The sequence below is a fragment of the Pantoea sp. SORGH_AS_0659 genome (assembly GCF_031453915.1).
In the GTDB taxonomy this organism is placed as follows: Bacteria; Pseudomonadota; Gammaproteobacteria; order Enterobacterales; family Enterobacteriaceae; genus Pantoea; species Pantoea leporis.
The window spans coordinates 3,552,321-3,783,006 of sequence record NZ_JAVJAK010000001.1 but is presented as its reverse complement, the minus strand read 5'-3'; the positions used below and the strand labels follow the sequence as shown (position 1 = coordinate 3,783,006).

Annotated in this window: 201 protein-coding genes, 6 tRNA genes, 7 pseudogenes, 1 riboswitch and 1 other annotated feature (2 of these 216 only partly in view); of the genes and pseudogenes, 111 read left to right on the top strand and 103 right to left on the bottom strand. The window is 55.3% G+C overall.

The annotated features are described in order from the left end of the window. On the top strand, positions 1–61 hold the 3' end of the coding sequence (arcB, locus tag Q3H59_RS17890; RefSeq protein ID WP_192412546.1) for an aerobic respiration two-component sensor histidine kinase ArcB. 2,294 nt of this gene lie to the left of the window's left edge; only the last 61 of its 2,355 coding nucleotides appear in the window; its start codon lies beyond the left edge, outside the window; its stop codon occupies positions 59–61. Between the two features lie 876 nt (positions 62–937). Beyond that, on the top strand, positions 938–1,660 hold the full coding sequence (gene mtgA, locus Q3H59_RS17885; RefSeq protein ID WP_192412544.1) for a monofunctional biosynthetic peptidoglycan transglycosylase: 723 nt from the start codon (positions 938–940) through the stop codon (positions 1,658–1,660). A 5-nt stretch (positions 1,661–1,665) separates the two neighbouring features. Here the strand turns inward: mtgA and npr are convergent, their stop codons facing one another. From npr to Q3H59_RS17830, 11 genes and pseudogenes are all read right to left on the bottom strand, one after another. Next, on the bottom strand, positions 1,666–1,938 hold the full coding sequence (gene npr, locus Q3H59_RS17880; protein ID WP_008104379.1) for a PTS phosphocarrier protein NPr: 273 nt from the start codon (positions 1,936–1,938) through the stop codon (positions 1,666–1,668). Next, positions 1,935–2,789, bottom strand: a complete 855-nt coding sequence (gene rapZ, locus Q3H59_RS17875; RefSeq protein ID WP_101762285.1) for an RNase adapter RapZ — start codon at positions 2,787–2,789, stop codon at positions 1,935–1,937. Before rapZ ends, npr begins: the two co-directional genes overlap by 4 nt. A 52-nt stretch (positions 2,790–2,841) precedes the next feature. Further along, positions 2,842–3,324 carry a PTS IIA-like nitrogen regulatory protein PtsN gene (ptsN, locus tag Q3H59_RS17870; RefSeq protein ID WP_176970221.1) on the bottom strand — a complete coding sequence of 161 codons (483 nt, stop codon included), beginning with the start codon at positions 3,322–3,324 and terminating at the stop codon, positions 2,842–2,844. 160 nt (positions 3,325–3,484) lie between these two features. Then, positions 3,485–3,772: a ribosome hibernation promoting factor gene (gene hpf / locus Q3H59_RS17865; RefSeq protein ID WP_101762283.1), complete on the bottom strand. Its 288-nt coding sequence runs from the start codon at positions 3,770–3,772 to the stop codon at positions 3,485–3,487. 21 nt (positions 3,773–3,793) lie between these two features. Further along, positions 3,794–5,234 (bottom strand): annotated as a pseudogene (gene rpoN, locus Q3H59_RS17860) (RNA polymerase factor sigma-54). A gap of 48 nt (positions 5,235–5,282) precedes the next feature. Beyond that, entirely contained in the window at positions 5,283–6,008 is a 726-nt protein-coding gene (gene lptB / locus Q3H59_RS17855) for an LPS export ABC transporter ATP-binding protein (protein ID WP_008104371.1), read from the bottom strand. A gap of 5 nt (positions 6,009–6,013) precedes the next feature. Further along, complete coding sequence (gene lptA, locus Q3H59_RS17850; RefSeq protein WP_036648348.1) at positions 6,014–6,568, bottom strand: lipopolysaccharide ABC transporter substrate-binding protein LptA; 555 nt, start codon at positions 6,566–6,568, stop codon at positions 6,014–6,016. Beyond that, on the bottom strand, positions 6,543–7,115 hold the full coding sequence (gene lptC / locus Q3H59_RS17845) for an LPS export ABC transporter periplasmic protein LptC (protein WP_309836131.1): 573 nt from the start codon (positions 7,113–7,115) through the stop codon (positions 6,543–6,545). The genes lptA and lptC overlap by 26 nt, the downstream gene beginning before the upstream one ends. Beyond that, positions 7,112–7,678, bottom strand: coding sequence for a 3-deoxy-manno-octulosonate-8-phosphatase KdsC (gene kdsC / locus Q3H59_RS17840; protein ID WP_101762280.1), 567 nt, complete (start codon positions 7,676–7,678; stop codon positions 7,112–7,114). Before kdsC ends, lptC begins: the two co-directional genes overlap by 4 nt. Before the next feature lie 12 nt (positions 7,679–7,690). Continuing rightward, positions 7,691–8,671 (bottom strand): arabinose-5-phosphate isomerase KdsD, encoded by a 981-nt coding sequence (gene kdsD, locus Q3H59_RS17835; RefSeq protein ID WP_309836129.1) that lies wholly within the window; start codon positions 8,669–8,671, stop codon positions 7,691–7,693. A 13-nt stretch (positions 8,672–8,684) separates the two neighbouring features. Continuing rightward, entirely contained in the window at positions 8,685–9,668 is a 984-nt protein-coding gene (locus Q3H59_RS17830) for a calcium/sodium antiporter (RefSeq protein ID WP_277974440.1), read from the bottom strand. A 227-nt stretch (positions 9,669–9,895) separates the two neighbouring features. Between Q3H59_RS17830 and mlaF the strand changes: the two genes are divergently transcribed. The 7 genes from mlaF (at position 9,896) to murA (ending at position 14,676) form a co-directional block, all read left to right on the top strand. Further along, the gene (gene mlaF / locus Q3H59_RS17825) at positions 9,896–10,711 is read left to right on the top strand and encodes a phospholipid ABC transporter ATP-binding protein MlaF (RefSeq protein WP_192412539.1); all 816 of its coding nucleotides are present in this window, start codon (positions 9,896–9,898) and stop codon (positions 10,709–10,711) included. 4 nt (positions 10,712–10,715) lie between these two features. Then, complete coding sequence (mlaE, locus tag Q3H59_RS17820) at positions 10,716–11,498, top strand: lipid asymmetry maintenance ABC transporter permease subunit MlaE (RefSeq protein ID WP_007886633.1); 783 nt, start codon at positions 10,716–10,718, stop codon at positions 11,496–11,498. Between the two features lie 4 nt (positions 11,499–11,502). Next, complete coding sequence (gene mlaD / locus Q3H59_RS17815; RefSeq protein ID WP_137385047.1) at positions 11,503–12,039, top strand: outer membrane lipid asymmetry maintenance protein MlaD; 537 nt, start codon at positions 11,503–11,505, stop codon at positions 12,037–12,039. 18 nt (positions 12,040–12,057) lie between these two features. Continuing rightward, on the top strand, positions 12,058–12,693 hold the full coding sequence (mlaC, locus tag Q3H59_RS17810; RefSeq protein WP_101762276.1) for a phospholipid-binding protein MlaC: 636 nt from the start codon (positions 12,058–12,060) through the stop codon (positions 12,691–12,693). Then, a complete protein-coding gene (gene mlaB, locus Q3H59_RS17805; protein ID WP_008104353.1) occupies positions 12,693–12,998 on the top strand; it encodes a lipid asymmetry maintenance protein MlaB in 306 nt (101 codons plus the stop codon). Before mlaC ends, mlaB begins: the two co-directional genes overlap by 1 nt. A 114-nt stretch (positions 12,999–13,112) precedes the next feature. After that, a complete protein-coding gene (gene ibaG, locus Q3H59_RS17800) occupies positions 13,113–13,370 on the top strand; it encodes a BolA family iron metabolism protein IbaG (RefSeq protein ID WP_008104351.1) in 258 nt (85 codons plus the stop codon). Positions 13,371–13,416: 46 nt separating this feature from the next. Further along, positions 13,417–14,676, top strand: coding sequence for a UDP-N-acetylglucosamine 1-carboxyvinyltransferase (gene murA, locus Q3H59_RS17795; protein WP_110868080.1), 1,260 nt, complete (start codon positions 13,417–13,419; stop codon positions 14,674–14,676). Between the two features lie 68 nt (positions 14,677–14,744). Here murA and Q3H59_RS17790 read toward each other — a convergent pair whose 3' ends face one another. Further along, positions 14,745–15,026: a helix-turn-helix domain-containing protein gene (locus Q3H59_RS17790; protein WP_101762273.1), complete on the bottom strand. Its 282-nt coding sequence runs from the start codon at positions 15,024–15,026 to the stop codon at positions 14,745–14,747. 236 nt (positions 15,027–15,262) lie between these two features. Further along, positions 15,263–16,234 carry an octaprenyl diphosphate synthase gene (gene ispB, locus Q3H59_RS17785; RefSeq protein WP_101762272.1) on the bottom strand — a complete coding sequence of 324 codons (972 nt, stop codon included), beginning with the start codon at positions 16,232–16,234 and terminating at the stop codon, positions 15,263–15,265. A gap of 252 nt (positions 16,235–16,486) precedes the next feature. Between ispB and rplU the strand changes: the two genes are divergently transcribed. The 3 genes from rplU to cgtA all read left to right on the top strand — a co-directional run bounded on the left by rplU (position 16,487) and on the right by cgtA (position 18,496). Next, positions 16,487–16,798, top strand: a complete 312-nt coding sequence (rplU, locus tag Q3H59_RS17780) for a 50S ribosomal protein L21 (RefSeq protein WP_007886644.1) — start codon at positions 16,487–16,489, stop codon at positions 16,796–16,798. Between the two features lie 15 nt (positions 16,799–16,813). Then, entirely contained in the window at positions 16,814–17,071 is a 258-nt protein-coding gene (gene rpmA / locus Q3H59_RS17775) for a 50S ribosomal protein L27 (RefSeq protein WP_007886647.1), read from the top strand. Positions 17,072–17,320: 249 nt separating this feature from the next. After that, positions 17,321–18,496, top strand: coding sequence for an Obg family GTPase CgtA (cgtA, locus tag Q3H59_RS17770; protein ID WP_101762271.1), 1,176 nt, complete (start codon positions 17,321–17,323; stop codon positions 18,494–18,496). Positions 18,497–18,536: 40 nt separating this feature from the next. Here the strand turns inward: cgtA and Q3H59_RS17765 are convergent, their stop codons facing one another. From Q3H59_RS17765 to Q3H59_RS17745, 5 genes are read right to left on the bottom strand one after another with little or no spacing between them, the layout of a single operon-like run. Further along, on the bottom strand, positions 18,537–18,953 hold the full coding sequence (locus Q3H59_RS17765) for a hotdog fold thioesterase (protein ID WP_137385048.1): 417 nt from the start codon (positions 18,951–18,953) through the stop codon (positions 18,537–18,539). Positions 18,954–18,956: 3 nt separating this feature from the next. Beyond that, positions 18,957–19,715 carry a 2,3-dihydro-2,3-dihydroxybenzoate dehydrogenase gene (gene dhbA, locus Q3H59_RS17760; protein WP_192412537.1) on the bottom strand — a complete coding sequence of 253 codons (759 nt, stop codon included), beginning with the start codon at positions 19,713–19,715 and terminating at the stop codon, positions 18,957–18,959. After that, positions 19,712–20,566 carry an isochorismatase gene (locus Q3H59_RS17755; protein ID WP_110868078.1) on the bottom strand — a complete coding sequence of 285 codons (855 nt, stop codon included), beginning with the start codon at positions 20,564–20,566 and terminating at the stop codon, positions 19,712–19,714. Before Q3H59_RS17755 ends, dhbA begins: the two co-directional genes overlap by 4 nt. 18 nt (positions 20,567–20,584) lie before the next feature. Next, positions 20,585–22,201 (bottom strand): (2,3-dihydroxybenzoyl)adenylate synthase, encoded by a 1,617-nt coding sequence (locus Q3H59_RS17750; protein WP_309836118.1) that lies wholly within the window; start codon positions 22,199–22,201, stop codon positions 20,585–20,587. 10 nt (positions 22,202–22,211) lie between these two features. After that, positions 22,212–23,393, bottom strand: coding sequence for an isochorismate synthase (locus tag Q3H59_RS17745; protein ID WP_309836116.1), 1,182 nt, complete (start codon positions 23,391–23,393; stop codon positions 22,212–22,214). 176 nt (positions 23,394–23,569) lie between these two features. On the opposite strand from Q3H59_RS17745, the gene fepB reads away from it, so the two are divergent. Then, entirely contained in the window at positions 23,570–24,535 is a 966-nt protein-coding gene (gene fepB, locus Q3H59_RS17740) for a Fe2+-enterobactin ABC transporter substrate-binding protein (RefSeq protein WP_110868075.1), read from the top strand. Here the strand turns inward: fepB and entS are convergent. Then, a pseudogene (gene entS / locus Q3H59_RS17735) lies at positions 24,530–25,781 on the bottom strand (enterobactin transporter EntS). The gene fepB and the pseudogene entS overlap by 6 nt on opposite strands. A 141-nt stretch (positions 25,782–25,922) precedes the next feature. Between entS and fepD the strand changes: the two are divergent. From fepD to Q3H59_RS17715, 4 genes are all read left to right on the top strand, one after another. Continuing rightward, positions 25,923–26,912 carry a Fe(3+)-siderophore ABC transporter permease gene (gene fepD / locus Q3H59_RS17730; protein ID WP_192235870.1) on the top strand — a complete coding sequence of 330 codons (990 nt, stop codon included), beginning with the start codon at positions 25,923–25,925 and terminating at the stop codon, positions 26,910–26,912. Next, positions 26,909–27,892, top strand: a complete 984-nt coding sequence (fepG, locus tag Q3H59_RS17725; protein WP_277974444.1) for an iron-enterobactin ABC transporter permease — start codon at positions 26,909–26,911, stop codon at positions 27,890–27,892. Before fepD ends, fepG begins: the two co-directional genes overlap by 4 nt. Continuing rightward, positions 27,889–28,686 carry an ATP-binding cassette domain-containing protein gene (locus tag Q3H59_RS17720; RefSeq protein WP_309836111.1) on the top strand — a complete coding sequence of 266 codons (798 nt, stop codon included), beginning with the start codon at positions 27,889–27,891 and terminating at the stop codon, positions 28,684–28,686. The genes fepG and Q3H59_RS17720 overlap by 4 nt, the downstream gene beginning before the upstream one ends. 226 nt (positions 28,687–28,912) lie before the next feature. Further along, the gene (locus tag Q3H59_RS17715) at positions 28,913–30,067 is read left to right on the top strand and encodes an IS481 family transposase (protein ID WP_309832769.1); all 1,155 of its coding nucleotides are present in this window, start codon (positions 28,913–28,915) and stop codon (positions 30,065–30,067) included. Positions 30,068–30,151: 84 nt separating this feature from the next. On the opposite strand, the pseudogene Q3H59_RS17710 reads toward Q3H59_RS17715, so the two are convergent. Both Q3H59_RS17710 and fes read right to left on the bottom strand, forming a co-directional pair. After that, positions 30,152–34,065: pseudogene (locus Q3H59_RS17710) on the bottom strand (enterobactin synthase subunit F). Continuing rightward, the gene (gene fes / locus Q3H59_RS17705; protein ID WP_137385058.1) at positions 34,050–35,279 is read right to left on the bottom strand and encodes an enterochelin esterase; all 1,230 of its coding nucleotides are present in this window, start codon (positions 35,277–35,279) and stop codon (positions 34,050–34,052) included. Before fes ends, Q3H59_RS17710 begins: the two are co-directional and overlap by 16 nt. A gap of 259 nt (positions 35,280–35,538) precedes the next feature. On the opposite strand from fes, the gene Q3H59_RS17700 reads away from it, so the two are divergent. Beyond that, positions 35,539–37,809 carry a TonB-dependent siderophore receptor gene (locus tag Q3H59_RS17700; protein WP_192412510.1) on the top strand — a complete coding sequence of 757 codons (2,271 nt, stop codon included), beginning with the start codon at positions 35,539–35,541 and terminating at the stop codon, positions 37,807–37,809. Between the two features lie 6 nt (positions 37,810–37,815). Here the strand turns inward: Q3H59_RS17700 and pmrB are convergent. The 3 genes and pseudogenes from pmrB to dacB form a co-directional block, all read right to left on the bottom strand. After that, positions 37,816–38,878, bottom strand: a pseudogene (gene pmrB, locus Q3H59_RS17695) (two-component system sensor histidine kinase PmrB). Then, positions 38,875–39,537 carry a two-component system response regulator PmrA gene (gene pmrA, locus Q3H59_RS17690; RefSeq protein WP_192412507.1) on the bottom strand — a complete coding sequence of 221 codons (663 nt, stop codon included), beginning with the start codon at positions 39,535–39,537 and terminating at the stop codon, positions 38,875–38,877. Before pmrA ends, pmrB begins: the two are co-directional and overlap by 4 nt. Beyond that, positions 39,537–40,970 carry a serine-type D-Ala-D-Ala carboxypeptidase gene (dacB, locus tag Q3H59_RS17685; RefSeq protein WP_137386837.1) on the bottom strand — a complete coding sequence of 478 codons (1,434 nt, stop codon included), beginning with the start codon at positions 40,968–40,970 and terminating at the stop codon, positions 39,537–39,539. Before dacB ends, pmrA begins: the two co-directional genes overlap by 1 nt. 246 nt (positions 40,971–41,216) lie before the next feature. On the opposite strand from dacB, the gene greA reads away from it, so the two are divergent. Then, positions 41,217–41,693, top strand: a complete 477-nt coding sequence (gene greA / locus Q3H59_RS17680; RefSeq protein WP_101762255.1) for a transcription elongation factor GreA — start codon at positions 41,217–41,219, stop codon at positions 41,691–41,693. 126 nt (positions 41,694–41,819) lie between these two features. On the opposite strand, the gene yhbY is transcribed toward greA, so the two are convergent. Continuing rightward, entirely contained in the window at positions 41,820–42,113 is a 294-nt protein-coding gene (gene yhbY / locus Q3H59_RS17675) for a ribosome assembly RNA-binding protein YhbY (RefSeq protein ID WP_007886683.1), read from the bottom strand. Between the two features lie 125 nt (positions 42,114–42,238). On the opposite strand from yhbY, the gene rlmE reads away from it, so the two are divergent. From rlmE to Q3H59_RS17595, 17 genes are all read left to right on the top strand, one after another. Further along, positions 42,239–42,868 carry a 23S rRNA (uridine(2552)-2'-O)-methyltransferase RlmE gene (gene rlmE / locus Q3H59_RS17670; protein WP_007886684.1) on the top strand — a complete coding sequence of 210 codons (630 nt, stop codon included), beginning with the start codon at positions 42,239–42,241 and terminating at the stop codon, positions 42,866–42,868. Positions 42,869–43,043: 175 nt separating this feature from the next. After that, positions 43,044–44,951 (top strand): ATP-dependent zinc metalloprotease FtsH, encoded by a 1,908-nt coding sequence (gene ftsH / locus Q3H59_RS17665; RefSeq protein ID WP_036620266.1) that lies wholly within the window; start codon positions 43,044–43,046, stop codon positions 44,949–44,951. 130 nt (positions 44,952–45,081) lie between these two features. Next, on the top strand, positions 45,082–45,915 hold the full coding sequence (folP, locus tag Q3H59_RS17660) for a dihydropteroate synthase (RefSeq protein ID WP_101762254.1): 834 nt from the start codon (positions 45,082–45,084) through the stop codon (positions 45,913–45,915). Between the two features lie 3 nt (positions 45,916–45,918). Beyond that, positions 45,919–47,253, top strand: a complete 1,335-nt coding sequence (glmM, locus tag Q3H59_RS17655; protein WP_101762253.1) for a phosphoglucosamine mutase — start codon at positions 45,919–45,921, stop codon at positions 47,251–47,253. Between the two features lie 214 nt (positions 47,254–47,467). Continuing rightward, positions 47,468–47,803 (top strand): preprotein translocase subunit SecG, encoded by a 336-nt coding sequence (gene secG / locus Q3H59_RS17650; protein ID WP_007886689.1) that lies wholly within the window; start codon positions 47,468–47,470, stop codon positions 47,801–47,803. A 49-nt stretch (positions 47,804–47,852) separates the two neighbouring features. Beyond that, positions 47,853–47,939, top strand: a tRNA-Leu gene (locus Q3H59_RS17645). 59 nt (positions 47,940–47,998) lie between these two features. Further along, positions 47,999–48,075, top strand: a tRNA-Met gene (locus Q3H59_RS17640). A gap of 212 nt (positions 48,076–48,287) precedes the next feature. Then, positions 48,288–48,740, top strand: coding sequence for a ribosome maturation factor RimP (gene rimP, locus Q3H59_RS17635; protein ID WP_137386838.1), 453 nt, complete (start codon positions 48,288–48,290; stop codon positions 48,738–48,740). 24 nt (positions 48,741–48,764) lie between these two features. After that, on the top strand, positions 48,765–50,252 hold the full coding sequence (gene nusA / locus Q3H59_RS17630; protein WP_101762251.1) for a transcription termination factor NusA: 1,488 nt from the start codon (positions 48,765–48,767) through the stop codon (positions 50,250–50,252). A 17-nt stretch (positions 50,253–50,269) separates the two neighbouring features. Next, on the top strand, positions 50,270–52,960 hold the full coding sequence (infB, locus tag Q3H59_RS17625; RefSeq protein WP_064737725.1) for a translation initiation factor IF-2: 2,691 nt from the start codon (positions 50,270–50,272) through the stop codon (positions 52,958–52,960). 65 nt (positions 52,961–53,025) lie between these two features. Beyond that, positions 53,026–53,433, top strand: coding sequence for a 30S ribosome-binding factor RbfA (gene rbfA / locus Q3H59_RS17620; protein WP_101762250.1), 408 nt, complete (start codon positions 53,026–53,028; stop codon positions 53,431–53,433). After that, complete coding sequence (truB, locus tag Q3H59_RS17615; RefSeq protein ID WP_309836100.1) at positions 53,433–54,377, top strand: tRNA pseudouridine(55) synthase TruB; 945 nt, start codon at positions 53,433–53,435, stop codon at positions 54,375–54,377. Before rbfA ends, truB begins: the two co-directional genes overlap by 1 nt. 133 nt (positions 54,378–54,510) lie before the next feature. Further along, positions 54,511–54,780: a 30S ribosomal protein S15 gene (rpsO, locus tag Q3H59_RS17610; RefSeq protein ID WP_036620269.1), complete on the top strand. Its 270-nt coding sequence runs from the start codon at positions 54,511–54,513 to the stop codon at positions 54,778–54,780. A gap of 309 nt (positions 54,781–55,089) precedes the next feature. After that, positions 55,090–57,228, top strand: a complete 2,139-nt coding sequence (gene pnp / locus Q3H59_RS17605; RefSeq protein WP_176970189.1) for a polyribonucleotide nucleotidyltransferase — start codon at positions 55,090–55,092, stop codon at positions 57,226–57,228. Positions 57,229–57,357: 129 nt separating this feature from the next. After that, positions 57,358–58,242, top strand: coding sequence for a lipoprotein NlpI (gene nlpI / locus Q3H59_RS17600; protein WP_008104288.1), 885 nt, complete (start codon positions 57,358–57,360; stop codon positions 58,240–58,242). Positions 58,243–58,346: 104 nt separating this feature from the next. After that, entirely contained in the window at positions 58,347–58,403 is a 57-nt protein-coding gene (yrbN, locus tag Q3H59_RS24750) for a protein YrbN (RefSeq protein WP_098053093.1), read from the top strand. Between the two features lie 16 nt (positions 58,404–58,419). Next, positions 58,420–60,330 (top strand): DEAD/DEAH family ATP-dependent RNA helicase, encoded by a 1,911-nt coding sequence (locus Q3H59_RS17595; protein WP_309836095.1) that lies wholly within the window; start codon positions 58,420–58,422, stop codon positions 60,328–60,330. A gap of 68 nt (positions 60,331–60,398) precedes the next feature. Here the strand turns inward: Q3H59_RS17595 and Q3H59_RS17590 are convergent, their stop codons facing one another. Beyond that, entirely contained in the window at positions 60,399–61,145 is a 747-nt protein-coding gene (locus Q3H59_RS17590) for a glucose 1-dehydrogenase (RefSeq protein ID WP_309836093.1), read from the bottom strand. A gap of 183 nt (positions 61,146–61,328) precedes the next feature. Between Q3H59_RS17590 and Q3H59_RS17585 the strand changes: the two genes are divergently transcribed. Then, entirely contained in the window at positions 61,329–62,246 is a 918-nt protein-coding gene (locus Q3H59_RS17585; RefSeq protein ID WP_309836091.1) for an AraC family transcriptional regulator, read from the top strand. A 3-nt stretch (positions 62,247–62,249) separates the two neighbouring features. On the opposite strand, the gene Q3H59_RS17580 is transcribed toward Q3H59_RS17585, so the two are convergent. The 3 genes from Q3H59_RS17580 to Q3H59_RS17570 form a co-directional block, all read right to left on the bottom strand. Next, positions 62,250–63,260 (bottom strand): luciferase-like monooxygenase, encoded by a 1,011-nt coding sequence (locus tag Q3H59_RS17580; RefSeq protein ID WP_192412491.1) that lies wholly within the window; start codon positions 63,258–63,260, stop codon positions 62,250–62,252. A 117-nt stretch (positions 63,261–63,377) separates the two neighbouring features. Further along, a complete protein-coding gene (locus Q3H59_RS17575; RefSeq protein ID WP_101762243.1) occupies positions 63,378–64,262 on the bottom strand; it encodes a U32 family peptidase in 885 nt (294 codons plus the stop codon). Between the two features lie 9 nt (positions 64,263–64,271). Continuing rightward, complete coding sequence (locus Q3H59_RS17570; protein ID WP_137385068.1) at positions 64,272–65,267, bottom strand: peptidase U32 family protein; 996 nt, start codon at positions 65,265–65,267, stop codon at positions 64,272–64,274. Positions 65,268–65,470: 203 nt separating this feature from the next. Here Q3H59_RS17570 and Q3H59_RS17565 point away from each other — a divergent pair, with 203 nt between their 5' ends. Beyond that, entirely contained in the window at positions 65,471–65,995 is a 525-nt protein-coding gene (locus tag Q3H59_RS17565) for an SCP2 domain-containing protein (RefSeq protein WP_036648365.1), read from the top strand. Continuing rightward, the gene (locus Q3H59_RS17560) at positions 65,989–66,495 is read left to right on the top strand and encodes a GNAT family N-acetyltransferase (protein WP_101762241.1); all 507 of its coding nucleotides are present in this window, start codon (positions 65,989–65,991) and stop codon (positions 66,493–66,495) included. Before Q3H59_RS17565 ends, Q3H59_RS17560 begins: the two co-directional genes overlap by 7 nt. Here the strand turns inward: Q3H59_RS17560 and Q3H59_RS17555 are convergent. Further along, on the bottom strand, positions 66,479–66,766 hold the full coding sequence (locus tag Q3H59_RS17555; RefSeq protein WP_277976986.1) for a GIY-YIG nuclease family protein: 288 nt from the start codon (positions 66,764–66,766) through the stop codon (positions 66,479–66,481). The genes Q3H59_RS17560 and Q3H59_RS17555 overlap by 17 nt on opposite strands. A gap of 80 nt (positions 66,767–66,846) precedes the next feature. On the opposite strand from Q3H59_RS17555, the gene Q3H59_RS17550 reads away from it, so the two are divergent. Then, a complete protein-coding gene (locus Q3H59_RS17550) occupies positions 66,847–67,272 on the top strand; it encodes a YhbP family protein (protein ID WP_110868059.1) in 426 nt (141 codons plus the stop codon). A 38-nt stretch (positions 67,273–67,310) separates the two neighbouring features. Here the strand turns inward: Q3H59_RS17550 and Q3H59_RS17545 are convergent, their stop codons facing one another. Next, entirely contained in the window at positions 67,311–67,832 is a 522-nt protein-coding gene (locus Q3H59_RS17545; protein ID WP_101762238.1) for a type 1 glutamine amidotransferase domain-containing protein, read from the bottom strand. 239 nt (positions 67,833–68,071) lie between these two features. Between Q3H59_RS17545 and Q3H59_RS17540 the strand changes: the two genes are divergently transcribed. Next, positions 68,072–69,106, top strand: coding sequence for a permease (locus Q3H59_RS17540; protein ID WP_309836084.1), 1,035 nt, complete (start codon positions 68,072–68,074; stop codon positions 69,104–69,106). On the opposite strand, the gene nrdG is transcribed toward Q3H59_RS17540, so the two are convergent. Continuing rightward, on the bottom strand, positions 68,999–69,565 hold the full coding sequence (gene nrdG / locus Q3H59_RS17535; protein ID WP_309836082.1) for an anaerobic ribonucleoside-triphosphate reductase-activating protein: 567 nt from the start codon (positions 69,563–69,565) through the stop codon (positions 68,999–69,001). The genes Q3H59_RS17540 and nrdG overlap by 108 nt on opposite strands. After that, entirely contained in the window at positions 69,562–71,700 is a 2,139-nt protein-coding gene (gene nrdD, locus Q3H59_RS17530) for an anaerobic ribonucleoside-triphosphate reductase (RefSeq protein ID WP_210080929.1), read from the bottom strand. The genes nrdG and nrdD overlap by 4 nt, the downstream gene beginning before the upstream one ends. A 263-nt stretch (positions 71,701–71,963) precedes the next feature. Here nrdD and Q3H59_RS17525 point away from each other — a divergent pair, with 263 nt between their 5' ends. Beyond that, positions 71,964–74,348 (top strand): family 20 glycosylhydrolase, encoded by a 2,385-nt coding sequence (locus Q3H59_RS17525; RefSeq protein WP_309836080.1) that lies wholly within the window; start codon positions 71,964–71,966, stop codon positions 74,346–74,348. A 160-nt stretch (positions 74,349–74,508) separates the two neighbouring features. On the opposite strand, the gene ridA is transcribed toward Q3H59_RS17525, so the two are convergent. The 4 genes from ridA to argF all read right to left on the bottom strand — a co-directional run bounded on the left by ridA (position 74,509) and on the right by argF (position 77,635). Further along, a complete protein-coding gene (gene ridA, locus Q3H59_RS17520; RefSeq protein WP_061718232.1) occupies positions 74,509–74,895 on the bottom strand; it encodes a 2-iminobutanoate/2-iminopropanoate deaminase in 387 nt (128 codons plus the stop codon). A 78-nt stretch (positions 74,896–74,973) separates the two neighbouring features. After that, complete coding sequence (pyrI, locus tag Q3H59_RS17515; protein WP_007886734.1) at positions 74,974–75,438, bottom strand: aspartate carbamoyltransferase regulatory subunit; 465 nt, start codon at positions 75,436–75,438, stop codon at positions 74,974–74,976. A 10-nt stretch (positions 75,439–75,448) separates the two neighbouring features. Beyond that, the gene (gene pyrB, locus Q3H59_RS17510) at positions 75,449–76,384 is read right to left on the bottom strand and encodes an aspartate carbamoyltransferase (protein ID WP_101762233.1); all 936 of its coding nucleotides are present in this window, start codon (positions 76,382–76,384) and stop codon (positions 75,449–75,451) included. A gap of 243 nt (positions 76,385–76,627) precedes the next feature. After that, the gene (gene argF / locus Q3H59_RS17505) at positions 76,628–77,635 is read right to left on the bottom strand and encodes an ornithine carbamoyltransferase (protein WP_137385078.1); all 1,008 of its coding nucleotides are present in this window, start codon (positions 77,633–77,635) and stop codon (positions 76,628–76,630) included. A gap of 161 nt (positions 77,636–77,796) precedes the next feature. Here argF and rraB point away from each other — a divergent pair, with 161 nt between their 5' ends. Together rraB and Q3H59_RS17495 are read left to right on the top strand one after the other, a co-directional pair. Then, positions 77,797–78,225, top strand: a complete 429-nt coding sequence (gene rraB, locus Q3H59_RS17500) for a ribonuclease E inhibitor RraB (protein WP_309836072.1) — start codon at positions 77,797–77,799, stop codon at positions 78,223–78,225. Positions 78,226–78,285: 60 nt separating this feature from the next. After that, the gene (locus tag Q3H59_RS17495) at positions 78,286–79,047 is read left to right on the top strand and encodes a tRNA isopentenyl-2-thiomethyl-A-37 hydroxylase MiaE (RefSeq protein ID WP_309836069.1); all 762 of its coding nucleotides are present in this window, start codon (positions 78,286–78,288) and stop codon (positions 79,045–79,047) included. Positions 79,048–79,210: 163 nt separating this feature from the next. On the opposite strand, the gene Q3H59_RS17490 is transcribed toward Q3H59_RS17495, so the two are convergent. From Q3H59_RS17490 to pepA, 4 genes are all read right to left on the bottom strand, one after another. Then, the gene (locus tag Q3H59_RS17490; RefSeq protein ID WP_192236081.1) at positions 79,211–79,714 is read right to left on the bottom strand and encodes a GNAT family N-acetyltransferase; all 504 of its coding nucleotides are present in this window, start codon (positions 79,712–79,714) and stop codon (positions 79,211–79,213) included. Between the two features lie 66 nt (positions 79,715–79,780). Next, positions 79,781–82,636: a valine--tRNA ligase gene (locus Q3H59_RS17485; RefSeq protein ID WP_309836067.1), complete on the bottom strand. Its 2,856-nt coding sequence runs from the start codon at positions 82,634–82,636 to the stop codon at positions 79,781–79,783. A gap of 2 nt (positions 82,637–82,638) precedes the next feature. Next, on the bottom strand, positions 82,639–83,100 hold the full coding sequence (locus Q3H59_RS17480) for a DNA polymerase III subunit chi (protein ID WP_110868052.1): 462 nt from the start codon (positions 83,098–83,100) through the stop codon (positions 82,639–82,641). A 173-nt stretch (positions 83,101–83,273) separates the two neighbouring features. Beyond that, positions 83,274–84,785 (bottom strand): leucyl aminopeptidase, encoded by a 1,512-nt coding sequence (pepA, locus tag Q3H59_RS17475; protein WP_101762227.1) that lies wholly within the window; start codon positions 84,783–84,785, stop codon positions 83,274–83,276. 269 nt (positions 84,786–85,054) lie between these two features. Between pepA and lptF the strand changes: the two genes are divergently transcribed. Beyond that, positions 85,055–86,155 carry an LPS export ABC transporter permease LptF gene (gene lptF, locus Q3H59_RS17470; RefSeq protein ID WP_101762226.1) on the top strand — a complete coding sequence of 367 codons (1,101 nt, stop codon included), beginning with the start codon at positions 85,055–85,057 and terminating at the stop codon, positions 86,153–86,155. Next, a complete protein-coding gene (gene lptG, locus Q3H59_RS17465) occupies positions 86,155–87,231 on the top strand; it encodes an LPS export ABC transporter permease LptG (RefSeq protein ID WP_101762225.1) in 1,077 nt (358 codons plus the stop codon). The genes lptF and lptG overlap by 1 nt, the downstream gene beginning before the upstream one ends. Before the next feature lie 32 nt (positions 87,232–87,263). Here lptG and Q3H59_RS17460 read toward each other — a convergent pair whose 3' ends face one another. From Q3H59_RS17460 to Q3H59_RS17450, 3 genes are all read right to left on the bottom strand, one after another. Then, the gene (locus Q3H59_RS17460) at positions 87,264–88,541 is read right to left on the bottom strand and encodes a DUF445 domain-containing protein (protein ID WP_309836063.1); all 1,278 of its coding nucleotides are present in this window, start codon (positions 88,539–88,541) and stop codon (positions 87,264–87,266) included. 57 nt (positions 88,542–88,598) lie between these two features. Beyond that, positions 88,599–90,101, bottom strand: coding sequence for a DUF853 domain-containing protein (locus Q3H59_RS17455; RefSeq protein WP_309836061.1), 1,503 nt, complete (start codon positions 90,099–90,101; stop codon positions 88,599–88,601). A 331-nt stretch (positions 90,102–90,432) separates the two neighbouring features. Further along, the gene (locus tag Q3H59_RS17450) at positions 90,433–92,001 is read right to left on the bottom strand and encodes an ABC transporter substrate-binding protein (RefSeq protein ID WP_192412466.1); all 1,569 of its coding nucleotides are present in this window, start codon (positions 91,999–92,001) and stop codon (positions 90,433–90,435) included. 532 nt (positions 92,002–92,533) lie between these two features. Here Q3H59_RS17450 and Q3H59_RS17445 point away from each other — a divergent pair. Genes Q3H59_RS17445 through Q3H59_RS17435 form a run of 3 tightly spaced genes read left to right on the top strand, consistent with a single transcriptional unit; the run spans position 92,534 to position 96,333 of the window. Then, on the top strand, positions 92,534–93,265 hold the full coding sequence (locus Q3H59_RS17445; RefSeq protein WP_309836058.1) for a gluconate 2-dehydrogenase subunit 3 family protein: 732 nt from the start codon (positions 92,534–92,536) through the stop codon (positions 93,263–93,265). A 37-nt stretch (positions 93,266–93,302) separates the two neighbouring features. Next, positions 93,303–95,072 carry a GMC family oxidoreductase gene (locus tag Q3H59_RS17440; RefSeq protein WP_110868048.1) on the top strand — a complete coding sequence of 590 codons (1,770 nt, stop codon included), beginning with the start codon at positions 93,303–93,305 and terminating at the stop codon, positions 95,070–95,072. Between the two features lie 4 nt (positions 95,073–95,076). After that, on the top strand, positions 95,077–96,333 hold the full coding sequence (locus Q3H59_RS17435) for a cytochrome c (RefSeq protein ID WP_309836055.1): 1,257 nt from the start codon (positions 95,077–95,079) through the stop codon (positions 96,331–96,333). Between the two features lie 90 nt (positions 96,334–96,423). On the opposite strand, the gene Q3H59_RS17430 is transcribed toward Q3H59_RS17435, so the two are convergent. The 3 genes from Q3H59_RS17430 to Q3H59_RS17420 form a co-directional block, all read right to left on the bottom strand. After that, complete coding sequence (locus Q3H59_RS17430; protein ID WP_309836053.1) at positions 96,424–97,101, bottom strand: MarC family NAAT transporter; 678 nt, start codon at positions 97,099–97,101, stop codon at positions 96,424–96,426. A gap of 133 nt (positions 97,102–97,234) precedes the next feature. Continuing rightward, positions 97,235–97,870, bottom strand: coding sequence for a hypothetical protein (locus Q3H59_RS17425; RefSeq protein ID WP_101762216.1), 636 nt, complete (start codon positions 97,868–97,870; stop codon positions 97,235–97,237). A gap of 95 nt (positions 97,871–97,965) precedes the next feature. Next, entirely contained in the window at positions 97,966–98,445 is a 480-nt protein-coding gene (locus Q3H59_RS17420; protein ID WP_192412464.1) for a carboxymuconolactone decarboxylase family protein, read from the bottom strand. 110 nt (positions 98,446–98,555) lie between these two features. Between Q3H59_RS17420 and Q3H59_RS17415 the strand changes: the two genes are divergently transcribed. Next, the gene (locus tag Q3H59_RS17415) at positions 98,556–99,932 is read left to right on the top strand and encodes a PLP-dependent aminotransferase family protein (RefSeq protein ID WP_309836050.1); all 1,377 of its coding nucleotides are present in this window, start codon (positions 98,556–98,558) and stop codon (positions 99,930–99,932) included. Positions 99,933–99,977: 45 nt separating this feature from the next. On the opposite strand, the gene Q3H59_RS17410 is transcribed toward Q3H59_RS17415, so the two are convergent. Next, complete coding sequence (locus Q3H59_RS17410) at positions 99,978–100,487, bottom strand: DUF2501 domain-containing protein (protein ID WP_101762213.1); 510 nt, start codon at positions 100,485–100,487, stop codon at positions 99,978–99,980. A 273-nt stretch (positions 100,488–100,760) separates the two neighbouring features. On the opposite strand from Q3H59_RS17410, the gene Q3H59_RS17405 reads away from it, so the two are divergent. Beyond that, a tRNA-Leu gene (locus tag Q3H59_RS17405) sits at positions 100,761–100,845 on the top strand. Positions 100,846–101,156: 311 nt separating this feature from the next. Here the strand turns inward: Q3H59_RS17405 and Q3H59_RS24745 are convergent. From Q3H59_RS24745 to Q3H59_RS17395, 3 genes and pseudogenes are all read right to left on the bottom strand, one after another. After that, positions 101,157–101,270, bottom strand: a pseudogene (locus Q3H59_RS24745) (efflux RND transporter permease subunit); the annotation flags it as partial. A gap of 1 nt (position 101,271) precedes the next feature. After that, positions 101,272–102,309, bottom strand: coding sequence for an efflux RND transporter periplasmic adaptor subunit (locus Q3H59_RS17400; RefSeq protein ID WP_110868042.1), 1,038 nt, complete (start codon positions 102,307–102,309; stop codon positions 101,272–101,274). Positions 102,310–102,601: 292 nt separating this feature from the next. Beyond that, on the bottom strand, positions 102,602–103,492 hold the full coding sequence (locus Q3H59_RS17395; RefSeq protein WP_309836047.1) for a transcriptional regulator: 891 nt from the start codon (positions 103,490–103,492) through the stop codon (positions 102,602–102,604). A 602-nt stretch (positions 103,493–104,094) separates the two neighbouring features. On the opposite strand from Q3H59_RS17395, the gene Q3H59_RS17390 reads away from it, so the two are divergent. After that, a complete protein-coding gene (locus Q3H59_RS17390) occupies positions 104,095–104,418 on the top strand; it encodes a hypothetical protein (RefSeq protein WP_225614465.1) in 324 nt (107 codons plus the stop codon). A gap of 681 nt (positions 104,419–105,099) precedes the next feature. Here the strand turns inward: Q3H59_RS17390 and Q3H59_RS17385 are convergent. After that, a pseudogene (locus Q3H59_RS17385) lies at positions 105,100–105,834 on the bottom strand (SDR family oxidoreductase). A 1,534-nt stretch (positions 105,835–107,368) separates the two neighbouring features. On the opposite strand from Q3H59_RS17385, the gene Q3H59_RS17380 reads away from it, so the two are divergent. Beyond that, positions 107,369–108,709, top strand: a complete 1,341-nt coding sequence (locus tag Q3H59_RS17380; protein ID WP_110867458.1) for an MFS transporter — start codon at positions 107,369–107,371, stop codon at positions 108,707–108,709. 309 nt (positions 108,710–109,018) lie between these two features. On the opposite strand, the gene Q3H59_RS17375 is transcribed toward Q3H59_RS17380, so the two are convergent. Next, positions 109,019–109,969, bottom strand: a complete 951-nt coding sequence (locus tag Q3H59_RS17375; protein WP_309836044.1) for an NAD(P)-dependent oxidoreductase — start codon at positions 109,967–109,969, stop codon at positions 109,019–109,021. Then, positions 109,969–110,661, bottom strand: a complete 693-nt coding sequence (locus Q3H59_RS17370; RefSeq protein WP_309836041.1) for an RraA family protein — start codon at positions 110,659–110,661, stop codon at positions 109,969–109,971. The genes Q3H59_RS17375 and Q3H59_RS17370 overlap by 1 nt, the downstream gene beginning before the upstream one ends. A 171-nt stretch (positions 110,662–110,832) precedes the next feature. Here Q3H59_RS17370 and Q3H59_RS17365 point away from each other — a divergent pair, with 171 nt between their 5' ends. The 3 genes from Q3H59_RS17365 to Q3H59_RS17355 all read left to right on the top strand — a co-directional run bounded on the left by Q3H59_RS17365 (position 110,833) and on the right by Q3H59_RS17355 (position 112,856). Then, positions 110,833–111,543, top strand: coding sequence for an IclR family transcriptional regulator (locus Q3H59_RS17365; protein WP_192412459.1), 711 nt, complete (start codon positions 110,833–110,835; stop codon positions 111,541–111,543). Positions 111,544–112,011: 468 nt separating this feature from the next. After that, the gene (locus Q3H59_RS17360) at positions 112,012–112,398 is read left to right on the top strand and encodes a DUF1090 domain-containing protein (protein WP_192412458.1); all 387 of its coding nucleotides are present in this window, start codon (positions 112,012–112,014) and stop codon (positions 112,396–112,398) included. Between the two features lie 128 nt (positions 112,399–112,526). After that, the gene (locus Q3H59_RS17355; protein WP_008107769.1) at positions 112,527–112,856 is read left to right on the top strand and encodes a DUF1493 family protein; all 330 of its coding nucleotides are present in this window, start codon (positions 112,527–112,529) and stop codon (positions 112,854–112,856) included. 30 nt (positions 112,857–112,886) lie between these two features. On the opposite strand, the gene Q3H59_RS17350 is transcribed toward Q3H59_RS17355, so the two are convergent. Next, positions 112,887–113,666, bottom strand: a complete 780-nt coding sequence (locus Q3H59_RS17350; protein ID WP_277974487.1) for an NAD(P)H-dependent oxidoreductase — start codon at positions 113,664–113,666, stop codon at positions 112,887–112,889. A gap of 88 nt (positions 113,667–113,754) precedes the next feature. Between Q3H59_RS17350 and Q3H59_RS17345 the strand changes: the two genes are divergently transcribed. Continuing rightward, complete coding sequence (locus Q3H59_RS17345) at positions 113,755–114,648, top strand: LysR family transcriptional regulator (protein ID WP_280172865.1); 894 nt, start codon at positions 113,755–113,757, stop codon at positions 114,646–114,648. Positions 114,649–114,731: 83 nt separating this feature from the next. After that, positions 114,732–115,781 (top strand): DUF1176 domain-containing protein, encoded by a 1,050-nt coding sequence (locus tag Q3H59_RS17340; RefSeq protein WP_309836034.1) that lies wholly within the window; start codon positions 114,732–114,734, stop codon positions 115,779–115,781. Between the two features lie 82 nt (positions 115,782–115,863). On the opposite strand, the gene Q3H59_RS17335 is transcribed toward Q3H59_RS17340, so the two are convergent. After that, on the bottom strand, positions 115,864–116,541 hold the full coding sequence (locus tag Q3H59_RS17335) for a YecA family protein (RefSeq protein WP_176970789.1): 678 nt from the start codon (positions 116,539–116,541) through the stop codon (positions 115,864–115,866). A gap of 215 nt (positions 116,542–116,756) precedes the next feature. Here Q3H59_RS17335 and Q3H59_RS17330 point away from each other — a divergent pair, with 215 nt between their 5' ends. The 4 genes from Q3H59_RS17330 to Q3H59_RS17315 all read left to right on the top strand — a co-directional run bounded on the left by Q3H59_RS17330 (position 116,757) and on the right by Q3H59_RS17315 (position 120,571). After that, the gene (locus tag Q3H59_RS17330) at positions 116,757–117,773 is read left to right on the top strand and encodes an isopenicillin N synthase family oxygenase (protein WP_277976787.1); all 1,017 of its coding nucleotides are present in this window, start codon (positions 116,757–116,759) and stop codon (positions 117,771–117,773) included. A 17-nt stretch (positions 117,774–117,790) separates the two neighbouring features. Continuing rightward, positions 117,791–118,573, top strand: coding sequence for a MetQ/NlpA family ABC transporter substrate-binding protein (locus tag Q3H59_RS17325; protein WP_101762205.1), 783 nt, complete (start codon positions 117,791–117,793; stop codon positions 118,571–118,573). A gap of 183 nt (positions 118,574–118,756) precedes the next feature. Next, positions 118,757–119,902 carry a serine hydrolase domain-containing protein gene (locus Q3H59_RS17320; RefSeq protein ID WP_309836030.1) on the top strand — a complete coding sequence of 382 codons (1,146 nt, stop codon included), beginning with the start codon at positions 118,757–118,759 and terminating at the stop codon, positions 119,900–119,902. 156 nt (positions 119,903–120,058) lie between these two features. Continuing rightward, positions 120,059–120,571: an RcnB family protein gene (locus Q3H59_RS17315; RefSeq protein WP_309836028.1), complete on the top strand. Its 513-nt coding sequence runs from the start codon at positions 120,059–120,061 to the stop codon at positions 120,569–120,571. Here the strand turns inward: Q3H59_RS17315 and Q3H59_RS17310 are convergent. Then, entirely contained in the window at positions 120,568–122,016 is a 1,449-nt protein-coding gene (locus tag Q3H59_RS17310; protein WP_309836026.1) for a PLP-dependent aminotransferase family protein, read from the bottom strand. The two genes, Q3H59_RS17315 and Q3H59_RS17310, sit on opposite strands and share 4 nt — an antisense overlap. A gap of 107 nt (positions 122,017–122,123) precedes the next feature. Here Q3H59_RS17310 and Q3H59_RS17305 point away from each other — a divergent pair, with 107 nt between their 5' ends. Continuing rightward, complete coding sequence (locus Q3H59_RS17305) at positions 122,124–122,837, top strand: GNAT family protein (RefSeq protein WP_309836024.1); 714 nt, start codon at positions 122,124–122,126, stop codon at positions 122,835–122,837. On the opposite strand, the gene opgB is transcribed toward Q3H59_RS17305, so the two are convergent. Together opgB and Q3H59_RS17295 are read right to left on the bottom strand one after the other, a co-directional pair. After that, entirely contained in the window at positions 122,834–125,125 is a 2,292-nt protein-coding gene (gene opgB / locus Q3H59_RS17300) for a phosphatidylglycerol--membrane-oligosaccharide glycerophosphotransferase (protein WP_309836023.1), read from the bottom strand. The two genes, Q3H59_RS17305 and opgB, sit on opposite strands and share 4 nt — an antisense overlap. 213 nt (positions 125,126–125,338) lie before the next feature. Beyond that, positions 125,339–125,728, bottom strand: coding sequence for a tautomerase family protein (locus Q3H59_RS17295; protein WP_101762200.1), 390 nt, complete (start codon positions 125,726–125,728; stop codon positions 125,339–125,341). A 120-nt stretch (positions 125,729–125,848) separates the two neighbouring features. Here Q3H59_RS17295 and Q3H59_RS17290 point away from each other — a divergent pair, with 120 nt between their 5' ends. Further along, positions 125,849–126,772 carry a LysR family transcriptional regulator gene (locus Q3H59_RS17290; protein WP_101762199.1) on the top strand — a complete coding sequence of 308 codons (924 nt, stop codon included), beginning with the start codon at positions 125,849–125,851 and terminating at the stop codon, positions 126,770–126,772. Here the strand turns inward: Q3H59_RS17290 and Q3H59_RS17285 are convergent. After that, a complete protein-coding gene (locus tag Q3H59_RS17285; protein ID WP_309836020.1) occupies positions 126,746–127,759 on the bottom strand; it encodes a capsular polysaccharide synthesis protein in 1,014 nt (337 codons plus the stop codon). The two genes, Q3H59_RS17290 and Q3H59_RS17285, sit on opposite strands and share 27 nt — an antisense overlap. A 414-nt stretch (positions 127,760–128,173) precedes the next feature. Between Q3H59_RS17285 and Q3H59_RS17280 the strand changes: the two genes are divergently transcribed. Further along, entirely contained in the window at positions 128,174–129,127 is a 954-nt protein-coding gene (locus Q3H59_RS17280; RefSeq protein ID WP_210080906.1) for a YncE family protein, read from the top strand. Here Q3H59_RS17280 and Q3H59_RS17275 read toward each other — a convergent pair. Beyond that, the gene (locus Q3H59_RS17275) at positions 129,124–129,678 is read right to left on the bottom strand and encodes a histidine phosphatase family protein (protein WP_309836018.1); all 555 of its coding nucleotides are present in this window, start codon (positions 129,676–129,678) and stop codon (positions 129,124–129,126) included. The two genes, Q3H59_RS17280 and Q3H59_RS17275, sit on opposite strands and share 4 nt — an antisense overlap. 584 nt (positions 129,679–130,262) lie before the next feature. Between Q3H59_RS17275 and Q3H59_RS17270 the strand changes: the two genes are divergently transcribed. The 4 genes from Q3H59_RS17270 to Q3H59_RS17255 all read left to right on the top strand — a co-directional run bounded on the left by Q3H59_RS17270 (position 130,263) and on the right by Q3H59_RS17255 (position 135,195). Beyond that, on the top strand, positions 130,263–131,645 hold the full coding sequence (locus Q3H59_RS17270; RefSeq protein ID WP_101762195.1) for an MFS transporter: 1,383 nt from the start codon (positions 130,263–130,265) through the stop codon (positions 131,643–131,645). 75 nt (positions 131,646–131,720) lie between these two features. Beyond that, positions 131,721–132,743: a LacI family DNA-binding transcriptional regulator gene (locus Q3H59_RS17265; RefSeq protein ID WP_101762194.1), complete on the top strand. Its 1,023-nt coding sequence runs from the start codon at positions 131,721–131,723 to the stop codon at positions 132,741–132,743. Positions 132,744–132,755: 12 nt separating this feature from the next. Beyond that, the gene (locus Q3H59_RS17260) at positions 132,756–133,733 is read left to right on the top strand and encodes a nucleoside hydrolase (protein WP_309836015.1); all 978 of its coding nucleotides are present in this window, start codon (positions 132,756–132,758) and stop codon (positions 133,731–133,733) included. Between the two features lie 241 nt (positions 133,734–133,974). Beyond that, a complete protein-coding gene (locus Q3H59_RS17255) occupies positions 133,975–135,195 on the top strand; it encodes an MFS transporter (protein WP_101762192.1) in 1,221 nt (406 codons plus the stop codon). Here the strand turns inward: Q3H59_RS17255 and Q3H59_RS17250 are convergent. The 3 genes from Q3H59_RS17250 to Q3H59_RS17240 form a co-directional block, all read right to left on the bottom strand. Then, positions 135,192–135,656: a YbaK/EbsC family protein gene (locus Q3H59_RS17250; protein WP_008107722.1), complete on the bottom strand. Its 465-nt coding sequence runs from the start codon at positions 135,654–135,656 to the stop codon at positions 135,192–135,194. The two genes, Q3H59_RS17255 and Q3H59_RS17250, sit on opposite strands and share 4 nt — an antisense overlap. Positions 135,657–135,751: 95 nt before the next feature. After that, on the bottom strand, positions 135,752–136,546 hold the full coding sequence (fhuF, locus tag Q3H59_RS17245; RefSeq protein ID WP_192412438.1) for a siderophore-iron reductase FhuF: 795 nt from the start codon (positions 136,544–136,546) through the stop codon (positions 135,752–135,754). 166 nt (positions 136,547–136,712) lie between these two features. Further along, the gene (locus tag Q3H59_RS17240; protein ID WP_101762189.1) at positions 136,713–137,807 is read right to left on the bottom strand and encodes a diguanylate cyclase; all 1,095 of its coding nucleotides are present in this window, start codon (positions 137,805–137,807) and stop codon (positions 136,713–136,715) included. 227 nt (positions 137,808–138,034) lie between these two features. Between Q3H59_RS17240 and Q3H59_RS17235 the strand changes: the two genes are divergently transcribed. Beyond that, the gene (locus tag Q3H59_RS17235) at positions 138,035–138,319 is read left to right on the top strand and encodes a DUF1435 domain-containing protein (protein ID WP_110867479.1); all 285 of its coding nucleotides are present in this window, start codon (positions 138,035–138,037) and stop codon (positions 138,317–138,319) included. 93 nt (positions 138,320–138,412) lie between these two features. On the opposite strand, the gene Q3H59_RS17230 is transcribed toward Q3H59_RS17235, so the two are convergent. The 4 genes from Q3H59_RS17230 to rsmC form a co-directional block, all read right to left on the bottom strand. Continuing rightward, positions 138,413–138,499, bottom strand: a tRNA-Leu gene (locus Q3H59_RS17230). Positions 138,500–138,528: 29 nt separating this feature from the next. Further along, positions 138,529–138,615 (bottom strand) — tRNA-Leu (locus tag Q3H59_RS17225). 34 nt (positions 138,616–138,649) lie between these two features. Next, positions 138,650–138,736: transfer RNA gene (locus tag Q3H59_RS17220), tRNA-Leu, on the bottom strand. A 132-nt stretch (positions 138,737–138,868) separates the two neighbouring features. Next, entirely contained in the window at positions 138,869–139,900 is a 1,032-nt protein-coding gene (rsmC, locus tag Q3H59_RS17215) for a 16S rRNA (guanine(1207)-N(2))-methyltransferase RsmC (RefSeq protein ID WP_101762187.1), read from the bottom strand. A gap of 232 nt (positions 139,901–140,132) precedes the next feature. On the opposite strand from rsmC, the gene Q3H59_RS17210 reads away from it, so the two are divergent. The 4 genes from Q3H59_RS17210 (at position 140,133) to yjjJ (ending at position 143,092) form a co-directional block, all read left to right on the top strand. Further along, a complete protein-coding gene (locus tag Q3H59_RS17210) occupies positions 140,133–140,543 on the top strand; it encodes a DNA polymerase III subunit psi (protein ID WP_101762186.1) in 411 nt (136 codons plus the stop codon). Then, positions 140,515–140,955 carry a ribosomal protein S18-alanine N-acetyltransferase gene (gene rimI / locus Q3H59_RS17205; RefSeq protein WP_309836010.1) on the top strand — a complete coding sequence of 147 codons (441 nt, stop codon included), beginning with the start codon at positions 140,515–140,517 and terminating at the stop codon, positions 140,953–140,955. Before Q3H59_RS17210 ends, rimI begins: the two co-directional genes overlap by 29 nt. 8 nt (positions 140,956–140,963) lie before the next feature. Continuing rightward, positions 140,964–141,647 (top strand): pyrimidine 5'-nucleotidase, encoded by a 684-nt coding sequence (yjjG, locus tag Q3H59_RS17200; protein WP_101762184.1) that lies wholly within the window; start codon positions 140,964–140,966, stop codon positions 141,645–141,647. Positions 141,648–141,769: 122 nt separating this feature from the next. Beyond that, positions 141,770–143,092, top strand: coding sequence for a type II toxin-antitoxin system HipA family toxin YjjJ (gene yjjJ, locus Q3H59_RS17195; protein WP_309836007.1), 1,323 nt, complete (start codon positions 141,770–141,772; stop codon positions 143,090–143,092). Here the strand turns inward: yjjJ and Q3H59_RS17190 are convergent. Next, positions 143,089–143,769 carry a YtjB family periplasmic protein gene (locus tag Q3H59_RS17190; RefSeq protein WP_101762182.1) on the bottom strand — a complete coding sequence of 227 codons (681 nt, stop codon included), beginning with the start codon at positions 143,767–143,769 and terminating at the stop codon, positions 143,089–143,091. The genes yjjJ and Q3H59_RS17190 overlap by 4 nt on opposite strands. Positions 143,770–143,876: 107 nt before the next feature. Here Q3H59_RS17190 and serB point away from each other — a divergent pair, with 107 nt between their 5' ends. The 3 genes from serB (at position 143,877) to nadR (ending at position 147,585) form a co-directional block, all read left to right on the top strand. Beyond that, complete coding sequence (gene serB, locus Q3H59_RS17185; RefSeq protein ID WP_101762181.1) at positions 143,877–144,854, top strand: phosphoserine phosphatase; 978 nt, start codon at positions 143,877–143,879, stop codon at positions 144,852–144,854. A 13-nt stretch (positions 144,855–144,867) separates the two neighbouring features. Further along, entirely contained in the window at positions 144,868–146,253 is a 1,386-nt protein-coding gene (radA, locus tag Q3H59_RS17180; protein WP_309836004.1) for a DNA repair protein RadA, read from the top strand. A 105-nt stretch (positions 146,254–146,358) separates the two neighbouring features. Then, positions 146,359–147,585 (top strand): multifunctional transcriptional regulator/nicotinamide-nucleotide adenylyltransferase/ribosylnicotinamide kinase NadR, encoded by a 1,227-nt coding sequence (gene nadR, locus Q3H59_RS17175; RefSeq protein WP_110867484.1) that lies wholly within the window; start codon positions 146,359–146,361, stop codon positions 147,583–147,585. Between the two features lie 50 nt (positions 147,586–147,635). On the opposite strand, the gene ettA is transcribed toward nadR, so the two are convergent. Together ettA and deoR are read right to left on the bottom strand one after the other, a co-directional pair. Continuing rightward, on the bottom strand, positions 147,636–149,303 hold the full coding sequence (gene ettA / locus Q3H59_RS17170) for an energy-dependent translational throttle protein EttA (protein ID WP_008101764.1): 1,668 nt from the start codon (positions 149,301–149,303) through the stop codon (positions 147,636–147,638). 232 nt (positions 149,304–149,535) lie between these two features. After that, positions 149,536–150,306, bottom strand: coding sequence for a DNA-binding transcriptional repressor DeoR (deoR, locus tag Q3H59_RS17165; RefSeq protein WP_101762370.1), 771 nt, complete (start codon positions 150,304–150,306; stop codon positions 149,536–149,538). A 360-nt stretch (positions 150,307–150,666) separates the two neighbouring features. Between deoR and rbsK the strand changes: the two are divergent. The 5 genes and pseudogenes from rbsK (at position 150,667) to Q3H59_RS17140 (ending at position 154,893) form a co-directional block, all read left to right on the top strand. Further along, positions 150,667–151,584 (top strand): annotated as a pseudogene (gene rbsK, locus Q3H59_RS17160) (ribokinase). 9 nt (positions 151,585–151,593) lie between these two features. Then, entirely contained in the window at positions 151,594–152,919 is a 1,326-nt protein-coding gene (gene fucP, locus Q3H59_RS17155; RefSeq protein ID WP_101762178.1) for an L-fucose:H+ symporter permease, read from the top strand. Then, positions 152,916–153,929, top strand: a complete 1,014-nt coding sequence (locus Q3H59_RS17150) for an aldose 1-epimerase family protein (protein ID WP_309836001.1) — start codon at positions 152,916–152,918, stop codon at positions 153,927–153,929. Before fucP ends, Q3H59_RS17150 begins: the two co-directional genes overlap by 4 nt. A 198-nt stretch (positions 153,930–154,127) precedes the next feature. After that, the gene (locus tag Q3H59_RS17145) at positions 154,128–154,514 is read left to right on the top strand and encodes a polymorphic toxin type 44 domain-containing protein (RefSeq protein WP_192412430.1); all 387 of its coding nucleotides are present in this window, start codon (positions 154,128–154,130) and stop codon (positions 154,512–154,514) included. Continuing rightward, on the top strand, positions 154,492–154,893 hold the full coding sequence (locus Q3H59_RS17140) for a hypothetical protein (protein ID WP_277974498.1): 402 nt from the start codon (positions 154,492–154,494) through the stop codon (positions 154,891–154,893). Before Q3H59_RS17145 ends, Q3H59_RS17140 begins: the two co-directional genes overlap by 23 nt. Before the next feature lie 85 nt (positions 154,894–154,978). Here the strand turns inward: Q3H59_RS17140 and urtE are convergent, their stop codons facing one another. The 8 genes from urtE to atzF form a co-directional block, all read right to left on the bottom strand. Next, entirely contained in the window at positions 154,979–155,677 is a 699-nt protein-coding gene (gene urtE / locus Q3H59_RS17135; RefSeq protein WP_277974499.1) for an urea ABC transporter ATP-binding subunit UrtE, read from the bottom strand. 1 nt (position 155,678) lies between these two features. After that, positions 155,679–156,470 carry an urea ABC transporter ATP-binding protein UrtD gene (gene urtD, locus Q3H59_RS17130; protein WP_277974500.1) on the bottom strand — a complete coding sequence of 264 codons (792 nt, stop codon included), beginning with the start codon at positions 156,468–156,470 and terminating at the stop codon, positions 155,679–155,681. Continuing rightward, complete coding sequence (gene urtC / locus Q3H59_RS17125) at positions 156,463–157,539, bottom strand: urea ABC transporter permease subunit UrtC (protein WP_309835998.1); 1,077 nt, start codon at positions 157,537–157,539, stop codon at positions 156,463–156,465. Before urtC ends, urtD begins: the two co-directional genes overlap by 8 nt. Further along, positions 157,539–159,104 (bottom strand): urea ABC transporter permease subunit UrtB, encoded by a 1,566-nt coding sequence (gene urtB / locus Q3H59_RS17120; protein ID WP_277974502.1) that lies wholly within the window; start codon positions 159,102–159,104, stop codon positions 157,539–157,541. The genes urtC and urtB overlap by 1 nt, the downstream gene beginning before the upstream one ends. Before the next feature lie 185 nt (positions 159,105–159,289). After that, a complete protein-coding gene (gene urtA / locus Q3H59_RS17115; protein WP_110867492.1) occupies positions 159,290–160,558 on the bottom strand; it encodes an urea ABC transporter substrate-binding protein in 1,269 nt (422 codons plus the stop codon). Positions 160,559–160,586: 28 nt separating this feature from the next. Further along, positions 160,587–161,285, bottom strand: a complete 699-nt coding sequence (locus Q3H59_RS17110) for a GntR family transcriptional regulator (protein ID WP_192412422.1) — start codon at positions 161,283–161,285, stop codon at positions 160,587–160,589. 9 nt (positions 161,286–161,294) lie between these two features. After that, entirely contained in the window at positions 161,295–164,912 is a 3,618-nt protein-coding gene (uca, locus tag Q3H59_RS17105) for an urea carboxylase (protein WP_309835995.1), read from the bottom strand. A 2-nt stretch (positions 164,913–164,914) separates the two neighbouring features. Then, positions 164,915–166,711: an allophanate hydrolase gene (atzF, locus tag Q3H59_RS17100; protein ID WP_309835992.1), complete on the bottom strand. Its 1,797-nt coding sequence runs from the start codon at positions 166,709–166,711 to the stop codon at positions 164,915–164,917. A 258-nt stretch (positions 166,712–166,969) separates the two neighbouring features. Here atzF and sltY point away from each other — a divergent pair, with 258 nt between their 5' ends. Both sltY and trpR read left to right on the top strand, forming a co-directional pair. Further along, a complete protein-coding gene (gene sltY, locus Q3H59_RS17095; protein ID WP_110867496.1) occupies positions 166,970–168,889 on the top strand; it encodes a murein transglycosylase in 1,920 nt (639 codons plus the stop codon). Positions 168,890–168,933: 44 nt separating this feature from the next. Beyond that, positions 168,934–169,257, top strand: coding sequence for a trp operon repressor (gene trpR, locus Q3H59_RS17090; protein ID WP_101762165.1), 324 nt, complete (start codon positions 168,934–168,936; stop codon positions 169,255–169,257). Here trpR and yjjX read toward each other — a convergent pair. Further along, the gene (gene yjjX, locus Q3H59_RS17085) at positions 169,254–169,775 is read right to left on the bottom strand and encodes an inosine/xanthosine triphosphatase (protein ID WP_101762164.1); all 522 of its coding nucleotides are present in this window, start codon (positions 169,773–169,775) and stop codon (positions 169,254–169,256) included. The two genes, trpR and yjjX, sit on opposite strands and share 4 nt — an antisense overlap. 51 nt (positions 169,776–169,826) lie before the next feature. On the opposite strand from yjjX, the gene gpmB reads away from it, so the two are divergent. Continuing rightward, positions 169,827–170,474 carry a 2,3-diphosphoglycerate-dependent phosphoglycerate mutase GpmB gene (gene gpmB / locus Q3H59_RS17080; RefSeq protein WP_101762163.1) on the top strand — a complete coding sequence of 216 codons (648 nt, stop codon included), beginning with the start codon at positions 169,827–169,829 and terminating at the stop codon, positions 170,472–170,474. Between the two features lie 40 nt (positions 170,475–170,514). On the opposite strand, the gene robA is transcribed toward gpmB, so the two are convergent. Further along, a complete protein-coding gene (robA, locus tag Q3H59_RS17075) occupies positions 170,515–171,393 on the bottom strand; it encodes an MDR efflux pump AcrAB transcriptional activator RobA (protein WP_101762162.1) in 879 nt (292 codons plus the stop codon). Positions 171,394–171,587: 194 nt separating this feature from the next. On the opposite strand from robA, the gene creA reads away from it, so the two are divergent. Beyond that, entirely contained in the window at positions 171,588–172,061 is a 474-nt protein-coding gene (creA, locus tag Q3H59_RS17070) for a protein CreA (RefSeq protein ID WP_101762161.1), read from the top strand. A 46-nt stretch (positions 172,062–172,107) separates the two neighbouring features. On the opposite strand, the gene arcA is transcribed toward creA, so the two are convergent. Beyond that, the gene (gene arcA / locus Q3H59_RS17065; protein ID WP_137385127.1) at positions 172,108–172,824 is read right to left on the bottom strand and encodes a two-component system response regulator ArcA; all 717 of its coding nucleotides are present in this window, start codon (positions 172,822–172,824) and stop codon (positions 172,108–172,110) included. Positions 172,825–173,412: 588 nt separating this feature from the next. On the opposite strand from arcA, the gene Q3H59_RS17060 reads away from it, so the two are divergent. The 5 genes from Q3H59_RS17060 (at position 173,413) to thrC (ending at position 179,145) form a co-directional block, all read left to right on the top strand. Then, the gene (locus tag Q3H59_RS17060) at positions 173,413–174,117 is read left to right on the top strand and encodes a tRNA/rRNA methyltransferase (protein ID WP_309835986.1); all 705 of its coding nucleotides are present in this window, start codon (positions 173,413–173,415) and stop codon (positions 174,115–174,117) included. Between the two features lie 189 nt (positions 174,118–174,306). Continuing rightward, entirely contained in the window at positions 174,307–174,378 is a 72-nt protein-coding gene (gene thrL, locus Q3H59_RS24740; protein ID WP_071531027.1) for a thr operon leader peptide, read from the top strand. Then, positions 174,314–174,436 (top strand) — a sequence feature (Thr leader region). Its footprint overlaps the gene before it by 65 nt. A gap of 26 nt (positions 174,437–174,462) precedes the next feature. Beyond that, positions 174,463–176,925 carry a bifunctional aspartate kinase/homoserine dehydrogenase I gene (gene thrA / locus Q3H59_RS17055; protein ID WP_309835983.1) on the top strand — a complete coding sequence of 821 codons (2,463 nt, stop codon included), beginning with the start codon at positions 174,463–174,465 and terminating at the stop codon, positions 176,923–176,925. A gap of 30 nt (positions 176,926–176,955) precedes the next feature. Then, positions 176,956–177,858 carry a homoserine kinase gene (gene thrB / locus Q3H59_RS17050; protein WP_309836739.1) on the top strand — a complete coding sequence of 301 codons (903 nt, stop codon included), beginning with the start codon at positions 176,956–176,958 and terminating at the stop codon, positions 177,856–177,858. A gap of 3 nt (positions 177,859–177,861) precedes the next feature. Continuing rightward, entirely contained in the window at positions 177,862–179,145 is a 1,284-nt protein-coding gene (gene thrC, locus Q3H59_RS17045; protein WP_008108676.1) for a threonine synthase, read from the top strand. Between the two features lie 178 nt (positions 179,146–179,323). Here the strand turns inward: thrC and yaaA are convergent, their stop codons facing one another. Next, positions 179,324–180,100, bottom strand: coding sequence for a peroxide stress protein YaaA (gene yaaA, locus Q3H59_RS17040; protein ID WP_137385128.1), 777 nt, complete (start codon positions 180,098–180,100; stop codon positions 179,324–179,326). 212 nt (positions 180,101–180,312) lie between these two features. Between yaaA and tal the strand changes: the two genes are divergently transcribed. The 3 genes from tal to Q3H59_RS17025 all read left to right on the top strand — a co-directional run bounded on the left by tal (position 180,313) and on the right by Q3H59_RS17025 (position 183,395). Further along, positions 180,313–181,266: a transaldolase gene (gene tal, locus Q3H59_RS17035; RefSeq protein WP_137385129.1), complete on the top strand. Its 954-nt coding sequence runs from the start codon at positions 180,313–180,315 to the stop codon at positions 181,264–181,266. A 120-nt stretch (positions 181,267–181,386) separates the two neighbouring features. After that, a complete protein-coding gene (mog, locus tag Q3H59_RS17030) occupies positions 181,387–181,974 on the top strand; it encodes a molybdopterin adenylyltransferase (RefSeq protein ID WP_101762156.1) in 588 nt (195 codons plus the stop codon). A 110-nt stretch (positions 181,975–182,084) separates the two neighbouring features. Beyond that, the gene (locus Q3H59_RS17025; RefSeq protein WP_192235756.1) at positions 182,085–183,395 is read left to right on the top strand and encodes an MFS transporter; all 1,311 of its coding nucleotides are present in this window, start codon (positions 182,085–182,087) and stop codon (positions 183,393–183,395) included. 38 nt (positions 183,396–183,433) lie between these two features. On the opposite strand, the gene satP is transcribed toward Q3H59_RS17025, so the two are convergent. Continuing rightward, the gene (gene satP / locus Q3H59_RS17020) at positions 183,434–183,994 is read right to left on the bottom strand and encodes an acetate uptake transporter (RefSeq protein ID WP_101762154.1); all 561 of its coding nucleotides are present in this window, start codon (positions 183,992–183,994) and stop codon (positions 183,434–183,436) included. A gap of 300 nt (positions 183,995–184,294) precedes the next feature. Here satP and dnaK point away from each other — a divergent pair, with 300 nt between their 5' ends. From dnaK to nhaR, 4 genes are all read left to right on the top strand, one after another. After that, the gene (gene dnaK / locus Q3H59_RS17015) at positions 184,295–186,199 is read left to right on the top strand and encodes a molecular chaperone DnaK (RefSeq protein ID WP_309835979.1); all 1,905 of its coding nucleotides are present in this window, start codon (positions 184,295–184,297) and stop codon (positions 186,197–186,199) included. 104 nt (positions 186,200–186,303) lie between these two features. Beyond that, on the top strand, positions 186,304–187,437 hold the full coding sequence (gene dnaJ, locus Q3H59_RS17010) for a molecular chaperone DnaJ (protein ID WP_101762152.1): 1,134 nt from the start codon (positions 186,304–186,306) through the stop codon (positions 187,435–187,437). A 231-nt stretch (positions 187,438–187,668) separates the two neighbouring features. Continuing rightward, a complete protein-coding gene (nhaA, locus tag Q3H59_RS17005; protein ID WP_222185244.1) occupies positions 187,669–188,847 on the top strand; it encodes a Na+/H+ antiporter NhaA in 1,179 nt (392 codons plus the stop codon). Between the two features lie 35 nt (positions 188,848–188,882). After that, entirely contained in the window at positions 188,883–189,785 is a 903-nt protein-coding gene (gene nhaR, locus Q3H59_RS17000) for a transcriptional activator NhaR (protein WP_309835975.1), read from the top strand. 53 nt (positions 189,786–189,838) lie between these two features. Here nhaR and rpsT read toward each other — a convergent pair whose 3' ends face one another. Continuing rightward, entirely contained in the window at positions 189,839–190,102 is a 264-nt protein-coding gene (gene rpsT, locus Q3H59_RS16995; RefSeq protein WP_036619798.1) for a 30S ribosomal protein S20, read from the bottom strand. 318 nt (positions 190,103–190,420) lie between these two features. Between rpsT and ribF the strand changes: the two genes are divergently transcribed. The 10 genes from ribF (at position 190,421) to folA (ending at position 204,161) form a co-directional block, all read left to right on the top strand. Then, complete coding sequence (gene ribF / locus Q3H59_RS16990; protein ID WP_101762149.1) at positions 190,421–191,359, top strand: bifunctional riboflavin kinase/FAD synthetase; 939 nt, start codon at positions 190,421–190,423, stop codon at positions 191,357–191,359. Positions 191,360–191,386: 27 nt separating this feature from the next. Then, positions 191,387–194,206 carry an isoleucine--tRNA ligase gene (ileS, locus tag Q3H59_RS16985; RefSeq protein WP_309835972.1) on the top strand — a complete coding sequence of 940 codons (2,820 nt, stop codon included), beginning with the start codon at positions 191,387–191,389 and terminating at the stop codon, positions 194,204–194,206. Next, complete coding sequence (gene lspA / locus Q3H59_RS16980; protein WP_101762147.1) at positions 194,206–194,712, top strand: signal peptidase II; 507 nt, start codon at positions 194,206–194,208, stop codon at positions 194,710–194,712. The genes ileS and lspA overlap by 1 nt, the downstream gene beginning before the upstream one ends. A 3-nt stretch (positions 194,713–194,715) precedes the next feature. After that, positions 194,716–195,186 carry an FKBP-type peptidyl-prolyl cis-trans isomerase gene (fkpB, locus tag Q3H59_RS16975; RefSeq protein ID WP_101762146.1) on the top strand — a complete coding sequence of 157 codons (471 nt, stop codon included), beginning with the start codon at positions 194,716–194,718 and terminating at the stop codon, positions 195,184–195,186. After that, positions 195,167–196,120, top strand: a complete 954-nt coding sequence (gene ispH / locus Q3H59_RS16970; protein ID WP_064737614.1) for a 4-hydroxy-3-methylbut-2-enyl diphosphate reductase — start codon at positions 195,167–195,169, stop codon at positions 196,118–196,120. The genes fkpB and ispH overlap by 20 nt, the downstream gene beginning before the upstream one ends. Before the next feature lie 221 nt (positions 196,121–196,341). Then, positions 196,342–197,157: a 4-hydroxy-tetrahydrodipicolinate reductase gene (dapB, locus tag Q3H59_RS16965; RefSeq protein ID WP_008108654.1), complete on the top strand. Its 816-nt coding sequence runs from the start codon at positions 196,342–196,344 to the stop codon at positions 197,155–197,157. 469 nt (positions 197,158–197,626) lie between these two features. After that, on the top strand, positions 197,627–198,775 hold the full coding sequence (gene carA / locus Q3H59_RS16960) for a glutamine-hydrolyzing carbamoyl-phosphate synthase small subunit (protein ID WP_309835968.1): 1,149 nt from the start codon (positions 197,627–197,629) through the stop codon (positions 198,773–198,775). A 13-nt stretch (positions 198,776–198,788) separates the two neighbouring features. Continuing rightward, a complete protein-coding gene (carB, locus tag Q3H59_RS16955; protein ID WP_101762143.1) occupies positions 198,789–202,013 on the top strand; it encodes a carbamoyl-phosphate synthase large subunit in 3,225 nt (1,074 codons plus the stop codon). 237 nt (positions 202,014–202,250) lie between these two features. Beyond that, positions 202,251–203,393, top strand: a complete 1,143-nt coding sequence (locus Q3H59_RS16950) for a porin (protein ID WP_101762142.1) — start codon at positions 202,251–202,253, stop codon at positions 203,391–203,393. A gap of 285 nt (positions 203,394–203,678) precedes the next feature. Then, on the top strand, positions 203,679–204,161 hold the full coding sequence (folA, locus tag Q3H59_RS16945; RefSeq protein WP_137385137.1) for a type 3 dihydrofolate reductase: 483 nt from the start codon (positions 203,679–203,681) through the stop codon (positions 204,159–204,161). 53 nt (positions 204,162–204,214) lie between these two features. On the opposite strand, the gene apaH is transcribed toward folA, so the two are convergent. Genes apaH through lptD form a run of 6 tightly spaced genes read right to left on the bottom strand, consistent with a single transcriptional unit; the run spans position 204,215 to position 211,040 of the window. Next, positions 204,215–205,084: a bis(5'-nucleosyl)-tetraphosphatase (symmetrical) ApaH gene (gene apaH, locus Q3H59_RS16940; RefSeq protein ID WP_110867508.1), complete on the bottom strand. Its 870-nt coding sequence runs from the start codon at positions 205,082–205,084 to the stop codon at positions 204,215–204,217. A 49-nt stretch (positions 205,085–205,133) separates the two neighbouring features. After that, complete coding sequence (gene apaG, locus Q3H59_RS16935) at positions 205,134–205,511, bottom strand: Co2+/Mg2+ efflux protein ApaG (RefSeq protein ID WP_101762139.1); 378 nt, start codon at positions 205,509–205,511, stop codon at positions 205,134–205,136. 4 nt (positions 205,512–205,515) lie between these two features. Further along, positions 205,516–206,340 (bottom strand): 16S rRNA (adenine(1518)-N(6)/adenine(1519)-N(6))-dimethyltransferase RsmA, encoded by an 825-nt coding sequence (rsmA, locus tag Q3H59_RS16930; RefSeq protein ID WP_008108647.1) that lies wholly within the window; start codon positions 206,338–206,340, stop codon positions 205,516–205,518. After that, complete coding sequence (gene pdxA, locus Q3H59_RS16925) at positions 206,333–207,325, bottom strand: 4-hydroxythreonine-4-phosphate dehydrogenase PdxA (RefSeq protein ID WP_309835960.1); 993 nt, start codon at positions 207,323–207,325, stop codon at positions 206,333–206,335. The genes rsmA and pdxA overlap by 8 nt, the downstream gene beginning before the upstream one ends. Next, positions 207,315–208,610, bottom strand: a complete 1,296-nt coding sequence (gene surA, locus Q3H59_RS16920) for a peptidylprolyl isomerase SurA (RefSeq protein ID WP_101762137.1) — start codon at positions 208,608–208,610, stop codon at positions 207,315–207,317. The genes pdxA and surA overlap by 11 nt, the downstream gene beginning before the upstream one ends. Positions 208,611–208,664: 54 nt before the next feature. Continuing rightward, positions 208,665–211,040 carry an LPS assembly protein LptD gene (lptD, locus tag Q3H59_RS16915; RefSeq protein WP_225608295.1) on the bottom strand — a complete coding sequence of 792 codons (2,376 nt, stop codon included), beginning with the start codon at positions 211,038–211,040 and terminating at the stop codon, positions 208,665–208,667. Positions 211,041–211,222: 182 nt separating this feature from the next. Between lptD and djlA the strand changes: the two genes are divergently transcribed. Beyond that, on the top strand, positions 211,223–212,035 hold the full coding sequence (gene djlA, locus Q3H59_RS16910) for a co-chaperone DjlA (RefSeq protein ID WP_061718138.1): 813 nt from the start codon (positions 211,223–211,225) through the stop codon (positions 212,033–212,035). Between the two features lie 220 nt (positions 212,036–212,255). Here djlA and rluA read toward each other — a convergent pair whose 3' ends face one another. The 3 genes from rluA to polB all read right to left on the bottom strand — a co-directional run bounded on the left by rluA (position 212,256) and on the right by polB (position 218,354). Next, positions 212,256–212,915, bottom strand: coding sequence for a bifunctional tRNA pseudouridine(32) synthase/23S rRNA pseudouridine(746) synthase RluA (gene rluA / locus Q3H59_RS16905; protein ID WP_101762135.1), 660 nt, complete (start codon positions 212,913–212,915; stop codon positions 212,256–212,258). Between the two features lie 19 nt (positions 212,916–212,934). Continuing rightward, the gene (rapA, locus tag Q3H59_RS16900) at positions 212,935–215,841 is read right to left on the bottom strand and encodes an RNA polymerase-associated protein RapA (protein WP_110867512.1); all 2,907 of its coding nucleotides are present in this window, start codon (positions 215,839–215,841) and stop codon (positions 212,935–212,937) included. 152 nt (positions 215,842–215,993) lie between these two features. After that, entirely contained in the window at positions 215,994–218,354 is a 2,361-nt protein-coding gene (polB, locus tag Q3H59_RS16895; protein ID WP_277974510.1) for a DNA polymerase II, read from the bottom strand. Positions 218,355–218,518: 164 nt separating this feature from the next. Here polB and Q3H59_RS16890 point away from each other — a divergent pair, with 164 nt between their 5' ends. Then, a complete protein-coding gene (locus Q3H59_RS16890) occupies positions 218,519–219,283 on the top strand; it encodes a DedA family protein (protein ID WP_277974511.1) in 765 nt (254 codons plus the stop codon). Here Q3H59_RS16890 and thiQ read toward each other — a convergent pair. From thiQ to sgrR, 4 genes are all read right to left on the bottom strand, one after another. Beyond that, positions 219,280–219,981 (bottom strand): thiamine ABC transporter ATP-binding protein ThiQ, encoded by a 702-nt coding sequence (gene thiQ, locus Q3H59_RS16885; RefSeq protein ID WP_101762131.1) that lies wholly within the window; start codon positions 219,979–219,981, stop codon positions 219,280–219,282. The two genes, Q3H59_RS16890 and thiQ, sit on opposite strands and share 4 nt — an antisense overlap. Further along, on the bottom strand, positions 219,965–221,551 hold the full coding sequence (thiP, locus tag Q3H59_RS16880) for a thiamine/thiamine pyrophosphate ABC transporter permease ThiP (RefSeq protein ID WP_277974512.1): 1,587 nt from the start codon (positions 221,549–221,551) through the stop codon (positions 219,965–219,967). The genes thiQ and thiP overlap by 17 nt, the downstream gene beginning before the upstream one ends. Further along, entirely contained in the window at positions 221,551–222,537 is a 987-nt protein-coding gene (thiB, locus tag Q3H59_RS16875; RefSeq protein WP_277974513.1) for a thiamine ABC transporter substrate binding subunit, read from the bottom strand. The genes thiP and thiB overlap by 1 nt, the downstream gene beginning before the upstream one ends. 46 nt (positions 222,538–222,583) lie before the next feature. Beyond that, positions 222,584–222,679, bottom strand: a riboswitch (TPP riboswitch). Positions 222,680–222,714: 35 nt separating this feature from the next. Continuing rightward, positions 222,715–224,376, bottom strand: a complete 1,662-nt coding sequence (sgrR, locus tag Q3H59_RS16870; RefSeq protein WP_277974514.1) for an HTH-type transcriptional regulator SgrR — start codon at positions 224,374–224,376, stop codon at positions 222,715–222,717. Between the two features lie 254 nt (positions 224,377–224,630). On the opposite strand from sgrR, the gene Q3H59_RS16865 reads away from it, so the two are divergent. After that, entirely contained in the window at positions 224,631–225,818 is a 1,188-nt protein-coding gene (locus Q3H59_RS16865; RefSeq protein WP_110867518.1) for an MFS transporter, read from the top strand. Between the two features lie 36 nt (positions 225,819–225,854). Here Q3H59_RS16865 and leuD read toward each other — a convergent pair whose 3' ends face one another. From leuD to leuL, 5 genes are all read right to left on the bottom strand, one after another. After that, positions 225,855–226,460, bottom strand: coding sequence for a 3-isopropylmalate dehydratase small subunit (gene leuD, locus Q3H59_RS16860; protein ID WP_101762126.1), 606 nt, complete (start codon positions 226,458–226,460; stop codon positions 225,855–225,857). A gap of 3 nt (positions 226,461–226,463) precedes the next feature. After that, a complete protein-coding gene (gene leuC / locus Q3H59_RS16855) occupies positions 226,464–227,870 on the bottom strand; it encodes a 3-isopropylmalate dehydratase large subunit (protein ID WP_101762125.1) in 1,407 nt (468 codons plus the stop codon). Between the two features lie 4 nt (positions 227,871–227,874). After that, entirely contained in the window at positions 227,875–228,966 is a 1,092-nt protein-coding gene (gene leuB, locus Q3H59_RS16850) for a 3-isopropylmalate dehydrogenase (RefSeq protein ID WP_101762124.1), read from the bottom strand. Positions 228,967–228,968: 2 nt separating this feature from the next. Then, entirely contained in the window at positions 228,969–230,531 is a 1,563-nt protein-coding gene (leuA, locus tag Q3H59_RS16845; protein ID WP_101762123.1) for a 2-isopropylmalate synthase, read from the bottom strand. Between the two features lie 93 nt (positions 230,532–230,624). Then, positions 230,625–230,686 carry the 3' portion of a leu operon leader peptide gene (gene leuL, locus Q3H59_RS24735; protein WP_099686952.1) on the bottom strand. 22 nt of this gene lie beyond the right edge of the window, so only the last 62 of its 84 coding nucleotides appear in the window; its start codon lies beyond the right edge, outside the window — the gene reads right to left on this strand; the stop codon is at positions 230,625–230,627.

The following is a 230,686-nucleotide window of genomic DNA, read 5'->3' as shown; positions in this document are numbered from 1 at the left end:
GAACGTGTTACGTGAATGGGTAGCGGAGCGGGAAAAATTACAGGACGTTAGAAAAAAATGACCCCAGTCGAAACTGGGGTGCGCGAATACTGCGCCAACACCAGGGAAATGGGCACTGCTGCTATTATTAGAAATCGAATAAGAAAGCAGCAGTTCGGTATTGGTTAACGCTTCCAAATCACCTTAACAAATTCGCCAATGCTTGTGACAAGATTCATTAAATTGTGTGATGTTGAGCAGCGATTAAATACAGAAAACATTAATTTGCTGACACAGTCAAGCAAGGAATTAATTTCTTTGCCATATTGCACCTTTTTTGACCAATTGTTCTGCTTTTTGCCTGGTTTTGCTTCAGTCGTTAGCAGGAAAAGCCTGACACGAGCATGGAAAATGTGATTCTGACAAAAAATTGAAGTTAAGTTAGATTAACATGCTGATATTTATGAATAAAGTCAGGTTTTCTGACGGCTTATCCAAAACGTTTTGGAAACCTTAAACGGAAAGTTCCAGTTTATAGTTTATTGAATGATGTAAACCAATTGTGCGGTAAATCGCTTTACCATCATTGAGGCCGAATGCAGGCAGGATCAGACAGATTTGGTCGCATTTTTCAGAATGGTCTCTGTAATCAATGAACAAGTTCGAACATCATAAAAAATGATAGTTAAGCTTCATGAAAGCTTTTGCGTGAGCGATATCACATTCAGTTAAGTGTTCATGCACGCAGCGCCTGGTGCATTTAACATCATGGAACCGATTCCTTTTTGGCGGAAGTGCTTGATGTGATTGGCTCTAATAGAGGAACGTTGATTGCGCAGGCAACAATTTCACTGACGTTTTTGCCAATCAGAGGATAAAATTTAGTGGTTAATCGTTGGTGTTAGCTATTGTGACTTGGGTGATTGATTAATACAGGGAACAGGTAAGAGAAAATTGCATGAGCAAGAGTAAAGGGACGCTGGGAAAACGTATTAAAGTACTGATTGCTAAAGTGCTGCTGGCCTGGCTCGGCATCTGGTTAGCGGGCATTCTGCTGTTTGCTTTTTTACCGGTACCGTTTTCGGCGGTAATGATGGAGCGGCAAATCGGTGCCTGGTTTACAGGGCGTTTTGATTATGTGGCGCACTCGGATTGGGTCGGCATGGATGAGATCTCGCCGTGGATGGCTTTAGCGGTTATCGCTTCTGAAGATCAAAAGTTTCCCGAGCATTGGGGCTTTGATGTTGATGCCATTCAATCAGTGCTGGATAACGATGGCAATGAACGCATGCGCGGAGCTTCAACCTTGTCTCAGCAGACGGCGAAAAACCTGTTTCTATGGGATGGCCGCAGCTGGGTACGTAAAGGGCTGGAAGCGGGACTCACGGTGGGAATCGAAACCGTGTGGACCAAGCGGCGCATCCTGACGGTTTATCTCAATATTGCAGAATTTGGCGATGGCGTATTTGGCGTGGAAGAGGCCTCACAGCGCTATTTCCATAAACCCGCCAGCCGCCTGACGATGTCTGAAGCCGCGTTACTGGCGGCGGTTCTACCCAATCCGATCCGCTTCCGTGCCGATGCGCCTTCAGGCTACACGCGACAGCGCCAGCAGTGGATTATGCGGCAGATGCGCCAGTTAGGCGGCGAAGGTTTCCTGAATCGCTACAAGCTGCATTGAAAGGCTTAATCTTCGTCAAAGCCCGCTTCAAACAGTTCGATGACCGCTGCCAGCGCCTGCTCTTCCTGCGGGCCGCTGGCTTCGATTTCAATATGACCGCCTTTCGCTGAGTCGAGCATCAGCAACGCAATCACGCTGCTGGCTTCCGCTTCGGTGCCCGATTCGTTACGCAGCAACACTTCAGCATCAAAACTCTGCACCAGCTCGAACAGCTTCATCGCTGGGCGCGCGTGCATGCCCAGCTTATTACGAATTTCAACGGTTTGCTTCACGGTCATGATTTGCGTTTTTCCAGAGTGCGATGACGAGACTGCACGTTTTTACCGCGTGAACGGAAATAATCCGCCAGTTGTTCCGCGATATACACCGAACGATGCTTACCGCCGGTACAGCCAATGGCGACGGTGAGATAGCTGCGGTTATTGGTTTCCAGCATCGGCAGCCACAGTTCCAGATAGCTGCGCGTTTGATAGATAAAATTGTGCACTTCGGTGTGACGATCGAGGAAGGCGGCCACTGGACGATCCAGACCGGTCATCGGACGCAGCTTAGGATCCCAGTGCGGGTTTGGCAGGAAGCGCACATCGAAAACATAATCGGCGTCGATCGGAATGCCGTGTTTGAAGCCGAATGACTCAAACACCATGGTCAGTTCACGCTCACGCTTGCCTAACAGGCGGGTACGCAGCATCTCCGCCAGCTCATGAACCGACATCTCAGAGGTATCGATAATCAGATCGGCGCGTGAGCGCAGTGGCTCCAGCAGATCGTTCTCTTCATCGATAGCACTCTCCAGCGACAAGTTTTTGCTGGAGAGCGGATGCAGGCGACGCGTATCGCTGTAGCGGCGAATCAACGTGTTGCGATCGGTATCAAGAAACAGCAGCTGCGGCGAAAAGGCATCGGGCAGATTGTTGAGCGCCGCTTCAAAGACTTCCGGTGATTCCGGCATGTTACGCACATCAATGCTGACTGCCGCAGAGATATTGCGTTCGGTTAAGGTATTCGCCAGCTCCGGTAGCAGCACCACCGGCAAGTTGTCGACACAGTAAAAGCCCATATCTTCGAGGGCACGCAGCGCGACTGATTTTCCTGAGCCTGACCGACCGCTAACGATCATCAGCACCATCACATTTCTCCCGTTTTAAACCGGCGAAAACGCCGGTAAAAGTGTTTCTCGCTTAAGAGTGTGCTTCCTGAGCTTCTGTGATAATGGCGTAGAGCTCTTGGTCGCTCTGTGCCGCGCGCAAACGACGACAGACGGTTTTATCTGCGAGGCGTTTGGCAACCAGCGAAAGCGTGTGTAAGTGGGTTTTACACTGGTCCGCAGGTACCAGCAGGGCAAACAGCAGGTCAACCGGCTGATTATCTACCGCATCAAAAGCGATAGGCTGATCGAGGCTAATAAACACGCCGACAGCGCGTAAGGTGTCCTCTTCCAGCTTGCCATGTGGAATGGCGATGCCGTTACCAATACCGGTACTGCCCATGCGTTCGCGGGTCAGGATGGCTTCGAAAAGCGTCTGGTGCGGCAGATTGAGCTGCTTCGCTGCCAGCTCGCTGATAATCTCCAGCGCGCGTTTTTTACTCTGGCAGTGTACGCCGCTACGGGTACAGTCCAGTGAAAGGACCGAGCTCAATTCCAGTGTTAGATCGTTGTTCATCATCGTTTCACTTGCGAGTTCACATAGCCGCGAGTTTCAGGCAATTGATTTCATTACCGTTCGCCCGCTGGCGCTTGCGCAGATGACAAAACGGGGCGGTAAGTTCCGCCCCATTTATGCTCTAAGTGCCGAATCAGTCAGCACTCTGCAAGCGTGAAGGTTAGTGTTTTTTCAGTTTGTCTTTGTGCTTGGTCAGCTGACGGGAAAGCTTATCGATTAACCCGTCGATGGCCGCGTACATGTCTTCCGCTTCCGATGTGGCGTGCAGCTCTCCGCCGTTGACGTGCAGTGTTGCATCCGCAACCTGCGTCACCTTCTCTACCTTCAGAACAATATAAACCTGATTGATACGATCAAAATAGTGTTCCAGTTTGGCAAATTTGGTATTTACAAATTCACGCAGAGGTTCGGTAATTTCAACATTAAGTCCGGTAAGGTTTAGCTGCATAGGTCTTCCTTCTTCGTTCGGTCAAACCAATTGCTTGCGCTGGTTTGATGGCGGTATAGATAAAGACTCGCGATATTTAGCAACCGTACGTCGCGCAACCATGATGCCCTGTTCGGATAACATGGAGGTCAGTTTGCTGTCGCTCAAGGGTTTTGCGGGGTTTTTCCGCCGAGATTAATTTTTTCACCAATGCACGAATCGCCGTGGAAGAGGCTTCGCCGCCGCCTTCGGTGTTGACGTGACTGGAGAAAAAATATTTCAGTTCAAAGATGCCACGCGGGCTGTGTAAATACTTTTGCGTGGTCACGCGGGAAATGGTGGATTCATGCATATCAACAGCTTGGGCGATATCCGCCAACACCATTGGAAGCATGTACTCCTCACCCTGCTCAAAAAACGCCTGCTGCTGTTCAACGATACAGCGTGTCACTTTCAGCAGCGTGTCGTTGCGGCTCTCCAGGCTCTTAATCAGCCACTTGGCTTCCTGTAAGTTGCTGCGAATAAACTGGTTATCGCTTTCATTACGGCCAGCTCCGCCCATCGCAGCGTACTGCTGATTGATTTTCAGGCGCGGCATGCTGTCGGAATTGAGTTCAACCGTCCAGCGCTTACTGATTTTGCGCACCAGCACATCGGGAATGACATATTCCGGTTCGCTGGTATTGATCGACTGGCCTGGGCGCGGATCGAGTGACTGAATCAGCAGCATCGCCTCTTTCAGCACTTCTTCCTTCAGACGGGTTACGCGCATCAGGCTGCGGAAATCATGGTTGGCCAGCAGATCGAGATGTTCGCTAACAATCAGGCGCGCTTCCGCCAGCATGGGCGTGTCGGCAGCATATTGCGACAGCTGGACTAACAGGCAATCACGCAAATCCCGTGCACCGACGCCGATCGGATCGAAACGCTGCACGCGCTTGAGCACGGCTTCGACTTCTTCCAGCGCCAGCTCTTCATCACCAATACTGTCATAAATATCTTGTAAGCTGACGGTGAGATAGCCGGTGTCATCAATGGCATCAACAATTGACGTGGCAATCGCGCGATCGGTATCAGTGAACGGCGTTAACTCAACCTGCCACATCAGGTAATCCTGCAGCGATTGGGTGGTTTCGCCTTGGTAGATCGGCAGTTCGTCATCCTGGTAATCGGTGCCGGTGCCTGACGGTGTGCCTGCGGTGTAGATTTCGTCCCAGGTAGCGTCGAGCGGAAGCTCTTCAGGCATATCTTTCTGCTCAAGCGCTTCGCGCGTGTCTAACGAATCACTTTCCTGATCCTGAAATTCACGTGCGTCAACTTCTTCGTGCAGTTCGGTTTGTTCAAGCAGCGGATTGCTTTCCAGCGCCAGTTGCAGTTCTTGCTGGAGTTCAAGCGTAGAGAGTTGCAGCAAGCGAATGGCTTGCTGCAACTGTGGAGTCATCGCCAGCTGTTGGCTGAGCCTGAGTTGCAAACCTTGCTTCATAATTCGGTAAGAATTTCCTAAGCAAACGTAGGGTGTTACAACACCTTATCAGAGTCTGAACTCTTCGCCCAAATAAACACGCTTAACTTGCTCATCTACAAGAATTTCATCAGGCGTGCCATGGGCAATTAAATGTCCCTGGCTGACGATATAAGCGCGTTCACACACCGCGAGGGTTTCACGCACGTTGTGGTCGGTAATCAGCACGCCAAGGCCGCTGTCACGCAGATGCTCGATGATTTTCTTGATGTCGATAACCGAGATCGGGTCAACACCGGCAAAAGGTTCGTCCAGCAGGATGAATTTCGGATTAGCCGCCAGCGCGCGGGCAATTTCCACACGACGGCGTTCACCACCCGACAGCGCCTGGCCCATGCTGTCGCGCAGATGGCCAATATGGAACTCTTCCATCAGCTCGTTGGCCCGATCCTGACGCTGTTCTTCGGTTAAATCATCACGGATCTGCAGCACAGCCATCAGGTTGTCGTACACGCTCAGGCGACGGAAGATCGAGGCTTCCTGCGGCAGATAGCCGATGCCGCGACGGGCGCGCGCATGCAGCGGCAGAATGCTGATGTCTTCATCATCAATCACGATGCGGCCGGCATCGCGCGGCACAATACCCACCACCATGTAAAAGGTGGTGGTTTTACCGGCACCGTTTGGGCCCAGCAGGCCGACAATCTCGCCGGATTTTACCTGCAGGCTAACATCTTCCACCACGCGGCGGCCTTTGTAGGCTTTCGCCAGGTTCTCAGCGATTAGTGTAGCCATAGCAATCAGTTACTCTTTTTAGGGCTCGCGGACGAACCGTTTTTGTCCTGCAGCTGCGACGGTACCAGAACGGTAGTCACGCGCTTGCTGTCGCCCTGGCTGAATGCCTGCATTTTCTGCTCTTTCACCAGGTAAGTGATGCGGTCGCCTTTGATGTTGCTGTCCTGCTGCTGAATGAAGGCATTGCCGGTCAGCTCAACAAAATCGTTCGCCAATTCATAGTGCAGTTTACTGGCGTGGCCTTGCACCGGCTTGCCGTTATCCTGCATCTGATAGAAGGTGGCTGGCGTGCCGTAAGCATCAACAATGGTTTTTTTGCTATCGCCGCCCGGACGAGTGACCACCACTTTATCGGCGGTAATCTTGATGGAACCCTGCGTCACAATTACGTTGCCGGTAAAGGTCGCAACGTTGCCCTGCAGATCCAGCGCCTGGTTAACGGAGTCGATATTTACCGGTTTGTCTGAGTCGCCGGTTAATGCCAGCGCAGGCAGGCTCGTTGCCAGCAGCGTACTCACCAGCAATAACTTAAGGCTATTTTTGTTCATTTTGAATTTCATAGGAAGTTTTGACCTTTTCAAGCAGCTCAGCATGTTTCGTCCGTAAATTGCCGCGCATTTTCATGCCAGTGGAATTAAAACTGCGGCCAAAAAGGGTGACTTGATCGTCAGATGTCACATCCTGGGTGACCAAATTAACCTGAGCGTTATCGGTAAGGATGCGCTCAAGCTGTGAATCCTGAGTCAAAGAATTGACAACAACGTTGCCGTAAAGATAAAGCATACGATCTTTGGTCAGCTTTGCCTTATCGGCGCGCACCGACCATGTCGCCACTTTATTTACGTCATAGGTGGTCATCACCGGATTATCGAACCAACTTATCTCATCGGCAGCAAAGTAGGTCACTTTATCGGAGACCAGCTTATAGCCCAGCGCGCCTGTGGGGTTATACACCACCGTGTTCGATTTCTCGCTGGTGTAGGTTGGCGCTTGATCGTTGATTGCCACCGGCGTTCTGTCGTCATCCTGATTGGTGAGATTCCAGCCGATCAGCACTAAGGCGATCAAGGCCAGGATCAGCGTCATCCAACGCCTGCTCTTACTCATATTGATTGCCCTTTGGCATCCTCAAATTTGTTCTGCGCCATCAAAATCAGATCGCACAACTCACGTACCGCACCGCGGCCACCAGCAATGCGGGTCACATAATGCGCGCGCGGCAGTAAAATCGGGTGAGCATCAGCAACGGCAACGCTCAAACCCGCCTGCGCCATTACCGGCCAGTCGATCAGGTCATCGCCAATATAGGCGACCTGATCGGCCGTTAATGACAGTTTATCCAGGAGTTCCCGCCAGGCCAAAAGCTTATCCGATTGTCCCTGGTAAAGATGCGTAATGCCGAGCGTCTTACAGCGATCTTCCAGCAGTTTTGCTTTGCGGCCGGTAATAATAGCCACTTCGACGCCGGAGGTCAGCAGGCAACGCACGCCATAACCATCACGCACGTTAAAAGCTTTCAGCTCTTCACCGCTGTTGCCCATATAAATGACGCCATCGGACATCACGCCATCAACGTCACAAATCAGCAGGCGAATCTTCGCAGCACGCGCCATGACGTCCGCGCTTACCGGACCGTAGCAAGTCTCGACCATCGCCGTTTCAGCACTCATTATTTCTTCCTGTTAGACCACGCCAGCGCGCAGCATGTCATGCATATGTACCACACCGAGCAGGCGATCGTCATCGGCCACCAGCAGGGCGGTGATGTTTTTGTTTTGCATCAAATTAAGGGCGTCAACAGCCAGCATATTGGGGCGCACGCGAATGCCGCCGCTGGTCATCACTTCCTGAATGGTGGCTTTCTGGAAATCGATGCCCATATCGAACACGCGACGCAAGTCACCATCGGTAAAGATGCCTTCGATTTTCATTAGGTCATCGACGATCACCGTCAAACCGAGATTCTTACGGGTAATTTCCAGCAGCGCATCACGCATCGACGCATCACGGCTTACGTGCGGGATCTCATCGCCGCTGTGCATGATATCGCTAACGTGTAGCAGCAGTTTGCGGCCCAGCGCACCGCCGGGATGCGACAGCGCAAAATCTTCCTGGGTAAATCCGCGCGCTTCCAGCAACGCCACGGCCAGCGCATCGCCCATCACTAAAGTCGCGGTGGTGCTGGTGGTCGGTGCCAGGCCGAGCGGACAAGCCTCCTGCGGCACTTTCACGCACAGATGCACATCTGCAGCGCGGCCCATCGCGCTCTCAGAACGGCCGGTGATACAAATCAGCTGCACTTTCTGACGCTTTAACACCGGCACCAACGCAAGAATTTCTCCGGATTCACCGCTGTTAGAAATCGCGATCACCACATCATTGGTGCTGACCATGCCGAGATCGCCGTGGCTGGCTTCGCCGGGATGCACAAAGAACGAAGGTGTACCGGTGCTGGCAAAAGTCGCGGCCATTTTTTTACCGATATGCCCGGATTTGCCCATGCCCATCACTACCACTTTGCCGCGGCAGGCAAAGATCATCGCGCAGGCGCGATCGAAATCATCATTGATATATTGATCAAGCTGCTCCAGCCCTTCGCGTTCGATGCGCAGCACCGCTTTGCCTGCTTGTTGAAAATCGAAATCCGGTTGCTGATGTGACATGGTCAGTCCGTCCTTAATAGCTTGTGATAAGCATGGGGCTCAGCCATAACCACAGCACCCACGCGATAAAACCACCTAATAATAGTGTGCCTGCGATACGACCAATACGGCGTTTGCGCAGCAGGCAGAGCAGGGCGAACAGTACGCTCACTGCCAGCATCACCCAGTAATCACGTGCGAAGGCATGCGCATCAACGCTGCCGGGATGAATCAGCGCCGGCAGGCCGAGAACAATCGCCAGATTGAAAATATTGGCGCCGATCAGGTTACCAATCGCGATATCGTCCTCACCTTTCAGCGCGCCAGCCACCACGGTGGCCAGTTCGGGCAAGCTGGTGCCGACGGCGATCAGCGTCAGGCCCATCACCAGTTCGCTCACACCAAAGTAGTCGGCAAAGACGGTGGCGTTGTCGATCACCATACGCGTCGACATCGGCAAAATAATCAGTGCAACCGCCAGCCACAGAAAGGCCACGGTGTTACCGGCCTCATCGCGCGGCAGCTCCGCCAGCTGTTCGCGGGTTAGCGTGTCGTTATTATCGCGTTCAGCACGGCGAGCAATGCGAATCACCACCAGCAGATAACTCAATGCAATCAGCAGTAACGCGATGCCGTCGAGTCGACTTAAATAGTTATCAAACAGCATGATGCCGCAGAGCAGTGAGACTAGCAGCATTAATGGCAATTCGCGCCGAATCAGATTGGAGTGTACTGTCAATGGGTGGAGCAACGCCGCGCCGCCCAGAATTAATAGAATATTGGTGATGTTCGAGCCCAGCGCGGTGCCAACCGCTAAATCCATCTGTCCATGCTGTGCGGCCGAAAACGAGACGATCAATTCCGGTAATGATGTGCCAATGCTCACCACCGTCATACCAATGATCAGCGGTGGGATGCCAAAGGATCGACAGAGGATCGCGGCGCTAAATACCAAACGGTCGGCACCGTAAACCAGTAAAATCAATCCGATAAACAGCAAGGCAGAGGCTACGAACATTAAAAATCCTTGATGGATGGAGGTGTCGGCGAACCTTGTCCGACGGGTAAAAACATTCTGCACGCACTAACAGGCGCTGATTTTGACTGTCTGAGAGGCAAAAGTAAATTTTAAGGCCGTTTTCGCCACACTAAGTGGGTAAGTTTCTGTAAAACTATCGTGCATTCGAGGCTACCAGGCTACCATCCACAGCTTTGATAGCGCCCGATCCGCATAAAGAGGTAAAGATGATCCAGCAGCAAACGAATCTGGTTGAGGTTCGTGGCGTCAGTTTCACGCGCGGAGATCGTACTATCTTCGACGACATCTCGTTAACGGTTCCTGCCGGTAAAGTTACCGCGATTATGGGCCCGTCCGGAATTGGCAAAACCACATTATTGCGTCTGATCGGTGGGCAATTACAGCCCGATAAAGGCGAGATTTGGTTCCGCGATCAAAATATCCCGACGCTTTCCCGCACCAAATTGTACGAAGCGCGTAAAAAAATGAGCATGCTGTTTCAGTCCGGCGCGCTGTTTACCGATCTCAACGTGTATGAAAACGTTGCCTGGCCGTTGCGTGAACATACGCAGCTGCCGCCAGAACTGTTGCACAGCACCGTATTGATGAAGCTGGAAGCGGTGGGTTTGCGCGGAGCCGCTAAACTAATGCCTGCCGAACTCTCTGGCGGTATGGCCCGCCGTGCGGCGCTGGCGCGTGCTATCGCGCTGGAACCCGAATTGATCATGCTCGATGAGCCTTTTGTCGGCCAGGATCCAATTACCATGGGCGTGCTGGTGAAGTTAATTGACGAACTGAATCATGCCCTGGGCCTGACCTGCATCGTGGTTTCACACGATGTGCCTGAGGTCTTGAGCATTGCCGATCATGCCTATATTGTTGCCGGACAAAAAATCATTGCTCAGGGTAGCGCGCCGGAACTGCGAGAAAATCCCGATCCGCGTGTGCGCCAGTTTATCGAGGGTCATGCGGATGGTCCGGTGCCTTTCCGCTTTGCCGCTGGCGATTATCTCAGCGACTTGACCCGCTCAGGGAGAACGTAAACTGATGTTGTTACAGGCGCTAGCGTCATTTGGACGTCAGGGAATCAATACCTGTGCCGCTTTTGGCCGCGCAGGCCTCATGTTATTTCATGCGTTAGTCGGTAAGCCGGCGTTTCGTCGCCATGCGCCGCTGCTGGTAAAACAGTTGTATAGCGTGGGCGTGTTATCGTTACTGATCATCGTGGTATCTGGCTTGTTTATTGGCATGGTGCTGGGTCTGCAAGGCTATCTGGTGCTCACCACTTACAATGCGGAAACCAGCCTTGGCATGCTGGTGGCGCTCTCGCTGCTGCGTGAGCTCGGTCCGGTCGTCACGGCGTTGCTGTTTGCAGGCCGTGCGGGTTCAGCGTTAACCGCTGAAATCGGGCTGATGAAAGCCACCGAACAGCTCTCCAGCATGGAGATGATGGCCGTCGATCCGCTACGACGCGTGGTCTCACCGCGCTTCTGGGCAGGATTTATCAGCATGCCGTTGCTGGCGTTGATCTTTACCGCCGTTGGTATTGCCGGTGGCGCGCTGGTTGGCGTGAGCTGGAAAGGGATCGATCCCGGTTTCTTCTGGTCGGCGATGCAGAACGCGGTAGATTTCCGCACTGATGTCGTTAACTGCATGATCAAAAGCGCAGTCTTTGCCGTCACGGTAACCTGGATTGCGCTCTTTAATGGCTATGATGCCATCCCGACCTCGGAAGGGATCAGTCGTGCGACAACGCGTACCGTGGTGCATGCTTCACTGGCGGTACTCGGTTTGGATTTTGTGCTGACAGCACTGATGTTTGGGAATTGATGCAATGCAAAGCAAGAAAAACGAAATCTGGGTTGGCGTCTTCATGCTGGCTGCGCTGCTGGCGCTGTTATTCCTCGGCCTGCGCGTTGCCGATCTCAAAACTATCGGCACCGAACCAACGTGGAAGATGTATGCCACCTTCGATAATATCGGCGGACTGAAAGTCAGTTCTCCGGTGAAAATTGGCGGCGTGTTAATTGGCCGGGTGTCAGATATTGCGCTGGATGAGAAAACCCTCTCACCGCGTGTGACCATGGATATTAGCGATAAATACGCTGATAAGATTCCCGACACCAGCTCATTAGCCATCCGTACTCAAGGCCTGCTCGGTGAACAGTTCCTGGCGCTGAATTTAGGTTTTGACGATCCCGAGCTTGGTTCTTCTATGCTGAAAGATGGCGGCACGCTGCGTGACACCAAGTCGGCGCTGGTGCTGGAAGACCTGATCGGTCAATTCCTCTATAAAAGCGGCGATAATAAATCTGACGATAAATCACAGGGTGCGCAGAGTGCACCGGCAGCACCTGCAACAACGGAATAACCTACGAGGTAAAACATGATGTTTAAACGTTTACTGATGATTGCCCTGTTGGCAATCGCACCGCTGGCAGCCAACGCCGCAGCGGATCAAACTAATCCTTACAAGCTGATGAACGAAGCGGCGGAAAAGACCTTCACCCGCCTGAAAAACGAACAGCCGAAGATTAAGCAGGATCCGAACTATCTGCGCGAAGTGGTACGTCAGGAACTGATGCCGTACGTACAGATAAAATATGCCGGTGCGTTGGTTCTTGGTCGCTATTATCGCGATGCGACACCAGCGCAACGTGATGCCTACTTTGCCGCGTTCGGTGATTATCTGGCACAGGCTTACGGCCAGGCGCTGGCGCTGTACAACGGTCAAACCTACCAGATTCAGCCGGAGCAGCCGATTGGCGATGCCAATATCGTGGCGATTCGCGTCACCATCATCGATCCTAATGGGCGTCCGCCTGTGCGTCTCGATTTCCAGTGGCGTAAGAACAGCCAAACCGGCAACTGGCAGGCGTATGATATGGTGGCCGAAGGCATCAGCATGATCACCACGAAACAGAATGAGTGGGGCGATCTGCTGCGTACCAAAGGCATTGATGGCTTGACGGCTCAGCTGAAAACCTATGCCGCACAGCCGATCACCCTGGATAAAAAGCAATAATGAGTGAACCGTTACGCTGGCAGCGCACTGCCAGCACGCTGGCCTTAAGCGGCAAATTAGATCGTGATACTTTGCTGACCTTGTGGCAGGAACGTGACACTGCGGTGGCGGATATCACCACCATTGATGTCGCCGGGCTGGAAAGGGTGGATTCAGCGGGTTTAGCGCTATTGGTGCATCTGCGTGAAATTGCGCGTGCTCAAGGCAGCGCACCACTTTTCTCTGGGATCTCCGATAAACTCCAGTCACTGATCACGCTGTATAACCTGCAGCAGATTATTGTTTCTGCGGAAAAAATCGCCTGATCGAATGATGTCGATGCTAAGCCCCTGATTTTTTCAGGGGCTTTTGCGTATTTAAGAGTCAGGCGCTTTCCTCTAAGATGTCTGCCTTATTATTATTAAGCGAAGTAACGAGCGATGGAAAATAGTGAAGTTCAGGCCGTGCTGATGCAGGCGCTGGCATTAGAAGAAGTACACGTACTTAGCAACGATGGCAGCCATTTTCAGGTCATCGCGGTGGGCGAAATGTTCGGCGAACTGAGCCGCGTGAAGAAGCAGCAGGCTGTGTACGCGCCGCTGATGGAATATATTGCGGATAACCGTATTCATGCGGTTTCCATCAAAACTTATACCCCAGCCGAGTGGGCGCGCGACCGTAAACTCAACGGTTTCTAAGTGCCTCACCGGTTGTTTTATTGATAGATAATTGAGAGCGGTGTTAATGGACAAATTTCGTGTGCAAGGCCCCACCCGTTTAAGTGGTGAAGTGACCATTTCCGGGGCGAAGAATGCTGCGTTGCCGATTCTGTTTGCTGCGCTGCTGGCTGAAGAGCCGGTAGAGATTCAGAACGTACCGAAGCTGCGTGATATCGATACCACCATGAAGCTGTTGAATCTGCTGGGTGCGCGCGTTGAGCGCAATGGTTCGGTCCACGTTGATGCTCGCGAAGTTAATGTTTTCAGTGCGCCATACGATTTAGTGAAAACCATGCGTGCTTCGATTTGGGCGCTGGGTCCGCTGGTGGCGCGTTTTGGTCAGGGCCAGGTTTCACTGCCGGGCGGCTGCGCTATCGGTGCACGCCCGGTCGATCTGCACATTACTGGCCTGGAACAGCTGGGTGCGGAAATTAAGCTGGAAGAGGGCTACGTTAAAGCTTCTGTCAATGGCCGTCTGAAGGGCGCGCATATCGTGATGGATAAAGTGTCTGTCGGCGCTACCGTTACCATCATGAGCGCGGCCACGCTGGCCACCGGCATCACCATCATTGAGAACGCCGCGCGTGAGCCGGAGATTGTCGATACGGCAAACTTCCTCAACACGCTGGGTGCGAAAATCACCGGCGCGGGCACAGACAAAATCACCATTGAAGGTGTTGAGCGTCTGGGCGGCGGCGTTTATCGCGTGCTGCCAGATCGTATCGAAACCGGTACTTTCCTGGTCGCAGCAGCCATTTCACGGGGCAAAGTTGTTTGCCACAACACGAAGCCAGATACGCTGGATGCCGTGCTGTCTAAATTGCGTGAGGCTGGTGCAGAGATCGAAGTGGGCGAAGATTGGATCAGCCTGGATATGCACGGCAAGCGTCCAAAAGCGGTGAATATCCGTACCGCGCCGCATCCTGGCTTCCCTACTGACATGCAGGCGCAGTTCACACTGTTGAACCTGGTGGCAGAAGGAACCGGTGTGATTACCGAAACCATCTTCGAAAACCGCTTTATGCATATCCCTGAGCTGATTCGTATGGGCGCGCACGCGGAAATCGAGAGCAACACAGCGATTTGTCATGGCGTAGAAACCTTGTCGGGTGCGCAGGTGATGGCCACCGATTTGCGTGCATCAGCGAGTCTGGTGCTGGCGGGTTGTATCGCGGAAGGCACCACGATAGTGGATCGTATCTATCACATCGACCGTGGCTACGAGCACATCGAAGATAAGTTGAAAGCGATGGGTGCAAATATCGAGCGCGTAAGCGGCGAATAATTTCTGCTTCGTAGATCAAAAAAACCAGTCACGGCAACGCGGCTGGTTTTTTTTCATTGGTATTACAGTCAGATCTTTTTACGATCCTTCGGCGATCGGATGCACTTCTTGCGATCCAATAACTGGCCGGTAACAGGATCGTAATATCGGCTTGGCCAGATGTCTGCCGGATGAACCTTGATCGCATTGGCGATTAGCCACTCACCTTTGGGCCAGGGACGCGACAGCGCATTGGCTAGCGTTGAGGAGCTGAGCCCTGATTCGCGTGACAGCGCTGCCAGTGATGTGCCTTTCTTACGTAATGCAGCAATGATATCTGCCGGGTGCCAATCCGCTTTCCTTGTGTACATAACTCTCTTCTCCATGTCCGTGTTATTACTTCATCTCCGCTGTAAAAAGGCGCTCCCGTGGCAGAGATATCTGGAAAAAACCCGCGTTTTTATAGCAAATGTTTCCCGTAATTTTCCAGTAAATGTTTGGCTGGCGCACGAAACTGCGTCGCTTTTCGCAAAAGCGATGCAAGAGATGTAAGTAAAAAGGGAGAAGAGTGAGGAAGGAAACGGGGCCAGAGAAGGCCCCGTTGTAATCAGAAATCGCGCTGTACTGACATGTGCGCCAGCGCTTCGAGGGCGCTGCGCCACGGGCTTTCGGGTAATACCTGCAGGGCTGCGATGGCTTTATCTGCCTCTTCTTCAGCGCGTTTGCGCGTCCACTCCAGCGAGCCAGTCTGTTGCATAGCTGCCAGCACCGGTTCCAGCAGATGACGACCGTTACCTTCTTCAATGGCTTTACGGATCATCTGCGCCTGCTCAAGCGTCCCGTTGTGCATCGCGTGCAGCAATGGCAGCGTCGGTTTACCTTCGCTCAGGTCATCACCGGTATTTTTGCCCAGCGTTTCACCATCTGCGCTGTAATCCAGCAAATCATCAATTAACTGGAAAGCGGTGCCAAGGTAGCGACCATAATCCTGTAACGCCTTTTCCTGCGCGGGCGTCGCCTCAGCTAAAATCGCCGACGCTTGCGAGGCAGCTTCGAACAGGCGAGCGGTTTTGCTGTAGATCACCCGCATGTAGCTCTCTTCAGTGATATCGGGATCGTTGCAGTTCATTAACTGCAGCACTTCTCCTTCGGCGATCACGTTGACCGCTTCCGACATCAGCGCAAGGATCTTTAAGGATCCCATGCTGGTCATCATCTGGAATGAGCGCGTATAGATAAAATCGCCCACCAGCACGCTTGCCGCATTACCGAACGCGGCGTTAGCGGTGGCTTTGCCACGGCGCATATCGGATTCATCCACCACATCATCGTGCAGCAGCGTCGCCGTATGGATAAATTCGATCAGCGCCGCATTAGTGATGTGCAACGATCCCTGATAATTCAGCGCGCGTGCCGACAGCACAGCGATCATCGGACGGATGCGTTTGCCCCCGCCGCTGATGATGTAATAGCCCAACTGGTTAATCAGTGAGACTTCTGAATTCAGCTGCTCGAGGATGGTCTGGTTGACGGCCGCCATGTCCTGCGCGGTTAATTCATTAATCTGTTCTAAGTTCATTCGTCTTTTCAGCTTTACTCGTTTTTTGCATGGTAAGCGCTTTACACAGCGTGAGTTCAGGTAATCTGTTACTGATTGTACTTGAAAAATCGGGTTGCGAAACGTTTGCATTCGCCTTGCGCTTTTTTTCTGCAAGAGAGTGCAAAGTGCTCTTGTCTTCTGCTGGAGTATTGCGTAGAATTCGCGCCCTATTGTGAATATTTATCGCGCCGCCTGATGAATAGAAAGGCACGCGCAGAAGCGGAGTTTTATATGTACGCGGTTTTCCAAAGTGGTGGTAAACAACACCGAGTAAGCGAAGGTCAGACCGTTCGCCTGGAAAAGCTGGACATCGCAACCGGTGAAACCATTGAGTTTGACCAGGTTCTGATGATCGCAAATGGCGAAGACGTGAAAATCGGCGCGCCACTGGTTTCAGGCGGTGTGATCAAGGCAGAAGTTGTTGCTCACGGTCGTGGCGAGAAAATTAAAATCGTTAAGTTTCGTCGTCGTAAACACTACCGTAAGCAAGCTGGTCACCGTCAGTGGTTCACAGATGTGAAAATCACTGTGATCGGCGCGTAAGAGGAGATCTGACAAATGGCACATAAGAAGGCTGGTGGCTCGACCCGTAACGGTCGCGACTCCAACGCAAAACGTCTGGGTGTAAAACGTTTCGGTGGCGAATCTGTTCTGGCAGGTAGCATCATCGTTCGTCAGCGTGGCACTAAATTCCACGCAGGTAGCAACGTAGGTTGTGGTCGTGACCACACCCTGTTTGCCACCGCAGACGGCAAAGTAAAATTCGAGATTAAAGGCCCGAACAACCGTAAATATATCAGCATCGTTGCTGAGTAAGGTTGTCGTGCTGCAGACGTCTAACGTCTGAATACACGAATAAAAGGCCCCGCAGCTTTGCGGGGCTTTTTACATTCTGCTACTGAGCTTGCTGGATAACAGTTACGCTTTAGCACAGTTGTTGTACAATTTATGTACTCCTGGCTTTGCCAGTCTTGTATTATCCGCCGTCGGTCAGCGCAGAAGACCCTGGCGGACCCGTTTGCGGCCTGCAAGCTGCCGTGAACGACAGCGTGACGGAGAAATAAAATGAAGTTTGTAGATGAAGCGACGATCCTTGCGGTCGCGGGTGATGGTGGCAATGGTTGCGTAAGCTTCCGCCGTGAAAAATATATTCCAAGAGGCGGCCCGGATGGCGGCGACGGCGGCGACGGCGGCGACGTGTATTTGTTGGCGGATGAAAACCTCAACACCCTGATCGATTATCGCTTTGAAAAGTCTTTCCGTGCCGAACGTGGCCAGAATGGCCAAAGCCGTGATTGCACCGGTAAACGTGGTAAAGACATCATCGTTAAAGTGCCCGTTGGTACCCGCGTAATTGACCAGGGTACCGGCGAAACGCTGGGCGACATGACGCGTCATGAGCAGAAGCTGATGGTGGCGAAAGGCGGCTGGCATGGCCTTGGTAACACGCGCTTTAAATCCTCAGTTAACCGTTCCCCGCGTCAAAAAACCATGGGAACACCGGGCGAGAAGCGCGACCTGCAACTGGAACTGATGCTGCTGGCTGACGTTGGTATGTTGGGTCTGCCGAATGCCGGTAAATCGACCTTTATTCGCTCGGTATCCGCAGCGAAACCCAAAGTTGCGGATTATCCGTTCACTACGCTGGTGCCAAGCCTTGGCGTGGTGCGTATGGACAACGAAAAGAGCTTTGTTGTCGCCGACATTCCGGGCCTGATTGAAGGCGCAGCGGATGGCGCAGGTCTGGGTATTCGCTTCCTGAAGCACCTTGAGCGCTGCCGCGTGCTGTTGCACCTGATCGATCTTGCCCCTATCGATGAATCTGATCCGGTAGAAAATGCCCGCATCATTCTCGGCGAACTGGAGAAATACAGCGATAAACTGTTCCAGAAGCCGCGCTGGTTAGTATTCAACAAATGTGACCTGCTGAGCCGCGAAGAAGCGGAAAGCCGTGCCAAAGCGGTAGTGGAAGCATTAGGCTGGGAAGAAAAATATTACCTAATCTCTGCGGCTAGCCATGATGGCGTGAAAGATCTTTGCTGGGATGTGATGAGCTTTATCATCGAAAATCCAAAAGAAGCCGAAGAAGAAACTAAAGAGCCAGAGAAAGTGGCCTTCATGTGGGATGATTATCACCGTGAAGCCATGGAAACGGCGCAGGAAGTGGAAGAAGACGACGATTGGGATGACGACTGGGACGAAGAGGACGACGAAGGCGTCGAAATCATTTACCAGCGTTAATCGTACAAAAAAGCGGCCCGAAGGCCGCTTTTTTTATGTCTTAACCCAGCACCGCCACCGTCAATCTCGAGGTGCAGCACAGCTGATTGCGGGCGTTACGAATCTCAATCTGCCAGCTTTGATTACGCGCACCAAGGTGCAGCGGGCGGCAAATACCGCGCACTTCACCGCTGCTTACTGCACGATGGTGGCTGGCGCTCACCTCAATCCCCACCACGCTTTTACCTTCTTCGATGCTGAGATAACCGGCGATCGATCCCATCGATTCCGCCAGCACTACAGAAGCGCCGCCGTGCAGCAGGCCAAACGGCTGCTGCGTGCGGGCATCCACCGGCATGGTGGCTTCGAGATAATCTTCACCGATGGTGGTAAACACAATGCCAACGTGTGCCACCAGCGAGTTTTCACCCATCTTATTCAACGTTTCAACATCGACCGAACGTTTCCAGATTGCCATAACTTAGGATCCCAGCGTTGCGCCACCGTCGACCACAATATCCTGCAGCACCACGTGGCTGGCAAGATCCGACGCGAGGAACATCACGTTAGCGACGATCTCCTGCGGTTTAGCGATCTTACGCAGCGGGATCCCCAGTTTGTACTGTTCCGGGAAACCATTGATCATCTCCTGCTCGGCTTCTGGCGTATGCCACAGACTGCGTTGCATATCGGTATCGGTGGAACCCGGAGAAACGATATTGCAGCGCACGCCGTAAGGCGCCATCTCTAAACCCACGGTCAGACACAAGCTGCGCAACGCCGCTTTGGAAGCGCCATAAGCGGACATACCAAGGCGCGGCGCATGTGCCGCATTAGAGGCGATAGTCACAATCGCACCCGCACGCTGCTGGCGAAACACCGGCAAGGTTTGCTGGAACAGGTTGAACGCGCCGCCGGCATTCACCGCCAGACACGCCTGCCAATCGTCGAACGACAGTTCATCGGTGCTGCCAATACGCAGGATGCCGGCACCGTTCACCAGCACATCGAGACGTGGCTGATCTGCCAGCAAACGCTGACAAACCGCTTTCACCTCGGCGGCGTTCGCCACATCCAGCACCTGCGTGGCGAAAGGATAGTCGGCCTGATCGAAACGCAGATCGAAGCCGACAACCTGCGCGCCCGCCTGATGGAAGCTCAGCGCGGTGTGGTAACCAATCCCTTTGCCTGCGCCGGTTACCCAGACGATTTTTCCACTGAAATCGAAAGTTGCACTCATTTAGCTGGCACCCTTGATAACAGCGCCCACCAGCCATCGATGGTCGGATTTTTTGCCAGACTGACGAAATCGATGTCGCTGTGCACCTGACGCCAGCGCGCCGCCAGCGCCATCACGCGTACTGAATCCAGACCGTAATCGATCAGGTTCTCGTCATCTGCAGGCACATCGTCATCTTCCAGCAGCGGCAGAATCAGCGCACGCAGATCGTCTTTGCTCAACGGCAGCGGCATCAGGTCGGCGGTCATCACTACTTTACCGCTGCGACCTGCGGTGTAAGTCAGCGCCATCATGTGCTCTTCGCGCGTGAAGTCGGCCAGCGCATCCGCCACCATAAACGGCTGGATATTACGCATAAAGGCGTCAGTCGCGGTGGTCAGGCAACCGATATGCGCGTACACGCCGGTGATGATCAACTGATCGCGGCCCATCTCCTGCAGGATCGATTCCAGCGGTGAGCGCACGAAGGCGCTGTATCGCCATTTGGTCAGTACCTGATCGTCCTGATCCGGCGCCAGCGCATCAACGATCTTCTGCTGATCCGGATGTTTGTTCAGGCCCGGTCCCCACATGTCGTTGAGGAGTGCGCGATCGGCATCGCTCTGTTCGTTCGGCTGAGCGGTATAGAACACCGGTATGCCCTGCGCTTTGCAGTAAGCACGCAGACGAGCGATGTTTTCCACCACCTGATTAACCAGCGGGCTGTTTTCGCCCCAGAAATTAAGGAAGTAAGCCTGCATATCGTGAATCAGCAGCGCGGCACGCTGAGGCTCAAGCGCCCACTTCACTTTATTGGTTGGCAGTTCAGTTGCTGCGGGTAGCGCGTAAGCGTTCAGTTTTGGAATAGCCATTACAATCTCCGGAACAGGTCAGGCTTGCGCTTGTTGGTCGGCAAGCTGTTGACGTAAACGTTTTTTATCCACCTTGCCGACAGGCGTCAGCGGCAGGGCATCGACGCAGGTAATACGGTCAGGTAACTTGAACTCGGCCACGCCCAGTTCTCGCAGGTGACGACGCAACGCCACCGCTTTGATCGGTTGGCTGGCAACGATAAAGGCGCAGCTCTTTTCACCCATCAATTCGTCGTTCATCGACACCAGCGCGGCGTGGATCACATCCGGATGGCGTTGCAGCAGATTTTCGATCTCTTCCGCGGCGATCTTCTCGCCACCGCGATTGATCTGATCCTTTTCCCGCCCTTGCACGGTGATGTAGCCCTGCGCGTCGATCTCAATCAGATCGCCCGAACAGTAAAAACCGTTGGCGTCGAAGCTGGCGGCGTTATGTTCCGGGCTCTTGTAATAGCCACGGAAGGTGTAGGGGCCGCGCGTCATCAGGCGACCGATGGTGCCGGTTGGCAGCGCGTTGCCGTGCTCATCAGCAACCCACACTTCGTCATCTTCAGAGATCGGGCGGCCTTGCGTGGTGAGAATGATGTTCTCATCATCGCCAAAGCGCGTGTAGTTCACCAGACCTTCGGCCATGCCGAAAACCTGCTGCAGCTGACAGCCAATTTCACGCTGAATACGTGCCGCAAGGGTTTCGCCCAGCTTGGCGCCGCCCACCTGAATGCGCTGCAGCGAAGCCAGCTGTTTATTACTGCCCCATTCCTGAATCGCCTGTAGCCACAAACTCACCGCCGGCGGCACCAAACCGGTATCGGTGATCTGATGCTTCTCAATCAGCGGGAAGCAGAGCGTGGCGCTGGGATCGGCAGCCAGAATCACCTGACCACCGGCATAAAACACACCGAGCGAACCCGGGGAGCTCATGGCAAAGTTATGCGGCGCGGGCAGGGCGATGAGATAACGCGTATCGGCGGTCACCTGACAAATCTCATCACTGGCGCGAATGCTGTAGTAATAGTCGTTGTGGGTGCGCGGAATCAGCTTCGGCGTGCCGGTGCTGCCGCCGGAGAGCTGGAAAAACGCCACTTCATCAGCGGCGGTTGGTGTGGCGAGGTAATCACCCGCGGCTTCCGCCATCAGCGCTTCCAGCGTATTTTCCGGCTGGTTGTCATTACGCAGAATCACCTGCTGCAGCGAAGGCTGTGCGGCGCACAGCGCGTTGATAAAGCTATCATCAGCAAACAGCGTGTGAGTGCGATCGGCAATCAGCAGTTTAGGTTCGATCTGCGCCGCATAGGCGCTTAGTTCGGTGCGCTGATGGCTGAACAGCGCAAATACTGACGCTACGCCGAGCTTAAACAGCGCAAATACCGTGACATAAAAATCGGCCACGTTGCCAAGCTGCACCAGCGCAGTATCGCCATTTTGCAGGCCACGACGCTGCAGCGCGGCGGCCAGGTTGCTGCTCAGCACGTCCATTTCGCGATAGCTGATCTGGCGATCGCCATCAATCACCGCGATGGCATCATTATGCTGATGACGCGCCAGAATGTCGGTCATCGGCACATCCAGCCAGTGACCTTTTTCGCGATAGCGCGCAGCCAGGTCGTCCGGCCAGCGAGTATAGGGAATGCTCATGTTCTTTCCTTTATTGCAGTCCAAAGGCGCGCAACATGGTGTCCAGCTTCACGCCGGTTTCACGCCATTCTGATTCGGGTTGGGAGTCGGCCACGATGCCCGCACCGGCAAACAGGCGCACCCGCGTGCCATGCACGGTGCCGCAGCGGATGGTGACCACCCATTCGCCATTGCCCTGGCTATCGCACCAGCCGACGATGCCGCCAAATAGTTGGCGATCAAAAGGTTCCAGCTGCTGAATAAGCTGCTGCGCGCGCTGATGGGGGAAACCGCTCAACGCAGGCGTCGGGTGCAGCAGGCAGGCCAGCGACAGCGCATTTTCGCGCTCGTCCTGCACTTCGCCGTCGATTTGCGTGGCGAGATGCCACAGCGTGGCGGTGGTAATCAGCGACGGAATGGTCGGCACCGACAGCAAACGGCTGCGCGGCTGCAAGGTGTCGCGCATCGCGTCGGTTACCAGTTTGTGCTCATGACGATCTTTGCCGGAATCCATCAGCGTATCGCCAGCGGCACGATCCTGCTGGGCATCGTCGTGATGGCGCCGCGCTGAGCCCGCCAGCGGACAAGAGCTAAAATCGCGCCCCTGTTTGCGCAGCATCAGCTCCGGACTGGCACCAATCAGCGCACCGCCTTGCGGCAGCGGCAGATGGAAATGGTAGCTGTTGGGGTTCTGCGCAATCACGCGCTGCATCAGCGCTGCGGTATCAACCGGCTGTTCGGTAACGATATCCATCAGACGCGACAGCACCACTTTATCCAGATCGCCGCGCTGCGTGGCCGCCACCGCATCTGCCACCATCGTGGTAAACACATCGTGATCCGGCACTGCGGTGCGACGTCGCACCTGCGGCAGATCGCTGACGTTTTCCGGCAACGCGTTTTGCAGGTCAGCGCGATTAAACGTCTGATAGGATTCAGGAATAAACAGCGCGGCGGGCTGGCTGACGTCAAACGGGATCGCCCCGACCAGAATCGGATTGTCGATGCCCTGTTTTTTCGCCGCGGCAAAATGCTGACGTAACTGTTGTTGGAAATCACCGTCCAGCGACGCGGCGTCATCTACCGGCGCGGTAACGGTGGTATAGCATCCTTGCGTTGCCAAACTACGCCATGGCGAGGTAAAGAGGAAACCACGGCTTAGCGCGGAATAATCCTTCAGCCAGGCATTTTCAAACGTGGAAGATTCCACCATAATTTTCACCTATAAATGATAAGATTATTAAGAATGATTATCATTTTTATTATGGGCCTGTAACCTACGTCGATTGGGCAAAAGTGTCAATCCATTCGCGGGATTTCAGCTGCGTTTAGCCGTAATCAGGCGCTGACGCTCAGCAGGGCAATATGCTAAAAAGTGGACCAAAACTTATGAATAAATGCGGTTTTTGGGGCATTGCAGCCCTTATAGGTGTTTTCCAGATTTTCACCAGCGTCGCTCATGCCGAACAGGGTTGGCCGCGCACCGTTCAGGGTGCCAACGGATCGATCACGCTCAATCACGCGCCGCAGCGCATTGTCTCGACCAGCGTCACGCTGACCGGATCGCTGCTGGCCATTGATGCGCCGGTGATTGCTTCCGGCGCGACTGCGCCGAACAGTCGCCTGGCCGACGATCAGGGTTTCTTCCGCCAGTGGAGCGACGTTGCCAAAAAGCAGCATCTTCAACGTCTGTACATCGGTGAGCCGAATGCCGAAGCGGTTGCCGCGCAAGCGCCGGATCTGATTATCGTCAGCGCCACCGGCAACGATTCTGCCATCAAGCTCGCCGAACAGTTTTCGGCTATTGCACCGACGCTGGTGGTCAATTACGACGACAAAAGCTGGCAGGATGTCGTCACGCAGTTAGGCCAGGCGACCGGGCATGAAGCGCAGGCGGCGCAGCGCATTAAAGCTTTCGACGATCGTGAAGCGGCGCTGAAAAAAGCCATCACGCTGCCACCGCAGCCGGTCTCCGCCATGGTATGGAACGGCGGCGGACGCGCAGTCAATGTGTGGACCGCGGCTTCGGCGCAGGGCAAGCTGCTGGAACAACTTGGCTTCACCCTGGCAACGCCACCGGCGACGGTTGAGCAGGGACACAGCATGGGACAGCGCAAAGACATCATTCAGCTGTCAGGCGAAAACGTTGCCAGCGGCCTGACCGGTAAAACCTTCCTGCTGTTCGCCGCTGACGATAAAACCACGCAATCGGTGTTGAACAATCCGTTCCTTGCACAAAACGCGGCGGTGCAGGGCAAGCAGGTTTACGAGCTGGGCGTCGATTCCTTCCGTCTTGATTACTACAGCGCCAGCAATCTGCTGGCGCGCCTGGAGAAGCTGTTCGTTAAATCATGATGCCTGTTCCGTCAGCTCCGGTGCTGGCGGATGGTAACGACGTAAACGGCCCATCACCCACCACATCACGATGCCGAGCAGCGCCGCCATAAAGCCAAATACCGCGGCGGCCTGCGGTGGCAGCAACCATGAACCCATCGCACCAATCACCGCCGCACCAATCGCATCGCCGGTCACGTTCTGCGCGGTCCACAAGCCGTTGATGCGGCCTAACAGATGATCTGGCGTTAATGCCTGAATCATCGCGTACTGCACCAGGCTGTTGATGGCGCTGAAGTAACCGAAAGCGACTAAACAGGCTAACGCCAGCGGCAGGTTCGGCATCTGGCTAAACAAACCCAGCGCGACAAATGCTGCAATCGCACTGCCGAGCACCAGCTGTCCGGGACGCGCGGCGTGTTTTCAATTTACCGCTGGTGAACGCGCCGATAGCTGCGCCGAGCGGCACGGCGGCATACATCAGGCCAAGCTGGTCAGCGCTCACTGACCAATGCGGCGCGAGCGACGGATAGAGCACGCGCACCGCGCTGGCCAGCGTGACTAATGCGCCAATCAGCGCCACCATGCCGACAATCGGACTGGCGAAAAGAAACTGCACGCCAGCGGCGAGGGATTTCAGCGGATGTTCACGCGGTTGTGGTGGCGGCGGCAACGTCGGCAATTTCAGCAGCGTTAACACGGTAAGTAAGGTGCCAAAGGCAGCGAGTGCGTAGTTCCACGTCACGCCGCCGTGGGCAATCACCAGACCGGCAATCGCCGGCGATAAAATTGAGCCGAAGCGCACCGTCAACATGGTGATAGCGCCCGCCTGCATAATGTTTTCCCTGCCGACCAGCGCGGGCGTCGCCGCCAGCAGCGCGGTGACGCCAATCGCGCCGAAAAAGCCATCCCAGAAACCCAGCAGATAAACCGCGATCAGAGAGGGTTCTGGTAGCGCGGCGTTAATGGCCAGCGCGATAAAACCTAAGCCGCAGGTGGATCGGGCAAACAAAATCAGCTTTTTGCGTTCATGGCGATCCGCCAAAACGCCGCCGGTGAGCAAGCCGATAAACATGCCGGCAGCGGCCAGCGTCACCGCCAAGCCCACCAGTAGCGGTGAATGGGTCATGTGCTGAATCTGCACCGGCACCGCCACAGCGAGCATGCCGAGCGCGACAATCGAGATAAAACGCGCGATAAACACCGCGCGAAAAGCCGGGTGAGTTTTCAGCAGCGAGAGATCGATAAAGTGGGAAGATTTGTTCATGTGTTCGCCTTATTGCACCAATTTTCCTCATCGTCCGCGAGGCGAGTCATGGTAACATAGCTAAACGCGAGTAATAACGATAACCATTATCAAGTTACATCGCGCATGCGACGACGTTGAACAGTGAAGGTTTAGAACGCTATGCGCCAGATTCGTGCATTAGCAGGCTCAGGGATTCTGCTCTTGCTCCTCATTGCGCTCAGCTTGATGCTGGGGGCAAAATCGATACCGCTTCCCGATGTTTATCATTCGCTTACCACCTCCTGTCACAGCGCGGAGTGCGTCATCGTGCGTGACGCGCGCTTGCCGCGCACGCTGGCCGGTTTGCTGGCGGGCGTGGCGCTCGGCCTCGCCGGTGCGTTGATGCAGAGCCTGACGCGCAATCCGCTGGCCGATCCCGGCATTCTTGGCGTCAACGCCGGAGCGGGTTTCGCGGTGGTGATTGGCATTGCGCTGTTCGGTGCTGACTCGCCGGTGGATTGGCTCGGCTTCGCCTTTGGCGGCGCGCTGCTGGCGTCCGTGCTGGTCGCGATGACCGGCGCGATTGGCGGCGGGCGCGTCAATCCGGTGCGTCTGACGCTGGCCGGCGTGGCGCTGGGCGCGGTGCTGGAAGGATTAACCTCTGGCCTGTCGCTGCTCAATCCCGACATCTACGATCATCTGCGCTTCTGGCACAGCGGCTCGCTGGATATTCGCAATTTCACCACGCTGCGCACGCTGTTCCCGGCGGTGCTGATCGGCAGCGTGGTGGCCATTGCGCTATCGCAGGCGCTGAATAGTTTGAGTATGGGTGGCGACATGGCGACCGCGCTCGGTACGCGGGTGGCGCGCACCCAACTGCTGGGCCTGCTGGCGATTGCGCTGCTGTGCGGCGCAGCCACGGCGGCGGTGGGCCCGATTGCGTTTGTTGGTTTGATGACGCCGCACTTTGCCCGCTGGCTGGTGGGCAACGATCACCGCTGGATGCTGCCTGCGACCGCGCTGATCACGCCGATTTTGCTGCTCGCCGCCGATATCCTTGGCCGCCTGCTGGTGGCGGGTGAGCTGCGGGTTTCCATCGTCACGGCGATGCTCGGTGCGCCGATGCTGATTGTGCTGGTGCGCCGTAAATTGGGCCGGGGTGCACTATGACGCGTCGTGTCGGGTTACATACGCTTTGGCTGCTGTGCGCCTGCGCTCTGCTGGCTTATCTGGCGATGACGCGCGGCGCATTGCCGATCAGCGGTGATCAAATCTGGCAAATTCTGCTCGGGCAGGGCGCCAGCAACGTCAAACTGATCGTGCTGGAATGGCGCTTACCGCGCGTGCTAATGGCGCTGCTGATTGGTGCGGCGTTAGGCATCAGCGGCGCGATTTTCCAGTCGCTGCTGCGTAATCCGCTTGGCAGCCCGGACATTCTCGGTTTCAACACCGGCGCTTACAGCGGCGTGCTGGTGGCGCTGGTGCTATTTAATCAAAGCGTCACGGCGATGACCGGCGCAGCGTTGATTGGCGGCATCGCCACGGCGGCGCTGGTCTATCTGTTTGCCTGGCGCAACGGCGTAGAGACCTTCCGGCTGATTATCGTCGGCATCAGCGTGCGCGCGCTGCTGATGGCGTTGAATTCCTGGCTGATTATCAGCGCCTCGCTGGAGTCGGCGCTGAGTGCGGGTTTGTGGAGCGCCGGATCGCTCAACGGCATTACCTGGGCAAAAACGCCGCCGGTGATTGCGGTGCTGCTGCTGGCGTTACTGTTGATGGCGCTGCTGGCGCGGCGGATGCGTTTGCTGGAGATGGGCGACGATACCGCCTGCGCGCTTGGCGTGCCGGTGGAGCGCAGCCGCATGTGGCTGATGCTGATTGGCGTGGTTCTCACGGCGGCGTCAACCGCGCTGGTCGGGCCGATTTCGTTTGTCGCGCTGCTGGCGCCGCAGATTGCCCGTCGTCTCGGCGGCGGCGTTAAAGGTGCCTTGCCGCTGGCGGCGCTGTGCGGCGCGCTGTTGCTGATTGCCGCAGACTTCGCCGCACAGCATCTGTTCCTGCCATATCAATTACCGGTTGGCGTGATAACCGTCATTCTCGGTGGACTTTATCTGATCGCTTTACTGGTGCGGGAGGCGCGACGCCAATGACCGATATCCCTTCACGTCTGCGCGGCGATAGCCTGACGCTGGGCTATGACAAACAGGTGGTGGCAGAGAATCTGTCAGTGACGATTCCGCAAGGTGAGCTGACGGTGATTATCGGCCCTAACGCCTGCGGAAAATCGACGCTGCTGCGCACGTTGAGTCGCCTGCATACGCCGTTAAAAGGTGAGGTGTTGCTGGATGGCGCGACCATTGCCAGCTATCCCACCAAAGAAGTGGCGCGGCGTCTGGGTCTGCTACCGCAAAGTTCCAACGCGCCGGCGGGCATCAGCGTCACCGAGCTGGTGGCGCGCGGACGTTATCCGCATCAGGCGCTGTTTGGTCGCTGGCGTGCGGAAGATGAAGTGGCGGTGCAGAACGCGATGCGCGCCACCGGCGTGGCCGATTTGGCCCAGCAGTCGGTGGATACGTTATCGGGCGGTCAGCGTCAGCGCGTGTGGATTGCCATGGTGCTGGCGCAGGAAACGCCGCTGCTGCTGCTGGACGAACCGACCACCTGGCTGGATATCACCCATCAAATTGAGCTGCTGGAATTGATGCAGGAGCTGAATCAACAGCATGGGCGAACGCTGGTGGTGGTGCTGCACGATCTTAATCACGCTTGTCGCTATGCCACGCATTTGATTGCGATGCGTGACGGCAGGATTGTTGCCGAAGGGAAGCCGTCGGAGATTGTGACGCCCGCGTTGATCGAGCAGGTGTATGGCTTGCGCTGCGTGATTGTGGACGATCCGGTGGCGCATACGCCGATGATTGTGCCGCTGGGGCGCGGGGGATAATTAAACGCGGTGCGCGCGGGCCCTCATCCCAGCCTTCTCCCGCTTGCGGGAGAAGGGGCCGACCCAGCTTGTATGTTACACCCGTTACCACACCTAAACATTCCCTCTTCCGTCAGCGGCTCCTGATTGTTCCCTCTCCCGCTTGCGGGTGTACAGTCCGGGGACATGGTGAACACTTGTTCGGGGACATGGTAGACACTTACAACTAAGGCATAAGAACCCGTTTATGGAGTCGCTTATGTCCTGGGATGCGAGAGATACCATGTCATTACGTAAAGAGTTTGTTCTGTTCGCCTCGCAAGACGGGGCGAACATCCGCGCACTCTGCCGTCACTACGGCATTTCTTCCGCCACTGCCTACAAGTGGCTTCGCCGCTGGGCTGAAGAGGGAGAATCCGGTCTTGAGGACCGCCCCTGCATACCCCATCACTCTCCCAACCGCTCGTCTGACGACATCACTGACCTGCTTCGTATGGCGCATGAACTTCATCAGCACTGGGGCGCGCGCAAGATAAAGCGCTGGCTCGAAGACCGCGGACACCGCATGCCCGCCTTCAGCACCGTCCACAGCCTGATGGCCCGCCACGACCTGCTGCCGGGCTCAGCTCCGGGTGTCCCGGCCACGGGCCGGTTTGAACATGCGGCCCCGAACCAGCTCTGGCAGATGGATTTCAAGGGGCATTTTCCCTTTGGCGGCGGCCGCTGCCACCCGCTTACCCTCCTTGACGATCACTCCCGCTTCTCGCTTTGCCTCGTACACTGCGCTGATGAGCGGCGTGAGACGGTGCAGAAGCAGCTGGTCAGAGTCTTTGAACGTTACGGCCTGCCGGACCGGATGACGATGGATAACGGTTCACCGTGGGGCGACACTACCGGGACCTGGACGGCCGTCGAGCTGTGGCTTATGCGACAGGGTATCCGGGTGGGGCACTCCCGGCCTTATCATCCGCAGACGCAGGGCAAGCTGGAGCGCTTTCACCGCAGCCTGAAGGCTGAAGTGCTGCAGGGGAAGTGGTTCGCGGACGACGGTGAGCTGCAGCGCGCCTTCGATCACTGGCGGACGATTTATAACCTTGAACGCCCGCATGAGGCGCTGGATATGGCGGTGCCGGCGTCGCGCTATCAGCCATCGGCTCGGCAGTACAGCGCCAGCGTAACGTCAGCGGAATACGACGAGGGCGTGATGGTCAGGAAGGTAGATATCAGTGGGAAGCTGACTATAAAAGGCCTGAGTCTGAAGGCAGGCAAGGCGTTCAGGGGAGAGCACGTTGGCCTGAAGGAGATGCAGGAAGACGGGTGCTACGAGGTATGGTGGTACAGCACAAAAGTGGGGGTGATCGACCTGAAGAAAAAGTCGATCACCATGGGTAAAGGATGTTAAAAAGTGTTCACCATGTCCCCGAACACCTGTCTACCATGTCCCCGGACTGTACAGCGGGAGAGGGTTAGGGTGAGGGAAAGATCGCTATCCCAACAACCGCTGCAACAACGGTCCAATCTGCTCAAACATCTGCGGTGAAATGATCTCCACGTGGGCGCAATCCATCGGCCACACTTCCAGTTCACCGATATATGGCGCCCAGGCGCGGCGCGCATCTTGTCCTGGCTGCTGCGTCTGTTCGGCGAGGAACAGCGTGGCGCGACCGTTGAAACGCGCGCTGCGTGCGGTTGCCAGCAGGCGCACCGAACTGGCGTAGTTGGCCTCGATGGTATCGAACATCGCGCGCATCTCTTCACCGGCCTGATGGCGCGCTGCGCGGCGATAAACAGCTCGCGCTCGCGGTTCACCTCTTCCAGCACCGCCGGATCCAGCACGTTCTCGCCGCGTTTCTCATCCCAGTTTTGCGTTTCTGGTGGCCAGGTATCCAGCAGGCCGAGGAACGCCACCTCTTCACCGGCTGCTTCCAGCCGTGCCGCGATGCCTTGCGCCAGGGTGCCGCCAAGCGAATAGCCGAGGAAATAGTAAGGTCCGTGCGGCTGCACGACGCGCAGGGTTTGCAGATGGGCGTCGCACACGTCATCCAGATGCGCGCTTTGGTTCAGCGGGCTGCTGATATCCGGCGACTGAATGCCGACCAGAGACCAGCGCGCATCGAGATAACGCTGCAGGATGCTGAATTGCCAGGCAAACCCTGACGCCGGATGGAAGCAGAACAGCGTTGGTCCGTTGCCCTGACGCAGCGGCAGCACCGCTTCGAAACCGGCTTGCTGATGGGATTGCGTATCACTGAGCAGCGTTGCCAGCTTCTCCACCGTGGAGGCCACCATGATTTGTCCCACCGACACCGGCTGTTGCAGCTCACGGCGCAGCTGCGCCGCTAAGCGCATCGCCAGCAGCGAATGGCCGCCGAGGGCGAAAAAGTCATCCTGCGCGCTGATTTCCTCGCGCGCCAGCAGCTGACAGAAAGCGTTTGCCAGCATGGTTTCCAACCCAGCGTGCGGTGCACGTCCCGCACTGGCGCTGGCGGATGCGGGCAACGGCAGCGCTTTGCGATCCAGCTTGCCATTGCTGCTGAGCGGGAAGGCGTCGAGCTGCACAATGGCTACCGGCACCATATGCGCGGGCAAGCGTTGCGCCAGCGCCTGACGCAGCGCGTCGCGATCAACCGGCTGTCCGGCAATCACGTAACCGACCAGCTGACGCGCATCACCTTGCGCTGCCGTGCCGCCAAGCACCACCGCGTGTGTGACCGCCTGCTCAATGCCGGGCTGCGCGCTGAGCACATGATCGATCTCATTCAGTTCGATACGCTGACCGCGAATCTTCAGCTGATCGTCGCTGCGACCGAGATATTCCACCGCGCCGTTATCCAGCCAGCGCGCCACGTCGCCGGTGAGATACATGCGCTCGCCGGGCATGAAAGGATCGGCGATAAAGCGGCTGGCGGTGAGATCGGGACGGCCGAGATAGCCATGCGCCAGCTGCACGCCGGTTAAGTAGAGATCGCCCGCCACGCCCGGCGGCACCGGCTGCATGCGGGCATCAAGGATGCGCAGGCCGGTATTCCACACCGGGAAACCAATCGGCACGCTGGCACCTTCGACGGCGGCCAGGGCAGCACCAAACGCCGGATACCAGCTGACATCCACCGCCGCTTCGGTTGGGCCATACAGATTGTGCAGCGGCACGCGCGTCAGTTTTTCCCACTCGCGCGATAAATCCGTCGGCAGCGCTTCACCGCTGCAGAACACGTTACGCAGGCTGGCGCAGCGGGCAATCGCCGGTTGATCATCCAGCGCCGCGACAAAGGCCGCCAGCATCGAGGGAACGAAATGCGTGGTGGTGACTTGGTAGCGGGCAAACAGCTGCTGCAGCGCTTCCGGGTCGCGATGGGCTTCTGGCGGTGCCATCACCAACTGCGCACCGACCAGCAGCGGCCAGAAGAATTCCCACACCGAAACGTCGAAGCTGCTCGGGGTTTTTTGCAGCACCACGTCGTCGGCTTGCAGCGGATAGCGATCCTGCATCCACAACAGGCGATTGACGATGGCTTCATGCCCCACCAGCACGCCTTTAGGGCGACCGGTCGAACCTGAGGTGTAAATGATGTAGGCGCCATCCTGCGGCGTCGGCGCGCTGGCCGGCTGCGGTGCAGGGGCATTGTGATACAGCACATCAAAATGCAGCTGATTGACCGACGCGATGGCGCTGAAGCGCGCGCTGAGCGCTGCGCAGGTGATCAGCGTTTTTGGCGCGGCGTCTTCCAGCATCAGCTGTAAGCGGTCATCCGGATAACCGGTGTCGAGCGGCAAATAGGCAGCGCCGAGCGAAACAATCGCCTGCAGCGCCAGGGAGAGCTGCACCGAACGCGGCAGCGCCACGGCGACAATATCGCCACGCTGAACGCCGGCGGCGCTGAGATCGGCGGCCAGCGCAAACACCTGCTGTTGCATCGCGCGATAGCTAAGCTGATGCTGCGCATCGGCCAGCGCCGGTGCATCGGGGGTGCGTGCCGCCTGCTGCGCTAACAGTGACGCCAGCGTTTCTGCTGGCAGCGGATAGGCGGTTTGGTTGATTGCGGCAATCTGCGCATGCTCTTCGGCAGTGAGCAGATCGAGTTCGCCGCACGGCCGCTGCGGCTGTTGCGCCAGCTGATCGAGCAGCAGGGCAAAGCGGCTGGCATGACGCTGCAAGGTTTGTTCGCTATAGCGTTCGGCATTGGCCAGCAGCTCCAGCGTCAGTTCACCGTGCTCGCTGATGTAAATGGCGATCTCCAGATCGCGCACCGGCCCGGACGCCAGTTGATGGGTGATGCCTTCCACGCCAGCGAAATCGAGCTGGTAGTCAAACATCTTCAGGTTGATCACCGGACCGTACAGCGGATCGCCATCGCCGAGGCGGCCGAGATCGCGCTGCACCTGTTCGGCGTCATAGCGCTGATGACGACGCATCTTTTTCACTTCACCCGCGAGCTGCGCGGCGAGCGCGCCGATCGGCTGCACGGGATCGTAATGGATTGCCATCGGCAATACGTTGATCACCGGACCGGTGGCGCACAAGGCGGCCGAACCGATGCGGCGCATAAAGATGAAGCCAGCGGCAAAGTCGTTTTGCCCGCTGAGACGCGCCAGCCACAGCGCCACCAGCGCAAAGGCGAGATCGGCCGCGCTGGCGTGCGGATGCTGCTGCACCAGCGTCTGGAAAGTGCTGCGATCCAGCGTAACGCTATGGCGCAGCAGATCGGTGCTGGCATGTTGTCCGGCGAGCGGCAGCGGCGAGAGCGAAGCCGGTGAGGGCAGCGCCGCGCCTTTTTCGCGCCAGAACTGGCTGTCACGCGCAAAAGAGGAGGATTCGCGGTAGCGCTGATACTCGTCCACCACTTCGCTAAACGGAATAAACGGCGTCGGTTCAGCGGCTTGCTGGCGTACGGCCGCGCTGTAGAGATTGGCGATGCGGCGCGTCAGCGCGGTAAAGCTGAAGCCATCCACCACCAAATGATGGTAGCGCTGATACCAAAACCAATGCTGATCGTCGAGACGGAACAGGCGGTGATGCCACAGCTTTGCGCCGCTCAATACGCGCAGATCGCCATTCATATCGTCACGCATCAGCGCGCGCGCTTTGGCGGGCGCATCGGCCTCCGCGCGCAAATCGACAATCTGCGGCAGGCTAAAGGCGTGTGGCTGCGGCCACTGCAACGCTTCGCCTTCCACCTCACCAAAGGCCATATTCAGCGTGTCGGCTTCCTGCATGCCCGCAACGATCGCCTGCGCCAACAGGGCGCTGTCAATCTCACCGCGCAGTTCGACAAAGTGCGCCACCGCGTAAGCGTTGTGGTGAGGTGACAGCTGATCGGCAATCCAGATGCCGGGCTGTGCCGCGACTAACGGCAAGGTTTGTTGGTCGGTCATAGGCTTATTCATCAGGGATTCGGACATGGATGCTCCGGTTTGCTCCACAGCGCTTGCAGGCCATTCAGCAGGCCGCCGCGCCAACAGAGCGCGTCATGGCCGCCTTCCACCGGCAGGTAATTCACCTGATAGCCGGCAGCGCTAAGCTGCTGTTGAAGTTGTTGATTAGCTTGCAGAATCAAGCCTTCGCGTTTGCCCGCTTCGAGCCAGAAACGCAGCGGTTGACGCGGTGCAAGACCGTTATCCAGCGCCTGCAGCAGCCAGCCGTGCGGATTGCCGCGTTCCGGCCACCAGAAGGAGCCCGATAAGCTGAGCGCGTTGCCAAAGGTTTCCGGCCAGTGCAGCGCGGCAAACACCGACGCCAGGCCGCCAAAGCTTTGTCCGGCGACGATGGTACTGTCCGCCTGCTGGCGATAAGGCGTTGATTGTGCAACTTGCGGTAACAGTTCTTGCTGAATGGCTTGCCAAAACTGCGCGTTACACGGCAGCTCGCGGCTGCGGTGTTCGCGGTCAATGATGTCGATAAACAGATACACCGCTGGCGGCAAAGAACCGGCATCAGTGAGCTGCTGCAGCGGTCCGGCAATCGGCATGCTGTGCGCCCAGAATTGCCCGTCAAGCATGATGGCCAGCGGACGCTGTGCGGGATTGGCTGCGCCGGTGGTGTAAATCCACACCTTGCGGCTGTTGCCTAATAGCGCGCTATCCCATTGCTGCTGTTGCAGTTCAATGGTTGGCGCTGTGCCGTTATCCACCGCTTGCCACAGCTGTTGATCGGGCGCGTGAGGCAGATGCAGCGGCGAGACGCCCATGCCGCGACCACCGGACCAGCCACGTAAGCTGTTCAAAGGATCGGCTTGTGCCGTCGGGAATTTGTCGCGCCACCAGTTGCGCAGCGTGGACATGTCGGCAACGCCAGTGAAGTCCGTGGCCTGTTCATCGGGCATCAAACAGTAACTGCCGCGCCAGTTGGCGGGCAGCGAGGTCTGCCAATACCAGACGTTGGTGCCCGCCACACGCATTAACGACTGCGGCGGGCGGCGCTGGTGGTGATCGGTCACGCCGGTAATGTTAATCCACACGCGCTGGGTCGACGATTGCGTCTCATCGCCTTGCGGATCACGCCAGAAGAAGGTGACCTGACATTGGCCATCGTCTACTAACTCAATGCGGGGAATACCTTGGGATTGTTGCGCCTGCCACCAGGCCGCACTGCCGGTTACATCATTTCGCCAGGTCATAGGGCTGCCAGTCGGTGTTTACGCGGAGATTTACATAAGCTTGATGAATAATACTATTGATAATAATTTGCATTTGCAATAGGGTGACTGCGCTCAAAAATGAGCACGCCTGTTCCGCCAGAGGCTTACCGTTCGGTAAGGTTGCGCTACGGATGGTTTGAAGGGTCTGGAACTGGGCGCGATATGGACAGGGATCTTCTCACCGGCTCGCCAGTTAAGCATTCAACGGCTTTTTGCTGGCCATCCAGGAACGTATAAAATGAAAAATTACTCACGGTTATCGTTAGCCATTCTGATTGAACTGGGGCTCAGCGCCTCACTGCTTTCCAGCAGCGCCTGGGCAGCAGAGACTTCCTCCAGCAAAACCTCTGCCAGCACGACTGACGCACAATCAATGGACGGCGGCACCTTGATGGTCACCGCGCAGCAGCAGAACCTGCAAGCGCCGGGCGTCTCAACCATTACCGCCGACGAAATCAAAAAACATCCGCCCGCGCGTGATGTGTCTGAAATTATCCGTACCATGCCTGGCGTTAACCTGACAGGCAACTCCACCAGCGGCCAGCGCGGCAACAATCGCCAGATCGACATTCGCGGTATGGGCCCGGAAAACACCCTGATCATGGTGGACGGTATGCCGATCACCAGCCGCAACTCGGTGCGCCTTGGCTGGCGTGGCGAGCGTGATACGCGTGGCGACACCAACTGGGTGCCGCCTGAGATGATCGATCACATCGACGTGATTCGCGGACCTGCTGCGGTGCGTTACGGTAACGGCGCGGCGGGCGGTGTGGTGAATATCATCACCAAAAAACAGACCGATCAGCAGTGGCACGGTTCCTGGAACACCTATTACAACGTGCCGGAACATAAAGCGGAAGGCGCCACTAAGCGCACTAACTTCAGTCTGGAAGGGCCGCTGGGCGATGATTTCAACTTCCGTTTGTACGGTGGTTTAGCCAAAACCCAGGCCGATGCCTATGACATCAACGAAGGGCATGCGGCGGCGCGCACTGGCAGCTATGCGGGCAGCTATCCGGCCGGTCGTGAAGGTTCGGTTAATAAAGATATTAATGCTTTGCTGAGCTGGGCGTTTGCACCGATGCAGACGCTAGAGCTGCAGGCCGGTTACAGCCGTCAGGGCAACCTGTATGCGGGTGATACGCAGAACACCAACACCAGCGCGCTGGTGAAAAGTCTGTACGGTGATGAAACCAACCGCCTGTATCGCCAGAACGTCTCATTGAAATGGACCGGCGCATGGGATAACGGCGTCAGCACCAATACCTACGCGCGCTACGAGAAAACCCGCAACTCGCGTATCAATGAAGGTTTGGCCGGCGGCACCGAAGGCATCTTCTCTAACAGCGGTTTCAACACCATTCAGCTGGATGACGTGCTGCTGCATAGCGAAGTCAGCATTCCGTTTGAGCTGCTGTTTAACCAAACGGCGACGCTGGGTACCGAATGGAACCAGCAGCGCATGAAGGATGGCTCTTCCAACACGCAGGCGGCGAGCTACGGTTCGGTGCCGGGCATCGATAACACCGGTCGCAGCCCGTATTCCCAGGCAGAGATTTTCTCACTGTTTGCGGAAGACAACATGGAGCTGACCGACAGCACCATGCTGACGCCAAGCCTGCGTTTCGATCATCACTCGATTGTTGGCAATAACTGGAGCCCGTCGCTCAACCTGTCACAAGGTTTGGGCGATGACTTCACGCTGAAGATGGGGATTGGTCGCGCCTATAAAGCGCCGAGCCTGTATCAGACCAACCCGAACTACTTGTTGTACAGCAACGGTCAGGGTTGTGCGGCCAGCACCGGCGCCTGTTATCTGCAGGGTAACAGCGACCTGAAAGCGGAAAACAGCATCAATAAAGAGATTGGTCTGGAGTGGAAACACGAAGGTTATCAGGCCGGTTTAACCTGGTTCCGCAACGATTATCGCAACAAGATCGAAGCCGGTTACTCGCCAGTGAGCAAAGCATCCAATGGCACCACAGATATTTATAAGTGGGAAAACGTACCGAAAGCGGTGGTGGAAGGGCTGGAAGGCACCGTCAACGTGCCGTTCTCCGACAGCGTGATGTGGAATAACAACTTCACCTATATGCTGCAGAGTAAGAACAAAGAGACCGGCGATCGTTTATCGGTGATTCCGGAATACACGCTGAATTCGACGCTGAGCTGGCAGGCGACGCAGGATCTGTCGCTGCAAACTACGCTGACCTGGTACGGCACGCAGACGCCGAAGAAGTATGATTACAAAGGGAATCTTTCGACCGGCAGCGCAACGGATAAAGTAAGTCCTTACTCAATTATCGGTATGAGCGGTACCTACGATATCAACAAGTACGCCAGCGTCATGGTGGGCATCGATAACCTGTTCGATAAACGTCACTATCGCGAAGGTAATGCGCAAACCACCGGTAACGCTAACACCAACTCTTATCTGTATGGAGCGGGTGCGAATACCTACAACGAATCTGGTCGTACTTACTTTATGAGCCTGAATACCCACTTCTAACGGCGCTTAGCCAATCAGTTGATGCGGTAAATAGCAGCGGGCAATCAGCCCGCTGCGATCTTCACGGTTCACCAGCTCCAGCCTGCCGCGATGCATCTGCACGATGCGCAGCACGATATTCAAACCCAAAACCGCTGCCGCCATAACGCTGATCGCGACGACGAAACGCCTGTGTTAGCTCTTCCGCAGCGGCGGCTTCAATGCCGGGACCCTGATCCCACACTTCGATGATCACCTGCTGCTGGTCCTGCTGCATCTTCACCGCGACTTCGCTGCCTTCCGGGCTGTAGCGCGAGGCGTTTTCCAGCAGATTGCGCAGCATCAGGCGCAGCAGTACCGCTTCACCTTGCTGCGGCACATCGTCGTTCTGCGGCCAGTGCAGGATTTGCTGACGCTGTTGATACAGCTCGGTCATTTCTGGCTCCAGCGGCTGCATGATGTCCTGTTGCCACTGCAACTGCTGATAGTGACCGCCCGCCAGCGCTTGCCCGGCGCGCGATAACATCAACAGCTGTTCCACGGTATGCATCAACTGATCGATACGTTCAATTAGCATCTCGCTCTGCGGCACGTTCTGGTGGTGGAGCAGCTCGAGATGCAGGCGCAATCCGGCCAGCGGCGTGCGCAGCTCGTGCGCCGCATCGGCGGTGAACAGGCGCTCCTGCTGCAACGTGTGATCGAGGCGTGAAAACAGTTGGTTGATCGAGGTCGTTACCGCCACGATTTCATCCATTTCAGAGTAGATAGGCAACGGTGTCAGATTATCCGCTGAACGATGCGCAAGGCTGTCCTGCAGCGATTTCAGCGGACGAATAATCCAGTTAATCGCCCAAAACGACAGCAGTAAGGTGAGGGCGACCATGACTAAGGAAGGCAGCAGCAACGAGGCAATGGCTTCACGGATCTCATTTTCTACCCGATCGTTACGCGCCTGCGCAGAGAGCGTTTCGTTGACTAAAAAACTGATCTGCTCGCGGCTTTCATGCCACAGCCAGATGGCGCTCATCACCTGACAGGTGAGGAGAATCAGCGCCAGCATAATCAATAACCGCTGACGCATGCTGTTCATTCGCGGATTTCCAGACGGTAACCGACGCCGCGCACGGTTTTGATGCGATCTTTCCCGAGCTTGCGACGCAAATTGTGGATGTGAACTTCGAGAGTGTTGGAGCCGGGATCGTCATTCCAGCTGTAGAGATCCTGTTGCAGCGTTTCGCGGTGTACGTTTTGCCCCACGCGCATCAGTAAGCGGGTGAGCAGTGCGAACTCTTTGGGCGTGATCTCCAGCGGCTGATTTTCCAGCAGAACCTGTTGTGAACTGAGATTGAGCGTCAGATCGCCCTGGTGCAGCAGGTTATCGCTGTGGCCCTGATAACGGCGGATCAGCGCCCGCACGCGTGCCTGCAGTTCAACCAACGCAAACGGCTTCACCAGATAATCGTCAGCACCGGCATCCAGACCATCAACGCGATCCTCCAGCGCATCGCGCGCCGTGAGGATCAGTACCGGCACCGCAATGCCGTCACGTCGCCATTGTCGTAGCAGTGATGCGCCATCGCGATCCGGCAAGCCGAGATCGAGCACGATCAGGCTGTACTGACCGCTACGCAGCAGCGCGTTGCTCTCTGCGGCGGTACTGGCGCAGTCGATGGCGTAGCCTTGCGAGCTTAACGCCTGCGCAAGGCCCGATTGCAACAGCGCATCATCTTCAACGATTAGCAGTTTCATCAGTTGTTCTTGTTGATATCCGTATAGAGGCGGCTCTCAAAACGTACCAGCGGAATGCGGCGCGTTTTCTGATTTTCCGGCGGAACCGCGTAACCGGACAGGAACTGGACAAAGGCGACGCGCGCGCCGCTGGAGGTGGTGATGAATCCTGCCAGATTATAGACGCCCTGCAGCGAACCGGTTTTCGCCGAGACTTTGCCATCCAGCCCTGCTTCATGCAGACCGCCGCGATATTGCAGCGTGCCGTCATAACCAGCCAGCGGCAGCATCGAAATGTAATTCAGCGTCGAATCATTTTTCGCAATGTATTGCAGCACTTGCATCATGGTCTCTGGCGCGATCAGGTCATGACGCGACAGCCCGGAACCATCAACCTGAATGCTGTTGCCGAGATCGACCCCGGCTTTTTCGCGCAGAATACGACGTACCGCATCTGAACCCGCGCGGAAGGTGCCCGGCACATTGAAGTAATGATGGCCGATGGTGCGGAACACGGTGTCGGCAATCATGTTGTCCGACTTCTTCAGCATAGTGTGCAGCAGCGTGTGCAGCGGCGCTGATTGTGTTGAAGCCAACACGGTACCCGGCGACGTCACTTGCGCCTGGCGAACCAGATGACCGCTGTAATCAATATCGGCGGCGCGCAGCTCGGCTTTAAGTATCTCACCGGCCCACGCAGCACCATCCTGCACGGCAAAGGCCAGCGGCAGCGGCTCTGAACGTTGACGCATGCAGCCGGTTAAGGTGTAACGATTGAGCTCGCCTGGCACCACATCCAGCTCGCAATATTGTCCGTCACCGCTGTTGCGGCCAATGGTGCGCACCTGACTAAACATGTGGGCCGGATAATAGGAGGCGATACGCACAAAGGCGTTTTCGCCCGGTGTATTGGCGCTATATAGCGACACGGAGAAACAGTTTTTATCGACGATGGCCGCTGCCGGTGGCGCACTGAAGCACTGCGTCAAATCGTTCCACGGCCAGCCTGGCGCCATATCGTGGCTGGCGAACACCGAGGTGTCGATCACCAGATTGCCCTTAATATGGGTGATGCCCTGCTTTTTCAGCGCTGTGACCATGTTGCGCAGATCCTGGCGGCTCAGCGTAGGATCGCCGCCAAATCGTGCCACTAAATCACCATTTAGGGTGCCGTCATTGACCGCTCCTTTGGTTTCCATGGTGGTCTGGAAACGAAAATCGGGCCCGAGCTCTAGTAAAGCCGCCAGCGCTGTCACCACTTTCATGGTGCTGGCCGGTAACGCCATCTGTTTGCCGTGATAATCGATTATCGGGGTGGATGCGCCCACTTTTTGTACCATCAGCGCCAGGTTTGCGCCGTCTGGCAAATACTGCATGTATTCTTCAACGGGAGCTGCTTGTGCCTGCAGCATAAACGCACAGGTTAATCCGGTAACAAGTCGTGAAAATCGCATAATCTCGCGGTAACTGACGGGTGAGGGCGTCAATACTACGTCCCCGGACGGTGCAAAGTAAACGATGACCCACAGGGAACTCTGGGGTAAAATACGTATCAAAATGCAAAACCGAACCTGACCCGGAAAGCTTTCCGGGTCAGGCTTCTTTTGCTTGTGAAAAGAGGTAACGCGCTGCAGAAGCTATTTTCTGCTGTCACCGGTCAGGATGACGCCGTTAACCAGGATAGATGACGAGGAGCCAAAATGAATCAGATTCCGATGACGTTGAAAGGCGCTGAGAAGCTGCGCGAAGAGCTGAACGAACTGAAAACTGTGAAGCGTCCGCGCATCATCGCCTCCATCGCCACAGCCCGTGAGCACGGCGATTTGAAAGAGAATGCCGAATATCATGCGGCTCGCGAAGAACAGGGTTTCTGCGAGGGGCGTATTCAGGAGATTGAAGCCAAGCTTTCCAATGCGCAAGTCATTGATGTGACTGCCATGCCGAAAACCGGTCGCGTAATTTTTGGCGCTACCGTGACCATCCTCAATGTGGATACGGAAGAAGAGTTCACCTATCGCATCGTGGGTGACGATGAAGCTGACTTCAAGCAGAACCTGATTTCAGTGAATTCGCCGATGGCGCGTGGATTGGTTGGAAAATCAGCCGACGATGTCGCGATTGTGAAAACCCCAGGCGGGGATGTGGAATATGAAGTTCTGAAGGTGGAATACCTTTAAGATATTGCTACGCTTTGCAATATGTCGCTGCATTTTGTAAAGAAAGGAAAAAGGCCGCATTGCGGCCTTTTATCACATGCAGGAGCGTGGCACTTTCTTTGCCCGTCGCCGCCTTTAAAGGCATGATTAACGCGGAAGAGTAATTTTACGCTCTTTGGCAGGGCGATACAGCACCAGCGTGTTGCCGATTACCTGTACGTTGCCTGCTTTAGTTTCACGCACGATAGCGTCCACGATCAGCTGCTTAGTTTCACGATCTTCCGAGGCAATTTTTACCTTGATCAATTCGTGATGCTCGAGCGCCAGTTCGATTTCGGCAAGCACGCCTTCGGTCAGGCCATTTCCGCCCAGCATGACAACCGGCTTAAGCGGATGGGCAAGGCCTTTCAGGTGCTGTTTTTGTTTGGTACTCAGATTCATCGTATTTTTTGCTTACTCAGGGATTGAAAACGGTTCATTCTACCGCCATCTCGGGTATATCGCCAAATCAACGCGACCATTGCGTGCTGATTTATCGCTACGATGACGATTTAATTGGAAAAATTATGACGGGTAAAAAGCGTTCGGCCAGTTCCAGTCGCTGGCTACAGGAACACTTTAGCGATAAATATGTGCTGCAGGCACAGAAAAAAGGGTTACGTTCGCGTGCCTGGTTTAAACTTGAAGAAATTCAGCAGGGTGACAAGATTTTCAAACCCGGGATGACGGTTGTTGATCTCGGTGCGGCACCCGGCGGTTGGTCGCAATACGTGGTTCAGCTTATCGGATCAAGTGGTCGTATCATCGCCTGCGATCTGTTACCAATGGATCCGATTGTCGGCGTTGATTTTTTGCAGGGCGATTTTCGTGATGAGGCGGTACTTAACGCCTTACTGGAGCGCGTTGGCGACCAAAAGGTGCAGGTGGTGATGTCTGATATGGCACCCAACATGAGCGGTACACCTGCGGTTGATATTCCACGTTCGATGTATTTGGTAGAATTGGCGCTGGAAATGTGCCGGGATATCCTGGCCCCAGGCGGCAGTTTTGTCGTGAAAGTGTTTCAGGGAGATGGCTTCGATGAATACCTGCGGGAAATTCGCTCCCTGTTTACGAAAGTAAAAATTCGTAAGCCGGACGCTTCGCGATTACGTTCGCGCGAAGTGTACATTGTGGCGACGGGGCGCAAACTTTAGCCCGAATTGCCGGAATCAAAGCAAGACGACCAATGCGTTTACTCTGATGTGTAATTCTGAGTTTCAGGGTAAACAAGCAAAATCATCCGCACTGCGATTCCAGGTATGAAGGATCTATAGTACCCTACGCTGTCTGTTAACATCGTTGTAATATGAGGTTAATCCCTTGAGTGACATGGCGAAAAACCTGATTCTCTGGTTAGTCATCGCGGTCGTGCTGATGTCTGTATTCCAGAGCTTTGGGCCCAGCGAGTCGAATGGCCGTAGGGTTGATTATTCAACTTTCCTATCGGAAGTGAACCAAGATCAGGTCCGCGAGGCACGAATTAACGGGCGTGAGATTAACGTTGTCAAAAAAGACAGCAATAAATACACCACCTATATCCCCGTCAACGATCCTAAGTTACTCGATAACCTGTTGACCAAAAACGTCAAAGTCGTTGGCGAACCGCCTGAAGAACCAAGCCTGCTGGCCTCCATCTTCATCTCATGGTTCCCAATGCTGCTGCTGATTGGCGTGTGGATCTTCTTTATGCGGCAGATGCAGGGCGGCGGCGGCAAGGGCGCGATGTCCTTCGGCAAGAGCAAAGCCCGCATGCTGACCGAAGATCAGATTAAAACCACTTTTGCTGACGTGGCCGGTTGTGATGAGGCCAAAGAAGAAGTCGGTGAGCTGGTTGAGTATCTGCGTGAGCCGAGCCGTTTCCAGAAGCTGGGCGGTAAAATTCCGAAAGGCGTCCTGATGGTCGGCCCTCCGGGTACCGGTAAAACGCTGCTGGCGAAAGCGATTGCTGGTGAAGCCAAAGTCCCGTTCTTTACCATTTCCGGTTCTGACTTCGTGGAAATGTTTGTCGGTGTTGGTGCATCTCGTGTGCGTGACATGTTCGAACAAGCGAAGAAAGCGGCACCGTGCATCATCTTTATCGATGAAATCGATGCGGTTGGCCGTCAGCGTGGCGCCGGTTTAGGCGGTGGTCACGATGAACGTGAACAAACGCTGAACCAGATGCTGGTTGAGATGGATGGCTTTGAAGGTAATGAAGGCATCATCGTTATCGCGGCAACTAACCGTCCAGACGTACTTGACCCGGCGCTGCTGCGTCCAGGCCGCTTCGACCGTCAGGTTGTGGTGGGTCTGCCAGACGTGCGTGGTCGTGAGCAGATTCTGAAAGTCCATATGCGTCGTGTGCCGCTGGCAACCGATATGGATCCATCAGTCATCGCACGTGGTACACCTGGTTTCTCCGGTGCGGATTTGGCTAACCTGGTCAACGAAGCTGCGCTGTTTGCTGCTCGCGGCAACAAGCGTGTTGTTTCGATGGTTGAGTTTGAAAAAGCCAAAGACAAAATCATGATGGGTGCGGAACGTCGCTCCATGGTGATGACCGAAGAGCAGAAAGAATCGACGGCTTATCATGAAGCGGGTCACGCGATCGTGGGTACGCTGGTTCCGGGTTACGATCCGGTGCACAAGGTCACCATCATTCCGCGTGGTCGTGCTCTGGGTGTGGCTTTCTTCTTGCCAGTAGGCGATGAGATCAGTGCCAACCGTCAGAAGCTGGAAAGCCGTATTTCTGTGGCTTACGGCGGACGTCTGGCGGAAGAGATCATTTATGGTCCGGACTATGTTTCTACCGGTGCTTCATCTGACATCAAAATGGCGACCAGCGTAGCACGCAACATGGTTACGCAGTGGGGCTTCTCTGAGAAGCTGGGTCCATTGCTTTACGCTGAAGAAGAGGGCGAAGTGTTCCTCGGTCGCTCAGTGGCGAAAGCAAAACACATGTCAGATGAAACGGCGCGCATTATCGATCAGGAAGTTAAACACCTTATCGATACCAACTATCAGCGTGCACGCCGTATTCTGAATGAAAACATGGACATCCTTCACGCGATGAAAGACGCGCTGATGAAGTATGAGACCATCGATGCACCGCAGATCAGCGATCTGATGGCACGCCGCGAAGTGCGTCCACCAGCAGGTTGGGAAGAGGCGAAAGTTGCTGTGGGTAACGGCGACTCTACGCAGGCTCCACGTCCTGTTGATGACCCGAAAACGCCGGGTTCAGACAAGATCATGTGATGGCATTCTGGCGGGAGGCGTTGCTCACCGCCAGTTCTCCCTCCCGCAATACTTGTTACAATGCAAACCCCGGTCAGTCCGGGGTTTTTTACATTCCGCGATTCAGTGATTCCTCAAGGAGATTCTCGCCATGAAGTTGTTCGCCCGTGATTCCCATCTCGATCTCTCTTTTCCCCATGTGATGGGTATTTTGAATGTCACGCCGGACTCTTTCTCTGATGGTGGAAGTCACAACACGCTGGTCGATGCGCTGACGCACACCAATGAAATGGTGAATGCCGGTGCCACCATTATTGATGTGGGCGGTGAATCAACGCGTCCGGGCGCTGATGAAGTTAGCGTGGAAGAGGAGCTGGCACGCGTTATTCCGGTGGTGGAAGCCATCGCGCAGCGTTTTGAGGTGTGGATTTCGGTCGATACTTCCAAGCCAGAAGTAATCCGTGAAGCGGCGCGAGTGGGTGCTCACATTATCAATGACATTCGTTCTTTGTCCGAACCGGGCGCGCTGGCGGCGGCGGCAGAAACAGGCTTGCCGGTGTGTCTGATGCATATGCAAGGAGAACCGCGCACCATGCAGCAGGCACCGGAATATAGCCACATCGTGAGCGAAGTGGATGCTTACTTCGCTGCACAGATTGCGCGATGTGAAGCCGCCGGCATCAAAAAAGATAACCTGATGCTCGATCCTGGCTTCGGTTTCGGTAAGAATCTCAGCCACAACTATGAACTGCTGGCCAACCTCAGCCATTTCCACCACTACGGCTTACCGCTGTTGGTAGGAATGTCACGCAAGTCGATGGTTGGGCAGTTGCTAAATGTCGGTCCGGCCCAGCGTCTGACCGGAAGCCTCAGCTGTGCGGTGATTGCCGCCATGCAAGGGGCGCAAATTATTCGCGTGCATGATGTGAAAGAGACTGTCGAAGCGATGCGCGTCGTCGAAGCGACACGGAGAGCAAAAGGATAAAGCATGAGTAATCGTAAATATTTCGGTACAGATGGGATTCGCGGCAAAGTCGGTGAAGCACCGATTACCCCTGATTTTGTACTCAAGTTGGGCTGGGCGGCGGGTAAGGTGCTGGCGCGCCAGGGTTCACGCAAAGTATTGATTGGTAAAGATACGCGTATTTCAGGCTATATGCTGGAATCGGCACTGGAAGCGGGCCTGGCGGCGGCGGGATTGTCAGCGGCCTTCACCGGCCCGATGCCGACACCTGCAATTGCTTATCTGACCCGCACTTTCCGCGCGGAAGCGGGTATTGTCATTTCAGCTTCTCATAATCCCTTTGACGACAATGGCATCAAATTCTTCTCGGCTGAAGGTACCAAGCTGCCGGATGAAGTTGAAGAAGCCATCGAACTGGAGATGGAAAAGCCGATCACCTGCGTAGAGTCGGCTGAACTGGGCCGCGCCAGTCGCATTGTCGATGCTGCTGGTCGTTACATCGAATTCTGCAAAGGGACTTTCCCAAGCGAGCTGAGCCTGAATGGGCTAAAGATTGTGGTCGATTGTGCGAATGGCGCGACGTATCACATTGCGCCTAATGTGCTGCGTGAGCTGGGTGCGAATGTGATTGCTATCGGCGTGCAGCCGGATGGCATGAACATCAACAAAGATTGCGGTGCGACCGATCTGCGTTTGCTGCAGCATCGCGTATTGGAAGAGAAGGCCGATCTCGGACTGGCGTACGACGGTGATGGCGACCGCATCATGATGGTTGACCATTTAGGTCACAAAGTCGATGGCGATCAAATTCTCTACATCATTGCGCGTGAAGGGCTGCGTCAGGGCCAGCTGCGCGGTGGAGTGGTGGGGACGTTAATGAGCAACATGGGTCTGGAACTGGCGCTGAAACAGCTGGGTATTCCGTTTACCCGTGCGAAAGTTGGCGACCGCTATGTGCTGGAAAAAATGCAGGAGAAGGGCTGGCGTCTAGGAGCCGAAAACTCCGGTCACGTCATTCTGCTGGATAAAACCACCACCGGCGACGGCATCGTAGCAAGTTTGCAAGTGCTAACTGCAATCGTACGCAACCATATGACGCTACATGACTTGTGCAGCGGCATGAAAATGCTGCCGCAGATTCTGGTCAATGTGCGCTTCGCTGGCGAGCACGATCCGCTGGAAAGCGAAAGCGTGAAAGCTGTCACTGCGGAAGCTGAAAAAACGCTGGCGGGACGCGGTCGCGTGTTGCTGCGCAAATCCGGCACTGAACCCCTGATTCGTGTGATGGTGGAAGGTGAAGATGAGGCGCAGGTCAGTGCGCTGGCGCATAAAATCGCGGATGCAGTAAAAGCGGTGTAAGTTTTCAGGCGGGGAGTTTTTAAACTTTCCGCCTGCAAAATCACCGGGATGGTGCTTTTTTCCGCAATCGAAAGCGATGGTGAAAATTGCACTTGCAGAGGTATGTGCCTTTGGTTAGTATTCACACCCGCTTCTGATGGGTGATGACGAGACTCCCCATCGATATTGGTTGAAGCTTTAACTGTGCAGATACGCGCAAGGAAACAGGTTGATTATGTACGAAGCTCTGTTAGTTGTTTTCCTTATTGTAGCGATTGGCCTCGTGGGTTTGATCATGCTGCAGCAAGGCAAAGGCGCTGATATGGGAGCCTCATTCGGTGCAGGCGCTTCTGGTACGCTGTTTGGTTCAAATGGGTCTGGCAACTTTATGACTCGTATGACCGCGGTACTGGCTACGCTGTTCTTCATCATCAGCCTGGTTCTGGGTAACCTGAACAGTAATAAAACAGCCAAAGGTAGCGAGTGGGATAACCTCACTGCGCCGGCGCAGTCTGAACAGCAGACTCAGCCAGCTAAACCGGCAACACCGGGCAATGATATCCCGCAGTAAGATCGTCAACGCTGTAGTGCGATAAAACAACGTCGCAGTCTAGTGATGTACCGAGGTGGTGAAATTGGTAGACACGCTACCTTGAGGTGGTAGTGCTCGAAAGGGCTTACGGGTTCAAGTCCCGTCCTCGGTACCAAATCTCAGTTTAACTTGCATTTTTTGCAAGGTCGGCGTATTATTCGCCACGTTTTCGGACGCGGGGTGGAGCAGCCTGGTAGCTCGTCGGGCTCATAACCCGAAGGTCGTCGGTTCAAATCCGGCCCCCGCAACCACTTTCCCTTAGAGTTCTTTTTCAAATATACTGTATGCATCGACGGACGCAATCTCAGTGATTTTTGAAAAAAATTCTTTTGGATTGTGCTCCGAAGCCGCTATGCGGCGTACAGGGTCCAGTCACAAAAAGCCCCGAATATTCGGGGTTTTTTGTTATCAGGAAATCGAAACACTGGGCTATAGGCCCTTTTTTTATGTCTTGGGGGTGGGCTTGTCCACATTAGAGCAAAAATTGACAGAGTTGATCTCTGCTCCAGTAGAAGCGCTTGGCTACGAATTAGTCGGTATTGAGTTTATTCGTGGTCGCACATCAACCCTGCGCATCTATATTGATAGTGAAGAGGGTATCAATGTTGATGATTGCGCCGATGTTAGCCACCAGGTTAGCGCAGTAATGGATGTGGAAGATCCAATTACCGTGGCTTACAACCTTGAAGTTTCCTCGCCGGGTCTCGAACGTCCTCTTTTCACTGCTGAACACTATGCACGTTTTGTCGGTGACGAGGTGAGCCTGGTACTACGCATGGCCGTACAAAACCGCCGTAAATGGCAGGGTATCATCAAGTCTGTTGAAGGCGAGATGATCACGGTGACCGTTGAGGGTAACGATGAAGTGTTCGCGCTGAGCAACATTCAGAAAGCGAACCTGGTCCCCCACTTTTAAAAGTCCGGATTGAGGCTAACCAGGATGAACAAAGAGATCTTAGCTGTAGTAGAAGCCGTTTCTAACGAAAAAGCCCTGCCGCGTGAGAAAATCTTCGAAGCGCTGGAGAGCGCTTTGGCCACTGCGACCAAAAAGAAGTATGAGCAAGAGATCGAAGTGCGTGTCAGCATCGATCGCCGCAGCGGCGATTTCGACACCTTTCGTCGCTGGCAGATTGTAGAAGAAGTCACGCAGCCGACTCGCGAGATCACGCTGGATGCAGCCCGTTATGAAGACGAAGCGTTCAATCTGGGCGAATTTGTCGAAGATCAGATTGAATCTGTCACCTTCGACCGTATCACCACCCAAACTGCTAAGCAGGTTATCGTACAAAAAGTACGTGAAGCTGAGCGTGCAATGGTGGTTGATCAGTTCCGTCAACACGAAGGCGAAATCATCACCGGCGTGGTGAAGAAAGTGAACCGTGACAACATTTCACTGGACCTCGGCAGCAATGCTGAAGCCGTGATTTTGCGTGAAGACATGCTGCCGCGTGAAAACTTCCGTCCAGGTGATCGTATCCGCGGTGTGCTGTATGCCGTTCGCCCTGAAGCGCGTGGCGCGCAGCTGTTCGTCACCCGTTCTAAACCAGAAATGCTGATCGAGTTGTTCCGCATTGAGGTGCCAGAAATTGGCGAAGAAGTTATCGAGATCAAAGCGGCAGCGCGCGATCCGGGCTCACGCGCCAAAATCGCGGTGAAGACCAACGATAAACGTATTGATCCAGTGGGCGCTTGCGTCGGTATGCGCGGTGCGCGTGTCCAGGCGGTTTCGAGCGAGCTGGGTGGCGAGCGTATCGACATTGTGCTGTGGGACGACAACCCGGCGCAGTTCGTTATCAACGCTATGGCGCCAGCCGATGTGGCGTCAATTGTGGTGGATGAAGACAATCACACCATGGATATCGCTGTTGAAGCCGGCAATCTGGCTCAGGCGATCGGCCGTAACGGCCAAAACGTGCGTCTGGCTTCCCAACTGAGCGGTTGGGAACTAAACGTGATGACCGTCGATGATCTGCAGGCTAAGCACCAAGCTGAAGCCCATGCAGCGATCGATATGTTCACCAAACATCTCGACATCGACGAAGAGTTCGCCACCATTCTGGTGGAAGAGGGCTTCTCTTCGCTGGAAGAATTGGCTTATGTGCCAATCAACGAGCTGCTGGAAATCGACGGCCTCGATGAAGAGACCATTGAAGCCCTGCGTGAACGAGCAAAAAATGCGTTAACCACCCTGGCATTAGCGAAAGAAGAGAGCCTTGGTAATCAGGAGCCCGCTGAGGATCTTCTGAATCTTGAGGGCTTGGATCGTGCGCTGGCGTATCGCCTGGCGTCGAAAGGCGTTTGCACGCTGGAAGATCTCGCTGAGCAAGGTGTTGACGATCTGACAGATATTGAAGGGCTGGATGACGAGAAAGCCGGTGCGCTGATTATGGCTGCACGTAATATCTGCTGGTTCGGCGATGACGCGTAATAACAGGAAGGAACAGCATGACAGATGTAACCGTAAAATCGCTGGCCGCCGAAATTCAGACCCCGGTCGATCGCCTGGTACAGCAATTTGCTGATGCAGGGATCCGTAAGTCTGAAAACGATGCGGTATCCCAGCAAGAGAAAGAAACCTTACTGTCTCACCTGAATCGTGAGCACGGTCAGACCGGTTCAAGCAAGCTGACTTTGCAGCGCAAGACGCGCAGCACCTTGAATATTCCCGTCACCGGGGGTAAAAGTAAGTCGGTACAAATCGAAGTCCGCAAAAAGCGCACATACGTGAAAGGCGATGCAGAGTCTGAGCAAGCTCAGGCAGAAGCAGAAGCCGAGGCGCAGCGTGAAGCGGAAGAGCAGGCGCGTCGCGAGGCGGAAGAACAAGCCCGTCGCGAAGCTGAACAGAAAGCGCAACGTGAAGCCGAAGACAAAGCCAAGCGCGAAGCCGCTGACAAGGCTAAACGTGAAGCAGCGGAAAAAGAGAAATTGACTAATCAACCTACCGATGTAGTAGCCAAGGCTGCGCAATCTGATAAAGCCCGTCGTGAAGCAGAAGCTGCCGAACTGAAACGTAAAGCAGAAGAAGAAGCACGCCGTAAGCTGGAAGAAGATGCGCGCCGCGTGGCTGAAGAAGCCCGCCGCCTGGCTGAAGAGAAAGGCGCTGAATGGGCAAAACCTGAAGAAGAGGATAAAGGCGACTATCACGTCACTACCTCTACTCACGCCCGTCAGGCAGAAGACGAGAACGATCGCCAGGTAGAAGCTGGCCGTGCACGTGCTCGCACCACCAAAGCGGCTCGTCCGGTTAAGAAAGGCAACAAGCATTCTGAAGCTAAAACCGATCGCGAAGAAGCGCGTGCTCAGGTGCGTGGCGGCAAAGGCGGTAAGCATCGTAAGCCAAGCACCCTGCAGCAGGGCTTTAACAAGCCGGCTCAGGCGGTTAACCGCGATGTTGTCATCGGTGAAACCATCACCGTTGCTGAACTGGCCAACAAAATGGCGATCAAAGGTTCTCTGGTCGTTAAAGCGATGATGAAGATGGGCGCCATGGCGACCATTAACCAGGTTATCGATCAAGAAACCGCTCAGATGGTTGCGGAAGAGATGGGTCACAAAGTGATCCTGCGCCGCGAGAATGAGCTGGAAGAAGCGGTAATGGACGATCGTGACACCGATGCTGCGCAGGAAAGCCGTGCGCCAGTCGTCACCATCATGGGTCACGTTGACCACGGTAAAACCTCGCTGCTTGACTACATTCGTTCAACGAAAGTGGCATCAGGCGAAGCGGGCGGTATTACCCAGCACATTGGTGCTTACCACGTTGAAACTGACAACGGTATGATCACCTTCCTCGATACCCCGGGACACGCCGCGTTTACCGCAATGCGTGCTCGTGGTGCGCAGGCCACGGATATCGTTATCCTGGTTGTGGCTGCTGACGATGGCGTGATGCCTCAGACCGTTGAAGCTATCCAGCATGCGAAAGCAGCCGGTGTGCCAGTGGTTGTTGCGGTTAACAAAATTGATAAGCCAGATGCTGATCCAGACCGCGTTAAGAACGAACTGACCCAGTACGGAATTCTTCCGGAAGAGTGGGGCGGTGAGAACATGTTCGTTAACGTCTCTGCGAAAGCCGGTACCGGTATCGACGACCTGCTGAATGCGATTCTGCTGCAAGCTGAAGTTCTGGAACTGTCTGCTATCCGTGAAGGTATGGCGAGCGGCGTGGTAATTGAATCGTTCCTCGACAAAGGTCGTGGCCCGGTTGCTACCGTGCTGGTACGTGAAGGTACGCTGAATAAAGGCGATATCGTACTGTGCGGCTTCGAATATGGCCGTGTACGTGCGATGCGTGACGAACTGGGTCGTGAAGTACTGGAAGCGGGTCCATCCATTCCAGTCGAAATCCTCGGTCTGTCCGGTGTGCCGGCTGCGGGTGATGAAGCGACTGTAGTACGTGATGAGAAGAAAGCGCGTGAAGTTGCACTGTATCGTCAGGGCAAATTCCGCGAAGTTAAGCTGGCGCGTCAGCAGAAGTCTAAGTTGGAGAACATGTTCGCCAACATGACTGAAGGCGAAGTGTCTGAGCTGAACATCGTACTGAAATCTGACGTACAGGGTTCTGTTGAAGCCATCTCTGATTCGTTGCTGAAACTCTCTACCGACGAAGTGAAAGTACGCATTATCGGTTCAGGCGTGGGTGGTATCACCGAAACCGACGCCACGCTGGCTGCAGCATCCAACGCCATCATTCTCGGCTTCAACGTGCGTGCTGATGCATCTGCTCGCCGCGTGATTGACGCTGAAAACGTTGACCTGCGTTACTACTCCGTCATCTATAATCTGATTGACGAAGTGAAAGCTGCGATGAGCGGTATGCTGGCTCCAGAGTTCAAACAGCAGATTATCGGTCTGGCTGCAGTACGTGACGTGTTCAAATCACCGAAATTTGGTGCCATCGCGGGCTGTATGGTCACTGAAGGTATCATCAAACGTCACAACCCAATCCGTGTACTGCGTGACAACGTGGTTATCTATGAAGGCGAGCTGGAATCTCTGCGTCGCTTCAAAGATGACGTCAACGAAGTTCGTAACGGCATGGAATGTGGTATTGGCGTGAAGAACTATAACGACGTTCGCGTTGGCGATATGATCGAAGTGTTCGAAGTGATTGAAATTAAACGCACCATCGATTGATCATCATTTGATGTGTTGCAATTTGGGAGGCCTCTGGCCTCCCGAATTATTTGGGAGAAAGAATAATGGCAAAAGAATTTGGCCGCCAACAGCGCGTTTCTCAGGAGTTGCAGAAAGAGATCGCAATTATCCTGCAGCGCGAAATTAAAGATCCACGTCTCGGTATGATGGTGACGGTTTCGGGCGTCGAAGTGTCGCGCGATCTTGCCTATGCCAAGGTGTTTGTGACCTTTTTGAATGATAAAGATGAAGAAGCAGTGCAAAACGGCCTGAAGGCGCTGAAAGAAGCCTCTGGCTATATCCGTACGCTGGTAGGTAAAGCGATGCGCCTGCGCATCGTGCCGGAGCTAACCTTCTTCTACGACAACTCGCTGATCGAAGGTATGCGCATGTCGAACCTGGTCAGCAACGTTATTAAGAGCGATGTTGAGCGTCGTGGCGATAGCCCGGCGGAAGATGACAAGGAGGACTAATGAGTCGTCCTCGTCGTCGCGGTCGCGACGTCCACGGTGTGTTTCTGCTGGATAAGCACCAAGGCGCATCTTCCAATGATGTGCTGCAGAAAGTAAAACGTCTGTTCAACGCTAACAAAGCGGGCCACACCGGCGCCCTCGATCCTCTGGCGACCGGCATGCTGCCGGTTTGCCTCGGCGAAGCCACCAAGTTTTCGCAGTATCTGCTCGATTCGGACAAGCGTTATCGCGTCATTGCTCGCCTGGGTGAACGCACCGATACGTCTGATGCCGACGGTAATATTGTTGAGAGGCGTCCGATTACTTTTGATCAGGCGGCACTGGATGCAGCGCTGGACTATTTTCGTGGCGACACCATGCAGGTGCCGACCATGTTCTCCGCGCTGAAGTATCAGGGACGCAAGCTGTACGAGTACGCACGTGAAGGCATAACCGTGCCGCGTGAAGCGCGCCCGATCAAAGTGTTTGAGCTGCAGTTTATTCGCTGGGAAGGTGATGAACTGGAGCTGGAGATTCACGTCTCTAAAGGCACTTACATCCGCACTATCATTGACGATCTCGGTGAACGGCTTGGCTGCGGTGCGCACGTTATCATGCTGCGTCGTCTGCAGGTGGCGCGTTATCCGATCGAAAGAATGGTGACGCTGGAGCAGCTGCAGGAAGTGGCGGCCACCGTCAACATGGCGGAAACGCCGGATTACAGTGCGCTCGATGCGTTATTGCTGCCGATGGATAGTCCGGCAGAAGAGTTCCCGATGGTGAATTTGCTGCCTACGGTGGCGGCTTATTTCAAACAAGGTATGCCGGTTCAGGTGGCGGATGCGCCGGAACAAGGATTGGTGCGCGTGACGGAAGGTGATGAGCACAAATTCATTGGTATGGCCGAAATCGCCGACGATGGGCGCGTGGCGCCGCGTCGTCTGGTGGTAGAATTTCCTGCGTAATCAAGCCTCTCGCATTTGACCTAACGGCGCATTTGCGTTGCTATCAGGCGAAGAGTAGAATGGCGCGGCTTTAAAAGCGGGCTGCTGAATTAGAGATCGGCACCCATACATTCATTATCCAACGGAGTTTATTATGTCTCTAAGCGTAGAAGCTAAAGCAGAGATCGTTGCTAAATACGGTCGTGGTACCAACGACAGCGGTTCAACTGAAGTTCAGGTTGCTCTGCTGACTGCTCAGATTAACCACCTGCAGGGTCACTTCTCTGAGCACAAGAAAGATCACCACAGCCGTCGCGGTCTGCTGCGCATGGTATCTCAGCGTCGTAAGCTGCTGGACTACCTGAAGCGTAAAGACGTTGCTCGCTACACCGGTCTGATCGAAAGCCTGGGTCTGCGTCGCTAAGTCTGAAGAATCTGATCAAGGATGTAGCGCATGCACCATGCAAAAAAACGCATCTGACGATCAGATTTGTGCGAGTTTCGCGAAAAGGGGGCCTTTATGGCCCCTTTTTTCGAGCAATCCGCAGCAATCCGGACCAAACTCATGTATTGTTGCAGAGAGTGATCTTTGCTTGCAGAGGTTCGCGCGGCTAATGAGAGGCTTTACCGCATGGGCGGTTAAGGTTGTCATTAGTCGCGAGGATGCAACTGAAGATCGGTAATCCCCGGCGCGCCAGAATGGGCTGCGCCTCTGAATTTAAGGACTTAAATTTTGCTGAACCCGATCGTACGCAAATTCCAATATGGTCAGCATACCGTCACGCTGGAAACCGGCATGATGGCGCGCCAGGCTACCGCTGCAGTAATGGTGAGCATGGATGACACTGCTGTATTCGTTACCGTTGTTGGCCAGAAAAAAACTAAACCAGGTCAGGATTTCTTCCCGCTGACGGTTAACTATCAGGAGCGTACTTACGCTGCTGGTCGTATCCCGGGTAGCTTCTTCCGTCGTGAAGGCCGTCCAAGCGAAGGCGAAACCCTGATCTCACGCCTGATTGACCGTCCAGTTCGTCCGCTGTTCCCGGAAGGCTTCATTAACGAAGTGCAGGTTATTGCAACCGTTGTTTCTGTTAACCCACAGGTTAACCCTGACATCGTTGCGATGATCGGCGCATCTGCTGCGCTGGCTCTGTCAGGTCTGCCGTTCAATGGCCCAATCGGCGCAGCGCGCGTGGGTTATATCAACGATCAGTACGTACTGAACCCAACTGCTGATGAAATCAACGAATCACGTCTGAACCTGGTTGTTGCCGGTACCCAGAACGCGGTGCTGATGGTGGAATCAGAAGCTGACATCCTGACCGAAGAACAGATGCTGGGCGCTGTGGTATACGGCCACGACCAACAGCAGATCGTTATCGAAAACATCAACGCGCTGGTTGCCGAAGCGGGTAAACCACGTTGGGATTGGCAGCCACTGCCAACTAACGACGCACTGATCGCACGCGTTACTGCACTGGCAGAAGCGGGCATCAGCGATGCCTATCGCATCACTGATAAGCAAGAGCGTTACACTCAGGTTGGCGCAGTGAAAGACGCGACCATTGCTGCACTGCAGGCTGAAGATGAAACGCTGGATGCTGGCGATATCGCTGACATCGTTCACGACCTTGAGAAGAGTGTTGTTCGTAGCCGCATCATCCGTGGTGAACCGCGTATCGATGGCCGTGAGAAAGATATGATTCGTGGCCTGGATGTGCGCACTGGCGTACTGCCACGCACGCACGGTTCTTCACTGTTTACCCGTGGTGAAACGCAAGCGCTGGTTACCGCAACATTGGGTACCGCACGTGATGCGCAGAATCTGGATGAGTTAATGGGCGAGCGTACCGATAGCTTCCTGTTCCACTACAACTTCCCTCCATACTGCGTGGGCGAAACCGGTATGGTTGGCTCACCGAAGCGTCGTGAAATTGGTCACGGTCGTCTGGCGAAGCGCGGCGTGCTGGCAGTAATGCCTAAGCAAGCTGATTTCCCCTACACCGTGCGTGTGGTTTCAGAGATCACTGAATCTAACGGTTCTTCTTCAATGGCTTCCGTGTGCGGTGCATCTCTGGCACTGATGGACGCTGGCGTACCGATCAAAGCTGCCGTAGCCGGTATTGCGATGGGTCTGGTTAAAGAAGCCGACAACTTTGTGGTTCTGTCTGACATCCTGGGTGACGAAGATCACCTCGGCGATATGGACTTTAAAGTAGCGGGTAGCCGCGATGGTATCACTGCGCTGCAGATGGATATCAAAATCGAAGGCATCACCCGTGAAATCATGCAGGTTGCTCTGAATCAAGCGAAGGGTGCGCGTCTGCACATTCTGAGCGTGATGGAACAGGCAATCAGCACGCCGCGTCAGGAAATTTCTGAGTTCGCGCCGCGCATTTACACCATCAAAATCAGTTCAGACAAGATCAAAGATGTCATCGGTAAAGGCGGCTCCGTAATCCGTGCGCTGACCGAAGAAACCGGCACCACCATCGAAATCGAAGATGACGGCACCGTGAAGATCGCTGCAACTGATAGCCTGAAAGCCAAAGAAGCCATTCGTCGTATCGAAGAGATTACTGCTGAGATCGAAGTTGGCCGCGTTTACTCTGGTAAAGTGACACGTATCGTTGATTTCGGTGCCTTTGTGGCAATCGGCGGCGGTAAAGAAGGTTTGGTGCACATCTCTCAGATCGCCGACAAGCGCGTTGAGAAAGTGACCGATTACCTGCAGATGGGCCAGGAAGTTCCAGTGAAAGTCATGGAAGTGGACCGTCAGGGACGTGTACGCCTGAGCATCAAAGAAGCGACAGAGCAGAAACCAGCGGAAGAAGTTGCTACCGCTGCATCTGATGCATCTGACGCCGAGTAAGCGTTTACCGATTTACCTCTCCCTGCTTTGCGGGGAGAGGTGTTTAGATCATCGCGAGGGCGGGAATCCTTGTGCACAGCAGGAGGATGACAGGATGGTTGTCCCAATGTTTGTATTCGGGAGTGGGAAATGAAGCCTTTTTTGCGCTGGTGTTTTGTTGCGACAGCTATCACGCTGGCAGGATGCAGCAACTCCAATTGGCGTAAGAACGAAGTTCTGGCAGTACCTTTGCAGCCCACACTGCAGCAAGAGGTGATCCTGGCGCGAATGGAACAAATTCTTGCCAGTCGTGCCCTGACCGATGATGAACGCGCGCAGCTATTATATGAGCGCGGAGTGTTGTATGATAGTTTGGGTCTGAGGGCATTAGCGCGGAACGATTTTTCGCAAGCGCTGTCTATAAGACCAGATATGCCTGAGGTATTTAACTATCTCGGTATATACTTAACGCAGGCAGGCAACTTTGATGCTGCCTATGAAGCGTTTGATTCTGTACTTGAGCTTGATCCAACTTACAACTATGCGCATTTAAACCGTGGTATCGCCCTCTATTACGGCGGTCGATACAAGTTAGCGCAAGATGATCTGCTGGCGTTTTATCAAGACGATCCTAACGATCCATTCCGCAGCCTTTGGCTCTATCTCGTTGAAAGCGATATGGATGCCGACAAGGCAAAAGTTACGCTGAGACAGCGTCATGACAAAGCGGTTCGCGATCAATGGGGATGGAATATTGTCGAGTTCTACCTTGGCGATATCAGTGAAAAAACGCTGATGGAACGTCTCAAGGCGGACGCAACGGATAACACCTCGCTCGCTGAACATCTCAGTGAAACCAACTTCTATTTAGGTAAGTATTACCTAAGTCTGGGGGAGAAGGACGACGCGAAAGCGTTGTTCAAACTGGCGGTGGCCAACAACGTTAATAACTTTGTTGAGCACCGATACGCATTGTTGGAACTGGCGCAACTCGGCCAGACACAAGACGATTTATCAGAATCTGACCAGCAATAGCTGACGAACTTTTATTGCCTGAATACCTGTAAAGTCATCATCTTCAGAGATGAGGGCTTTTCTGTTCGTCAAAACTTCTAATTTGAGCCGGTTCACACTTTTTGATGAAAATGACTGAAAGTTTTCACGACGAGTTATGTAGACTGGCCGCCGCAATCTAAGAGGCACGTGTACTACATGACTGATATTCAAACCACTTTTGCTGACCTTGGCCTGAACGCCGACATCCTCGAATCACTGAACGGTATGGGCTACGTAAAGCCTTCTCCAATCCAGGCTGAGTGTATTCCTCATCTGCTGGCTGGCCGTGACGTGTTGGGTATGGCGCAGACCGGTAGTGGTAAAACTGCGGCATTCTCACTGCCGCTGCTAAACAACATTGATGCTACTGTTAAAGCACCGCAAATTTTGGTGCTGGCACCTACCCGCGAATTGGCGGTACAGGTTGCTGAAGCCGTCACAGAATTCTCTAAACACATGCGTGGCATTAACGTGGTAGCTCTGTACGGCGGCCAACGTTATGACGTACAGCTGCGCGCACTGCGTCAGGGACCACAAGTTGTTGTGGGTACCCCTGGTCGTCTGCTGGATCACCTGAAGCGTGGCACGTTAGATCTGTCTAACCTGCGCGGTCTGGTGCTGGACGAAGCGGATGAAATGCTGCGTATGGGCTTCATCGAAGACGTTGAAACCATTATGGCGCAGATTCCAGACGGTCATCAGACCGCGCTGTTCTCAGCCACCATGCCAGAAGCGATTCGTCGTATTACCAAGCGTTTCATGAAAGATCCACAGGAAGTGCGCATCCAGTCAAGCCTGACTACGCGCCCGGACATTTCTCAGTCTTACTGGACCGCTTACGGCCGTAAAACTGATGCGCTGGTTCGTTTCCTGGAAGCGGAAGATTTCGATGCAGCCATCATCTTCGTGCGTACCAAAAATGCCACGCTGGAAGTGGCCGAAGCGCTGGAGCGCAGCGGTTATAACAGCGCAGCACTGAACGGCGACATGAACCAGGCACTGCGTGAGCAGACGCTGGAGCGTTTGAAAGATGGTCGTCTCGACATCCTGATCGCAACCGACGTTGCAGCACGTGGCCTGGACGTTGAGCGTATCAGTCTGGTCGTAAACTTTGATATCCCAATGGATGCAGAGTCTTACGTTCACCGTATCGGTCGTACCGGCCGTGCTGGTCGTGCAGGCCGTGCGTTGCTGTTCGTTGAGAACCGCGAGCGTCGTCTGCTGCGCAACATCGAACGCACCATGAAGCTGACCATTCCAGAAGTTGAGCTGCCGAACGCAGAACTGCTGGGTGAGCGTCGTCTGGCTAAGTTCGCGGCTAAAGTACAGCAGCAGCTGGAAAGCAGCGATCTGGACCAGTACCGCGCACTGCTGAGCAAAATGCAGCCGGGCGAAGATCTGGATATCGAAACGCTGGCCGCAGCACTGCTGAAAATGGCTCAGGGCGAACGTCCACTGATTCTGCCACCAGAAGCACCGCGTCCAGCACGTCGCGAGTTCAGCGATCGTCCTGACCGTGGTGAGCGTCGCGATTCACGTGATTCTCGTGGTCCACGCGAAAGCCGTGACAGCCGCGATGGCGATCGTCCACGTCGTGAACGTCGTGACGTTGGCGAAATGCAGCTGTACCGCATTGAAGTGGGCCGTGATGATGGTGTTGAAGTTCGTCACATCGTTGGCGCGATCGCTAACGAAGGTGACATCAGCAGCCGTTACATCGGTAACATCAAGCTGTTTGGTACTCACTCAACCATCGAGCTGCCGAAAGGCATGCCGGGCGAAGTGCTGCAGCACTTTACTCGTACGCGTATTCTGAACAAACCGATGAATATGCAGCTGATGGGTGATGCGCCAGTGCACGAGCGTAGCGAACGTCGTCCATCTGCTGGCGGCGAACGTCGTGCCAATGGCGCACCGCGCGGTGATGGTGCTCCACGTGGCGAAGGCGCTCCACGTCGCTTCTCCGAACGTCGTGAAGGTGGCCGTGAAGGCGGACGCTTCAGCCGTGAAGGTGGTCGTGGCCCGCGTCCAGAAGGCGCTGCTGCACCACGTCGTCGTGACGCATAAGCGATAAACGCGAAAAGTAAAAAGGGACGCTAATGCGTCCCTTTTTTTATGCCTGTGGAAAGTAAATTTTACACGCCACCAGCAATCAGCACGCGTTCACCGCTAACGTAAGCTGACTCTTCTGACGCCAGAAACAGCGCCACCTGCGCCACATCTTCCGGCAAGCCAAAGCGTCCGAGCGGCGTTGCCGCTATCAGCTGTGCTTTCAACTCCGGGTGCATCTTCTTCGCCGCCAGCAAACCTTCAGTCAAAATAATGCCGGGTGCTAACGCATTGACGCGAATATTACGTGGCCCAAGCTCGCGTGCGAGGCCCTGCGTTAAGGTATCGATCGCGCCTTTGGTTGCTGCCCAAAGCACCGAGCCGGGCGTGCTGCGTTGGCTATTTAAAGCGCTAAGGTTGATGATGGAACCGCCGCGTGCGGGGAAATGTTTTGCCGCCTGCTGACACACCAGCAAGGTACCCAGCAGATTCACATTCAGCTGCTGCTGCATTTCGCTGAGGCTAAGCCCGTCAAAGTCACCGTGGTGAAAAATGCCGGCGTTATTCACCACAATATCGGGCGCGCCAAACTGCTCAATGCTGCTAGCGAACAAGCGCTGCACATCGGCCTCGCGTGAGATATCAGCCTGTACGGCGATGGCGTCGCTACCCAGCGCCTTAATGTCGGTCACCACATCCGCCGCACCCACTTCGTCCTGAAGATAATTCACCACCACCCGAGCACCGGCCGCCGCGAAAGTCATGGCGATGGCGGCACCAATGCCTTTCGAAGCGCCCGTCACCAGCGCAATTTTGCCTTCAAGTGTTTTCATCGTGTCTCTCCACCTGAGATTTCGGGGAAGATAAAGCATGCGCTGTCCATACAATCGGGTGGTAGCGCAATCCTGCAAGCTTCTTGCACGATCCTGCAAATCTGCTGTTCAAGGACTAGTCGCGGCGCCAACCACAAGCGAGAATATCAAATCAGTGATTTCTTACCGCGGAGCACCGAGCACATGATTCATCAGGAACAATGGCAGCAGTTGGTGGCAATTATTGCTCGCCACGCACCGCAGGATGGTCGTCACTATTGCCCAATCGACTTTCTCTCTTTCGGCCGCAGTTCTCAGCCCACCAGTTTGGCGCACGTGGCGACCTGGGCGAGCTTTGCCCTGATCGCGCAGGGGCAAAAAGCGCTGCGCATGGGTGATGAAGTGATGCATTACGGGCCGGGCGATTTACTGTTGGTGACGCTTGATATGCCGGTGCAATCCTGCGTGGTCATGGCAACGCCAGAGAAACCGAATCTTGGTGTGGGCATCACCATTAACGAAACGCGTCTGATGCGTTTTCTGGAACACTTTCCGCACCATCAACTCGGCAGCACGGCGGTGAGCGAGCGCGGTATCGCCGTGCATAAAGTCGCGCCACCGTTGGTGGACGCGGTGATGCGTTTAGTCGAGTTGCTGGATCACCCGCAGGACATAGCCGCGCTGGCACCGTTGATTGAGCAGGAGATTTTCTATCGTTTGCTGACTGGACCCGAAGGGCCGCGCATTCTCAACATGGCGTTGACGGAACGGCCAGGCAACAAAGTGGCGCGCGCCGCGCGTTGGCTACGCGAAAACTTTCATCAGCCGTTGAAAATGGATTTTCTGGCGAGCAGCGTAGGGATGAGTATTTCGTCGCTGCATCATCACTTTAAAGCGGTAACGGCGATGACGCCGATGCAGTATCAAAAGCAGCTGCGGCTCAACGAGGCGCGGCGTTTGATGTTGATTGAGAAGCTGGATGCCGGCACGGCGGGTTATCGGGTGGGTTATCAAAGTGCTTCGCAGTTCAGTCGCGAATACAGCCGTTTTCACGGTCAGTCACCGGCGCGAGACGTGCGAACCATTGCGGTGGGCCCAGAGTGGTTAAACCCACCGCAATGAGGTTTACAGCGTGCGCGCTGCTTCCATTGCCAGCGCGAAGGAGCGCAGACGCGCCTGCGAATCGTAAATCTGGCCGTTAACCATAATCTCGTCCGCCTGGGTTTCACGCATCAGCGCGGCGAGGCCGCTGCGGACTTTATCGCTATCGCCGACAATCGACATGCTGAGTGCCTGCTGCACGCCATATTGCTCGGACGGCGACCACAGATTATCCATGTTCTCCACCGGCGCAGGTAGCGGACCCGGTTTGCCGCGACGCAGGTTAATAAACTGCTGCTGCATCGAGGTGAACAGGAAGCGGGCGTCACGTTCGCTATCGGCTGCGACGACGTTGACGCACACCATCGCATACGGCTTCGCCAGACGCGTGGAAGGTTTGAATTTCTCACGATAGAGATGCAGCGCCTGGAACAGCAGATCCGGCGCGAAATGCGAGGCAAATGCAAACGGCAAACCCAGCTGAGCGGCCAGTTGCGCGCTGTACAGGCTGGAACCGAGCAGCCACACCGGAATTTTCAATCCTAAACCTGGAACTGGTTGTACTGGTGGATGTTCTCCCTCTTCGGCGTCAAACCAGCGAATCAGTTCAGAGACATCTTCTGGAAAACTATCTGCCTGGCCGCTGGAAAGATGACGACGCAATGCCAGCATGGTGCGTTGGTCGGAACCCGGCGCGCGGCCCAGTCCCAAATCGATGCGCCCAGGATAGAGTGACTCGAGGGTACCAAACTGTTCGGCGATCACCAGCGGCGCGTGATTGGGCAGCATAATGCCGCCTGAACCGAGGCGCAGCGTTTCGGTATTAGCCGCTAAATAGCCAATCAGCACTGACGTCGCGGCGCTGGCAATCCCCGTCATATTATGGTGTTCCGCCAGCCAGTAGCGGTGAAAGCCCAGTGCTTCGGATTGACGGGCCAGTGCCAGCGAATTATGGAACGCGTCGCGTGCAGTGGAACCTTGTGGAATAGGGGCCAGATCCAACACGGACAGGCGAACAGTTTTTTTCTCAGACATGGGCACTCCAAATAGGGATGGCGCAGGTGTTTAGTCGGACCTGCGCTTGTGAGTATTACTCATCGTTACCTATATTAAAACTGCTAATAACAGCAGGAATATAGCCGGAATGTGCCTTTACCTGCCGCCTTCCAGTGCCATTCCCGCCAGGCGACGCCAATAACCATTACAATCACTGCCGCGCGCCATCATTAGCGGTGCCTGACCGGCTTCGTTGGCGCGGAAGCGATCCACTTCGGCGAGCGTACTTTCGCCCTGGGGCGACAAACGCACAATGTCGATCCAGTTATGCATGCCGCTCAGGTCATTGCCGAGGTTGTAGCAATAGCCGCTCATGGTCTGAATGCCGTTGAGCACAAACACCTGCTGGCCTTCCTGCGAGAGCACGCGGCGGCCGGTTGGGTAATTGATGCAGCAGGTTTGGCAATCATCTTTGCCACGATTCTCGGCGCGTGCGGTAAAGCAGCGTGCTGACAGCGCCAGCGGCAGATGACCATAGCCGAGCACTTCCACCTCAAATTGTTCGCGCACACCCGCCGCATCGCACTGTTGCAGCAGTTGAATCAGCCAGTCGCGGGACATCTCCACCGGAATGCACCAGCGCGTCATGCCTTCTTTCAGCAACAGTTGCAGCGTCTGCGCGTTATACACATTCAGCGTTGGGCCGGCGACAAACGGCAATTTGCGCTCCGCCGCCATATTCACGGTGCCGATATCATTGGCTTCCAGCAGGAACTCACCGTTCTCGACATAGCGGCGCAGCTCTTTGACTTCCGATGGCGACTGCAGCAGTGCCAACGTACTCAGCACCACTTGCTTGCCCTGCAGCGCTAGCATGCGCGCGATGTCCATCCATTGATGGAACGAGGTAGCGCGTCTTTTACTGCAGACGGCTTCGCCGAGATAAATGATCTCCGCGCTGCTCTCGGCGGCGCGTTGATAAAAGGTTTCCAGCGTTGCAGTTGGCCAGTACCACAGCACCGGCCCAATGGCGTATTTCATGTGATCTCCTTATTGCCAGTCACGGTGATAAGCACCGAGCGTGGTTTGGCTGCCTTCTGATAACTCGCCCAACGCCTGCATCCAGGGTTCCTGCACGGCATACTGTTCCGGCGATGCCATGCAGCGATCAATGGCCTGACGCCAAACTTTCGCTACCTGCGCCACATAGGCCGGGCTGCGCTGGCGTCCTTCAATTTTCACCGAGGCAATGTTGGCGCGCAGCAGTTCAGGCAGCAGCGACAAGGTGTTCAGGCTGGTAGGCTCTTCCAGTACGTGATAGAGCTGGTTATCAACTTCGTAACGGCCTTTGCACAAGGTGGGATAGCCAGCGCTCTCGTCGGGTGCGTAACGGTCAATCAGCACCTCATTCAGGCGTGATTCCATGCCTTTTGGCGTCTGCTGCCAGCGGACAAATTTCGCTGGCGAGCAGGCTCCCGCGCTGTTAGGCGACTCGCCGGTCAGCCAGGAAGAGAGGTAGCAGCGGCCTTCAGCCATAATGCACAGGCTACCGAAAGCGAACACTTCCAGCGGTACCGGCGTTTCACGCGCCAGCTGTTTGACCTGATGCATCGACAGCACGCGCGGCAGCACCACGCGGCTGAGTTGAAAATGACGATGGTAAAAATGGATGGCCTGCAGATTGGTGGCGGAGGCCTGTACCGAAAGGTGACGCTCAACCTGCGGATAATGTTTTGCCGCGTACTCCAGCGTGGCAATATCCGCCAGAATCAACGCATCCGCGCCGTTCTGAGCGGCAACATCAATCGCGCTTTGCCAGCGATTGATGCCATCAGGATGGGCGAAGGTGTTGATTGCCACATGCAATTTGCGGCGATGCTGATGCAGATAGCGTGCGGCTTCAGCCAGTTTCTTATCGGTAAAATTGAGGCCAGCAAAGTGGCGGGCATTGGTATCGTCTTTCAGGCCGACATACACCGCGTCAGCACCATGCTCCACCGCCGATTTCAGCGCAGGCAAATTCCCCGCCGGACACAGCAGTTCCATACATTTTCCTCCCCGGATTCTGAAGCCGAAGAGTGTAAATAACTGACCCGACAGCAATGTTGATTTAAGGCAGTGAAAGCGGCATTGATGATCGGGAGTGAAGGTTTTTCGTCCAGCCAGGCGGCGATTTCCTTGATCTCAGTGGAGGCGAAGCCGGTCAGATGTGGCAAAATAGATGAAATTTTCTGAAGGGAATGACGATGATGTTTGCGCGCTTACGCGGTCTGATTGTTGAAAAAGGGCCAGAATTCCTTGCTTTACCTGTTTCCATTACCCCTTTCCCGCTAAAAAAAGCTATTCTGCAACAACTCCTAAACTGGCAATTTCGTCATGCTTTGTCTGAAGGTGAGTTAGACTTTCTGGAAGGGCGTTATCTGGGGATTGAGGTTGCCGATGTGAATCTGCGCTGGATCACCACCCTGCAAGCAGGGCGCCTGACCGTTTCGCGCGACACCGAGGCTGATGTCTGGTTTCGCGGTGAAGCCAACGATCTGTTGCTGGTGGCAGCACGCAAAGCGGATCCCGATATGTTGTTCTTTCAACGCCGTCTGGTGATTGAAGGTGACACTGAGCTGGGACTTGAGGTGAAAAACCTGATGGATGCCATTGAACTGGATGCCATGCCCACGCCATTACGCACGGGATTGCAGCAGCTCGCTGCTTTTATTGAGGCAGGAATGAAACAGGACGCGAAGGCCGCTGAGGCGCGCGCGGGGATCTCATGTTGATTCGTACTGAAATTGGCGTTGATGCAGCAGGCATCGATAGCCTGTTAAAGCGCAGTTTTGCTACCGCTGCCGAAGCGGAACTGATACAGCAACTGCGCGAAGATGGCTTGCTGACTCTCGGTGTAGTTGCCACGGATGATGAAGGTCAGGTGCTGGGTTATGCCGCTTTCAGTCCGGTGACCCTGCAGGGAGAAGACCGCAACTGGGTCGCTTTGGCGCCGCTCGCCGTGGATGAATCGGTGCGCAAACAGGGCCTTGCTAAACGGCTGGTGTATGAAGGATTGGATTCACTGAATGAGTTCAGCTACAGCGCCGTAGTGGTGCTGGGCGATCCTGAGTTCTACAATCCACTCGGCTTTGAACCGGCGGCACGTCATGGTTTGCACTGTCGCTGGTTAGGCAGTGAAGCGGCCTTTCAGGTCTACAAACTGGCCGACGATGCGTTTGTCGGTGCAGAAGGGCTGATCGAATTCGCGCTGCCGTTTAATCGTTTCGACTAAACCAGGCCACTAAGCAGGGCGGCTGCTGTGCAACCAGCAGCAGCTTTTGCGCGCGGCTCAGCTGCTTCACCTGATATTCCAGGCGTGACGCCGCCGCCCGATCGCCCGCATCGCAGTGAAACACCAGCGTCAGCGGGCCCTTGCCACGCAGCGAACGCGCGCCGCGTCCCTGCTGATGCTGTTGCAGCCGACGATTAACATCGGTGGTGATGCCGGTATACAGCATGCCTGCGGCGGTTTGTAGCAGATAAAGCTGCCAGCCTTGTTCCATCATACTTATCCAGAAAATTAGCTGGCAGGCAGTGTAGCGCGCTTCAGGCCGCATCGCTATTCGCCGCACGGAGTCCAATTTTGTCCGACCATGCTCATCTGATTCGCTACTTAAAAAAACAGCACGTGCTGTCGTTATCTGCCAGCCACGGCGACGATCTGTGGTGTGCCAACTGCTTTTATGTATTTGATGCCGCGAACATGGCGTTCTGGCTGATGACTGAACCGGACACGCGCCATGGCGCATTAATCCAGTCAAATCCGCGCGTGGCGGGCACGGTGAATGGCCAGCCCAAAAGTGTGCTGCTGATTAAAGGCGTGCAGTATCGCGGCGTGATTAAGCTGCTAAGCGGAGACAGGGAAGTTATTGCGCGTCACGCTTATCAGAAGCGTTTTCCAGTGGCAAAGAAGGTCACCGCACCATTGTGGGAAATCGTGCTCGACGAAGTGAAGATGACCGACAATGCGCTGGGCTTTGGCAAAAAGATTATCTGGACCCGGCCTTAGGGCCGCCATTCACGGCGACCCCAATGCAGGAAAAACTATCAGGCCGCGTTCAAAATCCGCAGCGACTCGCGATTAAACGCGGGCAGGTCTTCAGGCGTGCGGCTGGTAACTAACTTGTCATCATCCACCACCACTTCTTTATCGTAAAAATCCGCACCGGCATTACGCAGATCGATGGCGATGGCTTTTACGCTGGTCATTTTGCGGCCGCGCACGCCGTTCGCGCTGATCAGCAGCTGCGGGCCATGGCAAATGGCAAAAACCGGCTTGCCGCTGGCGACAAACTCCCTGGTGAAGTTGACGAAACGATCGTCACCGCGCAGGGCATCGGGCGAGTGTCCGCCGGGCAGCAGCAGCGCATCGAACTCGGCTGCATTCACATCATCAATAGCCTTGTCGATGTTGACCTCAGCTTTACCCTGCTTCCCTTTAACGATGTTGCCGGCCTTAAACTCGATGGTAACCACTTCATGGCCCGCCTGAGTGTAAGCCTCCGCTGGTGAGGTAAACTCTGAGTCTTCAAATTCATCGGTAATCAGTACCGCTATTTTCTTGCTCATCTTTTTTCCTCCTTGTTGATCACGAACCTTATGTTCGTTGCACTTCTAACCCAACAAGCCTGGTAGCCATGTCGCAAAAAGCAAGCCAGCCGGCAATTCTTCCGGGAGGTAAATTTCCGCGCCGGATCAAGTTTAGGCGATTTCCACATGGCGCAATGAAATGACCTGAATGACACTAAGGCCTTTCCGCCGCGTATCCTAACGCGGCATCGTTATTCAGTTGAATACGGAATTCCGTGATGACCCAACTCCCTTCTCATGCCCCGGCGACACGCTTCGCCTGGTGGAAACCGCTGCTGTTCCTCGCCGTGGTAGTAATCGGCCTGTGGTATGTCAAATGGCAGCCTTATTACGGCAAAGCCTTTACTGCTGCCGAAACGCATTCGATCGGTAAATCGATTCTGGCCAATGCGGCGGGCTCACCGTGGCGCGCGGCGCTCGATTACGCCATGGTCTATTTCCTCGCCGTGTGGAAAGCGGCCGTGCTCGGGGTGATCCTCGGATCGTTGGTGCAGGTGCTGATTCCGCGCGCCTGGCTGCTGCGTCTGATGGGCAGCTCACGTTTTGGCTCGACGCTGATGGGCACTGGATTAGGTTTGCCGGGCATGATGTGTAGCTGCTGTGCGGCGCCGGTAACCGCTGGCTTACGTCAGTCACAGGTTTCTAGCGGTGCGGCGATGGCGTTCTGGCTGGCGAATCCGCTGCTCAATCCTGCCACGCTGATTTTTATGGGCTTTGTGCTCGGCTGGCATTTTGCGGCGATTCGGCTGGTGGCAGGTTTGCTGATGGTGTTAGGCATCGCGTGGCTGGTGCAGCGCAGCGTGCCGGATCAGGCCGTTACCGCCCCCGTTATCCCGGCCCGCGATGAGCAGCCGTTTCTGTCACGCTGGCTGCGGGTGATGTGGCGACTGTTCTGCAACACCATTCCGCTGTATATCGTCGCGGTATTGTTGCTCGGCGCCGCGCACGTGTGGCTGTTCCCGCACGCGGATGGCGCGGTGGGTAATACGCTGTTTTGGGTGATGTTGATGGCAATCGCCGGCTGCCTGTTTGTGATTCCTACCGCCGCGGAAATCCCGATTGTGCAGACCATGATGCTGGCGGGCATGGGCATTGCGCCCGCGCTGGCGTTACTAGTCACGCTGCCCGCCGTGAGTGTGCCGTCGTTATTGATGCTGCATCGCGCCTTTCCCGCACGGGCGCTGTGGATCGCGCTGATCGGCGTGGCAGGCAGCGGCATGCTGCTCGGCGTACTCGCCTTGTGGCTGGCGTAACCACCAAATCTTCTGATTGCGGCTGCCGCGCCACAGCAGCCGCGCATCTTTCTCCGCTTCGATAAAGCGTCCATCAATCAGCACATCAATTTCCTCCACCACTTCGCGCTGCGCCGCGCTGAGTTCCGCCATTTCATATCCGGTCCACAGCCAGATATCCTTATCCGGACACTCACGCCGCACGCGTTTCACCAGACGACGTATATGCGGCACGTTGTGCGGATGCAGCGGATCGCCGCCGCTCAGCGACAAGCCCTGGCGCGCAATACGCCGATCGTTAAGATCGGCGATCAGCTGCTCTTCCATCTCCAGCGTAAACGGCACGCCGGAATCCAGCCGCCACGTGCTTTGGTTGTAGCAGCCGCGACATTGATGTTCGCAGCCCGCGACAAACAGCGTGCAGCGCGTGCCGGGCCCGTTAACGATATCAACCGGATAATAGCCGTGGATGCGCATCATCCCAGTTTTCCTGTCTCAAGATGTTTAACGCGCCGCTGTACTTCTTGCTGCTTACCGGCGTTAAACGGACGCGCATCCGGGCTGCCGAGATAGCCACACACGCGGCGCGTCACCGACACGCGCGCCGGATCGTGATTACCACAGCATGGGCAGGTAAACCCTTTGCTGGTGCAGCTGAACTCGCCGCTAAAGCCGCATTCGTAGCACTCATCAATCGGCGTATTGGTGCCGTAATAGGGCACGCGGTGATAGCTGTAATCCCAGACATCTTCGAGCGCTTTGAGGTTGTGCTGGATGTTGGGATATTCGCCGTAACAGATGAATCCGCCGTTAGCGATGGCGGGATAGGGCGCTTCAAAGTCGATCTTGTCGTACGGATTGACCTTCTTCTCCACGTCGAGATGGAAGCTATTGGTGTAATACCCTTTGTCGGTAACGCCGGCCACCACGCCAAATTCGGCGGCATCGAGGCGACAGAAGCGGTCGCACAGATTCTCGCTCGGCGTGCTGTACAAGCTGAAGCCGTAGCCGGTTTCCGCTTTCCACGCATCCACCGCGCGGCGCAGGTGCGTGACAATCGCCACGCCTTTTTCCCGCAGGTAATCGGCGTCATACGGATGCACTTGGTTGCCGCTCAGCGCATTCAGCGTCTCATGCAAGCCGATGTAGCCAAGGGAAATTGAGGCGCGGCCGTTGCGGAAAATGGCGCCCACTTCGTCATCCGCTTTCAGGCGCACGCCGCAGGCACCTTCCATATAGAGAATCGGCGCTACGCGCGCTTTGGTTTTTTCCAACCGGGCGATACGCGTCATTAAGGCACGTTTCGCCAGCGCCAAACGTTCATCAAGCAAGCGCCAGAACTGCGCTTCATCGCCTTTGGCCTGCAGCGCGATACGTGGCAGATTGAGGCTAATGACGCCAATATTGTTGCGGCCTTCGTGAATCTGCTCGCCGTTCTCCTCGTAGACGCCAAGGAAGCTACGGCAGCCCATCGGCGTTTTAAACGAGCCGGTCACTTCCACCACTTTTTCGTAGTTGAGGATATCCGGATACATGCGCTTGCTGGCGCACTCTAACGCCAGCTGCTTGATATCGTAATTAACATCGCCAGGCCGACGATTTACGCCTTCGCGGATTGCAAACACCAGTTTCGGGAACACTGCGGTTTTATGATTTTTGCCCAATCCGGCAATGCGGTTGCGCAGAATGGATTGCTGGATCAGGCGCGCGGCCCAGTCGGTGCCGAGACCAAAGCCAAAGGTGACAAACGGCGTCTGGCCGTTGGCGGTGTGCAGCGTATTCACTTCATATTCCAGCGACTGAAACGCGTCGTAGCACTCTTTCTCGGTGCGAACGCGCGCATAGGCTTCGGCATCCGGAATCTGCCATTCCAGCGCCACCGCGCGGTGTTTTTCCAGACTGAGCGTAACGAACGGTGCCAGCACTTCATCAATGCGATTGATGGTGGTGCCGCCGTAAATGTGGCTGGCGACCTGCGCGATGATCTGTGCGGTCACCGCCGTGGCGGTGGCGATTGATTTGGGCGGCTCGATCTCGGCGTTGCCCATCTTAAAACCGTGGGTCAGCATGCCGTGCAGATCGATTAGCATGCAGTTAAACATCGGGAAGAACGGGGAATAGTCGAGATCGTGATAGTGGATGTCACCACGTTCATGCGCCAGCACCACATCGCGTGGCAAGAGTTGCTGCTGAGCGTAATGTTTGGCGACGATGCCAGCCAGCAGATCGCGCTGGGTGGGAATCACTTTGCTGTCTTTATTCGCGTTTTCATTGAGTAGCGCGGCGTTGGTTTGCTCCACTAAACCGCGAATAGCGTGATGCAGTTTACCGCGCTGCTCGCGTGCTAAATCGCGGTCATGGCGATATTCGATGTAGGCACGCGCCAGCTGCGGCCAGCGTCCGCTCATTAGCGTCTCTTCCACCGCACACTGAATGTCGCGGATATCCACTTCAGCCTTGTCAGCCAGCTGTTGACTGACCTGCGCCGCCACTTGCGCGCACCACGCCGTATCATCGATTTGTACCGCAGCTGCAGCCGCGTTGACTGCCGCCTCGATCCGCTGCGCATCAAACGGCACTCTGCAGCCGTCACGCTTAATCACCACCGTCGCCATTTCTTCTCCATGAAACTATATGTAGATAATTTTAAGGAGTTTAACCGCTATATGTGGTGTTTGCGCTGAGATTAATCGCCGGCGGTTTGACCTACAGCAAGGAAGCCACAACCAGGAATGAAAGCCGTGCAATGGTGACGACGGCGTTAAAAGTTTTAACCTGCCTTGATTTCAGTCCGTCGCCACTTGCTTTGCAAAGCGAAACAGGTTTAATGGGCCTTTTGCCCATTTTGGTCCGTTGTTTCATTTACAAGGATGCCCAGATGCCATTGCAAAGAACTCTGCTTGCCTGTTGTTTATCCATGACTTTTTCCGCCTTCGCCGCACCGGCTGGAGATTTACCGCTGATGCCGTGGCCACAGAGCGTTGTGCAGCCAGTCGGCGGCGGGGCGTATGCGTTAACACCGCAGCTCACGTTGCATATCTCGGGCGATCATCTGGAAGGTGCTGAATCGCGCTGGCGCGCGCGCATTGCGCGGCAAACCGGCTGGCCGCTGCTGCCAGCCAGCGCATCCAGCGATCATCCCAGCATTCAGGTACAAATCGCGCAGGCGGTTGATCCGCTTCCCCAACCAGACAGCGACGAAAGTTATCATCTGCTGGTTAACAGCGATGGCGTCTTGCTGAAAGCCAACACGCGCTTTGGCGCGATGCGCGGCATGGAAACCGTGCTGCAGCTGATTGAAAACACCGAAAATGGCACCGAAATTCCCTACGTCACCATTGACGACAAACCGCGCTTTCCGTGGCGCGGCGTGCTGATCGATTCGGCGCGCCACTTCCTGCCAATTGAAACCGTGAAACGACAAATCGACGGCATCGCCGCCGCGCGTATGAACGTGTTTCACTGGCACTTAACCGACGATCAAGGTTGGCGATTTGCCTCCAGCCACTATCCGCAGCTGCAGGAGAAAGCCAGTGACGGCTTGTACTACACGCAGCAGCAGATGCGCGATGTGGTGCGCTACGCCACGCAGCGCGGCGTACGCGTGGTACCGGAAATCGATCTGCCCGGTCATGCGTCGGCGATAGCAGTAGCGATGCCGGAGTTAATGAGCGCGCCGGGACCGTATCAGATGGAGCGCGGCTGGGGCGTGTTTAAGCCGCTACTGGATCCCAGCAACGAAGCGGTATTCCGCTTTATCGACACCTTAATGGGCGAAGTGACGGCGATCTTCCCCGATCCCTATATCCACATCGGCGGTGATGAGGTTGATCCAACCCAGTGGAATGATTCCACACGCATTCAGCAGTTTATGCGCGACCACGGTTTAAAGGATACGCATGCGCTGCAAGCCTGGTTTAATCAGCGCGTTGAGAAAATCCTCGAAGCGCATCAGCGCCGCATGATCGGCTGGGATGAGGTTTACCATCCTGATCTGCCTAAAAGCATTCTGATTCAATCGTGGCAAGGACAGGATGCGTTGGGCACGGTGGCGAAAAACGACTTTCGCGGCATTCTCTCCACCGGTTTCTATCTCGATCAGCCGCAAACCGCCGCCTATCACTATCGCAATGAACCCTGGCCGCAGGGGCTTAACGGCGCGGATCAGGTGCAGGCAGGTGAGCAGGCGCAGAGCTGGCAATTCACCATGCCGCGTTTGAAAGGCAGCGCGCTGAAAGGCAGCTTTACCCTGATAGAAGGGAAAAACGGCTGGCGCGGCTTTATCGATTTCAGCGGCAAAGCGCGTCGCATGGTCAGTGATATCCGCTGGCTGTCGCCCACACAGCTGACGTTCAGCGTCGATACGTGGATGGGGCCATTCCAGCCGATGGTGACGCTAACGCAAGACAAGCTGACCGGTTATATGCTGGTGGGCAACGTGCGCTATCCCGCAGAAGGCAGCAAGTTGCCGCAGGTGCCAACCGGCATTGCACCATCGCTGCCGACGCCGCAACAGATGCAGAACAACCTGATTGGCGGCGAAGCGGCGCTGTGGGCGGAGAATGTTAACAGCCGGGTAATCGATACACGCCTGTGGCCGCGCGCCTTTGTGGTGGCGGAGCGGTTATGGTCGGCGCAGGATGTCACCGACAGCGATAACATGTATCAGCGCCTGAGCGCGGTGGATCGCTGGGGCACTGTTTCAGTCGGCTTGCAGCAGCATCAGCAGGCTGAAGTGCAGATGATGCGACTGGCGAACAGCAGTGACATCACGCCGCTGCGCATATTGGCCGAAGTGCTGGAGCCAGCGCAATACTACACGCGCCAGCATCTGAAATTTCAGGCGGGACATTACGACTATTTTGAACCGCTCAATCGTTTGGCGGATGTGTTGCCGGCCGAGAGCAACGCGGTGCGTGTGCTGGATAAGCAGGTGGATCGCTTGATCGCCAATCGCGCCGATCATGCGGCGGCGCACGCCATCCGTCAGCAATTGCAGCGCTGGCAGAACAACAGCGATGCGGTGATGCCGCTAATTCTGGGCAGCTATCAGCTCAAGCCGCTGCAGCAGCAAGTACAGCAAGTAGCAGAGTTGAGCCGGATGGGACTGGATTTGGTCAATGCGCTGGAACGTAATCAGGCGTATGGCGCAGGTGAAGTGGCGCAAATGCATACACAACTGGATGCGGCAGCGCAGGTGCAGGATGAAACAGTGCTGGCGCTGGTGCGGCCGCTGGAGAGGTTGCTGCGATCGTTTAAATAAATATTGTGCTGGCTGTCCCCCTCCTCGGTCCTCCCCCATAAATGGGGGAGGAAGAGGCTGCCATATGTCAGTGATGAAGCTGCATGTGGCAACATCTCCTTCCCCCGCTTGCGGGGGAAGGCCGGGATGGGGGACAGCCAGCACCAACCAACCAACCAAATCAACGACGTACCGCAATCGCCTCGATCTCAATCTTCACATCTTTCGGCAGGCGCGCCACTTCCACGCACGAACGCGCTGGGAAGCTGGCGTTGTGCTCGGTGAAGAACGCTTCATAAGTCGCGTTCACGGTGGCGAAGTCATTCAAATCCTTCACAAACACGGTGGTTTTCACGATATCGCCCACTTTCAGGCCGGCGGCTTCGACAATCGCCTTCACATTTTCCAGTGATTGACGTGCCTGCGCGGAAACATCGTCGGCAACGGCGCCAGTGGCCGGATCAACCGGGATCTGGCCTGAAGTGATGATCATGCTGCCGAGATCCACGCCCTGCACGTAAGGGCCAATCGCTGCGGGTGCGTTTGAAGTACTGATTTCGCGAGACATTGTTTCTCCTTGAAAGTGCGCGGCCGACCGATGTCCGCCGCGAAATGAATCGTCCCATTATAGGGACGACGCGGGCGATTACCAGTGACCGAGCACCACGTGGCGCGCGAACTCTTTCTCGCAATATTTGCACTTCAGATGGACATCATCTTCGCGCTTTTTCACCGCAAAACTGGTGAATACCGGCTCGTTACGGCTGATGCAGTTGCTGTTCGGGCAGGTCAGCACGCGGTCAATACGATCCGGCAAGGTGGGGGCGATCTTCGCCACCACTTCGTATTCGTCAATGCGGTTTACCGTGGCGAGCGGCGCATACACCGCCAACTGATTGATCTGATCGTCGGTCAGGAAGGTATTTTCGATCTTGATCAGATCTTTACGGCCCATCTCGCCCGACGGCAAGTTGAGGCCGATGGTGATGCGCTGATCGGTTTCGGTCAGACGAAACAGCGAAAGTAACTTAAAGCCGACCTGCGCCGGGATATGGTCAATCACCGTGCCGCGTTTGATGGCTTCAACCTGCAATTTATTATCGTGAGTCATCGCTTTCTCCTTACAGTGCCAGTTCGCGATTCAGTACCAGCGCCAGCAGCGCCTGGCGAGCGAAGATGCCATTTCCAGCCTGCTGAAAATACCAGGCGTGCGGCGTGCTATCCACGTCGGTGGTGATCTCGTCGATACGCGGCAGCGGATGCAGCACTTTCATGTTGTCGCGCGCACCGGCTAAATCAGCGGCACGCAGAATGAACTGTGCTTTAACGTTGGCGTATTCCGACGGATCGAGGCGCTCTTTCTGCACGCGCGTCATATACAGAATATCGAGTTGTGGCATCACTTCTTCGATGGTGTCGTGGCGTGACCAGGCAATGTTCTGCTCATCCAGCATATCGGTGATGTACGCCGGCATCGCCAGCGCATCCGGCGCGATAAAGAAGAAGCGGTTGCCATCAAACTTCGCCAGCGCCTGCGTCAGTGAATGCACGGTGCGGCCATATTTCAGGTCGCCGACCATTGCCACATTCAGGTTATCCAGGCGATTTTGCGTTTCTCGGATGGTGAAGAGATCGAGCAGCGTTTGCGTTGGATGCTGGTTAGCGCCATCACCGGCGTTGAGAATCGGAATGCCGCCGGAGAATTCCGTCGCCAGACGCGCGGCGCCTTCCTGCGGATGACGCATCACGATGGCATCAACGTAAGTCCCTATCACCGAAATGGTATCGGCGAGGGTTTCGCCTTTCTTGCCGAGCGAGGTGTTGCTACCGTCGGCGAAGCCCACCACTGACGCGCCGAGACGATGCATCGCGGTTTCAAACGACAAACGCGTGCGCGTTGAAGCCTCAAAGAAGCAGCTGGCGATCACATTGTGTTTCAGCAGCTCCGGCTGGGGATTGGCTTTCAGCTGGGCAGCGGTATGCAGCACCAGCTCCAGCTCGTCGCGGTTGAGATCGTTGATGGAAATGATGTGCTTGCGATATAGCGGGTTGGCCATAGCGTTCTCCTCTGCGCTGCCGGATTGCGGACAAAAAAAAGCCCCTGCTTAAGGGGCTTTTTTTACGATCGATTGATGACGGAAAGAAACAGATGCGCCGCCCGCTGTCAGGCGTCGTTGAGCGTCAAATTGTGCGCTGCGCTGTTGCATGTTTCCTCCGGCAAATTGGGCCGCATTATACGCATTCACTGATTTGCATCAAGCAAATATCGCGCGCGAGGTAAACGTTTGCGGCGCCACCAATCATAGCTTGCCGAGCGTCGCGACCATCACCGCTTTAATGGTGTGCATACGGTTTTCTGCCTGATCGAACACAATGCTGTGCGCAGATTCAAACACCTCATTACTTACTTCCATGCCATCGTGCAAACCGTGCTGCTCGGCCATTTGACGGCCCAGCGTGGTTTTGTCGTCATGGAAGGCCGGTAAGCAGTGCAGGAACTTCACCTGCGGATTGCCGGTCAGCGCCAGCATCGCGCTATTAACCTGATAAGGACGCAGCAGGGCGATGCGATCTTCCCACACTGATTTGGCTTCGCCCATCGACACCCACACATCCGTGTAGATGAAGTCAGCACCTTGCACCCCTTCGGCGATATCTTCGGTCAGGGTGATTTTGCCACCGGTTTGCTGTGCGGCCACGCGGCATTGCTCCACCAGTTCCGCTTCCGGCCAGCAGCCTTTTGGCGCCACCAGACGCAGATCTAGGCCGACCAGCGCAGCGGCTTCCAGCATGCTGTTGCCCATGTTGTTGCGCGCATCGCCGACGTAAACCAGCGTCATTTCATTCAGCGATTTACCCGGCAGATGCTCCTGCATTGTCAGCAGATCGGCCAGCAACTGCGTGGGGTGGAATTCGGTGGTCAGGCCGTTCCACACCGGCACGCCAGCGAATTCCGCTAAGGTTTCCACCAGTTCCTGGCCGTAGCCGCGATACTGAATACCGTCATACATGCGTCCCAGCACGCGCGCGGTGTCTTTCATCGACTCTTTATGGCCGATTTGGCTGCCGCTTGGGCCGAGATAGGTGACGTTAGCGCCCTGATCGTAAGCGGCAACTTCGAAAGAGCATCGGGTACGAGTCGAGTCTTTTTCGAAGATGAGCGCGATGTTTTTGCCTTTCAGGTACTGCGTTTCGCTGGCATTTTTCTTTGCGTGTTTTAATTCACCTGCCAGACTCAGCAGAGAATCGATTTCGGCTGGGGTGAAATCCAGCAATCTCAGGAAATGTCTTTGATGTAGCTGACTCATACAGCGCTCCGGATGACTACATTAAATGAATTAAAATTCAATTTAACCGTATGAATATGCATTTTCAACCCCGGCGTTAAGAAACTTGTTGTTTTGTGTAGTGGCGCGCGAGGCAGTGTGGGAAAATAATTGAATTCAGCCGAATATTTGAGGACACACCCATGGCATATGAAGCATTGCTGGAAGAACAGCGCGAAGAGACGCGACTGATCATTGAAGAGTTGCTGGAAGACGGCAGCGATCCAGATGCGCTTTACACTATTGAGCATCATCTCTCCTGCAACAACTTCGACTCGCTGGAGAAGGTCGCGGTTGATGCCTTCAAGCTGGGCTACGAAGTGAGCGAGCCAGAAGAGCTGGAGCTGGAAGACGGCACCACCGTAATGTGTGTGGATATCCTGAGCGAAGGCGCGTTGAAGCCAGAGCTGATTGATGCGCAGGTTGAGCAACTGGTGAATCTGGCAGGCAGCTACAACGTCGATTACGACGGGTGGGGCACCTACTTTGAAGATCCTGATGCCGAAGATGAAGATGAAGATGACGATGGCGAGTTCATCGAGGACGAAGAAGACAACGGTGTGCGTCACTAAGCATTAATGGGCGGCACTCGCCGCCCTGAACACGTTTCCCCGTAAGACAAAAGACTGCCCATGAATTACGCTCCGCTATTAGAACCGATCTATCAATTCCTGCATTGCCGCACGCCACAAGCGTGGATTGATGAAGCACGCAAGCCGGAAAATCTGACGTTGCTGCTCACCGATCACATGGTTTGTGAATTGAAAGCCGCGCAAACCGCGGTGTTCATCATCCGTAAATACGTGGCGGATAAGCCAAGTGGTGATGCCATTCTGGCATGGCTCAAGCCGTATGAAGATTTTATCTACCGCGACGAGCAGGACGGTAACTTTATCAATGCCCACAAGAATCTGACCAAAAGCATTATCGTGCGCAACGAGCTGCCGTGGGCCGATGATTTGGTGGAGATGATGGTGCTGCTGGTGAAAGAGGAGCTGCACCACTTCTATCAGGTGTGGGAAATCATGCAGTCGCGCGGTTTGCCGTATCGCAAAATCACTGCCAGCCGCTATGCCAAAGGTTTGATTCGCGAGATTCGCACATACGAGCCGGAAGCGCTGGTGGATAAGCTGATTTGCGGGGCGTACATCGAAGCGCGATCCTGCGAACGTTTCGCCAGCCTGGCGCCGTATCTGGATGATCAACTGGAGAAGTTCTATATTTCGCTGCTGCGCTCGGAAGCGCGTCACTATCAGGATTACCTGAAGCTGGCGCAGCAGATTTCGCCGAAGGAGATTGCGCCGCGCGTGCAGGTGTTTGGCGAGGCAGAAGCGCGCTTAATCAGCGAGCCGGATGGCGAACTGCGGTTTCATAGTGGGGTGCCGGCGGTTTAGGTTTGTGCCCGCTGTCCCCCTCCTCGGTCCTCCCCCATAAATGGGGGAGGAAGATGCTGCCACATGCCAGTGATGAAGCTGCATGTGGCAGCATCTCCTTCCCCCGCTTGCGGGGGAAGGCCGGGATGGGGGACAGTCAGCACATCACAGCGAGCACACCAAATCACAACACCTTCAGCATCCGCACTTCACAATCCACATGCCCGGTACAACCCATCGCGCTATCAATCAGCTCAAACCCCAACGACTCATACAACTTAATCGCACGCGTCAAACTGCCGGTGGTTTCCAGATAGCAGCGCTGAAAGCCCTGCTGCCGGGCGAATTCCATGGCACGCAGCGCCAGATCGCGCGCCAGACCTAAGCCGCGCACCTGCGGCAGGAAATACATTTTCTGCAGCTCACAGATATCCGGCGCGCTACAGGCCAGCGGTGCAACGCCGCCGCCGCCCACCACCACACCGTCATGTTCCACAATCCAGTAAGCGCTGTTGGCTTCGCTGTAGAGTTCGAACAGGCGATCGAGATGGGGATCGGACACGGTGTAGCCTTTATCCGCCGTCAGGCCAAATTCGGCTGACACATCACGGATCACCTGCGCAATCAGCGGGTTATCGGCGGCTGAAATGGGGCGCACCTTTAAATTGATGGGAGCGTCGCTGGTCATCATTATCTTCCGGTATAAAAAAGCCGGGCAGTGCCCGGCTTCGATTAAGCAGTTGGACTGAAGCGCTTACAATGCCGCAATCACGCCCTGCTGTTCAAACAGTTTTGCTTTTGATTGCTCAAGCTCAGCCACGCGCTCACGCTCTTTGGCGACAACCGCTTCCGGCGCACGTGAGACAAAGCCTTCGTTCGCCAGCTTGGTCTGGATCTTCTCAATTTCGACATCAAGTTTCACCAGCTCTTTCGCCAGACGCTCCAGCTCGGCTTCTTTGTTGACCAGATCCGCCATCGGAATCAGCAACTCAGCGCCTTCAACAATCTTGGTGACCGAAACCGGGCCTTTCTCGCCTGCAGGCAGAATGGTCAGGCTTTCCAGACGCGCCAGACGCGACAGGAAGGTGCGGTTCTCTTCGACGCGACGCTGCGCGGCGGCAGAGCAGTCACGCAGCAGCACGTCGAGCGGCTTGCTTGGTGCGATGTTCATCTCAGCACGGATATTACGTACCGCGACGATCACCTGCTTCATCCACTCGATATCGGCTTGCGCTTCGGCATCCTCTTTCGCCGCGTCATACTGCGGGAACGGCTGCAGCATGATGGTATCGTGATCGATGTTTTTCAGGCCTTTCACACGCTGCCAGATGGTTTCGGTGATGTAAGGAATGATCGGATGCGCCAGACGCAGCAGCGCTTCCAGCACGGTGACCAGCGTATTACGCGTACCGCGCAGTTCCGCTTCGCTACCGCTGGTCATCACCGGCTTGGTCAGCTCCAGATACCAGTCACAGAACTGGTTCCAGGTGAAGTCGTACAGAATGTTGGCCGCGATATCAAAGCGATAGTTATCCAGCGCTTCACGGTAGGCTTTTACGCTGCGGTTGAATTCGCTCAGAATCCAGCGATCCGCCAGCGACAGCTTCATTTCGCCGCCGTTTTGTCCGCAATCCTGCTCTTCGGTATTCATCAGCACGAAGCGGCTGGCGTTCCACAGCTTGTTGCAGAAATTGCGGTAGCCTTCGAGGCGCTTCATATCCCAGTTGATGTCACGACCGGTAGAAGCCAGCGCAGCAAGGGTGAAGCGCAGCGCATCGGTACCTGAAGGCACGATGCCGTCCGGGAACTGCTTTTCGGTACGCTTGCGGATCTTCTCAGCCAGCTGCGGCTGCATCATGTTGCCGGTACGTTTCTCCAGCAGATCTTCCAGCGAAATGCCGTCAATCATATCCAGCGGATCGATGACGTTACCTTTCGACTTGGACATCTTCTGGCCTTCTTCATCGCGGATCAAACCGGTCATATAAACGGTTTTGAACGGCACCTGCGGCTTGCCGTTTTCATCTTTGATAAAGTGCATGGTCAGCATGATCATGCGCGCAATCCAGAAGAAGATGATGTCGAAGCCGCTCACCAGCACGCTGGTTGGATGGAAGGTACGCAGCGCTTCGGTGTTCTCCGGCCAGCCCAGCGTCGAGAAGGTCCACAGACCGGACGAGAACCAGGTATCCAGCACGTCGTCGTCCTGGCGCAGCGCCACATCGGCGGCCAGATTGTTTTCCTGACGCACTTCGTCTTCGGTGCGGCCAACATAGACGTTGCCGTCGTTGTCGTACCATGCTGGGATGCGGTGTCCCCACCACAGCTGACGTGAAATACACCAATCCTGAATGTCACGCATCCATGAGAAGTACATGTTTTCGTACTGCTTCGGCACGAACTGGATATCGCCATTTTCTACCGCTTCAACCGCGACTTTCGCCAGCGGTGCGGTGCGCACATACCATTGGTCGGTCAGCATTGGCTCGATCACCACGCCGCCGCGATCGCCGTAAGGCACGGTGAGGTCGTGCGGTTTGATCTCTTCCAGCAGGCCAATCTCATCAATGGCGGCAACCATCGCTTTACGCGCGGCGAAACGCTCCATTTTCTGGAACTGTGCCGGGATGTCGTCCGCGCACGCATCGCTGACTTCGCCATTGGTATCGAACACTTCCGCGCGCTCGCGGATGTCGCCATCAAAGGTCAGAATGTTGATCATCGGCAGCTTATGACGACGACCCACTTCGTAGTCGTTGAAGTCATGCGCAGGCGTGATCTTCACGCAGCCGGTGCCTTTTTCCATATCAGCGTGTTCATCGCCAACGATCGGAATACGACGGTTCACCAGCGGCAGGATCAGCTCTTTGCCGATCAGATCTTTATAACGCGGATCTTCCGGGTTAACCGCGACGCCGGTATCGCCCAGCAGGGTTTCCGGACGCGTGGTCGCCACCACCAGATAATCTTTACCTTCAGCGGTTTTCACGCCGTCAGCCAGCGGATAGCGGATGTGCCACATCGAGCCTTTGCTCTCGCGGTTTTCCACTTCCAGATCGGAGATTGCGGTACGCAGTTTTGGATCCCAGTTTACCAGGCGTTTGCCACGGTAAATCAGGTTCTCTTTGTACAGGCGGACAAACACTTCGCGCACGGCGTTGGACAGACCTTCGTCCATGGTGAAGCGCTCGCGCTCCCAGTCAACCGAGTTGCCGAGACGACGCATCTGGCGAGTAATGGTGCCGCCGGATTCCGCTTTCCACTGCCAGATTTTGTCGATGAATGCATCGCGGCCATAATCCTGGCGCGTTTTGCCCTCTTCAGCGGCGATTTTGCGTTCTACCACCATCTGCGTGGCGATACCGGCGTGATCGGTACCGGCCTGCCACAAGGTATTTTTACCCTGCATGCGCTGGTAGCGAATCATGGTATCCATGATGGTCTGCTGGAAAGCGTGACCCATATGCAAGCTGCCGGTGACGTTCGGCGGCGGGATCATGATGCAAAAGCTTTCCTGGCTGGTATCGCCATTCGGTTTAAAGTAGCCCTGCTGTTCCCAGTGCTCGTAGAGCGGCTGCTCGATATCTTGCGGGTTATATGTCTTTTCCATTTCTACACTGTCGTTTGCGGCGAGGGTGGCGTCGCCGTATTCAATTGGAAACCAACGCTGCGATAGGCTTTGTAGCGATCGCGCGCCAGTTGTTTTAGGGATTCTTCATAAGGAACGAAGTCTATCACTTCATGGAAACCAGTAGCAAAATCTGCGAACTGTGGCAGAAGGCTGATCAGCAGATCGCGCGGTGAACTACCGCGACGCTGTGGCCAGGCCAGCTCAACCGGAGCGCCGTAGCGCGGGCCTTCTCCCGCCAGATTGTGCGGCACAAAGGCGTTAGCCGGAAGTTGCCAGAGCGCTTCATCCAGCCGATTGGCTTGTTCTTCGTTTTCACAGGCAATCAGGATGCGTTTGCCGTCACGCCAGCGTGTTTCGGCAAGAGAGCACACCAACGCTTCGATGGCGGTTAGGCCATCACCGGCGCTCTCAGACTCCATCACATAGAAAGTGGCGTTTTTCATGGGATCCTTTGGATGAGAGGGGGGGCTGGGTGCTTGCTGTCCCCCCACCTCGGTCCTCCCCCACAAGTGGGGGAGGAAGATGCTGCCCTATGTTAGTTGTGAATTCGCATGTAGCAGCGTCTCCTTCCCCCACTTGTGGGGGAAGGCCGGGATGGGGGACAGCCATCACCAGATCAATCGTCGCCGTTCAACCCTGCGCGATTCAGCAGGAACTGCGACAGCAGCGGTACAGGACGGCCGGTTGCGCCTTTGGCTTTACCGGAACGCCATGCGGTACCGGCGATATCCAGGTGCGCCCAGTTAAACTTACGCGCAAAGCGCGCGAGGAAGCAGGCGGCGGTAATCGCACCGCCAGGACGGCCGCCAATATTCGCCATATCAGCAAAGTTGGATTCCAGCTGCTCCTGATACTCATCCGCCATCGGCAGACGCCAGGCGCGGTCGCCGGACTGCTCAGATGCGCTGATCAGCTCGTGCGCCAGCGGATTGTGGTTCGACATCAAACCGCTGACATGGTGACCCAGCGCAATCACGCAGGCGCCGGTCAGTGTGGCCACGTCAATCACCACTTCTGGCTCGAAGCGTTCAACGTAGGTCAGCGCATCGCACAGCACCAGACGGCCTTCGGCATCGGTATTCAGCACTTCAACGGTTTGACCTGACATAGTGGTCAGCACGTCGCCCGGACGCATCGATTTGCCATCAGGCATGTTTTCACAGCCCACCAGCACGCCCACCACGTTCAGCGGTAAATTCAGTTCCGCCACCATGCGCATCACGCCGTAAACGGACGCCGCACCGCACATGTCGTACTTCATCTCATCCATGGAATCGGCGGGTTTGATCGAGATACCGCCGGAATCAAAGGTTAAGCCTTTGCCAACCAGCACGATGGGGCGCGCTTCTGGATCGTGATTGCCTTTGTACTCAATCACCGACATCAGCGATTCATTGTGCGAACCTGCGCCAACCGCCAGATAGGCGTTCATCCCCAACTCTTTCATCTGCTGTTCGCCGATGACGCGGGTGGTGACATTTTTGCTGTACGCATCCGCCAGCTGACGCGCCTGCGACGCCAGATACGCGGCGTTACAAATATTTGGCGGCATATTGCTGAGATCTTTGGCGGCTTTCACACCGGCAGCCACGGCCAAACCGTGTTGGATGGCACGCTCGCCGCTGGTAAGTTCACGGCGGGTCGGCACGTTGAACACCAGTTTACGCAGCGGACGGCGCGGCTCGACTTTGTTGCTTTTCAGCTGATCAAAGTTGTAGAGCGCTTCTTTAGAGGTTTCGACCGCCTGGCGCACTTTCCAGTAAGTATTGCGACCTTTGACGTGCAGTTCAGTCAGGAAGCACACCGCTTCCATTGAGCCGGTGTCGTTCAAAGTATTGATTGTCTTCTGAATGACCTGCTTATACTGGCGCTCATCAAGCTCGCGCTCTTTACCGCAGCCTATCAGCAGGATGCGTTCGGAGAGGATATTCGGCACATGGTGCAGCAGCAGCGTTTGGCCCACTTTTCCTTCCAGTTCACCGCGGCGCAGCAGGGCGCTGATGTAGCCATCGCTGATTTTATCCAGCTGCTCAGCAATGGGTGACAAACGGCGCGGTTCGAAAACGCCAACAACAATGCAGGCGCTACGCTGTTTTTCCGGGCTACCGCTTTTTACACTGAACTCCATGCACTCTCCTGAATCTTAAAGACAACGGCCTTGGCTGTCGTTAGAATGTAGCGCGCTCGTAACTCATTAATTCGTTGCGACGCCATGACAATTCAACGCCGGTAGTCATAATGAGTGGTGGTGACAAGTATGTTGTTTTTTCACCACACTAACGCGTTCGTCATACTATTTTAGCTACGATGACGGCCATTGATGAAGAAAAATGGCTGATAAGCGTTGAAACTAGCGATTTTCCTGCAAAAAGACAAGTTATCACAGGCGTACTAAGCGTGATCATCATTAGATATCTGGTTCGGGAAACGCTCAAAAGCCAGCTGGCTATCCTCTTCATCCTGCTGCTGATCTTCTTTTGTCAGAAGTTAGTGCGGATTTTGGGAGCTGCGGTGGATGGCGAAATCCCAACAAACTTAGTTCTGACATTGTTAGGACTCGGCGTGCCTGAAATGGCACAACTTATCCTGCCCCTAAGCCTGTTTCTGGCGATTTTAATGACCCTTGGGCGGCTGTACACCGAAAGTGAAATCACGGTGATGCATGCCTGCGGCCTGGGCAAAAGTGTGCTGATTAAAGCCGCGATGATCCTGATGCTGTTCACCTCGCTTGTGGCGGCGGTCAACGTCATTTGGTTAGGGCCATGGTCATCACGTTATCAGCAGGAAGTGACGCAAAACGCCAAATCTAACCCAGGCGCGGCGGCGCTGGCGGCTGGGCAGTTCCAGACCTCTAGCGACGGCAATGCGGTGCTGTTTGTTGAAGATGTGAAGGGCAATACCTTCGGCAACGTGTTCCTGGCGCAGCTGCGTCCGAAAGGCAACGCGCGTCCCTCGGTGGTGCTGGCTGATAGCGGCCACATGGAGCAACACAAAGATGGCTCGCAGGTGGTGACGCTGGATAAAGGCACGCGTTTTGAAGGCACCGCCTTGCTGCGTGACTTCCGCATCACGGACTTCGTCAACTATCAGGCGGTGATAGGCTACAAAGAAGCCACGCTCGATCCGAACGATGCCGATCAGGCGGATATTAGCACGCTGATCAAGACCAAAACCCCGCAGTTCCAGGCGGAACTGCACTGGCGCTTGACGCTGATCTTTGCAGTCCTGGTTATGGCGTTGATGGTGGTGCCGCTTAGCGTGGTGAACCCGCGTCAGGGCCGCGTGCTGTCGATGCTGCCTGCCATGCTGCTGTATCTGATCTTCTTCTTACTGCAAAGTTCTCTGCGTTCCAACGCCGCGAAAGGCCGCTTCGATCCGGCCATCTGGATGTGGGTGGTGAACTTCTCCTATCTGGCGCTGGCGGTGCTGCTGAACATGTGGGATACCGTGCCGATGCGTCGCATCCGCGCGCGCTTTAGCCGTGGAGGATCGGTCTGATGTTTAAGGTTCTTGACCGCTATATCGGCAAAACCATCTTTAACACCATCATGCTGACGCTGTTCATGCTGGTGTCGCTGTCGGGCATTATTAAGTTCGTCGATCAGCTGCGGAAAACCGGGCAGGGCGCTTATACCGCGCTGGACGCCGGTTATTACACGCTGCTCAGCGTACCGAAAGATATCGAAATCTTCTTCCCGATGGCGGCGCTACTGGGCGCACTGCTCGGTTTGGGCACGCTGGCGCAGCGTAGTGAACTGGTGGTGATGCAGGCATCGGGCTTTACCCGCATGCAGGTGGCGCTGGCAGTAATGAAAACCGCGATTCCGCTGGTGCTGTTGACCATGGCGGTGGGCGAATTCGTTGCACCGCAGGGTGAACAGATGGCGCGTAACTATCGTGCACAGCAGCTGTACGGCGGCTCGCTGGTTTCAACGCAAAACGGCCTGTGGGCGAAGGACGGCAACGACTTCATCTACATCGAGCGCATCAAAGGTGATAACGAGATTGATGGCGTCAGCATCTACAAGTTCAGCGATCAGCGCCGTTTACTCAGCGTACGCTATGCGGCGAGTGCCGCCTGGGATGCGGATAAAAAGGTCTGGGCGCTGTCGCAGGTCGATGAATCGGATCTGCAAGATGCCAAACAAATTACCGGCTCGCAAAGCCTGAGCGGCGAATGGAAAACCAACCTGACGCCTGACAAGCTCGGCGTAGTGGCGCTGGACCCGGACGCGCTCTCGATCACCGGCCTGTATAACTACAGCAAATACCTCAAGCAGAGCGGCCAGGTTGCAGGGCGCTACCAGCTGAATATGTGGAGCAAAATCTTCCAGCCGCTCTCTGTGGCGGTGATGATGCTGATGGCGCTGTCGTTTATCTTTGGTCCGCTGCGAAGCGTATCGATGGGCGTGCGTGTGGTGACGGGGATTAGCTTTGGCTTCCTGTTCTACGTGTTGGACCAGATTTTTGGCCCGCTAAGCCTGGTATACGGTTTGCCGCCGATTCTGGGTGCGATTCTGCCAAGCGGTGCATTCTTCGCCATCAGCTTGTTCCTGCTGATGAAACGCCGCTAAGCCTTGTAAGGTCGCCATTCATGGCGACCTTTTTACTGAATACGCTCGATCCAACCCGGCACCTGCGACAACACATACAAAATCAGCCCAATCGTTCCGCCAACCAGCGTGCCGTTAATGCGGATAAACTGCAGGTCGCGGCCGATATTCAGCTCAATTTGCTGCGACATATCGCGCGCATCCCAGCTTTTCACCGTATCGCTAATATGGCGCGTCAGGAAGGCAGCAAACTCAGGCGCTACGCTGCGTGCGGCATCTTCCAGATGCTGATTCATCGAGGCGCGCAGCGCTTCGTCAGCCGCCAGCGTCTCGCCCAGCCACAGCGCGGCCAGTCTGACGCGCTCCTGCACCCGTGAATCCTCACTATTTAGATCGTCTTTCAGCCAGCCCCGTAAATCCTGCCATAGCTCGCCAATGTAGCGATTGAACGACTCATCTTCCTTCAGCCAGCTCTTGATGTTTTCAGCACGTTCCGCCATTTCAGGATCGCTTTTCAGCCGCTCAATCAGCCGCTGCACCGCGCGGTCAAAGCCCAGACGCAACTCATGCCCCTGATCGAGCGCGACCTGATCGAGTATCGAATCCACCGCATTCGCCACCAAATCAGCGCTGTGTTCGCCCAGCCATTCGGTGGGCAGCATTTTGGCTTTGATGGGATGTTCGCGCTTGAGCCAGCGCACAATCTGCGCGGCGATAAACTCGCGCGTTCCGGGCTTGTGCAGCAAGCGCAGCAGCTGTTGTACCGCCGCATCCAGCAGCTCCTGATGGCGATTATTTTTCGTCAGGCTATCCAGCAGCAGCGCGCTGGATTGGGTGAGATCGACCTTATCCAGCGCGCGATGCACCGCACGGCGCAGAAAGCGCTGAATGCGTTGATCATCGGTGAGATCGAGAAAACCGCGCATCACCTGTAACAGATGACGACCAATGCGATCGGCGTTGCCCGGCGTGTTCAGCCACTGCGCCAGCATCTGCGACGGATCGTGGCGGCGAATCAGCGCCAGCAGCGAATCGGTATCGAGGAATTTCTCCTGCACAAAGCGACCCAGATTCTCGCCAATGCGATCTTTATTGCGCGGAATAATTGCTGTATGACGTGAGATAAACGGCACCGGCACGCGCCGGAACAGCGCCACCACGGCGAACCAGTCGGCTAATGCGCCGACCATCGCCGCTTCTGCGATTGCCTTCAGCCCAAGCACCCAAAAGTTGGCTGGCAGAAACAGCGTCACAACAAAGGTGGCTGCCGCAATCAGCAGCAGCGACAGCGCCAGACGTTTGCTGCGTTTGAGTTGTTGATACTTATCCATAAATCCTTTGTAGGGGAGGCATTCATGCCTCCCATTTTAGAGGGTCGCAAAGAGTTTCTAGCGGCGACGTCCGCCTAACAAACTGCCGAGCACCCCACGAATGATCTGATTGGTGACCTGGCGCGCGGCACTCTTCGCCACGCTCTGCACCACGCCGTCGCGCTTGCCGCCGCGTGGGCCAGTGGTGCCGAACAGAATGTCCTTCAGACCGCCGAGAATACCGTCATCAACGGCGACCTTGTTGCCTTTGGCTTCCGGCGCATTGGCTTGCTGCGTGGTGGCCTGCACGCCTTTTTGCAGCATTTCGAACGCCGACTCGCGATCGACTTCGCTATCGTATTTACCATACAGCGGCGAATTGTTGATCAGGCCATTGCGTTCATCCTGCGTAACCGGCCCCATGCGCGATCCGGGCGCAATCACCATCGCCCGCTGCACCATCGATGGACTGCCTTTTTCATCGAGAAAGGAGATCAGCGCTTCGCCGGTGCCGAGCGCCTGAATCGCCTCGACGGTATCAAACGCCGGATTGGCGCGCATGGTTTCGGCGGCACTTTTTACCGCTTTCTGATCTTTCGGGGTAAAGGCGCGCAGCGCATGCTGAACGCGGTTGCCGAGCTGGCCCAGCACGTTATCGGGAATATCAGCGGGATTCTGCGTAACGAAATAGACGCCAACGCCTTTCGAACGGATCAGGCGAATCACCTGCTCAACTTTCTCCAGCAGCACCGGCGGCGCGTCAGTAAACAGCAGATGCGCTTCGTCGAAGAAAAACACCATTTTCGGCTTATCGAGATCGCCGGCTTCAGGCAAGTGCTCATACAGCTCGGCCAGCAGCCACAGCAGGCTGGTGGCGTAAAGTTTCGGCATTTGATAAAGCTTTTCTGCCGAGAGGATATTGATAAAGCCTTTGCCGTTGCTATCGCAGCGAATCCAGTCGCGGATATCCAGCATCGGCTCGCCAAAGAAGTGCTCGGCACCTTGCTGCTCCAGCGCCAGTAATCCGCGCTGAATCGCCCCAACGGACGCGCTGTTGATGTTGCCGTATTGCGTCTGGAAGGCTTTGGCGTTGTCGCCGATGTATTGCGTCATGGCGCGCAGATCTTTGAAATCCAGCAGCAACAAGCCCTGATCGTCGGCGATGCGGAAGATGATTTGCAGCACGCCCGATTGCACGTCGTTAAGGTTGAGCAGCCGCGCCAGCAGCAGCGGGCCGAGATCGGATACCGTGGCACGCACTGGATGGCCTTGCTGACCAAAAATATCCCACACCATCACCGGATTTTTCTGCGCCTGCCAGTCGCTGATGCCAATCTTCGCCAGACGCGCCAGCAGCTTCTCGGATCCTTCGCCTGCGGCGGAAATGCCGGTGAGATCGCCTTTCACATCGGCCATAAACACCGGCACGCCAATATCGGAGAAGGATTCCGCCAGCTTTTGCAGCGTAACGGTTTTGCCGGTGCCGGTAGCGCCGGTGATCAAACCGTGGCGGTTCGCCATGTTGGAGAGAAGATGCAGTTGAACGTCAGGCGTTTGGGCAATCAGTAACGGAGTGGTCATGATTTTTTCGCTCTCAGGCAATAGGTTATGCCAGAAGGATAGCAAGCGGCGCGCGAGGAGGGAGGAGGATTGTGCCGAAAAAGGCGTAATTATGTGCCTGCTGTCCCCCATCCCGGCCTTCCCCCGTAAACGGGGGAAGGAGATTAGGTGCGCGCTGCCCCCCATCCCGGCCTTCCCCCGTGAACGGGGGAAGGAGATGCTGCCACATGCAGCTTCTGAACGAACATATGGCAGCATCTTCCCCCCCCATTTATGGGGGAGGACCGAGGAGGGGGAAAGCGAGCACAATTTTGGGAGGACCGAGGAGGGGGAAAGCGAGCACAATCCAAAACTATTTCTGCACCGTATCAAAAAACAGCAAACTCACACCAATCCCTTGCTGCACATGATTCACGTTATTCCGCACCGCAACCTGCTGCGCGCCCTGCAGCGTCACCACGAACGGTGAGTTCTGCTGCACGGTTTTCTGCAAATCGGTATAGAGCGCACGGCGCTTAACAGCATCGCTTTCACCGGCCGCTGCGCGGGTTTTCGCACTCAGATCCGGAATATCCCAGCCGACGCGCCACGCCAGGGTTTTGGAACCGCCCGGCACGTTATAGGCAAAGGCGCTGGCGTTGGTGTTTGGATCGACATAGTCTGCGCCCCAGTAAATGAAGATCGACTGAAAATCGCGACCGCGCATTTTGCTCCACAGCTCCGATTCCGCCACCGGCTGCAACTCAATCTGCACATCCGCTTGGGCGAAGCTGGCCTGAAGCGCCTGCGCCACGTCAATGTAGGGCGGCTGATTGATCACCGTCAGCGCAAACTTCGTCCCCGGCTTGATGCCGCCTTTGGCTAAAATCTCTTTGGCTTTCGCCACATCGTAGTGGAACGGCTGATCGTCCAGCGCGCCGTCAAAACCCTGCGGCAGGAAGCTCTGATGAATGCGGTACTGACCTTTCAGCAAATCCTTCGAGAGGGTGTTGTAGTCCACCAACCAGCGCGCGGCTTGCCACAGCGCCGGATTGCCCAAGGCCGGTTGCGCTTTATCTTTGGTATTGAAACCGAGGTAGTAAACCAGGCTGGAAGGGAAGGCTTCAATGCGCAGATTCTTGTCGCTCTTCAGCGCATCAATCTGATCCGGGCCAAGCTGATACGCCACATCAACATCGCCTTGCTGAATCAGCAGACGACGCGCACTGGCATCCGCCACGCCTTTAAGCAGAATGCGTTTCAGCTTCGGCTGCGGATTCGCTTGTTGGTTAGCGCTCAGCACCAGCGCCTGCTGCGGCACATATTGCTGAAGGATAAATGCGCCGCTGCCGGCGGAATGGGTATGCAGCCAGCCGTTGCCGAGATCGTTATTGGCGACGTGTTGCTGCACGGTTTTGCTATCCACCACCGAGGCCACCGGCGCGGTCAGCAGGCGCAGCGCCAGATTCTGACCAATCTGCGCTGGCCACTGAATCTCCAGCTGATGGTCATTCAGCACTTTGAACTGGCTGGCGATGTTTTCATTGGTCCAGCCAAATTCGGCGAGGATGAAAGAGGGCGCTTTGTTCAGCTGCACCGCGCGCGTCAGTGAGAAGATCACATCCTGCGCCGTCACCGGATTGCCGCTGGAGAAGTGTGCGTTGGGTTTGATGTTGAACACTAAGCTGTGCGGCGTGCTGCCCTGTTGCCAGTGGGTGGCCAGCAGCGGTGCCAGCTTCTGCGGATCATGACGATCTGCCTCCACTAATGTTTGGTAGATGTTGCGCTGCACGCTGTTACTGACGGTTTCGAAGCTTTCAGCGGGATCGAAGCTAATAATGCCGTCGAGCGGGACGGCGACGACAAGGGTATCTTTCGGTGTGGCGGCGTGCAGTGCAAAACTGCTGCCCCATAAAGCGACGAGCAAAATCAGTGAGCGCATTATTATTGTCCTGAGTGATAGATAAATTCACTCTATCTCTGCCGTCGCTTTGGCAAAATGCCGGTTTGTTCTGAGCTGTGCCGGAATATTACAATTGATTACCTGGGGGAATTATTGCGTTTATTTTGTGCGCGACTTGTCATTTCCGCTAAATAGATCGTTCATCTGCTGGTCAATAAAGTAAATAAGATGTTATAAATGAGAATAATTCTCTGGTATGGAAGTATGATTTTTTTTCATTGATTCATTTCTGCGATTATTTCTTTGCGCGATAATTCCTGGTCAAATGCCCACTGATTCGTGCCACTTTCCCCTCAAATGTCCGGTTAAACCCTGTTTTTTCGCCTCGAAAACCTTTTACCAAGCCTTAACCTAAATTCAACATGATGACTGAATTTCATCAAAACACATCCATAATTGAATTTTTACATTCTGAAATACCTATATCCCTAAGATTGCCAGGTTATTTACCGATTTATAAAGCTATTAACAAAAATAATTATCTTTCTTAGCAAGTGAGAGTCGTCGCGCCATGCTTCTAAATAAACCGACCACCAGACGTAAGTTTTTACTTGGGTCGCTGTTGGCTTTGCCATTAAGTGACCTGGTATTTAAGGGATTAACTGCGGCGCAAGCTGCGGAAATGGCAGCACCAGAGCTCGCCGACTATAAACCGATCTTTTTCAGTACCGATGAGTGGCAATTTATTCTGGCCGCAACCGATCGCCTGATTCCAGCCGGCGGCAAAGGTAAAGCGCCAGGTGCACTGGAAACCAACGTGCCGATCTTTATCGATCAGCAACTGCACAGCCCAGAGTTCGGGGCAGAGATCTACATGCAGGGTCCGTTCAACGTGCATGCGCCTGCCACCATGGGTTATCAAATCCCGTTCACGCCACAGCAGATGTACCAAACCGGTATCAAGCTGGTGAATCAGTGGACGCAAAGCAACTTCCAGAAACCGTTCCATGAGCTGTCACTGGAAGAGAAAGATGCGGTGCTCACCAAAGTGAACAAAAACGACGGCATTGACTTCGCCGCCTTGGGCGAAGAGAACCTGAAGGCCTCGCAGTTCTTCGGCCAGCTGCTCTCAGATACCAAACATGGCTACCTCGCTGACCCAATGTACGGCGGCAACAAAGGCATGAAAGCCTGGATTGCCATTGGCTTCCCGGGCGCGCGCGCCAGCTTTACCGAATGGGTGAAGCAGCACAACGTGCCGTACCCGCTGGGACCGGTCAGCCTCCTGGGTGAAAGCGCGTAAGCACACCCCCGTTTTTGGTATGTGAGACAGGATTAACATGGCACAGATTACAAAGAAAGAAGTCGACGTCGTCGTTTGCGGCCTCGGCTGGGCCGGCTCGTTGATGAGTATTGAACTGGCGATGGCGGGACTCGACGTGCGCGCATTAGAGCGTGGCGGCGAGCGTGATTACCCGGATTTCGCTTACCCGAAACCGGCTGATGAATACGCCTACAACGTGCGTAACAAAGTGTTCGCTACGCCAAAAGAAGTGGCGGTCACCGTGCGTTACAACAGCAGCCAGACGGCGTTGCCGACCCGTAAATGGGGCGCGTTTGCGCCGGGAACCGGCGTGGGCGGCGCGGGCATGCACTGGACGGCGGTGCTGATTCGTCCAACCCCAACCGACCTGAAGTTGAAAACCTACGTCGATGAGGCCTACAAGCCGGGCATCCTGCAGGAAGATATGCGCGTGATGGACTTCCCGTTCACCTGGGAAGAGATCGAGCCGTATTACTACAAGTTTGAGCTGATCTGCGGTCAATCCGGCACCACCGGTAACCTGCGCGGCCAGATTCTGCCGGGCGGCGATCCGTTTGAAGGTCCGCGTTCTGAACCTTATCCGTTGCCTGCGCTGGAAGACACGCTGAACAACGTGATGTTCAAAGAGGCGGCCACCAAACTCGGCTACCATCCGTTCCCGAACCCATCTGCGTGCGTATCACGCGCGTGGAAAAACCCGTACGGCAACCAGATCGCACCGTGTAACTACTGCGGCTACTGCTCGAAATATCCGTGCCTCAACTACTCTAAAGCCTCACCACAAACGGCGGTAATGGATGCGTTGAAACGTATGCCGAACTTCTCATACGAAGTGCATGCGGAAGTGGTGAAAGTGGTACTGCATGACGACCAGAAAACTGCCAAGGGCGTGATTTACTACGATGTGGACGGCAACGAAGTGTTCCAGCCGGCGAAGATCGTGGTGCTCTCCAGCTTCCAGCTTTATAACGTACGCCTGATGCTGCTCTCCGGTATCGGCAAGCCGTATAACCCAATCACCGAAGAGGGTGTGGTGGGGCGTAACTACGCGTTCCTGTCAAACGGCGGCGCAACCCTGTTCTTCAAAGACAAAAACTTCAACTCTTACGCCACAGCCGGCGCCACCGGCCAGATGTTCAACGACATCTCGCCAGGCAACTTCGACGGTCCGGGCCTTGGCTTCCTCGGCGGCGCCAAGATCCACAGCTCGCAAGCCACCGGCACGCCAATGGCTGCTGCGCTGCCGAAAGGCACACCATCGTGGGGCATGGGTTACAAAGAAGGTCTGGAGGAGTGGTACAACCACTCCATGAAGATCAGCATCACCACTACCTGCCAGTCGTATCGCGATATCTATCTGGATCTGGATCCGAATTACACCGACCATCGCGGTCAGCCGTTGCTGCGCATGACGTTCAACTGGAAAGAGAACGAACTGAAGCTGCAACAGCACCTGAAAGGCATCGTCGGCAACATCGCCAAAGAGCTGAACCCAGACAGCATGAGCATGAGCTTCCTGCCAATGGGCGCGGACTTTGACCTCACCAAATACGTTTCGACCCACAACGTGGGCGGCGCGGTGATGGGCGATAACCCGAAAACTTCTGCACTGAACAAGTACCTGCAGAGCTGGGATGTTCATAACGTGTTTGTACCGGGCGGCAACGCCTTCCCGCAAAACTTCCAGGCGAACCCGACCGATACCATCGGCGCGATCACCTTGATGGCGGCACAAGCCATTAAAGAACATTATCTGAAAAATCCCGGTCCACTGGTACAGGCATAAGCGCATGAAATTAAAATCATTGTTAATCGCCAACGCCGTGCTGCTGGGCAGCTTTGCACTGCAGGCACACGCGGAAGATGAAGCTCAATTGATCAAGCAGGGTGAATACCTGTCGCGTCTCGGCGACTGTATGGCGTGCCATACCGTTTCCGGCAAAGGGGATTACGCTGGTGGTTTGGCGATTGAGTCGAATCTCGGCACCATTTACTCCACCAACATTACGCCGGACAAAGAGCACGGCATCGGCAACTACAGCGAGCAGCAGTTCTCCGACGCAGTGCGCAAAGGCGTATTGCCGGACGGGTCGCGTCTCTATCCAGCGATGCCGTACCCGGATTACGCCAAAATCTCCGATGCCGATATGCACGCGCTTTACGTCTACTTCATGAAAGGCGTGAAGCCGAGCAGCGAGCAGCCGCCGGAAACCGATCTGAGCTTCCCGTTCAGCCAGCGCTGGGGCATGCGCTTCTGGAACTGGGCGTTCACCTCTGACAAGCCATTCCAGCCAATTGGCGGCGCGTCAGAAGAGGTTAATCGCGGTGCTTACATCGTCGAAAGCCTGGGTCACTGCGGCAGCTGCCATACACCACGCGGCCTCGGCATGAACGAGAAAGCGCTGGATAGCGGCGACGATCAGTTCCTTGCCGGTGGCAGCCTGAACAGCTGGGATGTACCGTCACTGCGCGGTCTGCCGCGCTGGAGCGAGCAGGAGATCGTTGATTACCTGCAAACCGGTCGTAACGATAAGGCCGCAGTGGGCGGTGAGATGAAGTCAGTGATTGAGCACTCCAGCTCGCACATGACCGATGCCGACCTGAAAGCGATCGCGGCTTACCTGAAGTTCCTTGGTGGTAATCCGCCGCTGCAGGCGTACAACGTGCAGAAACAGCAGGCAACCGAAGCGAAACTGACCGCGACGAAAGGCTTGTCGGAAGGTGAGCGTCTGTATATCGACAACTGTGGCGCCTGCCACTTTGTCACCGGTAAAGGTGCGCCGGGGATCTTCCCGGAGCTGGATCAGGCGACCATCGTCAATGCCAGGGATCCAGGTGGTTTAATCCACACCATTCTGGCCGGTGCGCAGCAGCCATCCACCGAGAAAGCACCATCAACGCTGGCGATGCCGGGTTTTGCTAAGCGTCTGGATGATGATCAAGTGGCTAAACTGGCGACCTTCATTCGTCAGGGCTGGAGCAACAGTGCGCCAGCGGTGACGAAAGATCAGGTAGCAGAAGTGCGTAAAACGTTGAAAGGCGAGTAAATCGCTTAAAACTGTGCGATAAACCGCGCCGCTACGGATAGGCGCAAATACCGTAGCGGCGCAATTCATTGCGCGTCTTTTAACGTGGTCTCAATGATAATTGTGAATCACTTCTAACACGCCGTTAATCACGAACTGCACGCCCATACACACCAACAAAAAGCCCATCAGACGTGAAATCGCCTCGATGCCGCCTTTCCCTACCAGCTTCATGATGGCGCCCGAACTGCGCAGCGAAATCCACAAAATCACCGACACGGTCAAAAACGTCAGCACCGGGGCGACGGCAACCACCCACGCCGGGAAATCTACGCCCGATTTAACCGTCGACGCGGAACTGATGATCATCGCAATGGTGCCCGGCCCCGCGGTGCTCGGCATCGCCAGCGGCACAAACGCGATGTTGACGGTTTCACGGTTGCTGTCGGTCGCATCCAGTTCATCCTGCTTGTGCTCGGCTTCGACCGAATGCCCGACCGGTTTCGCCGGAAATAGCATGCGAAAACCGATAAACGCCACAATCAATCCGCCCGCCATGCGCAGGCCGGGAATGGAAATGCCAAAGGTGTGCAACACCGCGCTGCCGGCATACCACGCCACCATCATGATCAGGAACACGTAGATCGAGGCCTGCATCGCCTGGCGATTACGCTCCTGGAAATTCATCTCTCCGGCCAGGCCGAGAAACAGCGCCACCGTGGTCAGCGGATTGGCGAGCGGCAAAATCACCACCAATCCCAGCCCGATGGCTTTAAACAACTCCAGCATGAAATGTCCCATTTGAAAAATTATTCGATAATCGCACGGCTCGTAGCGGCGCAATTTATTGCGCGTTAAGAGGATGGAGAGTCGGTCAAAACCGCGCGATAAATCGCGCCGCTACGGTGTGTGCGTTCATTGATTAGTGCTTCGGCGTATCCAGCGCCTCGATCAGCTCAGGGAAGAAATCCTGCAGCAGCTCAGGCGTCATCAGTTCGGGATAATTGATTAAATGCTCGCGAATGCGCTCATTCACATCCGGCAGCAGGCGTTGGGCGGCGTCTTGCGCACTGATCTTCTTCTGCTTCATCAGGCGCAGCACGTCATCCGGCAGATTGTCTTCATCTTCAACTTCATCCACACCTTCGAGATCGTCCAGCTCATCCAGCAGATCCATCAACGCTTCAATCTGCGGCGTGCGTGACTGGTATTCGGATGGCTGCTCGTTCTCCAGATAACGCAGCAGCGCGCGCACCGGTGAACCATCGGGTTCGGCAGGCGGTTCGTTGGCGAACCAGGTCAAGAGATCGTGCTGCGTCACCTGATGGACGTGATAACCGTTATCCACCAACTCATCGGCGAGGATATCGGCGGTATCGTGCTCAATCAGGCAAATGTGGGTGCGATTAGGCGTGAACTGCTCCAGCCATTGATAGATCTCTTCAATTACGCTGTCGTCGTAAATAAAGTGTTGGCTGAGATAGCTGTCATCCTGCTGGTGAACGCAGATGTGAATCTGGTCGGGATCGAAGTAAATCGCAATGTTGATGCCTTTCATGTGCGCTGTCCTGTGTGGTGCAAAATCTCACTATAGCCTCAGGCAGCGCAGATGAACATGGTGCCGCCAGCAGCACGAGCGACTGGCGGTAAAAATTAACGTAAATCAGCACGATCCAACCCATAAGCGCTGTCCAGTGCACCCGGCGTCATCTGCGACAGCACCATCAGGCGATTCCAGGTGTTGATCACCGCGATACAGAACGTCAGCTCGCTGGTCTCCACTTCGGAGAAGTGCGCGCGCACCTCGCTGTACAGCGCTTCGTCGATGCCGTGATCGCCCAGACGCGTCAGCGCTTCGGTCAGCGCCAGCGCCGCTTTCTCTTTGACGGTGAACAGCGGGGATTCGCGCCAGATCGCCACATGATGCAGACGCAGCTCGCGCTCGCCGTGCAGTTTGGCCTCTTTCACATGCATGTCGACGCAGAACGCGCATTGATTGAGCTGCGAGGCGCGCAGATCGACCAGATGCTTCAGTGAGGTTTCTAATGAAACGTTACTGACGTTCATGGAGAGATCGGACATGGCTTTGACCAGTGTCGGAACGGTTTTGAAGTGGTTAACGCGTGCAGTCATGTTTTTATCCTCAGATCAGTCGTTTTTCAATGCGAAGGTGATGCGGGCATCTTAAACTTCCATGTCTGAGTGAAAAGGGTCAAAAAACGTAAAAACAGGTAGGGCATGGCGTGGGTTATAAAGAGATTTATGCGCGATATCGCCAGCAGATTCTTGCAGGGCAGCTGAAGCCGGGCGACCGCGTACCGGCGATCCGTACGCTGGCGAGTGAGTTGCAAGTGGCGCGAAAAACGGTGGAAGCCGCTTATGAAATCCTGATCGGCGAAGGCTATTTTGTCAGTCAGGGCGCGAAGGGCACGCGCGTTAATCCTGAACTGATTCTGCCGGAAACAACCGGGAAAACGGCAGTGCCTGCGCCGCCAGTGAGCGCGTTAACCCAGCGTGAGAGCAAAGGCGAGCTGCGGCTTGGCATCCCGGCGCTGGATGCGTTTCCGCACAAAAAATGGCTGCTTATTTCCGGCAAAGCGGCGCGCAGCCTGCGCGCCGATGAGATGATTTTGCCGCCGGTCATGGGTTATCAGCCGCTGCGGGAAGCCATCGCCAGCTACCTGAATATTTCGCGTGGACTTAACTGCCAGCCGGAACAGATTTTCATCACCAGCGGCTATCGCGCCAACCTGCGACTGATTCTGGCGGTGCTGGCGCAGCCAAGCGACAAGGTGTTGTTTGAAGATCCCGGCTATTTCTTCGGGCAAAAACTGCTGAAGCGCATCGCGCCGAATCTGCATTACGTGCCGGTCGATCGGCAAGGCATGGATGTGGATTATCTGCTGCGCTATCACGCCGATGCGCGTTTCGCCATCGTCACGCCTACGCATCACAGCCCGCTGGCGGTAACCTTATCGCTGCCGCGCAAACATCAACTGCTGGAGTGGGCACAGCACAATGACAGCTGGATTATTGAAGATGATTACGACGGCGAGTTTCACTACACGCGCAAAGTGATTCCGGCGCTGAAAAGCCTCGATGTGCACGACCGGGTGATTTACACCGGCACCTTCAGCAAAACCATGATGCCGGCGATGCGCGTGGGTTATCTGGTGATGCCGAAAGAGACCATCGCGCGCTTCAGCGAGTTGGGGGAAATCCTTGAAACCGGTATGTCGCTGCTGCCGCAAAAGATTCTGGCGCAGTTCCTCAGCGAAGGGCATTTCTATCGCCACATCAAAAAGATGCGCACGCTTTATCAGCAGCGACGCCGCATGATGCTGGATGCCTTGCAGGCATGTTTTCCGGATGTGTTTGATTTTGAACTGACGGATGGCGGCATGCACATTGTCGCCTTCCTGCCGCGCGGCATGCAGGACACGGCGCTGGCGGAGATTTGGCAGCGGCATCAGCTGCGCGTATTGCCGCTCTCCGGCTGGTATATGCAGACGCAGAAACGCTATGGCCTGGTAATTGGCTATACCAACATTCGGTCGCTGGATCAGGCGCGGGAGTTGTTGCAGAGAACGGTGCCGGAGACGCGAGCGTTACTGGACTAAAGAAAAGGCGCGAGGGACAGCTCGCGCCTTGATATCGGCGCGTCCTTACATGCCGATATATTTTTTGCCTTGCTTCAGAACCACATCGCAGGCTTTGGTTTTCAGCTTCTCACCCATCGGCGAGTTGCTCAGGCTCTGCAAATTCAGTTGCTGACCGTTGCCGGTGTTAAGCAAGCCTTGCAAACCCTGCTGGTAATCGGTTTTCTGCTCTTGCGCGGTGGTGCTGTTCAGGCCGAGTTTGCTCAGCACCTGATCTTTTACCGACTTCACGTTGTTATCCACCACGTTGTGCTGCACGCAGTAGGACATCACGCCTGCAGCGTTGGTCATGCTGTTGGAACTCACCGCTTTATCGCCGCCGTTGAGCAGGCCGGTAAGCGATGAGAGCGACATGCCGCCGTTCTGCGTGGTGCTGGTGTTGCTGGTGCTGTTGTTTTGCTGTGACAGCTGCGATGCCGCGCTGCTCAGCTGATCCTGCCAGCTTGCTGCCGATGCGCTCCCCGCAACCATGGCTGCCGCGATGCCCCATCCCCAAATCATGCGTTGTACTTTCATCTCAACCTCGTTGTCTTTTATGTTCTGACTGCGTCAGTTTTGGTTAAGAGAGGTTTGAATTCGGAAAGTTCCAGTTAATCGGGCTGATTGGGGAAAATTGGGACCGTTCTGGGTTTTAATTTTTGAACGTCGGTTGGCGGGATCGATGGTATAACAAGCAGTTATCCGCGAAGTGCTGTTTTTTTCAACGCTTAGCGCACATCCCTAACGATTCCGGTTGCGCACGCTGTTCGTAACGGTATAATCCCCAACGTTTTCCGCATCCTCTTCAGTGCCGAAGTGGCGAAATCGGTAGACGCAGTTGATTCAAAATCAACCGTAGAGATACGTGCCGGTTCGAGTCCGGCCTTCGGCACCATTAAATTTAATTTCTTATTAAACAGTGAGTTAGACGTAAAATTCTATCTCTCATGTATGTAAGAAATGATCTAAGTTTTCACCAGAAATTGCCGCTTAGTTAGTAGTGGCAGATCTTCGGGAATACTATCTCATAGCGGCGTGTAGTTCCAAGCTTCAAACACGTACAGTTGTCAACTTGAAAAGCTATGACGCAGCCCACGCCTCTAAATATCCCAAAACAGTTTGATCGCACGCATTCAAGCCCGATGTGTGGCGTTTTCCAGCCCCAAAACAAGTCTATGGTGGTTCAACGTACCTGCATACGAAATGCAGGCTCTGCCAGCGTCTCACCGGCAGTTTCGGGATCGCAATAATCCCGAAAAGAATAATGAACAATGCGACCACCCGAGCGAAAACCGGGCGCTTAATGAAAAACTGAGCCATTTTACTCTCCGGCCTTCATGGTCAGTGTTGCAGGGGAAGCGGTTGAAATCACTGCCGCGACGTTCATGCCGTTGCCAAGCTTATCCATGCCCTGAACGACCACACGGCTGCCGGCAGGTAAGCCTTCGGCAATGCGGTAGGCGCCATGGATTAGCTCCCCGACACGGACGTTGATCTGGCGGGCCTTTTGCTCATTGTCAACCACCCAGAGTACAGCGTGACCTTCCTGATGCGAGACAGCCTGCTGGGGAACCATCAGCGCATCCTCATAATGCTGACGGGGGATCTCAACCCGCACAAACATGCCGGGCAGGAGTTCGCGATTCGGATTACTCACCTCGATGCGGACTATAACGTCGCCTGTCGCGGTATCGACGCTAATGCCGGAGAAAAGGATTCTGCCCGGCTGGTGATAGACAGCGCCACCGGGTAACAAAACCTTAACCGGCACGCCCGTCGTAGTGGCCTTCTGACTTGCCGACTGCTGGCGCAGCTGGTGGTAAACCCCGGCGGGCTGGTGGATGTCCACATAAATGGGGTCTGTCTGGTAAATGCGGGCCAGAGGAGTGCTGTCGCTGGCTGTCACATAAGCCTCTTCGGAAACCAGAGCCTGATCTATACGTCCGGATATCGGGGCCCCGACGGTGGCAAAACTCAGGTCGAGTTCTTTGCGCCTGAGCGCGGCGCTGGCCTGCGCCACATCTGCCGCGGCCTGTCGGGCATTCGCGATGGCCTCATCGAAACTCTGACGGCTCACCGCGCCCGTTTTCATCAGTGGCCGCAGATGGGCAGCCTGCTGTTGGGCTTTGTCATTGGCGGCTTTAGCACGCAGTAAACCGGCCTGCGCACTGGAGACTTCCGCTTCAAAAGGTGCCGCATTGATCTGGAAAAGAGGCGTCCCTTTTTTAATTTCTGCGCCCTGTTCAAACAGGCGGCGCTTAATGATACCGCTCACCTGCGGGCGTATTTCTGCTGTTTGCAGCGCGTTAACGCGGCCCGGAAGCGTCTCGCTGACCGCTAACACCTGTGGTTGAATCACCTCAACGGCAACCTGAGGTGCAGTGCTTCAGCTTCCGTAACGGCTTTATCATCGCAGCCTGTCAGCGCGGCAATTATGGCAACCAGAAGTAAAGGCAGAGAAAACAGTTTGAGGGACAACATGGGTTTCTCGTATTAAAGAGTGATGACCCATGTTACCGGACACGCGTTTATTCACCGTTGAGAGTGTGTTGAGATTGTGTGTAGAAGAAAAATGTTTTTCTCTATATAGGTACGTGTATTACCTGTGTGAAATGCGGGAGGCAAATGCAAAAAAATCCATATTTCCAACTTCAGAACAGCGTACGACCCGAGGGCATAATATCGCACCACTGTTTTTTGTAATACCAGTCTGGGTTATAGGCACCCAGAGAAAATATAAATTGCTTATCCAATGACGCGGCTAACGCTCTGGCGTGCTGGATGTTTTCCCAGAGCAAAACAGAGCCGACCCCCATTGATTTAAACTGCGGGTCGATACCGCCATTAAAGTCCTCGAAGTAATACCATGATGGGCACTCAACTTTATAGTTGAGATCAAAAGCGCAGGGTGAGTCATTGATGAATAATATTTTGCCAAAGATCATGTCTCTGAACATGGAGAACGTCTCAGTCAGGATCCCGGTGTCAGTGCACTTAAGACTGTTTTGCCACCGCAAATCGAACAGGTGCTGATAGATAGCCGAAAGTTCAGCAGGGGAAAAAGAAGTCACATCCTCAATTGTTCCGCCCGCTTTTGTAAATCGTCGCACCTCTCCGATACGCTTCTTAGCGGTTTTCACGGAAAAATCGGACTTGATGTGAGCCATTTTTTTCTTAAACAGATTGTGACGGATGCTGTTAAATATGACACCCTGAGAATGAGGTGATAACCGCTTGGTTTTAAAAGGAAGTATGACTTTTACACCCGCTTTTATCGGCAGGATAAGATCATCAAAAACAAAGGGAAGCGTTGAATTTTTATATTCCAGAGAGCCATTGACAGAAAACACGCCAGCAATGGGTTGCCCGTCTTGCCTTTTCATATAGTACTGAATACGGACGCCTCCACGCTCGGAAAGATAAGCGAGAACGCGGGGATGGGTGCACACGCTCCCCCCGAATGCAGTGTAAATCTGAGCATACGCAGAAAGCGTGCATTCTTCCCAGCCGGTATTTTTAAGTTTTAAATATGTTGTAAACATGCCTGTTACCTAAAGTGAAATACAAGGGGCCGCTTAATGATTTGTGCGCAAATATTTCATGACAGGCAAGGGTATAATTGATGAGTATTAAACAAGGGGTAAACAAATGCAGGGGTTTATTCTATAAATTGTCTTTTTTAGCTTCTACACATGTTCTACACACAGTCTGAACTGATCCTCAATAAATAAGCGCATAAAAGGTTCACTCACTAAATTAATTATTAGTTCGCAAAAAAATACAAATAAAGCTTGATCCTAAATGGAAAGAATTGTTCAAATCAGATTGTGAAATCAACAGGGTGGTAATGATTTTTAAGAATTGCTTCCTGCGCATGGAATATAAACATAAGCTAAATGAAAAAGTTCAATGAAGTATCTACACTGTTGTTGAGTCTGGCGATAGTTATTAGCTTTATACTGGTCTGGTTTACGACCTGATAAGTGATTAAATCGTCAGTGTGGGATCTAACGTCAATCCTTAATTTATCTTTAAATTCACCATAAATAGTTAATTTATTTTTGTGTTTTTTTTGGTTTTTTTGTGTTCGGAAGGCGTTCTGTTAAAGCTTTCCTTTGATCAACCAGAATGGAATGGCACTATCATGAAAAATATCCTTATTACTGGTTCAACAGGTTTATTAGGGGGCAGGGCTCTGGGTATTGATTATCAAAAGGTTTCCTATAAACAGCTTTCTGACAGCAGAAGAACATTTAAGGATCTGTTTGGCCCGAGCAACGAACGGATCATGCTGCGTGCGATGAACCTTTACGGCCATTTCTCAAATCTGAATGTGGTGTTTGATAATTCTAAACTGCTGCAGCTTGGTATGAGTAAGCCTTCCAGGTTCACCGATTATCTGGATCGCTGCGTGCTGACAACGCGTGACGCGACAATTGCCGAACTGATGCAGGTCGATTTTAAATAGTCAGGTATCGGAAAAGCAATAAATACTGAAGCGTAAGTGGGGGCAGGGATCGATTTATGTCGCCCTGTTCATTATGAGCAGGGCGTCCCTGGAATATCACAGTTTGCGAACAACGTTAACGCGTAGAGGGCTAACCTCCAGCCAGATTGCCACACAGATCCCCGCAGCGCGGAGGTACTCTCTGTAGCGCTCAGGAACCCCTGCTGCTTAACAAATCTGCGTACCCGTGTGGAGTGCTGCCATAGCGTGTCAGCCTGTGCCTGTGTGAGTTGACGGGCCTTGCGTGCCGTTATGATATCAGCCTGCAACACGTTGACCCTTGAGGAAATATTCGCATCAAGCAGATCTTCGATGATGCCTCCCGTTTCCGCTTTGACGTTACGCTGGGCCTGCAATGCCGCAGGAAGGGTAAGTCTGTGCAGATTTTATGCCTGCCATTGCCTGGCTGGATACCAGCATAATGAGTCCTACTGTGAGATATTTCATGTATATGACCCTGTAGGTTTTTTTCGCATTGAATGTAACCTTCCTCCGGGGAAGAATGCGTGGGTACAGACCATGGTTGAGTGTCCTGTCTGATCTCACAGAGATAGGGCGTAATATTAAAACGTTTGGATCTCGGCTGTGAGCGAGATGCCGAAGTATGAATGTTTGTTTAACTCCACTGGCTTTTATCCGCTCTTATCCCAGTTCTTCGCGAGTTGGACCTTGAAAGTAGATGCTGCTTATATGACAACTACGTGGCTGAGTCAGCAAAAAACGAACTGTTTCCCAGACTGAGTGCCCATTCATCAGACGTTCCCCCATTCTGGATTCTGTATCAAAAGACGTATCTAACCCTGTAAGTTCGAAATCCGGTGGATACAACCCGGTCACACGTATGTTTTCTTCGGACAACTGCTGTGACAGTTTGGTGATAAACCCGCTAAACCCATGTTTGCTGGCGAAAAAAGCAGGGTGCGCAATTGAATCCGTAAAATTCGGGATCCCACATGAAGATATAATTGAGACGATATCAGCATTGTCTGTACGTCTTAACCCGGGCAGCAGAGCCTGAGTCAGTAGAATCGAACCTGTCAGACCTGAACTGACGGTGTTGATAATTTCTGTGTCAGGCTGATCGTCTAATCTCCCTGACAACCACTGAGCAGCATTCAGGATTAAAATGTCTATCGGCTTGTTTGAAATTAACAACTGTGAAGAAAACTGAGAAATGGATTCAGGCCGGGTTAAATCACAGATATACCCTTTTGCAATGCCGCTTTCAGCAGTGATGCTGCTGCAGGTTTTTTAAATATCTTCAGCCCGCCGTCCGCAAAAATCCACCTCTACCCCCTCTCGTGCCAGCCACACGCACAGCGCCTGACCAAATCCCCCGCCGCCACCGGTAATAACAGCTCTTTTACCTCTCTGCATCTTCATTCATCCTTTTCCTGATGACTATGTGTGGATGTAGATATACATGAGGAAGTTAAGTGACATCTTTCAGTTAATGCCCTTTTTACATGAGGAACAGAAATAAGCTGCATTGCAAACTGTTTAGCGTGTGTCAGGGGATTAGCAATGTCCGCTTCTGGCACAAAGCGGACATTAGGTTAAATAAACGCGGGAGAAGGCGAGATGCTTCAAGCTCAGGTAACAACTTTCTAGCTGTAACTGGGCAGCATTTCAGCCATCCACAGGGCGTAAGAGCCAAGTGCACTCAATATGTAGAATGCGAGCTTTCGGCCACTTCAGCCCCTAAGCGCTATTTCTATCATTCCTATCGCGCTTACATTGAAGCCAACCGCCATACGATTCCGCATAACATAAATATGTTTGACCTGCTACTTAAGAGCATCATTCGGTTGCGCGGGGCATCACTGACTAAAGCTTCACAAAAAGTCAGTGATGCAATCCAATCTCGATCTCACGGGAGAGAGCACGAGCGATTAGCTGCTAGGGTGCGATGAGCCCACAGCAATATGACTATATTTTCCGGCGAAAGCCGGTTTTTTACGTCCAGACTTCACCTGATATGAATGATAATCATCACCCTGCACCAATCATGCACAGTATAAGGTTATGTTTCTAATCATAAAAATCAATAAGTGAACAATGTGAAGGATAATTATTAAAATCTTTTTTTAGGTGGAAAATGATTATGTGGATTTCAACCTATAGAACGAATCCGCCACATTAAGTAGGCTTTTACTTGAAACGGGCATTACAAAAATTTAGTGAAAGAATATTTATGAAGATTTTGCCAAAAAAATAGGGGGCACATAAGGGGGCATTAGCAGTGCTGTATTTTTATTTTTTATTTAAAATCAATTGTTTGAATTGATTGTCGAGTCCGGCCTTCGCACCATTTAAAGATACGAGCACTTTCGTAACAGTCCGCAAGTTACTAAAATTAAAGCCGAAAGGCTTTTTTTTGGTCCAAATCCGTCCGAGCCTTATTGTGGTTATGCTAAGGTCGACGGGGCACTTCCTCTTCTATTGTCTTTTTCTCCTGAAGTACAATTCAACGCCCACCCGATCAAAACATGACTTTTTGTTTATTGGTTTCGCTTTGTATCGTCACAGTGAGTTTTAATAGCAGCGCCTGTTGATGATATCCATCCTGCGAAATTGGGGAATACATTTAATTGATTGAAATTGCTGATTTATATTTCCTTTATTAGTCTCAGTTAATTTTTCCATTCCTGCCGTTTTACTTACCTCATTTCTTATGATTTTCAGTAGACCCGCGGTGCGCGCGAAAAAGAAATCTCGCCAGCATCACAAAAATGAAAATCATCAGATACCTTTCTGTGACAAAAGACACAACCTGATTACAACTTCAGGCACAGAAGGGCGTTTGTCGAGATAATGATTGTACTCTGTACATCTAAGTTTTACACAGTACAACAATCGGCATTGCGAACATATCATCGCGTAAGGCCATGACAAACTTGTGAGGATTATCATGTCTGAGAAAAAGCACACCACGTCTTTCTCTGCCGATATAGAGCAGCAGACCGTTAAGAAGGTGGTTTGGCGCATTTTGCCCTTTCTCATCGTCTGCTATCTGATTGCCATCATTGACCGTGGCAACATCGGTATGGCCTCGCTACAGATGAATGAAGATTTGGGATTATCTAAAGCCGTTTTTGGTCTGGCCAGTAGCCTGTTCTTTGTGGGTTACTTTCTTTTTGAAGTACCCAGCAACCTTGCGATGCAGAAAATCGGTGCGAAGATTTGGATCTCTCGCATCATGGTCTCGTGGGGCATTATCTCGGTCTGTACCGCCTTCGTTGAGAGTGCCAATACACTTTACGTATTGCGTTTTTTACTGGGTGCAGCTGAGGCCGGATTCTTCCCTGGCGTGATTCTCTATCTGACTTACTGGATTCCGGGTAAATATCGCGCCCGCGTGATCGCCACCTTTATGGTTGCCATCCCCGCAGCGAATTTTATCGGCTCGCCCATTTCTGGGGCCATATTGTCACTTGATGGCTGGTACGGCATGCGCGGCTGGCATTGGTTGTTCATCCTGGAAGGCATTCCAGCGGTGGTTTTGGGTATTGCCGCCTTCTTTATGCTGAGCAACAGACCAAGCGATGCCAGCTGGTTAAATCAGGAACAAAAGGCGTGGCTGAATAGCACGCTTGAAGCCGAGAACGCGAAGAAGAAAGCGATCGGCCACATCTCTTTATGGCAACTGCTGCGCCATAAACATATCTGGGTGATGGCGCTGATTTATGCCGGCGCTTCTGCGGCAGGCTCAACGCTGAGCGTCTGGTCGCCGCAACTGCTTAAATCATATGGCCTGGATAACTTTACCACCGGTTTGGTGAACGCCATCCCTTACGGTCTGGCATCTATCCTGATGATTGTGTGGGGCAGAAGCTCCGATCGCAGCGGCGAGCGTCGCTGGCATACCGCGTTAACCCTTTTCCTGATTGCGGGTGGTCTGTTATCTGCCTTTATCACCAACAGTTTGACGGGCAGCGTGGTGATTCTGTCGCTGGTACTGGTAGGCGCGTATTCAATGAAAGGTCCGTTCTGGGCGCTCGCATCGGGATGGATGTCTTCCACTACTGCGGCCGCCGGTCTGGCTGCGATTGGCGCCATGGCTAACCTGATCGGCGGCGGACTGATGGTCAACGTTTACGGCATCATCAACCAGGCCACGGGCAGCCACACACTGGCTATGGTGCCGCTGGCGATTCTGTGTGGTATTGGCGGTATCGCCGTGCTGATCATGGGCCGCAAAAAAGAGTTAAACATTGAAGTCGAAAACACCGCGTCGCCGGTGAGTAAATAACGTCACCCTCCCGCGGGCGCTTATCTGAGCGTCTGCGGGAGGCTTTTCTCCCATTCCTCCCACCATCAATCCACTCCAAAAGAAGTTCACGTTCCGCCTCATCCAAGCTATGCACTTCTCGTTATCAAGCCGCTAAACGTCAGTGAGATCTCAGTGACAAGTCTGGATTGGAAAGACGTAACTGTCTTATCGAAGGGGCAACGCTGAGGGAGTGACGGAGATTTGCAGTGATAGCCGAGGTTGATGAACGACCTTACCGGCAAGCAAGTTGGTAAGGTCGTTTAACAAATGGTGGGGAGGGTTAATGCATTAAGACAGGGCACTTTCACTTTTGATCGGTTCAGCCAGCACCTTCAAAACGTTACTCGCTGCAGCTGTTCCCATTTTCACGTATGAGTTGTCACTGACGCCACCAATGTGCGGCGACAGGATGACGTTATCAACAGCCTGCCAGACATGTGGTGCGGTCAGCGGCTCAACAGCAAAACTATCCAGAGCAGCCCAGCTAAGGGTGCCGTCACCCAGCGCCGTTAGAAGCGCGTTATCATCGATCAGGCCACCGCGTGCAGTATTGACGAGAATCGCGCCTTTTTTACACTGACTCAGCCTGTCGCTGTTGATGATGTGCTGTGTCTGTTCCGTCAATGGGCAGTGCAATGAAATCACATCTGCCTGTTGTAGCAGAGCTTCAAGCGTGGAGGATTCACACTCGTCGGGAAAGGACCTGGCGAACGGGTCATAGGCAAGGACTTTCATACCAAACGCTTTGCCAATGCGAGCGACCCGACCGCCAATCGCACCCAATCCAATCAGACCCAGCGTTCGGCCTTCAAGCTCAACCGACTTGTGGGTCGATTTGTCCCAATGTCCCTGACGCATTCGGCGATCCAGCGGGAGAACCGCTTTGGCGCAGGCCAATATCATCGTCCATGTATGTTCAGCCACCGCTGCTGCATTAGCACCGGGCGCTGACTGCACGCTGATATGGCGCTCAGCCGCCGCTTTTTGATCGATAACATCAATGCCGCTGCCGTGCTTGGAAATAACCCGCAGGTGAGGTGCGGCATCCATGATGCGGGCGTTGATTTTGCCGTATCGAACAATAATCGCCACCGGATCGTGTTGGTGACACAGCTGACACAATTCGTCTTCACTGGGCTTTATGCCTGCGTAAACGATATCAAAGCCCTTGAGCAGGCCTAACGCTTCCTGCGCCAAATCGCTGCCAGTTACCAAAATTACGGGATGAGAAGATGCCATTACAATTCCTCCCCTTCATTCAACATTCCAGCCGCAAGCAGGGCTTTTTCCAGCCAGGGTGCGCGAATATCGCCTTCACGGATGGCGGCAATGCGTTTGGTCTCGGCATCCAGTTTTTTCTGTGCCAGTTCAATCAGCGCCGGAACGGCTTCACGTGGCAGAACGACCACGCCGTCGACATCACCAATGATCAAATCACCAGGCTGGATTGCCGCTCCGGCCACAGAAACAGGATAGTTAACGCGGCCCGCGACAGATTTGGTTGGGCCACAAGGATTCAGACCTGCGGAAAACACCGGGAAGCCGTTTTCGCACAGTGCGTCGGCGTCGCGAACTGCACCATCGATGATGATTCCTGCGATGCCCGACGCTTCTGCCTGAGTGGACATGATTTCACCAATCAAAGCACAGCTGATATCGCCTTTACCGTCGACGACGATAACATCGCCAGGCTGAGCGATGGCGAGCGCCGCGTGAATGGCCAGGTTATCGCCCGGCCGAACCTCAACCGTGATGGCGGGGCCAGCAACTTTCATGGTGGGTGAAACGGGCTTTACGCGACCGTGCAGCGTACCGCGACGTCCGGCAACATCGGCAAGAATAGCGGCCTGAAACTCAGCAGCCTGTTTAACCAGCTCGGGCGCTATACGGGTAAGGTCGCGCTTGATGAACGTATTCTCTGCGTGTGGCATAAATCACCTCTTCATGTTTTACCTGATACAACTATGTTGTACTATGTAAAACCACTATATCGATGTTAAATCAGATCGCACCAGCGTTAAGCTTTCATTTGTGATGTAAATACGATGTGAATCACAAATTGCACGGTAAACTCTTACCGTCGCAAACAGGAGAACGTACCGATGGGGAATGAAGGCGTAATTGCCGTTGAGAAAGCGCTGGCACTACTGGATTGTTTTAAGCCTGGCGAAGAGGCGTTGACGCTCACCGCCCTGGCACAATTTTCGGGTTACCATAAAACGACGGTTTACCGTCTTATGAACTCACTTGAACGCATGAACTACGTCATCAGACGCGACAGCGGCGTTTATACATTGGGTCCCAGACTGCTTTATCTTGGCAAGCTCTATGAACAGTCATTTCATCTGGCCAGTATTGTCCAGCCTGAACTGCACGCGCTGGCGACGGCGACGGGTGAAAGCGCCACATGGTATGTGATTGAGAACGGTCAAAGGCTTTGCTTATTCAGAGCGGAGCCCTCCGAAGGATTACGAGAAACGCGCTTACCCGGTACACTTTTGCCGCTGGATAATTCAGCAATAGGGCAAGTGCTTCGCCATTGGGGACTCAATGAACCGCTTCTTGAATCTGCCCCAGAATTACCGCTCTTTACCTCCGGCATGCGTGATCCGCACATTGCTGCATTCTCTCTTCCCGTTTTTGGTGAGGGAAACAAACTGCTCGCCGCGCTGGCATTAACAGGTCCGTCATCGCGTTTAACGCAATCGATGCGCGACAGCGGTGTGGGCAAGATAATGAAAGAGACGGCTTACAGACTCTCCCTAAAGCTCGGCGCCCCTAAGATCAAATGTGATCATTTTTATTCGCTCTAGCTGGCCTGGATAGGTTCGCCTTGTAAATGATATGCCGCGAGTATTGCTAACTTCGGCAGTATGAATGCTAACTATTTCACCTGGGTATGAAGAAGATAACCGGGTGAATCGCACAGCGAAAATAACCCTGCATCGCTACCAGCTTAATTAACCATCTTTTTTTATAAATTATAGAGGCATTCAAGAAGGCTTTAAGTAATGATTATTCACCCTTCCTCATTACTTCTGATTCTAAAGCACTAAGTAAGATTGAAAATGGAGTGATTTATTTGAATGTGAAAGGTAAGGTTTTTTCTTTTAATAATCTCCCTGCTTATAAATACAATAATTCCATTTATACCATTCCCGTCGTTATCACGGCAAAGCCATACTGATTCTATGCAAAGTTAGTGCTGATGTGTGGTACTTAAGATCTTGTTAAGAACTCTTCGTATAATAGCGCCCATCAATGTAAACCAAGAGTTCACCATGAAAAACACCCTGATTTCCCTTTCGATTCTTTTCTCTGCTTTGACCGTGACGTCTGTTCAGGCTGCCAACCCAGCCACCGGCTGCGCCGCTAAAAAGCAGGATATCCAGCAAGAGCTGGCGATGGCGCGTGAGCATGGCAATGCTGCGCGCATCGCCGGTCTGGAAAAGGCGTTACGCGAAACCAAGGCAAATTGCACCGACAGCGGCTTGCTTACAGCGCGCCAGCAGAAAGTGGCCGAGAAGCAATTGAAAGTGCAGGAGCGCGAACAAGATCTAAGGGAAGCGCAGGCCAAAGGCCGCGGCGATAAAATTGAGAAGCAGCAGCGTAAACTGGCTGACGCGCGAGATGAGTTGAAAGAAGCGCAGGATGCATTAACGCAATAAACCAGGCATCCCGGCTGGGAAAACTGGCTCTTTGTCTCAAAATTCTCCTGCAGAGATTTTTTTCATCCAACTGTTGGGATTGCATGGCAGAATGGCGCTCCGGTGAAATCAGTGGAGGTGCAGAAGCGATGACAGTTGAAATTGAGCAGCGTATCTACGAGCTGGTGCGGCGTTACGACGGCGTTTACCTGTTTAAGCAAAAGACGCTGACGCCGCAGATTGATATTGATAGCGATCTTAACTTCGAGCGTGAAGAAGCCGCTGCGCTGATGGATGAGTTCTTCGGCGAGTTCAGCGTCGATCGCGGCGGATTCGTCATTGAAACCTACTATCCCGATGAGCCCTCGCTGGCGCAGATTCTCAATCCATTCAATAAGCGTGAAGTGCCGGTGGTACCCGATTTCACGCTGGGAATGTTGATTGAATCAGCAAAAGCGGGGCGCTGGCTGTACGAGTAACAGCAGGCTCAGCGCCGAGTCTGCCACCTTTCACCGCTTCACATGCACGCCAAAGCCACTCTCTTCCGGGACAAACTCCGCCTTTAAGGTCAGCGCAGGAATCTCATAGTCGCCGCCGTTCTGCTGACGGTAGGCAATGGGCGCGGTTTCCGCCAACGTATCCAGCCTTGTAGCCAGCGCATCGCACCAGCCAGCAAATCGTTCTGCTGCTGACTTTTGTACACGATAGAAAACCAGCGGCGGCAGCACGCTAAAGCCGGGATAAAACAGCATGCCGTGCTGAATCGGAAACAGCAGATCGTTGATCGGGCCGTTAATGCCGCGCGGGCTGTAATGCGATTCCCATCCGCCGGTCGTCACCACCAGCATTGCACGTTTGCCGCTAAGATTGCCTTCGCCGTAACGATCGCCCCAATGCTGTTCGTTGTGCTCGCCCACGCCGTAAGCAAAACCGTTGGCGTAAACGCGGTCAAACCAGCCTTTCATGATGGCGGGCATCGAAAACCACCACAGTGGAAATTGAAAAATCACCGTATCGGCCCAGCGCAATTTTTCCTGCTCCGCGGCGATATCGGCGGCCTGCAACTGATGATCGTAGGCGAAGCGGGAATCCACCGTAGCATCGAAGTGGTCGCCCACTAACGGGGCGCGCGTGTCGGCAGCGTCGAGCGGCGCTTTCCACTGCATCGCATAGAGATCAGAGACCTGCACCTGATGTCCTGCATGCTGCAAATGCTGCACGGCAAAGTCTTTGAGTGAACCGCTCAGCGAACGCGGTTCCGGATGGGCATACACAATCAGTACATTCATGGGCTTAATCCTGTGAGATGAAAACCACTGCAGATTAAGTCGGCGCTGGCTATAGTGGAAATCAATTGCTGATATCTCAGGTATAGCCATAGTGAATATCGACTCGCTGGATTTGAATCTGCTGCAGACGCTCAACGTGCTGTTAAGCGAACTCAACGTCACGCGCGCGGCGCAGCGTTTGCATCTCTCGCAGCCTTCCGTCAGCGCTCAGTTGGCGCGATTGCGTAGGCATTTTGACGATCCGCTATTGTTACCGGGGCCGCGTGGCATGCTGCCAACGGCGCGCGCAGCAGCTCTGCGTGAGCCGCTGCGTCTGGCGCTGGAAGCGGTTGAGCGTGCGGTCGCGCCGCCCGATGCCTTTAATCCGGCCAATGCCGATGACACCTGGCGCATCGCCGCCACCGATTACACCTCGTCAGCGTTGGTGCTGCCTGCGCTCAACCTGATCCGCGCTGCTGCGCCGCAAAGTCGTATGGCGATATTGGCGCTGAATCCGCCGCTGGTGGCGCAGCAGTTGGAAAAAGGCGAGCTGGATGTGGTGTTTCATACGGGCGATAACGCGCCGCCGACGCTGCATCAACGCAAACTGTTCAGCGAGCGCTATGTGCTGGCGGGACGGTGCGATCACCCGCAGTTGCAACGTCTGCCGACGCTGGATCAATTCTGTCAGCTGGAATTTGTCATGGTATCGCCCGATGGCGGTGGCTTTAGCGCCGCCACCGATAATGCGCTGGCGAAGCTCGGGCGTTCACGCCGCGTGGTGCTGTCGGTGCCGCACTTCTTGTTTATGCAGGAAACGCTGGCGAGCAGTGATTTAGTGGCGGTGCTGCCCGAGCGGTTGGTGCGTCACGCTTCGCACCTCGCGGTTATCGATCTACCGCTGGAAGTGCCGGGCTTTGATATTTTGCTGCTGTGGCATGAACGTCTGCACCGCGATCCGGCCCAGCAGTGGTTGCGGCAGCAGATTGTGGCGGCGCTTTAAATCAGCATCGCCGCAAAAAATTCACTTCTCCCGCGTCACAAAAATCATCACACTAGCCACCTTTACCATTATGGAGAGATGGCATGATTACCCGATTGCTGCTGGCGATGTCGCTACTTGCCAGCCTGAGTGCGCCACTGTTGGCAGATCAAGACGGCGTCTCCTTTAGCCACAAAGACTGGGAACTGGCTTGCGATAACACGCTGACCTGTCGTGCTGCCGGTTACAGCGCCGAAGAGGGCGCGGGCGGCTCGGTGTTGCTGGTACGCGCGGGCGGAGCGAATGCGGTGACGCATGGTCGCGTGGTGCTGGCCGATACCGGCGATGATGATTCTAAAGTGGTGAACAACTTAGCGTTGTGGATTGATGATCGTGCGCTGGGCGACGTGGCGAAAGCCGATAACGACGAATGGACGCTGACGGATGAACAAACCCAGGCGCTAATTAACGGCATTAAAGGCAGCGGCAAAGTGGAGTTTCGCGGTGGTGATGAGCCTTTCGATCTCTCCAGCAATGGCGCATTTGCTGTGCTGCTGAAGATGGATGATGCGCAAGGTCGTCTTAGTACGCCGGGCGCGTTGGTGCGCAAAGGCAACAAGCCGGAAAGCAGCGTACCGGCAGCGATGGCGATGCCGGTGATTCAGCAGGTAAAAGTGACTAAGGCCGATGCGCGTCCGTTGACGGCCGATGAGCTGGCGCTGTTGAAGCCAAAGCTGATTGCCTCACTCACCGACGACGACAGCTGCGACAATCTGGCTCCGTCCGACGATCAGCCGGAAGAGGGCGCGGAGCCGCTGACCTTAACGCCGGTTGATGATGCGCATGTGCTGATCGCCGCGCTGTGCTGGCGCGGAGCGTATAACGAAGGTTATGGCTATTGGCTGATCGATAAAGCATTGCAGGGCACGCCGCAGCTGGTGACGGATTCCGGCTCTGATTACAGTGAAGGTGTGATCTCAGAAGCGCAGAAAGGGCGCGGCATCGGCGATTGCTGGAGTACAGCGGCGTGGGTGTGGGATGGCAAAGCGTTTGAGCAGAGTAGCGATGCCACCACCGGCATGTGCCGCGCGATTCGTGCGGGCGGCGCATGGCAGTTGCCAACCTGGGTGACCGAGGTGAAACCGGCTCCCTGATAAAAACCGCACATATCGGTAGCGGCGCGATTTAAAGGCCAGGGACGCGCAATAAATTGCGCCGCTACGGAAGGTGCACATATTATTTACCGCAGCACTGCTTATATTTTTTACCGCTGCCGCACGGGCAAGGATCGTTACGGCCGGTTTTCTCGCCGGCAAAGTGTGGCAGTTGAGGTTCAGGATCGGGCTGCGCCATGCGCTGTTCCTGCCAGTATTCATGCAGCTCCAGCGCCGCGGGGCGAATCGCCTCGATGCTGGCTTCAAACTCTTCCGGCGTGAAGGCTTCGCGCTTCGCCAGATGATCTTCGCTGCCGTGCAAGGCAATCGCCTCCATCATCGGTTGCAGTGATTCTGGCAGCAGCGACCAATCCGCATCCAGCGCCACGCCGCGCAAATAGCCATAGCACCAATCTTCCACCACGGTGAATTCCTGGCCTTCCATCTCTTGGGTGCCAAACAGCGGATCGAACTGCTCCGGGAATTCGGCCAGGCGCTCGGCGATGTCGTTCAGATGCTGGAAGGTCAGCGTCATAAAGCGATCCATCTCACGCTCATTCGACCACTTTGGAATGTGCTTTTTGCCGCCCCACATCGCCACCAGCCATTCGCTCGGTTCGATGTCGTTCGGGCCTGAGAGCAACGCCGTCAGCATGCCGTCCAGCTCAGCGGTATCCACCACCGAGTGTTCGTTGCCGTATTTCTCCAGCATATCTTCAAGCCAGTTGAGCTCTTTTTCGGTTAACGGACCCTGGTTCATACGGCGTCTCCTGCTGTTCATTGATGGGCCATGCCCAAAGTTAATTGGCGGCGATTATAGCGGGAAGCGGGCGCGATTTATCGCTTTTTGCATATCGATTGCTGAACCTCTCCTAAAAATGATTCTCCATAACTTATCGCGCAACAGTATTGGCTGCATTTGTCAGCAGATGGCAGCGTAAAGGCAGAATTTTTCTGCACGAAGGATGCAAAAGTATGGCCAGCACATTGCCGGTACTGGATTTAGCCCTGCTGGAACTGCCGGATGCGGAACAGGCGCAATACCTCGCCGAGCTGCGCGAAACCGCGCGAGACGTCGGCTTCTTCTATCTGGTGAATCATGGCATCAATCCGCAGCTGCTGCAGAACGTGCAAAGCATCACGCGCGCGTTCTTTGCCTTGCCAGATGAAGAGAAGCAGCGCGTTTCGATGATCCATTCACCGCATTTTCGTGGCTACAACCGCGCGGGCGTGGAATACACCCGTGAGCAGCGCGATCAGCGTGAGCAGTTTGATATCGGTGCAGAACGGGCCGCCCTGACGTTGCAACCAGACGATCCGGCGTGGAAGCAGCTGCAAGGACCCAATTTGTGGCCGCAGGCGCTACCGCAGCTGCGTCCGGTGATCCACGCGTGGCAGCAGGCGATGACTGACGTGGCGCTGCGTTTACTGCGCGCCTTCGCCAAATCCCTGTCGCTGCCGCCGGACGCTTTCGATGCGCTGTACGGCACGCACCCCAACGAACATGTGAAGCTGATTCGCTATCCGGGTCAGGATGCCGCTGCCAGCCAGCAAGGTGTCGGCGCGCATAAGGATTCCGGCTTTCTGACCTTTCTGTTGCAGGACGATCAACCCGGATTGCAGGTTGAAGTCACGCCAGATCAGTGGATTGATGCGCTGCCGAAACCGGGTGCTTTTGTGGTGAACATCGGCGAACTGCTGGAGATCGCCACCAACGGTTATCTGCGCGCCACCGTGCATCGTGTAGTGTCGCCGCCGGCAAAACAGCAGCGCATCTCCATCGCTTTCTTCCTCGGCGCGCAGCTTGACGCCGAAGTGCCGTTGTACCAATTACCGCCGCAGCTGGCGGCAGAAGCGCGCGGACCGACCAGCGATCCCAGCAATCCGCTGCTGCGTGAAGTGGGCTGGAACTATCTCAAAGGACGTTTGCGATCGCATCGCGACGTGGCGCAGCGTTATTACGCTGACACTCTCAATAGCGTTAAATCATAAGAAACTAAGGGAAGCAGATGAATAAAAAGGTGATAGCCGCGTTGGCGATGGTTTCGGTGTTCAGCACTTACGCCTCGGCGGCCGCGCTGCGCGTGGCGGCCGATGCCGTACCGCACAGCGAAATCCTCAACCACATCAAACAGAGCGACAAGAAACTCGATCTCAAAGTGATTGAACTCAACGGCAACCTCAACGCCAACGAACTGCTGGCGCGCGGTGACGTGGATGCCAACTACTTCCAGCATGTGCCTTATCTGCGCGATCAGGAAAAAGCGCTGGGCGAGAAATTTTCTGTGGTCGCCACCGTGCATATTGAGCCACTTGGCATCTACTCGCACAAAGTGAAATCACTGAAAGATCTGCCTGATGGCGCGCAGGTGGCGGTACCGAATAATGTCACCAATCTGAGCCGCGCACTTTATCTTTTGCAGGCCAATGGTTTGATCAAACTGAAAAGCAGCAGCGCCAACACGCTGGTGACTTCCGCAGACATTACTGACAACCCGCACCATCTGAAGATTATCGAAGTGGAAGCGCCGCAGCTGCCGCGCGCGCTGGATGATGCGCAGTTGGCGATCATCAATGGCAACTACGCGTTGCAGGCCGGTTTAGTGCCGTCGAAGGATGCGCTGGCGCTGGAACAGGCGAAAGATAATCCGTATGCCAACGTGCTTGTCACCACGCCGAAACTGGCGCACGATCCGCGTATTCTGGAACTAGCGAAAGATCTGGAGTCAAAGCAAACTGCTGAATTTATTAACCAGCACTATAAAGGATCGGTTATTCCTGTTAATCAATAATCCCCGCCGCCACCTGTTTTTGGCAGGTGGCGCTGACTTTCTTCTGTGCTATATTTCGCCACCAACACCCGTCGCACCCTTTATAAAACATAAAAATTCGCTCAATCCATTGCCATGATTACCTTCGCCAGGAATAAACGGGTGCTGTGCCATCGTTTAACAATATGCATCATTGTGCTGGGCATGAGCGTATTGCTCAGCGCCTGCGGCACCTTGTCGCAAACCTCCGCGCCCGTCAGCGATAAAGTCTATCTTTCACACGCGACTTTTAATGAAAACGTCGATGACATCGTGCGCCATTACATGCAGCAAAAGCAGGTTTCTGGCATCAGCATCGCCATTATCCATCAACGCAGCCAGCCTGAATTTTACAGTTTTGGTGTCACCGATGCGCTGCACCGTTATCCCATTACGCCAGACACTTTATTTGCGCTCGGCTCGCTGAGTAAAGGCATCACCGCGGAGGTGATTATTGAGCTGGTGGATCGCGGTGAACTGCACTGGAACGACACCTTAGCGACGCTTTTGCCGCCCAACGTGCCGCTGAGCGCCGATGCCAAACGCATCACGCTGTTGCAGCTGGTGACGCACACCTCGGGCTTGCCGCGTCAGGATATGGATTTGCCGATGTTCATGAAATTTATGGGCTATCTGCGTAGCGGCGAGAACTTTTATGGCAACCTCGACAGCGATGCCGTGCTGGATTATCTGGTCGACTTTGACGCGCCCGCGCATCCTGGCGCGCGCTATTCCAATCTCGGCTATGCGCTGCTGGGCTACATCCTTAAATATCGCTTCCATCAGGACATCGAAACGCTGGCGCAGCGTAATCTGTTCCTGCCGCTGGGCATGACCAGCAGCAGCTTCAAGCCGCAGAGCCTGCGCGGCTATCCGTGGCGTGCGCTCGGCCATGCCGGCGATCAGCCTAAGCTAATTCCTCGCGGGCAAATCACGCCGGACTGGGCGTTTAACAACAATATGGTGGCGGCCGCCAGCCTCTACAGCAACGCGCGCGATTTGATTCGCTATCTTGATGCGCACCTGCATGACGGCGCGGGTGCTTCGCTCAATGCGGCGTTTGCGCAGGTCAATCACGGCTACGAACAGCACGGCAATCAGTCACAAAATATCGCCTGGGTTACGGATACCTACGGCGATCAGCAGATTACCTATCAGGTTGGCTATATCGGCGGTTACTCCAGCTTTATTGGCTTTGATAAACAGAACGGCAATGCGATTGTGGTGCTGCAGAACGCGTTTAACTGGAGTAACTATCTGGGCATCGCGTTATTGAGGGATCTGGCAAATAAAGCGCACGACAAAAACTAACATGGTTGCTTGCAATTTTACTGCGCCAAAAAGCGCCTGAGCTGAGGTATGCTGAGCAGCGAAATTTGACGCGCTAAGCGCGCCGGGGGAACCTTCTGCGTGCTTAACGTGTCAGTTAAATGGACAGTTAATAATTAACCAGAGTGGAAATCACCCATGCGCAGGACACACGTCAATCTTCTTTCTGCAGGTATTTTTCTGGGCGCTTTAAGCCTTGCTCCGGCCGCGCTGGCGGAAGGCGAGCAAACAGACGCCGTACCCATGCCGCCACAGGTGCAGCAAACCGCACCCGACGCGCAAACCCAGGCACCCGCCGCTGATGCACCCGCTCAGGCGCCGGCCCCCGATGCGCCTGTCAGCAATGAACCGGCTGAATCCAGCGGCGATGTCGCGCCGATACGTCCTCCGCAAAGCGGTAATGCGGCTGCGCCAAACAACTACGATCTGAACACCATCATCATCGACTACAAAGAGTACAAAGTGGGCGATGTGGTGCCAGATGAGTACCGTAAAAAACAGTACACCATTGTTGAGTGGAAGCCACGCCATCTGCCAGCGCCGCAGCCAGGCACGCACTGGGCGTACATCAATGCCAACTACATCCTGATCACCGATGACACCGGTAAGATCGTGATGGGCAAATCAGGCGAAATCTTCTTCCGCGGTTAATTCCTGCGCAGCAGACGCGCTAACTGCGCGACGCCCGCCGTAATCTGGCTGGTGCTGGTGTTACCGTAACCCAGCACCAGCCCTTGTTGCTTCTGCTCACCGAGATAAAATCCCGACAGCGCGCCCGGCGCGTAGCCACTCTGGATCAGCCGATCCACCAATGCCATATCGTTTTGATCCGCTGCCAGTGATAACACCAGATGCATGCCGCATTCGCCGCCCAGCAACGGAACCTGTGCGCCAAACGTTTGCTGCAATGCCTGTCGCAACGTCGCCTGCCGTTGGCGGTACAGACGGCGCATTTTGCTCAAATGACGGCTAAAATCACCGCTGCGTAAAAACAGCGCCAGCGCCTGCTGCTCAGGACGATTCCCGCCGCGCAGCAGTTCATGCAGCGCAGGGCGCAGCGGCGCGACCAACTGCGGCGGCAACACCATAAACCCGAGGCGTAGCGCCGGAAACAGCGTTTTGCTGAACGAGCCGACGTAGATCACCGGCGTTGGCTGCGTCATGCCTTGCATGGCGGCGATTGGCTCGCCGCTGTAACGAAAATCGCTGTCGTAATCATCTTCGATAATCCACGTTTGCTGTTGCCGCGCGGCCGCCAGCAGCGCCAGACGACGCGGTGCGCTCATGATTGCGCCGGTGGGATATTGGTGCGTTGGCGTGGTGTAAATCAGGCGCGGCGGACGCTGCTGCCAGTCCTGCGGCTGCGGCGCCAGACCTTGTGCATCGACCGCTATCGGTTCAATACGCATATCTCCCAGCCGCATCGCCGCTTTCGCCCCGCGATATCCCGGCTCCTCCACCCAACCGATGTCGCCAGGGCTGCTGAGCAGCGCCACGCACAGCGTTAATGCCTGCTGCGCGCCTTCGGTAATCACGATTTGTTCGGGCGTACAGCGCACGCCGCGCGCTAATGCCAGATGCTGCGCCAGCGCGGCGCGTAGCGTGCGTTCGCCGAGCGGATCGCCATAGCCCAGCAGTTGCTGCGGCTGATACAGCATCACGCGGTTCAGCGCCCGTCGCCACTGAGCTAGCGGGAAATGTACTAACGAAGGAACGCCGGGCCGCAGCGCCATCTCCTGACTCAATGTGCGATGGCTGGATCGCAACTGAGCGATGCGCGGTGACAAGGCAATTTCGCTGCTGGCGGGCGGCTGAGTTTCCTGCGGTAGCTGCGCCATATTGCTGATGCGACTGCCCTGGCGATCGCTCAGCAAAAATCCTTCAGCCTGCAGTTGCGCCCAGACGGCGATCACCGTATTGCGTGAAACCGCGAGATCCAGCGCCAGCTGGCGTGTTGCGGGCAAACGCGTACCGGCAGCGAGTTTGCCGGTCAGAATCGCCTGCTTGATACGCTGGAACAGCTGCTGTTGCAGCGTCAGCTCGCCGTTGGTCTCTAGTGGGGCCAACAATAATCGGTGCAGTGCAATATCACTCATTTACGCGGTTCCGTGGATCCATCAATTTCAACCATTGTGGCGCTTTTTAACACACCAGCAAAGTGGCACTCTGCGATTCTGGCCCTGATTGATAAAGGAATTAAGCTATGTCGCAACACACGAATGATTACGGACAACCGGTAGGATTTCCGCTGCCAGATTGGCAACCCCGCGCCTGGCCGAGCTATGAAACCTTCACCGGTGACTATTGCCGCCTTGAACCGCTGAATGCCGAGCATCATGGCCGCGAACTCTATGCTGCCTATGCGCTGGCTGAAGATGGCCGTGACTGGACCTATATGTTCGCCGAACCTTTTGCCGATGAAGCGGCCTATATTGCCTATGCGCGTCAGCTGGAAAACGGACGTGATCCGATGCATTTCGCGGTGATCGATCCCGTTAGCAACCGCGCGGTCGGTAGCCTGGCGTTAATGCGCATCGATGCGACAAACGGATCGGTGGAGATCGGCCACGTCGCCTTCTCGCCGTTGCTCAAACAAACGCGCATGGCCACTGAAGCGCACTATCTGCTGATGCGCTACGCCTTTGAGCAACTGGGCTACCGGCGCTATGAGTGGAAGTGCGACAGCTGCAACCAGCCATCACGAAACGCGGCACAGCGTTTAGGGTTTCAGTTCGAAGGGACTTTCCGTCAGGCGATTGTCTATAAAGGCCGCAGCCGGGATACCTGCTGGTTCTCGATTATTGATAGCGATTGGCCGCAGGTGAAACAGGGCTTCGAACGCTGGCTGGCGGCAGAGAACTTTACGGCGGAGGGGACGCAACGCGAAAAGCTGGAGGCGCTGCGCACCCTACGTTAGTTTTGCGGAATTATTTTTATATCCACCATGCCGATCCCCAGTTTGCGGGGATCCTGGCCGATAATATTGCCGACATTTGACTCCTGCGGCTCCGGCGGCGCAATGATCAAATTGCGGCTGCCGGTTGGATTGGTAAAATGCAGCGTGGTGGTGGAGAAATCTTCACCCAAATTCAGTTGCTGCTCTTCATCGCCAACGCGCACCGGAATCGGACGGTGCGCATTCGGACCGAACGCCCGCGCGGTGATCACCACATCAAAGCGTTCTGGCAGCGGATCGGTGTACTCAATATTCACTTCCGGCGCCAGATTGGCATTTGACCAGCGTCCCCACTCTTCCGGGCGAGATATCCCTCTAAAACTTTTGACGCTGGTTGGCGCGCCGGGCACTGACAACAGGAAGCTGTCCGCGTTGTAGCGAATCGCATTGTCTTCAATCCGAATCTGCTGCTCGTTGAGCTGAAAGGTTGCCGCACTCACTTCGGCTTTGGGGAAGCTGACTTTCGCTTTCCACTGCGGTTTATCAATGCGGGTAACGCTCGGTTTGGCGCCCATCTGTCCCATCGAAACACACAAATCGTTCGACAGAGCTAAATCTGGCTGCCACAGGCGCGCCATTTTAAAGCAGCGATCGACCCAAACGAATTTGTCGTCGGCAGCAAATTTAGCCAGCTGATAACGCAGTGGCTCCGCGTATTCGCCTTCGGGCAGCGGTTCAACATGCTTATCGGAGACGCGGAACAGAATCGGCAATTTGAAGGTTGCGCCGGAGAAGGTGAAGGTGTTTTTTTGTTGATCGACGGTAAAGCTGTCCATCTTACTGGGGAAATTCCACAGTTGAATGATATCCGCTTTCCACGCCGTGACGCGCTTCGCCATGTCTTCAAACTCGGTTGACAGCGAGGTGGAAGAGAGGCCGCTGCGACCAAGTCCAATCGCGTTATCCCCGCCGAGAATATCCAGCACCGTGGCGCCGTTATCCAGCGTGCTGCGTTTGGCGTCGAGCACTTCCGCCTGTGGCTGATCGCCACGAATCACCATAAACAGGTCACGGCGCGGCTGCTTGATCAGGTATTGATGCGCGGTGTTATTCATCGCCAGATGATCGGAGGTCACCACGATGATGGTGTTTTTAAACCACGGTGACGCTTTGATGCGTTCAATCAGACGCGCCACATGCTCCTGCGAGCAGGCGACCGCGCTAAAGGATTGGTTTGGTTTGCCATCATAGCTGTAGCTTTTGCGCTGGCAGCTGCGCGAGATAAAACCATCCGGGTGATGGGTGTCGACGGTAAGGGTGAACAATGCGAAGCGTTTTTGCGCGCGCGACAGCTCTTCGTATTTCTCAAACACCTCGTCCATCACCGTGTCATCGTAGTAGCCCCAGTTATTACGATAGCCGGGATCGGCGACGCGACTTTTCAGCTCCTGCGAGCCATACATATTGGCCGCATCAAAGCCATGTGACAGCAGAAAAGTATCTTTACCGGCGAAGCGTAAATCGGCGCCCTGAATAAACCAGTTCTCATAGCCAGAGTTTTTCAGGATGTCGCCCAGACAAATATTCTGCGGATAGAAGCTGGAGAGCGAGGCCGAGGCGTTGCCATCAAAAGGCGCAAACAGCGGGATGCCGCACTGTGAAGCCACCATGCCCGCGATGGTGTAATCAGTGCCAGGCAATTGTTCGGTTTGGCTGAAATCGATGCTGTTATCTTTTTCGCGGCTGAGTTCCGGGGCCAGACCGGGAAATGCCTGCTGATCGAAGTAGGTGCGTTCAAGACTTTCGCCATAAATGTAGACCAGGTTGAGCTTTGGCTCGGTGATCACCTTATTAGGCGTTTTGTAATAGGTTTCGAAGTCCGAATCGGCGAGGCGCGAATGTGAGGCGATCAGCTCTTTCACCTGGCGGAACGCAGGCGTGGTTTGTACCGAACCCGCAGCACAGGCAATCGCCAGCAAACTCCAGCCGAGGTGATGCGGCCGCTTACGGCGGCGCAATAACCATGAAAGCAGGCAAAATAGCGAGAACAGCGCGATGATCAGTCCGATGGCTGGCACCACATATTTGCTCACGCCCGCGCCGGTCAGGCTGTTGGTCAGGGTATACAGCACCGCGTCATTAATGCCATCGCCGGTAAAATAGTTGCTGGCGACCAGCGTGACGTTAAGCACGATAAACAGCGTGAGCAGCAGCAGGATCAGACTAAACCAAAATTTATTTCGCCCGGCTTTGAAGGAGTAGACTGCAATCGCAGCCAAAAAGAGTACAACCGAAACCAATTCGGACAACGTCAGATCCTCATTTTGAATGAATACGCAATCCTTGCGCCAACGACCCTCTGCGGGGATTTTGCGACAATCTATATTGGGTGTCACATGGCTGCAACACATCCAACCAGATTTGTGCGATGCATTCCGATTCGTTTAAGGCGGGTTCAGGCTGACTGTGGTTTAGCCTGGCAGCAACGGACGGGCTGCTGCCAGTGAGGGCAGAGAAGGGAATCAGAGTTTTCCAGTGAGGTATTGCGCTTCGCCGTCGGCAAAGCTCCAGTCGCCTTTACTGTTGGTGATAAAACTAATCATCAAATCCGTGCCCTGTACGCCACAATTTTCCAGCAGCTCGCGTGCTAACTCTGCCATAAACAGGCACTTCTGTTCTTCACTTCTCGGGCTGGTATATACGCGCACCATGACCAGATTGTCGGTTCGCGCAAAGCCTAAGCCGGTATCCTGAAAGACCATCTGATAACCTTTGTTTTCGTGAACAATCTGATAACGATCGCGCGCCGGGACTTTGAAGGCGGTTAAGACCGCACGGTGTGCGGCATCCAGCAATGTGCGGATTTCTGATTCTGAACGGCCCTGAATAACGTCGAATGTCAGTAACGGCATAAATAAAACCTCGTTTTTGCTCACATGAAAAGAGTAGGATGTGGCGCTATGCTGCCGCTTGCTGCCGGAAAGAAAAAGCGCGCTGGTTGAATTGATTATTTATTATTTTGAACAATCGATATGAAAGAAATTAAAACCGATAGCCTTTGGGTCCATTTGCACTGGTTAACCGTGCTGGCTGAGCTCGGCAGTTTTACGCGCGCGGCGGAACGATTAGACGTCAGCAAAGCGGCGATGAGTCAGAAGATTAAAGAGCTGGAAAAGATGGCGGGCGTGGCGTTGGTGCAGCGCACCACTCGCAGCGTGCGGCTGACTTCCGCCGGTGAAAAGCTGGTGGATGAGCTGCGCGATCCCTTCGCGCGTATCGCGCAGAGCTTTTTCAGCGTGCGCGATGAAGCCGGTCCAGTGCGTGGCATGGTGCGCGTCACAGCGCCGGTGGCGTTTGCGCGTCAGCAACTGGTGCCGATCATTGGCGATTTCCTGCGCGACTATCCGCAGGTGCGCTTGCAGCTGGATGTCACCGATCGTCTGGTGTCGCTCGGCAGTGAAGGCTTTGATCTGGCGATTCGCCACAGTGATAGCCTGCCGGAAACCCATGTTGCGCTGCCGCTGTGTGAAACCCGCGCGCTGCTGGTGGCGTCGCCGGCATATCTGGCGCAAAACGGCCTGCCGGATTCACCGCAGGCGTTGCAGCAGCATAATTGTCTTTATTATCCGCGCGGACTCGAGTCGCCGCAGTGGCGCTTTCGATTAGCGGACGGCGGCAGCGAAACCGTGCAGGTGAAGATTCAGGGCAACTTTGCCACCAACAACAGCGAGTCGATCCGCGATGCCGCATTGCAGGGTTTGGGCATTGCGATGCTGCCGGATTTCAGTGCCAGCGCGGCACTCGCCAGCGGCACGCTGCAGCAGGTGCTGCCGCAGTGGCAAGCGGTGGATGCGTTCGCCGACCGGTTGTGGGTGGTGCGCCCGTATGCCGCACAGGTACCACGGGCGGTAACCACCTTAATTCACTGGTTACGCGCGCGCTTTGTTGATGGGTGATGCCAGCGCGATCGGCGCAGGCGTTTGCATCATCTGACCCAACAAACTGCCGCGGTTGTAGTTGCCGAGCCGCAGGTTGAAGTCGAGATGCAACTGCTCATTGCCGCTGAGTTTAATCACCGGTGGCGGCGTGAGTGGACGCTGGTGAAACAGCACCGCGTGGGCAAACGCCTCGCTTTTCCAGCCGCTTAAACGCTGATAGTAATAAGCGTTCGCCTCGCATTTACGCAGATAGAGATTCACCCGGCGATGTTCACGCATGGCGATCTGCTGCGCCAGAGAACCTAATTGCTGCTGCGGCTGCGCAATTTTCTGCGTCAGCAGGGAATAATCATCGCGCTTGGTCAATTCACTGAAGTAATTCTGTTCGCCGAGATGTTTGATCGGTGCGTAATGTTTTTGCCACTCGCGGATAAAGGGATTATTGGCGGTTGCCGCCAGGAACCAGCTCTCAATCACCGGCGCGAGATAGTTGACGGTGGCGTTTTCGTGATAATAACCAATCACATCCATGCGACGTTCCTGATGCGCGCGATGTACCCAGGAGAGATCTTCAAATAATAAAGTGCTGCAATCAATGGCAATGCCGCCATAACGCAACAGTAATTCCAGACGAATCACTTCGCTGCGTTGTTGGGCGGTTAATTGGGTCGAGGTAAAGATAAAATCCGGTAAAACTTCTTTTATCGTTAAACGATTTAATAAATGAATTTCATGATCGGGATTATCCTGACGAATCTTTTTAATATTTAACGCCATTGATTTCGGTAAATATTCATTATCCCAATACATCCAGACTTTCTTTGGAATCTCTGGCAGATCTTTTTCGCCAGAAAGTAACACGATATTGTCCTCCTGGCTGGGATCGTATTCCGGCGCACAGAGCGCATTATACTGTTTTTTCTGCAGGAAAGTCTGGCTGGTAAAAGCGAGTCTTTTCCAGTTATGCCAGAGGGTTAACGCTGGCTGAAGGCGTTTTTTATTCATGATGCACCTGATTATTGTGATTATGGTGGCAAGGCGTCCCTGATCGCGGCGCTGAGCGCTCTTGATTGTCCTTTAGGCTGTGTGTAAAAAAGTACTCTCCTATGCTTAATAAAACATTCTGTGCGGCGCGGCTATCACTTTTTGATCCTTTCAGATAAACCGGAAAATCAAGGATCCGTTAAGCTTTAAATTAACGATAAATAACCGCGTGGATTGTTGATTATTCTATTTTATCTCATTAAGACTATTCCTAATAAAATAACAATAGCGTGGCGTAAGTCGCGGGGCGGATTAAAAATTGCGTGTGAGATCACGTGTTAACCTCGCTACATTTTTCGCTGGTCTGCCGGGAAAATCCCCTCCTGATTGCGGGTTGGCTACGCTTAAAGGAGGTGACGAACAAAAGGAGACACTATGCAGCGACACAACCGTGGATTACTGGCGGTCGATAAGCAGGGCAATCGCGTGCTGTTTCTCAATCCCGAAACCTTTGCCGTTGAACAAGAGTTAAATGCCTTTCCGCCGCGTCCACACGAGCTTCTGATGCTGCCGCAGCTGGAGAAAGCTTACGTGCCGATCTACGGCGACGGCATTCACGGCGACAATCCGCATCCCGGCCACAAAGTGGCGATCATCGATCTGCGCCTGCGGCAGATCAGTGGTTTTATCGATCTGTCGCCGTTAAAAGCACCGCACAGCGGCCAGCTGGGACGAGACGGTAAAGTTTATCTCTGCTGTGAAAACAGCGCGGTGGTGGCGGTGATTGATCCCGTTAGCGATCGCGTGGAGAAAACCATTCAGCTGCCTTCGCACAATGCGCACCGACTCACTTTGTCGCCCAGCGGTCGCAAGTTGTTTACCGAGAATGAAGAGGACGCCAGCATTACCGTGGTGGATCTGTGTGAGGCGGAAGGGCGGATTATTGACAATATTCTGATGCCCGGCCCGATTTCCGGCATCGCCGCCTCGCCGAAACATCCTTATCTGGTGGCGAGCGCCGCCGATGCGCCGCTGCTGTATGTGGTGGATCGGCAAAGCCATCGTATCCGCCAGCGCCTGACGTTGCCGGGCCACCAGCAACCGTGTCAGGTGGTGCGCTTCAGTGCCAACGGCGAGCGGCTGGTGGCGATTGGCGATCAGGAGCCGGTGGTGACGCTGTTTGACGAGCTGCTCAATCCGCTCGGCGATATTCATGTTGGCAACAAGCCGATGGATGGCTGCTTCAGTGAGGATAATCACAGCTTGCTGATTGCTAATGAGGGCGACGGTTCGCTCAGCCTGATTGATCTGCAGCAGATGAAAGTGATTGCCACGCCGCAGGCCGGTACCGGTTGTGAAGTGCTGAGTTACTTTCAACTCAAACCTTAAATAAACGGGCGATGATAAATCGCACTGCTCCAGTGGCGGCTGCTGGCATGTTTTTCGGCCTGCCAGCCGCGCTTGCGTAACTCGCGTGCAATCAGCTTATTCATGATGCCGTGCCCAACCAATAACACCGTGCCTTGCTGCGACAGCACCACCAGTTTATCCGCCGCCAGACGGGCACGTTCACGCGCATGCTGCATCGATTCGACATGGCCGGCATAGCCGCACAGCCACAACAAGCGTAATAGCGCCAGCCAGACGTTGAGCGGCAGATGTAAACGCTCAAACGGCAACGTCGGTATCGCCACTTCGCTAAAAACCTCATCCACCGCGTGCGGCTGTAAACCGAGACGCGTTAATGACGAACGGGCGCGCGGCAGCGGGCTGGTGGCGATCACACTCGCCAGGCGCGCAATGGTCTGACTGCGCGGCGGCGGGGAGTCGCAAATATCAGCCTGATCGTAACCTTCACACCAGTCGGCCAGCGCCCGAGCCGTGAAGCGCCCCGTGACCGGATGATTGGGTTTACCGTGTCGCATAAGAATAATGGTCATAGCGCTCCTGAGTGATCTTTCTCCAGTGTAATGCAGATGCTGAGTCAGTCGCGCACCGGTGACGGCATTTAAGAATATTGCGGGTGTGTCATTAAACCTTAACTGAACTGTGCGAAAAACAGCGCGATGAAGATTCAGTCTGCGCCGTTAAATGGTAAGCAATAATCGTTAATTACGTTGTAATCAGACATTTCTTGCATACGCGCATTAGATGTAATGTCATGAATTAACGCCTCTTTTATCTTGTGCTCATGAGTTATAGTGAAGTTTATCTAATAAATATCACTATTTTTGCTTGATTTATCTACGCGCGTAGATAGACTATGCTCATAGTGATAACTCACGGTGCCAGAGACGAAGTTGGCCTTGAGATGACCCAGTTACATTTGCCTTACTAATGCGATCGATGAAAATTACATCGGCGGGAACAGGCGAAGAAGCGGATTCCAACACCAGGGAATTCATTACTGATTTTTCATCCAGGTTTGCCTACTGAACGTCGCCACCGGGGAGTTCCGCTTGTTGCAAGGGAACTGACCCACGGAAGGGCGTTTGCTGTTTTTACCTCATTCAGGGATTGGGTTATGACGGTTTCGCAACAAAGCTCACTGACATCCTCCTCAGCTGCCGACGCGCGGCTTGAAACATCATCCGGCCGCAAAGATTTCTGGCGCGCCACCTTCTCGTGCTGGCTCGGCACCGCGATGGAATATGCAGATTTTGCGCTGTATGGCCTCGCTGCCGGCATTATCTTTGGTGATGTCTTCTTCCCCGAAGCCACGCCGACTATCGCCTTGCTCTCGAGTTTTGCCACCTGGTCGGTTGGCTTTATTGCCCGCCCGATTGGTGCCTTGCTTTTCGGCTGGATCGGCGATCGTAAAGGCCGCAAAACGGTGATGATCTCGACCATCATTCTGATGGGCGCCTCCACAACATTAATCGGTTTGATTCCCTCCTATGCCAGCATTGGCGTTTGGGCACCGGCGTGTCTGGTGCTGCTGCGCTTTACCCAGGGTTTGGGGGCGGGCGCAGAGTTGTCCGGCGGCACAGTGATGCTGGGCGAATACGCGCCGGTTGAGCGTCGCGGTTTGGTCTCGTCGGTGATTGCGCTGGGCTCAAACAGCGGTACGCTGATCGCCTCGCTGGTTTGGCTGGCGGTGATCCAGATGGACAAAGAGAGCTTACTGGCGTGGGGCTGGCGTATTCCGTTCCTCAGCAGCGTGTTGATTGCGGTGGTGGCGTTGTGGATTCGTCGTCATCTACGAGAAACGCCAGTGTTTGAACGCCAGCAGGCGGAATTGCAGGCCGAACGAAACGCCACGCTGGCGCAGGCGAAAGCAGAAGTGGATACGCGCAGTTTCTGGCGTCGCACCCGCGCCTTCTGGACCATGGTGGGTTTACGCATCGGCGAAAACGGCCCTTCTTATCTGGCGCAGGGCTTTATCGTCGGTTACGTCGCCAAAGTGCTAATGATCGATAAGTCGGTGCCCACCACCGCGGTGTTCATCGCCTCGTTACTTGGCTTCGTGATTATTCCGTTTGCCGGTTGGCTGTCGGATCGCTTCGGTCGCCGTATAACCTATCGTTGCTTCTGCTTATTGCTGATGTTCTACGCCTGGCCCGCCTTTAGCCTGATGGACAGCCGCGACCCGACGATTGTCATCGCGGTGATTGTGGTCGGCATGGCGCTGGCATCGCTGGGTATTTTCGGCGTGCAGGCAGCGTGGGGCGTCGAGATGTTTGGCGTGAAGCGTCGTTATACCAAGATGGCGGTAGCGAAAGAGCTGGGGTCTATCCTTTCAGGAGGCACCGCACCATTAGTGGCGGCGGCGCTGCTGTCGTTTACCGGACACTGGTGGCCGATCGCGGTTTACTTCACGGCGATGGCCAGCATCGGTTTTCTCACCACTTTCGTGGCGCCGGAAACGCGCGGACGCGATCTCAATCTGCCGGAAGATGCCATCTGACCAGCAGGATCGCGTAAATCACAACCCCCATTGGCCGGATATTCCGGCCAATGGCATTTACGCAGGGGCAAAGGAATGGCGAAATCTCCAACCGGAAACGTAACGCGCACGGACGTGGCAAAAATCGCCGGCACCTCGGTGGCGGTGGTCAGTTACGTGATCAATAACGGCCCGCGTCCGGTGGCAGAAGCCACGCGTCAGCGCGTGCTGGAGGCGATCAAACAGACCGGCTATCGCCCCAACGCGGTAGCGCGCGCGCTGGCTTCGGGCAGCACTAAAACCTTTGGTTTAGTGGTGCCAAACATCGGCAATCCCTTTGTTGCCTCGATGGCGCACATGCTGTTGCAGGAGTCGATGAATCACGGCCACGTCATGCTGTTGGGGGATGCCGGCGACGATCGCAAACGCGAGCTGGAGATTATTCAGGGCCTGTTAAATCGTCAGGTTGATGGCCTGTTTTACAACAGCGTCGATCGCCATCCCTACATCGATGTGATTCAGGCCAGCGGTACGCCGCTGGTGATGCTGGATCGCATTGAGCCGCGTCCAGGCGTTGGCATGCTGCGCGTCAATGAGCGCGAAGCGGCGTGCCAGGTGACCGCGCATCTGCTCAGCCACGGTTATCAGCAGGTGGGCATGATCAGCGGTCCACTGGACATGCTTAACGCGCAGGACCGTATTCACGGCTGGCGCGATGCGCTGGCGCAGAAAGGGTTGCTGGCAGATGAGGCAATGATTTTCCCTGCCAGCTACACGCGGCAGGGCGGTTACGACGCCGCGCAGCGCATGGTGGCCAGCGGTCGTGTGCCGCGCGCGCTGTTTACCAGTAATGAAGGCCAGGCGATTGGCTGCATTCGTGCGCTGTCGGAGCATGGACTGCGCGTGCCGCAGGATGTCGCGCTGGTGTGTTTTAACGGTACCGATCAGTCGGCGTTTCATGTGCCGACGCTCACCACCGTACGTCAGCCGCTGCGCGATATGGCGCGCAGTGCGATTGCTATGCTCAAAAATTGGGATGGCGACGCGAAGCTGGCGGAATTTCCTCACCATTTAGAAATCGGTGAGTCCTGTGGCTGCCAGCTTACTCAACAAGAATAAAATTATAACACTATGAAAAGATTGATTATTGATTGTGATCCGGGAAACGGTATAGCGGGCGCCAACACCGACGACGGCCTCGCGCTGGCGTTAGCATTGGCCTCAAAGTCACTGTCGCTGGAACTGATTACCACTGTGACCGGCAACACGCCGAGCGCGGTGGGTGCGCAGGTCGCGAAAGATCTGCTGCAGCGGCTGGGACGCAACATTCCGGTGGTGCAGGGCGCGCTGCAGGCGCTGCGTGAAGATCCTGCGCCGTGGCGTGCGCGTCTTGACCACGTTGCTGATGAAAAGCTCGGTGAACTGTGGCGCGGCGTTCGTCAACCGCAGCGTATTCCGGCGGATGGACATGATGCGGCTGGCGTAATGGGCCAACTGATTTGTGACAATCCCGGCGAGTTTACGCTGGTAGCCATCGGCCCGTTGACCAACGTGGCGCTGGCACTGCAGCGTTATCCAGAGATGGCTGAATCGGTGGCAGAGATTGTGATTATGGGCGGCGTGTTCGCGCTGGATGATTACATCAAAGACACCAATTTTGGCCTCGATCCGGAAGCCGCGCATCAGGTGCTGCACAGCGGTGCTGCCATCACGCTGGTACCGATGGACGCCACCACGCAAACTCTGATGACGCAGCAGGATCTCACGCGGCTGACCGCTAACGATCATCCGTTGCCGCAGTTTGTGCGCGAGACGTTGCGGCCGTGGATCGATTATTCGATCCGCACCCGTCATCTGCCAGGTTGCTGGATACACGACGCGCTGGTGGTGGCGTGGCTGCTGAATCAGCGTGTCGCCGACGGCGTGGATTATCATGTGGATATTGAGCTGCGGCCTGGCGCCACGCGCGGCAAAAGCTGGCGTTATCGCACGCCGCTGCGGCTGGATATTGGCGTGCCACCGCAGCCCGGCGCCTTGGTGCATGTGATTCAAACCGTTAATAATGCGCTGCTGCTTGAGATGATCGAAAAGGCATTTAATCAGTTATAAAACCGTTGACTGCACCTGCCGTAACGGCGCGATAAAACGCGCCGCTACAGGATATTACCTCCATCAATGACACGTTTTTTTACACCGCGCATCACTCGCTGACAATTCCTACCACAGCCCGCCTTTCTGACATGCTATATACAAATAGTTAACAAATTAGTAACCCGTGAAATTATTTGCGCGGTAACTTCTACTATAAATCCGGCCAACGAACCGGAAGCTCATCAGACAGGATACCAACATGTTCAACTGGACTGCGACCCAGCGCAACGTGGCTTTTGCCAGTTTCGCGAGCTGGACGCTGGATGCGTTCGACTTCTTCATCTTAGTGTTTGTCCTCAGCGATCTTGCCCAGTATTTCCATACCAGCGTCTCCGATGTTTCTCTTGCCATCATGCTCACGCTCGCCGTGCGCCCGATCGGCGCGCTGTTGTTTGGTCGGCTGGCGGAGAAGTATGGCCGCCGACCGATTTTGATGCTCAATATCGTGATGTTCTCGGCGTTTGAGCTGCTGTCGGCGTGGTCGCCCACCTTCACGGCGTTCCTCGGTTTCCGCGTGATTTACGGCGTGGCGATGGGGGGGATTTGGGGCGTGGCGTCGTCGCTGGCGCTGGAAACCATTCCGGATCGCTCGCGCGGCTTGATGTCCGGCATCTTCCAGGCGGGTTATCCGTGCGGCTATCTGCTGGCGTCGGTGATTTTTGGTTTGTTCTTCGAAACGGTCGGCTGGCGCGGCATGTTCCTGATTGGCGCGTTGCCGATTCTGCTGCTGCCGTTTATCTACTTCAAAGTGCCGGAATCGCCGGTGTGGCTGGCGGCGCGCGAGCGGAAAGAGAGCAATGCGCTGCTGCCGATTATCCGCCAGCACTGGAAAATCTGTATCTATATGGTGCTGCTGATGGCCTGCTTTAACTTCTTCAGCCACGGTACGCAGGATCTCTATCCCACCTTCCTGAAAGTGCAGCATCAGTTTGATCCGCACACCGTCAGCATCATTGCCATCAGCTACAACATCGCGGCGATGCTGGGCGGCATTACCTTTGGTGCACTCTCCGAGCGCATTGGCCGCAAGCGCGCGATTATTCTGGCGTCATTCCTCGCGCTGCCGGTGTTGCCGCTGTGGGCCTTCTCCAGCGGTTCATGGATGATCGGTATCGGCGCGTTTCTGATGCAGTTTATGGTGCAGGGCGCGTGGGGCGTGGTGCCGACCTATCTTACCGAACTGGTGCCCGCCAATGCGCGCGCGGTGCTGCCGGGCTTTGTCTATCAGCTGGGGAATTTGATCGCCTCCGTGAATGCGACGCTGCAGTCGCGTATCGCCGAGGCGCACGGCGGCAATTATGGTTTGGGCATGGCGATTGTCGCCGGAACGGTGGCGGTGCTGATTTGCGTATTAGTGGCCTTTGGTCGCGAGACGCGCGGCATCGAAATCTCCGGTGCCGCCGCGCGCGAGTCGTCTTAAAGCGCCTCGCAGACGTCAACCCATTTCGCCGCGGTGAGTTCCGCCATGCGCTGCGGCGAAATGCGCACCGCGCTATGAATCGATCCGGCTGCGGGCAGCACTTCATCAAAGCTGCGCAGCGACACATCGCAATAGACGGTAAGCGGATTTTCCAGCCCGAACGGGCAAACGCCGCCGACCGGATGTCCGGTCCAGTTCACCACCTCATCCACGCTTAACATGCGCGCCTTGGCGCCGAGCGCAGCTTTCAGCTTGCGGTTGTCGAGACGCGCATCGCCGCGCGTAACGATCAGCACGATGGCATCTTTCACTTTCAGCGACAGGGTTTTGGCGATTTGCCCAGGCTGAACGCCATGAACGCGTGCGGCCAGCTCAACGGTGGCGGTGCTTTCCGGCATCTCGATGATGTCGATATCCGGTGCATGTTCGGCAAAGAAGTGCCGTACCGACTCCAGGCTCATTGTTATCTCCGGTAAAAACAGAGCCGAAAAAATGCCATAAGCCTGGAAAAGTGTAAACGGGAGAAAAGGAGAATCTGTAACAGAATGCGCGGGGGCTACACCGCTTTTAACGTGCAGTTACCGCAACGTTCTACATCGGGGATACGATAGCGCTGGCAGCAGCTGCGTCGTTCCATTTCGCCATTACGTGGGATCATGGTGCGATACAGCGGATTATCGCTGCCATCGAGCAGGGATTTGCTGAAAAATAGCGCCTGTTCCAGCTGCAAAATCGTCTCTTCTGGCAACTGGTTTTTCAATTCACCAAGGAACCAGTAAAACGAAAAGCCCATGTTGTTCCAGATAAGCTTCGCATTGATATCACCGTGCTGCGTCATGCCGTTAACCGCCGGAATCAGGCATTGCTGAATCAGGCGATCGATACGCTGCTGGGCATTGAGGTAGCGCGCATCCTCATCTTCCTGCACATCCAGCCAGAAAGCGCACGGATGGCCGTTTTCGTGAAACTCAACGTGAATCAGATGCGGCGAGCAGTTCAGCGCACGCGGTTCCTGCAATAACGCCATCATCAGCGGTGGCAGCAGCAGGCCAAAATACCACTGCGCCCACAGCGATTGCAGCGGCTTAGCTTCCTGCTGCACATCAGGATGATCGCGATAGAGATAATCGCTATAGCGCTGTGTCAGGCGGCGATAATGAAGCGGATTGGACCATTCAGCCAGGGTTAACGTCCCGGCGGGTGCCGGCTGGCCAAGCTTGAGGTTATCCAGCATGTAGCTGCGTTGATCGCGCATCAGATCTTCCAGTGCGCTCGCTAAACTGCGATCGCTCTGCATAAAGATCAGTGGATGCTCGCTGAAGCGATGATCCTGACGCGTGATGATGGCCATGCCGGTCCTGAGTGATAACGGGAATCGAGAGACAAATGATAATCGTTCCCAGCATTTTGAACAACATTTCTGCACATGCAACTGTTAACGCACATTTCGTCGCGGCGCGTTTTATCGCGCAATAAATTGCGCCGCGACGAGGTGTGCGTTGGGTAATGACAAGGCTTTATATCAGTTCATTACTCGCCTGCGTCAATTTCGGCAAATCCTCCCACGCCAGAATAGTGTTACGTCCCTGATTTTTCGCCACATACAGCGCGCGGTCAGCATTGGCGACTGCCTGGTCAAAATCGTCAGCAAAGATGGGCGCGATGCCAGCGCTGATGGTGACGTGCGTCGAGACTTTATCATTGAAGCGGTGCGGAATTTCCAAATCCACCACGTACTGACGAATGCGTTCAGCCAGTTTCATTGCGATTGAGGCGTTTACATTGGTCATCAGCACCAGAAACTCTTCGCCACCGTAGCGTGTGACCACATCGCGCGAACGCACCGCGTCGCGGATCGCCACGGACACGCGCGCCAGCGCCTGATCGCCCATCGCATGGCCGTAATTGTCGTTGTAGGCTTTGAAGTGGTCGATATCCAGCAGCAGCACAAAGTGGCTGCCGGCGTGGTTTTCCAGAATGGTATCAAGGCGATTCTTCAATCCACGGCGGTTGTACAAGCCGGTAAGCGGATCGAGCATGCTCAAATCGCTGAAGCTCTCTTTTTCCTCATACAGCTGGCTAACCAGCCGACGGGTGAAGGTATCAAAGCGACGACGCATTAAATGGTGCAGTGAAAAGCCGATTAATGGCAGCGTAATGGTGAATAAGATCATCATTAAATGCTGACCATCATCCAATAACAGCACGGTTAATACCGGCGGTGTGATGTGTAAACAGAATGCAATCAAATAATCACTCAGCGCAATGGCACTGATAAAGAACACGCTTAACAGGCTGATAATTAAAAAGCTGCCATCAAAATAGTAAACCAGATGATATCTGTGGTTAATATGCCACGCCCATAGCGCACCCAAAATAAAAGCCACAGGATTTAATAGCGGTAATTTTTGTTTTGACGCCATTAAGCAAATAACCAGCAGCGTGGAGCTGAAGCCCGCTACAACGTCCACCGGCAGCGAGCGTATTGGGCTATCGCTGCCTAAAATCGGCAGCAGGCAAAAAAGCGAAACGGCGACATTAAGAAACAGAAATAGCATCAGCGACAGCCGATATTTACTCTGTTTCAACTCATCATAAGATTGTAATTTCATTATTATTCTCGTGACAGCCCTGATATATCAAAGCGCTACCCGCAAGTAATAGTTTACCTACCCGGATAGAGAGCACGTTATTGTTGTGTTAGCGATATTGTTATCGGCGGCAATTTAGCATTTTCCAGTAATTCTGTCATCCGGCATGGCTTGCGACAAAAATTCGCTGCAAGATGAGAAATATTGTCATATGATAATGCGAATATTTATCATTTGAGGGTTGCGCGATGATCATGGCGATAATAGCCGCCTGCGGACTATGGGGCGTGAGCTGGGTAATGGGTAAACGTCTGGATAGCGGTTGGGGCGTGTTATTACCCTGCGCGGCGATGCCGATTTTTGCGTTATGGGAACCGAGTTTCAGTCAATGGCGAGTGGTGATGATTGTGGCACTGCTGCTGACCGTGGTGATGCTGTTTCACCATCGCCTGCGTCACTATCTGTTGCTGCCATCTTGTCTGGCATTGGCGGGCGGCTTAGCGGCGGTGTCGGTCAATTTCCACGTTATCTGATCAAATCGCAGAAACGACAACATCACGCTGAGAGCGTGAAGTTCGTTGAAAAATCTTTCGGGGGATTTACTGCTCGAAAGGAGTGACAACTGTTGGTGCGAAGGGAGGGACTTGAACCCTCACGTCCGTAAGAACACTAACACCTGAAGCTAGCGCGTCTACCAATTCCGCCACCATCGCATCTTAGTTGTCTGTTTATATCGTCGCATTGGTGCGAAGGGAGGGACTTGAACCCTCACGTCCGTAAGAACACTAACACCTGAAGCTAGCGCGTCTACCAATTCCGCCACCATCGCTCAGTGCGCAGATATAAACTGTGTGATTTTAGTTTGGTGCGAAGGGAGGGACTTGAACCCTCACGTCCGTAAGGACACTAACACCTGAAGCTAGCGCGTCTACCAATTCCGCCACCATCGCAAACTAACAACACCCTAAAGTATTGCTAACCACGGAGGCGCATTTTAGAGATTTTACTCATTGCGTCAACACATATTTCGCGACGGCAAAACGATCGCTGTAAAAAGCAACGTTTCTGCCGCCGCGCTGCTGTTAACGCGTTTTGGCACCGCGACCATATACGGCGCGATAGACTTTGAAGCGTCCGGTTTGCGCCAGCACTTCGTGATTGCCGAAGGTTTCATCCAGAATCTGTGGATACGGCAGGAAGGCGTTAGCCACGATACGCAGTTCGCCGCCGCTGTTCAGATGCTTAAGCGCACCGCGAATCAGCGTGTTAGCCGCTTCAAGGCTGGTTTGCAGGCCATCGTGGAACGGCGGGTTGGAGATGATCATGTCGAAACGGCCGGTAACGTCAGAGAACACGTTACTGGCAAACACTTCACCCTCCAGTTCATTGGCGGCCAGCGTGGCTTTACTCGCTTCAATCGCAGCAGCATGCACATCGCACAGCCACAGACGCACGCGCGGCGACACTTTCGCCATCACAGTTGCCAGCACACCGCTGCCACAACCGATATCCAGCACTTTGCCACGGAAATGCGGCGTCAGCGTGGAGAGCAGCAGATCGCTGCCGATATCCAGACCATCACGGCTGAACACGCCCGGCAAGGTATGGATGGTGAGATCCTCGAGCTGATAAGTATGGCCGTAGCTGCTGGCATCAAAGGTTGGTTGCTTATCGAGACGACCGTGATACAGGCCACAACGACGCGCGCTATCAACTTTCTCCAGCGTCGCCCACGCTTCCAGCATGCCTTCGGCGCTGCGCACGCCGCTGCGGTTTTCACCCACCACGAAGATATCGCAGCCTACCGGCAGCAGAGAGAGCAGGTTTTGCAGCTGGTACTGCGCTTCGGGTTTGTTCTTCGACCAGTAATAAACCAGCGTATCGCAGCCTTCAACATCGGCAGCGGTTGCAACCATGCTGTAAACCGCACGTTCACCAAGGCGATGGCTTAGGTTCTGCCAGTGATGATATTGCTGGGTATGCACGCGGCTCGACGCGGTTTCTAGCTGGGCGGGCAGGTCATCCTGCAGGTCGCCAGCAAACAAAACGTTGCGGGCAGTAAATTCATCACTGTGGCGCAGAATCACTTCGCTGGCCGGGGTAAAAGCAGACATGGGGCACTCCTGTTAAATCAGAGCGACGATTATATACACGTCATACTTCAAGTTACAGGTGCGTTGGCTGCTCTCGCTCACCCGAATCACTTACCTGAAGTAAGCTCATCGGGCTTCACTCGTTTGCCGCCTTCCTCTAACTCGAATTATTTTGTGTAGGGTGCTTTGTTGGCGCATGTTCGATGGGTTTGCTAGCATAGCGTCGCATTCTGGCAGCATAACGGGTAATAGCATGAGCACAAGGCGCGACTGGCTTCTACAGCAAATGGGGATTACGCAGTATCAGCTGCGGCGTCCGCGCGTGCTGCAAGGGGAAATTGCCGTCACGCTTTTGCCCGACACGCGTTTGGTTTTGGTGGCCGAACAGGCACCCACGCTACAAGAACCGCTGATTCGCGACGTGCTGCGCGCGCTGAACATTCAACCCGCGCAGGTCATGGCGTTAACGCCAGACCAGCTGCAAATGCTGCCGGAGCAGGTCGATTGCGCCGGCTGGCTGCTGGGCGTCGAGAGCGAACATCCCTTTAACGGCATTACCTTCAACACCGCCGTTTTCAATGAACTGATCAGCAGCGGCGCAGCAAAACGCGCCCTGTGGCAACAGATGTGTAACCATGACAGCCATCTCTTTAGTCACCCCTGAAGACCAGCCGCAGCTGCTGGCGATTGAGCGCCGCGCGCATGCCTTTCCGTGGAGCGAGCAGACGTTTAGCAGCAATCAAGGCGAACGTTTCGTTAATTTCCGCATTGAAGTTGAAGGTAAGCTGGCCGGATTCACCATCACCCAAGTGGTGCTGGATGAAGCGTCGCTGTTCAATATTGCGGTGGATCCCGACTTCCAGCGCCGCGGCCTGGCGCGCCAGCTGTTGCAGCATCTGATTGCTGAGCTCGAGCAGCGCGACGTGATGACGCTGTGGCTGGAAGTGCGCGCCTCAAATATGCCGGCGATTGCGTTGTATGAGCAGCTGGATTTCCATCAGGTGAGCGTACGCCCCAACTATTATCCCACTGCCAGCGGACGAGAAGATGCCATCATTATGGCGCTAACGCTTTAAGGAGCACCATGCTAAACGATTGGGACTGCATCCTGTTTGATGCAGACGAAACGCTTTTCCATTTCGATGCTTACGCTGGTTTGCAGCGCATGTTTGCCCGCTATGACGTGCAATTTTCTGCGCAGGATTACACCGATTATCAGGCGATCAACAAGCCGCTGTGGGTCGATTACCAGAACGGCACCATTTCCGCACTGCAGCTGCAAACGCGCCGCTTCACCTTGTGGGGCGAAAAGCTGAGCGTCGCACCCGAAGTACTCAACAGTGATTTCCTCAGCGCAATGGCCGATATCTGCCTGCCGCTGGAAGGCGCAGCCCACCTGTTATCAACGCTGAAAGGCAAAGTGAAAATCGCTATCATCACCAACGGTTTCACTGCGTTACAGCAGGCGCGACTTGAGCGTACCGGATTCCTCGATGTGTTTGATGCGCTGGTGATTTCTGAAGAAGTTGGCGTACCGAAACCTGACGTGGCGATTTTTGATCACACGCTGGCCTTGCTGGGCAACCCGGATCGCAGCCGCGTGCTGATGGTCGGCGATACGCCAGAATCAGATATTCTCGGCGGCATGAATGCCGGCCTGAAGACCTGCTGGATCGATCACGGTACGCGTCCGTTACCCGATCACATCACGCCAACCTGGCAGGTGAAAACGCTGGCCGAGCTGGAAACGATTCTGACTGAAGGTTAAAAGTATCTATTCATCGTTACCATCGTGATGATGCTGAGAAGCCCGCTGTGCGGGCTTTTTTTTATGTTATTATCTATGCATGAATCTATTCATCAATCTATTCATCAGGTAAGGTGGCGGCAATGGCTGAGCTACAAAGTTTGCTGCTGGAAGGACCGCTTAGCGCGGCGGATCTGCTGGCTCGATTGCATATCAGCCAGGCCACGCTTTCACGCCAACTGCGTCAGCAGCCGCAGATTATCAAATGGGGCAAAGCGCGCGCGACGCGTTATGCGTTGCTGCGGCCCATCCGGGGTGAAAGCCGCTTCCCGCTGTATCGTATTTCTGCTGAAGGTCAGGCATCGCCCGCTGGCATCCTTTTGCCAACCTGGCCGCAGGGCAGTTGTCTGCATCTGGACCAGCACGATCAAGGCCGCTTTTATGACGGCTTACCGTGGTTTCTGCAGGAGATGCGTCCGCAAGGTTTTCTGGGCCGACAATGGGGCCGTGAATACGCGCCACAGCTCGGGCTGACGGATGATATTCGTCTCTGGAGTGATGAGCAGTGCCTGATGGCGCTGGCAAGCGGCGGCATCGATATGCCGGGCGCTTTTATTGTTGGCGACATGACATACCAGCGTTGGCTGCAACAGCCCGCACCGCAAGCCATCAGCGAGGCGCAAAAAATCGCGCGTTATCCGCTGATGGCACAACAGGCGCTGAGCGGCGATGAACCGGGCTCATCGGCTGGCGGCGAACAACCGAAATTCCTGTGCTATGCCGCAACGGCGAATGGCGATCGTCATTGTCTGGTGAAATTTACCGTCGCCCGTCAAAGTGATAATGCTGAGCGCTGGCGTGATTTGTTACGCGCGGAGCATCTGGCGTTGCAACATTTACTGGCGGCGGGATTGCCTGCCGCACATAGCCAGCTGATTGATAGTGAAGGACAATTGTTCCTCGAAGTGCAGCGTTTTGATCGCATTCATCAACGTGGTCGACGCTGCATGAGTTCATTAGAAGCGGTAAGCGCAGAGTTTATCGGCCATCAACAACACTGGCCGGATGCGCTGCGTGAGTTGCAGCGTCAGCAACGTGTTGATGCGGTAGCGGTTGAACGCGGGACTTTGCAGTGGGCGTTTGGACGACTGATTGCCAATAGCGACATGCACGCGGGCAATTTGTCTTTCTTTACTGATGAAGAACGTTTCAGCCTGACACCGGCTTACGACATGCTGCCGATGGCGCTGGCGCCCAATTCTCAGGGGCACATGCGCGATGAAGTCAAACTGACGCTGGATTTCGCGCTGCCAGGCGCCGTGTGGCGCGCTGCCAGCGCTATGGCGAAAATCTACTGGCAGGCGATTGCAGAGGATGCTGAGTTTAGCGCGAACTTCCGCAGCATTGCCGGGCAGGCATTACAGCAACTGGAAGCGATGGAAGTAACAATGCATAAAATGGCTTAACGCTCTTTTTCAGTCTCTGTGGTTGCTGCCGCCGCCTCTTCTTGCTCTTTCTCTTTATCCTCTTTCACCGTGCGGCTCGCCGTTAGCAGGAACGGCGATTGCTGCCAGCGGGTGCGACGGTCGCGCAGCAGGGTGCGCGTCAGGATAATGCCGATGGCCAGCGCCAGTAACATCATCAGGCGCAGGATGTTGGTGGTGTTATCCACCTGACGTGATTCCGTCACCAGCACGTGAGTATCCAGCGTGACGCGCAGGAAACCTTGCGGGCCATCTTTGCCTTCCAGCGGCTGCACAATTTGATGGTTGAAGTAGCTACCAGCGCGTTTGCCATCCAGCGACAGCCGATCGCGCACATTAATGCTTTCGCCGCTGTGCGCCACCAGGCTGCCATCATCGGCGTAGACGGAAGCATCAAGAATGCGGCTGTTGTCGGTCATCTGATTGAGGATGGCGGCAATCTGCGTGCGGTTATCGTCGCTGTTATCCATCAACGGTTTAAGGCTAAACGCCACCTGTTTGGTCAGCGTGCGCGCCAGTTCTTCCACTTGTTCAGAGCGAGCCATTTGATGGCCGAGGCTAAACCAGGATGCGCCTTGCATCAGAACCACTAACAGAGCCAGCGAGATAAGAACAATCACCGTGCGATGCAGGCGAAATTTCAGTGCGGTTTTAACCATCAGAAACCCGTGTGATGTAACAGCAGAAAGGCTGGCAATTATGTTGCCAGAACCCGCGCAGACAAGGTAGCCTCTTGCGTGGTTTTGTTGTCCCTACAGGAGCTGTAATGCCAAATCGTCTTACCTGGTGCGATCTGCCCGCCGATGTTTCACTTTGGCCGGGTTTACCCCTTTCCCTCAGCGGTGATGAAGTGATGCCGCTGGATTACCGTGCTGGTCGGACTGGCTGGTTGCTGTATGGGCGCGGGCTCGATAAACAAAAACTCACCGATTATCAGCATAAGCTGGGGGCGGCGATGGTGATCGTCAGCGCCTGGAATGTCGATGAGTATCAGGTGATACGTCTGGCAGGCTCGCTGACGCCGCGCGCCAGCAAACTGGCGCATGAAGCCGGTTTTGATGTGGCACCGCTCGGCAAAATCCCGCATCTGAAAACGCCAGGCTTGCTGGTGATGGACATGGATTCCACCGCGATCCAGATTGAGTGCATCGATGAGATCGCCAAACTGGCGGGTTGCGGCGAGCAGGTGGCGGAAGTCACCGAGCGCGCGATGCGCGGCGAGCTGGATTTCAAAGCTAGCCTGCGCGAGCGCGTCGGCACCCTGGCGGGCGCCGATGCCAATATCCTGATGCAAGTGCGCGATGCGCTGCCGCTGATGCCAGGCTTAACCACGCTGGTGCAGAAGCTGCAGGCGCTGGGCTGGCAGGTGGCGATCGCCTCGGGCGGCTTTACCTTCTATGCCGACTATTTGCGCCAGACGCTGCATTTAGCCGCGGCGGTGGCCAACGAGCTGGAAATTCGCGACGGCAAGCTAACCGGCCAGGTGCTGGGACAAATTGTCGACGCCCAATTTAAAGCCGATACCCTGAACGATCTGGCACAGCGCTTTGAAATTGCGCCGGAACAAACCGTGGCGATTGGCGATGGTGCCAACGATCTGCCGATGATTAAAACCGCGGCGCTGGGTATCGCCTATCATGCTAAACCTAAAGTGAATGAGCAGACGGAAATCATCATCCGACATGCTGACCTGATGGGTGTGTTCTGCATCCTGACCGGCAGCCTGATTCACGAAGAGCGTTAACTGAGGATTTGATTTGGCCAAAGCGGCAAAACGCGCCTTCGTTTGTAACGAATGCGGCGCTGATTATCCGCGCTGGCAGGGGCAATGCAGCGCCTGCCATGCGTGGAACACCATCACCGAGGTGCGCATTTCCGCCTCGCCTGCGGCGGCGCGTAATGAGCGCCTGAGCGGTTATGCCGGCGGCAACGCGGGCGTTAGCCGCGTGCAGAAGCTGTCGGAGATCAGCCTCGAAGCCCTGCCGCGTTTCTCAACCAGTTTCAAAGAGTTCGATCGCGTATTGGGCGGCGGCGTGGTGCCGGGCAGCGCCATCTTAATTGGTGGTAATCCGGGTGCCGGTAAATCGACGCTGCTGCTGCAGGTGATGTGCAAGCTGGCAGAAGGGATGAAAACTCTGTATGTCACCGGCGAAGAGTCACTACAACAGGTGGCGATGCGCGCCCATCGTCTGGGATTACCGACCGAAAACCTCAATATGTTGTCGGAAACCAGCATCGAGCAGATCTGCCTGATCGCCGAGCAGGAGCAGCCGAAATTGATGGTGATCGACTCGATTCAGGTAATGCACATGGCGGAGATCCAATCCTCGCCGGGCAGCGTAGCGCAGGTGCGTGAAACGGCCGCCTACCTGACACGCTTCGCCAAAACGCGCGGCGTGGCGATCATCATGGTCGGTCACGTCACCAAAGACGGTTCGCTGGCCGGCCCGAAAGTGCTGGAACACTGTATCGACTGTTCGGTGATGCTGGATGGCGACGCTGATTCCCGTTTCCGCACCTTACGCAGCCATAAAAACCGCTTTGGCGCGGTGAATGAGCTGGGCGTGTTCGCCATGACCGAACAAGGCATGCGCGAAGTCAGCAATCCGTCGGCCATCTTCCTGTCACGCGGTGATGAGATCACCTCGGGCAGTTCGGTGATGGTGCTGTGGGAAGGTACGCGTCCGCTGCTGGTCGAGATTCAGGCGCTGGTGGACCATTCGATGATGGGCAATCCACGCCGCGTCGCGGTGGGTCTGGAGCAGAATCGCCTGGCAATCCTGTTAGCGGTACTGCATCGCCACGGCGGCTTGCAGATGGCGGATCAGGATGTGTTTGTTAACGTGGTCGGCGGCGTAAAAGTTACCGAAACCAGCGTCGATTTGGCGCTGCTGATGGCGATGGTATCGAGCTTCCGCGATCGTCCGCTGCCGCAGGATCTGGTGATCTTTGGTGAAGTGGGCCTTGCCGGCGAAATTCGCCCGGTGCCGAGCGGCCAGGAGCGCATTTCCGAAGCGGCGAAACACGGCTTTAAGCGCGCCATCGTCCCGGCCGGTAATGCACCGAAGAAACCGGTCGAAGGGATGAAGGTGTACAGCGCGAAGAAGCTGGCGGATGCGTTAGCGATTCTGGATGAGTTGTAAGTTTTACCGGTCGGCATGAATGCCGACCCTACGTTTGTAGGGTGCGCATTTATGCGCACCGTCTTAAAGGCCGCACCGCCCTTTATTCCACGCAGGAGGCACTAAATGTCATCGTTTGACTACCTGAAAACAGCCATTCGCCAGCAAGGCCACACGCTGCAGCAGGTTGCCGACGCCAGCGGAATGACCAAAGGCTACTTAAGCCAGCTGCTCAACGCCAAAATTAAAAGCCCGAGTGCGCAGAAGCTGGAAGCGCTGCACCGTTTTCTTGGCCTGGAATTTCCGCGCCGCGATAAAACCGTTGGCGTGGTGTTCGGGAAATTTTATCCGCTGCATACCGGCCACATCTATTTAATCCAGCGCGCCTGCAGTCAGGTGGATGAGCTGCATATCATCATGGGCCACGACGAGCCGCGCGATCGTGAACTGTTTGAAAACAGCGCCATGTCGCAGCAGCCGACCATCAGCGATCGACTACGCTGGTTGCTGCAAACCTTCAAATACCAGAAAAATATCCGCATCCATTCGTTTGACGAAGAGGGCATTGAACCTTATCCGCACGGCTGGGATGTGTGGAGCGGCGGCGTCAAAACCTTTCTGGCTGAGCAGGGCATTGAGCCGAATTGTATCTACACCAGTGAAGAACCCGATGCCGCGATGTATGAGCAGCACCTCGGCATTCCGGCGGTGGTGATCGATCCCAATCGATCCTTTATGAACATCAGCGGCGGGCAGATTCGTCAGGATCCATTCCGCTACTGGGAATATATTCCGACCGAAGTGAAGCCGTTCTTCGTGCGCACCGTGGCGGTGCTGGGCGGTGAGTCGAGCGGCAAATCAACGCTGGTGAACAAGCTGGCGAACATCTTCAACACCACCAGCGCATGGGAATATGGCCGTGATTATGTCTTCTCACACCTCGGTGGCGACGAAATGGCGCTGCAATATTCCGACTACGACAAAATCGCGCTCGGTCAGGCCCAGTACATCGACTTCGCAGTGAAGTACGCCAGTAAAGTCGCCTTTATCGATACCGATTTCATCACTACGCAGGCGTTTTGCCTCAAGTACGAAGGTCGCGAGCATCCGTTTGTGCAGGCGTTGATTGATGAGTACCGTTTCGACCTGGTGATTTTACTGGAAAACAACGTGCCCTGGGTGGCGGATGGATTGCGCAGCCTCGGCAGCTCAATGGATCGTCGCGAGTTCCAGACCATGCTGATCACCATGCTGCGTGAAAACAATATCGAGTTTGTGCACGTTAAAGAAGATGACTATGACACGCGCTTCCTGCGTTGTGTCGAGTTAGTAAAGCAGATGCTGGGCAGCTGATTCAGCCATAAAAAAAGGCGCCTAATGGCGCCTTTTTCACAGCAACAGACTTACTTCGTCATACGCTTGTACTTGATACGCTTCGGCTCGAGCGCGTCGGCGCCGAGGGTGCGTTTCTTATACTCTTCGTACTCGGTAAAGTTACCTTCGAAGAACTCCACCTTGCCTTCATCCTGATAATCGATGATGTGGGTGGCGATACGGTCGAGGAACCAACGGTCATGCGAGATCACCATGGCACAGCCCGGGAATTCCAGCAGGGCGTTTTCCAGCGCGCGCAGAGTTTCGATGTCGAGGTCGTTGGTTGGTTCATCGAGCAGCAGCAGGTTGCCGCCGACTTGCAGCAGCTTGGCGAGGTGCAGACGACCGCGCTCACCACCTGACAGCTCACCCACGCGTTTGCCCTGATCGGTGCCTTTGAAGTTGAAGCGACCAACGTAAGCACGGCTTGGCATCTCGGTGTTGCCAACGCGCATAATGTCCTGACCGCCAGACACTTCTTCAAACACGGTTTTGGAATTGTCCATCGCGTCACGGAACTGATCAACCGACGCCAGCTTGACGGTTTCGCCCAGCTCGATGGTGCCGGAATCCGGTTGCTCCTGACCTGACATCATGCGGAACAGCGTAGATTTACCCGCGCCGTTCGGACCGATGATGCCGACAATCGCGCCCTTCGGTACGGAAAAGGTCAAATCGTCGATCAGCACGCGATCGCCATACGATTTCTTCAGGTTGGTCACTTCCAGCACTTTGTCGCCGAGGCGTGCGCCAGGTGGAATGAAGAGTTCGTTGGTTTCGTTACGCTTCTGGTAATCGGTGTTGTTCAACTCTTCAAAGCGTGCCAGACGGGCTTTGCCCTTCGACTGACGGCCTTTCGCGCCTTGACGCACCCACTCCAGCTCTTTCTCGATAGATTTGCGACGCGCCGCTTCAGAAGAAGCTTCCTGCGCCAGACGCTGATCTTTTTGCTCCAGCCAGGAAGAGTAGTTACCTTCCCACGGAATACCTTCACCGCGGTCCAGTTCCAGAATCCAGCCAGCCACGTTATCCAGGAAGTAACGGTCATGCGTGATCGCCACAACGGTCCCTTCGAAGTCGTGCAGGAAGCGCTCGAGCCACGCCACGGATTCGGCATCCAGGTGGTTGGTCGGTTCATCGAGCAGCAGCATGTCTGGCTTTTCCAGCAGCAGACGGCACAGCGCAACGCGGCGGCGCTCACCACCGGAAAGGGTAGCGATTTTGGCATCCCAGTCTGGCAGACGCATCGCATCGGCGGCACGGTTCAGCTGGGTATCGAGGTTGTGACCATCGTGCGCCTGGATCACTTCTTCCAGACGGCCCTGTTCAGCGGCCAGCTTGTCGAAATCCGCATCGGGATCGGCATACAGCGCATACACTTCGTCGAGGCGCTTCAGCGCGCCAACCACTTCGGATACCGCTTCTTCAACGGATTCACGCACGGTGTGCTCCGGGTTCAACTGCGGTTCCTGCGGCAGATAACCCACATTGATGCCCGGCTGTGGGCGTGCTTCCCCTTCGATATCGGTATCGATACCGGCCATGATGCGCAGCAGCGTCGATTTACCCGAGCCGTTCAGGCCGAGTACACCGATTTTTGCTCCAGGGAAGAAGCTAAGAGAAATATTCTTCAGGATGTGACGCTTCGGCGGAACGACCTTGCCGACGCGATGCATGCTATAGACGAATTGAGCCACGTTGTATTGAGCCTTTTGGTCTGTGAGTTATGAACTTTAGGTACAGAAGTTTAGCTGTTTTCACCCTTTATTCATACCCGTCATACTTCGCGCTGCAGGTGCGTTGGCTGCGTGTGTCCACCCCAGTCACATACCAATGTATGCTCCTGGGGATGAACCCACTTGCCGCCTTCCTGCAACACGAAGTATTTAGGGTCTGGTTTTGTTTCCCGGTAATAGAAACAGAGGAATTCTAAGCTTTAGGCAATCGCAGCGGAATATTCTGTTGTGCCAGCCAGCTCTTCAGCGCCGGTTCGGGTGCGCTATCGCTGACCAGCAAATCAAAACGGCGCAATTCACCGATACGCGCGGGCAGCACTTTGCCAAATTTACTGCTGTCCGCCACCAGCACGCGCTGACGTGCGCGCAGCATCGCGTGGTGCTTCATCGCCAGCTCGTTAATGTTGTAGCAGGTGGCGCCCTGTTCCTGATCGATACCTGCCGCCGAAATAAAGGCCAGCGTCGGGCAGAGATCGTCGAGGATCGAGTGCGCGCCAATCGGCGTGAACAGCGCGTTATCGGCGTGGAACTCACCGCCGCTCAGGATCACGTTGCAGGCCGGTTTCTCTTTCAACGCCAGGAAAGTGTTCATCGCGCAGCAGATGGCGGTGAACGGCAAGGTGTCAGGAATCGCATCTACGATGTACGGCAGCGTGGTGCCGCAATCAAAAAATACCGTGTCATTTTCACTGATCAGATCCGCAGCAGCCTGCGCCAGGCGCTGTTTGCGTGCGGCGTTCTGACCGTGCTGATCGGAGATGAAATAGTGTCCGGCGTGGCTTTTCGGATCGCTGACGATATAGCCGCCCAGCAGCACCACGGTTGAAGCCGGTTCGGTGAGATCGCGGCGAATGGTCATTTCCGACACGCCGAGCAGCTGCGCCGCGTCTTTCAGGTGCAGTTTATCGGTGCGTTTCAGCGCCTGAGCCAACTTGTGAATACGTTCGTCGCGCCGGGTTTCCATGATCATCTCTGCGTAATTAATCCTGAAGTCGAAGTGGCCTGGTCAAAAATCACGATAAATCTCACATATTTTAATGATTTGCGACGTATCCAGCAGGCCAGTTTTCAATCTTACCTGTAATGAGATCGGCCCGCAAACCTCATGCAATGCCGCCAACGTGTTGCTCTCAAGCCGCTTCGCTCTGATTCTCAATGTTGTTCCATTGTTAGAATAATAACATTCATTTCTACCAATTAATGGCTGTTTATCGGCTTTTTATCAGGATGTCGAGGTGTGAAATTTATCACACAATTAACTTTATTAACCTGATATTGTTATTTTAATAACATTATAAAGCTAAAAATTCACCGGGAGAAAACAATGGATATTGCGGTTATTGGGTCAAATATGGTGGACCTCATTACCTATACCAATCAGCTGCCTAAAGCGGGCGAAACGCTGGAAGCACCCGATTTTGCCATCGGCTGCGGGGGTAAAGGTGCCAATCAGGCTGTGGCAGCGGCGAAGATGGGCGGCAGCGTGATGATGGTGAGTAAAGTCGGCGACGATCTGTTCGCGCCGAATACCGTGGCCAATCTGCAGCAGCAAGGCGTTGATACCCGCTTCGTCACCACCGCGCCAGGCACCTCCAGCGGCGTGGCACCGATCTTCGTCGACGATCAGTCGCAGAACCGCATTCTGATTATCAAAGGTGCCAACCAGCAGTTGAAGCCAGCCGATATCGATGCCGCCGCCGAAGCACTGAAAAGCTGCCAGTTGATCATCCTGCAGCTGTAGATCCCGCTGGAGACTGTTTATTACGCCATTGATTTTGCCCGTCAGCATGACATCAAAGTGATCCTCAATCCGGCACCGGCGGTGGCGGATCTCAATATCGACTACGCCTGCAAATGCGACTTTTTCATGCCGAATGAAACCGAGTTGGAGATCCTCACCGGCATGCCGGTCACCACGGATGAAGAGGTGAAGCTGGCGGGGCAATCGCTGCTCAAACGCGGGCTGAAAAACCTGATCATCACGCTGGGCGGGCGCGGTTCGCTGTGGATGTCTGGCGACAGCGTGCATCAGGTTGCCCCCACCGCGGTAAAAGCGGTGGATACCAGCGGCGCGGGCGATGCCTTTATCGGCTGCTTCGCCCACGAGTTGGTGAAAAGCGGCGATATCCCGGCCGCGATGGCGCAAGCCTCGGCTTATGCCGCCTGCAGCGTGACCGGTCGCGGCACGCAGCGCTCCTATCCCGACGCGGAAACCTTCCAGCGTTTTCTCAACGTTCACTGAGGTCGAGTTATGCAACCGAACATTGTTCAGCAATCTGATGGCTATCTGAATAAAACGCCGCTGTTCCAGTTCATTTTGCTCTCGTGCCTGTTCCCGTTGTGGGGCTGTGCGGCGAGTCTGAACGACATCCTGATCACCCAGTTCAAAAGCGTGTTCGCGTTAAGCGATTTCGCCAGCGCGCTGGTGCAGAGCGCGTTCTACGGCGGCTACTTCCTGATCGCTATTCCGGCCTCGCTGGTGATCCGCAAAGCCACCTATAAACTGGCGATTTTATTGGGCCTGGCGCTGTATATTGTGGGCTGCGTGCTGTTCTATCCTGCGTCGCACATGGCAACCTACACCATGTTCCTGGCAGCGATTTTCGCCATCGCTATCGGTTTGAGCTTCCTCGAAACCGCCGCCAACACCTACAGCTCGATGATTGGTCATCGCGATCACGCCACGCTGCGCCTGAATATCAGCCAGACTTTCTATCCGGTGGGCGCACTGATGGGCATCGTGCTGGGCAAATATCTGGTGTTTCAGGAGGGCGACAGTCTGGAAAGTCAGCTGGCCGGCATGAATGCGGAACAGGCGCATGCGTTCCGTCTCACCATGCTGGAGCACACGCTGGAACCCTACAAATATCTGGTGATGGTTTTGGTGGTAGTGATGCTGCTGTTTCTGTTCACCCGCTATCCGCGCTGCAAACCGGAAAGCAGTGAAAAATCGTTGCCGTCGCTCGGCGAAACTTTCCGCTATCTGGCGGCGAATCGTCACTTCAAACGCGGGATTCTGGCGCAGTTCTTGTATGTCGGCATGCAGGTGGCGGTGTGGTCGTTCACCATTCGTCTGGCGCTGACGCTCGGCGCGGTCAATGAGCGCCATGCCTCTAACTTTATGATTTACAGCTTCATCGGCTTCTTTATCGGTAAATTTATCGCCAACGTCCTGATGACGCGCTTCCGTGCGGAAAAAGTGTTGATTGCCTACTCGCTGCTGGGTGTTCTGGCGCTGGCGTATGTGATGTTTGTGCCGAACTTTACCGCCGTGTATGCCGCCATCCTGGTCAGTGCGCTGTTTGGTCCGTGCTGGGCGACGATCTACGCTGGAACGCTGGCTACCGTCGATAACAAATACACCGAAGTGGCGGGCGCGTTTATCGTGATGTCGATTGTCGGTGCTGCCTTTATTCCTGCGATTCAGGGCTTCGTCTCCGATCATCTGGGCTCGATGCAGCTGGCGTTCGGCGTTTCGCTGCTGTGCTTCGCCTGGGTGGGTTACTTCTTCTGGGGCGAGCTGCGTCATAAAAAACAGGCAGAAGCAGCCGGTCGTTTAGTTGAGGAGATGCCATGAAAACCCGTTTACCGTTACGTCGTGAGCAGTTTCATGAAACGCCAGCCACGCTGCTGCGCAACGAGACGTTCCACGTCGAGCTGTTTCGCTATCCCGCAGGTGTGGAAGCGGTGTGCATCAGCAATCCACGCGGCACGGTGATCGTACTGCCGTTTTACGGTCAGATGGTGTGGGACGCTAACTTTGACGGCCATTCGCTGACCATGAGCCACAGCTTTAAGCAGCCGCTGCCCGGCAGTTCGATCATTGATACCTACGGCTGTTTCGCTTTCCACTCCGGGCTGCTGGCCAACGGCTGTCCGGCAGAGGATGACGATCATCCGCTGCATGGCGAAATGGCCTGCGCGCGCATGGACAGCGCATGGATCGTGCTGGAGGACGATCGCCTGTCGCTGGAGGGCGAAACCGAATATGTGAAGGGCTTTGGCCATCACTATCTTGCCGCACCGGCGGTGCGCCTTGAGGCCAATGCTGCGCGCCTGCACATTGAGATGAACGTCACTAACCTGGCAGGCGCTCCGATGCCGCTGCAGTATATGTGTCATCTGAACAGCGCCTGGCTGGATCAAGGGCGTTTCCAGCAGTCGATCCCGACCGGTGCGTTCCAGCTGCGCAGCTCGATCCCGGCGCACGTCAAGCCTACCCCACAGTGGCGCGCATATACCGATCAACTGGCGCGCGATCCGCAGGCGTTTCAGCAGCTGGATCAGCCGCAGATGTGCGATCCGGAGATCGTGTTTTTCGCCGACGATCTCCAGCAGTACGGCGATGAGATGCAGTTCGAGCTGCACTCACCGCAAGGGTTTGCCCTGATGACGCGCTTTTCCAGCCAGCAATTCCCGCACGCCACGCGCTGGATGCTGCATAACCGCGATCAGCAGGTCGCCGCCTATGTGCTGCCGTCAACCTGCCGCCCGGAGGGTTTCAAAGCCGCACAGCGCGCTGGCACGCTGATTGAGCTGGCCCCCGGCGAACAGCGCCATTTCAGCGTTGAGACCGGGATTTTGTAATCAATGGCGGTCTTAGGATCGCCATTTTAAAATCAATATCAACAGCGGATGTTGATATTAAAAATCATTTAAAAAATATCAAATATACCCCTATCTCCCCTCGGTTAATTGCAATGACCTAATGATTTAGATCAAATTATTAAATAAGAGGATGTGCATTATAGTAATTTGATTTAAATTTACGTTCAGGGAAGGGTTATGGCATCTGTACCGATAGGACCTGGTGCATTAATTATTCAGAATAATATGCGTGAAGCCAGATGTAATGGTATGTCGAGAGGTATGGCGACACCGGCAACCTATTACTGGTTTTATCAAAAAGTACGCAATCGCGGCCCTTGGGATTACAAACAATTCGACTTCAATTGGGCTGCTTTTGGAAACTTCAATTTTGGCGCTTCAGGCAGAGCGGCTGGCATACCCGATGACATTTTGCTGATGGGCGCGGGATTTGCTCAAACACTCGCTGGCACATCAAAACCTCGCTGGGGAAAGTGGTATGATGTTCCTCCCTATGGAGATGATCCCACAGATCAACGCAATATACGCGAGGGAATTGAGTATGCTAAACAGCACGGTTATTAAGCGATTTCATTTGATACTGACTCTTCTTTTGCTGATTATTATTGGTTTTTTAGTCATCGGTAATGAAAGCTCACGCGATAATGATGTGTTGAAGCGTAGTCAAAAAATCAATCAATCTTCCTGGCTATATATGACTGAATACAGTGCTGGCGGTGCCACTGTTCCTGTTATTTATCGATATTATTTAACCAGTGAGATTACCGGCAACGAAAAACAAGTTTTAAATAAACTTAAAACGTTGGAACCTCTCATTGAAGGTGTAGGAAGCATCCGCTCAATTAACATATCAGCTAATGGGCATATCACCTTTGGATGGAGTGGAAAAATAGTGTCAGTGAGCAGTAAAGTTGGCACGGCAGATTTTGAATTTGAAAATTAATTAAAATATTTAAAATGCTCGAAACGACGTGCCTCCTGCTTGTAGACGCGGCCGTTAAGCCGCTCTTTTGAATTATCAAGCTCAACTAAATCGCTACTAATCCGCGTACGCCGTCGGCTTCCATGGCGGATCCGGCGCCGCGCTGCACGATCTCGCCGCGCGACATCACTAGATAGCTGTCGGCCAGTTCGGCGGCGAAATCATAAAACTGCTCAACGAGCAGGATCGCCATATCGCCGCGCTGCGCCAGCTGGCGGATCACCGCCCCGATCTCCTTGATCACCGACGGCTGGATCCCTTCGGTTGGCTCATCGAGGATCAACAGCTTTGGTGAACAGGCGAGGGCGCGGCCAATCGCTAATTGCTGCTGTTGTCCGCCCGACAGGTCGCCGCCGCGGCGCGCTTTCATCTCACGCAGCACCGGAAACAGTTGATAGATCTCCTCCGGCACCGCTTTGGCCTGTGCGCCAGAAAAACGCGCCAGCCCCATCAGCAGATTCTCTTCCACCGTCAGACGCGGGAAGATTTCGCGCCCCTGCGGCACATAAGCGATACCGGCCTGCACGCGCTGATGCGGCTTGCGGCTGTTGATCACATTATCCTGCCAGCGAATTTCGCCGGATTTAGCCGGAATCAGCCCCATCAAACATTTCAGTAACGTGGTTTTACCCACGCCGTTACGTCCCAGCATGCAGGTAATTTCACCCGGCTTCGCTTCAAACGACAGGCCGCGCAGAATGTGGCTGCCGCCGTAATATTGATTCAGTTCCGCGACTTGCAGCATGTTAACGCCCCAGATAAACGTCGATAACCCGATCGTCCGCCTGCACTTCGCGTAACGATCCCTCGGCCAAAACCTGGCCCTGATGCAGCACGGTGACGTGATCGGCAATGGTTTCAACAAAGCCCATGTCGTGCTCGACCACCATCAGCGAATGCTTGCCGGCGAGGCTGCGAAACAGCTCGGCGGTGTATTCGGTTTCGGCATCGGTCATGCCGGCTGCCGGTTCATCCAGCAGCAGCAGATGCGGGTCCTGTACCAGCAGCATGCCGATTTCCAGAAACTGCTTTTGACCGTGCGACAGCAAACCGGCTTTGCGCTGACGCTCGCCGCCCAATCGCAACAGTTTTAGCACCTCATCAATGCGATCCTGCTGCTCGCTGTTCAACCGCGCGCGCAGGCTGGCCCACACTGATTTGTCGTTTTTCAGCGCGATTTCCAGATTCTCAAACACCGTCAGCGCTTCGAATACCGTGGGTTTCTGGAACTTGCGCCCAATACCGGCGCGCGCGATCTCCACCGGCGACATTTTGCTGAGATCGGTATCCTGGTCGTAGATCACCTGGCCATTATCCGGCCGGGTTTTACCGGTGATCACATCCATCAGCGTGGTTTTTCCCGCGCCGTTGGGGCCGATCACGCAGCGCAGTTCGCCCACGCCGATCTTCAGTGAGAGATCGGTGAGCGCACGAAAGCCGTCGAACGACACGTTGATCTTCTCCAGCTGCAATACCGGATCGCTTTGTTCACGATAGCGATCCGAGGGATGAGGTTGGGTAAACAGGTGTTCAGTCATCACGCCTCCGGCGCAGCAGGCCAATCACGCCACGCGGCAGGAACAGCGTGACCAGGATAAACATCAGGCCAAGGAAAAACAGCCAATATTCCGGGAAGGCGACGGTGAACCAGCTTTTGGCTCCGTTAACGATGGCCGCGCCAAGCAGCGGACCAATCAGCGTGCCGCGTCCGCCCAGCGCCACCCATATCGCCGCTTCAATCGAGTTGGTTGGCGACATTTCGCTGGGGTTGATAATGCCAACCTGCGGCACGTAGAGCGCGCCCGCCAGCCCGCACAGCACCGCCGACAGCGTCCAGACAAACAGCTTGAAGCCTTTGGGATCGTAACCGACGAACATCAGGCGGTTCTCCGCATCGCGCACCGCGGTCAACACGCGGCCAAACTTGCTGCGTGCCAGCGCGAAGCCAATGCCGAGGCTGACCAGCAGCAGCAGCACCGTGGCGACAAACAGCCCAATACGTGTGCCGGTAGCGGTGACGTTAAAGCCGAGCAATGTGGTGAAGCCGGTAAAGCCGTTATTACCGCCGAAGCCGGTTTCGTTGCGGAAAAACAGCAGCATGCCAGCGTAGGTCAGCGCCTGCGTCATGATTGAGAAGTAAACGCCTTTGATTTTCGAGCGGAAGGCGAAGAAGCCAAACACCAGCGCCAGTAAACCCGGCACCAGCATGGTCAGGCACAGCGCCCAGACAAAATGTTGCGTGCCCGCCCAAAACCACGGCAGCTCACTCCATGAAAGAAAAGACATGAACGCGGGCAGGCCGTCGCCGGAGGCCTGGCGCATCAAATACATGCCCATCGCATAGCCGCCAAGCGCGAAGAACAGGCCGTGACCGAGCGACAGCAGCCCGGCGTAACCCCACACTAAATCGAGCGCCACCGCGACCACTGCGTAACAGAGAATCTTGCCGACCAGCGTTAGCGTGTAGGTGGAGATCGCCAGCGGATGGGTGGCGGGCAGCAGGGCGCAGAACGGCAGCGCCAGCAGCAGCACAGCGATCACCACGCCGAGGCTGAGCGTCAGGCGTGGCGCTTTGCGCGCAATAGTTAACGTCATTGGCTGGCTCATCAGTCAATCACCCTCCCTTTGAAGGCAAACAGGCCCTGCGGACGTTTCTGGATAAACAGCACGATCAGCACGAGGATGAGGATTTTTCCCAGCACCGCGCCAATCTGCGGCTCCAGCACTTTGTTAAGAATGCCAAGACCAAAGGCCGCGACCACGGTGCCCGCCAGTTGGCCGACGCCACCCAGCACCACCACGAGGAAGGAGTCGATGATGTAGCCCTGACCGAGCTCCGGCCCGACGTTGCCGAGCTGTGACAGCGCCACGCCGCCGAGTCCGGCGATGCCAGAACCGAGGCCAAACGCCAGCATATCGATGCGTCCGGTCGGCACGCCGCAGCAGTCAGCCATTGCGCGGTTCTGCGTCACGGCGCGCACGCTCAGGCCGAGACGGGTTTTATTCAGCAGCAGCCAGGTGAGGCCCAGCACGGCAAACACGAACAGGATCACCGCGATACGGTTGTACGGCAGCACCAGATTCGGTAACAGCTGCAGCCCGCCGGAGAGCCAGCCTGGGTTAGCCACTTCCAGGTTCTGCGCGCCAAACAGCATGCGCACCAGCTGAATCAGCATCAGGCTGATACCCCAGGTGGCGAGCAGCGTTTCCAGCGGACGTCCGTACAGATGGCGGATGATGGTGCGCTCCAGCAGCATGCCCATGCAGGCGGTGACCAGAAAGGCCACCGGCAGCGCCAGCAGCGGATACCAGGCCAGCCACTGCGGTGCGAACTGCTGGAACAGGCTTTGTACAAACCAGGTGGCGTAGGCACCCAGCATCAGCATTTCGCCGTGCGCCATGTTGATTACGCCCAGCAGGCCGTAGGTGATCGCCAGACCGAGCGCGGCCAGCAGCAGAATCGAACCGAGCGACAGGCCGGTAAACGCCTGACCGAGCAGATCGCCCCACATCAGGCGCTGTTTAATCTGCTTCAGGCTGGCGGCGGCGGCATCACGCACGCTGGCATCGGGTTCATTGCTGGCCTGGGTTAAGCGCGTGAGGCTGGCCTGCATGTTGGGATCGCTGGATTCGCCGAGCAGTTTGACAGCCTTAAGGCGCAGCGCCGCATCCGGGCTGGCGAGTTGCAGGTTGGCCGCTGCCATCAGCAGTACGTCGTGCACTTTCGCGTCTTTTTCCAGCGTCAGACGCTGCTCAATCAGCGGCAGCATATCGGCGACGCCATCATTTTGCAGTTGTTGTGCGGCACGTAAACGGATCGCGGCATCATCGCTCACCAGCTGATGGGCGGCGAGGGCGCTGGCGATCAATACGCGCAGGCGGTTGTTCATGAACAGCTTTTTGGTGTCGCCGTCGGGCTGTTGCGCGCTGTCGAGCGGCTGCAACGCTTCGCCTTGTTTGCTGAACGGCTGCTGTTTTTGGTCGATGACCACGGTTTCATTGCGCAGCGCCTGCAGCAGCGGCAAGCGACTGGCCTGCGGTGCGGCGGCCCACTGCTGGAGCAGCGTGGCTTGTTGCGCGCGGCTGGCGGCCGCGAAGTCTGCGCCATCGCCCGCCTGGGCGAGCCAGGGCAGCAGTAACAGCAGACAGCAGAGATAACGGCGGATTGTCATGGTTCTGGCCCTGATGGTGAGAAGTTGTTTTGGTTTGGATTGGTGTGGCTGTCCCCCTCCTCGGTCCTCCCCCATAAATGGGGGAGGAAGACGTTGCCCAATGCCAGCAATGAACATGCATGTGGCAGCGTCTCCTTCCCCCATTTATGGGGGAAGGCCGGGATGGGGGACAGCCAGCACAACCCCTACTGCGTTGATTTCACCGGATGGTCCGGCTTCTTATCGTTACCCGCGATGTACGGGCTCCACGGCTGGGCGCGTACCGGTTGCTCGGTCTGCCACACCACGTTGAACTGACCGTTCTCTTCCACTTCACCAATCATCACTGGCTTATGCAGGTGATGGTTGGTTTTATCCATGGTCAGGGTGAAACCGTCCGGGGCTTTAAAGGTCTGTCCCGCCATCGCCGCGCGCACTTTATCCACATCGGTGGTGCCCGCTTTCTCTACCGCCTGCGCCCACATGTGCAGGCCAACGTAGGTCGCTTCCATCGGGTCATTCGTCACCACGGTGTTGGCGTTCGGCAGGTTGTGCGCCTTAGCGTAGGCGCGGTAATCCGCGACGAACTTCTGGTTAGTTGGGTTATCCACCGACTCGAAGTAGTTCCACGCCGCTAGCTGACCGACCAGCGGTTTGGTATCAATGCCGCGCAACTCTTCCTCGCCGACGGAGAAGGCGATCACCGGGATATCCGTGGCTTTGATGCCCTGATTGGCCAGTTCTTTGTAGAACGGCACGTTGGAGTCGCCGTTGATGGTGGAGATCACCGCGGTTTTGCCACCGGCAGAGAACTTCTTAATGTTGGAGACGATGGTCTGATAATCGCTGTAACCAAACGGCGTATAGACCTCTTCGATGTCTTTATCCTGTACCCCTTTGGTGTGCAGGAAGGCGCGCAGAATCTTGTTGGTGGTGCGCGGATAGACGTAGTCGGTGCCCAGCAGGAAGAAGCGTTTCGCGCTGCCGCCATCTTCACTCATCAGGTATTCCACCGCCGGAATCGCCTGTTGGTTCGGCGCGGCGCCGGTGTAGAACACGTTCGGCGACATCTCTTCGCCTTCGTACTGCACCGGATAGAACAGCAGGCCGTTCAGCTCCTCAAACACCGGTAGCACCGATTTACGCGATACCGAAGTCCAGCAGCCAAACACCGCCGCCACTTTGTCTTGGGTCAGCAGCTGGCGCGCTTTCTCAGCGAAAAGCGGCCAGTTGGAGGCCGGATCGACCACCACCGGTTCCAGCTTTTTGCCCAGCACGCCGCCTTTGGCGTTGATCTCATCGATAGTCATCAGCGCCACATCCTTCAGCGGCGTTTCGGAGATCGCCATGGTGCCGGAGAGCGAGGACATAATGCCCACCTTGATGGTGTCAGCAGCCTGCGCCGCAAAGGCAAAGCCCATGCTGGCCACAGAGGCAGAGAGCGCGAAAGCCTTGAGCAACGAACGTCTTTTCATCAGTAAAACCCTCACGATGTTTGTATTGTTATTCAATGGGTTGAAGTCGAGCCTGCTGTAACATATGCAATGTGATCTTTCTGACCTCTGCCTTACTGACGGCGATGTGGTCGGTTAAAATGCGCTGCGCCTCCTCGGTTTGTTGCTGGAAAATCGCCCGTAAAATCTGAGCGTGCTCGCGGTATGTCGCCTCCATTCGGTCGTCTCGGGTAAAATCGAGACGGCGAATGATGCGGATTTTTTCGGTCAGTTCGGCGTGGATGCGCGCCATCTCCTGATTGCCAGCGGCGGCCACCAGCGCCATGTGAAAGGCTTCATCCTGCGCCGAAACCGCTTTGCCATCCGCCAGAGGCGGTGCATCCATCCAGAAGCTTTTCAGCGCGGTGAGCATGTCGATGCACTGCGGTGCGGGCAGTGCGCACAAGCGGCGCACCGCTTCGCACTCCAGCACGGTGCGAAAGTCGTACAGCTCTTCGAAATATTCAAAGTCAAACGGCTTCACCTGCCAGCCGCTGCGGAACCACACTTCGACGTAGCCCTCGCGCTCCAGCCAGAACAGCGCCTGACGCACCGGCGTGCGGCTCACTTCCAGCCGATCGGCGATTTCGTTTTCGCTGAAGCGATCGCCCGGCATCAGTCGGAACTCAAAAATGTCCTGTTTCAGCGCCTGATAAACCTTTTCGGCCAGTGCTTCCGGACGACCTTTGCTACGAGGGCTCGTGTTCATGCCAGCTCCTTATTCCAGCCACAGCAGGGCATCGCCCGGACTCACCGGACGTCCTGCCTGGCAGGCAATGCGTTTCACCGTGCCGGCCTGCGGCGCGACAATCGCCAGTTCCATTTTCATCGCTTCCACGATGATCAGCGTTTGACCGGCTTCCACCGCGTCGCCCGGCTGCACCAGCACTTTCCAGATGTTGCCGTTCATATCGGCGCACACCGCCAGCGCATCGTCGTCGGCTTCGGCCACCACCAGCGTCTCCTCGCTGGTGAGCGGCGCGTTCTGCTCTTCCTGCGCCCACAGCGTCACTTCCTGTTCGAAGGCGGCGGACTGACGCTGGCGGAAATCACTGATCGATGCGGCATTTTCCGCCAGGAATTGATGATGGGCGGCGAAGTCGAAGACCGTTTCTTCGATGCGCACCGTGGCGCGGCCTTCGCGGAAGTCATCGCGCAGCTGCGTCAGTTCGTTTTCCGTTACCGGATAAAAGCGCACCTGATCGAAGAAGTGCAGCAGCCACGGCTCGTCGGCCGCAAACTGTTCATTTTTGAGGAACTTGTTCCAGATTGGCAGCGTGCGGCCCACCAGCTGATAACCGCCGGGTGAATCCATGCCGTAGATGCACATGTACATGCCGCCAATGCCAACCGTGCCTTCGGCGGTAAAGGTGCGCGCCGGGCTGTATTTGGAGCTCAGCAGGCGATGGCGTGGATCGATCGGTACCGCGCACGGCGCGCCGAGATAGACATCGCCAAGGCCGAGAATCAGGTAGCTGGCATCAAAAAGGGTGTCGCGCACCGCTTCGCGGCTCGGCAGGCCATTAATACGCTGGATAAAATCGACGTTATTTGGCAGCCACGGCGCGCTGGCACGCACGGTTTCCTGATAACGTTCGACCGCGCCGAGCGTGGCGCTATCTTCGAAGGCCATCGGCATCCAGACAATGCGCGACGGCACTTTCAGCTGGCTGACATCGCCGAGCCCGGCTTCCAGTTCCAGCAGCAGCTGCATCAGCTGTTTCTGGCTGAGAATCAGGCTGTCGTAGCGTACCTGCAGAGAGCGCACGCCCGGCGACAGCTCTTCCACGCCCGGCACCGCGCGTTCACGTAGCGCATTCATCAGCAGATGCACGCGCAGACGCAGCGCCAGATCCAGCACGTTATCGCCGTACTCAATCAGCACATATTTGTCGCCCGCCTGGCGATAAACCGCCGCTGGCGTGGTTGCCGTGGCGGGGAGCGCCGCCAGCAAGGTGGCGGAACCGATAGCGCTGGCTGCTAAAGAGGGCACCGCAAAGGCCGGCGCGTGGCTGCTGCGCAGCGTGGCCACGCTGTGCGCCTGGGCTTTTTCCAGCGCCACCGCTTCGTCGGCGCTGATTGGGTGGAAGCGAATTTTATCGCCCGGTTTCACCTGGCCGACTTTCCACAGTTCGGCTTTGGCGATGGTCACCGGGCAGACGAAGCCGCCGAGGCTAGGGCCGTCGTGCGTCAGGATCACCGGGAAGTCGCCGGTGAAGTTCACCGCGCCGATGGCGTATTCGCAGTCATGCACGTTGGACGGATGCAGGCCGGCTTCGCCGCCGTTGGCGCGCGTCCATGTCGGTTTCGGGCCAACCAAACGCACGCCGAGGCGGTTGGAGTTGTAGTGCACCTGCCAGTCGCTGGCAAAGAACTCATCAATCGCCGCCTGAGTGAAGAAATCCGGTGCGCCATGCGGTCCATACAATACGCCGATGCGCCATTCAGTGCCGTAGTGCGGCACCAGCGCATGATCGAGCGCCTGCGGTGCGCTGACCGGCGCGGGCGTGGTGCAGGCAGCGAGCTGCGGCTGAGAAATTGGCAGCATGTCGGCGACGCGCAGAGTGCGTCCGGCGTGGCCGCCAAACTGGCCGAGTGAGAAGGTGGATCGGCTGCCGAGATATTCCGGCACATCGAACCCGTTGCGTACCGCTAAGTAGGTGCGGCAGCCGCTCTGCGCGCGGCCCAGCGTCAGGGTTTGTCCCGCTATGACGCTGACGGGCTGCCAGTAGGCGATGTTTTCGCCATCGACGTCGGCTGGGCAATCAGCGCCGGTCAGGGCGATAACGGCATCGCTGTGGAAGCGCAGCGTGGGGCCTTGCAGCGTGAATTCCAGTCCGGCGGCGCTGTCGTGGTTGCCAACAATGCGGTTGGCGAGGCGGAAGGCGAAATCGTCCATTGGGCCGGACGGTGGCACGCCGATATCCCAATAACCGAGGCGGCCAGGGAAATCCTGAATGCTGCTGAAGGTGCCGGGTTGCAGCACTTCAATCACGCTGGCGGCTGGTGTGAAGCTATCGAGGAAGCGCGTCCACACGTTGCCGCTGCGGAAGGCGTCGGTGGCGACGATCTGGCGCAGATAATCGAGATTGCTGGCGATGCCGTGCAGCTGCGTGGCGTCGAGCGCCTGCTGCATCTTCGCCAGCGCCGCTGCGCGCGTGTCGGCATGCACGATCAGTTTGGCGACCATCGGATCGTAAAACGCCGAGACTTCGGTGCCGGTAGCGATCCAGCCATCAACGCGCACGTCATCCGGGAAACTGACGTGGGTCAGCACGCCGGGGCTGGGCTGGAAGTTTTTCAGCGGATCTTCGGCGTAGATACGCACTTCAATCGATGCGCCAGCGGGCGCTTGCTGCAGGCGCGCCCAGTCGAGGGCATCGCCAGCGGCGACTTTCAGCATGCACTCAACCAGATCGAGGCCGGTGACGCATTCGGTGACAGGATGTTCAACCTGCAGGCGGGTGTTTACTTCGAGGAAGTAGAAGGCATCTTGTTCGGCGTCGTAGATGTATTCCACCGTACCGGCGCTGCGATAATTCACCAGCTCGCCAAGGCGTACTGCAGAAGAGAGCAGCGCTTCACGCGTTGCCTGCGGCAGATTGGGGGCAGGCGTCTCTTCCACCACTTTCTGGTTGCGGCGCTGCAGCGAACAGTCGCGTTCGCCGAGCGCGATCACTTTGCCGCTGCCGTCGCCAAAAATCTGCACTTCAACGTGGCGCGCGCGATCGATGCAGCGTTCTAAAAACACGCCCGCATCGCTGAAGAACTGCTCGCCAAGGCGGCGCACGCTCTCCCACGCATTGCGCAGCGCATCGGCGTCGGCGCAGCGCGTCAGGCCAATGCCGCCACCGCCTGCCGTGCTTTTCAGCATCACCGGATAGCCGATGGTGTCGGCGGCGCTTAAAGCTTCTTCCAGCGAACTCAGCAGCGGCGTGCCCGGCGTCATCGGCACGCCTGCGCTGGCGGCGAGCTCACGCGCGCGGTGTTTCAGGCCAAACTCGCCAATCTGCTGCGCGGTGGGGCCGACAAAGGCGATGCCGGCTTTTTCACAGGCATCGGCAAACGGCAGGCTTTCTGACAGGAAACCGTAGCCCGGCCAAATGGCTTGCGCGCCGGTTTCCTGCGCGGCGGCGAGGATTTTATCGATGCGTAAATAGCTGTCGCTGGCTTTGTCGCCGCCGAGGGCGATGGCGACGTCTGCTTCTTTGACGTGGCGCGCGTTGCGGTCAGCATCGGAATAGACGGCGACGCTTTTCACGCCGAGGCGTTTTAAGGTGCGAATGGCGCGGCAGGCGATTTCGCCACGGTTAGCAATCAGAACGGTGCTGAACATGCTTATTTACTCCCCAGAGAGGCCAGCCAGTTGCGCCAGCCGCCAAATTCGGTAATTTCCAGCGCCTGCGACAGCACCGCCGGTTCACAGATAAAGCCTTTTACGATGCGTCCGTCGGCCAGCGTCAGCGAGCCAATGCCGAGCGGGGCCGGGATTTCCGCCACGAACTCGCCAAAGCGCGCCAGCGGGATATCCCACAGTTCCACGGTGATCGCCGCACCGCTCTCGCCACGCAGCAGGCCCGGCTTCTTAATCGGGCCATCGAGCAGGGCGAACAGACGGTAATGGCTGGCGGTTTGCGTCTCCTCGACCAGCACCGCCTGGCGCGTGGTGAGCTGGAAGTTGAGCGGCATGCCGGTGAGATGCGCACCCACCACCGCCACGCGGACGTGATCGGTTGAAATCGGCAGCGCGTATGATTGTGCGGGCGCTGCTTTGCCAGTGGCACCGAGCGGCAGCGCCATCTGCTGCTGCCAGCGCAGGCCAAAACCAGCCAGTGCGCGATCGTGCCACGCAGGTGCAATCAGCGTGATGCCGGCGGGCAATCCATCGGCGCGGAACGGCGCAGGCAGCGCCAGCGCGCTGAGATCGGCCAGGTTGGTGAAATTGGTGTAGGTGCCGAACTGCGAGTTGTAGTGCACCGGCTCCTGCTGCATTTCGTCCAGCGTATGGATGGTTGGCGAGGTGGGCACCAACAGCGCATCGAACTGCGCCAGCGTTTGCTGAATCTGGCGCGTCAGTTCGGCGCGTAGGTATTCCGCCTGATAGGCTTCCACCGCCGTGTATTTCAGGCCGCTGCTGACGATGCCGTACACCACCGGATCCATCTCTTCCGGGCGATGGATCATCTCGCCCACCGCCACGGTGCGCTCGGCAACCCACGGACCGTAATAGAGCTGCTCGGCGAGTTGATGGAACAGAGAAAAATCGATTGGATGCAGTGTGGCGCCGCCGGCCTGCAATTGCTCCAGCGCCGCCAGCCAGGCCGCTTCGGCTTGCTTGTCGCCGAAGAATTCAGGCGTGGCGGGAATGGCGAAATCGGGCTGCGCTTTGAAGCTGGCTGGCGCGGTGTGCGGATTGCTGCGCGAATAGGCATCGCCCGCGTCATAGCCGCCCGCTGCGGTAGCCACCGCGAAGGCATCTTCGACGGTTAACGCGAAAACGGAAATGGTGTCATTGAGGCGGCAAGCGGGCACCACGCCGCTGGCAGAGAACCAACCTTTGGTCGGCTTGAGGCCGACAATGTTGTTAAAACCGGCGGGCACGCGGCCCGAACCGGCGGTGTCGGTGCCGAGCGAGAAGCCCACCAGACCGCGCGCCAGCACCGACGCAGAACCGGAGCTGGAGCCGCCGCTGACGTAATCAGGATTGAAGGTGTTGCTCACCGCACCAAACGGCGAACGCGTGCCGACTAAGCCGGTGGCGTATTGGTCGAGGTTGGTTTTGCCAATCACCACCGCGCCTGCTGCTTTGAGCTGCGCGACAACAAAGGCATCGGCTTCGGCGGTGTAGGTGAAGGCCGGGCAGGCGGCGCTGGTCGGCCAGCCGGCGACATCAATATTATCTTTTACCGCAAACGGCACGCCAAACAGCGGCAGCGCCGCCGGGTTGCGCTGATAGCTCGCCAGCAGCGGTTCAATCTGTGCCTGCAGTTGCGCGGGCGTGGCAAGATAGAGCCACGCGTTATCCTGCGCGTCGATGGCGTCGAGATGAGCCGCCAGCAAGGCGGTAATCTGTTGTGGATCCTGTTGGTAACTGCGTTGCCAATCCTGGAGCGTAAAGCCAAAGGTCAATGCCATGTGTGAATTCCAACTGGTATACAAGATGGAATTCAACAGAGCAAAGCGCGTGCCATTTTTGTAAGCCGATGAAACCGCGTAGTTAATTGATGTGTAATACGTTTTTCTGATGATAAATTGCACAACGGCGGCGCAAACGCTGCGCAACGGCGGTGCGCGAGCGTAAATTTTGTGAAGAACATGGCAAGAGACGGTTGGCCTGGTTAGCATGAAGGAAGTCTGGCATGAGCTGGATCGCAGCACTGAGAGGAGAGCGTAATGGAGAAGTGGCGTTACTGGATGCTAGGGATCTGTCTGGTCAGCACGGCCAGCAGCGTATGGGCCGATTCGCTGGATCAGCAGCGACAGCGCTATGCGCAAATCAAGCAAGCCTGGGATAACAAACAGATGGACCAGGTGACGCAGCTGATGCCGACGCTGCAGGATTATCCGCTTTATCCTTATCTGCAATATCGCCTGCTGGCGCAGGATCTCGATCAAGAGACGCCGCTGGCGGTGAAGAACTTTATTCAACAGTATCCTACGCTGCCACCGGCGCGCTCGCTCTCAACGCGCTTTGTGAATGTGCTGGCAAACCGTCAGGATTGGCAGGGCGTACTCAGCTTCAGCCCGGATGAACCGAAACCGGTGCAGGCGCGCTGTAACTGGTATTACGCTAAGTGGGCGACCGGCCAGCAGCAGGCGGCGTTTGCCGGTGCGAAAGAGATTTGGCTGCGCGGCACCGCGTTGCCGAACGACTGCGACAAGCTGTTTTCGGTATGGCAAGCCAGCGGGCAACTCTCGCCGATCACCATTCTCGAGCGTATTCGTCTGGCGATGAAAGCCGGTAACGACAGCCTGGTGAATTACCTGGCGAAAATGCTGCCGGCGGATTATCAAACCACCGCCAGCGCGCTGATTGCGCTGCAGCAGAATCCGCAAACCGTCACCACCTTTGCCAGCAGCATGGGACCCACCGATTTCACCCGCATGGCGACCAGCTATGCCTTCGCCCGCGTGGCGCGTGAGGATATGGATAACGCGCGCATGATGATCCCGCAGCTGGTGCAGGCGCAGAAGATGAGCCAGGCCGATGAGCAGGATCTGAAAGAGACCGTGGTGTGGCGCATGATGGGCGCGGATCTCACCAGCGAGCAGGCGCGCTGGCGTGATGCGGTGGTGATGAACAGCGAATCTACCGCGCTGGTGGAGCGCCGCGTACGCCTGGCGCTGAGCCAGAACGATCGTCGTGGTCTCAATACCTGGATCGCGCGTTTGCCGGTGGAAGCCAAAGAGAAAGATGAGTGGCAATACTGGCAGGCGGATTTGCTGATTTCGCAGGGCCGCAAAGAGGAAGCCAATGATATTCTGCGGAAGCTGATGCAGGCGCGCGGCTTCTATCCGATGGTCGCGGCGCAGCGTTTGGGCGTGGAGTATCCGTTGCAGGTCGACAAGGCTCCGGCAGCCGACAGCAGCGTGACGCAAGGTGCGGAAATGGCGCGCGTGCGTGAGCTGATGTATTGGGGGCTGGATAACCTGGCACGCAGCGAGTGGGCCAATCTGATCTCCAGCAAAACCCGTTCGCAGCAGCAGATGCTAGCGCGTTACGCTAACGAGCAGGATTGGTGGGATCTCAGCGTGCAGGCCACCATCACCGCGAAAATGTGGGATAGCCTGAAAGAGCGCTTCCCGCTGGCGTGGCAAAACCTTTACCAGCAATACACCAGCGACAAAGGCATTCCGCAGAGTTATGCGATGGCGATTTCACGCCAGGAGAGCGCGTGGAATCCGAAAGCGCGTTCACCGGTGGGCGCCAGCGGATTGATGCAGGTGATGCCCGCTACGGCGACGCATACCGTGAAGATGTATAACATTCCCGGCTATGTGAACAGCAGCCAGCTGCTGGATCCGCAGACCAATATTCAGATCGGTACGCAGTATCTGGAGTATGTCTATCAGCAGTTTGGTCAGAACCGCATCTTCTCTTCGGCCGCCTATAATGCCGGTCCGGGACGCGTGCGCAGCTGGCAGAAAACCAGCGGTGGTAATCTGGATGCGGTGGCGTTTATCGAAACCATTCCGTTCTCCGAAACGCGTGGCTACGTGAAAAACGTGCTGGCCTACGATGCCTATTACCGCTACTTCATGGGCAAGCCGGACAAGATTCTCGCCGACAGTGAGTGGAATCGCCAGTATTGACTGTGCTATGCTTCCGTACTCGTTAATGAGTACGGAAGCCCTTCATGAGCCAACCCCTTTCTTCCCAGCCGGAATCGGCTCAGCCTGTTGAAGATAACTGGCTGCGATTTATCGAACTGATGCAAAATGCCTTTGCCGATGGCGTGGCGCTGCCGTTATTACAACTGATGATGACGCCGGATGAACGTGAATCCTACGGGACGCGTTTGCGCATTATTGAAGAGCTGATGAACGGCGATATGAGCCAGCGTGAACTGAAGAATGAGTTGGGCGTCGGCATCGCCACCATTACGCGCGGGTCTAATAGTCTGAAAGAGGCGCCGCCAGAGCTAAAACGCTGGCTGGAAGCGCGTCTTGGCCGCGGTTAACGCTGGCTGTAGAGCGGATGGGTGAACGGACACAGCGCCAGAATCAACGCCTGATGGTAGACGCTGGAGCGGCTAAGCAGGCCGTGGGTGAGGGCACCAATCGCGCCACCTTTGTGTTTGATATTCTCCACGCCGGTTAAGCGTGCCATCTCATCACCCAGTTCATGCCCGGCAGCCAAGCCTGCCACGACAATCGGCGGCAGCGTAAAGCTGGCCGAACGTGATTCTCCGCGCTGCTGCGCGTTTTCAATCACCATCCACGCAAAGGCGCAATCGCCTTCGATTCCCGCTTCGATCGCCACCCAGTAATCGGCCCGTGGACGCGTTTGACGCGCGTTCTCAACCCGCTGACGTGCGCCAGTTCGCGTTTCAACATCACTAAGTGGCTGGGCTGCGACGCCGCTCTCGACCTCAACCCCTTCGATGTGGCAGGATCCTTCGCCGAAAACGTCGTTGAACGCCTGAGCAATCGCGCGAATTTTTGCCGGGTTGATGGTGGCTGCGACAACATGGTACATAATTGTTTGAACCCTCGAGGCAAATTTGTCGCAGTATAACGGAAATTAAGCATGCTACAGGTCTATCTTGTTCGTCACGGTGAAACGGTATGGAATGCGGCTCGGCGCATTCAGGGGCAGTCTGACAGCCCGTTAACGGAAAAAGGTGAGCAGCAGGCTCAGCAAGTGGGCGAGCGAGTGAAATCGCTGGGCATTACCCATGTGATTGCCAGCGATTTGGGACGGACGCGGCGTACGGCAGAGATTATCGCCGATGCGTGTGGCTGCACCGTGACGCTCGATGCGCGTCTGCGCGAGCTCAATATGGGCTGCCTGGAACAACGTCCACTCGATGGCTTAACCGAAGAAGAGGAACACTGGCGGAAAACGCTGGTGGATGGCACCACTGCTGGACGTATTCCGGGTGGCGAATCGATGGCGGAGATGGCGACGCGTATGCACGAAGCGCTGAATGCACTGCTGGAGTTGCCTGCCGGCAGCCGTCCGCTGATTGTCAGCCACGGGATGGCGCTGGGCGTGTTGGTCAGTACCATTCTCGGTTTGCCTGCGCATGCGGAACGTCGTTTGCGTTTGCGGAATTGCTCGATCTCGCGCGTGGATCATCAGCAGAGCGCGTGGCTGGCGGCCGGTTGGGTGGTTGAGACGGCGGGAGATGTGTCGCATCTGGATGCGCCAGCGTTAGACGAGCTTCAACGCTAAGCCAAAATAAAAATGCCGTCGCGATGACGGCATTTTTTTATTAGTTATTCTGTTGGCGAATCGGAATCAGGTATTCGCAGCGGATTTCCGTTGGCGGCTCGCTACGCTTTTTACCCCCGTGCGTGTAGAAACGCTCGATGTCCTGTCCCTGACGACGCACTAATCCCAGCGTTGGCATACAAGTGCCGTACAGCAGCAGGATAAATTCACCCAGCGCGCTGCGCGCACCGTTGTAGGTGAACTGCACGTAATCACCGGCTTCCACAATCACGCTCTGATTCGACTGCATGCTTTTTGCCAGCTGATCGGCAGGCACCGCAGTGGTGTAGAGAATCTCCTGCTCATCATCTTTTTCATGGCTGGCGCGCACCTGATGCAAGCCATACAGCACCGGCGGCACCGTGTCGGTTTCCAGCAGGAACTGCTTCCAGAAATGCAGGCGCATCTCATCGCGATAGCTGGAAATCTGCTCCAGCGTACAGGAGTAACTCTGCGTCTGGCCGACCAGCACCGTTTCAGGCAGCGTGACAAACTGCGCTTCCGGCATGCTGTTATCGTCGAGACGAATTGGCGGGCGAATGCCAAACGAGTTCCACTCCGATGAGCGACGATACCAGGCCGGCGTTTGGTTGAATTGCTTTTTAAACGCACGGGTAAAGGTCTGCTGCGAATCGAAGCGATATTGTAACGCGATGTCGAGGATGGGGCGGCTGGTCAGGCGAAGCGCCACCGCGGCTTTCGACAGCCTACGCGCGCGAATGTACGCACCAATCGCGTGGCTGGTTACTTCCTTGAACATCCGCTGTAGATGCCACTTGGAGTAGCCTGCTTTCTGCGCAACGTTATCTAATGAAAGCGGTTGATCCAGATGGCTCTCCAGCCAGACAAGCAAATCGCGAATGATACCGGCTTGGTCCATAAAACATCCTCATAACTCTCTGGTGGCGCAACTATGAAGTCGTCGAATAATAGCACGAAATGCACAAAAGCGTGGGGGCGGTTTGCTAATCGAGTGTGCTAAGTCAATGTGGGTTAAAACCCTTTTAGGTTTGGTTCTCTGTTCGATTGACAGTACATTACATTCTCATCTATTCGATTGGCAATGGTAACTCAATGACAATAGCTCGTATTCTTATAATCACGTTGGCAACATATGTATTCAGTGCTGGCGTTCAGGCCGAAGAGATCGGCTCAGTTGACACGGTATTCAAGATATTTGGCCCCGATCATAAGATCGTGGTAGAAGCCTTCGATGACCCCGACGTAAAAAATGTAACCTGTTATATCAGCCGGGCAAAAACCGGCGGTATCAAAGGGGGACTAGGTTTGGCGGAAGACACGTCCGACGCGGCCATCTCCTGTCAACAGGTGGGACCGGTAGAGCTTAGCGAGAAAATCGCACAAGGCAAGGCGCAAGGTGAAGTGGTGTTCAAAAAACGCACATCATTGGTGTTTAAGAAGCTGCAGGTGGTGCGCTTCTTTGACCAGAAACGTCATGCGCTGGTGTACCTGAGCTATTCCGACAAGGTGGTGGATGGATCGCCGAAGAATGCGCTGAGCGCCGTGCCGATTATGCCGTGGCATTGATGCAGGCATAAAAAAACGCCCTGACGGGCGTTTTTTCTTTCAATTTTTAATCCTGCAGTTCGCCGCAGAAGCGGTAACCTTCGCCGTGAATGGTGGCGATGATTTCTGGCGTGTCTGGCGTGGATTCGAAATGCTTACGAATACGGCGGATGGTGACATCCACGGTACGGTCATGCGGCTTCAGCTCGCGGCCGGTCATCTTCTTCAGCAAGTCACCACGCGTCTGGATTTTGCCTGGGTTCTCACAGAAGTGCAGCATGGCGCGGAATTCACTGCGCGGCAGCTTGTACTGGTCGCCGTTTGGACTGATCAGTGAGCGGCTGTTGATATCCAGCTCCCAACCGTTGAAGCGATAGCTTTCAACGGTACGGCGTTCTTCACTTGGCATCGCCAGATTCATGGTGCGCGACAGCAAATTGCGTGCACGAATCGTCAACTCACGCGGGTTGAACGGTTTGGTGATGTAATCATCGGCACCGATTTCCAGACCGAGGATTTTATCCACTTCATTATCACGGCCGGTAAGGAACATCAGCGCGACGTTTGCTTGCTCACGCAATTCGCGCGCCAACAGCAAACCGTTTTTACCTGGCAGGTTGATATCCATAATCACCAGATTGACGTCATTGTCCGTCAAAACCTGATGCATCTCGGCGCCGTCGGTGGCTTCATAGACCACGTAACCTTCTGCCTCAAAGATACTTTTGAGGGTGTTACGCGTGACCAGTTCGTCTTCAACGATAAGAATGTGCGGGGTCTGCATGTTTCGCTACCTAAAATTTGCCAACAAATCGAAAACAGGGCGTACGTCGGTTACGCTAATGTGCTGCAACCGGTATACGAAATAATCTTCGGAATACACCATCCATCTACGTCAACTTCAGTGTTAGCTCAGCCAGTCAGGATGGATATTTGCACGCCCCGAGGATCTCGGACAGGCGCTCATCCTAACCGTATTAACAGCAACCTAACAGCACCAACAACAACCGATAAGCATAAAAACAACGCTTCGTTGACTTATATCAAATGCAAGTGTAGCACGTTAACACTTTTATGAAAAACTTCTCCAGGATTGCTAGTTTAGCTCACAAAATGCAGCATTTTTGCTACATTTCGTCCTTATAAAACCAAAACTAAAACACACAGGAAATTATATTTCAATGATATGAAAGAAAAGGGTTTTATATTCAATAGGTCCGATAATTTTGCTTATGCCCGCTAATTTCCACTACAGCTGGATTTATCCCTCTTTTAACATCGTTAACATCTTATTTTTCCACTAGCCGCAGTTGGTATTTTCTCTGCTGCATGCCAACATAATGCGAGTTGTTAACAGTTCGATGGAAAAATCATGCATTTCCCCTTAATCCTTGTCTCTCCCGCTCGTCCGGAAAATATCGGTGCGGCTGCTCGCGCTATGAAAACCATGGGATTTAGCGAGCTGCGCATTGTCACCAGCGATGCCTGGCAAGATCCCGCAGCACGTCGAGTGGCGCACGGCGCCGGTGAGATCCTCGATAACGTCAAAACCTACGCCACGCTGAGCGAGGCGCTCAAGGATGTCGATTTTTCCGTAGCGACCACCGCACGTAGCCGCGCGAAATTCCGCTATTACGCTACGCCCAGCCAGGTTGAAAACATCCTGCAGGAGAAGCGCCAATGGCTGAGCCGCATCGCGTTGGTGTTTGGCCGTGAAGACAGCGGCTTAACCAATGAAGAGCTGGAGCAGGTCGATCTGTTAACCGGCATTCCGATGGCCAATGATTATCCGTCGCTGAATCTCGGTCAGGCAGTGATGGTGTATTGCTATCAGCTGTCGGCGCTCAATCAGATTGCGGCTGAGACCGCAGAAGTGGCGAATGAGCAGCAGTTGCAGGCATTGCGCCAGCGCTTTCATCAGTTGCTGGTCAAGCTGGATGTGAGTGATGACGTCAAAATGGCGGACTGGATCGATCAGCGCATCGGCCTGCTGGAACAGCGTGACAGCGCCATGCTGCATCGTTTGTTACACGACGTAGAAAAAAAACTTATAGATAATTGCTCGGATAAATCCTGAGATGCTAGTGACTGATGCGGCAATCCGCCGCATCTCCTGAACGATCGCGATAATTTTTGCCTCAGCAAGCGCAGCACTGCGCAACGCCAGGGACGGCGCGGCTAAGACAAATTCGTTGACTTAACGTGCGCTTTGCTTTACTTCTGGAAGGCAGACGGACAAGACAAAGACAGACAGAAAAAAATCTAAATGCGTAAACTCAGCCTGAACACCACAATTATTATTACCACCACCATTACCACAGGTAACGGTGCGGGCTGACGCATACAGGAAAAACAAAGAAAAAAGCCCGCACCTAAACAGTGCGGGCTTTTTTTTCGGCAAAAATTCAGGAGAGCTTCAAATATGCGAGTGCTGAAATTCGGCGGAACCTCAGTAGCCAATGCGGAACGTTTTCTCCGTGTGGCGGATATTCTGGAAAGCAATGCACAACAGGGACAGGTTGCGACCGTACTCTCTGCACCAGCAAAAATTACCAATCATCTGGTGGCGATGATTGAGAAAACCATCAGCGGCCTGGACACGTTGCCGAATATCAGCGATGCCGAACGTATTTTTGCCGACCTGCTGCAAGGCTTGCGTGATGCGCAGTCGGGCTTTGATTATGACGGACTAAAAACCCGCGTTGAGCTGGAATTTGCGCAGCTTAAACAAGTGCTGCACGGCATCAGCCTGCTGGGCCAATGTCCGGACGCTGTGAATGCCGCCATTATCTGCCGTGGCGAAAAGCTGTCGATTGCTATTATGGAAGCGCTGCTGCAGGCGCGCGGCCACAAAGTTACCGTTATCGATCCGGTGGAGAAGTTGCTGGCGATTGGTCATTACCTTGAATCCACCGTTGATATCGCCGAATCCACGCGTCGCATCGCCGCCAGCCAGATCCCAGCCGATCACTTTATCCTGATGGCCGGTTTCACCGCCGGGAACGAGAAAGGTGAACTGGTGGTGCTTGGCCGCAACGGTTCTGACTACTCCGCCGCCGTGTTGGCTGCGTGTTTGCGCGCTGATTGCTGTGAAATCTGGACCGATGTTGACGGCGTTTATACCTGCGACCCGCGCCAGGTACCTGATGCGCGCTTACTAAAATCGATGTCGTATCAGGAAGCAATGGAGCTCTCCTACTTCGGCGCCAAAGTCTTGCATCCGCGTACCATCGCGCCCATCGCCCAGTTCCAGATTCCTTGCCTGATCAAAAACACCGCTAACCCGCAAGCGCCGGGCACCTTAATTGGTGGCGAAGGCGAGCTGGATGAGAATCCGGTGAAAGGCATTACTAACCTGAATAACATGGCGATGTTCAACGTGTCAGGTCCGGGCATGAAAGGCATGGTCGGCATGGCGGCGCGCGTTTTCGCCGCAATGTCACGCACCGGCATCTCCGTGGTGCTGATCACCCAATCCTCTTCGGAATACAGCATCAGCTTCTGCGTACCGCAAAGCGAGCAGGCGCGTGCGCGTCGCGTGCTGGAAGAGGAGTTCTATCTGGAGTTGAAAGATGGCTTACTCGATCCGCTGGACGTGCTGGAACAGCTGGCGGTGATCTCGGTGGTCGGTGATGGCATGCGTACGCTGCGCGGCATCTCGGCTAAATTCTTCTCGGCGCTGGCGCGAGCCAACATCAATATCGTGGCGATTGCGCAGGGCTCGTCTGAGCGTTCCATCTCGGTGGTAGTGAGCAACGATGAAGTCACCACCGGCGTGCGTGTGGTGCATCAGATGCTGTTCGCTACCGATCAGGTCATTGAAGTGTTCGTGGTCGGCGTTGGCGGTGTGGGCGCAGCGTTGCTGGATCAGCTGCATCGCCAGCAGACGTGGCTGAAACAGAAGCACATCGATCTGCGCGTGTGCGGCATCGCTAACTCGCGGGCGCTGTTGACCAACGTACACGGTATCGATCTCAGCAACTGGAAGGCAGAACTGAACAAAGCCAAAGAGCCGTTCAATCTCGGTCGCTTGATGCGTTTGGTGAAAGAGTATCATCTGCTAAACCCGGTGATCGTCGATTGTACCTCCAGCCAGGCGGTTGCCGATCAGTATGCCGATTTCCTCGCCGAAGGTTTCCATGTCGTCACGCCGAACAAAAAGGCCAACACGTCGTCGTGGAATTATTACCAGCAGATGCGTGCAGCGGCAGCAAAATCGCGCCGTAAGTTCCTATACGACACCAACGTTGGTGCCGGTTTGCCGGTGATCGAAAACCTGCAAAACCTGATGAATGCCGGGGATGAACTGATCAAGTTCTCCGGTATTCTCTCTGGCTCGCTCTCTTTTATCTTCGGCAAGCTTGATGAGGGCGTTTCGCTGTCGGAAGCGACCAAAATGGCGCGTGAGATGGGCTTTACCGAGCCGGATCCACGTGACGATCTTTCTGGCACCGATGTGGCGCGTAAGCTGCTGATTCTGGCGCGTGAAGCGGGGCATCAGCTGGAGCTTAGCGATATCGATATCGAACCGCTGCTGCCCGCCAGCCTGACGGAGATCGCCGACGTTGAGCAGTTTATGCAACGTCTGCCGGAGCTGGATAACGCCTTTGCCGCGCGCGTTGCCAAAGCGCGTGACGAAGGTAAAGTATTACGCTTCGTCGGCGCGATTGAAGAGGGTGGCGTCTGCAAAGTGAAGATTGACGCGGTGGACGGCAACGATCCGCTGTACAAAGTGAAGAACGGTGAGAATGCGCTGGCATTCTACAGCCGCTACTATCAGCCAATCCCGCTGGTTCTGCGTGGATATGGTGCAGGGAATGATGTCACAGCAGCGGGCGTGTTTGCTGACCTGTTGCGTACGCTGTCGTGGAAGTTGGGAGTTTGATGATGGTAAAAATTTTATGCACCGGCCTCGATAGGTAACGTCAGCGTCGGCTTTGATGTGCTTGGCGCGGCGGTTTCGCCGGTGGATGGCACCTTGCTGGGTGACTGCGTTTCCGTGGAAGCCGCCGACAGCTTTAGCCTGGTGAACTCCGGGCGTTTTGTCAGCAAACTGCCGACCAATCCGCAGGAGAACATCGTTTATCAGTGCTGGGAGCGTTTTTGCCAGGCGATTGGTAAACAAGTTCCGGTGGCGATGACGCTGGAAAAGAATATGCCGATTGGTTCCGGACTCGGCTCAAGTGCTTGTTCGGTGGTTGCCGGTTTGATGGCGATGAACGAATTCTGCGGCAAACCGCTCAACGACACCGAACTGCTGGCGCTGATGGGCGAGCTGGAAGGGCGTATTTCCGGCAGTGTACACTTTGATAACGTTGCGCCCTGCTTCCTTGGCGGCGTGCAGCTGATGATTGAAGAGAACGGCATCATCAGTCAGGACGTGCCGTGCTTTGACGAATGGCTGTGGGTGATGGCGTATCCGGGGATTAAAGTCTCCACCGCCGAAGCGCGCGCCATTCTGCCGGCACAGTACCGCAAAGAGGATGCCATTAAGCATGGCCGCCTGCTGGCAGGCTTTATTCACGCTTGTCATACGCGGCAGCCTGAGCTGGCGGCTAAACTTATGCAGGATGTCATCGCCGAGCCGTATCGCACTAAACTGCTGCCAGGCTTCGCCGATGCGCGTAAAGCGGCGCAGGATATTGGCGCACTGGCGTGCGGCATTTCGGGCTCCGGCCCGACACTTTTCGCCGTTTGCAACGAGATGGCAACGGCACAGCGGATGGCAGACTGGCTGAGCCAGCACTATCTGCAGAATGAAGAAGGTTTCGTCCACATCTGCCGTCTTGATACGGCTGGCGCACGTAAATTGGGATAACGCATGAAACTCTACAACCTTAAGGATCACAACGAGCAGGTTAGTTTTGCTCAGGCCGTTAAACAGGGCCTCGGCTCGCAGCAAGGGCTGTTTTTCCCGCTCGAACTGCCGGAATTCGAACTGACCGATATCGACGCCATGCTGGAGATGGATTTCGTCAGCCGCAGCAGCAAAATTCTCTCTGCCTACATTGGCGATGAAATTGCGGCGCATCAGCTGGCCGAGCGCGTAAAAAACGCCTTTGCTTTCCCGGCACCGGTGGCAAAGGTCAGCGATGATGTAGCCTGCCTCGAGCTGTTCCACGGTCCAACGCTGGCGTTTAAAGACTTCGGCGGCCGCTTTATGGCGCAGATGCTTTCCTATGTGAGCGGTGCGGATGAGCAGATCACCATTCTGACCGCCACGTCCGGCGATACCGGCGCCGCCGTGGCACATGCCTTCTACGGCATGGAAAACGTGCGCGTGGTGATTCTCTATCCGCAGGGCAAAATCAGCCCGCTGCAGGAGAAACTGTTCTGTACGCTGGGCGGCAACATCGAAACCATCGCGGTTGAAGGCGATTTCGATGCGTGTCAGGCGTTGGTGAAACAGGCGTTTGATGATGAAGAGCTGAAAAAGGCGATTGGCCTGAACTCGGCGAACTCCATCAACATCAGCCGTCTGCTGGCGCAGATTTGCTACTACTTCGAAGCGGTAGCGCAGCTGCCACAAGAGAAGCGCAATCAGCTGGTGGTGTCGGTGCCGAGCGGTAACTTCGGTGACTTAACGGCTGGCCTGCTGGCTAAATCATTGGGTCTGCCGATCAAGCGCTTTATCGCTGCGACCAATGCGAACGATACCGTGCCGCGTTTCCTCGGCAACGGCGCATGGCAGCCAAACGCCACGGTAGCAACGCTGTCGAACGCCATGGATGTCAGCCAGCCGAACAACTGGCCGCGCGTGGAAGAGCTGTTCCGCCGCAAAACCTGGCGTTTGACCGATCTGGCGTACGGCGCGGTAACCGATGAAACCACCAAATCCACCATGCGCGAGCTGGCGGAGATTGGCTACATCTCTGAACCACATGCGGCGATTGCTTACCGTTTGCTGCGCGACAACCTGCAGGAGGGCGAATATGGCCTGTTCCTCGGGACTGCGCATCCGGCGAAGTTCAAAGAGAGCGTGGATGAGATTCTGGGTCAGGATCTGCCGCTGCCGAAAGAGCTGGCCGAGCGCGCCGATTTGCCGCTGCTGTCGCACAACCTGAAAGGCGATTTCGCGGAACTGCGGGCGTTTTTGCTGAAGTAAGTGCTGACTGGGGTCAGTGCTCGCTGTCCCCCATCCCGGCCTTCCCCCGCTAGCGGGGGAAGGAGACGCTGCCACATGCAGCCTCCAAACTCACATATTGCAGCATCTTCCTCCCCCATTTATGGGGGAGGACCGAGGAGGGGGGCAGCGAGCACAATCCATTGCAGCGCTTGCTGAACTATTTCTGCTCGCGGCGCTTAAACACCAGTTCGTTCTCGCTGCTTTCTGCACCGTCCAGAAAATATCCATCCACATCGAACTTCTTCAGCTGCGCAGGGTTGGTCAGGCGGTTCTGAATCACATAGCGGCTCATCAAACCGCGCGCTTTCTTGGCGTAAAAGCTGATGACTTTAAATTTGCCATTCTTCTCATCGAGGAACACCGGCTTGATCAACTCGGCGTTGAGTTTCTTCGGCTTGATGGCTTTGAAATACTCATCGGATGCCAGATTGATCAGCACGTCATCGCCTTGCTCAGCAATCGCCTCGTTTAACTTCTCAGTCAGCAAATCGCCCCAGAAGCCGTAAAGATCTTTCCCGGCCGGATTCGCCAGCTTGATGCCCATCTCCAGGCGATAAGGCTGCATCAAATCGAGTGGGCGCAGCAGGCCGTAAAGACCCGACAACATGCGCAGGTGCTGCTGGGCAAAGTCAAAATCGTCGTCGCTAAAAGTTTCGGCCTGCAAACCGGTATACACATCGCCTTTGAACGCCAGGATCGCCTGACGCGCATTCTCCAGCGAGAAGGGCGGCTGCCATTGGTTAAAACGATCGGCATTCAGGTGCGCCAGCTTGTCACTAATGCCCATCAGTGAGCTGATTTGCGCCGGTGAAAGATCGCGCGCAACGTCAATTAATTGGTGTGATTTTTCTAACAGCGCCGGTTGGGTAAAACGTTGTGTCGCCAGCGGGCTTTCATAGTCCAGTGTCTTCGCTGGTGAGATAACCATCAGCATCGTGTACGTCCTCTTTGACCCGCAGGTTTATCAGGGAATTGAAGGGAAAATGTCGCAAGGAGTGTAGCAAAAAAGCGGCATGGATCGGCAAATCGCTCCCATTTGTTAGCGCTATCGTAAAGGGCACTTCGTGGTGTTGCGCCGTCACTTGTGCGTGATATTATCGCAACAGCCTTTTACACCCTGACAGTCAACCTAAGAGAAAGAGAACCATGACGGACAAACTTACTTCCTTGCGTCAGCTGACTACTGTGGTCGCCGACACCGGTGATATCGCGGCGATGAAACTTTACCAGCCGCAGGACGCGACCACGAACCCTTCTTTGATTCTCAACGCCGCTCAAATCCCTGAATACCGCAAACTGATTGACGAAGCCATTACCTGGGCACGTCAGCAGAGCAGCAACAAAGAAGATCAGCTGGCGCTGGTTTCTGACAAGCTGGCCGTCAACATTGGTCTGGAAATTCTCAAACTGATCCCTGGTCGCATCTCGACTGAAGTCGATGCGCGCCTCTCTTACGACACTGAAGCGAGCATCGCTAAAGCGCGTAGCCTGATCAAACTGTACAACGATGCGGGCATCAGCAATGACCGTATCCTGATCAAACTGGCGTCAACCTGGCAGGGCATTCGTGCTGCTGAGCAGCTGGAAAAAGAAGGTATCAACTGTAACCTGACGCTGCTGTTCTCCTTCGCGCAGGCGCGTGCCTGTGCCGAAGCGGGCGTGTTCCTGATCTCCCCATTCGTTGGCCGTATCCTCGACTGGTACAAGCAGAACACCGATAAGAAAGAGTATGCAGCCCACGAAGATCCAGGCGTGGTGTCTGTGGCTGAAATCTACAGCTACTACAAGCAGCACGGTTATGAAACCGTGGTAATGGGCGCAAGCTTCCGTAACGTTGGTGAAATCATTGAGCTGGCTGGCTGCGACCGTCTGACCATCTCTCCGGGCCTGCTGAAAGAGCTGGCTGAGAGCGAAGGCACCGTTGAGCGTAAACTGAGCTACACCGGCGAAGTGAAAGCGCGTCCAGCGAAGATGACCGAAGCTGAGTTCTTCTGGCAGCACAACCAGGATCCAATGGCCGTTACCAAACTGGCTGAAGGTATCCGCAACTTTGCCATCGATCAGGGCAAACTTGAGAAGATGATCGCCGAGCTGCTGTAAGGTGATTGGCCGTGGCGGCAACCGCTGCCACGGTTTTACGTTTTTTCCCCCGCTTCTTGTATTATCCTTCTAACTACTCACGTCATTTGCTGCCATGCAGCTAACCACAGCGATAACTCTATGGATACTTTACGAATTGGATTAATTTCCGTTTCCGATCGTGCTGCTAACGGCATCTATCAGGATCAGGGCATTCCGGCGTTAGAGAGCTGGCTCACCGCCGCGCTGGCTACGCCGTTTGAAATTGAAACGCGTCTGGTACCGGATGAGCAGCCAATGATTGAGCAGGCGATTTGCGAGCTGGTCGATGAGCTGTTCTGCAATTTGGTCCTCACCACCGGCGGCACCGGACCGGCGCGGCGTGATGTGACGCCAGATGCCACATTGGCGGTTGCCGACCGTGAAATGCCGGGCTTCGGCGAGCAGATGCGCCAAATTAGCCTGCAATTTGTGCCGACCGCTATTTTGTCTCGCCAGGTTGGCGTGATCCGTAAGCAGTCGCTGATCCTCAATCTGCCGGGCCAGCCAAAATCCATTAAAGAGACGCTGGAAGGGCTGAAAGCGGAAGATGGAACGGTAAAGGTGCCGGGGATTTTTGCCGCTGTACCTTATTGTTTACAGCTACTGGAAGGGCCGTATGTGGAAACTCATGCCGATGTGGTAGCAGCTTTTCGCCCCAAAAGCGCCCGTCGTGAGACAAATGACTAAAAATCGGCATTTTCAGGCATAAAATCCAGCGGCACTGGTGTGGCAAAATATTGACGGTATAGTAATTCAATCTTTACATAAGTTGTTTTGCCTCTGGATACCGCTGGATTATGGATACGCACGCAACGCGCCGACTTAACGGGCAGGATTACAAAACCCTGTCGCTGGCCGCCCTTGGTGGGGCGCTGGAATTCTACGACTTCATTATCTTCGTCTTCTTTGCCGCCGTGATTGGCGAACTGTTCTTCCCGCCTGACATTCCTGAATGGTTGCGTCAGGTGCAGACTTTCGCCATCTTTGCTGCGGGTTATCTGGCGCGTCCGTTAGGCGGCATTATCATGGCGCACTTTGGTGACAAAGTGGGGCGTAAGAAGATGTTCAGCCTCAGTATTCTGCTGATGGCGCTGCCGACGTTGGCGATGGGCGCATTGCCCACTTATGCCAGCATTGGCATCGCTGCGCCGTTATTGATGCTGCTAATGCGCGTGCTGCAAGGCGCGGCTATCGGCGGTGAAGTGCCTGGCGCGTGGGTGTTTGTCGCCGAACATGTGCCTGAAAAACGCATTGGTTTTGCCTGCGGCACGCTGACCGCAGGCTTAACCGCAGGGATTCTGCTCGGTTCGCTGGTGGCAACGGTGCTGAACACCACGCTGTCACCGGCTGCGATGCGCGATCATGGCTGGCGCATTCCTTTCTTCCTCGGCGGTGTGTTTGGCTTGCTGGCGATGTATCTGCGTCGCTGGCTGCATGAAACCCCGGTGTTCCAGCAGATGCAGCAGCGTAAAGCGCTGGCAGAAAAAATGCCGCTGCAAACCATTTTTGCCAGCCATAAGCGCGGCATCGTAATTTCGATGCTGCTCACCTGGCTTCTGTCGGCCTGCATTGTGGTGGTGATTTTGATGGCGCCGACGCTGATGCAAAAACAGCATGGCATTCCCGCCGCGCTCAGTCTGCAGGCCAACAGCTTCGCCACCATTATGCTGCTGCTGGGTTGTGTTATCGCCGGATGGCTGGTGGATCGCTTCGGCGCGGCGCGTTCGCTGATGGTCGGTTCAATACTGCTGGCGATCGGCAGCTGGAACTTCTTCCATCAGTTAAGTAGCACGCCGGAAATGCTGTTTGTTTGGTACGGTTTAGCGGGCCTGAGCGTGGGGGTCGTCGGTGTAGTGCCGTTGGTGATGGTGCGCGCATTCCCGGCGGCGGTGCGCTTTACCGGCATCTCATTCTCGTACAATGTTGCTTACGCGATTTTCGGTGGTCTGACGCCGATTAGCGTAACGCTGATGATGAGCCTGACGCCAATGGCGCCTGCCTGGTATGTGCTGGCGCTGGCGATAATTGGCTTTATGGTGGGAATCTGGCTGTGGCGCGATAGCCGTCAGCAGTATGCGCAGTTAGATATGTCGCTGCACTCGTCATAATGCAAAAAGCGGAGCCAAACAGCTCCGCTTTTCATTAGTCACTCGCCAATCGGCAATACCGTACGACCAAACTTCTCGTTCAGCACTTCGCCCATCGCCAGATAGAACGCACTCGAACCGCAAATAATGCCAATCCAGCCGGCAACGCGCAGCAACCCCGCGTTGTCGGTCAGGTGGCCGATAGCCAGCAGCGCAAACAGCAGCGTCAGGCTGGCGAAGATGAACTGCAGCATTTTCGGTGACTTCAGCGTGCCGAAAAACAGGAATGCAGTGAACACGCCCCACAGCGCGAGATACGCGCCAAGGAAGTGGCCGTCGGCCGCCTCTGCCAGCCCCAGTTTTGGCAGCAGTAGAATCGCCACCAACGTTAACCAGAAGCTGCCGTAAGAGGTAAAGGCGGTCAGCCCGAAGGTGTTGCCTTTCTTATATTCCAGCAGCCCGGCAAAAATTTGCGCGATGCCGCCGTAGAAAATCCCCATCGCCAGGATGATCACATCCATCGCAAACAGGCCGGTGTTGTGTAAGTTGAGCAGGATGGTGGTCATACCGAATCCCATCAGGCCCAACGGGGCGGGATTCGCCAGCGTGGTATTGCTCATAATTCCTCAGAAGCAGCGTTGAAGATGTTGTTCGTGTTTTACACCCGCGCAAACCGCTGGGGGCGCGAGGCGCTGCATAATAAGCGGCCTCTTTTTGCCCAACTTTGATCTGAATCGACGAGAGAATGAAATTTTTTTTAGTTTTAACCCTTGATGCGCATCGAACCGGCCCCATTTACTTGTCATCGAGCGTTGTGAGGCAGCAAAAAAAGCCTGCTTCAGCAGTTGAAAGTGGTCAGTTTGACCGCATCTCTGTTTCACAACCCAAATTGGCAAAGAATTTAAGTAGGAGACGTTTAGATGGGCAAGATTATTGGTATTGACTTGGGTACAACCAACTCATGTGTTGCAGTTATGGATGGTGGTAAAGCACGCGTACTGGAAAACGCCGAAGGCGATCGCACCACGCCGTCGATCATTGCGTATGCACAGGATGGCGAAACTCTGGTGGGTCAACCGGCTAAACGTCAGTCTGTGACCAACCCGCAGAACACCCTGTTTGCGATCAAGCGCCTGATTGGCCGTCGCTTCCAGGACGAAGAAGTACAGCGTGATATTAAAATTATGCCGTACAAAATCGTCGGCGCAGATAACGGCGACGCATGGCTGGACGTAAAAGGCCAGAAAATGGCACCGCCGCAGATTTCTGCTGAAGTGCTGAAAAAGATGAAGAAAACCGCGGAAGATTTCCTCGGTGAAGCCGTCACTGAAGCGGTTATTACCGTTCCAGCTTACTTCAACGATGCGCAGCGTCAGGCGACCAAAGACGCCGGCCGTATCGCGGGTCTGGAAGTAAAACGTATCATCAACGAACCAACCGCAGCTGCACTGGCTTACGGCCTGGATAAAGGTCAGGGCAACCGCACCATCGCGGTATACGACCTGGGCGGCGGTACTTTCGATATCTCAATCATTGAGATCGATGACGTTGATGGCGAGAAAACCTTTGAAGTTCTGGCAACCAACGGTGATACCCACCTTGGTGGTGAAGACTTCGATAGCCGTCTGATTAACTATCTGGTGGCTGAATTTAAGAAAGATCAGGGCATCGATCTGCACAACGATCCGCTGGCCATGCAGCGTCTGAAAGAAGCGGCAGAGAAAGCCAAGATCGAGCTGTCTTCAGCACAGCAGACCGACGTTAACCTGCCGTACATCACGGCGGATGCGACCGGTCCTAAGCACCTGAATATCAAAGTAACACGTGCGAAACTGGAATCACTGGTTGAAGACCTGGTTTCTCGCTCTATCGAGCCGTTGAAAGTGGCTCTGCAGGATGCGGGTCTGTCTGTTTCAGACATCAACGACGTGATCCTGGTGGGCGGTCAAACGCGTATGCCAATGGTTCAGGCCAAAGTGACTGAGTTCTTTGGTAAAGAGCCACGTAAAGATGTGAACCCGGATGAAGCGGTAGCCGTGGGTGCTGCGGTTCAGGGCGGCGTGTTGGCGGGTGAAGTGAAAGACGTTCTGCTGCTGGACGTGACTCCGCTGTCGCTGGGTATCGAAACCATGGGCGGCGTGATGACTTCGCTGATTAGCAAGAACACCACCATCCCAACCAAGCACAGCCAGGTGTTCTCTACCGCTGAAGATAACCAGTCTGCCGTGACGATTCACGTGCTGCAGGGTGAGCGTAAGCGTTCAGGTGATAACAAATCCCTGGGCCAGTTCAACCTCGACGGTATCCAGGCTGCACCGCGCGGTATGCCGCAGATCGAAGTCACCTTCGATATCGATGCGGATGGTATCCTGCACGTGTCTGCGAAAGACAAAAACAGCGGTAAAGAGCAGAAGATCACCATCAAGGCTTCTTCTGGTCTGAATGAAGAAGAGATCGAAAAAATGGTGCGTGACGCGGAAGCGAACGCCGAGTCTGACCGCAAGTTCGAAGAGCTGGTTCAGACCCGTAACCAGGGCGATCAGATTTCGCACAGCACCCGTAAGCAGCTGGACGAAGCGGGCGACAAACTGTCTGCTGACGACAAAGCGCCAATCGAAGCTGCGTTGACCGAGCTGAACACCGCGCTGAAAGGCGAAGACAAAGCAGAAATCGAAGCCAAAATGCAGGCATTGATGGAAGTGTCCAGCAAACTGATGGAGCTGGCACAGCAGCAGGGTCAGGCAGCTGATGCAGGCGATGCTTCTGCACAGAAAGAAGACGACGTTGTCGACGCTGAGTTCGAAGAAGTTAAAGACAAAAAATAATTGCCCCTGACCGGGCGCGACGGCTGGCCTGACAGCCGTTGAAACCAGCACGGGCGTAGGAGATCTCTCCACGCCCGTGCGATCATGTTAAGGGCAGAACAAATATGGCTAAGAGTGATTTATACGAGATCTTAGGCGTCTCTAAATCCGCAGATGAGCGTGAAATCAAAAAGGCTTATAAGCGCCTGGCGATGAAATACCATCCGGACCGTAATCCGGACAATAAAGAAGCCGAAGCGAAGTTTAAAGAAATTAAGGAAGCCTACGAAATTCTGACCGACGCACAGAAGCGTGCAGCCTACGACCAATATGGTCACGCAGCCTTTGAACAAGGCGGCATGGGCGGCGGTGGTGGCTTCGGCGGCGGCGGTGCTGACTTCAGCGATATCTTTGGCGACGTATTTGGCGATATTTTTGGTGGTGGCCGCCGTCAGCGTGCCGCACGTGGCGCCGATTTACGCTACAACATGGAGCTAACGCTGGAAGAAGCGGTACGCGGCGTGACCAAAGAGATCCGCATTCCAACACTGGAAGAGTGCGATGTCTGCCACGGTAGCGGCGCGAAAGCGGGGACCAAACCGCAGACCTGTCATACCTGTCATGGCGCAGGCCAGGTGCAGATGCGTCAGGGCTTCTTCACTGTGCAGCAGGCGTGTCCGACCTGTCACGGTCGCGGTTCAGTGATCAAAGATCCGTGCAATGCTTGTCATGGTCACGGTCGCGTTGAGCGCAGTAAAACCCTGTCGGTGAAAATTCCAGCAGGCGTGGATACCGGCGATCGCATTCGTCTGACCGGCGAAGGTGAAGCGGGCGAACAGGGCGCACCAGCGGGCGATCTGTACGTTCAGGTTTCGGTGAAAAAGCACCCGATCTTTGAGCGTGAAGATAACAACCTATATTGCGAAGTGCCGATTAACTTTGCGATGGCAGCATTGGGTGGCGAGATTGAAGTGCCGACGCTTGATGGGCGTGTGAACCTGAAAGTGCCTTCTGAAACGCAAACTGGCAAGCTGTTCCGCATGCGCGGTAAAGGCGTGAAATCGGTGCGTGGTGGTGCGGTAGGCGATTTGCTGTGTCGTGTGGTGGTGGAAACGCCAGTTAGCCTCAATGACAAACAGAAAGCGTTACTGCGTGAACTGGAAGAGAGTTTTGGCGGCCCGAGCGGTGAGAAAAACAGCCCGCGCTCCAAAAGCTTCCTCGACGGCGTGAAGAAGTTTTTTGACGATTTAACACGTTAATCCCGTCTGGCATGCTTAATAAAGCGGAGAGGAAACTCTCCGCTTTTTTTATGTTTTCCCGCCAACGCGTCGCTCCTGATATAAGCTCAATCTGCCTGGCGTGAGATAAAAGCAGAAACCGTTTCGTAATGCATCGGTATTATCGAGTCGTTAACGAGACATAAGCTGCTTTTAACGAGGTGTTTGAGTCGCTACACTTCTCAGCCTAAATGTCTCTACTCAGGAGGAGTTGTGAACAAACCCCGTTCTCTTCGAAGCTTACTGAAAAGCTTTATTGCCAGCGATGCCAGCAACGGCATGGTGCTGATTCTGGCGGCCGTCGCGGCAATGATTTTGGCTAACAGCGCGGAAACCGCTCAAGCTTATCAATCGTTTCTCGCCGAGCCGGTGCAGATTCGCTTCGGTGCATTAGACATCAGCAAAAACCTGCTGCTGTGGATCAACGATGCCATGATGGCGCTGTTCTTCCTGCTGATTGGTTTGGAAGTGAAACGTGAACTAATCACCGGTGAACTCGCCAGCCGCGATCGCGCCATTTTCCCGGTGATTGCGGCAATTGGCGGCATGGTTATGCCGGGACTGATTTTCCTGCTGCTTAATTATGGCGATCCTATTGCGCGTAACGGCTGGGCAATTCCTACTGCTACTGATATCGCCTTTGCATTGGGTGTGCTGGCACTGTTGGGCAGCCGCGTGCCAACCGCGCTGAAAGTGTTCCTGATGGCGCTGGCGATTATTGATGATCTCGGCGCTATCGTGATTATCGCGCTGTTCTACACCAGCGATCTCTCCGTGCTGTCGCTGAGCGTAGCGGCAGGTGCGATTGTGCTGCTGGCGATTCTCAATCGTTGCGGCGTGCGTAACATTGCCATCTATATGTTAGTCGGCATTGTGCTGTGGACGGCGGTGCTCAAATCGGGTGTGCATGCAACGTTAGCGGGCGTGATTGTTGGCTTCTTCGTGCCGCTGGAAGAGAAGAACGGCCATTCTCCAGCCGAGCATCTGGCGCATGGTTTAATGCCGTGGGTAAACTGGCTGATTCTGCCGCTGTTCGCTTTTGCCAACGCCGGCATCTCGCTGAGCGGCATTACCTTTATGGATACGCTGTCGCCAGAGCCGCTGGGCATCATTCTCGGCTTGCTGATTGGTAAACCGTTGGGTATCACGCTGTTCTGCTGGCTGGCGGTGAAGTGGCGGCTGGCGGTGTTGCCGGCGGGCACCACGATACGCGATATCATGGCGATTGGTGTGCTGTGCGGTATCGGCTTCACCATGTCGATCTTTATCAGTTCGCTGGCGTTTGATGCCGCCCATGAGCAACTGGTGACCTTCTCCAAGCTGGGGATTCTCAGTGGCTCGCTGCTCTCAGCGGTGATTGGTTACACGCTGCTGCGCATCAAATTGCGTTAAAAGAGGAAGGGGGCGAAAGCCTCCTTTTTTTGCCGATGAATCAGCTCAACTTTAATCATCTCTACTATTTCTGGCAGGTGTGTAAAACCGGTTCGGTAGTGCGCGCGGCGGATGTGCTGTGCCTGGCGCCACAGACGGTCACTGGCCAGATTAAATCGCTGGAAGAGCAACTCGGCGGCGTGGTGTTTCGTCGTCAGGGGCGCGGTTTAGTGCCGACGGAGCTTGGTCAGCTGGTGTTCCGCTATGCCGACCGCATGTTCATGCTGAGCCAGGAGATGCTCGATATCGTTAACTACCGCAAAGAGTCGCATCTGCTGTTTGATGTTGGCGTAGCGGATGCCTTGTCTAAGCAACTGGTGAGCAAGGTGCTGCAGGCTGCGGTGGTGGCTGAAGAGGGAATCCATCTGCGCTGCTTTGAATCAACGCACGAGATGCTGCTGGAACAGTTAAGCCAGCACAAGCTGGATATGATTCTTTCCGATTGCCCAATTGATTCGACTCAGCAGGAAGGGCTGTTTTCGGTCAAGCTGGGCGAGTGTCCGATCAGCTTCTGGTGCAACACACCGTTACCGACGCTGCCGTTTCCTGCCAGCCTGGAAGAGCGGCGTTTGCTGATTCCGGGGCGTCGCTCGATGCTGGGTCGCAAACTGCTGAACTGGATTCACAGCCGGGGATTGCAAGTGGAGATTCTGGGCGAGTTTGATGATGCGGCATTAATGAAAGCTTTTGGTGCGCTTAACAACGCGATATTTGTGGCTCCGACGCTGTATGGCGACGAGATTTACCGGGATGACGCCATCAAAGAGATTGGGCGGTTGGATGCGGTGATGGAGGAGTATCACGTGATCTTTGCCGAACGGATGATTCAGCATCCGGCGGTACAGCGGATCTGCCATCGCGACTTTAGTGCGCTGTTTACCCCTGAATTGCAGGCATAAAAAAACCGGCTAAACGCCGGTTCTTTTTTACAAAGCGATTAACAGACGGGCGATTAAGCCAGTTTGTTGATCTGAGCAGTCAGGTTTGCTTTATGACGTGCAGCTTTGTTTTTGTGGATCAGACCTTTAGCAGCCTGACGGTCCACGAGTGGTTGCATTTCGTTGAATGCGTTCTGCGCAGCAGCTTTGTCGCCTGTTGCGATAGCCGCGTATACTTTCTTGATGAAAGTACGCATCATTGAACGGTTGCTTGCGTTATGCTTGCGACGTTTCTCAGATGTTACGGCGCGTTTCTTAGCTGATTTGATATTAGCCAAGGTCCAACTCCCAAATGTGATCTATATGGACAAATCAAAGGCCGAGGACTATGCCTTTTGCGCCTTCTTATGTCAATGGATTTGTGCAAATAAGCGTCGTTTTAAAAACAACACTCGATTACGTAATTGATGGCGCAGGATTCTACCAGCAACGCGGCGTTGAATACAGTATTTCGCAGCAAAAATCTTCAGATCCTTGCTAAGCAATTGCCCACGCGTGGAATAAGCCGCGCCAGAAGCAGGAAAGGCACGTATACGGGTTAACCTAAACGCCATTCAAGGGTATAATCCGCCGATTTCCACCGGTTTGAGTCAGCCATGAAGTTTATCCGCGGTATTTATAATCTGAAAGAGCAGCATCGCGGCTGCGTCCTGACCATTGGCAATTTCGACGGCGTACATCGCGGCCACCAGGCTTTGATGGCGCAGCTGATTGCCGAAGGACGAAAACGCAATCTGCCGGTGGTGGTGATGGTATTTGAGCCACAACCGCTTGAGCTGTTTGCCGGCGACAAAGCCCCGGCGCGCCTTACGCGTTTGCGTGAAAAGCTGAAGTACCTCGAACAAGCGGGCGTTGATGCCGTACTCTGCGTACGTTTTGATCGTCGCTTCGCTGCGCATTCGGCGCAGAGTTTTATTTCCGAATTGCTGGTAGACAAGCTCAACGTCAAGTTCCTGGCCGTAGGCGATGATTTCCGCTTCGGCGCTGGTCGCCAGGGGGATTTCCTGTTATTACAGAAAGCCGGTGCGGAGTATGGCTTTGAGGTTATCAGCACCCAGACCTATTGTGACAGCGGCAAGCGCATCAGCAGCACCGCCGTTCGTCAGGCGCTGGCGCAGGATGATTTTGCGCAAGCCGAAGCGCTGCTGGGCCATCCGTTCAGCATCTCAGGCCGCGTAGTGCACGGCGATGCACTCGGGCGCACCATCGGTTTCCCAACGGCTAATCTCCCTTTGCGTCGCACCGTTACGCCGGTTAAAGGCGTGTTTGCGGTGGCAGTGTTGGGCCTTGGCGATCAGCCGCTGCCCGGCGTGGCCAATATTGGTACGCGCCCAACGGTAAAAGGTTTACGTCAGCAGCTTGAAGTTCATCTGCTCGACACACATATGAATCTCTATGGGCGTCACATTGAAGTGGTGCTGAAACAGAAGATTCGCGATGAACAGCGTTTCGCTTCGCTGGACGCGCTGAAAGAACAAATTGCGAAAGATGTGGTGACAGCCCGCCAATTCTTTGGGCTAAAAACACCGGTTTAATGACCGAAATACGGAATCGAGAATCTGATGAGTGACTATAAATCTACCCTGAATTTGCCGGAAACGGGGTTCCCGATGCGTGGCGATCTGGCCAAGCGTGAACCGGGAATGCTGCAACGTTGGTATGATGACAACCTGTACGGCATCATCCGCGAAGCCAAAAAAGGGAAAAAAACCTTTATTTTGCACGATGGCCCTCCTTATGCGAACGGCAGCATTCATATTGGTCACTCAGTTAACAAGATTCTGAAAGACATTATCGTTAAGTCGAAAGGCATGGCGGGCTACGACTCGCCGTACGTTCCAGGTTGGGACTGCCACGGCTTGCCGATTGAGCACAAAGTTGAACAGATGATTGGTAAGCCGGGCGAAAAAGTGAGCGCGTCTGAATTCCGTGCCGCTTGCCGCCAATATGCGGCAGAGCAGGTTGAAGGCCAGAAAAATGACTTCATCCGCCTCGGCGTGCTCGGTGACTGGGATCGTCCTTATCTGACGATGAATTTCCAGACCGAAGCCAACATCATCCGTGCGCTGGGTAAAATCATCGGCAACGGCCATCTGCACAAAGGCGCTAAGCCGGTGCACTGGTGCATGGATTGCCGTTCGGCGCTGGCTGAAGCGGAAGTGGAGTATTACGACAAAACTTCGCCATCCATCGATGTGATGTTCAATGCCGTGGATGCCGATGCGGTGCGCGCGAAGTTTGGCGTCGCTGCTTCAGAAGGCCCGGTTTCACTGGTGATCTGGACCACCACGCCGTGGACCATGCCAGCCAACCGCGGTATCTCGCTGCATCCTGAATTTGAATACCAGCTGCTGCAGATCGACGGTCGCAGCCTGATTCTCGCCAAAGAGATGGTTGAGAGCGTGATGAAGCGCGCGGGCATCAGCGACTGGACCGTGCTGGGCGAATGCAACGGCGCGGCGCTGGAGCTGCAGCTGTTCCAGCATCCGTTCCTCGAGCAGATCCAATCGAAAGTGGTATTGGGTGAGCACGTGACGCTGGAAGCCGGTACCGGTGCGGTACATACCGCACCAGGCCATGGCCCGGATGACTATGTTATCGGTCAGAAATACGGTCTGGAAACCGCCAATCCGGTGGGGCCGGATGGCGCGTATCTGCCAGGCACCTACCCGACGCTGGATGGCGTAAACGTCTTTAAAGCCAACGACATGATCGTTGAGCTGCTGAAAGAGAAGGGCGCGCTGCTGCACGTTGAGAAACTGCTGCACAGCTACCCGCACTGCTGGCGTCATAAAACGCCAATCATCTTCCGTGCCACGCCACAATGGTTCATCAGCATGGATCAGAAAGGCCTGCGTGCGCAGTCGCTGAAAGAGATCAAAGGCGTGCAGTGGATCCCGGATTGGGGCCAGGCGCGTATCGAAGCGATGGTAGCGAACCGTCCGGACTGGTGTATCTCACGTCAGCGTACGTGGGGCGTGCCGATGGCGCTGTTCGTGCATAAAGAGAGCGAGCAGCTGCATCCGGATACGCTGGAGCTGATGGAGAAAGTCGCGAAACGGGTTGAGCAGGACGGCATTCAGGCGTGGTGGGATCTCGATCCGCGCGACCTGATGGGCGACGACGCTGACCATTACGTCAAAGTGCCAGACACCTTAGATGTCTGGTTCGACTCCGGATCAACCAGCTACGCGGTGGTGGATGCGCGTCCTGAATTCGGCGGCCATACGCCAGATATGTACCTGGAAGGTTCGGATCAGCATCGCGGCTGGTTCATGTCGTCTCTGATGATCTCCACCGCGATGAAAGGCAAAGCGCCTTATCGTCAGGTACTGACGCACGGTTTCACCGTGGATGGTCAGGGCCGCAAGATGTCGAAATCGATCGGCAACACCGTGGCGCCGCAGGATGTGATGGATAAGCTGGGCGCGGATATTCTGCGTCTTTGGGTCGCTTCAACCGATTATTCCGGTGAGATGGCGGTCTCCGACGAAATCCTGAAGCGTGCCGCAGACAGCTATCGTCGTATCCGTAACACCGCGCGTTTCCTGCTGGCTAACCTTGCTGGCTTCAACCCGGCGACCGATTGCGTTAAGCCGGAAGAGATGGTGGTGGTGGATCGCTGGGCAGTTGGCCGTGCGCTGGCAGCGCAGCAGGATATCGTGCACTCCTACGAAAACTACGATTTCCACGAAGTGGTGCAGCGTCTGATGCACTTCTGCTCGATCGAAATGGGCTCGTTCTATCTCGATGTGATCAAAGATCGTCAGTACACCGCGAAAGGCGACAGCCTGGCGCGTCGCAGCTGCCAAACCGCACTGTGGCACATCGTTGAAGCGCTGGTGCGCTGGATGGCGCCAATCATGTCCTTCACCGCAGACGAAATTTGGGGCTACCTGCCGGGCGAGCGCGCGAAATACGTGTTCACCGAAGAGTGGTATCAGGATCTGTTTGGTCTGGCGGATAACGAAACGCTGAACGACGCTTATTGGGATGATCTGCTGAAAGTCCGTGGTGAAGTGAACAAGGTGATTGAGCAAGCGCGTAGCGACAAACGCATCGGTGGCGCACTGGAAGCGACGGTTACGCTGTATGCGGATGCCGGGCTGGCAGCCAAGCTGAAGGCGCTGGGCGATGAGCTGCGTTTCGTGCTGTTAACTTCAGGCGCGCGCGTGGCGGATTACGCCACTGCCAGCGATGAAGCGCAGCAGAGCGAGCTGTTCAAAGGTCTGAAAATCGCGCTACACAAAGCAGAAGGCGAGAAATGTCCGCGCTGCTGGCATTACACTACTGACGTTGGCCAGAATCCGGAGCATGCTGCGGTGTGTGGTCGTTGCTACACCAACGTCGCCGGCAATGGCGAACAGCGGAAATTTGCCTGATGAGTAAAGCGCTCTCTTCAACCGGTTTGCGCTGGCTTTGGCTGGTGCTGGTGGTGATTGCCATCGATTTTGGCAGCAAGATGTGGGTCATCAACAACATGATGCTGCATGAAACGCAGCCGCTGATGCCGTTCCTGAACCTGTTCTACGCGCACAACTATGGCGCGGCGTTCAGCTTCCTGGCCGACAAAGGTGGCTGGCAGCGCTGGTTCTTTGCCGGCATCGCCATTGCTATCGTGGTGGCGCTGTTGGTGATGATGTATCGCAACGCTGCCAGCAACAAATTAACCAATATTGCCTACGCGCTGATTATCGGCGGGGCGTTGGGTAACCTGTTTGACCGTTCGTATCACGGCTTTGTGGTCGATTTTATCGACTTCTATGTCGGTGATTGGCACTTCGCGACCTTTAACATCGCCGACTGTGCCATCTGCATCGGCGCGGCGCTGGTGGTGCTGGAAGGTTTTCTCAGCCCGAACGGCAAACCGGCTAAACAGAAAGGGTAACTGATGACAGACTTAGTTCAGCGCGATAGCGCGTTGCTGGTGCATTTTACGCTGAAGCTGGAGGATGGCTCGACGGCCGAATCCACGCGCGCCAACGGCAAACCTGCGCTGTTCCGTCTGGGTGATGGCAGCCTGTCGGGCGCGCTGGAACAGCAGCTACTCGGACGTAAAGTGGGCGATAAGCATGCCTTTACGCTGGAACCGGAAGATGCGTTTGGCGGCACCAGCCCGGATCTGGTTCAGTACTTCTCACGTCGTGACTTTAACGATGCGGGCGAGCCGGAAGTGGGTGCCATCATGCTGTTCAGCGGCCGCGGCGGCAGCGAAATGCCTGGCGTGATCCGTGAAGTTTCCGGTGACTCGATCACCGTAGACTTCAACCATCCGCTGGCGGGCCAGCGCATTCAGTTTGACATTGAAGTGCTGGAGATTGATCCGGCGCTGGAGGCCAACGATGCAAATCCTGTTAGCTAACCCACGCGGTTTCTGCGCAGGCGTCGATCGCGCCATCAGCATCGTTGAGCGCGCGCTGGAGATGTACGGCGCGCCCATCTACGTGCGTCACGAAGTGGTGCATAACCGCTACGTGGTGAGTAGCTTACGCGAACGTGGGGCGATCTTCATTGAAGAGATCGCTGAAGTGCCGGATAACGCCATTCTGATCTTCTCCGCGCACGGCGTATCGCAAGCGGTTCGCGCCGAAGCCAAAGCGCGTAACCTCACCATGCTGTTTGATGCGACCTGTCCGCTGGTGACCAAAGTTCATATGGAAGTGGCGCGCGCTAGCCGTAAAGGTGTTGAAGCGATTCTTATTGGTCACGCGGGGCATCCGGAAGTGGAAGGCACCATGGGCCAGTACAGCAATCCTAACGGCGGCATGTATCTGGTGGAATCGCCGGAAGATGTGTTCAAGCTGAACGTCAAAGATGAGAGCAACCTGTGCTTTATGACGCAGACCACACTTTCAGTCGATGATACTTCGGACGTGATTGATGCACTGCGTCAGCGCTTCCCGGCGATTATCGGTCCACGTAAAGATGACATCTGCTACGCCACCACCAACCGTCAGGAAGCGGTACGCGTCTTAGCGCGTGATGCTGAAGTGGTGCTGGTAGTGGGATCGAAAAACTCCTCTAACTCGAACCGTCTGGCCGAACTGGCGCAGCGTGCTGGTAAGCTGGCGAAGCTGATTGATTCGGCTGATGACATCCAGGAAGAGTGGGTCAAAGACAAGCAGGTCATCGGCGTCACCGCGGGCGCTTCTGCTCCTGATATTCTGGTGCAACAGGTGATTCAACGTCTGCGTGAGCTCGGCGGTGAAGCGGCGATTGAGCTGATTGGCCGTGAAGAGAACATCGTGTTTGAAGTACCAAAAGAGCTGCGCGTCGACGTGCGAAACGTGCAGTAAGCGGTTTACACCGTAGTAAAATCAGGCCGACATTGTTCGGCCTTTTCTTTGCCTGTCGCTGTAGAAAATCCTGCTTCCAGCATGCGGGATTGCTTTTACTGATAATGTTTCGCGGCTGGCATAAAATTCTTATATCCCTTTATTGTTGTGGCGTGACTGTTATCTGACCGTTAACCTGTTTACGCTTTACATGCATAGATTTGTATCAGGAATGAATAATTATGAGTGAAATCCGCATTGCTATCGTTGGTGCGCCGGGTCGCATGGGACGCAATTTGATTCAGGCCGTACAGCAGGCGGAAGGTGTTGCGTTAGGCGCAGCACTGGCGCGTAGCGGTTCGTCATTGCTGGGCGTAGATGCTGGCGAACTGGCGGGCATCGGCAAAACGGGCGTGATCGTCTCTGACGACCTGCAAAAGGTGGTTAACGACTTCGATGTCCTGATCGATTTCACCCGTCCGGAAGGCACGCTGGAGTATCTGGCGTTTTGCCGACAGCACAACAAAGCGATGGTGATCGGTACCACCGGTTTTGATGAAGCCGGTAAAGCGGCGATTCGCGCGGCTGCTGAAGAGATTGGCATCGTGTTCGCCGCTAACTTCAGCGTGGGCGTCAACCTGGTGCTGAATCTGCTGCAGCAGGCAGCGAAGGTGATGGGCGACTACGCGGACATTGAAATCGTTGAAGCGCACCATCGTCACAAAGTTGATGCACCATCAGGTACTGCGCTGGCGATGGGCGAAGCGATTGCCGATGCCATGAAGTGGAATCTGGATGAGCACGCGGTGTATGCCCGTGAAGGTCATACCGGTGAGCGTAAAGCGCAAACCATCGGATTTGCTACCGTGCGCGCTGGTGATATCGTCGGCGAACACACCGCGATGTTTGCAGATATTGGTGAGCGCGTAGAGATTACCCACAAGGCTTCCAGCCGTATGACCTTTGCAAATGGTGCAGTTAAAGCGGCAAGCTGGTTAAAGAACAAGAAATCTGGCCTTTACGACATGCGTGATGTGCTGGATTTATCGATGTTGTGAGTGTTGTGAACCATCGTGATGTGGTTATTTCAATCGGTAAGACCTTGATTGACGAGGGCAATGTGATCATTGCCCTTTATTTTATCTGTAAATGACCATTTTGCTATATTATTGGTTCGAAGTGCTTATTTGTCGAAGTTGATGAGTGATTATCAGGCTTGCGATGGCTAATTTTGACCGTTTGGTCAAAAATTTATGCGCGCCAGCACCAGTTTGCCATTATCGCCGTCAGGCAACCGATTATTTTTCCGAGTTGTCTCACTCTTTTATCGCCTTTCACCGTTTTTAACATTCAGTTGCCCGAAATATACAAAAAAATAACCACATATTGTAGACAAGGTGCGGGGCGATCATTAGAATGCGCGCAATTTGCCAAAATTCGAGTACTCAGGCGGGTTTTGCATTGATTCTGGTACTCCTTTTGAATTAATATGCAAATATTGTGACTGTTTATTCCCTGGAGGATGTTTTGATTAAGTCAGCGCTCTTGGTTCTGGAAGACGGAACCCAATTCCACGGTCGGGCCATCGGGGCTACGGGGTCGGCAGTGGGGGAAGTTGTTTTCAACACTTCAATGACCGGTTATCAAGAAATCCTCACTGATCCTTCCTATTCCCGCCAAATCGTTACCCTCACTTATCCCCATATCGGCAATGTTGGCGTTAACGCCGCCGATGAAGAATCCAGCCAAATCCATGCTCAAGGCCTCGTTATTCGCGATCTGCCGCTGATTACCAGCAACTTCCGCAGCGAAGAAAGTCTGGCAGCTTACCTGCAGCGCAATAACATCGTTGGCATCGCCGATATCGACACGCGTAAACTGACCCGTTTGCTGCGCGAGAAGGGTGCACAGAGCGGCTGCATTATTGCGGGTGATAATCCGGATGCCGCACTGGCGCTGCAGAAAGCGCAGGCGTTCCCGGGCTTGAAAGGCATGGATCTGGCGAAAGAAGTGACCACCGCGGAAACCTACGCGTGGCAGCAAGGTAGCTGGACACTGGAAGGTGACCTGCCGGAGCAGAAAACGGCGGAAGAGCTGCCGTTCCATGTGGTGGCGTACGATTACGGCGCTAAGCGCAACATCCTGCGTATGCTGGTGGATCGCGGCTGCCGCCTGACGGTCGTGCCGGCGCAAACTTCGGCAGAAGAGGTTCTGGCACTTAATCCAGACGGTATTTTCCTGTCGAACGGTCCTGGCGACCCGGAGCCATGCGACTACGCCATTAACGCCATTCAGGCGTTCCTGAAAACCGATGTTCCGGTATTCGGTATCTGCCTTGGGCACCAGCTGTTAGCGCTGGCGAGCGGCGCCAAAACCATCAAGATGAAACTCGGCCACCACGGCGGCAACCATCCGGTGAAGGATCTTGATAACAACACCGTGATGATCACCGCACAGAACCACGGTTTTGCGGTTGATGACAGCCAATTACCGGCCAATCTGCGCGTGACGCATGTGTCGCTGTTCGACCAAACCGTGCAGGGCATTCATCGCACTGACAAACCGGCCTTCAGCTTCCAGGGACACCCGGAAGCGAGCCCAGGCCCGCACGATGCGGCGCCACTGTTCGATCACTTTATCGAACTGATCGAAGCATACCGTTCTAACGCGAAGTAATCAGGAGCCCACGATGCCAAAACGTACAGACATAAAATCCATCCTGATTCTTGGTGCTGGCCCGATCGTTATCGGCCAGGCATGTGAATTTGACTACTCCGGTGCGCAGGCGTGTAAAGCGCTGCGTGAAGAGGGCTACCGTGTCATTCTGGTGAACTCGAACCCGGCAACCATTATGACCGACCCGGAAATGGCCGATGCGACTTACATCGAGCCGATTCACTGGGAAGTGGTACGCAAGATTATCGAAAAAGAGCGTCCGGATGCGGTGCTGCCAACCATGGGCGGCCAGACAGCGCTGAACTGTGCGCTGGAGCTGGAGCGTCAGGGCGTGCTGGCTGAGTTCGGCGTTACCATGATTGGTGCAACTGCCGATGCCATTGATAAAGCCGAAGATCGTCGTCGCTTCGACGTGGCGATGAAGAGCATTGGTCTGGGCACCGCACGTTCCGGTATCGCGCATACCATGGAAGAAGCGCTGGCGGTGGCCGAAGACGTTGGCTTCCCGTGCATCATCCGCCCTTCCTTTACGATGGGCGGCACTGGCGGCGGTATCGCCTATAACCGCGAAGAGTTCGAAGAGATTTGCGAACGCGGTCTGGACTTGTCGCCAACCAATGAGCTGCTGATTGATGAGTCGCTGATTGGCTGGAAAGAGTACGAGATGGAAGTGGTACGCGATAAAAACGACAACTGTATCATCGTCTGCTCGATCGAAAACTTCGATGCAATGGGCATCCACACCGGTGACTCTATCACCGTGGCGCCCGCGCAAACTCTGACCGACAAAGAGTATCAAATCATGCGTAACGCCTCGCTGGCGGTACTGCGTGAAATCGGTGTCGAAACCGGTGGTTCGAACGTGCAGTTCTCGGTGAATCCGAAAGATGGCCGTATGATCGTCATCGAAATGAACCCGCGCGTATCGCGTTCGTCAGCGCTGGCTTCAAAAGCGACCGGCTTCCCGATTGCCAAAGTGGCGGCGAAACTGGCGGTGGGCTTTACCCTTGATGAGCTGATGAACGACATCACCGGCGGCTTAACGCCTGCGTCGTTCGAACCCTCTATCGACTACGTCGTTACCAAGATTCCTCGCTTCAACTTCGAGAAGTTCGCCGGTGCCAACGATCGTCTGACCACGCAGATGAAATCGGTCGGTGAAGTGATGGCGATTGGCCGCACGTTCCAGGAATCGATGCAGAAAGCGCTGCGCGGTCTGGAAGTCGGTGCCAACGGTTTCGACCCGAAAGTCAGCCTCGACGATCCAGAAGCGTTAACGCGCATTCGCCGCGAACTGAAAGATGCCGGTTCTGACCGTATCTGGTACATCGCCGATGCGTTCCGCGCCGGCATGTCAGTTGATGGTGTGTTCAACCTCACCAACATTGATCGCTGGTTCCTGGTGCAGATTGAAGAGCTGGTGCGTCTGGAAGAGCAGGTTGAACGCGAAGGTGTGAACTCGCTGAACGCGGAGTTCCTGCGCGCGCTGAAGCGTAAAGGCTTTGCTGATGTCCGTCTGGCCGCGCTGGCGGGCGTATCTGAGGGCGAAATCCGTAAGCTGCGTCAGCAATTTAACCTGCACCCGGTTTATAAACGCGTTGATACCTGCGCCGCTGAATTCGCCACCGACACCGCCTATATGTACTCAACCTACGAGGAAGAGTGCGAAGCCAATCCAAACCAGGATCGTGAAAAAATCATGATTCTGGGCGGCGGTCCAAACCGTATCGGCCAGGGAATCGAGTTTGATTACTGCTGCGTGCATGCGGCGCTGGCGCTGCGTGAAGACGGTTACGAGACCATCATGGTCAACTGTAACCCGGAAACCGTCTCAACCGACTACGACACCTCGGATCGCCTCTACTTCGAGCCGGTCACGCTGGAAGATGTGCTGGAAATCGTGCGTATCGAGAAGCCGAAAGGCGTCATCGTACAATACGGCGGCCAGACGCCGCTGAAACTGGCGCGCGCGCTGGAAGCGGCTGGCGTTCCGGTGATTGGTACCAGCCCGGACTCGATTGACCGTGCAGAAGACCGTGAGCGTTTCCAGCAGGCGGTTGATCGCCTGAGCCTGAAGCAGCCGGCTAACGCCACCGTTGCCACGCTGGAACAGGCCGTTGAGAAAGCGGCTGGGATCGGTTATCCGCTGGTGGTGCGTCCTTCTTATGTGCTGGGCGGCCGCGCGATGGAGATCGTTTACGACGAAATCGACCTGAAGCGTTACTTCCAGACCGCTGTATCGGTGTCTAACGATGCGCCAGTGCTGCTGGATCGCTTCCTCGACGACGCGGTTGAAGTGGATGTCGATGCGATTTGCGACGGCGAGCGCGTGCTGATTGGCGGCATCATGGAGCACATCGAGCAGGCGGGCGTGCACTCAGGTGACTCCGCATGTTCACTGCCAGCCTACACGCTGAGCACTGAAATCCAGAACGTGATGCGTCAGCAGGTGGAAAAATTGGCCTTCGAGCTGAACGTACGTGGCCTGATGAACGTGCAGTTCGCGGTGAAGGACAATGAAGTTTACCTGATTGAGGTCAACCCACGTGCCGCGCGTACCGTGCCGTTCGTGTCGAAAGCCACTGGCGTGGCGCTGGCGAAGGTTGCCGCGCGCGTGATGGCAGGTAAAACGCTGGCTGAGCAGGGCGTCACCAAAGAAGTGATTCCACCGTATTACTCGGTGAAAGAAGTGGTGCTGCCGTTCAACAAGTTCCCAGGCGTTGACCCGATTCTCGGCCCAGAAATGCGCTCTACCGGTGAAGTGATGGGCGTCGGTCGCACCTTCGCTGAAGCCTTCGCCAAAGCGATGCTGGGTGCGCAGAGCAACATGAAGAAAACCGGTCGCGCGTTGCTGTCAGTGCGTGAAGGCGATAAGAAACGTATCGTCGACCTGGCGGCAAAACTGCAGAAGTTTGGTTTCGAGCTGGATGCGACACACGGTACCGCAGTGGTGCTGGGCGAAGCGGGCATCAATCCACGTCTGGTAAACAAGGTGCATGAAGGTCGTCCGCACATTCAGGATCGCCTGAAGAATGGCGAATATACCTACATCGTCAACACCACGGCGGGACGTCAGGCGATTGAAGACTCCAAGCTGATTCGTCGTAGCGCGCTGCAGTACAAAGTGCATTACGACACCACGCTGAACGGCGGTTTTGCCACAGCGATGGCGCTGAACGCGGATCCAACGGAGCAGGTAATTTCGGTGCAGGAAATGCACGCGCAAATTAAAGGCTGATTCCAATTGGCTACCCACTAACGGCTCCTGCGGGGGCCGTTTTTTTATCCTTTTACCAATGCCTGCATTTCCTTATCTGTAAAAATCCTATTGATTTGACATATGTTTTATCAGTTGATGCGGAAAGCGTTACACCTCGGAATATCCGCACAAAATTATAAATAAGATCCCAGTTAGCGCACCGTACTATTTCGCTCGCTCACCAATAGAGCGCTCACCTTAACTGGGATATAAAAAATGCAAATGCGTGCTTTCACTCTCAGCGCTATTGCTGCGTTACTCGCAGCGGCGCCACTCGCCAGCCAGGCGGAAATTACTTTACTCAAGCAGGATCCACAGGCGGGCGATGCGCTAAGCCGTCTCGACTTCAAAGTGGGCGGCAGTATTCGTCCGCAGTTCCAACATCAGAATGGCGTGAACGACAAATCGTACAAACGTAATGGCTACGACGGTGGCTCACGCTTCCGCTTCAGCGCCAATTATTACCTGTTCGACGACGTAAGCTGGGTCGGTTACTACGAGCTGGGCGTTAACTTCCCGGCCTGGTGGGGTTGGGACAATCATCATGCAGATGGTGCGAATAACACCTCGCGCCGCCAACTTTATACTGGCTTCAAAAGCGCTACCTTGGGTGAGCTCTACTTTGGTCAGCAGAACAGCGTTTACTACGATGTCGTAGGAGCGAAGACCGATATCTGGGATTACGACATGCTGGCGCAGGCGCCGGGCAACGGCATCAATGGTGATTACGATGGTTCTTACCGTTCGCGCAAAATGCTGAAGTACAAAAATACCTTCGGCGATGCGGATGTGTATGCGTCGTACCTGTTTGAAGATAATGAGTTCCTGCCAGGCAACGGCCTGCGTTACAAGCGTAAAGGCGGCGGCTCGCTGGGTGTGAACTACCACATCACCAAAGATCTGGCGTGGGGAACCGCGTGGAACTACACCCGCGCCGATATTCGCAATCCGGGCAATGGCGACAGCAAGCGCTATGACCAGAATATCTACGGTACCGCTCTGAGCTGGACGCCGGATAACTGGACGCTGTCAGCCGGTGCGGGTTGGTATGAGAACTTCTCCCCAACCAAACGTAATACCGTTAACAATTACTTCGCGGATGACGCGTGGGGCATCGAATACTTTGCCGGCTACAAATTCCCAATTGGCCAGTATGCGGTGAAATCTATCCAGCCTTACTTCATGGGCGACCGTCTGGAGTTCGTCAACGGACGTGACTACAAGCGTATTGATAACGGCGTTGGTGTGAGTGCGCAGCTGGATTACGGCTTCCGTGTCGACTACGAATATGTCATCACCTCCAGCACCGACAAGTCACTGGGCAACGTGAACCTGGTGCGTCTACGCTACGATTTCTAAAGCGTTTCAACGGCTCCTGCGGGAGCCGTTTTCTTTTTTTGCACAGAGTGCGCTTTTCTTTACACTGCGATACCAATAACGCGACGTTTCGCGCCGAGTTGTGCCGCCTCGTCAGCAATTTCTGGCTCCTCGCCCCGCAATTGCCGGGAAAGTCGGTGTAAAACTCTGTCCAATAACAAAAGTGCGGTGGCATCGGAGCTTTACGCAAATAGCGGGGGCGGCCTATCGACGAAAGTTTCGCCTTTACGTATGATGGCGCCAATTTTTTCCAGTAGGTCTTTTAACATGATTAGTCTGATCGCGGCACTGGCAGCGGATCGCATTATTGGTATGGAAAACGCCATGCCATGGAACCTGCCAGCAGATTTGGCATGGTTCAAACGTAATACCTTGAATAAGCCGGTGATTATGGGTCGTCTGACCTTTGAATCGATAGGCCGCCCGCTTCCTGGACGCCTGAACATTGTGGTCAGCAGCCAGCCGGGCAACCACGAAGGCGTCACCTGGGTGACATCGCTGGAAGAGGCGGTAAAAGCGGCGGGTGATGTCGAAGAGATGATGGTGATTGGTGGTGGACGCGTTTACGAGCAGATGCTGGCTCGCGCGGATCGCCTCTACCTGACCCATATCGATGCGGAAGTGGAAGGGGATACGCAGTTCCCGGATTACGAACCGGACGAGTGGCAGTCAACCTTCAGCGAATTCCATGACGCCGATGAGCAGAACTCGCACAGCTACTGCTTCGAGATCCTGGATCGCCGCACGTAACGTTGCCAGTGATGGCGACCCATAAAAAACCCCGCTTATGCGGGGTTTTTTATTTACGGCGTATCACTTAACGGTGGATGCGCACTCACCGCGCTTTCGGCCATTGCCTGTTCGCGATTGGATGCCTGTACGTAATACTGTTTGGTTTCCCAATGCAGCAGCGTCAATGTTCCACCCCAGCAGCAGCCGGTATCCAGACCAATCACATGTTCCGGTGTGCCTTTACCTTCCAGCGATGCCCAGTGACCAAAGATCTGCGTATAGTCGCTGTCGATTTTGCCCGGCACCTTAAACCACGGCTTGAGCGGCGGCGGCGCTGATTCAGGCGACTCTTTGCAGATCATATCCAGCTGGCCGTTCGGGAAGCAGAAGCGCATGCGCGTCAGCGCATTAGTGCTAAAGCGCAGTCGCGCCAGACCGCTGAGTTCCGGCGTCCAGTTGTTTGGCATGTCGCCATACATCGCATCCAGAAACAGCGGATAGCTGTCGCTGGAGAGCACCGCTTCCACTTCACGCGCGCACAGCTGCGCCGTCTCTAAATCCCATTGCGGCGTAATGCCCGCATGCGCCATCAACAGCTTCTTCTCTTCATCTACCTGCAACAGTGGCTGACGACGTAACCAGTTAATCAACTCATCGGCATCATCGGCTTCCAGCAGCGGCGTCAGGCGATCTTTCGGCTTGTTACGGCTGATACCGGCATACACCGCCAGCAAATGCAGGTCGTGATTACCCAGCACCAGGCGCACGCAATTTCCCAGCGATTTTACATAGCGCAGCACATCGAGCGAACCGGGGCCGCGCGCCACCAAATCGCCGGTAAGCCATAAGGTGTCCTGCTGCGGATCGAAGTCAACCTGCGCCAACAGCGCACGAAGCTCGTCATAACAGCCATGAACATCGCCAATCAGGTATGTACTCATTGTCAGTCCGATTAAAACGCGCCGCCCGGACGGGCCGGGCGGAGGAGGATTAGTGAATGTGGGTTTGCACCGCGAGTCGGAACACCGGAATCTCGACGTGGAACTCTTCGCCCGCATCGTCGATCATCACATAGTGGCCTTGCATGGTGCCCATCGGCGTCTCCAGAATCGCGCCGCTGGTGTACTGATACTCGCCGCCGGCCGCAATGTGCGGCTGTTCGCCGACCACGCCTTCACCTTGCACTTCAGTCTCGCGACCGTTGCCGTTGGTGATCAGCCAATAGCGGCTACGCAGCTGGACGTTGCTGCGCCCCAAATTGCGAATGGTGATGGTGTAGGCAAACACGTAGCGATCCTCGTCGGGCAAGGATTGCGACTCCACATACTGACTATGCACATGGATACAGACGCGGGCCAAATCACTCATGCACTCAACTCTCCGGAGTTTCAGCCTGATGCTTGCTCAACCAGTTTGCCAGTTGGCAATATTGCGCCACAGAGACGTTCTCTGCACGCAGCGAGGCATCGATTTCTAATTGATCCAGCGCACCAGCCGCAAACATATGAGCCAGGCTGTTGCGCAGCGTTTTACGGCGTTTACCAAAGGCTTCAGTGGTGATACGGCTCAGCAGACGAATATCGCTGACCGGATACTGTGGCTGCATGTACGGCACTAAACGCACCACGGCCGATTCCACTTTCGGTGCCGGCGTGAAGGATTCTGGTGGCACTTCGAGCACAGGAATAACCTGGCAATAGTACTGCGCCATCACGCTCAAACGACCGTAAGCTTTGCTGCCCGGACCGGCGACTAAACGATTCACCACTTCTTTCTGCAGCATGAAGTGCATATCTTTAATCGAACCAGTATAGCTGAAAAGGTGGAACATCAGCGGCGTCGAGATGTTGTATGGCAGGTTGCCGAACACGCGCAGCGGCTGACCTTTCTCTTGCGCCAGCGCAGAGAAATCAAAGGTCATCGCATCCTGCTGGAAAATGGTCAGCTTAGGACCGAGGAACGGGTGCGTTTGCAGACGCGCAGCAAGGTCGCGGTCCAGCTCGACCACGGTCAGCTCATCCAGACGTTCGCCTACCGGCTCGGTTAATGCACCCAAGCCGGGGCCGATTTCCACGATAGCTTCACCTTTTTGCGGGTGAATGGCGGAGACAATGCTATCGATAATGTACTGATCGTTCAGGAAGTTCTGCCCGAAACGTTTACGGGCGTAATGCCCCTGATGGACGCGATTATTCATTACTGCTCTTGATCATAGTGATGGCGAGATTAAGCGCCGTGATAAAGCTGCCCGGTTCTGCCTGACCGAGACCGGCTAATTCAAGCGCGGTGCCGTGATCGACAGAAGTCCGGATAAAGGGCAGGCCAAGTGTGATATTCACCGCGCGGCCAAACCCCTGAAATTTTAGCACCGGCAAGCCCTGGTCGTGATACATCGCCAGAACCGCATCGGCATGTTGCAGGTATTTCGGCTGGAACAGCGTATCGGCTGGCAGAGGTCCGGTAAGTTGGATGCCTTGCTGGCGCAGTTCGTTGAGGGCCGGAATGATGGTATCAATCTCTTCGCGGCCCATATGGCCGCTCTCGCCGGCATGCGGATTAAGGCCGCAGACGAAAATATGAGGATGCGGTAAACCAAACTTCTGCTGCAGATCCCGATGCAGAATGGTGATCACTTCATGCAGCGTGTCGCGGGTAATTGCGGCAGAAACATCTTTCAGCGGCAGATGTGTGGTAGCCAATGCCACACGCAACTCTTCTGTTGCCAGCATCATCACCACTACATCGCCACCGGCGCGATCGGCAAAAAACTCGGTATGACCGGTAAACGGAATATCCGCATCGTTGATCACGCCTTTGTGCACCGGACCGGTAATCAGCGCGGCAAATTCGCCGTTCAGACAACCGTCACAGGCGCGCATCAGGGTTTCCAGCACGTAGTGACTGTTTGCGACGCAGAGTTCTCCGGCGGTCACTGGCTGAGCGGTATCGACCTGCAGCAGCGTAAGCGTGCCGGCCTGCTGCGGTTGTGCCGCAACGCCAGGTTGATAGTCACGCAGCGTCAGCGGCAAACCCAATAAAGCAGCGCGACGGCGCAAAAGCTCGCCGTCGCAGCAGACCACCAATTCAACCGGCCAGTTTTGCTGCGCCAGTTGCAGGGTGAGGTCGGGACCAATCCCGGCGGGTTCGCCGGGCGTGATCACCACACGATAATTACTGACCATTGTTATCCAGAATTTTCACGTAAGCACTGGCGCGCTGTTCCTGCATCCAGGTTTGCGCTTCTTCCGCGAATTTACGGTTGAACAGCATGCGATAGGCGCGCTCTTTCTGCGCGGCATCGGTCTTATCAACCTGACGCGTATCCAGCAACTGAATCAAGTGCCAGCCAAATGAGGAGTGAACCGGCTGGCTGACCTGGCCTTTCTGCAACTTCAGCAATGCATCGCGGAATGCCGGATCGTAAATCTCTGGAGATGCCCAGCCGAGATCGCCGCCCTGGTTAGCCGAACCCGGATCGTCGGAGAACTGTTTGGCCGCTGCGGCGAAGGTGGTTTTACCACTTTTAATATCCGCTGCGATCTGTTCGATTTTGGCCTGCGCCTGAGCGTCGGTCAGGATCGGTGACGGCTTCAGCAGAATGTGACGCGCATGCACCTCAGTCACAGAGATGCTTTTGCTTTCGCCACGCAGGTCGTTCACCTTCAGGATGTGGAAACCAACACCTGAACGGATTGGACCGACGATGTCGCCTTTCTTCGCGGTGCTCAGCGCCTGCGAGAACAGCGTTGGCAGCTCTTCGATTTTGCCCCAACCCATGTTGCCGCCTTTCAGCGCCTGCGGATCGGCTGAGTAAGTCACGGCCAGCTTGCCGAAGTCAGCACCGCCTTTCAGCTGAGCAACCAGTTGGCGCGCCAGCGTTTCCTGGTCGTCAACCTGCTGCTGCGTCGGGTTTTCTGACAGCGGCAGCAGAATCTGGCTGATGTTAAGCTCAGTACCTTGCGTGTTCTGCGCACCCACCTGCGTAGCCAGCGTATCCACTTCCTGCGGCAGGATAGTGACGCGGCGACGCACTTCGTTGTTACGCACTTCTGAAATCAGCATCTCTTTGCGGATCTGCGCACGGTAATCGTTGTAGTTCATGCCGTCGTAGGCCAGACGGCTGCGCAGCTGATCGAGGCTCATGCGGTTTTGGGCGGCAATGTTCTGAATTGCCTGATCCAGCTGCTGATCGGTAATCTGCACGCCCGCTCTTTCACCCATTTGCAGAATGATGGCATCCATGACCTGGCGTTCAAGGATCTGATGACGCAAGGTTTTGTCATCAGGGAGTTGCTGGTTTGCCTGCTGCGCCTGTGATTTCACGGTGCGCATCATGTTATCAACGTCACTTTCCAGTACCACGCCGTTGTTCACGACTGCGGCAACTTTATCAACCACTTGTGGGGCTGCGAACGCAGTGTTAGCGGTAATCGCTACACCAAGAATCAGCATTCTCCAGTTCTTCATACTTTATCCATTGTTGTTTCCGCACTGCGGGAGAGCCTGTCAAACATCACAACATCAGAAAGCGCGCTGGTAAGGGATGATGCCCTGACGCAGCATTTCGTTGGTGCCTAAGCCATAGTTAGAACTCAGACCACGCAGCTCAATGTTGAATGAGATTTGGTTGTCATACTTACTGTCGTTGTTTTCCCAACCGTTGATCTTGCGTTCGTAACCCAGACGAATGGCATAGCAGCACGAGCTGTACTGCAGGCCGACTAGCTGTTCAGCCGGACGACTGTTGCGGGTATCGTAGTAATAACCGCCCACCAGTGACCAGGCATCCGCAATCGGCCAGCTGGCTGTCGCCCCCACCTGTGAAATCCCGTTTTTGTAGATCGGGTCAGTCACCAGGTTGGAGTTATTCAGCGCCTGCGCCACATATTCCGGGCTGCTGTAGCGATAGCTCAGCTGCACCATACGATCGGCATCCTGACGATACTCAACTACCGCATTGCCCTGCGCGACGTTATCGAGGCGAGTGTCATATTGCAGACCGCCACGCGCGCCCCAGCGATCGCTGATTTTCCAGTACGTGTCGCCGGCCCAAACCAGGCTGCCGGTGTCATCTTCTTTGTTCGTCTGGTTTACGCCGGTACGAGACGGGGTAAACGAGTAGATTTGACCCACAGAAACGTTAAAACGTTCAACCAGATCGTTATCATAAATACGCGTGGTTACGCCGGTCGCCACTTCATTTGCTGAAGCGATGCGATCCAGGCCGCTGTAGGTACGATCGCGGAACAGGCCGGTGTAGTCGGTTTGCAGCAACGTCGAGTCGTACGGATAGATATTGCTCTGGTTACGATAGGGGACATAAAGGTACTGAACACGCGGTTCCAGCGTTTGTGTATAGCCTGGTTCCCAGTCCATATCGCGATCAAACACCAGGCGACCATCCACTTTGAACTGAGGCAGCGTGCGGTTGACGGAACCATCAAGGCGGCCGCTTGAGTTATAAGCGCCAGGGTTGCTGTTATAGCTATCAAGATTTTCTTGTTGATAGTGAGTAGCAAGGAACTTTGCTTCGGTGTCAAGGCTTGCCCAGCCGTTAGACAATGGCAGATTCAGTGTAGGTTCCACATGCAAACGCGTTGCTTCGGGCATGTTACTGCTCACACTTGTGAACTTAACCGCTTGAGCATAAATTCGGCCATCGAACGGTCCAATATCGTTCTGATAGAAATTCAAATCGAGCTGTGGCTGCGCGCGATAGACTCTGCTGTTGCTCGTCTGACCGAATACCTGGAAATCTTTAGATGAAAGTGTCGCGTCCCAATTAGTGTCGGCGTAACCAAAGCTAAACTTTTGCGTAGCATAACCGTCGGTGGAGCTGTAGTACTTGGACTCCAAATCGTTGAAATAATACGGATCGCTAACTTTGGTGTAATTAGCATTAAAGCGCCAATGCTGATCGTAAACGCCGGCGTGTTGCCAATAGAACAACCAGCGATCGTCATTTGTATCGTTTTGGACTGAAGGGCGAGACGATTTATCGCTGTCGTACTGCTTATCTGACTGCAGATAATCCAGCTCCATCAAGCCTGCGCCAAACACCGTCAAATAGCGGAATTCGTTCTGCAGCTGCAGACCGCGTTTTTCCATATAGTGCGGCGTGATGGTGGCATCGGCCTGCGGCGCGATGTTCCAGTAATACGGCAGCATGAATTCGAAGCCGTTATTACTGCCGTATTTCGCATTCGGGATCAGGAAACCGGAGCGGCGGCGATCGCCAATCGGTAGCTGTAAATAAGGGCTGTAGAATACCGGCACATTGCCGAGCTTAAAGCGGGCGTTCCAGATTTCCGCGACTTCTTCTTCGCGGTCCTGAATCACTTCGGAACCGACCACGCTCCAGCTGTTGGAACCCGGCAAACAAGAGGTAAAGCTGCCGTTTTCCAGAATGGTGTAGCGATTGTTACCACGCAGTTTCATCTGATCGGCATCGCCGCGGCCCTGACGGCCAACCATCTGATAATCACCGTTCCACACGTTGGTGTCTTTAGTGTTCAGATTTGACCAGGCTTTCGGACCTTTGAGGATGACCTGATTGTCGTCATAGTGCACATTACCCAGCGCATCCACGGTACGAACCGGCGTGGTTTGTCCTTCCTGCTGACGTTGATGCAGCTGCACCTCGTCGGAACGCAGGCGGCTATTGCCTTGCTGCACGTCGACGTTACCGGTGAACACCGCATCATCCGGATAGTTGCCTTTGGCGGAATCAGAATGGATGGTGACCGGCAGCGAGTTGGTGTCGCCATTGACCAGCGGGCGGTTGTAACTCGGCACGCCCAGCATGCACTGCGACATCAGATCGTCGGCGAGTGATGACTGGCTATAAAGCGCTGCACCAATCATGGTAGCCAGCAAGGTAGGTATACGTTTTTTCATACGCGGTTTCGATAATTCCATGAAAACTGGCATCATGCCGACAATCCGGTCAGAGACTAACTTACTGCCCGGCGTTGCGCCAGTGTTAATCCTTGTCTGTCCGCGTTGCCGTTAGGCGCTGAGATAAATGACAGGTATGATAATGCAATTTTCAGCCGCAAGCATGGCGAATTGAGGAGTTTATGCGCTACTGGGGAAAAGTAATTGGTCTGGCGCTCGGGATATTTTCCGGGGCAGGCTTTTGGGGCATTGTACTGGGTCTGATCATTGGTCACATGTTTGACAAAGTGCGCAGCGTAAAAGGACAGGGCTATTTCGCCAATAACCAGGCGCGTCAGACGCTGTTTTTCAGTACCACATTCCAGGTGATGGGCCATTTGACCAAATCAAAAGGGCGCGTCACCGAAGCGGATATCCAGATTGCTTCCTTATTTATGGATCGCATGCAGCTGCATGGCGATGCGCGCACTGCCGCGCAGCGTGCGTTCCGTGAAGGTAAACAGAGCGACTATCCGCTGCGCAGTAAACTGCGCGAGCTCCGCAGCGCCTGCTTTGGCCGGTTTGATCTGATTCGGATGTTTCTGGAAATCCAAATCCAGGCCGCCTTCGCCGATGGTTCACTGCATCCCAACGAACGTCAGGTGCTGTATGTGATTGCCGAAGAGCTGGGTATTTCTCGCGCACAGTTCGATCAGTTCCTGCGCATGATGGAAGGCGGTCAGCAGTTTGGTGGCGGCGGTTCTTCCCGCGGCGGCGCCTATCAGCAGGCGCAACGCGGTCCTACGCTGGAAGATGCCTGCAGCGTGCTGGGCGTGAAAAGCAGCGATGATGGCACCACCATCAAGCGCGCCTACCGTAAGCTGATGAGCGAACATCATCCTGACAAGCTGGTGGCGAAAGGTTTACCGCCGGAAATGATGGAGATGGCGAAGCAGAAAGCGCAGGAGATTCAGGCGGCTTACGATCTGATTCGTAAGGAGAAGGGGTTTAAATAATTTTATTGCTGTCCCCCATCCCGGCCTTCCCCCGCAAGCGGGGGAAGGAGATACTGCCCCATGCAGCTTAATTACTGAAATGTGGCAGCATCTTCCTCCCCCATCCATGGGGGAGGACCGAGGAGGGGGACTGCAAGCACGGACCGAGGTGGGGGGCAGCAAGCACGGAACGAGGAGGGGGACTGCAAGCACGGACCGAGGAGGGGCAGCATCTCCTAAACTAAAATCCCGCCGGCTGCCTGAACGTCATGCTATTGCCAAACGCCGGATGGGTGATCGTCAGCGACTCCGCATGCAACTGCAAACGCGACGCCATCGCCAGCGCCTCATCATGTGCATAAAAGCGGTCGCCAAGAATCGGATGCCCCAGCGCCAGCAGATGCACACGCAGCTGGTGTGAGCGTCCGGTAATTGGCTTAAGCTTGACGCGCGCACTGTTCGTGGCTTCATACTCCAGCACCTGATACTCGGTCTGCGCCGCTTTGCCGTTTTCGAAACACACCATCTGCTTCGGCCGATTCGGCCAGTCGCAAATCAGCGGCAGATCGATCAAACCCTCTTCTGCCGCCGGATGGCCCCACACGCGCGCCACATAGTATTTAGAAGGCTCGCGCTCACGGAACTGGCGCTTGAGCTCACGCTCAGCCGCTTTATTCAGGGCCACGACGATCACGCCGCTGGTAGCCATATCGAGACGGTGCACCGATTCCGCCTGTGGGAAATCACGCTGGATGCGCGTCATCACGCTATCCTTGTGCTCTTCGAGACGGCCCGGCACCGACAGCAACCCGCTCGGTTTATTCACCACCATAATGTGCTCGTCCTGATACAGAATATGCAGCCAGGGTTCGAGCGGCGGGTTGTAAGCTTCCATCAGCATGATGTCGCGGTCCTGAACATTATTGGTGCGTGACCACGATCAGACGTAGCGCATCGAGACGCCAGCCTGCATCGCCCAGGCTTTCCAACACCTGTTCGCGATTGCTCTCCAGCGCTTCAACCTCGTCATCACGGATGTTGGGGTTAACCGCGCGCAGCGCTTCGAGACGTGACAGCTCAGCACCGAGTTTCTCTTCGGCTTCCACTTTCGCTGCCGCGATAATCGCCTGCGCTTCCGGAACGATCGCTTTTTCGGCCTGGGTCAGAATCTCGTGCACGTCTTGCTGCACCGCATTCACTAGCTTGCTGCCGGTATGGCGATTCACCGCATTCAGCTGACGGTTAAAGCTTTCAAACTCCACTTTGCCCGCCAAATTGTTCCCGGCGCGATCCATCAGCAAACGCACCGGCGTTGGCGGCAGGAAGCGGGTGAGCTGCAGACTTTTTGGCGCTTGCGCTTCAACCACATAGATCATCTCGACCAGCAGCGTCCCGACCGGCAGCGCCTTGTTCTTCAGCAGTGACAGCGCACAGCTACCGGTATCGCCCGAAAGGATCAGGTCGAGGCCGTTGAGGATCAGCGGATGTTCCCAGGTAATAAACTGGGTATCTTCGCGCGACAGCGCCTGGTTACGGTTAAAGGTCACGGTGCAACCCTCTTCCGGCAGGCCAGGGAAATCAGGCACCAGCATGTGATCGGACGGCGTCAGCACGATCAGGCTATCGCTGCGGTCTTCCTGATTGATGCCGACGATATCGAACAGGTTCAGCGCAAAGTTAACCAGATCGGTATCGTTGTCCTGCTCGCCGATGGCATTTGCCAGCTCCTGAGCGGCTTCGCCGCCGTTGGAGTTCAGTTCCAGTAAGCGATCGCGTCCCTGTTCCAGCTGTGCTTTCAGCGCATCGTGCTGCTTACGGCTTGCGCTGATGAACTCATCGAGTCCCTGCGGATTTTCCGGCGCAGCAAGATATTCAATCAGCTGATTGTACTCATTGTCATAAATGGCGCGGCCAGTTGGGCAGGTGTGTTCGAACGCATCCAAGCCTTCGTGATACCAGCGCAGCAGCACCGCCTGCGCGGTTTTTTCCAGCCACGGCACCAGAATCTGGATGTCATGCATCTGGCCGATACGATCGAGACGACCGATACGCTGCTCCAGCAGATCCGGGTTGAACGGCAGATCGAACATCACCAAACGGCTGGCGAACTGGAAGTTACGGCCTTCAGAACCGATTTCGGAACACAGCAACACCTGCGCGCCATCCTCTTCGGAGGCGAAGAAGGCCGCTGCGCGGTCGCGTTCGATAATCGATAGGCCTTCGTGGAACACGGCGGCACGGATGCCTTCGCGCTCACGCAGCACCTGCTCCAGCTGCAGCGCGGTGGCGGCTTTGGCGCAGATCACCAGCACTTTCTCTTTGCGGTTGCTGGTGAGGTAACCCATCAGCCACTCAACGCGCGGATCGAAGTTCCACCATGTGCCGCTATCGCCTTCAAATTCCTGATAAATCTGCTCGGGATACAGCATGTCACGCGCGCGCTCTTCTGCGCTTTTGCGCGTGCCCATGATGCCGGAGACTTTAATCGCTGTTTGATACTGCGCGGGCAGCGGCAGACGAATCTGGTGCAGCTCGCGTTTCGGGAAGCCTTTCACGCCGTTACGGGTGTTACGGAACAGCACGCGGCTGGTGCCGTGGCGATCCATTAGCATCGAGACCAGCTCTTTACGCGCGTCTTCTTTGCCATCGCGATCGCTGTTCGCCACTTGCAGCAGCGGCTCGATATCCTGTTCACCGATCAGATCGTTAATCAGGTTCATCTCATCTTTGCTGATGGCGTGGTCGGCCAGCAGCGAGCTCACCGCATCGGCTACTGGACGATAATGCTGCTGCTCTTCGACAAACTGGCCGAAATCGTGGAAACGATTCGGGTCGAGCAGGCGCAGACGTGCAAAGTGGCTCTCTAAGCCCAGCTGTTCTGGCGTGGCAGTCAGCAGCAGTACGCCAGCGGTTTTCTCTGCCAGCTGCTCAATAACCTGATATTCGCGGCTCGGTGCGTCTTCGCTCCATGCCAGATGGTGCGCTTCATCAACCACCAGCAGATCCCACTCGGCATCGGCCAGCAGCTCAAGACGCTGCTTGTTACGGCGTACAAAATCGAGCGAACAGATAATCAGCTGCTCGGTTTCAAAGGCATTGTCGCTGTCGTGCTGCGCTTCGGTGTAGCGATCGTCATCAAACAGCGCAAAGCGCAGGTTAAAGCGACGCAACATTTCCACCAGCCACTGATGTTGCAGCGTTTCCGGCACCACAATCAGCACGCGCTCGGCACGACCGGCCAGCAGCTGTTGCTGGATGATCATCCCGGCTTCAATGGTTTTACCCAAGCCCACTTCATCTGCCAGCAGCACGCGCGGCGCGTGGCGACGGCCGACATCGTGAGCGATGTGCAGCTGATGCGGAATCAAATTGGTGCGCATCCCGCGCAGGCCGCTGATCGGCAGGCGGTATTGCTCGCTGTGGTATTTGCGTGCGCGGAAACGCAGCGCAAAGCGGTCCATGCGGTCGAGCTGACCGGCGAACAGGCGATCCTGCGGCTTGCTGAACACCAGTTTGCTGTCCAGCATCACTTCGCGCATGACGACGCCCGCTTCTTCGGTGTCGAGACGTGTGCCGATGTAAGTCATTAAATCGTTTTCGTTGCGGACTTCATCGACGGTCATCTGCCAGCCTTCGTGGCTGGTGATGGTGTCACCCGGATTGAAAATCACACGAGTGACCGGAGAATCGTTTCGGGCATACAGGCGGTTTTCGCCGGTTGCCGGAAAAAGCATGGTGATCATGCGCGTATCGAGCGCGACCACCGTGCCCAATCCCAGTTCACTTTCCGTATCACTAATCCAGCGCTGACCCAGTGTAAAAACCATATATTTTTTGCTCGACTCTCTGACATGCCATAAAGAAGTTCACCTGTACTCAGGCAATACCCAACCGCCAAACGGGTGTTTGGTCAGATTGTGAGTGCGGTGAGAATCAGGAAGGGCGCTATGGTACTGGATGGCAAGGCATTCGTCACCTGTCAAAAAAGCCCCAGCTGCCCAGTAATGAGTGTAGCAAAGTCGTCACCGACGAACGGCAAAATGCCGTCAGCCACCGGTTGCAGCTGTTTGGTGACGTAATGATCGTAGTCGAGGGGCGTATTGCGCACCTCGAGCGGTTCCGGTCCGGCCGTGGCCATCACATAGCGGATCGAGCCACCGTTTTGATACTGCAGCGGGCGCTGCAGCTTGCGGTTTTGCTCATCGGCGAGACGCGCAGCGCGCACATGTGGCGGCACATTGCGCTCGTAATCTTTCAGCGCGCGCCGCAGGCGTTTTTTATACACCAGCTGATCGTCGAGTTCACCGGCCAGCAGCTGCGCCACCGTTTCGCGAATGTAATCCTGCCACGGCTCGCCACGGAAAATACGGCCATACAGATTTTGCTGGAACTGCTGCGCCAGCGGCGTCCAGTCGGTGCGCACTGATTCGAGGCCTTTAAACACCAGCCGCTCGCCGCCCTCGTTGCGAATCATGCCGGCATAGCGCTTTTTGCTGCCCTGTTCGGCGCCGCGAATGGTAGGCATCAGGAAACGGCTGAAGTGCGTTTCATACTCCAGCTCCAGCGCGCTCTCCAGCCCATAAGTCGATTGCAGATGCTGCCGCCACCAGCCGTTCACCTGTTCAGCGAGATGACGACCAATCGCCGTCGCCTCCGCTTCACTGTGCGCGCCTTTCAGCCAGACGAAGGTGGAATCGGTATCGCCGTAAATCACATCAAAGCCTTCCGCTTCAATCAGCTCGCGCGTTTGCTGCATGATGGCGTGGCCGCGTAGGGTGATGGATGACGCGAGGCGCGGATCGAAGAAGCGGCAGGCGCTGGTGCCGAGCACGCCATAAAAAGCATTCATGATGATTTTCAGCGCCTGCGACAGCGGTTTGTTATTGTCGCGCTTGGCGGCTTCACGCCCTTGCCAAATCTGCTCGACAATTGCCGGTAAACAGTGGGTCTCACGGGAAAAGCGCGCATTGCGGAAGCCGGGCACGGAATCGGCGTCATCCGGGTGCGCCAGGCCTTCCACCAAACCCACCGGATCGATAAGGAAGGTGCGAATAATTGAGGGATAGAGGCTTTTGTAATCCAGCACCAGCACCGAATCGTACAGGCCGGGCCGCGAATCCATCACGTAGCCGCCGGGGCTGGCTTCCGGCGCCACTTCGCCGAGATTCGGCGCCACGAAACCGGCGCGGTGCATGCGCGGGATATAGAGATGACCAAAGGCCGCCACCGAACCGCCGTGACGATCCACCGCTAAACCATTTACCGTGGCGCGTTCCAGCAGGAACGGCATGATGGCGGTGTGCTGGAAAATGCGCGTCACCAGCTCACAATCCTTGAGATTATATTTCGCCAGCGCCGGTTTATCGTTGGCAAAGCGCCAGTTGATCTCTTCCATGCGATCCCACGGATTATTGATGGCCTTGCCTTCACCAAGCAGCTGGCGCGAGACCGCTTCGAGGCTGAATGACGGGAAATCCCAAAACGCGGATTTGAGCGCGTCGATACCATCAATAATTAAGCGGCCCGTTGCCTGCGCGAAGAACACACCAGGTTTGAAGCCGTGCTCGCGCCACTCCAGCGCCTGCTTCTGACGCCCTAAACGCAGCGGAATGCCGTAGCGATCGGCGTGTTTCTGCAGTACGCGTAGATCGAACTGCACTACATTCCAGCCAATAATCACATCCGGTTCATGCCGCTCGAACCATGCGTTGAGCTGCTCAAGCAGCTGCGGGCGGCTATCAACATAGATCAGTTCAAAATCGAGCGTGCTGGCATCGCCGTTGGGCGGACCGAGCATGTAAACCTGGCGCTGACCGCAGCCTTCCAGCCCGATGCAGTAGAGCTCACCGTGCTGCGTGGTTTCGATATCCAGCGATACCCATTTCAGCTGCGGACGATAATCAGGATGCGGTTTCAGACGCGCGTTGACCACGCTGTCACCGCGTATTTCACCGCTAAACCACACCGGCGCGGTGATAAAGCGCTCCATCAAATAGCGTTCGGGTGGACGAATATCCGCTTCATAGACCGGAATGCCGTTTTCACGCAGGCGCTTTTCCAGATTTTGCAGCTGGCGATTGCTGCGGCAATAGAGGCCAAACACCGGGCGGCGGCGGAAATCCTTCAGCTCCAGCGTTTGCAGGCGCGTATGACGTTCGTCGCGGATCAGCGCTTCGGTTGGCGTGCGAAACTCCTCGGGCACAAACGCCACGGATTCCTGGGCAGGCAGCACCAGCCGCTGCGGGCCGCTGTCGGTGGCCAGCCACAGCACCACTTCGCTGCCGGTCGGCGTATCTCGCCAATGTCGGGTAAGCAGAAAACCTGCGCGCGGATCGGTCACGTGAACTCCAGAGAATGAATTGCATTGAGTATAACATGGATGTTTATACAGTGTCCTGCAGGCGAAATTGTCACCACTTTGTCAACATCGTTCTACAATTCTTGCCTTGACGACCATGTGTATGCTCTGGACAATCCAGCCTCTATATTCCGCAGAGGATATTTATGGAAGCCTGGATTCAACACCTGTTTTCGCAATCGCTGGAGTACGCGCTGATCGCTGTGGCGCTGGTGACCTTCCTTGAGTCGCTGGCCTTCGTGGGATTGCTGTTGCCGGGCACGGTATTAATGGCCAGCCTTGGGGCGCTGGTCGGAAGCGGACAAATTGGTCTTTACCCTGCGTGGGCGGCCGGATTCGTTGGCTGTTTAATCGGCGATTGGGTTTCCTACGGCATCGGCTGGAAGTTTCAGGGGCCGCTGCATCGCTGGAAATATCTGAAAAAGTACAAGGGTTTGCTGGATAAAACCGAGCATGCGCTGCATCAACACAGCATGTTCACCATTCTGGTGGGGCGATTTGTCGGCCCGACGCGTCCGCTGATTCCGCTGGCAGCGGGCATGCTGGAGTTGCCGGTGCGCAAATTCCTGCCGCCTAACCTGATTGGCTGCATCCTCTGGCCGCCCGCGTATTTGATGCCGGGCATTCTGGCGGGCGTGGCGATTGATGTACCGCAGGCCGCGCAGGGCGGCAGTTTTAAATGGCTGCTGTTGCTGGTGGCGCTGCTGCTGTGGGTCGGTGGCTGGTTGCTGTGGCGCTGGTCGCGCAGCGGTAAAACGGTGGATTGGGCGACTAAGTATCTGCCTGCATCGCGTCTGCGCTGGCTGGCACCGCTGATGGCGGCGATTGGCCTGGGCGCGTTTATCGCAATCCAGTTCCATCCGATGATGCCAATCTTCCGCCACCTGCTGTGGAAAGTTTTCTTCGCTTAACGCGCTGTCACGCCAAGGATGGCGGCCGCGGCACTTTCACCGCGCACCAAACTCTCTGTACTGCCATCCCAATAGATGCGCCCGTCGACAATCACCAAACTGCGCGGCGCAATCTGCTGAGCATCTTCCAGACTGTGCGACACCATCAACAAGGTGATGTTGCGGTTTTCGCATACCGAACGTACCAGCTGCAGCATCTCGTTGCGCAGCGCCGGATCCAGCGCTGAGAAGGGTTCATCCAGCAGCAAAATCGGTTGATTGCGCAGCAGGCAGCGCGCCAATGCCACGCGCTGACGCTGTCCACCGGAAAGCTGACCAGGCAAACGCGTGAGCATCGCCTGCAAGCCGGTTTGCTCGGCGATATCCACCACTTGCTGCTGCTGTTCGCGCGTCAGTTTCAGGCCCGGATGTAAGCCCAACGCCATGTTTTGCTGCACCGTGAGATGCGGAAACAGATTGTTCTCCTGGAACAGCATAGAAACCGGGCGCGCCGACGGCACGCTGTGGGTATGATCTACGCCGTTCATCACCAGCGCGCCTTGATTGATCGGCAAAAAGCCGCCAATCAGACTCAGTAAAGTACTTTTCCCCGCGCCGCTCGGACCGAGGATCGCCAGACGTTCACCCGCCTGCGCCGCAAAACTGAAGCGCATCGGCAGATGCTGATAAAGGTAAGTAAGGTTATTCAGTGTCAGCATGGCGACCCGGTAATTTTTCCATCAGAGTAAAAAGTAGTAAGCAGAGCAGCAGCAGCAGGAGTGCGGTGACGGCACCGTCCGCACCGCGATAGGCGCCAATCTGTTGGAACAGATAGAAGGGCAGCGTGCGGAAATCGGCGCTGCCAAACAGCGCGACCACGCCGAAATCGCCAATCGACAGCACGCAGGCAAACGCCAGCGCCTGAGCAATCGGGCGTTTCAGCGCGCGCAGCTCAATCAGCCGCAAGCGGTTGAAACCGGAGATGCCGAGTGAAGCGCAGAGCTGGCTGTAACGGGCGCTGATATCGCGCATCGGATTCTCCAGCACTTTCATCGCATAAGGAATGGCGATCAGGGCGTTAGTAAAGATCACCAAACCATCGGCGCGCTGCGGCAACCCCACGGTGGCGTTGAACAGCAGAAAGAAACCGCTCGCCAGTACAATGCCCGGCATCGCCAGAATCAGCATGCCGCTCATCTCCATCGCCTGCGCGGCGACTCTGTTCTGGCGCTGCCGCAGTTCGCGGCTGCTCCACAGCAGCATCATGGTCAGCACCACGCAGAGCACGCCGGCGCCCACGGCAATACGCAGCGAGGTAAAGGTGGCTTGCCACAGCGCCGCTTGTTGCAGCGCACCGGCAACGCCGCCGCGCAAACCATCGACGATTACTGCCGCCAGCGGCGGTAACAGCAGCAGCAGCGCCAGGCCAATCAGCACCGTATCGCTGATGCGCGCCTGCCATGAATCCTGCGGATCGCGCCAGCCGCGAATGCTCTGGCTGCCGGTGGGAATGGCTTTGCTAAAGCGCTGGCTCAGCATTACCAGCAGCAAACAGCAAGCGAGCTGTAACAGCGCCAGCAGCGCCGCGCGGCCCGGATCGTAATCGAAATTCAGCGCCTGATAGATCGCCAGTTCCAGCGTGGTCGCTTGTGGTCCGCCGCCCAGCGCCAGCACCGTGGCGAAGCTGGCGAAACAGAGCATAAAGATCAGCGCCGCCGTCGGCAGAATCTGACGGCGCAGCCACGGCCACTCCAGCAAGCGAAACAGATTCCAGCCGCGCAGGCCAAGCTGGGCGGCGACCTGGCGCTGCTCGCCGGGAATGCTCTCCAATGCCTGTAACAGCAGGCGCGTCGCCAGCGGCAGGTTAAAGAAGACGTGCGCCAGCAGAATGCCCTGCAGGCCATACGGCGAAAAGTGGTAGTCAAAGCCGATGGTCGCGCACAGTTGTGCCAGCCAGCCGCTGCGACCGTACACGCTGAGCAAGCCAAACACCGCCACCAGCACCGGCAGCACCAGCGTCATGGCGCACAGACGTAGCAACAGATTGCGTCCCGGAAAACGGCGACGATAGAGCGCGCGCGCCAGCAGGATCGCGGTCAACACCGACAGCAGCGCCGACAGCAGCGCCTGCTCAAACGAGAACAGCAGCACATGATGCAAATAGCTGTCGTCGAGTAGCGCGCGCCAGTCGGTGGCCGGAGCGACCATCACCAATGCGCCAAACGCCAGCAGCGCCACCGCGCACAGCAACAGCGCGATGGCGCTACCGGGAATCAACCAGCCGGGCATTAACGGCTAACGGCGCTTTGCCATGCGCTGATCCACGCGGCGCGATGGTCAGCGACTTCGGCTGGCGTGAATTGCAACGCCTTCGCGGGCACCTGCAGCGCTTGATAACCGGCTGGCAGATCGCTTTTGATCACCGGATACATCCAGTTGCCGGTAGGAATGGTCTGCTGGAAGGCCGGAGAAACCATAAACTGCATGAACTGCTGCGCCAGCTTAGGCTGTTTGCTGCTGGCGAGCTGCGCGGCGACTTCCACCTGTAAATAGTGGCCTTCGCTGAATTCGGCCGCGGCGTAGTTCTCTTTCTTCTCTTCGATGATGTGATAAGCAGGAGACGTGGTGTAGCTCAACACCAGATCGCCTTCGCCTTTCAGGAACAAGCCGTAAGCTTCGCTCCAGCCTTTAGTGACGGTAACGGTTTTTTGCGCCAGCTTCTGCCACGCATCAGCTGCGTTATCGCCATACACTTTTTGCATCCACAGCAGCAGGCCAAGACCCGGCGTGCTGGTACGCGGATCTTCATAAATCACGCGCCATTTTTCCGGGCTTTCGACCAGCTCTTTCAGGCTTTTCGGCGGGTTCTTCAGTTTGTTTTTATCGTAGACGAAAGCGAAGTAGCCATAATCGAACGGGATAAAGGTTTGATTGTTCCAGCCATCCGGCAGTTTTAAGCTGCGGGTATCAATACTGCTTTTGGCAAACAAGCCGGTTTTCTCCGCCGCCTGCACCAGATTGTTATCCAGCCCCAGCACCACATCGGCTTTGCTGTTTTTACCTTCCATGCGCACGCGATTGAGCAGCGATACGCCATCTTCCAGCGCCACATACTTCAATTCGCAGTCGCACTGCGCTTCAAAGGCTTTTTTTACCGCCGGACCGGGGCCCCAATCGGCAGAGAACGAATCGTAGGTGTAGACGGTCAGAACCGGTTTAGCAGCGAAAGCCGGAGCCGTAACCAGCAGCAACATAGGCAGAACTTTGTTTAACACTTTGCGCTCCTTGAGGAGAAGAGATGTTGAGTCGCAAAGGATCTGAGGCGTGAGGCATCTCAAATCCCTACGCCGGTATTAGCCGGATCAGGTTCGACGGGTTTCTCTCAGCCCTGATATCAAGGCACCCCGTTGAGAACGGCTCATTCTAGACATTTATATGACAGCGCGAAAGGATCACAGCTCCGGTGGTGCAAACCAGGCTGATTTGAAATCAAACCAGCCGAGCGTATTCAGCCGCACGCCGCGCATACTGCGTTGCCCTTCCAGCAGCAGCCAGTGATGGAACAGCGGATGCAGATAGTCGCGGTCGATCAGCTGTTTGCTCCATTCCGCCAGCGGTAACGCTTTCTGCCGCCAGCGCGCGGCATCGGCTTGCCAGTCAATCGGGATGCAGTGATGCATCAATGGCAACTCGAACAGTTGCGCGAACAGCGCGTACTCCAGCGGCAGGGTAAAGTTGACGCTGCCGAGCCAGATATCACTTTCACCTTCACCCTCGAACCACGCTTCGTAGCTCACGACACGAGTAATTAGCTCAACACCTTGCTGCGCCAACAGCGGTCGCAACGCGTTAGCGATACCTTCATGCTCAACGTGATGGCTGTACCAGCTCAGCGTCAGCTGAGTTAAGCCTGCCGGTTTATCGGCGGAGGTGAGATCGCGGCGATGGTGCCAGCGCGGCAGCAAGCCATAAGCCGGGAACCAGTAACGCTGATAGCCTACGCCTGCATGATTCAGTAAGGCGATGGGATTAAACAGATAGCTTACCCAGCGGCGGAAATGCGCATCGCGGCCCAACTCGGAGCGCTGATCGTACAGCAGGAAGTAGCAGCCTTCTTCCAGACGACTCTCTTCCGATTTTTCATCGGCGGTTTCGCCTTGCAATTTAACCCCGGCATACACCAGCTCGTCGCTGATCTCCGGCAGCACCCAAATCGACACATCATCAATCAGCGCGCGATAGCCAAAGTAATCATCAAAGGCGGCGATTTTCAGCTGCGTTTGCTGATTGCGCACCACGCTGTACGGACCGGTGCCAAGCGGCTGGCGGGCAAACTGGCGTAACGTGGGCCATTCGCGCGGCAGGATCATCGCGCTGACGCTGGCCAGCAGCCACGGCAACCAATCGTCCGGCTGGCTCAGATGGATATCCAGCGTCCAGGGCGCGGGCGAATCCAGTTTACTGATGTGAGAAAACAGCGGCTGGCTGCGCACGCGCTCCAGCGAAGCAATCACATCCGCCATTTCCAGTTCACGGCCATGATGAAAACGAATCGCCGGGCGCAGGAAGAAACGCCACTGCAGCGGCGAGGTTTGCTGCCAGTGATGGGCGATATCGGGTTCGATTTCCCCCTTTTCCTCATTTATGCGCATCAGGCCGTTGAAAATTTGTCGCGCCAGATGGGTTTCCGAACGGCGCAGCGGCGAACCGGGCAGCAGATTGGGCAGCGGGCGATAATAGAGCACGCGCAGGATGTGTTTACCCTGGCGGAAGCTGCGGCCTAAATGTGCCGCAATCATCTGGCGCACCTGGTTTTTATCGCCCACCAGCTGCACTAACTGTTCGATACGATCTTGTTCCAGCAGATCCTCGGCGCGCTGCTGCTGGAGCGCCAGGCCGGTGTAGCAAAAACTCAGCATTGAGCGCTTGCCACGTCCCGCTTCTGCCTGCCAAATCAGCCAGCCTTGGCCTTGCATGGCGTTGAGCAGGTTACGCATATGGCGACGCGAGCAGTGCAGCAGATCGGCCAGCTCGCTGAGCGTGGTTTCCTGATCCTGCCCCTGACGGCTTTGCCATAGGCGGATAAATTGCTGCTGCAGACGTGAAGAGGACATAAAAGGGGAACTCCTTGTCAGAATCGCTCAGTTTTTCCTGCCTCATATTAGAGGCATACTGCCCGGCAATGGAAGAGCGGGAGGCATTCAGTAATGAATGGCGCTCTGCCAGCGGTTCCGCCGACGTGGAACCCCTTTCTGAGTAGGGTGCATTTTCACCGCCAGCAGCGCTTTATCTGCTGGCTTTTTTCGTTTTGCTGTAGAATCTTCTACCCTCATTTCTCTACCTTTTTTATTCGCAAAGGGATTTCTGCATGAAATCGCTGTTAACGCGTCAACGTCGCATCAATCCGGTCTACCTCTCGTTTATGGCGGTGTCGTTTATGACCGGCGTGGCCGGTGCACTACAGGCGCCGACGCTGAGCCTGTTTCTGACGCGCGAAGTACAGGTAAGTCCGTTCTGGGTCGGCTTGTTCTTTACCATCAATGCGATCGCGGGGATTGTGGTCAGCCTGCTGATGGCGAAACGCTCCGATAATCAGGGCGATCGCCGCAACCTGATTCTGTTTTGCTGCCTGATGGCCACGCTGAATGCGCTGCTGTTTGCCTTCAATCGCCACTATTTAACGCTGGTGACGCTGGGCGTGTTTTTGTCGGCGCTGGCCAGCGTGTCGATTCCGCAGGTGTTCGCCCTCGCGCGGGAATATGCCGATCAGTCGGCGCGTGAAGTGGTGATGTTCAGCTCGGTGATGCGTGCGCAGCTGTCGCTGGCGTGGGTGATCGGGCCACCGCTGTCGTTTGCGCTGGCGCTTAATTACGGTTTTGTGACGCTGTTTTGCGTGGCGGCGGGGATTTTCCTGCTAAGCATGCTGCTGATCTGGCGCACCTTGCCCTCGGTGCCGCGCGTGGTGGTCTCGCCTGAAGAGGTGCTGACGCAGCTGAGCCCGTGGAAGGACAGTCAGGTGCGGTTACTGTTTATCGCCTCGGTCACCATGTGGGCATGCAACACCATGTATATCATTGATATGCCGCTGTATATCAGTACCACGCTTGGCCTGCCGGAGAAGCTGGCGGGCTTGCTGATGGGCACCGCCGCCGGGCTGGAGATTCCTATTATGCTGCTGGCCGGGCATTACGCGCGGCGCACCGGCAAACGCAACCTGATGTTGCTGGCGCTGGTGGCGGCGATTGTGTTTTATCTCGGATTGGTGATGTTCCAGTCGCGGACAGCGTTGATGGTGCTGCAACTGTTTAATGCCGCGTTTGTTGGCATCATCGCCGGAATTGGCATGTTGTGGTTCCAGGATTTAATGCCGGGCCGCGCAGGTGCGGCGACGACGCTTTTCACCACCTCAATTTCCACCGGCATGATTATCGCTGGCATCATTCAGGGCACCATGAGTGAACGCTTTGGTCATGAGTCGGTTTACTGGCTGGCGTTGGGGCTGGCGGTGCTGGCGTTGGGACTGGCGTCGCGCGTGCGGGATGTGGTTGATAGATAGCAAAGAGAAGGGCGACAGGATGTCGCCCTTGTTGCCTCAGCGTAAGAACGCGGGCTGATTGGTCTCGTAGCTGGAGATAGACGCTTCGTGTTGCAGCGTCAGGCCAATGCTGTCGAGGCCGTTGATCATGCAGTGACGGCGGAAGCTGTCGATTTCGAAGCTATAAGTCTTATCGCCTGCGGTTACAGTTTGCGCTTCCAGATCCACGGTGAAGGTGATGCCCGGCTGCGCGGCAACCAGTTTGAACATCTCATCCACTTCTTCATCGCTCAGCTTCACCGGCAGCAGCTGGTTGTTAAAGCTATTGCCGTAGAAAATGTCGGCGAAGCTTGGCGCGATAACCACATGGAAGCCGAAGTCGGTCAGCGCCCACGGTGCGTGCTCACGTGATGAACCACAGCCAAAGTTTTCACGCGCCAGCAAAATGCTGGTGCCTTTGAACTCCGGTTTGTTCAGGACAAAGCTGGCGGTTGGCACGGTGCCAGCATCATCTTCAAAACGCCAGTCGTGGAACAGATGCGCGCCAAAACCGGTGCGCGTCACTTTCTGCAGGAACTGCTTTGGAATAATGGCATCAGTATCGACGTTGGCTGCATCCAATGGCGCCACAATGCCGGTGTGTTGAGTAAATTTGTTCGCCATGGCTTACGCTCCCTGAGTCAATTCACGAATGTCGGCAAAGCGACCGGTTACGGCAGCGGCAGCGGCCATCGCCGGGCTCACCAGATGAGTTCGTCCACCGCGGCCCTGACGGCCTTCAAAGTTACGGTTGCTGGTTGATGCGCAACGTTCGCCTGGATTGAGGCGGTCGTTGTTCATGGCCAGACACATGGAGCAACCCGGTAAACGCCATTCAAAACCGGCTTCGAGGAAGATTTTGTCCAGACCTTCGGCTTCGGCTTGTGCTTTTACCGGACCCGAACCTGGCACCACCATCGCCACCACGCCCGGCGCCACTTTACGGCCTTTGGCAATCGCAGCAGCAGCGCGCAGATCTTCAATACGTGAGTTGGTGCAGGAACCGATAAACACTTTATCGATCGCCACGTCAGTCAGTTTGATGCCTGGCTGCAGATCCATGTAAGCCAGCGCTTTCTCTGCTGAGGCGCGCTCAACCGGATCGGCAAAGGATTGTGGATTCGGAATCGCTTGATCTACCGCCATTACCTGGCCTGGATTGGTGCCCCAGGTCACTTGCGGAGCGATATCTTCCGCGTGCAGCGTGACGATGCTGTCGAATTTGGCATCGCTGTCAGACTTCAGCGTGCGCCAGTAAGCGACCGCTTGTTCCCACTGCTCGCCCTTCGGCGAGAACTGCTTGTCTTTCAGATAATTGAAAGTGGTGTCGTCCGGCGCGACCAGGCCCGCTTTGGCGCCCATTTCAATCGCCATGTTACACAGCGTCATGCGGCCTTCCATGCTCAGCGCTTCGATCGCGGGGCCACAGAATTCGACAACGTGACCGGTACCGCCAGCGCTGCCGGTTTTACCGATAATGGCCAACACAATGTCTTTGGCGGTAATGCCTGGCGCCGCTTCGCCCAGCACTTCAATCTTCATGGTCTTCGCGCGGCCCTGTTTCAGGGTTTGCGTGGCAAACACGTGCTCAACTTCGGAAGTACCGATACCGAATGCCAGCGAACCAAACGCGCCGTGCGTGGCGGTGTGGGAATCACCGCAGACGATGGTCATGCCCGGCAACGTCATACCTTGCTCTGGCCCAATGACGTGCACGATGCCCTGGAACGGGTGATTCAGGTCATACAGCTGAATGCCGAACTCAGCACAGTTTTTCATCAGCTCTTGCATCTGAATACGCGCCATCTCGCCAGACGCATTGATGTCTTTGGTCTGCGTCGAAACGTTGTGATCCATGGTGGCGAAGGTTTTCGACGGCTGACGCACTTTGCGCCCGTGCGCACGCAGACCATCAAAGGCCTGCGGCGACGTCACTTCATGGATCAGATGGCGATCGATATAGAGTAACGGCGTTTCGTTCGGGGTTTCGTTAACGACATGTGCATCAAATAACTTCTGATATAAGCTTTTCATTTTATTATTTTTCCTCGGCGATGAAACCGGCAATGATGCTGCCCATCTCATCTGTGCTCACGGCTTTGCCGTCACCGGCCAAATCACGGGTGCGATAACCCGCTTCCAGCGCACGGCTCACGGCGCGTTCAATGCTTGCGGCGGCTTCATCCGCATTCAGGCTGTAACGCAACAGCAGTGACAGCGACAGAATCTGCGCAATCGGGTTAGCGATGTTCTGACCGGCGATATCCGGTGCGGAACCGCCCGCTGGCTCAAACAGGCCAAAACCTTCTTCATTCAGGCTGGCGGAAGGCAGCAAGCCCATCGAACCGGTAATCATCGCGCATTCGTCTGACAGGATGTCGCCAAACAGGTTAGAACACAGCAGCACGTCAAACTGTGATGGATCTTTAATCAGCTGCATGGTGGCGTTATCGATGTACATGTGGCTCAACTGCACATCCGGATAATCTTTTGCCACTTCGTTCACAATTTCGCGCCACATGACGGAAGTCTGCAAAACGTTGGCTTTGTCAATTGAGGTGACGATGTTGCGGCGCTTACGCGCGGATTCAAACGCGATACGCGCGATGCGCTCGATTTCGAAACGATGATAAACCTCAGTATCGAAAGCGCGCTCGTGCGGGCCGCTGCCTTCGCGGCCTTTCGGCTGACCGAAGTAGATGCCGCCGGTCAGTTCACGCACGCACAGGATGTCGAAACCGCGTCCGGCGATATCGCTACGCAGCGGGCAGAACGCTTCCAGGCCTTTATACAGCGCAGCAGGGCGCAGGTTGCTGAACAGCTTGAAGTGCTTACGCAGCGGCAACAGCGCACCGCGCTCGGGTTGCTGCGCAGGTGGCAGATGTTCCCATTTCGGGCCACCTACGGAGCCAAACAGAATTGCATCTGCCTGCTCTGCGCCAGCAACGGTAGCCGGTGGCAGCGGTTCACCATGACGATCGATGGCGATACCGCCAACATCATATTCGCTGGTGGTGATACGCATGTCGAAACGCGTACGAATTGCATCGAGAACTTTCATGGCCTGCGCCATCACTTCCGGACCAATTCCGTCGCCTGGCAATACCGCGATATGAGAAGACTTAGACATAGTTACACCGTTTCCTTCTGATCTTTAAATTTACGCTGCAGTTCTTTTTCCACCTGCTTAGCACGCCAAATATTGTTCAACGCGTTCACCATCGCTTTCGCCGATGATTCGACGATATCGGTCGCCAGGCCAACGCCGTGGAATTTACGACCGTTGTAATTGACCACAATATCGACCTGACCCAGCGCGTTCTCGCCGTGGCCTTTCGCCGTCAGCTTGTAGTTAATCAGCTCGGCTTCAAAGCCGGTAATACGGTTGATCGCCTGATAGACCGCATCAACCGGACCGTTACCGGTTGCGGCGTCGGCTTTGGTCTCTTCACCGCAGCCCAACTGCACGGAGGCCGTTGCGGTTACGCTGGAGCCGGTCTGCACGTTGAATTCGTTGAGCTCGAAATATTCTGGCTCTTCGTTCTGCTTGTTGATAAAGGCCAACGCTTCCAGGTCGTAATCGAACACCTGACCTTTCTTGTCGGCCAGCTTCAGGAAGGCGTCGTACAACGTGTCGAGGTTGTAATCGGACTCTTTGTAACCCATCTCTTCCATGCGGTGTTTCACCGCAGCGCGGCCAGAACGGGAAGTCAGGTTCAGCTGGATTTTGTGCAGGCCGATAGATTCTGGCGTCAGAATTTCGTAGTTTTCGCGATTCTTCAGCACGCCGTCCTGGTGAATACCGGAAGAGTGGGCGAAGGCGTTAGAACCGACCACCGCTTTGTTGGCTGGAATCGGCATGTTGCAGATTTGGCTCACGGTTTGGCTGGTGCGGTAGATTTCCTGATGATTGATGTTGGTGTGGACGTTCATGATCTGCTGGCGGGTTTTGATCGCCATAATCACTTCTTCCAGCGCACAGTTACCGGCGCGTTCGCCTAAACCGTTCAGCGTACCTTCAACCTGACGCGCACCGGCCAATACCGCAGCGATGGCGTTGCCGGTCGCCATACCCAAATCGTCGTGGGTGTGAACCGACAAGATGGCTTTATCGATATTTGGAACGCGTGCCACCAGTTGGCCAATGATATTGGCGTATTCGCCTGGCAAGGTGTAGCCGACGGTGTCCGGAATGTTGATGGTGGTTGCACCGGCATTGATCGCGGCTTCAACCATGCGGCACAAATCGTCGATTGGCGTACGCCCGCCATCTTCACAGGAAAACTCAACGTCGTCGGTGTAGTTGCGGGCGCGTTTGATCATGTGCACTGCGCGTTCAATCACTTCTGGCAGCGTGCTGCGCAGTTTGGTGGCGATGTGCATCGGCGAAGTCGCGATGAAGGTGTGAATACGGAACGCTTCAGCCACACGCAGTGATTCGTATGCGGCGTCAATGTCCTTCTCAACGCAGCGTGCCAGTCCGCAGACGCGGCTATTTTTAATGGTACGAGCGATGGTTTGTACGGATTCAAAATCGCCTGGAGAGGAAACGGGGAAGCCCACTTCCATTACATCCACGCCCATACGTTCCAACGCCAGAGCGATTTGCAGTTTTTCTTTAACACTCAGGCTGGCCTGTAAAGCCTGTTCGCCATCACGCAGAGTGGTATCGAAAATAATAACTTGCTGGCTCATCGTAATCTTCCTTATGCATTAACTTTGCCGGTGCTACGAGCATAAAAAAACCCGCGCATTGGCGCGGGTTTCTTAAACTTCTGCAGATTCGAATCAGTTATTGATTCCGCCCACGAGTCTACCGCGCAAACTGGATGCGTTTAGTAGTAGACCGA

Excerpts from the sequence above, each read along its gene's own strand:
- creA (WP_101762161.1), top strand. The coding sequence starts at position 171,588 with ATGACAATAGCTCGTATTCTTATAATCACGTTGGCAACATATGTATTC.
- leuD (WP_101762126.1), bottom strand. The coding sequence starts at position 226,460 with ATGGCGAACAAATTTACTCAACACACCGGCATTGTGGCGCCATTGGAT.
- carB (WP_101762143.1), top strand. The coding sequence starts at position 198,789 with ATGCCAAAACGTACAGACATAAAATCCATCCTGATTCTTGGTGCTGGC.
- trpR (WP_101762165.1), top strand. The coding sequence starts at position 168,934 with ATGAGCCAACCCCTTTCTTCCCAGCCGGAATCGGCTCAGCCTGTTGAA.
- kdsC (WP_101762280.1), bottom strand. The coding sequence starts at position 7,678 with ATGAGTGCTGAAACGGCGATGGTCGAGACTTGCTACGGTCCGGTAAGC.
- Q3H59_RS17595 (WP_309836095.1), top strand. The coding sequence starts at position 58,420 with ATGACTGATATTCAAACCACTTTTGCTGACCTTGGCCTGAACGCCGAC.
- lptG (WP_101762225.1), top strand. The coding sequence starts at position 86,155 with ATGTTTAAGGTTCTTGACCGCTATATCGGCAAAACCATCTTTAACACC.
- deoR (WP_101762370.1), bottom strand. The coding sequence starts at position 150,306 with ATGGAAACCCGGCGCGACGAACGTATTCACAAGTTGGCTCAGGCGCTG.
- Q3H59_RS16950 (WP_101762142.1), top strand. The coding sequence starts at position 202,251 with ATGCAAATGCGTGCTTTCACTCTCAGCGCTATTGCTGCGTTACTCGCA.
- rpsO (WP_036620269.1), top strand. The coding sequence starts at position 54,511 with ATGTCTCTAAGCGTAGAAGCTAAAGCAGAGATCGTTGCTAAATACGGT.
- Q3H59_RS17255 (WP_101762192.1), top strand. The coding sequence starts at position 133,975 with ATGTTCAACTGGACTGCGACCCAGCGCAACGTGGCTTTTGCCAGTTTC.
- Q3H59_RS17375 (WP_309836044.1), bottom strand. The coding sequence starts at position 109,969 with ATGGCATCTTCTCATCCCGTAATTTTGGTAACTGGCAGCGATTTGGCG.
- Q3H59_RS17495 (WP_309836069.1), top strand. The coding sequence starts at position 78,286 with ATGAATTACGCTCCGCTATTAGAACCGATCTATCAATTCCTGCATTGC.
- lspA (WP_101762147.1), top strand. The coding sequence starts at position 194,206 with ATGAGTAAAGCGCTCTCTTCAACCGGTTTGCGCTGGCTTTGGCTGGTG.
- yaaA (WP_137385128.1), bottom strand. The coding sequence starts at position 180,100 with ATGCTGATGGTTATCTCACCAGCGAAGACACTGGACTATGAAAGCCCG.
- mlaD (WP_137385047.1), top strand. The coding sequence starts at position 11,503 with ATGCAAAGCAAGAAAAACGAAATCTGGGTTGGCGTCTTCATGCTGGCT.
- Q3H59_RS17755 (WP_110868078.1), bottom strand. The coding sequence starts at position 20,566 with ATGGCTATTCCAAAACTGAACGCTTACGCGCTACCCGCAGCAACTGAA.
- Q3H59_RS17315 (WP_309836028.1), top strand. The coding sequence starts at position 120,059 with ATGCGCAGGACACACGTCAATCTTCTTTCTGCAGGTATTTTTCTGGGC.
- Q3H59_RS17540 (WP_309836084.1), top strand. The coding sequence starts at position 68,072 with ATGACCCAACTCCCTTCTCATGCCCCGGCGACACGCTTCGCCTGGTGG.
- Q3H59_RS17240 (WP_101762189.1), bottom strand. The coding sequence starts at position 137,807 with ATGAAATTACAATCTTATGATGAGTTGAAACAGAGTAAATATCGGCTG.
- Q3H59_RS17450 (WP_192412466.1), bottom strand. The coding sequence starts at position 92,001 with ATGCGCTCACTGATTTTGCTCGTCGCTTTATGGGGCAGCAGTTTTGCA.
- Q3H59_RS17305 (WP_309836024.1), top strand. The coding sequence starts at position 122,124 with ATGTCGCAACACACGAATGATTACGGACAACCGGTAGGATTTCCGCTG.
- Q3H59_RS17145 (WP_192412430.1), top strand. The coding sequence starts at position 154,128 with ATGGCATCTGTACCGATAGGACCTGGTGCATTAATTATTCAGAATAAT.
- rimI (WP_309836010.1), top strand. The coding sequence starts at position 140,515 with ATGACAGCCATCTCTTTAGTCACCCCTGAAGACCAGCCGCAGCTGCTG.
- nlpI (WP_008104288.1), top strand. The coding sequence starts at position 57,358 with ATGAAGCCTTTTTTGCGCTGGTGTTTTGTTGCGACAGCTATCACGCTG.
- Q3H59_RS17275 (WP_309836018.1), bottom strand. The coding sequence starts at position 129,678 with ATGACCATTATTCTTATGCGACACGGTAAACCCAATCATCCGGTCACG.
- leuA (WP_101762123.1), bottom strand. The coding sequence starts at position 230,531 with ATGAGCCAGCAAGTTATTATTTTCGATACCACTCTGCGTGATGGCGAA.
- Q3H59_RS17460 (WP_309836063.1), bottom strand. The coding sequence starts at position 88,541 with ATGGATAAGTATCAACAACTCAAACGCAGCAAACGTCTGGCGCTGTCG.
- Q3H59_RS17545 (WP_101762238.1), bottom strand. The coding sequence starts at position 67,832 with ATGAGCAAGAAAATAGCGGTACTGATTACCGATGAATTTGAAGACTCA.
- hpf (WP_101762283.1), bottom strand. The coding sequence starts at position 3,772 with ATGCAGCTAAACCTTACCGGACTTAATGTTGAAATTACCGAACCTCTG.
- Q3H59_RS17585 (WP_309836091.1), top strand. The coding sequence starts at position 61,329 with ATGATTCATCAGGAACAATGGCAGCAGTTGGTGGCAATTATTGCTCGC.
- apaG (WP_101762139.1), bottom strand. The coding sequence starts at position 205,511 with ATGAGTGATTTGGCCCGCGTCTGTATCCATGTGCATAGTCAGTATGTG.
- apaH (WP_110867508.1), bottom strand. The coding sequence starts at position 205,084 with ATGAGTACATACCTGATTGGCGATGTTCATGGCTGTTATGACGAGCTT.
- rpmA (WP_007886647.1), top strand. The coding sequence starts at position 16,814 with ATGGCACATAAGAAGGCTGGTGGCTCGACCCGTAACGGTCGCGACTCC.
- cgtA (WP_101762271.1), top strand. The coding sequence starts at position 17,321 with ATGAAGTTTGTAGATGAAGCGACGATCCTTGCGGTCGCGGGTGATGGT.
- Q3H59_RS17420 (WP_192412464.1), bottom strand. The coding sequence starts at position 98,445 with ATGACTGCACGCGTTAACCACTTCAAAACCGTTCCGACACTGGTCAAA.
- lptD (WP_225608295.1), bottom strand. The coding sequence starts at position 211,040 with ATGAAAAAACGTATACCTACCTTGCTGGCTACCATGATTGGTGCAGCG.
- Q3H59_RS17360 (WP_192412458.1), top strand. The coding sequence starts at position 112,012 with ATGAAAAACACCCTGATTTCCCTTTCGATTCTTTTCTCTGCTTTGACC.
- uca (WP_309835995.1), bottom strand. The coding sequence starts at position 164,912 with ATGTTCAGCACCGTTCTGATTGCTAACCGTGGCGAAATCGCCTGCCGC.
- Q3H59_RS17580 (WP_192412491.1), bottom strand. The coding sequence starts at position 63,260 with ATGTCTGAGAAAAAAACTGTTCGCCTGTCCGTGTTGGATCTGGCCCCT.
- ispB (WP_101762272.1), bottom strand. The coding sequence starts at position 16,234 with ATGAACTTAGAACAGATTAATGAATTAACCGCGCAGGACATGGCGGCC.
- Q3H59_RS17490 (WP_192236081.1), bottom strand. The coding sequence starts at position 79,714 with ATGACCAGCGACGCTCCCATCAATTTAAAGGTGCGCCCCATTTCAGCC.
- lptB (WP_008104371.1), bottom strand. The coding sequence starts at position 6,008 with ATGGCTACACTAATCGCTGAGAACCTGGCGAAAGCCTACAAAGGCCGC.
- ibaG (WP_008104351.1), top strand. The coding sequence starts at position 13,113 with ATGGAAAATAGTGAAGTTCAGGCCGTGCTGATGCAGGCGCTGGCATTA.
- Q3H59_RS17560 (WP_101762241.1), top strand. The coding sequence starts at position 65,989 with ATGTTGATTCGTACTGAAATTGGCGTTGATGCAGCAGGCATCGATAGC.
- secG (WP_007886689.1), top strand. The coding sequence starts at position 47,468 with ATGTACGAAGCTCTGTTAGTTGTTTTCCTTATTGTAGCGATTGGCCTC.
- atzF (WP_309835992.1), bottom strand. The coding sequence starts at position 166,711 with ATGGCATTGACCTTTGGCTTTACGCTCCAGGATTGGCAACGCAGTTAC.
- Q3H59_RS17340 (WP_309836034.1), top strand. The coding sequence starts at position 114,732 with ATGATTACCCGATTGCTGCTGGCGATGTCGCTACTTGCCAGCCTGAGT.
- rbfA (WP_101762250.1), top strand. The coding sequence starts at position 53,026 with ATGGCAAAAGAATTTGGCCGCCAACAGCGCGTTTCTCAGGAGTTGCAG.
- Q3H59_RS17715 (WP_309832769.1), top strand. The coding sequence starts at position 28,913 with ATGGAGTCGCTTATGTCCTGGGATGCGAGAGATACCATGTCATTACGT.
- truB (WP_309836100.1), top strand. The coding sequence starts at position 53,433 with ATGAGTCGTCCTCGTCGTCGCGGTCGCGACGTCCACGGTGTGTTTCTG.
- Q3H59_RS17330 (WP_277976787.1), top strand. The coding sequence starts at position 116,757 with ATGGCCAGCACATTGCCGGTACTGGATTTAGCCCTGCTGGAACTGCCG.
- serB (WP_101762181.1), top strand. The coding sequence starts at position 143,877 with ATGCCAAATCGTCTTACCTGGTGCGATCTGCCCGCCGATGTTTCACTT.
- Q3H59_RS17355 (WP_008107769.1), top strand. The coding sequence starts at position 112,527 with ATGACAGTTGAAATTGAGCAGCGTATCTACGAGCTGGTGCGGCGTTAC.
- nhaR (WP_309835975.1), top strand. The coding sequence starts at position 188,883 with ATGAATCAGCTCAACTTTAATCATCTCTACTATTTCTGGCAGGTGTGT.
- rraB (WP_309836072.1), top strand. The coding sequence starts at position 77,797 with ATGGCATATGAAGCATTGCTGGAAGAACAGCGCGAAGAGACGCGACTG.
- fhuF (WP_192412438.1), bottom strand. The coding sequence starts at position 136,546 with ATGGCCATCATCACGCGTCAGGATCATCGCTTCAGCGAGCATCCACTG.
- mlaB (WP_008104353.1), top strand. The coding sequence starts at position 12,693 with ATGAGTGAACCGTTACGCTGGCAGCGCACTGCCAGCACGCTGGCCTTA.
- thrC (WP_008108676.1), top strand. The coding sequence starts at position 177,862 with ATGAAACTCTACAACCTTAAGGATCACAACGAGCAGGTTAGTTTTGCT.
- mtgA (WP_192412544.1), top strand. The coding sequence starts at position 938 with ATGAGCAAGAGTAAAGGGACGCTGGGAAAACGTATTAAAGTACTGATT.
- Q3H59_RS17590 (WP_309836093.1), bottom strand. The coding sequence starts at position 61,145 with ATGAAAACACTTGAAGGCAAAATTGCGCTGGTGACGGGCGCTTCGAAA.
- Q3H59_RS17325 (WP_101762205.1), top strand. The coding sequence starts at position 117,791 with ATGAATAAAAAGGTGATAGCCGCGTTGGCGATGGTTTCGGTGTTCAGC.
- dnaJ (WP_101762152.1), top strand. The coding sequence starts at position 186,304 with ATGGCTAAGAGTGATTTATACGAGATCTTAGGCGTCTCTAAATCCGCA.
- fepG (WP_277974444.1), top strand. The coding sequence starts at position 26,909 with ATGACGCGTCGTGTCGGGTTACATACGCTTTGGCTGCTGTGCGCCTGC.
- leuB (WP_101762124.1), bottom strand. The coding sequence starts at position 228,966 with ATGTCTAAGTCTTCTCATATCGCGGTATTGCCAGGCGACGGAATTGGT.
- Q3H59_RS17485 (WP_309836067.1), bottom strand. The coding sequence starts at position 82,636 with ATGGAAAAGACATATAACCCGCAAGATATCGAGCAGCCGCTCTACGAG.
- Q3H59_RS17285 (WP_309836020.1), bottom strand. The coding sequence starts at position 127,759 with ATGAATAAAAAACGCCTTCAGCCAGCGTTAACCCTCTGGCATAACTGG.
- leuC (WP_101762125.1), bottom strand. The coding sequence starts at position 227,870 with ATGAAAAGCTTATATCAGAAGTTATTTGATGCACATGTCGTTAACGAA.
- Q3H59_RS17425 (WP_101762216.1), bottom strand. The coding sequence starts at position 97,870 with ATGAAAGGCATCAACATTGCGATTTACTTCGATCCCGACCAGATTCAC.
- Q3H59_RS16865 (WP_110867518.1), top strand. The coding sequence starts at position 224,631 with ATGAAATCGCTGTTAACGCGTCAACGTCGCATCAATCCGGTCTACCTC.
- arcA (WP_137385127.1), bottom strand. The coding sequence starts at position 172,824 with ATGCAGACCCCGCACATTCTTATCGTTGAAGACGAACTGGTCACGCGT.
- gpmB (WP_101762163.1), top strand. The coding sequence starts at position 169,827 with ATGCTACAGGTCTATCTTGTTCGTCACGGTGAAACGGTATGGAATGCG.
- Q3H59_RS17480 (WP_110868052.1), bottom strand. The coding sequence starts at position 83,100 with ATGAAAAACGCCACTTTCTATGTGATGGAGTCTGAGAGCGCCGGTGAT.
- rsmC (WP_101762187.1), bottom strand. The coding sequence starts at position 139,900 with ATGTCTGCTTTTACCCCGGCCAGCGAAGTGATTCTGCGCCACAGTGAT.
- surA (WP_101762137.1), bottom strand. The coding sequence starts at position 208,610 with ATGAAGAACTGGAGAATGCTGATTCTTGGTGTAGCGATTACCGCTAAC.
- Q3H59_RS17235 (WP_110867479.1), top strand. The coding sequence starts at position 138,035 with ATGATCATGGCGATAATAGCCGCCTGCGGACTATGGGGCGTGAGCTGG.
- fes (WP_137385058.1), bottom strand. The coding sequence starts at position 35,279 with ATGACCTGGCGAAATGATGTAACCGGCAGTGCGGCCTGGTGGCAGGCG.
- djlA (WP_061718138.1), top strand. The coding sequence starts at position 211,223 with ATGCGCTACTGGGGAAAAGTAATTGGTCTGGCGCTCGGGATATTTTCC.
- folP (WP_101762254.1), top strand. The coding sequence starts at position 45,082 with ATGAAGTTGTTCGCCCGTGATTCCCATCTCGATCTCTCTTTTCCCCAT.
- Q3H59_RS17270 (WP_101762195.1), top strand. The coding sequence starts at position 130,263 with ATGACGGTTTCGCAACAAAGCTCACTGACATCCTCCTCAGCTGCCGAC.
- pyrI (WP_007886734.1), bottom strand. The coding sequence starts at position 75,438 with ATGACTCACGATAATAAATTGCAGGTTGAAGCCATCAAACGCGGCACG.
- Q3H59_RS17260 (WP_309836015.1), top strand. The coding sequence starts at position 132,756 with ATGAAAAGATTGATTATTGATTGTGATCCGGGAAACGGTATAGCGGGC.
- Q3H59_RS17060 (WP_309835986.1), top strand. The coding sequence starts at position 173,413 with ATGCATTTCCCCTTAATCCTTGTCTCTCCCGCTCGTCCGGAAAATATC.
- lptA (WP_036648348.1), bottom strand. The coding sequence starts at position 6,568 with ATGAAATTCAAAATGAACAAAAATAGCCTTAAGTTATTGCTGGTGAGT.
- lptC (WP_309836131.1), bottom strand. The coding sequence starts at position 7,115 with ATGAGTAAGAGCAGGCGTTGGATGACGCTGATCCTGGCCTTGATCGCC.
- Q3H59_RS17350 (WP_277974487.1), bottom strand. The coding sequence starts at position 113,666 with ATGAATGTACTGATTGTGTATGCCCATCCGGAACCGCGTTCGCTGAGC.
- rsmA (WP_008108647.1), bottom strand. The coding sequence starts at position 206,340 with ATGAATAATCGCGTCCATCAGGGGCATTACGCCCGTAAACGTTTCGGG.
- dhbA (WP_192412537.1), bottom strand. The coding sequence starts at position 19,715 with ATGAGTGCAACTTTCGATTTCAGTGGAAAAATCGTCTGGGTAACCGGC.
- Q3H59_RS17555 (WP_277976986.1), bottom strand. The coding sequence starts at position 66,766 with ATGGAACAAGGCTGGCAGCTTTATCTGCTACAAACCGCCGCAGGCATG.
- urtD (WP_277974500.1), bottom strand. The coding sequence starts at position 156,470 with ATGACTGAACACCTGTTTACCCAACCTCATCCCTCGGATCGCTATCGT.
- Q3H59_RS17265 (WP_101762194.1), top strand. The coding sequence starts at position 131,721 with ATGGCGAAATCTCCAACCGGAAACGTAACGCGCACGGACGTGGCAAAA.
- thiQ (WP_101762131.1), bottom strand. The coding sequence starts at position 219,981 with ATGCTGACACTGAATAACCTTACTTACCTTTATCAGCATCTGCCGATG.
- Q3H59_RS16890 (WP_277974511.1), top strand. The coding sequence starts at position 218,519 with ATGGAAGCCTGGATTCAACACCTGTTTTCGCAATCGCTGGAGTACGCG.
- Q3H59_RS17320 (WP_309836030.1), top strand. The coding sequence starts at position 118,757 with ATGAGCGTATTGCTCAGCGCCTGCGGCACCTTGTCGCAAACCTCCGCG.
- ribF (WP_101762149.1), top strand. The coding sequence starts at position 190,421 with ATGAAGTTTATCCGCGGTATTTATAATCTGAAAGAGCAGCATCGCGGC.
- kdsD (WP_309836129.1), bottom strand. The coding sequence starts at position 8,671 with ATGTCACATCAGCAACCGGATTTCGATTTTCAACAAGCAGGCAAAGCG.
- Q3H59_RS17790 (WP_101762273.1), bottom strand. The coding sequence starts at position 15,026 with ATGTACACAAGGAAAGCGGATTGGCACCCGGCAGATATCATTGCTGCA.
- Q3H59_RS17395 (WP_309836047.1), bottom strand. The coding sequence starts at position 103,492 with ATGTTTACAACATATTTAAAACTTAAAAATACCGGCTGGGAAGAATGC.
- Q3H59_RS17310 (WP_309836026.1), bottom strand. The coding sequence starts at position 122,016 with ATGAGTGATATTGCACTGCACCGATTATTGTTGGCCCCACTAGAGACC.
- nrdG (WP_309836082.1), bottom strand. The coding sequence starts at position 69,565 with ATGATGCGCATCCACGGCTATTATCCGGTTGATATCGTTAACGGGCCC.
- Q3H59_RS17365 (WP_192412459.1), top strand. The coding sequence starts at position 110,833 with ATGGGGAATGAAGGCGTAATTGCCGTTGAGAAAGCGCTGGCACTACTG.
- Q3H59_RS17720 (WP_309836111.1), top strand. The coding sequence starts at position 27,889 with ATGACCGATATCCCTTCACGTCTGCGCGGCGATAGCCTGACGCTGGGC.
- robA (WP_101762162.1), bottom strand. The coding sequence starts at position 171,393 with ATGGACCAAGCCGGTATCATTCGCGATTTGCTTGTCTGGCTGGAGAGC.
- mlaE (WP_007886633.1), top strand. The coding sequence starts at position 10,716 with ATGTTGTTACAGGCGCTAGCGTCATTTGGACGTCAGGGAATCAATACC.
- dapB (WP_008108654.1), top strand. The coding sequence starts at position 196,342 with ATGAGTGAAATCCGCATTGCTATCGTTGGTGCGCCGGGTCGCATGGGA.
- Q3H59_RS17370 (WP_309836041.1), bottom strand. The coding sequence starts at position 110,661 with ATGCCACACGCAGAGAATACGTTCATCAAGCGCGACCTTACCCGTATA.
- Q3H59_RS17565 (WP_036648365.1), top strand. The coding sequence starts at position 65,471 with ATGTTTGCGCGCTTACGCGGTCTGATTGTTGAAAAAGGGCCAGAATTC.
- rlmE (WP_007886684.1), top strand. The coding sequence starts at position 42,239 with ATGACGGGTAAAAAGCGTTCGGCCAGTTCCAGTCGCTGGCTACAGGAA.
- rapZ (WP_101762285.1), bottom strand. The coding sequence starts at position 2,789 with ATGGTGCTGATGATCGTTAGCGGTCGGTCAGGCTCAGGAAAATCAGTC.
- rluA (WP_101762135.1), bottom strand. The coding sequence starts at position 212,915 with ATGCTGATGGAAGCTTACAACCCGCCGCTCGAACCCTGGCTGCATATT.
- Q3H59_RS17390 (WP_225614465.1), top strand. The coding sequence starts at position 104,095 with ATGAAAAATATCCTTATTACTGGTTCAACAGGTTTATTAGGGGGCAGG.
- murA (WP_110868080.1), top strand. The coding sequence starts at position 13,417 with ATGGACAAATTTCGTGTGCAAGGCCCCACCCGTTTAAGTGGTGAAGTG.
- Q3H59_RS17410 (WP_101762213.1), bottom strand. The coding sequence starts at position 100,487 with ATGAAAGTACAACGCATGATTTGGGGATGGGGCATCGCGGCAGCCATG.
- mlaF (WP_192412539.1), top strand. The coding sequence starts at position 9,896 with ATGATCCAGCAGCAAACGAATCTGGTTGAGGTTCGTGGCGTCAGTTTC.
- yjjG (WP_101762184.1), top strand. The coding sequence starts at position 140,964 with ATGCTAAACGATTGGGACTGCATCCTGTTTGATGCAGACGAAACGCTT.
- Q3H59_RS17140 (WP_277974498.1), top strand. The coding sequence starts at position 154,492 with ATGCTAAACAGCACGGTTATTAAGCGATTTCATTTGATACTGACTCTT.
- yjjJ (WP_309836007.1), top strand. The coding sequence starts at position 141,770 with ATGGCTGAGCTACAAAGTTTGCTGCTGGAAGGACCGCTTAGCGCGGCG.
- pmrA (WP_192412507.1), bottom strand. The coding sequence starts at position 39,537 with ATGAAACTGCTAATCGTTGAAGATGATGCGCTGTTGCAATCGGGCCTT.
- yhbY (WP_007886683.1), bottom strand. The coding sequence starts at position 42,113 with ATGAATCTGAGTACCAAACAAAAACAGCACCTGAAAGGCCTTGCCCAT.
- satP (WP_101762154.1), bottom strand. The coding sequence starts at position 183,994 with ATGAGCAATACCACGCTGGCGAATCCCGCCCCGTTGGGCCTGATGGGA.
- fucP (WP_101762178.1), top strand. The coding sequence starts at position 151,594 with ATGCAACCGAACATTGTTCAGCAATCTGATGGCTATCTGAATAAAACG.
- dnaK (WP_309835979.1), top strand. The coding sequence starts at position 184,295 with ATGGGCAAGATTATTGGTATTGACTTGGGTACAACCAACTCATGTGTT.
- thiP (WP_277974512.1), bottom strand. The coding sequence starts at position 221,551 with ATGCCCGGCTGGTTGATTCCCGGTAGCGCCATCGCGCTGTTGCTGTGC.
- sgrR (WP_277974514.1), bottom strand. The coding sequence starts at position 224,376 with ATGTCCTCTTCACGTCTGCAGCAGCAATTTATCCGCCTATGGCAAAGC.
- rplU (WP_007886644.1), top strand. The coding sequence starts at position 16,487 with ATGTACGCGGTTTTCCAAAGTGGTGGTAAACAACACCGAGTAAGCGAA.
- Q3H59_RS17110 (WP_192412422.1), bottom strand. The coding sequence starts at position 161,285 with ATGAACACGAGCCCTCGTAGCAAAGGTCGTCCGGAAGCACTGGCCGAA.
- argF (WP_137385078.1), bottom strand. The coding sequence starts at position 77,635 with ATGAGTCAGCTACATCAAAGACATTTCCTGAGATTGCTGGATTTCACC.
- sltY (WP_110867496.1), top strand. The coding sequence starts at position 166,970 with ATGGAGAAGTGGCGTTACTGGATGCTAGGGATCTGTCTGGTCAGCACG.
- fkpB (WP_101762146.1), top strand. The coding sequence starts at position 194,716 with ATGACAGACTTAGTTCAGCGCGATAGCGCGTTGCTGGTGCATTTTACG.
- Q3H59_RS17250 (WP_008107722.1), bottom strand. The coding sequence starts at position 135,656 with ATGAGCCTGGAGTCGGTACGGCACTTCTTTGCCGAACATGCACCGGAT.
- nadR (WP_110867484.1), top strand. The coding sequence starts at position 146,359 with ATGTCATCGTTTGACTACCTGAAAACAGCCATTCGCCAGCAAGGCCAC.
- Q3H59_RS17830 (WP_277974440.1), bottom strand. The coding sequence starts at position 9,668 with ATGTTCGTAGCCTCTGCCTTGCTGTTTATCGGATTGATTTTACTGGTT.
- Q3H59_RS17445 (WP_309836058.1), top strand. The coding sequence starts at position 92,534 with ATGCTTCTAAATAAACCGACCACCAGACGTAAGTTTTTACTTGGGTCG.
- Q3H59_RS17335 (WP_176970789.1), bottom strand. The coding sequence starts at position 116,541 with ATGAACCAGGGTCCGTTAACCGAAAAAGAGCTCAACTGGCTTGAAGAT.
- yjjX (WP_101762164.1), bottom strand. The coding sequence starts at position 169,775 with ATGTACCATGTTGTCGCAGCCACCATCAACCCGGCAAAAATTCGCGCG.
- urtE (WP_277974499.1), bottom strand. The coding sequence starts at position 155,677 with ATGCTGCAAGTCGCGGAACTGAATCAATATTACGGCGGCAGCCACATT.
- infB (WP_064737725.1), top strand. The coding sequence starts at position 50,270 with ATGACAGATGTAACCGTAAAATCGCTGGCCGCCGAAATTCAGACCCCG.
- ridA (WP_061718232.1), bottom strand. The coding sequence starts at position 74,895 with ATGTCTCGCGAAATCAGTACTTCAAACGCACCCGCAGCGATTGGCCCT.
- ftsH (WP_036620266.1), top strand. The coding sequence starts at position 43,044 with ATGGCGAAAAACCTGATTCTCTGGTTAGTCATCGCGGTCGTGCTGATG.
- greA (WP_101762255.1), top strand. The coding sequence starts at position 41,217 with ATGAATCAGATTCCGATGACGTTGAAAGGCGCTGAGAAGCTGCGCGAA.
- Q3H59_RS17525 (WP_309836080.1), top strand. The coding sequence starts at position 71,964 with ATGCCATTGCAAAGAACTCTGCTTGCCTGTTGTTTATCCATGACTTTT.
- Q3H59_RS17575 (WP_101762243.1), bottom strand. The coding sequence starts at position 64,262 with ATGAAATACGCCATTGGGCCGGTGCTGTGGTACTGGCCAACTGCAACG.
- Q3H59_RS17295 (WP_101762200.1), bottom strand. The coding sequence starts at position 125,728 with ATGCCGTTACTGACATTCGACGTTATTCAGGGCCGTTCAGAATCAGAA.
- Q3H59_RS17700 (WP_192412510.1), top strand. The coding sequence starts at position 35,539 with ATGAAAAATTACTCACGGTTATCGTTAGCCATTCTGATTGAACTGGGG.
- mlaC (WP_101762276.1), top strand. The coding sequence starts at position 12,058 with ATGTTTAAACGTTTACTGATGATTGCCCTGTTGGCAATCGCACCGCTG.
- pepA (WP_101762227.1), bottom strand. The coding sequence starts at position 84,785 with ATGGAGTTCAGTGTAAAAAGCGGTAGCCCGGAAAAACAGCGTAGCGCC.
- mog (WP_101762156.1), top strand. The coding sequence starts at position 181,387 with ATGGATACTTTACGAATTGGATTAATTTCCGTTTCCGATCGTGCTGCT.
- tal (WP_137385129.1), top strand. The coding sequence starts at position 180,313 with ATGACGGACAAACTTACTTCCTTGCGTCAGCTGACTACTGTGGTCGCC.
- Q3H59_RS17280 (WP_210080906.1), top strand. The coding sequence starts at position 128,174 with ATGCAGCGACACAACCGTGGATTACTGGCGGTCGATAAGCAGGGCAAT.
- ispH (WP_064737614.1), top strand. The coding sequence starts at position 195,167 with ATGCAAATCCTGTTAGCTAACCCACGCGGTTTCTGCGCAGGCGTCGAT.
- Q3H59_RS17435 (WP_309836055.1), top strand. The coding sequence starts at position 95,077 with ATGAAATTAAAATCATTGTTAATCGCCAACGCCGTGCTGCTGGGCAGC.
- Q3H59_RS17380 (WP_110867458.1), top strand. The coding sequence starts at position 107,369 with ATGTCTGAGAAAAAGCACACCACGTCTTTCTCTGCCGATATAGAGCAG.
- fepD (WP_192235870.1), top strand. The coding sequence starts at position 25,923 with ATGCGCCAGATTCGTGCATTAGCAGGCTCAGGGATTCTGCTCTTGCTC.
- ptsN (WP_176970221.1), bottom strand. The coding sequence starts at position 3,324 with ATGAACAACGATCTAACACTGGAATTGAGCTCGGTCCTTTCACTGGAC.
- Q3H59_RS17025 (WP_192235756.1), top strand. The coding sequence starts at position 182,085 with ATGGATACGCACGCAACGCGCCGACTTAACGGGCAGGATTACAAAACC.
- Q3H59_RS17150 (WP_309836001.1), top strand. The coding sequence starts at position 152,916 with ATGAAAACCCGTTTACCGTTACGTCGTGAGCAGTTTCATGAAACGCCA.
- Q3H59_RS17745 (WP_309836116.1), bottom strand. The coding sequence starts at position 23,393 with ATGGTGGAATCTTCCACGTTTGAAAATGCCTGGCTGAAGGATTATTCC.
- dacB (WP_137386837.1), bottom strand. The coding sequence starts at position 40,970 with ATGCGATTTTCACGACTTGTTACCGGATTAACCTGTGCGTTTATGCTG.
- nusA (WP_101762251.1), top strand. The coding sequence starts at position 48,765 with ATGAACAAAGAGATCTTAGCTGTAGTAGAAGCCGTTTCTAACGAAAAA.
- Q3H59_RS17440 (WP_110868048.1), top strand. The coding sequence starts at position 93,303 with ATGGCACAGATTACAAAGAAAGAAGTCGACGTCGTCGTTTGCGGCCTC.
- folA (WP_137385137.1), top strand. The coding sequence starts at position 203,679 with ATGATTAGTCTGATCGCGGCACTGGCAGCGGATCGCATTATTGGTATG.
- ileS (WP_309835972.1), top strand. The coding sequence starts at position 191,387 with ATGAGTGACTATAAATCTACCCTGAATTTGCCGGAAACGGGGTTCCCG.
- pdxA (WP_309835960.1), bottom strand. The coding sequence starts at position 207,325 with ATGGTCAGTAATTATCGTGTGGTGATCACGCCCGGCGAACCCGCCGGG.
- npr (WP_008104379.1), bottom strand. The coding sequence starts at position 1,938 with ATGACCGTGAAGCAAACCGTTGAAATTCGTAATAAGCTGGGCATGCAC.
- Q3H59_RS17750 (WP_309836118.1), bottom strand. The coding sequence starts at position 22,201 with ATGAGCATTCCCTATACTCGCTGGCCGGACGACCTGGCTGCGCGCTAT.
- glmM (WP_101762253.1), top strand. The coding sequence starts at position 45,919 with ATGAGTAATCGTAAATATTTCGGTACAGATGGGATTCGCGGCAAAGTC.
- rapA (WP_110867512.1), bottom strand. The coding sequence starts at position 215,841 with ATGGTTTTTACACTGGGTCAGCGCTGGATTAGTGATACGGAAAGTGAA.
- Q3H59_RS17570 (WP_137385068.1), bottom strand. The coding sequence starts at position 65,267 with ATGGAACTGCTGTGTCCGGCGGGGAATTTGCCTGCGCTGAAATCGGCG.
- fepB (WP_110868075.1), top strand. The coding sequence starts at position 23,570 with ATGAATAAATGCGGTTTTTGGGGCATTGCAGCCCTTATAGGTGTTTTC.
- urtA (WP_110867492.1), bottom strand. The coding sequence starts at position 160,558 with ATGAAAAGACGTTCGTTGCTCAAGGCTTTCGCGCTCTCTGCCTCTGTG.
- pyrB (WP_101762233.1), bottom strand. The coding sequence starts at position 76,384 with ATGGCCAACCCGCTATATCGCAAGCACATCATTTCCATCAACGATCTC.
- urtB (WP_277974502.1), bottom strand. The coding sequence starts at position 159,104 with ATGACAATCCGCCGTTATCTCTGCTGTCTGCTGTTACTGCTGCCCTGG.
- Q3H59_RS17430 (WP_309836053.1), bottom strand. The coding sequence starts at position 97,101 with ATGCTGGAGTTGTTTAAAGCCATCGGGCTGGGATTGGTGGTGATTTTG.
- Q3H59_RS17455 (WP_309836061.1), bottom strand. The coding sequence starts at position 90,101 with ATGACCACTCCGTTACTGATTGCCCAAACGCCTGACGTTCAACTGCAT.
- thrA (WP_309835983.1), top strand. The coding sequence starts at position 174,463 with ATGCGAGTGCTGAAATTCGGCGGAACCTCAGTAGCCAATGCGGAACGT.
- Q3H59_RS17210 (WP_101762186.1), top strand. The coding sequence starts at position 140,133 with ATGAGCACAAGGCGCGACTGGCTTCTACAGCAAATGGGGATTACGCAG.
- urtC (WP_309835998.1), bottom strand. The coding sequence starts at position 157,539 with ATGAGCCAGCCAATGACGTTAACTATTGCGCGCAAAGCGCCACGCCTG.
- Q3H59_RS17290 (WP_101762199.1), top strand. The coding sequence starts at position 125,849 with ATGAAAGAAATTAAAACCGATAGCCTTTGGGTCCATTTGCACTGGTTA.
- Q3H59_RS17765 (WP_137385048.1), bottom strand. The coding sequence starts at position 18,953 with ATGGCAATCTGGAAACGTTCGGTCGATGTTGAAACGTTGAATAAGATG.
- Q3H59_RS17190 (WP_101762182.1), bottom strand. The coding sequence starts at position 143,769 with ATGGTTAAAACCGCACTGAAATTTCGCCTGCATCGCACGGTGATTGTT.
- nrdD (WP_210080929.1), bottom strand. The coding sequence starts at position 71,700 with ATGGCGACGGTGGTGATTAAGCGTGACGGCTGCAGAGTGCCGTTTGAT.